General features: G+C 65.5%; 193 protein-coding genes and 1 pseudogene (1 of these 194 cut by a window edge). 98 read left to right on the top strand and 96 right to left on the bottom strand.

Annotated features, from left to right (window positions below):
* Positions 1–225 precede the first annotated feature (225 nt).
* Both DOM33_RS07570 and DOM33_RS07565 read right to left on the bottom strand, forming a co-directional pair.
* On the bottom strand, positions 226–1,044 hold the full coding sequence (locus DOM33_RS07570; RefSeq protein ID WP_110667304.1) for a M90 family metallopeptidase: 819 nt from the start codon (positions 1,042–1,044) through the stop codon (positions 226–228).
* A 3-nt stretch (positions 1,045–1,047) separates the two neighbouring features.
* Positions 1,048–2,610 (bottom strand): bifunctional GNAT family N-acetyltransferase/carbon-nitrogen hydrolase family protein, encoded by a 1,563-nt coding sequence (locus tag DOM33_RS07565; protein WP_110667302.1) that lies wholly within the window; start codon positions 2,608–2,610, stop codon positions 1,048–1,050.
* Positions 2,611–2,928: 318 nt separating this feature from the next.
* Here DOM33_RS07565 and DOM33_RS07560 point away from each other — a divergent pair, with 318 nt between their 5' ends.
* The 3 genes from DOM33_RS07560 to DOM33_RS07550 are packed head-to-tail and all read left to right on the top strand — an operon-like array spanning position 2,929 to position 6,436.
* Positions 2,929–4,200 carry a porin gene (locus DOM33_RS07560; RefSeq protein ID WP_162617925.1) on the top strand — a complete coding sequence of 424 codons (1,272 nt, stop codon included), beginning with the start codon at positions 2,929–2,931 and terminating at the stop codon, positions 4,198–4,200.
* Positions 4,201–4,209: 9 nt separating this feature from the next.
* Positions 4,210–4,626, top strand: a complete 417-nt coding sequence (locus tag DOM33_RS07555; protein ID WP_110667298.1) for a type 2 periplasmic-binding domain-containing protein — start codon at positions 4,210–4,212, stop codon at positions 4,624–4,626.
* Between the two features lie 4 nt (positions 4,627–4,630).
* Complete coding sequence (locus tag DOM33_RS07550; protein ID WP_110667296.1) at positions 4,631–6,436, top strand: sensor domain-containing diguanylate cyclase; 1,806 nt, start codon at positions 4,631–4,633, stop codon at positions 6,434–6,436.
* A gap of 55 nt (positions 6,437–6,491) precedes the next feature.
* Here DOM33_RS07550 and DOM33_RS07545 read toward each other — a convergent pair whose 3' ends face one another.
* The 7 genes from DOM33_RS07545 to DOM33_RS07515 all read right to left on the bottom strand — a co-directional run bounded on the left by DOM33_RS07545 (position 6,492) and on the right by DOM33_RS07515 (position 13,276).
* Positions 6,492–7,106 carry a flavin reductase family protein gene (locus tag DOM33_RS07545; RefSeq protein ID WP_110667294.1) on the bottom strand — a complete coding sequence of 205 codons (615 nt, stop codon included), beginning with the start codon at positions 7,104–7,106 and terminating at the stop codon, positions 6,492–6,494.
* Positions 7,107–7,338: 232 nt separating this feature from the next.
* Positions 7,339–7,587, bottom strand: coding sequence for a GlsB/YeaQ/YmgE family stress response membrane protein (locus DOM33_RS07540; protein ID WP_110667292.1), 249 nt, complete (start codon positions 7,585–7,587; stop codon positions 7,339–7,341).
* Positions 7,588–7,894: 307 nt separating this feature from the next.
* Positions 7,895–8,608, bottom strand: a complete 714-nt coding sequence (locus DOM33_RS07535; RefSeq protein WP_110667289.1) for a dienelactone hydrolase family protein — start codon at positions 8,606–8,608, stop codon at positions 7,895–7,897.
* 138 nt (positions 8,609–8,746) lie between these two features.
* Complete coding sequence (locus DOM33_RS07530; RefSeq protein WP_239495284.1) at positions 8,747–9,901, bottom strand: serine hydrolase; 1,155 nt, start codon at positions 9,899–9,901, stop codon at positions 8,747–8,749.
* Between the two features lie 130 nt (positions 9,902–10,031).
* Entirely contained in the window at positions 10,032–11,132 is a 1,101-nt protein-coding gene (locus DOM33_RS07525) for a serine hydrolase (RefSeq protein ID WP_162617924.1), read from the bottom strand.
* 120 nt (positions 11,133–11,252) lie between these two features.
* Complete coding sequence (locus DOM33_RS07520) at positions 11,253–12,101, bottom strand: citryl-CoA lyase (protein WP_110667285.1); 849 nt, start codon at positions 12,099–12,101, stop codon at positions 11,253–11,255.
* A gap of 14 nt (positions 12,102–12,115) precedes the next feature.
* Positions 12,116–13,276, bottom strand: coding sequence for a CaiB/BaiF CoA transferase family protein (locus DOM33_RS07515; protein ID WP_110667283.1), 1,161 nt, complete (start codon positions 13,274–13,276; stop codon positions 12,116–12,118).
* Positions 13,277–13,407: 131 nt separating this feature from the next.
* Here DOM33_RS07515 and DOM33_RS07510 point away from each other — a divergent pair, with 131 nt between their 5' ends.
* Complete coding sequence (locus tag DOM33_RS07510) at positions 13,408–14,073, top strand: IclR family transcriptional regulator (RefSeq protein WP_110667280.1); 666 nt, start codon at positions 13,408–13,410, stop codon at positions 14,071–14,073.
* 58 nt (positions 14,074–14,131) lie between these two features.
* Here DOM33_RS07510 and DOM33_RS07505 read toward each other — a convergent pair whose 3' ends face one another.
* Positions 14,132–15,124 carry a Bug family tripartite tricarboxylate transporter substrate binding protein gene (locus DOM33_RS07505; protein WP_110667278.1) on the bottom strand — a complete coding sequence of 331 codons (993 nt, stop codon included), beginning with the start codon at positions 15,122–15,124 and terminating at the stop codon, positions 14,132–14,134.
* Between the two features lie 546 nt (positions 15,125–15,670).
* Between DOM33_RS07505 and rluF the strand changes: the two genes are divergently transcribed.
* The gene (gene rluF / locus DOM33_RS07500) at positions 15,671–16,843 is read left to right on the top strand and encodes a 23S rRNA pseudouridine(2604) synthase RluF (protein WP_110667276.1); all 1,173 of its coding nucleotides are present in this window, start codon (positions 15,671–15,673) and stop codon (positions 16,841–16,843) included.
* 34 nt (positions 16,844–16,877) lie between these two features.
* Here the strand turns inward: rluF and DOM33_RS07495 are convergent, their stop codons facing one another.
* The 9 genes from DOM33_RS07495 to DOM33_RS07455 form a co-directional block, all read right to left on the bottom strand.
* Positions 16,878–17,543 carry a GntR family transcriptional regulator gene (locus DOM33_RS07495; RefSeq protein ID WP_110667274.1) on the bottom strand — a complete coding sequence of 222 codons (666 nt, stop codon included), beginning with the start codon at positions 17,541–17,543 and terminating at the stop codon, positions 16,878–16,880.
* Between the two features lie 28 nt (positions 17,544–17,571).
* The gene (locus DOM33_RS07490) at positions 17,572–18,483 is read right to left on the bottom strand and encodes an aminotransferase class IV (RefSeq protein ID WP_110667271.1); all 912 of its coding nucleotides are present in this window, start codon (positions 18,481–18,483) and stop codon (positions 17,572–17,574) included.
* Positions 18,484–18,510: 27 nt separating this feature from the next.
* On the bottom strand, positions 18,511–19,917 hold the full coding sequence (nhaC, locus tag DOM33_RS07485; protein WP_110667269.1) for a Na+/H+ antiporter NhaC: 1,407 nt from the start codon (positions 19,915–19,917) through the stop codon (positions 18,511–18,513).
* 257 nt (positions 19,918–20,174) lie between these two features.
* A complete protein-coding gene (locus tag DOM33_RS07480; RefSeq protein WP_110667266.1) occupies positions 20,175–20,576 on the bottom strand; it encodes a GlcG/HbpS family heme-binding protein in 402 nt (133 codons plus the stop codon).
* Positions 20,577–20,619: 43 nt separating this feature from the next.
* On the bottom strand, positions 20,620–21,951 hold the full coding sequence (gene glcF, locus DOM33_RS07475) for a glycolate oxidase subunit GlcF (protein ID WP_110667264.1): 1,332 nt from the start codon (positions 21,949–21,951) through the stop codon (positions 20,620–20,622).
* A gap of 34 nt (positions 21,952–21,985) precedes the next feature.
* Entirely contained in the window at positions 21,986–23,116 is a 1,131-nt protein-coding gene (gene glcE / locus DOM33_RS07470; RefSeq protein ID WP_110667262.1) for a glycolate oxidase subunit GlcE, read from the bottom strand.
* Positions 23,117–23,202: 86 nt separating this feature from the next.
* Positions 23,203–24,702 carry a glycolate oxidase subunit GlcD gene (glcD, locus tag DOM33_RS07465; protein WP_110667624.1) on the bottom strand — a complete coding sequence of 500 codons (1,500 nt, stop codon included), beginning with the start codon at positions 24,700–24,702 and terminating at the stop codon, positions 23,203–23,205.
* 331 nt (positions 24,703–25,033) lie between these two features.
* Positions 25,034–26,731, bottom strand: coding sequence for an L-lactate permease (locus DOM33_RS07460; RefSeq protein ID WP_110667260.1), 1,698 nt, complete (start codon positions 26,729–26,731; stop codon positions 25,034–25,036).
* Positions 26,732–27,095: 364 nt separating this feature from the next.
* Complete coding sequence (locus DOM33_RS07455) at positions 27,096–29,447, bottom strand: FdhF/YdeP family oxidoreductase (protein ID WP_110667257.1); 2,352 nt, start codon at positions 29,445–29,447, stop codon at positions 27,096–27,098.
* Positions 29,448–29,676: 229 nt separating this feature from the next.
* On the opposite strand from DOM33_RS07455, the gene DOM33_RS07450 reads away from it, so the two are divergent.
* Positions 29,677–30,387, top strand: a complete 711-nt coding sequence (locus DOM33_RS07450) for a glutathione S-transferase N-terminal domain-containing protein (RefSeq protein ID WP_110667255.1) — start codon at positions 29,677–29,679, stop codon at positions 30,385–30,387.
* 122 nt (positions 30,388–30,509) lie between these two features.
* Here the strand turns inward: DOM33_RS07450 and DOM33_RS07445 are convergent, their stop codons facing one another.
* The 8 genes from DOM33_RS07445 to DOM33_RS07410 form a co-directional block, all read right to left on the bottom strand.
* Positions 30,510–31,487: a D-2-hydroxyacid dehydrogenase family protein gene (locus DOM33_RS07445; protein WP_162617923.1), complete on the bottom strand. Its 978-nt coding sequence runs from the start codon at positions 31,485–31,487 to the stop codon at positions 30,510–30,512.
* Between the two features lie 114 nt (positions 31,488–31,601).
* Positions 31,602–32,360: an amino acid ABC transporter ATP-binding protein gene (locus DOM33_RS07440; protein WP_110667250.1), complete on the bottom strand. Its 759-nt coding sequence runs from the start codon at positions 32,358–32,360 to the stop codon at positions 31,602–31,604.
* The gene (locus DOM33_RS07435) at positions 32,353–33,018 is read right to left on the bottom strand and encodes an amino acid ABC transporter permease (protein WP_110667248.1); all 666 of its coding nucleotides are present in this window, start codon (positions 33,016–33,018) and stop codon (positions 32,353–32,355) included. Before DOM33_RS07435 ends, DOM33_RS07440 begins: the two co-directional genes overlap by 8 nt.
* A gap of 11 nt (positions 33,019–33,029) precedes the next feature.
* Positions 33,030–33,671, bottom strand: coding sequence for an amino acid ABC transporter permease (locus DOM33_RS07430; RefSeq protein WP_110667246.1), 642 nt, complete (start codon positions 33,669–33,671; stop codon positions 33,030–33,032).
* Between the two features lie 92 nt (positions 33,672–33,763).
* Positions 33,764–34,654, bottom strand: coding sequence for a transporter substrate-binding domain-containing protein (locus DOM33_RS07425; RefSeq protein ID WP_110667244.1), 891 nt, complete (start codon positions 34,652–34,654; stop codon positions 33,764–33,766).
* Positions 34,655–34,975: 321 nt separating this feature from the next.
* The gene (locus DOM33_RS07420; RefSeq protein WP_110667242.1) at positions 34,976–36,082 is read right to left on the bottom strand and encodes a CobW family GTP-binding protein; all 1,107 of its coding nucleotides are present in this window, start codon (positions 36,080–36,082) and stop codon (positions 34,976–34,978) included.
* 2 nt (positions 36,083–36,084) lie between these two features.
* On the bottom strand, positions 36,085–37,764 hold the full coding sequence (locus DOM33_RS07415; protein WP_110667240.1) for an amidohydrolase: 1,680 nt from the start codon (positions 37,762–37,764) through the stop codon (positions 36,085–36,087).
* Complete coding sequence (locus DOM33_RS07410) at positions 37,761–39,164, bottom strand: sodium/glutamate symporter (RefSeq protein WP_110667237.1); 1,404 nt, start codon at positions 39,162–39,164, stop codon at positions 37,761–37,763. The genes DOM33_RS07415 and DOM33_RS07410 overlap by 4 nt, the downstream gene beginning before the upstream one ends.
* Before the next feature lie 365 nt (positions 39,165–39,529).
* On the opposite strand from DOM33_RS07410, the gene pdxR reads away from it, so the two are divergent.
* On the top strand, positions 39,530–40,987 hold the full coding sequence (gene pdxR / locus DOM33_RS07405) for a MocR-like pyridoxine biosynthesis transcription factor PdxR (protein ID WP_110667235.1): 1,458 nt from the start codon (positions 39,530–39,532) through the stop codon (positions 40,985–40,987).
* A gap of 70 nt (positions 40,988–41,057) precedes the next feature.
* Here pdxR and DOM33_RS07400 read toward each other — a convergent pair whose 3' ends face one another.
* Positions 41,058–42,377, bottom strand: coding sequence for an aspartate aminotransferase family protein (locus DOM33_RS07400; protein WP_110667233.1), 1,320 nt, complete (start codon positions 42,375–42,377; stop codon positions 41,058–41,060).
* Positions 42,378–42,739: 362 nt separating this feature from the next.
* Here DOM33_RS07400 and DOM33_RS07395 point away from each other — a divergent pair, with 362 nt between their 5' ends.
* Both DOM33_RS07395 and DOM33_RS07390 read left to right on the top strand, forming a co-directional pair.
* Positions 42,740–43,492 (top strand): sulfite exporter TauE/SafE family protein, encoded by a 753-nt coding sequence (locus tag DOM33_RS07395; RefSeq protein ID WP_110667231.1) that lies wholly within the window; start codon positions 42,740–42,742, stop codon positions 43,490–43,492.
* Positions 43,493–43,556: 64 nt separating this feature from the next.
* A complete protein-coding gene (locus DOM33_RS07390) occupies positions 43,557–44,318 on the top strand; it encodes an SDR family NAD(P)-dependent oxidoreductase (protein ID WP_110667229.1) in 762 nt (253 codons plus the stop codon).
* Positions 44,319–44,461: 143 nt separating this feature from the next.
* On the opposite strand, the gene DOM33_RS07385 is transcribed toward DOM33_RS07390, so the two are convergent.
* Positions 44,462–47,014, bottom strand: coding sequence for a membrane-bound PQQ-dependent dehydrogenase, glucose/quinate/shikimate family (locus tag DOM33_RS07385; protein ID WP_110667227.1), 2,553 nt, complete (start codon positions 47,012–47,014; stop codon positions 44,462–44,464).
* A gap of 366 nt (positions 47,015–47,380) precedes the next feature.
* Between DOM33_RS07385 and DOM33_RS07380 the strand changes: the two genes are divergently transcribed.
* The gene (locus DOM33_RS07380) at positions 47,381–48,730 is read left to right on the top strand and encodes a hypothetical protein (RefSeq protein WP_110667225.1); all 1,350 of its coding nucleotides are present in this window, start codon (positions 47,381–47,383) and stop codon (positions 48,728–48,730) included.
* Positions 48,731–48,896: 166 nt separating this feature from the next.
* Here the strand turns inward: DOM33_RS07380 and DOM33_RS07375 are convergent, their stop codons facing one another.
* From DOM33_RS07375 to DOM33_RS07360, 4 genes are all read right to left on the bottom strand, one after another.
* Entirely contained in the window at positions 48,897–50,957 is a 2,061-nt protein-coding gene (locus DOM33_RS07375) for an FUSC family protein (protein ID WP_110667222.1), read from the bottom strand.
* 5 nt (positions 50,958–50,962) lie between these two features.
* Positions 50,963–51,985: an efflux RND transporter periplasmic adaptor subunit gene (locus DOM33_RS07370; RefSeq protein WP_110667220.1), complete on the bottom strand. Its 1,023-nt coding sequence runs from the start codon at positions 51,983–51,985 to the stop codon at positions 50,963–50,965.
* On the bottom strand, positions 51,985–52,203 hold the full coding sequence (locus tag DOM33_RS07365; protein WP_110667218.1) for a DUF1656 domain-containing protein: 219 nt from the start codon (positions 52,201–52,203) through the stop codon (positions 51,985–51,987). The genes DOM33_RS07370 and DOM33_RS07365 overlap by 1 nt, the downstream gene beginning before the upstream one ends.
* Before the next feature lie 219 nt (positions 52,204–52,422).
* Positions 52,423–53,367, bottom strand: coding sequence for a LysR family transcriptional regulator (locus DOM33_RS07360; RefSeq protein WP_110667216.1), 945 nt, complete (start codon positions 53,365–53,367; stop codon positions 52,423–52,425).
* Between the two features lie 159 nt (positions 53,368–53,526).
* Here DOM33_RS07360 and DOM33_RS07355 point away from each other — a divergent pair, with 159 nt between their 5' ends.
* From DOM33_RS07355 to DOM33_RS07335, 5 genes are all read left to right on the top strand, one after another.
* Complete coding sequence (locus DOM33_RS07355) at positions 53,527–55,485, top strand: ligand-gated channel protein (protein WP_110667214.1); 1,959 nt, start codon at positions 53,527–53,529, stop codon at positions 55,483–55,485.
* Positions 55,486–55,551: 66 nt separating this feature from the next.
* Positions 55,552–56,565 (top strand): ABC transporter substrate-binding protein, encoded by a 1,014-nt coding sequence (locus DOM33_RS07350; protein WP_110667212.1) that lies wholly within the window; start codon positions 55,552–55,554, stop codon positions 56,563–56,565.
* 59 nt (positions 56,566–56,624) lie between these two features.
* Positions 56,625–57,650, top strand: a complete 1,026-nt coding sequence (locus DOM33_RS07345) for a FecCD family ABC transporter permease (RefSeq protein WP_110667210.1) — start codon at positions 56,625–56,627, stop codon at positions 57,648–57,650.
* Positions 57,651–57,709: 59 nt separating this feature from the next.
* A complete protein-coding gene (locus tag DOM33_RS07340; protein WP_110667622.1) occupies positions 57,710–58,819 on the top strand; it encodes a FecCD family ABC transporter permease in 1,110 nt (369 codons plus the stop codon).
* Positions 58,820–58,862: 43 nt separating this feature from the next.
* On the top strand, positions 58,863–59,738 hold the full coding sequence (locus tag DOM33_RS07335) for an ABC transporter ATP-binding protein (protein WP_110667208.1): 876 nt from the start codon (positions 58,863–58,865) through the stop codon (positions 59,736–59,738).
* 57 nt (positions 59,739–59,795) lie between these two features.
* Here the strand turns inward: DOM33_RS07335 and DOM33_RS07330 are convergent, their stop codons facing one another.
* Both DOM33_RS07330 and DOM33_RS07325 read right to left on the bottom strand, forming a co-directional pair.
* Positions 59,796–60,251, bottom strand: a complete 456-nt coding sequence (locus DOM33_RS07330) for a GNAT family N-acetyltransferase (protein ID WP_239495283.1) — start codon at positions 60,249–60,251, stop codon at positions 59,796–59,798.
* Between the two features lie 122 nt (positions 60,252–60,373).
* Positions 60,374–61,240, bottom strand: a complete 867-nt coding sequence (locus DOM33_RS07325; RefSeq protein WP_110667205.1) for a DMT family transporter — start codon at positions 61,238–61,240, stop codon at positions 60,374–60,376.
* 175 nt (positions 61,241–61,415) lie between these two features.
* Between DOM33_RS07325 and DOM33_RS07320 the strand changes: the two genes are divergently transcribed.
* The 5 genes from DOM33_RS07320 (at position 61,416) to DOM33_RS07300 (ending at position 67,330) form a co-directional block, all read left to right on the top strand.
* The gene (locus tag DOM33_RS07320) at positions 61,416–61,919 is read left to right on the top strand and encodes a DUF192 domain-containing protein (RefSeq protein WP_110667618.1); all 504 of its coding nucleotides are present in this window, start codon (positions 61,416–61,418) and stop codon (positions 61,917–61,919) included.
* Between the two features lie 217 nt (positions 61,920–62,136).
* Positions 62,137–63,111: a TAXI family TRAP transporter solute-binding subunit gene (locus DOM33_RS07315; protein WP_110667203.1), complete on the top strand. Its 975-nt coding sequence runs from the start codon at positions 62,137–62,139 to the stop codon at positions 63,109–63,111.
* A 200-nt stretch (positions 63,112–63,311) separates the two neighbouring features.
* Positions 63,312–65,906, top strand: a complete 2,595-nt coding sequence (locus tag DOM33_RS07310; RefSeq protein ID WP_110667201.1) for a TRAP transporter permease — start codon at positions 63,312–63,314, stop codon at positions 65,904–65,906.
* A gap of 129 nt (positions 65,907–66,035) precedes the next feature.
* Entirely contained in the window at positions 66,036–66,476 is a 441-nt protein-coding gene (locus tag DOM33_RS07305; RefSeq protein WP_110667199.1) for a DUF4385 family protein, read from the top strand.
* Positions 66,477–66,532: 56 nt separating this feature from the next.
* Complete coding sequence (locus DOM33_RS07300; protein WP_110667196.1) at positions 66,533–67,330, top strand: MOSC domain-containing protein; 798 nt, start codon at positions 66,533–66,535, stop codon at positions 67,328–67,330.
* Between the two features lie 38 nt (positions 67,331–67,368).
* On the opposite strand, the gene cra is transcribed toward DOM33_RS07300, so the two are convergent.
* Entirely contained in the window at positions 67,369–68,346 is a 978-nt protein-coding gene (gene cra, locus DOM33_RS07295) for a catabolite repressor/activator (RefSeq protein WP_110667194.1), read from the bottom strand.
* Between the two features lie 278 nt (positions 68,347–68,624).
* Between cra and ptsP the strand changes: the two genes are divergently transcribed.
* The 4 genes from ptsP (at position 68,625) to DOM33_RS07275 (ending at position 75,018) form a co-directional block, all read left to right on the top strand.
* Positions 68,625–71,555, top strand: a complete 2,931-nt coding sequence (gene ptsP / locus DOM33_RS07290) for a phosphoenolpyruvate--protein phosphotransferase (RefSeq protein WP_110667616.1) — start codon at positions 68,625–68,627, stop codon at positions 71,553–71,555.
* Positions 71,555–72,559 (top strand): 1-phosphofructokinase, encoded by a 1,005-nt coding sequence (gene pfkB, locus DOM33_RS07285; RefSeq protein WP_110667193.1) that lies wholly within the window; start codon positions 71,555–71,557, stop codon positions 72,557–72,559. The genes ptsP and pfkB overlap by 1 nt, the downstream gene beginning before the upstream one ends.
* Entirely contained in the window at positions 72,556–74,358 is a 1,803-nt protein-coding gene (locus DOM33_RS07280; protein WP_110667190.1) for a PTS fructose-like transporter subunit IIB, read from the top strand. Before pfkB ends, DOM33_RS07280 begins: the two co-directional genes overlap by 4 nt.
* 123 nt (positions 74,359–74,481) lie before the next feature.
* The gene (locus tag DOM33_RS07275; RefSeq protein WP_110667187.1) at positions 74,482–75,018 is read left to right on the top strand and encodes an O-acetyl-ADP-ribose deacetylase; all 537 of its coding nucleotides are present in this window, start codon (positions 74,482–74,484) and stop codon (positions 75,016–75,018) included.
* A gap of 51 nt (positions 75,019–75,069) precedes the next feature.
* Here the strand turns inward: DOM33_RS07275 and DOM33_RS07270 are convergent, their stop codons facing one another.
* The 4 genes from DOM33_RS07270 to folB form a co-directional block, all read right to left on the bottom strand.
* Positions 75,070–75,762, bottom strand: a complete 693-nt coding sequence (locus tag DOM33_RS07270; protein ID WP_110667185.1) for a response regulator — start codon at positions 75,760–75,762, stop codon at positions 75,070–75,072.
* Complete coding sequence (locus DOM33_RS07265) at positions 75,759–77,234, bottom strand: ATP-binding protein (RefSeq protein ID WP_110667182.1); 1,476 nt, start codon at positions 77,232–77,234, stop codon at positions 75,759–75,761. Before DOM33_RS07265 ends, DOM33_RS07270 begins: the two co-directional genes overlap by 4 nt.
* A gap of 78 nt (positions 77,235–77,312) precedes the next feature.
* Positions 77,313–77,894 carry a 2-amino-4-hydroxy-6-hydroxymethyldihydropteridine diphosphokinase gene (gene folK, locus DOM33_RS07260; RefSeq protein WP_110667180.1) on the bottom strand — a complete coding sequence of 194 codons (582 nt, stop codon included), beginning with the start codon at positions 77,892–77,894 and terminating at the stop codon, positions 77,313–77,315.
* Complete coding sequence (folB, locus tag DOM33_RS07255) at positions 77,894–78,247, bottom strand: dihydroneopterin aldolase (protein WP_110667178.1); 354 nt, start codon at positions 78,245–78,247, stop codon at positions 77,894–77,896. Before folB ends, folK begins: the two co-directional genes overlap by 1 nt.
* 168 nt (positions 78,248–78,415) lie before the next feature.
* Here folB and DOM33_RS07250 point away from each other — a divergent pair.
* A pseudogene (locus DOM33_RS07250) lies at positions 78,416–78,979 on the top strand (glycerol-3-phosphate acyltransferase); the annotation flags it as partial.
* Positions 78,980–79,191: 212 nt separating this feature from the next.
* On the opposite strand, the gene tsaD reads toward DOM33_RS07250, so the two are convergent.
* Positions 79,192–80,220 (bottom strand): tRNA (adenosine(37)-N6)-threonylcarbamoyltransferase complex transferase subunit TsaD, encoded by a 1,029-nt coding sequence (gene tsaD / locus DOM33_RS07245; RefSeq protein ID WP_110667614.1) that lies wholly within the window; start codon positions 80,218–80,220, stop codon positions 79,192–79,194.
* Positions 80,221–80,606: 386 nt separating this feature from the next.
* On the opposite strand from tsaD, the gene rpsU reads away from it, so the two are divergent.
* From rpsU to rpoD, 3 genes are all read left to right on the top strand, one after another.
* On the top strand, positions 80,607–80,822 hold the full coding sequence (gene rpsU, locus DOM33_RS07240) for a 30S ribosomal protein S21 (RefSeq protein WP_110667173.1): 216 nt from the start codon (positions 80,607–80,609) through the stop codon (positions 80,820–80,822).
* Positions 80,823–81,115: 293 nt separating this feature from the next.
* Complete coding sequence (gene dnaG, locus DOM33_RS07235) at positions 81,116–83,038, top strand: DNA primase (protein ID WP_110667171.1); 1,923 nt, start codon at positions 81,116–81,118, stop codon at positions 83,036–83,038.
* Between the two features lie 318 nt (positions 83,039–83,356).
* Complete coding sequence (rpoD, locus tag DOM33_RS07230; protein WP_275425794.1) at positions 83,357–85,237, top strand: RNA polymerase sigma factor RpoD; 1,881 nt, start codon at positions 83,357–83,359, stop codon at positions 85,235–85,237.
* 177 nt (positions 85,238–85,414) lie between these two features.
* Here rpoD and DOM33_RS07225 read toward each other — a convergent pair whose 3' ends face one another.
* The 4 genes from DOM33_RS07225 to DOM33_RS07210 form a co-directional block, all read right to left on the bottom strand.
* Positions 85,415–89,380: a hybrid sensor histidine kinase/response regulator gene (locus DOM33_RS07225; protein ID WP_110667167.1), complete on the bottom strand. Its 3,966-nt coding sequence runs from the start codon at positions 89,378–89,380 to the stop codon at positions 85,415–85,417.
* A gap of 96 nt (positions 89,381–89,476) precedes the next feature.
* Positions 89,477–89,992, bottom strand: coding sequence for a hypothetical protein (locus tag DOM33_RS07220; RefSeq protein WP_110667165.1), 516 nt, complete (start codon positions 89,990–89,992; stop codon positions 89,477–89,479).
* 110 nt (positions 89,993–90,102) lie between these two features.
* A complete protein-coding gene (locus DOM33_RS07215) occupies positions 90,103–91,884 on the bottom strand; it encodes a sodium:solute symporter family protein (protein WP_110667162.1) in 1,782 nt (593 codons plus the stop codon).
* A gap of 6 nt (positions 91,885–91,890) precedes the next feature.
* A complete protein-coding gene (locus DOM33_RS07210; protein WP_110667160.1) occupies positions 91,891–92,151 on the bottom strand; it encodes a DUF4212 domain-containing protein in 261 nt (86 codons plus the stop codon).
* Between the two features lie 820 nt (positions 92,152–92,971).
* Here DOM33_RS07210 and ttcA point away from each other — a divergent pair.
* The gene (gene ttcA / locus DOM33_RS07205; protein ID WP_110667158.1) at positions 92,972–93,826 is read left to right on the top strand and encodes a tRNA 2-thiocytidine(32) synthetase TtcA; all 855 of its coding nucleotides are present in this window, start codon (positions 92,972–92,974) and stop codon (positions 93,824–93,826) included.
* 151 nt (positions 93,827–93,977) lie between these two features.
* Here ttcA and DOM33_RS07200 read toward each other — a convergent pair whose 3' ends face one another.
* Both DOM33_RS07200 and DOM33_RS07195 read right to left on the bottom strand, forming a co-directional pair.
* Positions 93,978–96,875, bottom strand: coding sequence for an insulinase family protein (locus DOM33_RS07200; RefSeq protein WP_110667156.1), 2,898 nt, complete (start codon positions 96,873–96,875; stop codon positions 93,978–93,980).
* Positions 96,876–96,944: 69 nt separating this feature from the next.
* Positions 96,945–97,625: an SOS response-associated peptidase gene (locus DOM33_RS07195; protein ID WP_110667154.1), complete on the bottom strand. Its 681-nt coding sequence runs from the start codon at positions 97,623–97,625 to the stop codon at positions 96,945–96,947.
* A gap of 282 nt (positions 97,626–97,907) precedes the next feature.
* On the opposite strand from DOM33_RS07195, the gene DOM33_RS07190 reads away from it, so the two are divergent.
* Complete coding sequence (locus DOM33_RS07190; RefSeq protein ID WP_110667152.1) at positions 97,908–98,522, top strand: TetR/AcrR family transcriptional regulator; 615 nt, start codon at positions 97,908–97,910, stop codon at positions 98,520–98,522.
* Complete coding sequence (locus tag DOM33_RS07185; protein WP_239495282.1) at positions 98,519–100,420, top strand: MFS transporter; 1,902 nt, start codon at positions 98,519–98,521, stop codon at positions 100,418–100,420. Before DOM33_RS07190 ends, DOM33_RS07185 begins: the two co-directional genes overlap by 4 nt.
* A 298-nt stretch (positions 100,421–100,718) precedes the next feature.
* Here DOM33_RS07185 and DOM33_RS07180 read toward each other — a convergent pair whose 3' ends face one another.
* Positions 100,719–102,002 (bottom strand): HlyC/CorC family transporter, encoded by a 1,284-nt coding sequence (locus DOM33_RS07180; protein ID WP_110667150.1) that lies wholly within the window; start codon positions 102,000–102,002, stop codon positions 100,719–100,721.
* A 78-nt stretch (positions 102,003–102,080) separates the two neighbouring features.
* A complete protein-coding gene (locus tag DOM33_RS07175) occupies positions 102,081–102,884 on the bottom strand; it encodes a cytochrome C assembly family protein (protein ID WP_110667148.1) in 804 nt (267 codons plus the stop codon).
* A 322-nt stretch (positions 102,885–103,206) separates the two neighbouring features.
* Here DOM33_RS07175 and ffh point away from each other — a divergent pair, with 322 nt between their 5' ends.
* The 12 genes from ffh (at position 103,207) to DOM33_RS07115 (ending at position 116,391) form a co-directional block, all read left to right on the top strand.
* Complete coding sequence (ffh, locus tag DOM33_RS07170; RefSeq protein ID WP_110667146.1) at positions 103,207–104,652, top strand: signal recognition particle protein; 1,446 nt, start codon at positions 103,207–103,209, stop codon at positions 104,650–104,652.
* Positions 104,653–104,791: 139 nt separating this feature from the next.
* The gene (rpsP, locus tag DOM33_RS07165; protein ID WP_110667144.1) at positions 104,792–105,043 is read left to right on the top strand and encodes a 30S ribosomal protein S16; all 252 of its coding nucleotides are present in this window, start codon (positions 104,792–104,794) and stop codon (positions 105,041–105,043) included.
* A gap of 12 nt (positions 105,044–105,055) precedes the next feature.
* A complete protein-coding gene (gene rimM, locus DOM33_RS07160) occupies positions 105,056–105,604 on the top strand; it encodes a ribosome maturation factor RimM (protein ID WP_110667142.1) in 549 nt (182 codons plus the stop codon).
* 84 nt (positions 105,605–105,688) lie between these two features.
* On the top strand, positions 105,689–106,453 hold the full coding sequence (gene trmD / locus DOM33_RS07155) for a tRNA (guanosine(37)-N1)-methyltransferase TrmD (RefSeq protein ID WP_110667140.1): 765 nt from the start codon (positions 105,689–105,691) through the stop codon (positions 106,451–106,453).
* Between the two features lie 110 nt (positions 106,454–106,563).
* Positions 106,564–106,920: a 50S ribosomal protein L19 gene (rplS, locus tag DOM33_RS07150; protein ID WP_110667138.1), complete on the top strand. Its 357-nt coding sequence runs from the start codon at positions 106,564–106,566 to the stop codon at positions 106,918–106,920.
* A 283-nt stretch (positions 106,921–107,203) separates the two neighbouring features.
* The gene (locus tag DOM33_RS07145; protein WP_110667136.1) at positions 107,204–108,847 is read left to right on the top strand and encodes a hypothetical protein; all 1,644 of its coding nucleotides are present in this window, start codon (positions 107,204–107,206) and stop codon (positions 108,845–108,847) included.
* A 122-nt stretch (positions 108,848–108,969) separates the two neighbouring features.
* Entirely contained in the window at positions 108,970–109,857 is an 888-nt protein-coding gene (gene xerD, locus DOM33_RS07140; RefSeq protein WP_110667134.1) for a site-specific tyrosine recombinase XerD, read from the top strand.
* A 2-nt stretch (positions 109,858–109,859) separates the two neighbouring features.
* Positions 109,860–110,606 (top strand): DsbC family protein, encoded by a 747-nt coding sequence (locus DOM33_RS07135; protein ID WP_110667131.1) that lies wholly within the window; start codon positions 109,860–109,862, stop codon positions 110,604–110,606.
* 240 nt (positions 110,607–110,846) lie between these two features.
* A complete protein-coding gene (locus DOM33_RS07130) occupies positions 110,847–112,163 on the top strand; it encodes a homoserine dehydrogenase (protein WP_110667129.1) in 1,317 nt (438 codons plus the stop codon).
* Positions 112,164–112,336: 173 nt separating this feature from the next.
* Complete coding sequence (thrC, locus tag DOM33_RS07125; protein ID WP_110667127.1) at positions 112,337–113,725, top strand: threonine synthase; 1,389 nt, start codon at positions 112,337–112,339, stop codon at positions 113,723–113,725.
* 8 nt (positions 113,726–113,733) lie between these two features.
* The gene (locus DOM33_RS07120; protein WP_110667125.1) at positions 113,734–115,551 is read left to right on the top strand and encodes a single-stranded-DNA-specific exonuclease RecJ; all 1,818 of its coding nucleotides are present in this window, start codon (positions 113,734–113,736) and stop codon (positions 115,549–115,551) included.
* 228 nt (positions 115,552–115,779) lie between these two features.
* Positions 115,780–116,391: a YitT family protein gene (locus DOM33_RS07115; RefSeq protein ID WP_110667123.1), complete on the top strand. Its 612-nt coding sequence runs from the start codon at positions 115,780–115,782 to the stop codon at positions 116,389–116,391.
* 208 nt (positions 116,392–116,599) lie between these two features.
* On the opposite strand, the gene DOM33_RS07110 is transcribed toward DOM33_RS07115, so the two are convergent.
* Positions 116,600–119,365 (bottom strand): heavy metal translocating P-type ATPase, encoded by a 2,766-nt coding sequence (locus DOM33_RS07110; RefSeq protein ID WP_338053835.1) that lies wholly within the window; start codon positions 119,363–119,365, stop codon positions 116,600–116,602.
* Complete coding sequence (locus tag DOM33_RS07105; RefSeq protein ID WP_110667121.1) at positions 119,362–119,793, bottom strand: MerR family transcriptional regulator; 432 nt, start codon at positions 119,791–119,793, stop codon at positions 119,362–119,364. Before DOM33_RS07105 ends, DOM33_RS07110 begins: the two co-directional genes overlap by 4 nt.
* Positions 119,794–120,191: 398 nt before the next feature.
* On the opposite strand from DOM33_RS07105, the gene DOM33_RS07100 reads away from it, so the two are divergent.
* Positions 120,192–121,583, top strand: a complete 1,392-nt coding sequence (locus DOM33_RS07100) for an OmpP1/FadL family transporter (RefSeq protein ID WP_110667119.1) — start codon at positions 120,192–120,194, stop codon at positions 121,581–121,583.
* Between the two features lie 202 nt (positions 121,584–121,785).
* Here DOM33_RS07100 and DOM33_RS07095 read toward each other — a convergent pair whose 3' ends face one another.
* From DOM33_RS07095 to DOM33_RS07050, 10 genes are all read right to left on the bottom strand, one after another.
* Positions 121,786–122,904 carry a porin gene (locus DOM33_RS07095; RefSeq protein ID WP_110667117.1) on the bottom strand — a complete coding sequence of 373 codons (1,119 nt, stop codon included), beginning with the start codon at positions 122,902–122,904 and terminating at the stop codon, positions 121,786–121,788.
* Between the two features lie 75 nt (positions 122,905–122,979).
* Positions 122,980–123,279 (bottom strand): EF-hand domain-containing protein, encoded by a 300-nt coding sequence (locus DOM33_RS07090; RefSeq protein WP_162617922.1) that lies wholly within the window; start codon positions 123,277–123,279, stop codon positions 122,980–122,982.
* Between the two features lie 212 nt (positions 123,280–123,491).
* Entirely contained in the window at positions 123,492–125,096 is a 1,605-nt protein-coding gene (locus tag DOM33_RS07085) for an ABC transporter ATP-binding protein (RefSeq protein ID WP_110667113.1), read from the bottom strand.
* 10 nt (positions 125,097–125,106) lie between these two features.
* Entirely contained in the window at positions 125,107–126,075 is a 969-nt protein-coding gene (locus DOM33_RS07080) for an ABC transporter permease subunit (RefSeq protein ID WP_110667111.1), read from the bottom strand.
* 61 nt (positions 126,076–126,136) lie between these two features.
* On the bottom strand, positions 126,137–127,063 hold the full coding sequence (gene oppB / locus DOM33_RS07075) for an oligopeptide ABC transporter permease OppB (protein ID WP_110667109.1): 927 nt from the start codon (positions 127,061–127,063) through the stop codon (positions 126,137–126,139).
* Positions 127,064–127,094: 31 nt separating this feature from the next.
* Entirely contained in the window at positions 127,095–128,675 is a 1,581-nt protein-coding gene (locus DOM33_RS07070; RefSeq protein ID WP_110667107.1) for a peptide ABC transporter substrate-binding protein, read from the bottom strand.
* 47 nt (positions 128,676–128,722) lie between these two features.
* Positions 128,723–130,348, bottom strand: a complete 1,626-nt coding sequence (locus DOM33_RS07065) for a peptide ABC transporter substrate-binding protein (RefSeq protein WP_110667105.1) — start codon at positions 130,346–130,348, stop codon at positions 128,723–128,725.
* Positions 130,349–130,501: 153 nt separating this feature from the next.
* Complete coding sequence (locus DOM33_RS07060; RefSeq protein ID WP_110667102.1) at positions 130,502–131,437, bottom strand: C40 family peptidase; 936 nt, start codon at positions 131,435–131,437, stop codon at positions 130,502–130,504.
* A gap of 29 nt (positions 131,438–131,466) precedes the next feature.
* Positions 131,467–133,062 carry a peptide ABC transporter substrate-binding protein gene (locus DOM33_RS07055; RefSeq protein WP_110667100.1) on the bottom strand — a complete coding sequence of 532 codons (1,596 nt, stop codon included), beginning with the start codon at positions 133,060–133,062 and terminating at the stop codon, positions 131,467–131,469.
* Positions 133,063–133,452: 390 nt separating this feature from the next.
* Positions 133,453–135,030: a peptide ABC transporter substrate-binding protein gene (locus DOM33_RS07050; RefSeq protein ID WP_110667609.1), complete on the bottom strand. Its 1,578-nt coding sequence runs from the start codon at positions 135,028–135,030 to the stop codon at positions 133,453–133,455.
* Between the two features lie 221 nt (positions 135,031–135,251).
* On the opposite strand from DOM33_RS07050, the gene prfB reads away from it, so the two are divergent.
* The 7 genes from prfB (at position 135,252) to DOM33_RS07015 (ending at position 141,877) form a co-directional block, all read left to right on the top strand.
* A protein-coding gene (gene prfB / locus DOM33_RS07045; protein ID WP_110667098.1) for a peptide chain release factor 2 occupies positions 135,252–136,350 on the top strand; the annotation gives its coding sequence in 2 pieces (ribosomal slippage) (positions 135,252–135,326 and positions 135,328–136,350; 1,098 coding nt in all).
* Between the two features lie 122 nt (positions 136,351–136,472).
* Positions 136,473–138,008 (top strand): lysine--tRNA ligase, encoded by a 1,536-nt coding sequence (lysS, locus tag DOM33_RS07040; protein ID WP_110667096.1) that lies wholly within the window; start codon positions 136,473–136,475, stop codon positions 138,006–138,008.
* Between the two features lie 251 nt (positions 138,009–138,259).
* The gene (locus DOM33_RS07035; RefSeq protein WP_110667094.1) at positions 138,260–138,646 is read left to right on the top strand and encodes a hypothetical protein; all 387 of its coding nucleotides are present in this window, start codon (positions 138,260–138,262) and stop codon (positions 138,644–138,646) included.
* A 60-nt stretch (positions 138,647–138,706) separates the two neighbouring features.
* Positions 138,707–140,095, top strand: coding sequence for an MFS transporter (locus tag DOM33_RS07030; protein WP_110667092.1), 1,389 nt, complete (start codon positions 138,707–138,709; stop codon positions 140,093–140,095).
* Between the two features lie 101 nt (positions 140,096–140,196).
* The gene (locus tag DOM33_RS07025; RefSeq protein WP_110667090.1) at positions 140,197–140,511 is read left to right on the top strand and encodes a BolA family protein; all 315 of its coding nucleotides are present in this window, start codon (positions 140,197–140,199) and stop codon (positions 140,509–140,511) included.
* Positions 140,508–141,374, top strand: a complete 867-nt coding sequence (locus DOM33_RS07020) for a hypothetical protein (protein WP_110667088.1) — start codon at positions 140,508–140,510, stop codon at positions 141,372–141,374. The genes DOM33_RS07025 and DOM33_RS07020 overlap by 4 nt, the downstream gene beginning before the upstream one ends.
* Before the next feature lie 14 nt (positions 141,375–141,388).
* The gene (locus DOM33_RS07015) at positions 141,389–141,877 is read left to right on the top strand and encodes a GNAT family N-acetyltransferase (RefSeq protein ID WP_239495281.1); all 489 of its coding nucleotides are present in this window, start codon (positions 141,389–141,391) and stop codon (positions 141,875–141,877) included.
* A 54-nt stretch (positions 141,878–141,931) separates the two neighbouring features.
* Here the strand turns inward: DOM33_RS07015 and DOM33_RS07010 are convergent, their stop codons facing one another.
* Complete coding sequence (locus DOM33_RS07010; protein ID WP_110667083.1) at positions 141,932–142,183, bottom strand: cell division protein ZapB; 252 nt, start codon at positions 142,181–142,183, stop codon at positions 141,932–141,934.
* A gap of 201 nt (positions 142,184–142,384) precedes the next feature.
* The gene (gene rsmD, locus DOM33_RS07005; RefSeq protein WP_110667081.1) at positions 142,385–143,053 is read right to left on the bottom strand and encodes a 16S rRNA (guanine(966)-N(2))-methyltransferase RsmD; all 669 of its coding nucleotides are present in this window, start codon (positions 143,051–143,053) and stop codon (positions 142,385–142,387) included.
* A 127-nt stretch (positions 143,054–143,180) separates the two neighbouring features.
* Between rsmD and ftsY the strand changes: the two genes are divergently transcribed.
* The 4 genes from ftsY to rpoH all read left to right on the top strand — a co-directional run bounded on the left by ftsY (position 143,181) and on the right by rpoH (position 147,618).
* Positions 143,181–144,815 (top strand): signal recognition particle-docking protein FtsY, encoded by a 1,635-nt coding sequence (ftsY, locus tag DOM33_RS07000; RefSeq protein ID WP_110667078.1) that lies wholly within the window; start codon positions 143,181–143,183, stop codon positions 144,813–144,815.
* A complete protein-coding gene (ftsE, locus tag DOM33_RS06995; protein WP_110667076.1) occupies positions 144,812–145,480 on the top strand; it encodes a cell division ATP-binding protein FtsE in 669 nt (222 codons plus the stop codon). The genes ftsY and ftsE overlap by 4 nt, the downstream gene beginning before the upstream one ends.
* Positions 145,477–146,460, top strand: coding sequence for a permease-like cell division protein FtsX (gene ftsX / locus DOM33_RS06990; protein WP_110667074.1), 984 nt, complete (start codon positions 145,477–145,479; stop codon positions 146,458–146,460). The genes ftsE and ftsX overlap by 4 nt, the downstream gene beginning before the upstream one ends.
* 291 nt (positions 146,461–146,751) lie before the next feature.
* The gene (gene rpoH / locus DOM33_RS06985; protein ID WP_110667072.1) at positions 146,752–147,618 is read left to right on the top strand and encodes an RNA polymerase sigma factor RpoH; all 867 of its coding nucleotides are present in this window, start codon (positions 146,752–146,754) and stop codon (positions 147,616–147,618) included.
* Between the two features lie 125 nt (positions 147,619–147,743).
* On the opposite strand, the gene slmA is transcribed toward rpoH, so the two are convergent.
* The 8 genes from slmA to DOM33_RS06945 form a co-directional block, all read right to left on the bottom strand.
* A complete protein-coding gene (gene slmA / locus DOM33_RS06980) occupies positions 147,744–148,352 on the bottom strand; it encodes a nucleoid occlusion factor SlmA (RefSeq protein WP_110667069.1) in 609 nt (202 codons plus the stop codon).
* Positions 148,353–148,405: 53 nt separating this feature from the next.
* On the bottom strand, positions 148,406–149,320 hold the full coding sequence (gene argB / locus DOM33_RS06975) for an acetylglutamate kinase (RefSeq protein WP_110667067.1): 915 nt from the start codon (positions 149,318–149,320) through the stop codon (positions 148,406–148,408).
* 59 nt (positions 149,321–149,379) lie between these two features.
* Positions 149,380–150,801, bottom strand: coding sequence for a phosphomannomutase/phosphoglucomutase (locus DOM33_RS06970; RefSeq protein WP_110667065.1), 1,422 nt, complete (start codon positions 150,799–150,801; stop codon positions 149,380–149,382).
* Between the two features lie 62 nt (positions 150,802–150,863).
* The gene (locus tag DOM33_RS06965; RefSeq protein WP_110667063.1) at positions 150,864–151,400 is read right to left on the bottom strand and encodes a YaeQ family protein; all 537 of its coding nucleotides are present in this window, start codon (positions 151,398–151,400) and stop codon (positions 150,864–150,866) included.
* 76 nt (positions 151,401–151,476) lie between these two features.
* Complete coding sequence (dut, locus tag DOM33_RS06960) at positions 151,477–151,977, bottom strand: dUTP diphosphatase (protein WP_110667061.1); 501 nt, start codon at positions 151,975–151,977, stop codon at positions 151,477–151,479.
* 88 nt (positions 151,978–152,065) lie between these two features.
* Positions 152,066–153,373, bottom strand: a complete 1,308-nt coding sequence (coaBC, locus tag DOM33_RS06955) for a bifunctional phosphopantothenoylcysteine decarboxylase/phosphopantothenate--cysteine ligase CoaBC (protein ID WP_110667059.1) — start codon at positions 153,371–153,373, stop codon at positions 152,066–152,068.
* A 75-nt stretch (positions 153,374–153,448) separates the two neighbouring features.
* On the bottom strand, positions 153,449–154,375 hold the full coding sequence (locus DOM33_RS06950; protein ID WP_110667057.1) for an EthD domain-containing protein: 927 nt from the start codon (positions 154,373–154,375) through the stop codon (positions 153,449–153,451).
* A 97-nt stretch (positions 154,376–154,472) separates the two neighbouring features.
* Complete coding sequence (locus DOM33_RS06945; protein WP_204352619.1) at positions 154,473–155,666, bottom strand: MFS transporter; 1,194 nt, start codon at positions 155,664–155,666, stop codon at positions 154,473–154,475.
* A 124-nt stretch (positions 155,667–155,790) separates the two neighbouring features.
* On the opposite strand from DOM33_RS06945, the gene DOM33_RS06940 reads away from it, so the two are divergent.
* Complete coding sequence (locus tag DOM33_RS06940; RefSeq protein WP_110667055.1) at positions 155,791–156,699, top strand: LysR family transcriptional regulator; 909 nt, start codon at positions 155,791–155,793, stop codon at positions 156,697–156,699.
* 38 nt (positions 156,700–156,737) lie between these two features.
* Here DOM33_RS06940 and DOM33_RS06935 read toward each other — a convergent pair whose 3' ends face one another.
* From DOM33_RS06935 to DOM33_RS06895, 9 genes are all read right to left on the bottom strand, one after another.
* Positions 156,738–157,139 (bottom strand): hypothetical protein, encoded by a 402-nt coding sequence (locus tag DOM33_RS06935; RefSeq protein WP_110667053.1) that lies wholly within the window; start codon positions 157,137–157,139, stop codon positions 156,738–156,740.
* 146 nt (positions 157,140–157,285) lie between these two features.
* Complete coding sequence (gene uxuA / locus DOM33_RS06930) at positions 157,286–158,467, bottom strand: mannonate dehydratase (RefSeq protein ID WP_110667051.1); 1,182 nt, start codon at positions 158,465–158,467, stop codon at positions 157,286–157,288.
* Between the two features lie 2 nt (positions 158,468–158,469).
* Positions 158,470–159,963: a mannitol dehydrogenase family protein gene (locus DOM33_RS06925; RefSeq protein WP_110667049.1), complete on the bottom strand. Its 1,494-nt coding sequence runs from the start codon at positions 159,961–159,963 to the stop codon at positions 158,470–158,472.
* Positions 159,964–159,966: 3 nt separating this feature from the next.
* Positions 159,967–161,247 (bottom strand): TRAP transporter large permease, encoded by a 1,281-nt coding sequence (locus DOM33_RS06920; protein ID WP_110667048.1) that lies wholly within the window; start codon positions 161,245–161,247, stop codon positions 159,967–159,969.
* Positions 161,247–161,882 carry a TRAP transporter small permease gene (locus tag DOM33_RS06915; RefSeq protein WP_110667046.1) on the bottom strand — a complete coding sequence of 212 codons (636 nt, stop codon included), beginning with the start codon at positions 161,880–161,882 and terminating at the stop codon, positions 161,247–161,249. Before DOM33_RS06915 ends, DOM33_RS06920 begins: the two co-directional genes overlap by 1 nt.
* 58 nt (positions 161,883–161,940) lie before the next feature.
* A complete protein-coding gene (locus tag DOM33_RS06910) occupies positions 161,941–162,924 on the bottom strand; it encodes a TRAP transporter substrate-binding protein (protein ID WP_110667044.1) in 984 nt (327 codons plus the stop codon).
* 83 nt (positions 162,925–163,007) lie between these two features.
* Positions 163,008–164,027, bottom strand: a complete 1,020-nt coding sequence (locus DOM33_RS06905) for a Zn-dependent oxidoreductase (RefSeq protein WP_110667042.1) — start codon at positions 164,025–164,027, stop codon at positions 163,008–163,010.
* A 102-nt stretch (positions 164,028–164,129) separates the two neighbouring features.
* Positions 164,130–165,341 carry a D-mannonate dehydratase ManD gene (manD, locus tag DOM33_RS06900; RefSeq protein ID WP_110667040.1) on the bottom strand — a complete coding sequence of 404 codons (1,212 nt, stop codon included), beginning with the start codon at positions 165,339–165,341 and terminating at the stop codon, positions 164,130–164,132.
* A 53-nt stretch (positions 165,342–165,394) separates the two neighbouring features.
* Complete coding sequence (locus DOM33_RS06895) at positions 165,395–166,096, bottom strand: GntR family transcriptional regulator (RefSeq protein ID WP_110667038.1); 702 nt, start codon at positions 166,094–166,096, stop codon at positions 165,395–165,397.
* Positions 166,097–166,283: 187 nt separating this feature from the next.
* Between DOM33_RS06895 and radC the strand changes: the two genes are divergently transcribed.
* The 14 genes from radC (at position 166,284) to DOM33_RS06825 (ending at position 180,366) form a co-directional block, all read left to right on the top strand.
* Positions 166,284–166,958, top strand: a complete 675-nt coding sequence (radC, locus tag DOM33_RS06890) for a RadC family protein (protein WP_110667605.1) — start codon at positions 166,284–166,286, stop codon at positions 166,956–166,958.
* A 233-nt stretch (positions 166,959–167,191) separates the two neighbouring features.
* Positions 167,192–167,425, top strand: coding sequence for a 50S ribosomal protein L28 (gene rpmB, locus DOM33_RS06885; protein ID WP_110667036.1), 234 nt, complete (start codon positions 167,192–167,194; stop codon positions 167,423–167,425).
* 15 nt (positions 167,426–167,440) lie between these two features.
* Positions 167,441–167,596 carry a 50S ribosomal protein L33 gene (gene rpmG, locus DOM33_RS06880; RefSeq protein WP_110667034.1) on the top strand — a complete coding sequence of 52 codons (156 nt, stop codon included), beginning with the start codon at positions 167,441–167,443 and terminating at the stop codon, positions 167,594–167,596.
* Positions 167,597–167,729: 133 nt separating this feature from the next.
* On the top strand, positions 167,730–168,545 hold the full coding sequence (mutM, locus tag DOM33_RS06875; RefSeq protein ID WP_110667032.1) for a bifunctional DNA-formamidopyrimidine glycosylase/DNA-(apurinic or apyrimidinic site) lyase: 816 nt from the start codon (positions 167,730–167,732) through the stop codon (positions 168,543–168,545).
* A 97-nt stretch (positions 168,546–168,642) separates the two neighbouring features.
* Complete coding sequence (locus tag DOM33_RS06870; protein ID WP_110667030.1) at positions 168,643–169,833, top strand: class I SAM-dependent rRNA methyltransferase; 1,191 nt, start codon at positions 168,643–168,645, stop codon at positions 169,831–169,833.
* Positions 169,834–169,837: 4 nt separating this feature from the next.
* A complete protein-coding gene (locus tag DOM33_RS06865) occupies positions 169,838–170,167 on the top strand; it encodes a putative signal transducing protein (RefSeq protein WP_110667028.1) in 330 nt (109 codons plus the stop codon).
* A gap of 54 nt (positions 170,168–170,221) precedes the next feature.
* Positions 170,222–170,662 carry an acyl-CoA thioesterase gene (locus DOM33_RS06860; protein WP_110667026.1) on the top strand — a complete coding sequence of 147 codons (441 nt, stop codon included), beginning with the start codon at positions 170,222–170,224 and terminating at the stop codon, positions 170,660–170,662.
* A gap of 215 nt (positions 170,663–170,877) precedes the next feature.
* Positions 170,878–171,996 carry an alanine dehydrogenase gene (ald, locus tag DOM33_RS06855; protein WP_110667024.1) on the top strand — a complete coding sequence of 373 codons (1,119 nt, stop codon included), beginning with the start codon at positions 170,878–170,880 and terminating at the stop codon, positions 171,994–171,996.
* A gap of 189 nt (positions 171,997–172,185) precedes the next feature.
* Positions 172,186–172,986: an IclR family transcriptional regulator gene (locus DOM33_RS06850; RefSeq protein ID WP_239495280.1), complete on the top strand. Its 801-nt coding sequence runs from the start codon at positions 172,186–172,188 to the stop codon at positions 172,984–172,986.
* Positions 172,983–174,284, top strand: a complete 1,302-nt coding sequence (locus DOM33_RS06845) for an NAD(P)/FAD-dependent oxidoreductase (RefSeq protein WP_110667020.1) — start codon at positions 172,983–172,985, stop codon at positions 174,282–174,284. Before DOM33_RS06850 ends, DOM33_RS06845 begins: the two co-directional genes overlap by 4 nt.
* 113 nt (positions 174,285–174,397) lie before the next feature.
* Positions 174,398–175,804, top strand: coding sequence for a Na+/H+ antiporter NhaC family protein (locus DOM33_RS06840; protein ID WP_110667018.1), 1,407 nt, complete (start codon positions 174,398–174,400; stop codon positions 175,802–175,804).
* A 104-nt stretch (positions 175,805–175,908) separates the two neighbouring features.
* Positions 175,909–176,922, top strand: a complete 1,014-nt coding sequence (locus DOM33_RS06835) for a tryptophan--tRNA ligase (protein WP_110667016.1) — start codon at positions 175,909–175,911, stop codon at positions 176,920–176,922.
* 329 nt (positions 176,923–177,251) lie between these two features.
* On the top strand, positions 177,252–178,385 hold the full coding sequence (locus DOM33_RS06830; protein WP_239495299.1) for a YeeE/YedE family protein: 1,134 nt from the start codon (positions 177,252–177,254) through the stop codon (positions 178,383–178,385).
* Between the two features lie 298 nt (positions 178,386–178,683).
* Positions 178,684–180,366 carry an NAD-dependent malic enzyme gene (locus tag DOM33_RS06825; RefSeq protein ID WP_110667012.1) on the top strand — a complete coding sequence of 561 codons (1,683 nt, stop codon included), beginning with the start codon at positions 178,684–178,686 and terminating at the stop codon, positions 180,364–180,366.
* A 187-nt stretch (positions 180,367–180,553) separates the two neighbouring features.
* On the opposite strand, the gene DOM33_RS06820 is transcribed toward DOM33_RS06825, so the two are convergent.
* Positions 180,554–183,352: an aconitate hydratase gene (locus DOM33_RS06820; protein WP_110667010.1), complete on the bottom strand. Its 2,799-nt coding sequence runs from the start codon at positions 183,350–183,352 to the stop codon at positions 180,554–180,556.
* A 391-nt stretch (positions 183,353–183,743) separates the two neighbouring features.
* On the opposite strand from DOM33_RS06820, the gene DOM33_RS06815 reads away from it, so the two are divergent.
* The 3 genes from DOM33_RS06815 (at position 183,744) to trxB (ending at position 185,832) form a co-directional block, all read left to right on the top strand.
* Entirely contained in the window at positions 183,744–183,950 is a 207-nt protein-coding gene (locus tag DOM33_RS06815) for a zinc ribbon domain-containing protein (RefSeq protein ID WP_110667008.1), read from the top strand.
* A 137-nt stretch (positions 183,951–184,087) separates the two neighbouring features.
* The gene (locus DOM33_RS06810) at positions 184,088–184,690 is read left to right on the top strand and encodes a peroxiredoxin (protein WP_110667006.1); all 603 of its coding nucleotides are present in this window, start codon (positions 184,088–184,090) and stop codon (positions 184,688–184,690) included.
* A gap of 188 nt (positions 184,691–184,878) precedes the next feature.
* Positions 184,879–185,832 (top strand): thioredoxin-disulfide reductase, encoded by a 954-nt coding sequence (trxB, locus tag DOM33_RS06805; protein ID WP_110667004.1) that lies wholly within the window; start codon positions 184,879–184,881, stop codon positions 185,830–185,832.
* A 142-nt stretch (positions 185,833–185,974) separates the two neighbouring features.
* Here the strand turns inward: trxB and DOM33_RS06800 are convergent, their stop codons facing one another.
* Complete coding sequence (locus tag DOM33_RS06800) at positions 185,975–186,250, bottom strand: SlyX family protein (RefSeq protein ID WP_110667003.1); 276 nt, start codon at positions 186,248–186,250, stop codon at positions 185,975–185,977.
* Between the two features lie 207 nt (positions 186,251–186,457).
* Here DOM33_RS06800 and DOM33_RS16415 point away from each other — a divergent pair, with 207 nt between their 5' ends.
* A complete protein-coding gene (locus DOM33_RS16415; RefSeq protein WP_110667001.1) occupies positions 186,458–186,940 on the top strand; it encodes a cold-shock protein in 483 nt (160 codons plus the stop codon).
* Between the two features lie 127 nt (positions 186,941–187,067).
* Here DOM33_RS16415 and DOM33_RS06790 read toward each other — a convergent pair whose 3' ends face one another.
* From DOM33_RS06790 to map, 7 genes are all read right to left on the bottom strand, one after another.
* A complete protein-coding gene (locus DOM33_RS06790) occupies positions 187,068–188,006 on the bottom strand; it encodes a cation diffusion facilitator family transporter (protein ID WP_110666999.1) in 939 nt (312 codons plus the stop codon).
* A gap of 70 nt (positions 188,007–188,076) precedes the next feature.
* On the bottom strand, positions 188,077–188,469 hold the full coding sequence (locus DOM33_RS06785) for a hypothetical protein (protein ID WP_110666997.1): 393 nt from the start codon (positions 188,467–188,469) through the stop codon (positions 188,077–188,079).
* A 7-nt stretch (positions 188,470–188,476) separates the two neighbouring features.
* Positions 188,477–189,649 (bottom strand): succinyl-diaminopimelate desuccinylase, encoded by a 1,173-nt coding sequence (gene dapE / locus DOM33_RS06780; RefSeq protein ID WP_110666995.1) that lies wholly within the window; start codon positions 189,647–189,649, stop codon positions 188,477–188,479.
* 23 nt (positions 189,650–189,672) lie between these two features.
* The gene (dapD, locus tag DOM33_RS06775) at positions 189,673–190,698 is read right to left on the bottom strand and encodes a 2,3,4,5-tetrahydropyridine-2,6-dicarboxylate N-succinyltransferase (RefSeq protein ID WP_110666993.1); all 1,026 of its coding nucleotides are present in this window, start codon (positions 190,696–190,698) and stop codon (positions 189,673–189,675) included.
* 199 nt (positions 190,699–190,897) lie between these two features.
* A complete protein-coding gene (locus DOM33_RS06770; RefSeq protein ID WP_110666991.1) occupies positions 190,898–191,245 on the bottom strand; it encodes an ArsC family reductase in 348 nt (115 codons plus the stop codon).
* 100 nt (positions 191,246–191,345) lie between these two features.
* Positions 191,346–194,018 carry a [protein-PII] uridylyltransferase gene (locus DOM33_RS06765; protein WP_110666989.1) on the bottom strand — a complete coding sequence of 891 codons (2,673 nt, stop codon included), beginning with the start codon at positions 194,016–194,018 and terminating at the stop codon, positions 191,346–191,348.
* A gap of 101 nt (positions 194,019–194,119) precedes the next feature.
* The gene (map, locus tag DOM33_RS06760; protein ID WP_110666988.1) at positions 194,120–194,911 is read right to left on the bottom strand and encodes a type I methionyl aminopeptidase; all 792 of its coding nucleotides are present in this window, start codon (positions 194,909–194,911) and stop codon (positions 194,120–194,122) included.
* A gap of 351 nt (positions 194,912–195,262) precedes the next feature.
* On the opposite strand from map, the gene rpsB reads away from it, so the two are divergent.
* From rpsB to tilS, 18 genes are all read left to right on the top strand, one after another.
* Entirely contained in the window at positions 195,263–195,994 is a 732-nt protein-coding gene (gene rpsB, locus DOM33_RS06755; protein ID WP_110666986.1) for a 30S ribosomal protein S2, read from the top strand.
* A gap of 174 nt (positions 195,995–196,168) precedes the next feature.
* Positions 196,169–197,038, top strand: coding sequence for a translation elongation factor Ts (gene tsf, locus DOM33_RS06750; RefSeq protein WP_110666985.1), 870 nt, complete (start codon positions 196,169–196,171; stop codon positions 197,036–197,038).
* Between the two features lie 161 nt (positions 197,039–197,199).
* The gene (gene pyrH / locus DOM33_RS06745; protein WP_110666983.1) at positions 197,200–197,946 is read left to right on the top strand and encodes a UMP kinase; all 747 of its coding nucleotides are present in this window, start codon (positions 197,200–197,202) and stop codon (positions 197,944–197,946) included.
* Between the two features lie 10 nt (positions 197,947–197,956).
* Positions 197,957–198,514 (top strand): ribosome recycling factor, encoded by a 558-nt coding sequence (gene frr, locus DOM33_RS06740; protein ID WP_110666981.1) that lies wholly within the window; start codon positions 197,957–197,959, stop codon positions 198,512–198,514.
* A gap of 57 nt (positions 198,515–198,571) precedes the next feature.
* The gene (gene uppS / locus DOM33_RS06735) at positions 198,572–199,333 is read left to right on the top strand and encodes a polyprenyl diphosphate synthase (RefSeq protein WP_110666979.1); all 762 of its coding nucleotides are present in this window, start codon (positions 198,572–198,574) and stop codon (positions 199,331–199,333) included.
* Positions 199,326–200,126, top strand: a complete 801-nt coding sequence (locus DOM33_RS06730) for a phosphatidate cytidylyltransferase (protein WP_110666977.1) — start codon at positions 199,326–199,328, stop codon at positions 200,124–200,126. Before uppS ends, DOM33_RS06730 begins: the two co-directional genes overlap by 8 nt.
* 36 nt (positions 200,127–200,162) lie before the next feature.
* Complete coding sequence (gene ispC, locus DOM33_RS06725) at positions 200,163–201,377, top strand: 1-deoxy-D-xylulose-5-phosphate reductoisomerase (RefSeq protein WP_110666975.1); 1,215 nt, start codon at positions 200,163–200,165, stop codon at positions 201,375–201,377.
* A gap of 51 nt (positions 201,378–201,428) precedes the next feature.
* Positions 201,429–202,793, top strand: coding sequence for a sigma E protease regulator RseP (gene rseP / locus DOM33_RS06720; RefSeq protein ID WP_110667603.1), 1,365 nt, complete (start codon positions 201,429–201,431; stop codon positions 202,791–202,793).
* Positions 202,794–202,934: 141 nt separating this feature from the next.
* Entirely contained in the window at positions 202,935–205,274 is a 2,340-nt protein-coding gene (bamA, locus tag DOM33_RS06715; RefSeq protein WP_110666973.1) for an outer membrane protein assembly factor BamA, read from the top strand.
* A gap of 199 nt (positions 205,275–205,473) precedes the next feature.
* On the top strand, positions 205,474–205,977 hold the full coding sequence (locus DOM33_RS06710; protein WP_110666971.1) for an OmpH/Skp family outer membrane protein: 504 nt from the start codon (positions 205,474–205,476) through the stop codon (positions 205,975–205,977).
* Positions 205,978–206,000: 23 nt separating this feature from the next.
* The gene (gene lpxD, locus DOM33_RS06705) at positions 206,001–207,041 is read left to right on the top strand and encodes a UDP-3-O-(3-hydroxymyristoyl)glucosamine N-acyltransferase (protein ID WP_110666969.1); all 1,041 of its coding nucleotides are present in this window, start codon (positions 206,001–206,003) and stop codon (positions 207,039–207,041) included.
* A 147-nt stretch (positions 207,042–207,188) separates the two neighbouring features.
* The gene (fabZ, locus tag DOM33_RS06700; RefSeq protein WP_110666967.1) at positions 207,189–207,632 is read left to right on the top strand and encodes a 3-hydroxyacyl-ACP dehydratase FabZ; all 444 of its coding nucleotides are present in this window, start codon (positions 207,189–207,191) and stop codon (positions 207,630–207,632) included.
* On the top strand, positions 207,629–208,396 hold the full coding sequence (gene lpxA, locus DOM33_RS06695; RefSeq protein ID WP_110666965.1) for an acyl-ACP--UDP-N-acetylglucosamine O-acyltransferase: 768 nt from the start codon (positions 207,629–207,631) through the stop codon (positions 208,394–208,396). The genes fabZ and lpxA overlap by 4 nt, the downstream gene beginning before the upstream one ends.
* Positions 208,397–208,404: 8 nt before the next feature.
* Positions 208,405–209,571: a lipid-A-disaccharide synthase gene (lpxB, locus tag DOM33_RS06690; RefSeq protein WP_110666963.1), complete on the top strand. Its 1,167-nt coding sequence runs from the start codon at positions 208,405–208,407 to the stop codon at positions 209,569–209,571.
* Between the two features lie 32 nt (positions 209,572–209,603).
* The gene (gene rnhB / locus DOM33_RS06685; RefSeq protein ID WP_110666961.1) at positions 209,604–210,230 is read left to right on the top strand and encodes a ribonuclease HII; all 627 of its coding nucleotides are present in this window, start codon (positions 209,604–209,606) and stop codon (positions 210,228–210,230) included.
* 200 nt (positions 210,231–210,430) lie between these two features.
* On the top strand, positions 210,431–213,934 hold the full coding sequence (gene dnaE / locus DOM33_RS06680; RefSeq protein ID WP_110667601.1) for a DNA polymerase III subunit alpha: 3,504 nt from the start codon (positions 210,431–210,433) through the stop codon (positions 213,932–213,934).
* A 91-nt stretch (positions 213,935–214,025) separates the two neighbouring features.
* The gene (locus DOM33_RS06675) at positions 214,026–214,979 is read left to right on the top strand and encodes an acetyl-CoA carboxylase carboxyltransferase subunit alpha (RefSeq protein WP_110666959.1); all 954 of its coding nucleotides are present in this window, start codon (positions 214,026–214,028) and stop codon (positions 214,977–214,979) included.
* Positions 214,980–215,224: 245 nt separating this feature from the next.
* Entirely contained in the window at positions 215,225–216,505 is a 1,281-nt protein-coding gene (gene tilS / locus DOM33_RS06670; RefSeq protein ID WP_110666957.1) for a tRNA lysidine(34) synthetase TilS, read from the top strand.
* Positions 216,506–216,582: 77 nt separating this feature from the next.
* On the opposite strand, the gene ppx is transcribed toward tilS, so the two are convergent.
* A complete protein-coding gene (ppx, locus tag DOM33_RS06665) occupies positions 216,583–218,091 on the bottom strand; it encodes an exopolyphosphatase (RefSeq protein ID WP_110666956.1) in 1,509 nt (502 codons plus the stop codon).
* Between the two features lie 174 nt (positions 218,092–218,265).
* Here ppx and DOM33_RS06660 point away from each other — a divergent pair, with 174 nt between their 5' ends.
* The 5 genes from DOM33_RS06660 to DOM33_RS06640 all read left to right on the top strand — a co-directional run bounded on the left by DOM33_RS06660 (position 218,266) and on the right by DOM33_RS06640 (position 223,614).
* Entirely contained in the window at positions 218,266–218,586 is a 321-nt protein-coding gene (locus DOM33_RS06660; RefSeq protein WP_110666954.1) for a thioredoxin family protein, read from the top strand.
* Between the two features lie 417 nt (positions 218,587–219,003).
* Positions 219,004–220,263 (top strand): transcription termination factor Rho, encoded by a 1,260-nt coding sequence (gene rho, locus DOM33_RS06655; protein ID WP_110666952.1) that lies wholly within the window; start codon positions 219,004–219,006, stop codon positions 220,261–220,263.
* Between the two features lie 230 nt (positions 220,264–220,493).
* Positions 220,494–222,020 (top strand): 4-hydroxy-3-polyprenylbenzoate decarboxylase, encoded by a 1,527-nt coding sequence (gene ubiD, locus DOM33_RS06650; RefSeq protein ID WP_110666950.1) that lies wholly within the window; start codon positions 220,494–220,496, stop codon positions 222,018–222,020.
* A 56-nt stretch (positions 222,021–222,076) separates the two neighbouring features.
* The gene (locus DOM33_RS06645) at positions 222,077–222,919 is read left to right on the top strand and encodes an FAD-binding oxidoreductase (protein ID WP_110666948.1); all 843 of its coding nucleotides are present in this window, start codon (positions 222,077–222,079) and stop codon (positions 222,917–222,919) included.
* Positions 222,916–223,614, top strand: a complete 699-nt coding sequence (locus DOM33_RS06640; protein ID WP_110666946.1) for an SDR family NAD(P)-dependent oxidoreductase — start codon at positions 222,916–222,918, stop codon at positions 223,612–223,614. The genes DOM33_RS06645 and DOM33_RS06640 overlap by 4 nt, the downstream gene beginning before the upstream one ends.
* A gap of 48 nt (positions 223,615–223,662) precedes the next feature.
* Here DOM33_RS06640 and DOM33_RS06635 read toward each other — a convergent pair whose 3' ends face one another.
* Entirely contained in the window at positions 223,663–224,394 is a 732-nt protein-coding gene (locus DOM33_RS06635) for an anti-sigma factor (protein WP_110666944.1), read from the bottom strand.
* Positions 224,373–224,927, bottom strand: a complete 555-nt coding sequence (locus DOM33_RS06630) for a sigma-70 family RNA polymerase sigma factor (protein WP_110666942.1) — start codon at positions 224,925–224,927, stop codon at positions 224,373–224,375. The genes DOM33_RS06635 and DOM33_RS06630 overlap by 22 nt, the downstream gene beginning before the upstream one ends.
* Before the next feature lie 413 nt (positions 224,928–225,340).
* Here DOM33_RS06630 and DOM33_RS06625 point away from each other — a divergent pair, with 413 nt between their 5' ends.
* A complete protein-coding gene (locus tag DOM33_RS06625; protein WP_110666940.1) occupies positions 225,341–226,438 on the top strand; it encodes a 3-deoxy-7-phosphoheptulonate synthase in 1,098 nt (365 codons plus the stop codon).
* A 117-nt stretch (positions 226,439–226,555) separates the two neighbouring features.
* On the opposite strand, the gene DOM33_RS06620 is transcribed toward DOM33_RS06625, so the two are convergent.
* The 4 genes from DOM33_RS06620 to DOM33_RS06605 all read right to left on the bottom strand — a co-directional run.
* Positions 226,556–228,625 carry a phosphatase PAP2 family protein gene (locus DOM33_RS06620; protein WP_162617921.1) on the bottom strand — a complete coding sequence of 690 codons (2,070 nt, stop codon included), beginning with the start codon at positions 228,623–228,625 and terminating at the stop codon, positions 226,556–226,558.
* Positions 228,626–229,023: 398 nt separating this feature from the next.
* Positions 229,024–229,749, bottom strand: coding sequence for a hypothetical protein (locus DOM33_RS06615; protein WP_110666936.1), 726 nt, complete (start codon positions 229,747–229,749; stop codon positions 229,024–229,026).
* Positions 229,746–230,216: a hypothetical protein gene (locus DOM33_RS06610; protein WP_110666934.1), complete on the bottom strand. Its 471-nt coding sequence runs from the start codon at positions 230,214–230,216 to the stop codon at positions 229,746–229,748. The genes DOM33_RS06615 and DOM33_RS06610 overlap by 4 nt, the downstream gene beginning before the upstream one ends.
* On the bottom strand, positions 230,213–230,686 hold the 3' end of the coding sequence (locus DOM33_RS06605; RefSeq protein ID WP_110666932.1) for a hypothetical protein. It continues 840 nt past the right edge of the window; the window shows 474 of its 1,314 coding nt (coding positions 841–1,314); its start codon lies off the right edge, out of view; the stop codon is at positions 230,213–230,215. Before DOM33_RS06605 ends, DOM33_RS06610 begins: the two co-directional genes overlap by 4 nt.

Genomic DNA, 230,686 nt, shown 5'->3' with positions numbered 1-230,686 from the left:
TCACGCTTGCTTTTGTAGGCAAAAGTCAATTTCTACTTTGGGTCGTAAGCGGCCTTAGCCTTCAAATGCCTATCCCCTGCACTAGCACTACCCGACACCACGTCATCCATCTTTGTAATGTAAAGTAATGTCTATTTCAAGTAACGATTTTGATATTAATTCGCTAGTCAGGGTAGCAGGGCGCGCGGTGGTTCCGAGACTGGGCAGGACGAGTATCGTGCGGGATCAACCTTGCGCCTGATCGAATCCAGTTATCTGTTGCCGCTTAACCCTTCCCAACACATCCTGCCCAAAATACCTTCTCAACAGGTCGTAAAGCTCGGGATACACCTCAACCAACCGATCCGGAGCAGTGAAGAACAGCTCGCAGCAGACGGCGAAGCATTCGCCGGAGTGGGTGGCGGCGTAGTCGTCGATGGGGGTGGGTTCGTCGCGTTCGAGGTGCGCCTGCAGGTCGTCCCACACGGCGGTGAAGACGCGGTGCCACGCCTGGGCAGTGACGTCGCTATTGGCGGCAAGTGGGGGAAAGCCGTCGACATCTTGGGAGTTGCCGAGGTCGAGCTGGTGGGCGAACTCGTGGATCACGACGTTGTAGCCGGTGAAGTCGCCGCTCTCTTCGATCTCGGGGATGGCGAGCGCCACCGGGCCGCGCCAGGAGGTCTCGCCGGCGCGCTCGTCGGTGTATTCGTGCATGACGCCGGCCTCGTCCATCTCTTCCACCTGGCGGTGAAAGGCGTCCGGCAGCAGCACGATCTCGTGGACGTTGGCAAAGGCCGCCTCGGCGTCGGCGTCGTTCCAGCCCAGCGTCAGCAGGCACGCCTGGGCGGCGATGGCGAGCTGGGCGGCCAGGTCGAACTCGACCTCGCCCGCGGCGGACCAGCGTAGCCGATGGGTCAGTGCCCAGGCGCGGGAGCCCAGGCGTTCGGCCTCGGCGTCAGTGAGCGCGGCCAGCAGCGGCAGGCTCTGGCGCACGGGGCGCCAGACATCGGGGTCGAAGGCCGGCGCATGGGAACGCCGCCGGCCCAGCCTGCCCCACCAGCCCATGGCTCAGTTCTCTTCCTGACGGCTACCCGACTTCCACGACCAGTCGCGCAGGCGCAGGTCGTAGAGATCCAGCCGGCGGTCGCGCAGGTTGGTGACGGCGCCTTCGGCACGCACCAGCTTGAGCTTGGTCAGGTCGAGGTCGGAGAACATCACCATCTCGGTGTTCGGCGTGGTTTCCGACATCACCGCGTCGTGCGGGAAGGCGAAGTCCGACGGCGAGAAGACGGAGGACTGGGCGTACTGGATGTCCAGGTTCTCGATGGAGGGCACGTTGCCCACGCTGCCGCAGGCGACCACGTAGCACTCGTTCTCGATGGCGCGGGCCTGGGCGCAGTGGCGCACGCGTAGATAGCTGTTCTTGGTGTCGGTCCAGAACGGTACGATCAGCACGTCCATGTCCTGCTCGGCGAGCAGGCGCGGCAGCTCCGGGAACTCGACGTCGTAGCAGATCAGGATGCCCACGCGGCCGGCGTCGGTCTCGAACACCTGCAGCTCGTCGCCGCCCTCGACGATCCAGTCGCGACGCTCCTGCGGGGTGATGTGCAGCTTCGCCTGACGGTCGATGTTGCCGTCGCGGTGGCAGAGGTAGGAGACGTTGTAGAGCTTGCCGTCCTCGCCTTTCTCGACCATCGAGCCGGCAACGATGTTGATGTTGTAGGAGATCGCCATGCGCGAGATCTCGGTCTTGAAGCGCTCGGTGAAGCTCGCCAGGAACTGGATCGCCGCGACCTGATCGGTCTGATCGGTCAGGCCCATCAGCGGGGTGTTAAACAGCTCCGGGAAGACGGCGAAGTCGCTCTGGTAGTCGGAGATGGCGTCGACGTAGAACTCCACCTGCTGGAGCACTTTTTCCACCGAGTCGAATTCGCGCATCTGCCACTGCACCGCGCCCACGCGCACCTGGGTCCGCCGGGTGTCGATCACCAGACTGGCCGGCTCGTAGAGGATGTTGTTCCACTCGAGCAGGGTGGCGTAGCCCATCGATTTCTCGTCTTCGGGCAGGTACTTCTTCAACAGCCGCTTGACCAGAAAGTCGTTGGCGAGCTGGAACGAGAGGATCGGGTCGTAGAACTCCTTGCGCGCGACCCGCTCGATGTACTCGCTCGGCTCCATCTCATTGGCGTGCTGGTGGTAGTTGGGAATCCGCCCGCCGGCGAGAATCGCACGCAGGTTCATCGAGCGGCAGAGATCCTTGCGCGCCTCGTAGAGACGCCGGCCAAGACGGTAGCCGCGGTAGGCCGGGTCGATCAGCACGTCGAGGCCGTAGAGAGCGTCGCCCTCGGCGTTGTTGAGGATGATCTCGCGATGGCCAATCAGCTCGTCGTACTTGTGCGGATTGGAGAAGCGGTCGTAATCCACCTGCACGGTGAGCGCGACGCCGACGATCTTGTCGTCGTCCTCGATCAGGATCTGGCCGTCGGGAAACTCGCCGATCAGCTTGTCGATGGTGAGCTTCGACCAGGCGCCGCCGATGTCGTCGTAGATGGCGTCCATCAGCCGCTTGAGCTGCGGGTAGTCCTCGGAGGCGAGGTTACGCAGATTGAGATGCAGTTCTTCCAGGGACATGCGTGCCTAGCTCCTTGGGTGCGGAGAAACGAATCGTCGAGCGGAACCTCGAGTACGGCGATGACGTACGAACGGTTGCCAAGTCCCGGTCGAAAAACAGGCGCTGAGTCTAGCACGTCGGGCGCGACCGACCGCCGGTGCCCCTGGCTGTCGGAAAGCGTCTCGCCAGCTAAAGCCTGCGTGGATCGACACAGATGGTGACGCTGGCTGGCGAACTCAAGCCGAAGTGCGCTTAAGAATCGAAGAGAGCGGCCGACAATGAACCCAGCTAACCCATTTTTCTTCACGACGCTGGTGGCATCGGCGCCGGAGACACGCATGAGACGACTGTGTATCGCTCGGCCCATTTCGCGATGGGGCCGGGCGCGGGCGGATGATGTTCGCGCCGCGCCCGCTCGACCCTTTGGGGTCGTGTGGGGCGCCCTGCGCCTGACAGGTTCGGGGCTGTTGGCGTGGGCGCTTTTGTCAGCCGCGCTGACGTCGGCCGCGTTCGGCCAGACCCTGGGCGACGAGCGGCTGACCTTCAGCGGCTTCGGCACGCTTGCCGCGGTGCACAGCAATCAGGAGAACACCGACTTCATCCGCGACATCAGTCAGCGCGAGGGCGCAGGCGAGGGCTGGAGCGGCAAGACCGATACGCTGCTCGGCGCGCAGCTCGGCTATCGCTTCACCGATGAACTCGACGTGGTGGTCCAGGGGCTGAGTCGCTATCAGGAGTCCGGGCATTTCGAGCCGGAGCTGAGCTGGGCGTTCGTGCGTTACCGGCCCGACCCCGCCGTGCAGCTTCGCGCGGGGCGGCTGGGCTGGGACGTCTACCAGCTGGCGGATTCGCGCTACGTCGGTTACGCCTACAACTGGGTACGCCCGCCGGTGGATCACTTCGGCACGCTGCAGCTGACGCACATCGACGGCGCGGACGTGACGTTCACGCAGCCGGTGGGCAGCGACTTGGTGCGCTTGAAGCTCTACGCCGGGCGCTCCGACAGCGAGATCTATCTCACCGAGGGGCTGTCCGCCGAATTCGACGTCGATCAGGTCTACGGCGGCAACCTCGACTACGAGACGGGGCCGTGGCGGTTTCGCGTGAGCTACACCCAGGTGCATTCGGACGTCGATTTCCGCGGCCCGGTCGCCGATCAGATCGACAGCATTCCGTTCGCCAATCTCGACGCCAACAACGTGCTGGGGGATGTCTTCGGCTTCGACCGGATCACGCTCTTTTCGCTGGGCGCGCTCTACGACCGGGGGCCGGTGACGGTGCAGGCGATGGTCAATCGCAGCAAGGTGACGCGCCACGACGGGCAGATCGACTCCGGTTTCGTCTCCGTGGGCTATCGCGTCGAGCGGGTGACGCCCTACGTGATGTTCTCCAAGGTCAAGACGACGTCCACCAACCCCGACGGTAGCGACATCGATCAGCAGACCTATTCGGTGGGCGCACGCTACGATATCGCCGCCAATCTGGCGCTGAAGGCGCAGTTCGACCGTATCGATACACAGAGCCCGGGCTTTCTATGGCGCGATACCGACAGTGACTGGAACGGGGGGTGGAGTTCGATCTTCAGCCTCGGTCTGGACTTCATCTTCTAGGAACGCGCCATGAACCGAGTCCGAACGTTTCTACTCGCCTCGACGCTTGCGGTCGCGCTCCCCGTCAGTGCCGACATTGCGGTGGTGGTCAGTCCCGACAGCGGGGTGACGACGCTGACGCGGAGCGAGGCGATCAATATCTTCATGGGGCGCTACCGCAAGTTGCCCAACGGCGATCTGGCCCTGCCGATCGATCAGAGTACGCTCAAGGCACGCTTTTACCGCGCCCTGGTCGACAAGGATCTGGCCGAGATCAACTCCTACTGGGCGCGTCTGGTGTTCTCCGGCGAGGCCTCGCCGCCTCAGCAGAGCGATAGTGCCGCGGACGTGCGTCAGCTGATTACCCATAACGCCAATGCGCTGAGCTACATCGACAGCGCCTCGGCGACCGACGACATGCGTGTCGTGCTCACGCTCGGCGAATAACCCCATGTCTCGCCTGCTGCTGCTGCTGCATACGCGCCTGGCGCTTCGGACCACCGCGATCATCGTGCTGATCGTGGCGCTGCTCGGCGGGCTGTTTCTGGGGGTGGCCGTCCACCTGCGCGCCGCCAACGTGCACAAGACCCAGCAGGTGCGGCTGCAGGAGCTGATCACCACGGTGGAGCGAACCGCGCAGATCGCCTGTTTTCTGGGCGACGAGCGCATGGCCGAAGAGGTGAGCCAAGGGCTTTTGAGCAACAACATCGTCAACGCCGTGACGATTCGCGCAAGCGACGGCAAGGTGCTCGCCACGGGGCGAAGTGGGCCGGAATTCGGCGATACCACGATTCCGCTGGTCGTGCGCGATGTGGCGTCGCCGTTCGAGCCCGACCAGACCGTGTGCCGCATGACCGTCGAGCCGGACCAGGAAGAACTCGACCTGATGGTCGCGCAGGCCTCGACCTTCATCGGGACGGCGCTGCTGCTGCAGCTACTGGGCATCGGCGTTTGCGTCACGGTCGTCGTGGCGCGCTACGTGACCCGCCCTATCGCTGAGCTTTCGCATCGACTGAGCGAGCTGGAAGCGGAAACGGGCCAGAAGCTGCAGGCGCCACCCGGCAACCGTGATGACGAGATCGGTACGCTGGTCGCGAGCGTCAACGTGATGATCGACAACCTCGTCGAGAGTCTCGGTCAGGAGCGGCGTCTACGGCTGGAACGCGAAGTCGAGGAGCGTCGATACCGCGCGATCTTCGATAACGTCGAGGCGGGGCTTTTCGAACTCGACGGCGAGGGGCTGATGCGCTCGGCCAACCCTGCTTTCCGACGGCTGTTTGGCATTGACCCGGATCGCAATCTCGACGCCGAGCCCATCGCCTTCACCACGCTGGCGCCGAGCTATGCCACGCCCGGGCGAATCGTCGATAGCGGACAGCGCCCGCGCGGGCACGGTGAGCGAGACGAGCGCGATGAATCGGAGGAACGCAGCGAGCGGGCAGGGCGCGGCGGGCCGGAAAAATACGCTGAACGAGCGGGTGACGGCGAACGAGCGGGTGATGGCGAACGAGCGGGTGATGGCGAACGAGAGAGTGACGGTGGACGAAAGGGAATCAGTGGACGAGAGGAAAGCGGTGAGCGAGAGGAGCAGCGCGAATACCTCTGCGAGGTGACGCACGATGGCACGCCGCGCTGGATTAGCCTGCTGGTGAGCCCGCTGGAAACCGGGCGGCTACAGGGGGTGGCTCACGATGTCACCGAGCGCAAGCGCGCCGCCGAGACGGCGGCGCAGATGGCGATGACGGACTCGCTCACCGGGCTCGGCAACCGCCGCGGGTTCGAGCATCGGCTGGCGGTGATGACTCGTCATCACCGCCTCTACCCCGACCGGCGCCACGCGCTGTTGATGCTCGACTTCGACCACTTCAAGCAGATCAACGACACCTACGGCCATCAGGCCGGCGACCGCGTGCTGCTGCATGCTGCCGCGACGCTCTCGAGCCTGCTGCGCCAGCGGGACTATATCGCGCGGCTGGGCGGCGACGAATTCGTCGTGCTGCTCGAAGGGTGCGATCGCCGCGACGAGGTGGTCACGCTCATTCAGCGCTTCCTCCACCGTCTGGCGACGCCTCTCGCGTTGAGCGAGGGCGAAGAAGCGCGGGTCCGACTCGGGGTGAGCATCGGCATCTCGACCCTGGGGGTCGATACCGAAGACCCGCAGCAGGCGGTGGAATTCGCGGATCGGGCGATGTATGCCGCCAAGCGCGCCGGGCGCAACACCTGGCGTTTCTACACCCCCGAGTTCGAAACGACCTGATTCAGGACGGCCGGCGCATCTCGAACCGCGCCTCGTCGCTGATCGCGAACCCGATTCAAGACGGCCGACGCATCTCGAATCGCGCCTCGTCGCTGATCTCGAAGTAGTCGCCCGGCCCGCCACCGCGAAGGATCGGCCGCGCGGCCGCGGTCTGATAGACGCCGTCGTCGATCAGGGCGGTGTCGATATGCACGCCGACCACTTCCCCCAATACGAGCCAGTTGTCCATCGCCTCGCCGGCCGCAGAGGTGAGCCGAAGGCACTGGCTCAGGCGGCACTCGAAGACGACCTGGGCTTCCTGAACGTGGGGCACGCCGACCACTTTCGATGCCGCCGGCGTCAGCGAGGCGAGATCGAATTCATCCACACTCGGTTCCACCGTGGCCGCGCTCTGATTCATCGCCTCGCCGAGCGTTCGCGTCGCCAGATGCCAGCAGAATTCACCGGTCTGTTCGATGTTGCGCACGCTGTCCTTATAGCCGGCGCTGGCGAAACCGATGATCGGCGGCGTGTCGGCAAAGGCATTGAAGAAGCTGTAGGGGGCGAGATTGAGCTGCCCCTGGCTATCCCGGGAGGAGATCCAGCCGATCGGGCGGGGGCCGACGATCGCTTTGAACGGGTTGTGAGCCAGGCCGTGGCCGTTGGCGGGTTCATAGAAATGCGAAGTCATGAAAAGCGTTCCGAAGACGTTGAATGGAAAGGAAAGTCGCCATCGAAGAGCGAAAAACGCGATGAGAGCCGCGTCGGCGAGCCAGTCCGCGATCGGGGCCGCGAGGTGACAAAGATGACAGCGTTCACCGTTGAGTTCACGGGTCGGGCCATCCGACTGGCCACCCGAATGATTGCGCCCGACGCGGCGAGAGCCGGGTCGGGCGCAACAACACAGTACCGCCAGTGACGCGTTACTTACGGATGACGCGATAGAGAATCAGCAGGACGATGGCACCGATGACGGCGACGACGAAGCTACCGAAGTTGAAACCGGAGACACTGCCGAAGCCGAGTGCCGTTCCGATCCAGCCACCGACCACGGCACCCAGGATGCCGATGATGATGGTGACGATGAAGCCACCCGGATCCTTGCCCGGCATGATCAGTTTGGCGATGGCGCCAGCGATCAGACCGAAGATGATCCATGCAATGATTCCCATAGTGCCTCTCCTAGCTCATTCGGATGAGCATGCTTTCTCCCTGCATGCCTGACGAAAGCTAGTCGGCGTGGCGGCTATCGACAAGCGCTTATATCGCCGCCCTTGGAGAATATCGCTAACCGTACGACGTCGTCCTTCCTCTCGCGCCGCGCTCCTTACGACGCTTCTCTTGCTGCGGCACTGTTCTTGCGGCGTTACTGCGCTTTCTACGACGCCGATGCCCACCGACGGTGATCGCGCCGAGCGGCTACTCGACCGACACGCACGACGCGACGAGCCGGCGTCGCTTGGCGCATCCCGGGTCCGCTCACTGTGTGCGGCTGGCCAGGAACGTCAGCGTGTGCCCGTGGGCCAGTGCGGAGGCGTGCTGGTTGTAGCTCGCCCGCGCCCAGCAGTTGAAGCCGTGCTCGGCGTTGTCGTAGAGATGGACCTCGACGTCGTCGCGACCGGTGAAGGCCTCGCGGGTCTGCTCGACGTGCTCGAGCGGAATGTGGTCGTCCTCGGCGCCGAAGTGGAACTGCGTCGGCACCTTGAGCTCATCGGCACGGCCGAGATGCTCGGTCACGCCGCCGGCGTAGTAGCAGATCGCGGCATCGACCCCGGCGTCCAGCCCGCAGAGATAGGAGAGCACGCCGCCCAGGCAGTAGCCGACGGAGGCGACGGGGCCGTCGCAGGCCGGGCTTGCCCGCAGCGCCTTGGTCGCGGCGCGCAGGTCGCTCACGGCAGTGGGGAAGTCGAGCGCGTTCTTGTGCGCCACCGCTTCCTTCCAGTCGTCGCCGTCGTAGCCGAGTTCCACGCCCGCTTCTTCACGCCAGAACATGTCCGGGGCGATGACGGTATAGCCGTCCATCGCGTACTGCTCGGCGACGCCGCGAATGTGGGCGTTCACACCGAAGATCTCCTGGATCAGCACGATGCCCGGGCCTTTACCCTTGGGCGGTAGCGCCTGATAAGCCTTGAACGTCTTGCCGTCTTCGGCGGTGACGTCGATCCACTCGGTCTTGATGGTCGTCTGAGACATGCCATTCTCCTTGCAGTGCTGATGCCTGTGGCCGGGATGAAAGCCGGTCGTGAAACCAGCGGTGAAAACCCGCCGCAACAGGACGACGGGCCGTGGTATGGCCGGGGTGAAAGTGTAGCAAGCGAATGAATTTTCGCTCTATGCCGCCTCGTCGCTCTCCAGCATCGTTTCGGCGATCGCCTCGCCCACCCGCTTGAGCAGCGCCTCGGAGGGGGCAGCCTCATCCATCGCCTCGGTGCAGGCGGTAATCACGATCGCCCGATCCGGATCGGTGGGCTCGACCACGCCCATATGGCAAGCGCGGCGGTGCTGAGTTCCGGTTTTCTGAATGAACGCCGCCTCGCGTGGCAGCCCGCCTTCCAGACGATAGGCGTCGTAGGTGTCGAGCTTGAGATTCTCGTACAGCAGCTGGCGATGCGCGTCGTCGAGCAGCTCGCCGCGAACCAACGCCGTGAGCAGCCCCGCGTAGCTCTCCAGCGTGGCGCTGTTGACCTCGCGGTCGTAGTAGCGCGAATACGCCTCGGTCATGTCCTCGGTTTCGAGCGCGTCGGCCTCCACATCCAGCACGCGGCGCAGCGCCTCGACTCGCTCGGGGCCGATGTTGGCAGCGGCGACTTCGATCAGCGTCTCGCGGTCGAGCTCGCGGGCCTTCGGATGGATCTCGCCGTAGACCCCGTAGCGCACCTCGGCGAGGGTGGTGATCGGCTCGAAACCGCCGTCGCGGAAGAAACCGCGGCGAGTCATGTCGGCGATGCGCTCGTTGAGGGTCTCTTCGCCGATCGCCCGGATCAGCATGTCGGTGGCGACGTTGTCGCTGTCGATCAGCATGCGCTCGAGCAGGTTATCGAGCGAATAGCTCGCGCCGGGATCGATCCAGAGCAGTTCGCCGGCGCCGTCGATGCGGTCGGACGCCTCCAGCGTCAGTTCGTCGTCGAGGGAGAGTTCGCCGTTCTCGACCTGCTGCAGCAGCACGATCGCGATCGGCACCTTGACCGCCGAGGAGAGGTACCAGAGCCGGTCGCTCTTGTGGCCGAGGGTGGTGTCGTCCTCGAGGCGATGAATGAAAACGCCGAGCTCGCCGGCGGCCTCCTCGTCGAGCGTCGCGATGCGTTCACCGAGACGCGTCTCCCAAGTGGTCTGCGCGTCGGCGGCGAGTGGAAGCATCAAGAGGGCGCCGAGCATCCAGGTCGAACGATCGAACAGGAAAAGATTGCGCAAGGAACGCCTGGGGAAGGCGGGGTTAGGGGATGCGCGGTTGGAGAAGGAGCGCTTGAACAAGGAGCGATTCGGCATCGTTTTTCTTCTCGTGTGTGAGAGTCCTTCCGTCGCCTTCGGAGGCTCGATGTGTCTTCGGCGGCCTCGTCCGTCCGTCTTCAGGCTTCGTTGTGAAATGTCTCGACCGCGACCGTCCTGGCGCGGCCGCTCAGTTCAGCAGGCCCGTCTCCCAGACCGCCGCGCCGACATCGCGCATCGCGCGCTCCGCCGGGGCCATCGACAGCGTGCCTTTGGCGCAGGTCACCACGACGACGCGCCTGACGCCTTCGGCCGTGTCGCGGCTGGCGATACCGCCGTCGCAGAATCGGCTGCGCTGCGTGCCGGTCTTGTGAGCGAAGTCGACGTCGTCGGGCCAGGACCGGCGCAGGCGATTCGCGCCGGTACGGGTGCGCTCCATCACGGCGAGCAGGGTCTGCGTGCTCGCCGGCGACAGCGTCTCCCCGCGCTCGATCATCGCCAGCAGCCGGCCCACGCTGTCCAGCCGACCGGCGTTGAGCCCGGTCTCGTAGTAGCGGTCGAAGGCCTGGCTGAGATCGCGAGCCTGAAAGTCGCTCACCGGCACGCCGATGAAGCGCGAAATGGCCGCCAGACGCGCGGGTTCACGCGTCGCCTTGCGAATGTCGAGGAACTCGAGCCCGTCGAGGTCGAAGGCGTTGGGATGGAATTCGGCGTAGGCGTGGCGACGCACGTCGGCGAGGGTGGTGATGGTGCCGATCCCCGGGCCGATCAGGCGATCCAGATTGTCGTTCACCGTCTCGACGCCCACGCGGCGGATCAGCATGTCGGTGGCGGTGTTGTCGCTGCGCGTGATCATCTGCTCGAGCAGCCAGCGCAGGCTGAGCGTCTCCCCCACGCCGTGCCAGTTGGTCTCCCCGGCGCCGTCGACGTAGTCGCTCTGCCGTAGCGTCATGGTGTCGTCGAGGGTGAGGTTGCCGGCGTCGACTTCGCGCATCAGCGCAAGCGCTACCGGCACCTTGATCATCGAGGCGAGATACCAGGGCTGATCCGCGCGATAGGCGAAACGGGTGTCGTCGTCGAGATCCTGGACGTAGACGCCGATCTCGCCGGGGTACTCGGCGTCGATTCGTGCGACCTCCGCCGTCAGCCGATCCGGCCAGGTGGGAATCGGCGTCGCGGCGATGTCGTCCTGCAGATCCTGCGCGTGGGCAGAGACAACGAGTGCGCCGGCGAGCAGCGGCGTCAGCGCGGCGCGGCGAAAGCCTGCCGGCAGAAAGCCTGCCGGCAGCAAGCGGGTGACGAAACGCAGGGAAGCGATAGCTGAATCCTTGGCATGGTCGACGAAAGGAACCTGAAGATCAGCGTAGAGGAGTCGATGGCAAATTACCTCGCCCGTTCAGCGGCGGCGACCTCAGGCCCTGTCCGGCACCGGCCGCTGGGCCGGGCCGCCGTAGGGCCACAGCCAGCCCTTGGGCATCGGCCCCTTGTTCCGCCCGCCCTGGCACTGCTGCTCCCAGGCGTGGGCGAGAATGCCCACCGAGCGCGAAAGACAGAAAAGCCCTCGCGCCAGCGGGGCCGGGAACCCCAGTTCGGCGTAGATGACGGCGGTGGCGCCATCGATGTTGAGCGGGATCGGCTTGCCCTTCATGGCGATGAGCTGGCGTTCGACCTCGCGGGCGATGGCGACGAACTGACCGTCCACTTCGCCGCGGCTCGAGGCCTGTTCCACGAGCTGCAAGAGTCTGGGCGCGCGAGGGTCGACGGGGTGGAAACGGTGGCCGAAGCCGGGAACGATCCGGGTTCGATCTCGCTGCCAGTCGGCGATGCCCCGTTCGACCGCCTCCGTCAGAACGCGGCCGCGAATCTGATGCTCGAGTATCGATTGATACAGCTCGATGGCCTGCTCGCCGGCACCGCCGTGAACGTCATCCAGGACGTTGACCGCCGACGCCATGGCGTTGTTGAGGCTGCTGCCGCAGGTCATCGCCATGCGGGCGATGGCGATGCTCGGCGCCTGCGGACCGTGATCGACCGCGCTCATCAGCGCCGCTTCCAGCAGCGCCGACTGCGCCCGCGTGGGCAGCTCGCCACGCGTCATCAGCCACACCATGTCGGCGAAGCCGACGTTGCCGATCAACTCCTCGATGGGATAGCCGCGATAGCGGATCTCGCCGGGGCGCATGTCGATGATGTCGGTCTTCCACCACTGCTGGGCCTGATATTCGGGCGTCTGATGCTGGGGCGCTTGGGCATCGGTCATGAGGGAGCTCCGGTTCATTCGTCGTTGGCCGCGTGGGCGGGGAAGAGCGCGTCGTTGTCCTGGCCCAGGCGTGGGGGCGGTGAGGCGACGCGGGGCGCCTTGCCATCGATGCGATAGCCGCCGCTGACCACCTCCAGCGGCTTGCCGATGGGCGAGGGGTCGAAGCGCTCGATCATGCCGCGATCGCGAACCTGCGGATGCGCCAGTGCCTGGGCGACGCTGTAGACCGGCCCCGCGGGGACGCCGGCCTCGACCAGTCGCGGCCACCAGTATTCGGTGGTGTTGGCGGCGAGGGCCGCTTCGATGAGATCGCTGAGCGTTCGCCGGTGCGTCAGACGCGACTGGCGTTCGGCGAAGCGGGCGTCCGAGAGCCACTCGGGATGCTCGAGGAGATGGCAGATCGCCTCGAACTGCTCCTGCTTGTTGGCGGCGATGTTGAGCAGGCCATCCTGGGTGCGAAAGGTCCCCGATGGGCTGGCGGTGACGTTGTCGTTGCCCAGCGGCGTGGGCGGTTTGCCGGCAATGAGCAGGTTGGAGACCGCCCAGCCCATGGTGGCCAGCACCGACTCCAGCATCGAGATGTCGATGAACCGCGCCGTGCGCGGCGACTCGGCCAGCGCGGCGTTGATCGCCATGGCGGCGGTCAGTCCGCCGACCGTATCCGCCAGTGGGTAGCCGACGCGATAGGGGGCGTTGTCCGGGTCGCCGGTAATACTCATGACGCCCGCCATGCCCTGAATGATCTGATCATAGGCGGGGTAGTGCGCAAGCGGCCCGTCCTGGCCGAAACCGGAAATGGCGCAGTAGATCAGCCGTGGGTTGCGCTGCTTGAGCGTGTCGAATCCCAGTCCCAGTCGCTGCATGACGCCGGGCCGGAAGTTCTCGACCAGCACGTCGGCGCTGGCCACCAGGTCGAGGAAACGCTCCCGGTCCCGGGGGCGCTTGAAGTCGAGCGTCACCGAGCGCTTGCCGGCGTTCTGCGCCAGGAACGATACCCCCATGAGATCGAGATTCAGCGTGGGGTCGGCGCCCAGTTGACGGGCCAGGTCGCCGCCCTGGGGGCGCTCCACCTTGATCACCTCGGCACCGAGATGGGCGAGCTGATGGCAGCAGAAGGGCCCGGCCAGAACGTTGGTGAGATCCAGAACCCGGTAACCCGATAACGGAGACGACATGGTTTCCCCTAGTGAAACTGATTCTTTCAGGAAGAATAGATTGGCCGCCGGCCGGTTGCAATAGTGTTTTGCCTATCGCAACATCCTTCCTTCATTAGACCTCAGATGCCTCAGGCAGAAAGGAGCGCCCCATGGCTCAGCGTCGCGTCGAGGCCGTCGAGCGAGCATTGACCCTACTCGAAGCGTTTTCCTCGGAGCGGCGGGAGTTCTCGCTGACCGAACTGGCCAACGCGACCGGGTTCTACAAGAGCACCATCCTGCGGCTGATGGCTTCCCTCGAGCATTTCGGCTACGTCACTCGCGACGAGCGCGGTATCTATCGCGTTGGGCCGGCCCTGTCGCGTCTGGCCCCGCTGGCGGGAGACGGCCCGCAGCTGGAGAATCTGGTGCGGCCGATCCTCGAATCGCTGCGCGATGCCAGCGAGGAGACGGCGTCTTTCTATGTGCGCGACGGTGACCATCGGGTGTGCCGCCTGCGCGAGAACGGACGGCTCGAGGTGAGGCATCATCTCGAGGAGGGCATCCGGCTGCCATTGGGTCGAGGCGCCGCCGGGCGTGTGCTCAATTACGAAACGCCGCGCGGCCAGGTCGCTGTCTCCAGCGGCGAGCGACAGGCGGGGCTGTCGGCGGCGGCCATCGGTATCTACAATGGCGAGGGCGAGCTCATGGGCGCGCTGGCGCTCTCCGGACCCAGTGACCGGTTCAACGCGACGGCCAAGGATCGCCACGCCCCGCTGCTGGTTCAGTACGCGCCGCGCCTGGAACGACAGTGGCCGCGCGGACTGCGTACGGACTGAGCCCTCGGCGGAACCGATACTGCCCGACGGTGCGATAGCCCCGCCGGGCGAGCCGCACTTACTGGATCAGGCCGACCTCCTGGGAGATCTCTTCGATATCCTGGATCTGCTGGTGGACGTAGTCGTCGAAGGCCTCGCCGCGACGATCGAAAGGAATCAGGCCGTTCTGCGCCATGACTTTCTTCCACTCTTCGCTGTCGTAGAGATCCTGCAGCGCATTTTCCCACCATGCCACGTCCGCTTCGGCAACTTCGGCCGGAATGTAGAAGCCGCGCCAGTTGATCCCTTCGACATCGACACCCTGCTCCTTGGCGGTGGGCACGTCGCTGAGCGCCCCGGGCAGATGCTCGTCCGCCAGTACGGCAAGCACGCGTAGATCACCGGAGGCCACGAAACCGAGCGTCTCGGAAGCATCCCCGGAGAACGCATCGATATGGCCGCCGACGACCTGGGTCATCGCCTCGCCACCGCCATCGAACGGTAGGTATTTCACCTTGTTGAGCGGTTGGATGCCGTCGGCTCGCGCCATCATCAGCACCTTGAGGTGATCCCAGCCGCCGCTGGCGCTACCGCCGGCGAAGCTCACGCTGCCCGGGCGTTCTTCCATCGCATCGAGCAGTTCGTCGAGGCTCTGATAGGGAGAGTCCTTGCGCACCGCGATGACGCCGTAATCCGCACCCACGGTGCCCACCCAGTTGACCATGTCGGCGTTCATGCCGGGGAACTGGCGCTGCGCCAGGCGGGTGGTCGTGGCGGTGGAAGCGGAGACGATGACGTTGTTCTGTCCGGCGCGCTTGGTCACGACGTGCGAATAGGCGACCCCGCCGCTGGCACCGGGCATGTTGGTCGTCTGCACGCTGCCATCGATGATGCCGGTTTCGCTGAGTGCCTGGCCCACGCTACGGCAGGTGAAGTCCCAGCCGCCGCCGGGGTTGGCGGGCGCGATACAGTCGATCTTGCCGCTCGGGCCCGCGGCCATCGCGAAGAGCGGCAGCGACGCCATCGAGAGCGCGAGACACAGCGCGGTAGGCTTCGGGAACAAACGTTTCATGGCGTCTCCGTTATTCTGTTTGGTAGAACGTGTTCCAGCAGTAAAAAACTACGTTCGCCCATCGGAGGGGTCAATCGATTGATCACGGGTTGCGACTAAAGAATGCTCTCAGGCGCCATTCGATTCTTTCAGGTAGAACTTTTCCCGCGGAAAGTCGGTTCGGCGCCCCGACACCGACGTCGTCGTCGGATACGTCATCCGCGAGCCGGTGCCTGTTTCGCGACCGGGGTGTCGTTTCTCGACCGAGGCATGGCTTCGCGACCGGGGTGTCGTTTCTCGGCCTGAGGTCCAACAGTGGCGGGCCGATAGCGCGAGGAAGCGGCCCAACTCGGGGATAAGAGAGGAGGCGCAGGCGTGCAAGCGCTATCGAGCGACGGCCATTCGTCACGCCGTTTTCGCCGGTCGGTTCTGCTTCGGTGGCAAGCCTCGATATACTCGGGCGTCGGAGGCGGGCTTCGTCCCGGTTGGCCTGGCCGGTCTCGGCAGGTCAGAGGTCGGAACCCGTTCCGTTTCACTCAGTCACTTCATCCAGCCGCACGGTGTTTTATGTCGCTACGCACATCCACCCGCATCAACAAGTACATCAGCGAAAGCGGCATGTGCTCCCGGCGCGAGGCGGACCGGTTCGTCGAGCAGGGCAACGTCTGGATCAACGGGCGTCGGGCGACGACCGGCGATCAGGTCGGGCCGGGGGATCGGGTCAGGGTCAACGGCCAGGAGATCGAGCCGACGGCGGAAGACGACTTCGTGCTCATTGCGCTCAACAAGCCGGTGGGCATCGTCAGCACCACGGAGTCGAGCGAAAAGGACAACATCGTCGATTTCGTCGGTCACGGCGCGCGTATCTTTCCCATCGGACGGCTGGACAAGGAGTCCGAGGGGCTGATCTTTCTCACCAGCAACGGCGATCTGGTCAACAAGATCCTGCGCGCCGACAACAACCACGAGAAGGAGTATCGGGTGACGGTGAACAAGCCGATCACCGACGCCTTCATCGAGGGCATGCAGAACGGCGTGCCGATCCTCGGTCAGGTGACCAAGCGCTGCCGGGTGGAGAAAGTGTCGAGCTTCGTCTTCACCATCACGCTGGTGCAGGGGCTCAATCGTCAGATTCGCCGCATGTGCGAGTACTTCGGCTTCGAGGTCACGCAGCTCGTGCGTACCCGCATCATGAACGTCTCGCTCAAGGGACTGGCGCTCGGGGACTGGCGGGACCTCACCGAGAAAGAGATCGACGGCATCCTCGCGCTGACCCGGCAGTCCGAGAAGGTAGCCGACAAGGGGCAGTCGCCCCGCACCCAGTCGGCCTCGAAAGCGGCCGCGAAGCGTGCCGGTCAGGCGTCGGGCAAGAGCGCGGCCGGCGCCAAACCCGCCGGCGGGGCGAAGCACAAACCGCCTCGAGGGGGCGGCAAGGGTGGCCCGGCCGGGCGGCACGCTGCCAAATCGGGGGCGCCGGGGTCGGCCAAATCGGCAACGAAGGACAAGCCTGGCGCCAAGGGCAAGCCGGCGGCGAACGGAAAACCCGGCGGCCAAGGCAATCCGAACGCGACCCAAGGCAAGCCTGGCGCCAAGGGCAAGTCGGCTGGGCGACACGCCGCGAAGTCCGGCAACGGCGGGCCGAGCCAGCCCAAGGCCGCGTCATCGAAATCGGGCAAGCCCGATACCCGCCGAAGCGGCAAGAGTGCCGGCCGTTCACCGCAGGGCCGCAAGAAGCGCTGAGGCGCGGGCCTGCGGTGCCGACCTCTGTGCCGCGTCAGCCGACGTGGGCGATGACCTGATCGAACCCCTGCTTCATGTGCGCTTCGATGAAGTCGAGCGCCGCCGGCAGGGACTCCCCCTTGGCGTGCTCCAGGTAGCGGTCGTGGGACTGGCGTGCCGGGCCGGATCGGTTGTGTGCCCGCTGATGCAGGACGAAATAGCAGCGCAGGTGCGGCTTGACCCGTCCCCAGGCGTCGATCAGCAGGGCGTTGCCGCTGAGTTCGTAGCACCACTGATGCAGCTCCAGCTCACGGTCGATGGCAAGCGCGCTGTCGCCGCTGTCGATGGCCTCGAGCAGCCGGGCGTGGCGGCGGTCGAGATCCGCGAAACTATCGCTGCTGCGTTTGGGCCAGAGGCTTCGGAACGCCATCTGCTCGATCCCGGTGCGGTACTCGTAGAGTTGATGCAGCCCTTCGCGGGTCAGCTCGAGCACCCGCACGCCCTTGTAGGGCTCGCTGATCAGCAGTCCGATATTCATCAGATGCCGAATCGCCTCGCGCAGGGGGGCGCGACTGACCCCGAGCTGCTCGGCGAGCGCGTTCTCGGTCAGTCGTGTCCCCGGCGCGATCGTGCCGTTGGCGATCAGCGTCTGCAGGCGCTGGGCGGTCTGTTCCCAGAGCGTGCGTCGCCCGGGTATCTGCTCGATGTCGGTCGTGAACATTCGGTTCCAGCAGTGGGAATGGAGGTCCTCAGGCGTGCAGGTAGGCGTCGTAGAGCGCCGCCAGACGCGCCGTCAGGCTTTCGCTCTGAGGGTTCACGATAGCATGCCCGTCGATCTGATAGACCGGTGTCAGACCGCCAAGCGTGCCGGTCACGAAAGCCTCATCGGCGGTATAGGTCTCTGCCAGGGTGAAGTCGGTCTCGCGCACGACGATGCCGTTGTCGCGGGCCAGGCGCATGACCGTCTTGTGCGTGATGCCGTTGAAGTTGTAGCGACCGGTGGAGGTCCACAGCTCCCCATCGCGGACGATGAAGAAATTGGTGGAGTTGCAGCTGGCGACGAAGCCGTGGGGGTCGAGCATCAGCGCCTCGTTGGCCCCGGCGTTGATCGCCTGGATCAGGGCCTGAATGAAGTTGAGCCGGCTGTGGGAGTTGAGCCTGAGATCGAACACGTCCGGCGAACTGCAGCGGAAGGTCGAGGTGAACAGCGCAAGGCCTTTCGCCTTGGCCGCCTTGTCGATCACCTTGTGCTCGGCAACGATGACGATGGTCGCCTTGCCGAGCAGGAATCGCGGGTCCTGATTGGGCGTGGTCTTGAGGCCGCGGCTGACCATCAGGCGAATGTGCACGCCGTCGGTCATGTCGTTCTTGGCCAGCGTCTCCTGGATCAGGCCTACCAGCTCGTCGCGGGTGACACCGATATCCAGCGAAATCGAGGCCGCCCCCTGATAGAGGCGCTTCATGTGCTGATCGAGTGCGACCAGCTTGCCGTTCACCAGGCGAATGCCTTCCCACACGCCGTCACCCAGCACGAAACCGCTGTCGAAGATCGACACCGTCGCCTGGCTCTTGGGTTTGAATTCGCCGTCGACGTAGACGATGACGTCTTCGTTGCGCGAGTCGGCGACGTAGGATTGCGAGCTGCCGTTGGTATGGGTCATTCGGGTGTCTCCAGAAAGTCGGGTGAATCAGCGAGCGGGTTCGGCGTCGGTCTGCGGGCGTTGCCACATGGCAAACCCGGTGAAGCCATAGAGCAGCGAGAACGCCATCACCAGCCAGTGGTACCAGAGGAAGGGCAGGTAGTCGGCGGTGGCGACACCGGTGGTGGTCGCCATGAAGACGGCGCCGCTGGTCCAGGGAATCATCGGCGTGGAGAGCGTGCCGCCGGCCTCGACGTTGCGTGACAGCACCGTGCGCTGCAGGCCGAGGCGGTCGTAGATGTTTCGAGTCATCGACGCCGCCGTGAAGATGGCCACGTACGCCGCGCCGCCGAAGATCGTGCCGAAGAAACCGCAGGCCATGGTCGCAAGCGTCAGTCGACCGGTGCTGCGGTGAACCATCTTCGTCAGCGCGTTGGCGATCGTCTCCAGCACGCCCAGGCGTTCCATCAGCCCGCCGAGACCCAGCGCGAAGATGACGATGGCGATCACCGGCAGCATCGACACCATGCCGCCGCGGTTGAGGATGCTGGCGAGGTAGCCGTCGCCGTAGTCGCCCTGATTGCCGGCATAGAGGGCAGTGACGGCCTGCAGCGGCGTACTGTCCTGAACCACCCAGGCGCAGGTGACGCCGAGTACGGCACCGATGGCAATGACCGGCAGCGCCGGCTTGCGCAGGGCCAGCAGCACCAGCGTGGCGAGGATGGGCAGCAGCAGCCAGAGCGAGATCGAGAAGTGTGTGTCGAGCTGGGCCATCACCGCATCGGCCTGCTGCATGTCGTAGTCGGCGCTGGAGAAGTGATTGCCAGCGATGGCGAAACCGATCGTCGCCAGGCTCACACAGGGCACGCCGGTGTAGAGCATGGAGCGCACGTGCTCGATCAGCGGCACTTCGCAGATGGAGGCCGTCAGCACGGTGGTATCGGAAAGCGGCGAGAGCTTGTCGCCTACGTAGGCGCCGGAGATGACCGCGCCGGCCACGACCGGCAGCGGCAGTTCGAAACCGTGGCCGATGCCCATCATGGCGATCCCGATGGTGCCGACCGCGCCGAAGGACGTACCCGTGACCAACCCGGTGAGACCGCAGATCAGAAACGCCGCCGGCAGGAACCAGGCGGGGTCGATCAGCGACACGCCGTAATAGATGACGCTGGGAACGATGCCACCGGCGATCCAGCCCCCGATCAGGGCACCGACGGTCACGATGATCAGAACGCCCTCGAGCCCGCTGCGGATTCCATCGAGCGCACCCTGCTGAAGCGAGTCGTAGGCGTGCCCCAATCCCTTGCCGATCGCGAACATGGCGAACCAGGCGGCAAAGAGCGCCAGCGCCACGGGAATCTTGAGGATCAGCACCGTCGACATGATGGCGGCGAAACTGGCGAGAATCAGACAGAGGGCACCGGGCCCCGGTGGTCGGGCGTTCCGTGAAGTCATTTCACACCTCGAGCGTTCTTGAGCTTGTTATGTCGTCGTGTCGCTCCAAATTGTATACAGCATACAAATAGCCGGGTTCAAGCGGTACTCGATGAGCGCACGCGCGTTTGGGCCGTCGAGATCGGTCAGCGTCGAGACGAAAAAAAGCGGCCGAGAGCGGCCGCTGGAGAGAGAAGCTGGGAGCGTGGGGAGAGCGGTCGTAACCGTCGAAACAGGCGTGACAGCAGGAGGGCCCGCTCCCACTATGGCGAGCGGACCTAGCCGATCGCTTTGACGCCGGCCTTGGCGACCTGCACGTCCTGGTCGGGTTTGACGCCGGAGACGCCAACGCTGGCGATGACCTGGCCGTCGTGAATCACCGGCACGCCGCCGGCGAGCAGGGCCTTCATCGGCGCGGTAACGAAGGCGGTGCGGCCGCTGTTGATCATCTCTTCGAAGACCTGGGTTTCCTTGCGGCCGATGGCGGCGTTGCGCGCTTTCTCGGTAGCGATGCTGGGGCTGTTCGGCGAGGCGCCGTCGAGGCGGCGCAGGGCCAGCAGATGGCCGCCGTCGTCGGCGACGGCGATGGTCACCGCCCAGCCCTGGGCTTGGGCTTCGGCCTGGGCCGCATCGAGAATCGCGTTGACGTCGGTGAGTTCGAGTGTGGCTTTGGTCTGCATGGAAACTCTCTTGGCTGCGTGTGGAGGGATCGGGGTGTCGTGCTCACGCCGAGGCGGCGGCGTTCTTGGTCCCGGTTTGGGGTGTCTGCGAGTGTAGCGGCTCACGGGGTGTCAACGCTTCGTCGACCAGCTCGATCCAGTGGCGAACCGGCGTACGGTGGGCGCCATTCAGATGGGTCTGGCAGCCGATATTGGCGGTGACGATGGTCTCCGGCCCGTGGGCTTCGAGCGCGTCCATCTTGTTATCGCGCAGGCGGTTGGCAAGCGTCGGCTGGGTGACCGAGTAGGTGCCGGCGGAGCCGCAGCAGAGATGGGCGTCCGCCACCGGGGCCAGATCGAACCCCAGCCGCGTGAGCACTTTCTCCACCGCGCCGCCGAGTTTCTGGGCGTGCTGCAGGGTGCAGGGGCAGTGGAACGCCAGCCGCGAGCCGGGCCGGTCCGAGCTGTCGGTCAGCGTCTCGAGATCCTCCTCGCGCAGCACCTCGACCAGATCCTTGGCGAGCGCGCTCACCCGCCTGGCCTTCCTGGCGTACTCGGGGTCGTCGGCGAGCATCTCGCCGTACTCCTTGACGAAAGCGCCGCAGCCGCTGGCGGTCTGGATGATCGCCTCGACTCCATCGCCGGTGGCGCCGGCCTCGCCGTTGCCCTCGATCCACGGCCACCAGGCGTCGATGTTGGCGCGCATCCGCGCCCGGCCGGCTTGCTGGGCGTTGAGGTGGAAATCGAGCGCGCCGCAGCAGCCGGCTTCTTCGACGCCGCGCACGCCGATTCCCAGACGATCGAGGACGCGCGCCGTGGCATCGTTGGTGTTGGGGGCGAGCCCCGGCTGGACGCACCCTTCGAGAATCAGCATCTGGCGCGGATGACGATCCGGCGCGGGGCGGCGATGCGCGTGGCTGCGTCGGGCGGGAATCTTGTCGCGAATGTCCACGGGGGCCAGCGGGCGGAAGGTCTGGCCCAGCGCCAGCAGCGCCTGGAAGCGGCGTGGCTCGGCGAGTGCGGTACGCAGCCCGAAGCGTAGCGCGCGGTCGCGCGGGGCGCGGCCGACGCGGCGCTCCACCTCGGCACGGCCGATGTCGAGCAGCTTGTGGTACTCGACGCCGGAAGGGCAGGTGGTCTCGCAGCTGCGACAGGTCAGGCAGCGGTCGAGATGGAGCTGCGTTTCGCGGGTGATCCGCTCGTCGTCGGGCTCGCTCTCCAGCAGCTCCTTCATCAGATAGATGCGTCCGCGCGGCCCGTCGCGCTCGTCACCGAGCAGCTGGTAGGTCGGGCAGGTGGCGTTGCAGAACCCGCAGTGAACGCAGGTCCGCAGGATGCGGTCCGCCTCGTGGATGTGCGGCTGCTCGCGGGCAGCGTCGGAAAATCGAGTCTGCATGAACCCTCCTGAGACGCGGCTACCGCCGACCGGTTCACCAGTCGGCGTAGAGCCTGCCGGGGTTGAAGATGCCGTCCGGGTCGAGGCGTGCCTTGAGCCGTCGGTGATACTTGTCGAGCACCGCGGGTAGCGGCGGGTGCGGCGAGACGTTGTCGGCCGTCGGCGTGTAGCGGATGGCGTGACCACCGACGGCGGCCGTCACTTCCTGAACGTGCGTGGGGCTCTCGTCGCTGCGAAGCCAGGGCTGGACGCCGCCCCAGTCGACCAGCCAGTCGCCGTCGAGTGCCGGCAGGCGCGCCCGGGCCGGTAGCGATAGCCGCCAGAGCGGGCGCGGGTCGTCGCCGCGAAAGAACGGCAAGCGGTGCTCGCGCAGATCGGCCCAGAAATCCGCCGCCTCCGCCTCGCCGCCGATGTGCCGGCGGGTGGATTCCACCGAGCCCTCGCCCCCTTCCAGGCGCACGTGCAGCGTGCCGGCCTCGAACGCCGCGCCGGTGATCGGCAGCGGCTGGCGGCCCCACTCGACCAGCCGCTGGCAGGCGTCTTCGAACGGGAGCGACAGCCGCAGCCGGGCGGCGGCGACCGGTTGCGGCAGTACCTTGAACGACACCTCGGTGATCACGCCGAGCGTGCCCTGAGCGCCGACCATCAGCCGCGACAGGTCGTAGCCCGCGACGTTCTTCATCACCTCGCCGCCAAAGCGCAGGTGCTTGCCTTCGGCGGTGATGACGCGCACGCCGAGAACGAAGTCGCGCACCGAGCCGGCCCACGGGCGGCGCGGGCCGGAGAGCCCGGCGGCGACCATGCCGCCGACCGTTGCCGCCCCGCCGAAGTGCGGCGGCTCGAAGGCGAGCCGCTGATGGCTCTCGTCGAGCACGCGTTCGAGGGTGGCAAGCGGTGTCCCCGCCCGCGCGGTGACGATCAGTTCGACCGGGTCGTAGTGGACGATGCCGGCGTGGTCTCGCAGCTCCACGGCTTGTGTGGCCTCGACTCGGCGCCCCAGGAATGCCTTGGTCCCACCGCCGACGATGCGCAGCGGCGTTCGCTCGCGCGCGGCGCGTGAGACCGTGTCGATCAGCGCCGCGCTAGCGTCCTGGCCGGTATCCTTCGTCGGCCCGGGTTCTCCCGGCTCGGTGAACGCCGGGCGTCGGTCCTGCAGATGTGCCATGAGTGGCTCCTGTATCCGCCTGGGCGCTATCGCCCGCGGCTCGGCCCAGGGCTGACGATGAAGACGCCGAGCGTCATCGGTTCACGTCAGAACCGCGGCAATTCCGGATGAGAAAGTTGGCCCTGATGAACGTGCATGGCGCCGTGCTCGGCGCAGCGCGCCAGGGTCGGCACGTTCTTGCCGGGGTTGAGCAGCCGGCGCTCGTCGAAGGCGTGCTTGACGCTATGGAAGTGCGTCAGCTCGTCGGGGGCGAACTGCGTGCACATTTGATTGAGCTTCTCGCGGCCGACGCCGTGCTCACCGGTGATGGTGCCGCCGGCTTCGACGCAGAGAGAGAGGATCTCGCCGCCGAGCGCCTCCGCCGTGTCGAGCTCGCCGGGGAGGTTGGCATCGAACAGGATCAGCGGATGCAGGTTGCCGTCGCCGGCGTGGAAGACGTTGGCGACACGCAGCCCGTAGTGCTCGGCGAGGTCATCGATGCCCTTGAGCACCCGCGGCAGCTCGCGCCGAGGAATGGTCCCGTCCATGCAGTAGTAGTCCGGCGACATGCGACCGACGGCAGGAAAGGCCGCCTTGCGTCCGGCCCAGAACAGCGCCCGCTCGGCGTCGTCGCGAGCGAGCTGAATGCCCGTCGCCCCGGCGTTTTCCAGCAGTGCGCGAACTCGCTCGCAGTCGGCGCGGACATCCGCCTCCACGCCGTCCAGCTCGCACAGTAGAATCGCCTGGGCCTCCACCGGGTAGCCGGCGTGGACGAAATCCTCGGCGGCGCGGATCGCCAGGTTGTCCATCATCTCGAGCCCGCCGGGAATGATGCCGGCTGCGATGATGTCGCCTACCGCCCGCCCGGCGCGCTCGACGTCGTCGAACGAGGCCATCAGCACCCGGGCGACCTCCGGCTTCGGCAGCAGCTTGACGGTGACCTCGGTGATCACGCCGAGCATCCCTTCGGAGCCGGTGAACAGCGCCAGCAGATCGAAGCCCGGGGTATCCAGCGTCTCGCCGCCGAGCGTCATCCGCTCGCCCTCGATGGTCACGATCTCCACGCCGATGACGTTGTGTACCGTCAAACCGTACTTGAGACAGTGCACGCCGCCGGCATTCTCGGCGACGTTGCCGCCGATGGAGCAGGCGATCTGCGAGGACGGATCCGGCGCGTAGTAGAGCCCGTGAGGGCCCGCGGCCTCGGAGATGGCAAGGTTGCGCACGCCGGGCTGGACCCGGGCGATGCGCGCATCGGCGTCGAGTTCGAGAATGCGGTTGAAGCGCGACATCACCAGCAGCACGCCCTTCGCAAGCGGCAGCGCCCCGCCGGAGAGGCCGGTGCCGGCGCCGCGGGTCACTACCGGCACGTGATGCTCGAAGCAGACCCGCATCAAGGACTCCACCTCGGCCAGCGTCGCCGGCATGGCGACCAGCATCGGCAGCGTGCGATAGGCCGAGAGACCGTCGCACTCGAAGGGGCGCAGATCCTCCTCCCGGTCGAGCAGCACGAGATCCGGTGCCACGGCGTGGACCGCCGCCATCAGGGCGGCGCGGTCGACGGTCGCGATTTCGCCGTCGATTCGCTCATCGAAGAGCAGCTCCATGATCGTCTCCTCGTCGGCCTCATCGCGGTCGACGCACTTTGTGGAAGCGATTTCCACGGTCGCTTCCATTCTGGGTAAGCGCCGCCGTGGGGACTATTAGCCAATAGGCCAAGAGCCGATCCGCGCGGCCCCAGAAGCCGCGTCGAAAGAGGCGAGCCGTCGAAGGGCCGAAAAAAACGCGCGGGAAGACACGCACCGGAAACGATGGGCCGACAAGTACGCGCCAAGCGCAACGAATGGCGCCCATGAAACGCCATCGGCCCGGCGGGGAGCCGGACCGATGGCGATGCAGCGTGATGGCGATGCAGCGTGATGGCGAGACGGGTACGGCTCAGCCGCCCATCAAGGGATCGGTGAAGCCGAAGACGTAGAACGCCAGCAGCCCGATGATGCCGGCGAACAGGCAGTAGTAGAGCGTCGGCAGAATGGTCTTGCGCAGCGTCGTGCCCTCCCGGCCGAGCAGGCCGACGGTGGCGGAGGCGGCCACCACGTTGTGGATGGCGATCATGTTGCCGGCGGCGGCGCCCACTGCCTGCAGCGCGACCATCATCGCGGTAGAGAAGCCCAGCACCTCGGCGACGTTGAACTGGAACGCGGCGAGCATCAGGTTGGAGACGGTGTTGGAGCCGGCGATGAAGGCGCCGAGCGCACCGACCGCCGGCGCGAAGAGCGGGTAGATTCCGCCCACACCGTCGGCCACGAGCTGGGCCATGGCCACCGGCATCGACACCAGGTCGGATTCGTTGACGCCGGAGTTGATCAGGATGCGCACCATCGGAATGGTGAACAGCAGCACGAAGCCGGCGCCGAAGATGACCTTGGAGGATTCGGCGAACGCCGCCTTGACCTGCGCGGCGCGCATGCGGTGCAGGAAGATGGTCGCGATGACCGCGATCAGGATGATGCCGCCCGGCAGGTAGAGCCACTCGATGCTGCCGGAGATGCCGGCTTCACCCAGAATGTCGCTCCAGCCGGTGCTGATCGAGGAGAGCCCGGCCTTGACCGCCGGCACCGTGCGCGAGATCACCAGCAGCGCGGCGACGATCACGTAGGGCACCCAGCCCATCAGGGTCGACATCGGCGCACGGCCTGCCACGTCTTCCACCTTGATCTCGAGCGTGCCGATCCACTCCTTGGGCCACAGCGAGCGCTCGGGAAAGTCCCAGGTGTCCTTGGGCAGCAGAAAGCCCTTGCGCGCGGCCGGCACGACGATGGCCAGACCGATCAGTCCGCCCAGCAGCGAGGGAAATTCCGGCCCCAGCAGAACCCCGACGAGCATCGAGGGGACCACGAAGCAGGCGCCGACGAACAGGGCGAACGGGGTGATCGAGAGTCCTTCGGTCCAGGAGCGGTTGGCGCCGAAGAAGCGCACCATGACAGTGACCAGAATCAGCGGCATGAACACGCCGATGATGCCGTGGGTGACGACGACCTCGGAGGTGATCAGGCGAAAGTAGGTCTCCCAGCTCGAACCGTCCGCGGCGAGCTGCTCGGCGATTCCCACCTGATTCACGCCGCCGGTGACGCCGACCACGATGGGCGTGCCCACGGCGCCGAAGGAGACCGGCGTCGACTGCAGCATCATGCCGACCACCACCGCCGCCAGCGCGGGGAAGCCCAGCGCCACCATCAGCGGCGCGGCGACCGCGGCGGGGGTACCGAACCCGGAGGCGCCCTCGATGAAGCAGCCGAACAGCCAGGCGACGATCAGCGCCTGGACGCGCCGGTCCGGGCTGATCCCGGAGAAGCCGTTGCGGATCGCCATGATGCCGCCGGAGTACTTGAGCGTATTGAGCAGCAGGATCGCGCCGAAGATGATCCACAGCAGCGCAATCGTCAGGATCAGCCCCTGGAGCGTCGAGGCCAGCACCCGCGTCGCGGTCATGTCCCAGGCCAGCAGCGCCACCAGTACCGCCACCACGAAGACGACCGGCATGGCGATACGTGCCGGCGTTCGAAAGCCGATCAGCAGTACCCCCGCCAGTACCAAGGGGAAAAAGGCCAGCAGTGACAGTAGCGTCGAGTTCATGTCGAAAGCCCTGAGTCGTTGTTGTGAGCACTCGTGCAAGGTGCCGGCACTCGGACGGTGTCGGTCGCGACGGTCGACGACTCGGCGACCGAATGCGACGACGGCCGAGCGAGGCGGCGTCGCTCGGAAGATAACCACAGGGGGCGCGGCTGCCAACGCGGAGACGTAGGGCAAACTTTTGGCTTAGAAGATCAATGGTGCGTCGCTAAGTGATTGTCTTGTCGACGCTTTAGGAGGGGGTCGATGGGGCGGGCGGGGGCTGCAGCGCGCCGTCGCTGCGACCAATGGACGACGCCGCCGAGGCGGGAAACCTCGGCGGCGTCGGGTCGATGAAGCGCAAGCGCGGCGCCGGACCGGTGAGGGGTCAGGCGGAGGCGAGCATGCCGGTGTCCGCCTCGACCTCCTCGGTGGACATCAACTCGAGTCTCACCGGAATCGACTTGCCGGCGATGGTGTTGCTCTGGGCGTCACGGTCATCCACCGAGATCAGATCGTTGACCTCCGGATAGTAGGCACCCAGGCAGTTCTCGGGCAGGTCGTAGGCGATGATCTTGAACCCGGAGACGTGGCGCTCGATGCCGTCGCTGGCCACCGCGCGCAGGGTGACCCGATTGCCGGCCTCGAAGCCGTGCTTCTCGATGTCCCTGGGGTTCATCATCAGCACCATGCGCGTGCCGTAGATGTCGCGGTAGCGATCGTCATAGGAGTACACGGTGGTGTTGAACTGGTCGTGGCCGCGGATCGAGAGCAGCTGAAAGTGGTCATCGCCCGGTTGGGACGCGTCCTCGGCCAGATGTCCCTCGGGAAACAGAAAGTGCGCCTTGCCGGACTCGGTGTTCCAGATGCGATCGCGGGCCGCGATGTCCAGATGAAACACGCCCTCGGCGGCGAGCCGGGCGTTGAAGTCGTAGAAGGTGTCCGGCTGCGTCGCTTCGATCTTGTCGCGAATGCGCGCGTAGTCCTCGGCGAGCCACTCCCAGTCGACCTTGGCGTTGGGGTCGAGCGTCGCCTTGCCGAGACGCGCGACGATGGCGATCTCCGAGAGCAGCTGCGGTGATGCCGGCTCGATCTGGCCCTTGGAGCCCTGCACGTTGCACATGCCGTCTTCGATGGTGATGGTCTGCTCGACGCCCGCCTGCACGTCCTTCTCCGTACGCGCCAGCGCCGGCAGCAGGTAGGCCGATTTGCCGTGAATGAGGTGGCTGCGGTTGAGCTTGGTCGCGATCTGCACCGTCAGCCCGATGTTCTCGACGTGCGGGGCGATGCGCGCCTGGTCGGCGATGGCGCGGAAGAAGTTGCCGCCCATGCCGAGAAAGGCGTCGACCTCGCCGCGCAGGATCGCCTCGCAGCAGAGCGCGACGTCGTGGCCGTGTTCGCGCTCGCATTCGATGCCGAAGACCTCGTCCATCTTCGACAGAAACGCCTCGCCGGACTTGTGGAAGATTCCCACGGTACGGTCGCCCTGCACGTTGGAGTGGCCGCGAACCGGGCAGGCGCCGGCGCCGCGACGGCCGATGTGGCCACCCATCAGCAGCAGGTTGAGAATCTGGTGGACGTTGTCGCCGCCGCGAATGTGCTGGGTGATGCCCATGCCCCAGCAGCAGATCACGCGCTCGGCGCGTATCCACGCCTGTGCCGCTTCCTCGAGCGCCACTCGGGTCAGACCGCTGTAGCTTTCGATGCGCTCCCACGAGAGCGCGCGGCAGTGGTCGGCGAAAGCGTCGAAGCCCTGGGTGTGCATCTGCACGAAGTCGTGATCGATGACCCGCTCGCCACCGTTGTCGCGGGCCTCGTCGTCGACGGCCAGGATGTGCTTGCACATGCCCTGGATCGCGGCGATGTCACCGCCGATGCGCACCTGGTGATACTGCGAGCTGATCGGCACGCCGTGATTGGTCAGCATGTCCTTGGGCGTCTGCGGGTTGGCGAACTTCACCAGCGCCCGTTCGCGCAGCGGGTTGAAGGTGATCACCTCGGCGCCGCGCAGCCGCGCTTCGTGCAGCAGTCCCATCATGCGCGGGCTGTTGGTGCCGGCGTTCTGGCCGAAGATGAAGATGCAGTCGGCGTGCTCGAAATCGTCGAGCGTGGTCGTCGCCTTGCCCACACCGATGCTCTGGGGTAGCGCCACGGTCGTGGTCTCGTGGCACATGTTGGAGCAGTCAGGGAAATTGTGCGTGCCGATCATGCGACCGTAGAGCTGCCACAGAAACGCCGCCTCGTTGGAGGTGCGCCCCGAGGTGTAGAGCTCGACCCGTTTGGGATCGAGGCCGGCCACCTCCTTGCCGATCTCGCGAAAGGCGGTCGCCCAGTCGACGGGGTCGTACTTGTCAGTGGTGGCGTTGTAGCGCATCGGGTGCGTCAGTCGGCCCTGTTTTTCCAGCTCGTGATCCGACCAGGCGAGCAGCTCCGTCAGCGTGTGCTTGGCGAAGAATTCCGGCGTGGTGCGTGCCTTGGTCGTCTCCCAGGCGACGGCCTTGGCGCCGTTTTCGCAGAACTCCGCGGGCCCGGGTTTCTGCGGGTTCGGCCAGGCGCAGCTGGGGCACTCGAAGCCGCCGTTGGGCGTGTTGATCTTCAGCATCAGGCTGTTGCCGACAAACGGCACCTTTTCGCGCAGAAAGTGCTGCTCCGTCGCGCGAACCGACTGCCAGCCGCCGCCGGGGGCGTCGTGCTCGCCCTGTTTGCCGTGCAGTTCGTCGTCCTTCAGTTCATGCGCCATGATCGTCTTCTCCCTGATTCTCTTGGCCGGCAGGCCCCCGGTGCCGGTGAGGTCGCGTAACCACGCAGGGCCCGCGTTCGAGACAAGTATGGCAACGCAATCGCAATCTCGCCGGGAGATCCGAAGTCGAATTCGACGACGAGGGCCGATACGAGAACGCCGCGCGGGTTTGACGTCGGGCGAGAACCTTGCACATGCTGATTCGACTTCAACCAGGGAGAAGCCGGATATGGCGCGCAAGATGTTCGATCTGTGCGGTCGCGACGAGCGGCTGCGTTTTTCGCCCTACTGCTGGCGGGTGAAGTTCGCCCTCGCCCACAAGGGGCTCGACTGCGACTTCCTGCCATGGAAGTTCACCGACAAGGAGGCGATCGCCTTCTCCGGGCAGTCCAAGGTGCCGGTGCTGGTGGACGGCGAGGAGACGGTCACCGACAGCTACGAGATTCTGCGCTATCTCGATCGCGTCTACCCCGAGCGGCCGCTGCTGGGTGACGAGACCGCCGAGGCGCGGGCGCGGTTCTTCAAGCACTACGCCGAGCGCTCGCTGGCGCCGGGTATCGTGCGCACCATCCTGATGGACGTTTTCAACGCGGTGCATCCGGACGATCGAGAGTACTTCCGCACCTCTCGGGAGAAGGCCTTCGGCTGCACGCTCGAAGAGATGCACTCACCCGAGCAGGGGCTTGCGATGCTCGATACGGCGCTCGCGCCGATGCGCGGACGTCTCGAGGAGTCGGCGTTTCTGGACGGCGACGAGGCGGGCGCTGCGGATTACCTGGTGGCCGGCGTGTTCATGTGGGCGCGAATCTGCTCGACCACTGAACTCGTTGCCCATACCGACCCCGTGCATGCGTGGTTCGAGCGCATCCTCGATCTTCACGGCGGGGTCGGTCGCGAGGCTACCCGTGTCGCCGACATCGAGAGCGGGCACGCCGGCTGATCGCCGCGCTTTTTCGGTGATGACGAAACCCCGGTTCGGCCGGGGTTTTTCGTATCCAGGTGTCGAGATGTCGAGCCTGGGAAGAGGGGAGACGAGAGGGCGCAAGCGACGCTTGCGGCGGGTCAGTGGTCCTCTCGCCGTTCGTGCGGGGCGAAGAACTCTCGAACCTGACGAAAGGCGGTGGCGAAGTAGTGCTCGAAGGTGTCGCGTTCGACGAAGCCGATGTGCGGGGTGGCGAGAACCCGCGGGTGGCCCTGGTAGGCTCGTGCGCCGTCGGGTTCGTTCTCGAAGACGTCGAGCGCCGCCGCCCCCGGGCGACCGGCGTCGAGGGCGTCGAGCAGGGCGCCGCTTCGGATCAGTTCGGCGCGGCTGGTGTTGACCAGCAGGGCATCGGCGCGCATCGAGGCGAGCTCCGCCGCACCGATCATGCCGCGGGTCGCGTCGTTGAGCTTGAGGTGCAGGCTGACCGCATCGCAGCGGGCCAGAAAGCGCTGACGGTCCGGCTCGTACTCGAGGCCCAGCTCGAAGGCGCGCCCGGCGCTGGACTCGCGGCCGTGGGCGATTACCTGCATGCCGAAGGCCTGCGCGTAGCCTGCGACCCGGCTGCCGATCCGTCCCAGCCCCCAGATGCCCAGCGTGCGACCGTGGACCACGTGCCCCAGCGATTCGGTCTCGAGCTGCGCGGTGGTGCGCTGCCACTCGCCCCGGCGCTGGCGGTCGAGATAGCCGCCGAGGCGGCGAGAGCCGGCCATGATCAGAAGCCAGGCGAGTTCGGCGGGGGCGACGGGCGAGCCCTCGCCGTCGCGAACGGCGATACCCCGCTCTTCGCACGCCTCGAGATCCACCGCGCCGGCGAGCCGCCCTGTCTGCACGACGAGCTTGAGTCGCGGCAGTTTGCCGATGAGGTCGCGGTCGAGCCGGGTGCGCTCGCGAATCAGGATGATCGCGTCGCTTTCGGCAAGCCTCGCGGCCAGTGCCGAGGCGGGGAGGTGCTCGTGCTCGATGTCGAGCCGGACACCGCTGCCGTCGAGTTCGCAGGCGGCATCCAGAAAGGCGCAGCAGCCCTGGTAGTCATCCAGCACGGTAACCGTTATCGACATGGCGGGCCCCTCGCGTGAATGCACCGGCAAGGCGTCGATGCAGCGCTTCATTGTTGGCACGTTGGCTCACGGCTGTCGAGCGCCCGGTGGCCCGTGGCTATCACACGCAGCGGCTCAACCGTGGCGTTCGAGAAAGCGCTGCACGCGCTCGGTGGCGGGCCGCTCGAAAAAGGTCTCCGGGTCCGCGCGCTCGACGATGATGCCCTTGTCGAGGAACACGACCTGATCGGAAACGGCGCGGGCGAAGCTCATCTCGTGGGTGACGATCACCATGGTGTAGCCCTCCGCGGAGAGATCCTTGATCACCGTCAGCACTTCGCCGACGAGCTCCGGGTCCAGCGCCGAAGTCGGCTCGTCGAACAGCATCACCTCTGGCTGCATGGCGAGCGCCCGAGCGATCGCCACGCGCTGTTTCTGGCCGCCGGAGAGCGTGCCGGGGTAGGCCACGGCCTTGTCCGAGAGCCCCACCTTCTCCAGCAGCTCGCGGGCGTGAGTCTGCGCCTCGCCCTTGGATTTGCCCATCACGTGGATCGGCGCCTCGGTGACGTTGTGCAGCACGTTGAGATGCGGCCAGAGATTGAAGCTCTGGAACACCATGCCGGTTTGCGCTCTCACGCGGGCGAGCGCCTTGGCACCCATGCGCTTGCCGGCGTCGTCGAGGCCGATGCGCTGCCCCGCGATGTGAATGCTGCCGCGATCGGGCTGCTCGAGCCAGTTGATGCAGCGCAAAAGCGTCGACTTGCCCGACCCCGAGGCGCCGAGAATCGTGACCACTTCCCCGGGGGTGACCTCCAGATTGACGTCGCGCAGCACCTCGACGTCGTCGAAGCTCTTGGAGAGCTGGCGGATCGAGACCGCGGTGGCTTCAGGCATGATCGAACCCTCGCTTGGCGCCGAAGCGCCCGCACTGTTTGACGATGATCTCCATTGCGACACTCACCGCCCAGTAGAAACCGATGACCACCAGAAACGCCTCGGTGGGAATGAAATAGGTGCCGGAGAGACTGTTGGCCGCCGCCGTCAGCTCGCGCACCGTGATGATGACCAGAAAGGCCGTGTCCTTGAGGGCGTAGATCAGCTGATTGCCGATCAGCGGCCGGGTCTGCATCACGATCTGCGGCAGAATCAGGCGCACGAACATCTTGCCGCGGGTGAAGCCGTGGGCCTGGGCCGCCTCGACCTGCCCCTGCGGGAAGACCAGCCGGCTGCCGCGAAAGATCTCGGCGAAGTAGCAGCCGTGGTAGACCGCCAGCGCCCCCACGCCCGCCCACCAGGCATCGAGGCGAATGCCGAAGGTCGGCAGGCCGTAATAGAGTAGGTAGGCGAGCATTAGAAACGGCAGCATGCGCATGCCGTCGATGAACACGCGCAGCGTCAGTTTGCTCGTGGAAGGTCGGCCCTCGAGCAGAAAGAGCATGAAACAGCCGATCGCGAAGGCGGCGGTGATCGACAGCCCGAAGATCTGCATCGTGTTCAGAAAGCCCGTCCAGAACTCGTCGCGGGCCTGCCACAGGATGTCCCAGTTGCTCATGCGCCTCTCCTTCAAGTGGCCAGACGGTTGGCGCGGCGCTCGGCGAGGCGCTGCAGCCACACGAGCACGCCGATGATCGCCATGTAGAGTGCACAGGCGACGAGAATCGGCGGCAGCGGCTCGTAGGTCACCGCCGAAATCCGATTGGTCACGCGGGTCAGGTCGACGACGCCGATGACGGCGATGGCGGGGCTGCCCTTGATCAGAAAGGACATCTCGTTGATCAGCCCCGGAAGGCTCGTGATCACCATCTGCGGCAGCATGATCCGCCGGAAGGTGATCCACGGCGTCATGCCGGTGGCCATGGCGGCTTCGCGCTGATCGCGGGAGAAGTTGCGAAAGCCGCTGCGCCAGATCTCGGCGTTGAACGCGGTGGTGTTGATGGTCAGCGCCAGGATGCCGGCGACGCTGCGATCCAGGCCGAAGCCGAGCGTCGGCGCGCTGAGAAAGATGAACAGCGCAAGCGTCACCAGCGGTGTGGCCCGCGCGAGACTGACGTAGAGCACGAGAATCTGATCGACGACGGGAATGCGGGCCAGGCGGATCAGCGCGACGATCAGTCCGGCGGCGACGCCGATGGCGATCGACACCGCGGAGATCCAGAGCGTGGTCCAGGCCCCGTCGAACAGCATCTGCCAGGCGCTGGCATTCATGGGCGACCCCTAGATGACCGGTGAAGAGCAGCGAACGACGAGGCGGGCGCCGGCCGGGCCGACCCCCGCGCATGGCGACGGCGGGGCGTCGCTCAGTCGTCCAGCCCGGCCAGCTCGTGGAACTGCTCGACGCTGGTCAATGGCTCGGTGGGCAGGTCGGGGAAGCTCTCGCCGAACCACTCCTCCTGCAGTTCGGCCAGTCGGCCGCTGTCGCGCAGGTGGGCGAGGAACTCGCTCATGTACTCGAGCAGCTCGGGGCTCGACTTGGGAATGGGCCAGGAGACGTAGCCGGCACCGGAGACCGCGGGCCCCTTGGCGAAGACTTCCGGCCGTGAGGCGACCAGCGTATTCGCCGGTACCGCCGAGTCGATCACGTAGTCGAGACGACCGTTGGCCAGATCGGCAAACGCCTCCGGGTAGGACTCGTACTGCACTACCTCGCCGAGTTCCTCGTCCGCCTCGTCCAGCATCGCCTCGAGCTCGGGCAGCCGCGAGAGCAGTACGCTGCCCGCCTGAACGCCCACGGTAAGCCCGCTGAGATCGTCGACGCTGTCGATATCCGAGTCCGCGCGGGTGATGGCGAAGTGCTGGGCGGAGGCGTAGGGCGGGGTGTAGTCGAACACGCGCAGGCGCTCGTCGGAGACCGAGGCCCCGGTCAGCGCCATGTCGTACTGGCCGGTGGAGACCGCCGCCAGCAGGCCCGTCCAGGGCAGAATCTCCTGCTTGATGTCGAAGTCGGCGTACTCCCGCAGTTCCTCGAGCACGTCGGCGTTGAAGCCCCTGGGATCGCCATCCTCGATGAAGTTGAACGGCGCGTAGTTGTCCTCCGTCGCCACGTTCAGGCTGCCGCGGCTCTCGATCTCCTCCAGGTCGGCGGCGACCGCGGGAAGGGCGATACTCATCAGCGACCCCGCGAGTGCGGCGGCGAACCACCGCTTGGGCGAGACGTTGACGGTCGACGAGTGGGTAGCGGATCGATTCATGAGACACCTCGATATTGTTGTTGGTCGTTGTCGTTGTCGTTGTCGTTGTCGTTGTAGTTGAGCGTTGCCGGTACGTGTTGTCGTTGAATGATGCCGCGGCGCGGTTTCGGGGTGGGGCGCGTCCGGGTACAGAGCGGCGCGCTTCACGCCGTTTCAACGCAGCCGCCCCTGGCATGAAACACCGGTGTGCGGCGCCTCACGGGACTGAATTCACCCTAAAGAAGATCGAGGAGGTCGCTGTAGAGCCAGTTCGGCGGTATCGGCTGGCCAGTTATGCCGTGCGCGCAGCCACGACGCCGCACGCTCAGCCTCCGCGGCGGCTCAGCGGTCTTCGCGGGGGCGTTCGTCCGGGGCGGACGTCGCGAGTTCGGCGAGGGCGTCGAGCAGGCTGTCGAGTTGGGCACCGGCGAAACCGATGCCCACCAGCTGTCCTGCCCCGGGGCGCGGTGCGGTCGGCGTCCAGCTGGCCCGCCCCCCGCTCCAGTGGAAGACGAAGTGGCGGTCGCCGACCTGAAGAAAGCCCTTGGCGCGAGCTACCGCCCCGGCGTGGCGCGCCAGGCAACCCTCCAGCGCGTCTCGCTCGGCCAGCGCGGGGAGCTGGCGGGTGAAGCGCTGCCAGTTCGGAGGGTCGAGCGGGGCCGGCTGGAGACCGTGGAGAGGCGGCGCGCGGGAGTCGACTTTGCCGGCGTCGACAGCCTCGATGTCGGTATCGCCGGGTTCGGCAGTCCGGCTGGCGTTCGCGCGGGGCTCATTCGGCGCTGAAGGCTCATTCGACGCTGAAGGCTCATTCGACGCTGAAGGCTCATTCGACGCTGAAGGCTCATTCGACGCTGAAGGCTCATTCGTCGCATGCGGGTTGATCGATTCAAGCCAGCGGTTTGCCGACGCCAGCTCGTCGGGGCCGAGGCTGTCTTCACGGTTGCACGAGAGGCGGTCCGCCGCGGCGATCTGCGTCTCCACCAAATCGGCGATACGCCCATCCCGACGATGGCGGGCCAGCGCGCCGAGATCGACCAGGGTCACGATCTCGGCCAGGTGAAACTGGCGTGCGACGCGGACCATGTCGGCGATGCGCCCCGGCAGCGCGACGCCGCTGGTCTCGATGATCAGCGCCGTCGGCGGCTCGGGCCAGCGGGCGATCCGCGAGAGCTGGGCACCGAGGGCGTCGCTCAGCGAGCAGCACAGACAGCCGTTGTCGAGCGACAGCAGCCGGTCGCCGCGGTAGTCGATCAGCTCGGCGTCGACGTTGATGGCGCCGAAATCGTTGACCAGCACCAGCGTCCCCGGGGTGACGCCCGCGCGCAGATGCCGGTTGAGCCAGGTCGTCTTGCCGGCCCCCAGATAGCCCGCGACCAGCGTCACGGGAATCGTCGCCGGTGATGACGCCGTCGCGGGTTCAGTCGTCGCGGGTTCAGTCGTCTCGGGCATCGTCAGTCGCGCGCTTTGTCATCGTAAGCTCCGTCGTCGATGTCGTTGGCGAACACCTTGCCGCCGACCATCGTCGCGGCGATGCGAATCCCGGGCAGCCGCTCCAGCGGCACCTCCATGGGGTCCTCGTCGAGCACGGCGATGTCGGCGAACTTGCCGACCTCCAGGCTGCCGATACGGTCGTCGAGCTTGAGGGTGTAGGCGGCATCGAGGGTGATCAGCTTCAGCGCCCGCTCCACCGTCAGCGCCTCGGCGGCACCCAGCACGCGACCGCTGGCGGTCCGGCGGGCGACGCTGCACCAGGCCGTGAACAGCGGTGACAGCGGCGTCACCGGGGCGTCGCAGTGGGCGGCGATGGGAATGCCCAGGCGGTCGGCGCTCGCCAGCGGCTCCAGGCGCTGGCTGCGCTCGAAACCGAGGGTGCGCTCGCGGTGAATGTCGCCCCAGTAGTAAAGGTGGTTGGCGAACATGTTGAGGCAGACGCCGAGCCGCGCGGCGCGCTTCATCTGGGCGTGATCGATGATCTGGCAGTGCTGCAGCGTATGGCGGTGATCGGGTCTCGGCGAGAGCTCGAGTGCTGACTCGATGGCATCGAGCATCAGCGCCACCGCCTCGTCGCCGTTGGTGTGAATGTGCAGCTGCAGCCCGGCCATGTGATAGCGGTGCACCAGCTCGACCAGGCGCTCGGGCTCGGCGTTCCAGAGCCCGTTGGGGGCGCCGTCGTGGTACCCGGGCCACCGCAGGCGAGCGCTGTAGCCCTGGATCGAGCCGTCGGTCATCAGCTTCACCGGGCCGAAGTGCAGCCGGTCCGTGGCTAGCTCACGACACGCCATGAGGCGCTCGATCCCCGCCTCGGCGCTGTAGGTCAGCGCGCTCATCGCCGGCACCAGGCGCATCGGCAATGTATCGTCGCCGAGGCACTCGCGCATGCTGGCCACGCCGGTCTCGCTGAGCGGATTGTAGAGATCGGTGAGCGTGGTGACGCCGTTGCGCTGGGCGATCCTGGCGTAGCGATTCAGCGTCTCCGGCGTGCTGCCGCGGTCGAAGAGATCGAGGGCCAGGGTGTCGAAGACGGCGTGCATGGCCGCCATCTCCCGCAGTTCGCCGTTCAATCTGCCGTCGTTAAAGGTCATGACGCCGTCGATGTCGGCATGTGCCTCGAGCCCCGCGAGTGCCAGCATCGCGGAGTTGACGGTCATCATGTGGAGACTGGCGTGGATCACCACGATCGGGCGACGGTCGTCGACGGCGTCGAGGTCGTCCCGGTCGAGCCGGCGCGTGGGGAAATAGATCGGATCGAACCCCCAGGCGATCAGCGGGGTCTCGGCCTCGAGCGCTGACGCATGGTCACTGAGCCGCGACTGAACCGAGGCGATATCGGTCAGCCCCGCCCAGACCCGGCCCTCCGGGTCGGTACGGGGAAAGAAACCGGCGTAGACGTAGGCCCACATCGCCCCTTCCAGCGCGTGGCTGTGCCCCTCGACGAACCCCGGCATGAGGATCTTGTCGGCGAAGCGTTCGTCGAGCACGTAGTCGCCGAATTCGGTCAGGGTCTCGAGCGGGCCGACGCCCAGAATACGGCCGTCGCGCACCGCGATATGGGTGGGGCGCTCCCCCTCGGCGGTGGGCTGCGAGGGGTTCATGGTGACGATGCGTTTGGCAGCGTAGATGCGACAGCTCATGCGGGACGCTCCGTGGTGTGACTCGCGGCGCCGGCGTCACGCCGACGCTGCCAGCGTAGCAGCAGCGGGATGCAGGCGAGCGTCACGAGGGCGTAGCCGCCGAAGATCAGCAGATAGGTCGCCGGGCTCAGACTCGGCGCGATGGGGGCGAAGAAGAACAGCGTGGGAATATTGACGATGAGGATGGCGATATTGAAAAACGCCAGCTCCTTGGGCACCGAGGTGCTGAAATCCGCATCCAGCATGCGCAGCAGCAACAGCCCCGTGCCAGTGGAACCGCAGCAGCAGCCGAAGGCGGTCACCGCTCGCTCGGCGCCGAGCGGGCCGCTGAGTCGCCCGATGATGAGCGCGCCGATGAAGGTGACCAGCGTGATGCAGGCCGCCACCAGCAGTATCGGCAGCAGCAGCGCGGCGAGCACCGCGATCTGAATGCTCATCAGGGTCGCCACCACCATGAAGTCCACCGAGGCGCTGGTGATGCGCTTGAAGGTGTCGTCGTCGACCCGGTGCGCCCAGCCCAGGCGGTCGATCGCCAGACGCATCAACACGCAGATGGTCAGGCCGTGGGCGAAGAAGAGGTTATAGCTGAAGAACACCGAGAGCAGCTGATTGCCGGCGACCAGCGGCTGCATCAGCGACAGCCACAGATAGGTGAGAACGTAGGCCACGCCCAGAAGCCCCAGGTGCCAGGCGAACGAGTCCACGGTGCCGGCGTGGGAGATCTGCCGGCCCGCACTGGGACGGGTGTCCGGACGGTGAAAGCCGCTGATGAAATCGTCGTCGAGGGTGGAGTGGCGATTGGCGTTGCGCCCGCGCTTGAGGAAGTAGCGCGCCATGGGGACACCGACCAGAAAGGCGGCGATGAAGCCCATCGAGGCGAAGATCACCCCGACCTGGGCGGCGTCGGCGATGCCGTAATCCTCCTGCCAGATCGTGCCGTAGGTGAGCGCCTGCCCCGGCCCCTGGGTGAAGCCGTGGGTGGCGATGGCGCCGAGCAGCGGGTCGAGATCGGCGCCGCTGATCAGATCGAATCCCGACATCACGGCGTAGCCGATCACCGCCTGCACGCCGAGACTCGCCGTCCACATCAGCGTCAGCCAGAGTCCACCACCGATGACGCTTTGACGCTCGCGACCGTCCGCCGCGGGCGGGCTGCCGGTCAGACACAGCGACATGAAACTCAGGGTGAAGAAGTGAAACGCCAGCGCGGTGAAATCCTGCGGCCCGTAGCCGGGAACCCAGCCCAGCGAGAGCGCGGCGAAGCCGAGGGCGCCGGCGACGATACTCCCCGGAATCAGACTCGCGCGCAGCCAGGGTAAACGTGAGCGCAAAAGGCTGCCGATGACCAGAAGGGCGGTCATCAGCGCGAAGGCGATGACGCCGTGAAACGTGCTGCCCATGGGGGAATCCTCGTGGTGGTCGTCGTTGTCGTTATCGTGATCGTTGTCGTGATCGTCGTGCTCTTCATCGCGTCGGTCGAGTCAGCGCGAGGGGGTGGAGACTAGCGCTTCATCGTAAGTAACGCCTTCCCGGGCGGATCGGGCCAGATCGACAGCGCGTCCGGGACAGGCCCGACCTTCGAGTATCGAGCCGACGGGTCGGCGACCCTGCACGTTATCGTCGCTGCGAGGGCGATCGACCTCGGCCGCGGGGCCACTGGCGCGTTAATTGCATCGAACTTGGACGTACCGGCCAGAGCATTCGCCGGATCGGCACTTTCCATCGGCAAGTCGCCATCGGCAAGTCGTCATCCAAGGAGTCATCCATGCTCGATCACTATTTTCATCTCGATTTCGACTGCCAGCGGGGGCTGCAGGAGCAGCTGCGCAAGGCGCTGCTGGACGCCATTCATACCGGCACCATTCCCGCCGAGGAGGCGCTGCCGTCGTGTCGCAAACTGTCGCTGCAGCTGGGAATCTCGCGCAACACCGTGGCACTCGTCTACGAAAAGCTGGTCGAGGACGGCTACCTGGTGAGCCGTCCGCGCAGCGGCTACTACCTCGATGACACCTACCAGCCGGGCGCTGCACCGGAATCGATGGAAGACGAGCGGGACGAGGTCGTCGATGCGCCATCCTGGGGCAGGCGCTTCACCCATCGGCCGAGCCACCTGCAGGGCGTACTGCGACCGAGCAACTGGATGCACTACGAGTTTCCCTTCGTCTACGGCCAGCTCGACGCCGGGCTCTTTCCACTTGAGCAGTGGCGGGAGGCGTCGCGCCGACTGCTGGGCGGCCACCGCGAGCGCCACTGGCTCAACGATCGCTACGATCAGGACGACCCCATGCTGGTCGAGCAGATCCGCACCCGGGTGCTGCCCAAGCGGGGCATCCACGCCCGCAGCGACGAGATCCTGATCACCCTTGGCTCCCAGAACGCGCTCTACCTGATCGCCCAGCTGCTGTTCGATGCGCGCACCCGGGTGGCGGTGGAGAATCCCGGCTACCGGGAGGCGGCCAATGTCTTCCGCCGCCAGGGCGCGACGCTGAGCTACCAGTCCCTCGATAGCGAGGGGATGCAGCTCGACGCCGAGGCCGCACGCTGCGACTACCTCTACGTGACGCCCAGCCATCAGGTGCCGACGGGCGTGACCATGAGCCGGGCGCGGCGCGAGGCGCTGATTGCCCAGATCCTCGAGCGGGATCAGGTGGTGCTGGAGGACGACTACGACGCCGAGGTCAATTTCGACCGCCACGCTCAGCCAGCCCTGAAGGCGAGTCGCGCCGGCGCCCGCGTGATCTACATGAGCTCGCTCTCCAAACCGCTCTCCGCCGGCCTGCGGCTGGGCTATCTGGTCGCGGACGCCGAGCTGATCGATGAGCTGAGAGCGCTGCGACGGCTGATGTACCGCCATCCGCCTTCGGGGCTGCAGCAGCAGCTGGCGGAGTTTCTCGCCCAGGGCCACTACGACCGCTATCTGCGCGTGTTCGCCGAGGAGATGCGACAGCGCTGGGAGACACTGGACGACGCCATCACCCGGGCGCTGCCGTCGTGCCGGCGCATCGGTGACGACCATGCCAGCGTGTTCTGGCTTCAGGCGCCCGCCGGGATCGATACCCAGCGCCTGGCCTGGCGCGCGTCCCAGCAGGGGGTGCTGATCGAGCCGGGGTTCCAGCACTTCTTCGACCGGGCGCCGCCGGGCAACTTCTTCCGGCTCGGTTTCGGCGTCATCGACAACGAGCGCATTCGTCCCGGTATCGAACGTCTGGCCGACGTCTTCTAGCAGAGACGCTGTCCAGCGACTGCACTTCGGGCGGGCGCCTCGCCAGCGCCCGCTCACCTTTCTCTTTATCTCAGCCGAGGCGAGCGCTGGCCTCGCCGAGCACTTTATCCAGCGCGGCGAGTCCTTCCGCTACCTCCGCTTCGCTGACGATGCACGGCGGTACCACGTGGATGCGGTTCTCGACCACGAACGGCAGCACGCCTTGCTCGATCAGCGCGCGTTTGATGGTCGCCATCTCGGCGGCGGGCAGCGGGGCGCGCGTCTCGGGGTCGCTGACGAGCTCGAGGGCGTGAAAGACGCCGAGCCCGCGCGTCTCGCCGACGACGGCGTGTCGTTCCGCCAGCCGCGAAAGCCCGCTCGCCAGCACGCCGTTGCCGATCCGATCGGCATTCTCCACCACGCCCTCTTCCGCCATCGCATCCAGCGTGGCGACGATCGCCGCCATCGCCAGCGGATGGCCCGAGTAGGTGAGGCCGCCGAAGAACATGCGCTCGTCGAAATGTCGGGAAACGGTCTCGGAAATGACGACGCCGCCGGCGGGTACGTAGCCCGAATTGACGCCCTTGGCGAAGACGATCAGATCGGGGCGGGCGGCGAAGTGTTCGAAGGCGAACCAGCGCCCGGTTCGGCCGAAGCCCGCCATCACCTCGTCGAAGATCAGCAGGATGCCGTGCTGATCGGCGAGGCGACGAACCCCCTCGAGATACGCCTTGGGTGGCACCAGCACGCCGGCGGTCCCCGGAATCGACTCCAGCAGGATGGCGGCGATCGACCCGGGCCCCTCGCATTCGATCACGCGCTTCAAGTGGGTAAGGGCGCGTTCGCACTCCTGGGCTTCGTTCTCCGCCCAGAAGTCGCTGCGATAGAGAAACGGATTGAAGAAGTGGGCATGGCCGCGGGCGAATTCGTTGGGTACCCGCCGCGGGTCGCCGGTGGCGGCGATGGCGGCGCCGGTGCTGCCGTGATACGAGCGATAGGCCGAGAGGATCTTGTCGCGCCCGGTGACCGCACGCGCCATGCGCATGGCGTTCTCGTTGGCATCCGCGCCGGCGTTGGTGAAAAAGACCTTCTCGAAGCCTACCGGGGCGTGCGACAACACGCGCTGGGCGGCCTCGCCCCGCGCCAGGTTGGCGTGCGCCGGAGCGACGGTGGCGAGCGTCTCCGCCTGGGCCTGAATGGCGGCGATCACCTTGGGGTGCTGATGGCCGATGTTGGTGTTGACCAGCTGGCTGGAGAAGTCCAGATACTCTTTTCCGGCGTAGTCCCACAGGCGACACCCCTTGCCACCGGCGATCACCAGCGGGTCGAGGCCGCCCTGAACCGACCACGAGTGAAAGACGTGCTGGCGGTCGAGCGCGAGGGTGAGGTCGTTGAGAGCGGCGTCGTTCATGGTCGAGTGTCCCGAGTGGCAAGGCGATTGGGGCCTGATGTATGAGCCGGACCAGGGGCCCGGCGGCGGCCGGACGAGCGACCGGCGAGCGTGACCTCAAGCCTAGGGCGGTCGAGTCACGCTGGCCTAGAGCCAGAATGCCGCCGGCTTCGGGACAGAGAGATGGGCGCTCACCGAGGGGCGAGCGCCGGGTAGCCGTATCGTCTTCGGGATGTCCCGGCGCCGCTCGACAACTGGCCCTACCGGGGATCGACATGGCTCGTTAACTTGCTGCCTCGATCGAGCGCGGGGGATGCCATGGCGATGGGCGGCAAACCGGTGATGGGCGGAAAGCCGAAGAAGGACGCGTCGGTGAGCGTCCGATGAGCGTTACCGGCTGGCTATTCGCGGTGGCGCTGACGCTGCTGGCGGGCACGATTCGCGGCTACTGCGGATTCGGCTTCGCGATGATCGTCGCCCTCGGCCTGGTGGGTTGGCTGTCACCGACCGAGGCGGTGCCGCTGGCGCTGCTGCTCGATCTGCTGGCAAGCGCGGGTCTCTGGCGACGGGCGGCACTTGCGGTGGCGTGGCCGCGGCTGCGTTATCTGCTCGCCGGCATGCTCGTCGCGACGCTGATGGGTGTGGGGCTCGTTTCCTCGCTGCCCACGGCGGCGCTGAGTATCGTCATCGCGCTGCTGTCGCTTGGCGGGGCGGTGGCGATCTTGCTGCGAGACGAGGAGAGGGCGAGCCCGACACCACCTCGCTCGGCCCGGTGGTCGGATACGGCCGCGGGGGCGGGCGCCGGGCTCTGCATGACGCTCGCCTCCGCCGGTGGCCCGCCGCTGATGCTCTATCTGCTGCATCGGCGCCTGGCGCCGGCGACGCTTCGGGCCACCGCCATCCTGTTCTTCGCCGCCAGCAGCGCGGTCTCGTTGATCGGTCTGGCGGGCATCGGTGTCGTCGGCGCTGATACGCTAGGGCGGGCGGCCGCGCTCATCGTACCGGCGCTCGCCGGCAACGCTCTGGGCCAGTGGCTATTCGAGCGATCTCGGCCAAGATCGCTCAAGATCACGGTGGCGCCACTGCTGGTGGCGCTGTCTCTCTGGGTGCTCGTGCGCGAGTGGCTGTCACTGTGAGCCGAGGTCGGCAAGGCGCAGCCACGCCGCGAGGGCCATCGCTAACGCAGTCGAGGAGTCGAGCATGACGAATACCGTTTTCATTACCGGTGCGACCTCAGGATTCGGTCGGGCGGCGGCCCGGCGCTTCGCCGAGGCGGGCTGGTCGCTGGTACTCACGGGGCGTCGCCAGGAGCGGCTCGATGCCATTGCCGAAGAGCTCGGCGAGAAGGCAAGGGTGCATACCATCGCGCTGGACGTGCGCGACGACCAGGCGGTGCAGCAGGCGGTCGAAGCGCTGCCGGCGGATTTTGCCCGCATCCACGCGCTGATCAACAACGCCGGCCTGGCGCTGGCGCCGCAGCCGGCGCAGAAGGTCGAGCTCAAGGATTGGCACACCATGATCGATACCAACGTCACGGGGCTGGTCAACGTGACCCACGCGCTGCTGCCGACGCTGATCGAGACGGGCGCCGGGGCGACGATCGTCAACGTGGGTTCCATTGCCGGCCAGTGGCCCTATCCCGGCAGCCACGTCTACGGCGCCTCGAAGGCCTTCGTCAAACAGTTCAGCTACAACCTGCGCTGCGATCTGCAGGGTACCGGCGTACGCGTGACCGATCTCGCCCCGGGCATCGCCGAAACCGAGTTCACCCTGGTACGCACCGGCGGCGACCAGAGCGCCTCCGACGCCCTCTATCGCGGCACCACCGCGCTCACCGCCGAGGACATCGCCGAGCAGATGTTCTACATCGCCACGCTCCCGGCGCACATCAACTTCAACCGTCTGGAAGTGATGCCGACGCGTCAGGCATGGTCGGCGTTTGCCATCGACCGCGACGACTGACCCCGGACGCTGGCGGCGCTCGCCACTGGGCGATTTTCCACCCTGCGCCGGCCTCCGGCCCCGAGCCGTTTTCGACACCCGCCCAGAAACGACATCGCCCCGGNNCCGGGGCGATGTCGTCTTGCGTTACCCAATGCGGGTGATCAGTCGTCGTCCTGCTCCGGCAGGGCGTAGGCGATCACGTAGTCGCCGGTAGGCGTCTCCATGAAGTGGTGGCCGGTGGCGACGATCACCAGATACTGGCGACCGTTGGCCTCGTACACCATCGGGTTGGCCTGACCGCCGGCCGGCAGCGGTGCCTGCCAGACGGTCTCGCCGCTCTCGATATCGATCGCGCGGATCAGATCGTCGGTCGCCGCAGCGATGAAGATCAGACCGCCCGCGGTGACCACGGAGCCGCCGTTGTTGGGCGTGCCGATATCGATCGGCAGACCCGAACGGATGCCCCACGGACCGTTGGCGCGGGCCGTGCCCAGCGGGCGGTCCCACAGCGTATCGCCGCTGGCGAGTTCGATGGCGCGGATGTGACCGTACGGCGGCTGCTTGCAGAGCATGCCGGTGTAGGGGACGCGCCAGCCGGCGTTGACGTTGATCGCATACGGCGTGTTCGCCTGCGGATCGCCTGCGCCTTCGGCGCCGCCGCTGTCTTCACCGGCTTCCTCACGCGGCACCCAGCCACGTTCGTTGGCGACGTCGCGCGGTACGAACTCGTTGTAGTTGGGCATGTCGTTGTAGTTGGCGATGATGACGCCGCGCTGCGGGTCGATCGCCACGCTGCCCCAGTCGGAGCCGCCGTTGTAGCCGGTGTACTGCACCCAGGGCTGCTCGGCGGTCGGCGGGGTGTACATGCCTTCCCAGCTCGCCTGCCGATACTGGATACGGCAGAAGAGCTGATCGAACGGCGACATGCCCCACATGTCCTTCTCGGTGATGTCCGGCTGGCGAAGCGTGGCGTAGAGCGAGAACGGCTGGGTCTCGCTGCGCTGCTCCGGCTCTGCGCCGCCCTGCGGCACCGGACGCTCTTCGGCACCGCCGCCGAGCAGTTCGCCGGTCTCGCGGTTGAAGACGTAGATCTCACCCTGCTTGGTCGGCATGATCAGCGCCGGCACGTCGCCGTCGCCGGTGGGGAAGTCGATCAGGCTCGGCTGCGAACCCGGGTCGTAGTCCCAGACGTCCTTGTGAGCGGTCTGAAAGTGCCAGACCGGCAGGCCGGTTTCGACGTCGATCGCGACCAGCGAACTCGCCCACTCGTTCTCTTCTTCGGTTCGCGAGCTGCTCCAGTAGTCGGCGGCGCTGTTGGCCATCGGCAGGTAGACCATGCCGAGCTGGCTGTCGCCGACGGCAGTCGTCCACATGTTGGGCGAGCCGCGGACGTAGGTCTCGTCGCCGGAGAGCGGTTCGCTGCGATCCGGACGGGCAGCATCCCACGCCCAGACCTGTTCGCCGGTGACCGCGTCATACGCCTGAATGACACCGGAGGGCGGATAGCGGCGCTGACCGTCGAGCACCTGGTGGCCGGTGACGATGACGTCGTTGACCACGACCGGCGCGGAGTTGATCGAGACGTAGCCTTCCGGCGTCTCACCCATGTTGCGCTTGATGTCGACCTGGCCGTTGTCGCCGAAATCGCGGCAGGGCTCGCCGGTCGCGGCATCGACCTGAATCAGACGGCCGTCGAGGGTGCCGGAGATGATGCGCGTGCGGCACGCCTGGGCGTCGTTGCTGGCGACGGCCGGCGCGGCGGGGGCGTCGTCGTTGGCATCGTTCGCCGCATCGTCCTGATCGTCGCGGGCGAGATCGACGCCTTCGCCGGTGTCCGCGGCCGACTGATCGTTGCCGCCCTCGGCGTCATCCGGCATTTCGTAATAGGTCACGCCACGGCACGCTGCCGTGTAGGGAATGGCGTCTTCGGAGACGACCGGATCGTAGCGCCAGTTCTCTTCGCCGCTGGCGGCATCGAGGGAGATCAGGATGTTGCGCGAGGTGCACAGGAAAACGTCGTCGCCGATCTTCAACGGCGTGGTCTCGGCGCCCCAGCGGTGGTCGAGCAGGTCGCCGGTGCGATACTGCCAGGCCACTTCGAGATCGCCGACGTTGTCGGGGTTGATCTGATCCAGCGGCGAGTAGCGCGTCGCCGCGGAGTCGCGCCCGTAGGCCGCCCAGTCGCCGTCTGCCGGCGTGTCGGCGGGCTGTGCGTCGCCCACGTCGGTCGCAAGGGAGGCGCTCGCCATCTCCGGGACGTCGGCGTTTTGCTGATAGCCGCGGCCGGGCAGGAACGCGAGGGCACCTGCAATCACCAGCCCCAGAAACAGCACGCCGGCGAGCGAAAAGCCGGTCTTGCGGCCGGGGCCGCTCTTGAAGCTGGGCAGGGCTAGCGCGACGAGAATCGCCAGGATCAGGACGACGTCGAGCCGTGGAATCCAGCGCCAGTAGTTGAGCCCCGATTCCCAGGCGGCCCAGAGGAATGTGCCGATGAAGACCAGGGCGTAGAGCCAGGCACCGGCGATGCGACCGCCGACCATGAGAAGGCCGGAAACCAGCATGACGACGCCGGCGATCAAGTAGTACCAGGACCCGCCCAGTGTGGCGAGATAGAGCCCGCCTGCGCCTAACGCGAGGCCGACGAGCGCGACGATGACACCCACGATTCTGGCGAATATGCCGCCAGAACCCCGGGTCGACGTGGATTGATTCACTGTTCTCTCCCTTGCATTCCCTGTGGCTCACTTCTCGCGAGTGATGCGATCCGTGCCGCGTGCGACAAATTGTCATAGTTGCACGATGTCAGGATAGAGCAAACGATCGATGAATTCAGCCCGCGTCATCGCGATGTCGGGCATCCCGTTGGGTCGCTACGATGCCGCCAACCACGCCCCGCGAGGCACACGATGAGGGGGCGGATCGGCGGCTTGGCGAGGCGAGCCCCCGGCACATCGGCGCTGTGGCGTCGGTTTAAGTTGCGTGACCCCTTTGTTACCGTTTCCGGCGCTTCGGAACATCGGGGCGACCGATGGCGGCAACGACCGTCAGTATCGAGAACACAATGACAAGGGAACAGCCACGTGACTTCACGTACCTTCAAGACCCTCGGGCTCTCCGTGGGCATGATGGCGTGCGCATCGCCGGCACTCGCCCAGAGCGATGCGGACGTTCAGCAGCGTCTCGACGCGCTCCAGGCCGAAGTCGAGCGCCTGCAGCAGAGGCTCAACGATCAGGAGTCAGCCCAGCAGACGTCCGCCCAGCAGACGTCCGCCCAGCAGGCATCGACACAGCAGGGAGCGTCGGGACAGCAGGAGGCCAGTCCCAAGACGCGCCAGATGGTCGAAGAGAACCGCTCGATGCTCGACGAGCTCGATGCGCCGCGCTTCACCGGCGCGCTCGAATACGGCTACGTCTTCAACGACTGGAACGAGTCGGACAAGGACAAGGCGGGAGACATCGACTTCGGCAAGTTCATCCTGGGCATGGAGGGCGGAGAAGGCCCGCTGACCTACTCCTTCCAGTATCGCTTCTACGACGGCTACCGCTTCCTGCAGCACGGCTGGGCCGGCTACAGCTTCGGCGACAACGACCAGGTCAAGCTGGGTCTGGTGCAGCTGCCGTTCGGCAACATGGACTATGGCTACCTCGGCTGGTACGGCACGCTCGCCTATCTGGGCGGTTTCAACGACAACCAGAACGTGGGGCTCAAGTGGGACCACAGCCAGGGCGCCTGGGACACCAGCCTTGCGTTCTTCAAGAGCGACCAGCTCGGCGAAGGCAACGAGCACTACGGTGCCAACGCGGTGGGCAATAGCGCCCAGGGCAACTCGGAAGAGAACCAGGTCGCCGGCCGCGTCGCCTATACCTTCAATGCCGGCAGCGACTACACCACCGAGCTCAACGCCTCGGCCAAGGGCGGGCAGCTCTACAATGAAAACACCCACGAAAGCGGCGACAACTGGCAGGTCGCGCTGGGGCTGAACGGCAACTACGGCAACTGGCAGACGCTGCTGCAGGCGACGCACTACGAGTACAACGCCGAGAACCCGAGCGAGGCCACCTCCGGCATCTCCGATGACGTCATCCAGATCGGGGCTTTCGGTTTCAACTACCTCATCCCGGCGGAAGCCGAGGTCTACACCGCGAGCGTCGGTTACAGCATGGACGTGGAGTGGGGCGCGCTGGAGAACCTCTATTTCTTCAACGATTTCAGCTATATCGACCCGCGTGAAGACTACTCGGCGGTCAATGGCGGCTACGGCGACATGGACGACCCCATGCTCAACGACCTGGGCGTGAAAGTGACGGCCGGACGCTACTATGCCTGGTTCGACGTGATCACCAACAAGAACGGTTTGAACTACTTCGGTTCGCCGGTCGACGATGGCTGGCACACCAGCTTTCAGTCCAACTTCGGTCTGACCTTCTAAGGCCGCTCTTCCGAGCCCGGCCTTGCCGAGCTGAAAGCATGCCCCGTCGACTTCGGTCGGCGGGGCATCGTCGTTTCTGGAAGGGCTATCGTCGTTTCTGGAAGGGGAATCGTGGTTTCTGAAAGGAGAGTCGTCGTTTTGAAAGAGGACTCGTCGCGCCGTGGCGTCAGGCCCTCGCCGGATCGCGGGATTCGGACTTGATCGGCGGGCGCTCGGCCATGATGCGAGCGAGCCGTTCGAGGGCGAGTTCGAGGCGCTCGACCAGCCCTTCGAGCAGGACGCGCCGGTCCGCGGGGACGTTGCCGTGTTCGGCGATGGCGGCGTCGAGTCGCTGTCCGGCCTCCTGAATGCCCTGCGGCTGACGGCCGTTGGCACTCGCTTCGAAGCCGTTGGCGAGGGCGCGCAGCAGCTGATGATGCGCGCGACGAATCACCGGATGCGGCGCATCGTCGAGCCGGGTGCGCAGTCGCAGCGTCGCCGCGCCGACGTCCAGCCCCGTCAAACCGAGAATGAAGAGATGGCGTTGATCGTCGGGCAGCATGTCGTCGTGCTGGGCGAGGTGCAGCATGCGATCGGCCATGTGCCCGCTGAAACGGGTCTCGGCGTCGCCGATCGAGCCGCGGCGCAGATGCTGGATGTCGCGGGAGATGGCGTTGATCAGGCGTCGCCGGCGAAGCCTGGCCCCCAAGCCCGGCAGCAGGCGAAAGCCCATCGCCACGCAGCTCAGGCCGATCACGACGGCGACGGCGCGGTTGGCGAAGCTGTCGAGGCCGAAGTCCATGTTGTTGCTCGGCATGGTCAGCAGGATGTTGAAGATCGCGAATCCCAGGCAGTAGCCCATGGTGGCCGGGTTGGTCGCGCCCAGCAGTCCGAGAAAGAGCGGGGTGCCGAAGATCATGGCCAGCATGGGAAAGCCCGTCGCCTGAGAGAGCAGCACGTGACCGAACAGGAAGGCGCTGGGAATCGCCGCGAGCATGCCCTTGTAGAACATCATGGTGATGCCGATCGGATTGTCGCGGCTGGCAAAGAACGCCGAGAAGAGCGTTCCCAGCAGCATGGCGACCATCGCGCTGTTCCAGGCGGTGAGGATCCAGAAGGTCGCGAGCGCCGACAGCACGAGTCCCGCGCGCACCGCATTGATGCCGGCAGCGAGGTGGTCACGATGCCAGGCGAGCGAGCTCGAACGCAGGTTGTGGCTGCTCGGTGAGGCGATCGCTTCGCGCGCATCGAGCATCACCATGGCGTTGCCGATCGTCTCGCGCAGACCGATTCGCACCCGCTGGTCGAGGGGAGCGAGATCCTCTTCCTTGTTCTCCTGGACCAGGCGGCGCAGGTCCTGGAGCTCGCGTCGGGCCTTGGGGACGCCCTCGACGTGCTCTGCTTCGCGAAATCCCTCGGCGACTCGGCGCGAGAGATCCAGGCTGCTCGGGTGAAGACGATCGGCATGATCGTGCATCAGCTGGTGCAATGCCTGCAGATTGGCGAGAAAGCGCAGCGTCCGTCGGGTGAGCACATGCGTGGCACGCACTCGGCCGGGACCTGCCGGGCCTTCGAATCGCGCGGCCTGACTGTCGGTCTCGAGCGTAGTGAGTGGCCCCAGGCTGCCGCGCAGCGCCTGCTGCATGGCCGCGATGTCGTCGCTTGCCTCGAGCCTGAGCGCGGCGTTCTCGAATGCCTGATTGATGACGCTGTCGGCCTGGGTGGAGAGGTGTTGGCCGACTCGGGTGGGCCACAGCAGCGAACTCACCAGCGTCGCGCAGATCGCCCCCAGGCCGAGCTCGGAGAGTCGCGCCACGGCGATATCGAAGATGCCGGCGGGGGAGCTGCCGTTGGAGATCACCACGATCAGCATCGCCGTCACCGCGGCCATGATGCAGCCGTAGGTGTAGTTGTTACGCCAGAGCGAGCCCACGTAGGTGCAGAACATCACCCAGATCACCAGCGTGCTGATGGCGGGAACCCGAGCCTGGGCGAACAACGCCATGATGACGATGCCTGCCAGCGCGCCGATCAGCGTGCCCCCGATCTGGCACACGCCTTTCTCGATCACCATGCCGCTCATCGGGCGTATCTGCAGAAACGCCGCCGAGATCAGCGCCCAGTAGGGTCGGTCGAGGTTGAACCAGAGTGCCAGATAGAGCGCGACCATCATCGCGAGCGTCGTCTTGATCGCGAACTTGACCGCCGTGGCATCGGGCATCAAATAGGTTCGGACGAGCGGTGGCATGTCGCTCAGCTCGAGGGCGCATCGGTGGCGCGTTCCGTGGGTATCGCATCCGGCAGCGGCGTCTGCGTCTGCGACTGCGCCTCGGGTGACGGCCGACGATCCTCTTTAAAGCCCCCGGGCGTGGCCGTATTGGCAGGTACCGCCGGGCGAGTCGTCTCATCGTCGTCGTCGGCATCGGGATGCACCCGGACCGTCGCCGTCATGCCCGCACTCAGCAGAACGTCGTCGGGCCGGTGGTCGAGAGTGATGCGCACCGGAATGCGCTGCGCCAGCCGTACCCAGTTGAACGTCGGCTGCACCTGCGGCAGCAGTCGGTTGTTGAGACTGGTGTTGGTATCGGCGATGCCGCGCCCGATCCCCGCTACGTGGCCGTCGAGGTGCTGGTCGCCGTTCATCAGGATCACCTCGGCCGGGTCGCCCACGTCGATCGAGGCCAGCTTGGTCTCCTCGAAGTAGCCGATCACGTAGTACGAATCCGACTGCACCAGCGCCATGACCGGCGTGCCCCGATTGACGAAGTTGCCCGCCGCCAGCTGTAGATTGAGCACGGAGCCGCTCACCGGCGCGACCACCTGGGTCCGCGAGAGATCGAGCTGGGCGCTCTCGAGGTCGGCCTGGGCCTGCTCGAGATTGGCCTGGGCGATGCGCGTATTGATCTGCGCGATCTGGCGATCCTCGGTGCTGATGGAACGATCGCTCAGGCTATTGCGTCGGCGCTCTTCGGCCCGGCGCAGATCCAGGGTCGCCCGGTTATTGGCGACCGTCGCTTCGGCGCGGTTGAGCGCTGCCTGATAGCGGGCGGGGTCGATCTCGAACAGCGTATCGCCCTTTTCGATGAAGTCGGTGTCGCGGACGTTGACCTCGCGCGCCCAGCCCGAGACGTCGGGCGCGATGGTGACCACCTCGGCATTGACGCGCGCATCGCGGGTCCAGGGCTGATAGAGGTAGTAGTTCCAGAGCCAGAGGCCGGCCAGTACGGCGATCGCCACGACGACCAGCGTCAATAGAATACGAAGCGAATTGCGCATCAGGAGCTCTCTAACAGAACGGTCAACACGAAGGTGATGCCGGCGGTGAAGATGACGAACAGGGAGACATCGACCCAGGCCTCGTACCAGAGCGCCCGCTGACCGGCGAGCCAGTGCAGCAGCGTGCGCGTGACGATCGTCGCCACGAAACCGAATAGCGCATAGAGCAGAAGCGGGCTGATGAAGATGCCGCCAATGGCGATTTCCTGAAGACCCATGGTGTCCCTGAATGATTCGGCCGTCGAAGCGGGCGGCGAATATTAGCACGCTCAGTATTTGCGTGTCAGAAGACGCCCCGTCGGGCTCGGCGTGCCAGCGGGGCGTTCGCTCCGAAGTCTAGTCGCTACCCGTGGCGAAAGGCGATCACCGGGCGAGGTTTTATTAGGCCGTGACGACACGCTTCGAAAGCGTCGGGCCGCGAACCGAGTGGCGCGGGTCTAGTGCGGGGTCTCGGGCGTCGAGGCGTCTTTCACCCGCTGCCAGGCGGCGGGCGTGCCGGCACGCAGCTGCTCGATCATCGCCCGGAGTCTTCCCGGCAGGTGACCATGCGGATAGAGCAGCGTGACCGGTAGCGGGGCGGCGTGCCACGGCTGGAGCACCGGCATCAGCGTACCGGGATGATGTTTCAGGCGCTGCTCCGCCATCCAGTGCGGCATCAGGCCGAGGCCCTGGCCGTTGGCGATGGCATCGGCGTGAATCGTGTGCTGATCGACCCGAAGCCGGGAGCGTCCGAGCGCCGTGTGGTACTCGCCGTGAACCGTATGCAAAAGCGTCACGCCAGCGTCGGTATCGCCGAGCAGATCGACCCAGGTGTGCTCGGCGATCTCGCTGGGGTGGGCCGGCATACCGTAGCGACGCAGGTAGTCCGGGTGGGCATAGACGCCGCGGGCAAGCGCGCCCAGCGACTCCTGACGCAGTCCGCAGGCACTGAGCTCGCCGAGCCAGACGTGCACGGCCTGCGCGTCCGGCCCCGCGGGGGCCGCCTGCAACAGGCGAAGCGAGACGCTCGTCTGCGGATGCTGGTCGAGAAAGGCCCTCGCCTGGGTGGCCATCCAGCCCCGGGAGAGCACGGGATGCACCTTGACCACGACCTCGCCGCTCACCGCCTCGCGCAGGTCGTCGAGCGCCAGACTGCTCTGCTCGGCGAGACGCAGCATGTCGCGAGCGTACTCGACGAACAGAAGGCCCGCCTCGGTGGGGAGCAGGCGATTGCCCTGGCGTCGCAGGACCGGCTGCCCGAGCTGGGTCTCGAGCTGCGACAGCCGCCGGCTCAACGTCGACTTGGTGATGCCCAGCCGCCGTCCACTCAGGGTGAGGCTGCCGGAATTCATCACGTCGACGAAGGCGGCGAGCGTTGCGTGATCGAAGGCAGGGGAGTTCATCGGTCTCTCTACGTCTTACCGTTGCATTTGCTGCAACACACTGTCACGGCACTTTAGCGCAAATCTATGGAAGAATCTAAATGATAAATATTCGTATTATTTTTTCCAAAAAGGGTGCGCGCCAACGTGACGCGCCCGGGCCAGTCAAGGGAACCCCGAATGACCCCGAAAGCCTCTTTTGCCGCTGCAGGCGCCCTGTCGCTCGCTGTCTTTCAACCGGCACTGGCGGAGACGTCGACCACCGCGGAAACGATGGTCGTCACCGCCGCCGGTTACGCCCAGCAGGTGGTCGATGCACCGGCCTCGATCAGCGTTCTCACGCGAGAGGAGCTCGAAGGTCACAAGTATCGCGACGTGACCGATGCGCTGCGCACCGTGCCGGGCGTCATCGTCACCGGCGGCGGGGCGGGTGACAACGGGGCCGATATCAGCATTCGCGGCATGCCCGCGGAGTACACGCTGATTCTCGTCGACGGGCGGCGCCAGTCGACCCGCGAAACGCGGCCCAACGGTAGCGCTGGCTTCGAGCAGGACTGGCTGCCGCCGCTGCAGGCGATCGAGCGCATCGAGGTGATTCGCGGGCCGATGTCGACGCTCTATGGCTCGGATGCCATCGGTGGGGTGATCAACGTCATTACGCGCAAGGTCACCGGCGACTGGCACGGCAACGTTCAGGTCGACGCCACGATTCAGGAAGACAGCGATTCGGGCAACGAGCAGCAGACTCAGTTCTACGTCGCCGGCCCGCTGAAAGAGGATCTCCTCGGCCTGCAGGTGAGCGGACGCTACAGCACGCGCGAAGAGGACGAATTCGCCAACGGTTATGAAGAGCGCGATCTCAAGAACGCCACCGCGCGACTGGCGCTGACGCCGGACGAGAATCACGACTTCACCTTCGAGGCCGGGCGCACCGAACAGAACCGGAGCAGTACGCTGGGCAAATCGGTCTCTCCCACCGGCTGTCGCGGCCCGTGCGACGCCACCGACGACGATTTCACCCGCGAGCACTTCGCGGTGACACACACCGGCCACGGGGACATCGGCACCAGCGACTCCTACGTCCAGCGCGAGAACGCCCGTAACGACTCCCGCGACATGGAGATCAGCAATACCGTGGCGGATACGCGGCTGACGATGCCGTTCGCCTCCAACATCCTGACCGTTGGCGCGACCTACGAGAAGGAAGCGCTGGAGGACAGTACCAGTAACCAGCTGCCGACCAATATTTCGAAGATCGACGCTTACCAGTGGGCGCTGTTCGTGGAGAGCGAGTGGTTCCTGACCACCGATTTCTCGCTGACCGGCGGGCTACGCGTGGATGACAACGAGAACTTCGGCAGCCACGTGAGCCCACGTCTCTACGGCGTGTGGAATCCTGCCTCGCGCTGGACGATAAAGGGTGGCGTCTCTTCCGGCTACCGCTCGCCGAGTCTGCGCGAGATCACGCCGGGCTGGGGGCAGGTGAGCCGCGGTGGCAATATCTACGGCAACCCGGACCTGGAGCCGGAGACCTCGCTCAACCAGGAACTCGGCGTGATCTATACCGCGCCGAGCGGCCTGACGGCGGGGGCGACGATCTTCCACAACGATTTCGACGACAAGATCACCCGCGTCGGCTGCCCCAGCGACGTCTGTACCGACGGCCCCAACCAGTTCGAGGCCGACCCGACCTATCGCATCAACGTCGATGAGGCGGTCACCCAAGGCGTGGAGCTTTCGCTCTCCTCGCCGCTGACCGAGACGCTCTCGCTCTCTTCGAGCTACACCTACACCGACTCCGAACAGAAGTCCGGCGAGTACGAGGGCAAGCCGCTGACCAAGCTGCCCAAGCATCAGGCGAACGCAACGCTCGACTGGGCGCCGGCCGGGCGACTGAGCGCCTGGTCACGCGTTACCTTCCGCGGCGAGGAGAGCCAACCTACCGGCGGGCGTTCGGCGAGTTCGCTGCAGGCGCCGTCGTACACCTTCCTCGACGCCGGCGGTGCCTGGGCGATCGCCTCGCAGGCCGATTTCCTCTTCGGCGTCTACAACCTCTTCGACAAGGACGTTGACTACGACGACTACGGTCTGGTCGAGGACGGGCGTCGTTACTGGGTCGGCGTCAATCTGGAGTTCTGATCGTTGACCGTGAGCAGCGGCGACGCGCCGCTACGAGGCTATTCGCATACACAACATGAGGTACGCATGATCGAGACAATCTTCTCAGGCCGGCGCCTCGCGCTGGCCGCCGCGGTGACCTGCGCACTGGGCACGTCACTTGCGCAGGCGCGCACCCTCGAGACCGCGTTTGGCGACGTCGAGATCGACGGCCAGCCAGAGCGGGTGGTCACGCTCTACGAGGGCGCGCTCGACGCCTCGCTCACCGCTGGCGTGAAACCGCTAGGGGCGGTCGCCACTCGCGGCGGTGACGGCGTTGCCGACTATCTCGGCGATGCCGCCGACGGCATCAGTATCGTCGGCACCGCCCGCGAGACCAACATGGAAGCCGTCGTCGCTCAGCGCCCCGACCTGATCCTCGCCTCGTCGCGACTGCCGCGCGAACAGTACGCGTTGCTGTCCCGCGTCGCGCCCACCATCGTGCCCCCGAGCGAGGGCTTTTCGCCGGAGGCCTGGAAGGAGGAAGCGCGTCTGTTCGGCGATGCGCTGGATCGCCGCGCGGCGATTGACGAAGCGCTGACGGCGATTGAAAATCGTTCTCAATCTCTTGCCGCGCGTCAGCGCGACGGCGACACTGGCGCAGCGACGCCGAGCACCTCGCCATCGAGCGGCACGCGGACGAGCACCACGCGGACGAGCGCTACGCGGACGAGCGCTACGCTGGCCCGCTGGATGCCTCAGGGGCCGCTGGTGATGTCCTCGCGGATCTTCTCCAGCGGGCTGCTCGCCGCCACCGGCTTCGAGGTCGACGACGGCGGCGTGGTCAAGGCCGGCCGACCGCACAGCGACCCGCTCAGCCTGGAGAATCTCTCGCGCATCGACAGTGACTGGCTCTTTCTGGCCACCCTGAATGCCGACGGTCAGGCAGCGCTCGACTCGGCCCGGCAGACGCCGGCCTTCGCGCGCCTGGAGGTGGTACACAACGACCACGTCGTGCCGGTCGACGGCCAGCTCTGGACCAGCGCGTCGGGGCCGATCGCCGCCGAGCGCATTCTCGATGACATCGAGGCCGTCCTGGATCGCGATGCAATGAATCGATAGACGCGTCCTACTCGTCAGGGTGACGAAGACGCGCGTGAACAACGCCACCGACACGACTCATGACGACAAGCGCGATCGAATTACAGCCCAAGGCGAGAGCGCCGCTCGCCACGCTGCTGCTCGCCCTGCTGACCGGCCTTGCGCTGGTCTGCCTGGCGAGCCTGCTGTTGGGGGCCGGCGAGGTCGGCCCCGCCGAGGCGTGGGCGGCGATCCGCGGCGACGGCACGGCGGATGCCCGTTTCGTGGTCGAGTCGCTGCGCCTGCCGCGAACCCTGATCGGGGTGGCGGTGGGGGCGGCGCTGGGCCTCGCCGGGGCCCTGATCCAGGCGGTGGCGCGCAACCCGCTGGCGGAGCCGGGCCTGCTCGGGGTCAGTGCCGGTAGTGCGCTGGCAGTGGCCGTCGCCCTGGTGCTGGGCGCCGATGCGGCGACGCTGCGGGTATCGGTGGCGCAGATCGGCGCGCTCGCCGGGTGTCTCTTCGTGCTCGCGGTGGCGCGAGTCAACGGCGTGGGTAACGATCCGGTGAGGCTGGTGCTCGCGGGGGCGATCCTCTCCGGGCTGCTCGGCGCGCTCACCTCGATGATCCTGCTGATCGACCAGCGCAGTGCCGACGACATTCGCTTCTGGATCGTCGGCAGCCTCGCCGGCCGACGTCTCGACGACCTGGGGGCGATCCTGCCGAGCCTGGTCGTGGCGCTGGCGCTGGTGATCGCCGTCGCCCGCCCGCTGGCCGCGCTGGCGCTGGGCGAGCGGGTCGCGGTGGGGCTCGGTCACCGGCCGCGCTGGACGCGATTGCTGACGGTGGTTGCCGCCGCGCTGCTGGTGGGCGCGGCGACCGCAGTGGCCGGTCCCATCGCCTTCGTCGGCCTGGTAGTGCCCTTTGCTGCCCGGGCGCTGGCAGGTCCGGACGTGCGCCGCACGCTCTGGCTCTCGCTGATACTGGGACCGATTCTCGTACTCGCGGCGGACATCGTCTCGCGGCGGCTGGTCGCCCCCTCGGAGATGCCGCTGGGGGTCGTCACCGCGCTGATCGGCGCACCGGTACTGGTGGCCGTGGTGCGTGCTCACCGGATGCCCGCGCTATGACGTCCCGCTCGCTCTCCTGCGCCAGCGCGCCGCCGCCGTCCGTCGGCGCGGCGACCACGATGACGACTTCGACGGTGTCGATGACGGCATCCCCCTGCGATTCGCCGTCTCCCGCGGCCAGACCGCCGGCCGGCACCTGGCAACTGACATGGCGCGTTCGCGACCGTCGCGGCAGCGTGCTGTTCGACCGGCGCGGAACCGCTGCCAACCTCGGCCTGGTCGTCGCGCTGGCGCTGGCCGCGATCGCGTCGCTCTGCGCCGGCAGCCTACCGCTGTCGCCACTCGCCGCGCTGCAGGGCCTCGCCGGGCTCGGCGACCCGATGAATGTCTTCGTGGTCCGCGAGCTGCGCCTCAGTCGGCTCATCGCGGGTTTGGCGACCGGCGCGGCGTTCGCGCTCGCCGGCTGTCTGATGCAGACGCTGGCGCGCAACCGCCTGGCCACGCCCGGCATCATCGGTATCGACAACGGCGCCACGGCGTTCGCGGTGGCCTCGGTGCTGGGTGTCGGGGTGGGGCTTGCGCCGCCGCCGATGGCGCTGGCGGGGGCAGTGACAGCGACGGTGATCACCTTTGCGCTGGCGAGCGACATCGGTACCCGCGGCTATCGCTTTCTGGTCGCGGGTATCGGGGTGGGAGCGATCTTCGGCGCGCTGACGCAGCTGCTGCTCGCCCGCGTGGCGATCGATGCCGCCAACGCGGCCTACCCGTGGACGGTGGGCAGCCTCAACGCTCGCGATGGCGCCTCCCTCGTCTGGCTCGAGATCGGCCTCGCGCTCGGCCTTGTCGCCGCGCTCTGGCTCAAGCGCGACCTGGCCTGTCTGCGCTTTGCCGATTCGGTCGCGACGGGCCTCGGCGTACGGGTGAAACGCAGCCGCTACGCGGCGCTCGGGGTGTCGATCGCGCTGACGGGGCTGGCCGTCGCTGTCGCCGGCCCGGTCGGCATGGTCGCCTTGATCGGCCCGGAAATCGCGCGCCAGCTCTCGTCGTCACGCGGCGTGCCGCTCGTCGGCGCGGCGCTGGCCGGGGCGCTGGTGATGGTGAGTGCGGATCTGGTGGGGCGGCTGCTGGTCGCGCCGATCGAAGTGCCGGTAGGTATCGTCACCGCCATCGTCGGCGCGCCGTTCTTGCTGTGGATTCTGCTGCGTCCGGCGGCGCGGTTCCGCCACTGACCGGCATCATCACGATGTCGGTTCGCATACAACGAGAGATCCCATGACCCCCGCTTCGAACGCCACCGCTTCCCCCCTCGACGCCGCGGATACCCACGCCGATCACACCGATGGCGCCGGCTCGCCGCTGGCGGCGCAATCGCTCCATGCAAGCTACGGGCGAGGACGCGGTCGGCGTCCGGTGATCGATGACCTGTCGCTGTCGCTGCCGGCGGGCAAGGTGACGGCGATCGTCGGCCCCAACGGCTGCGGCAAGTCGACGCTGCTGGCGAGTCTTTCGCGACTGCATCTGCCGGACGCCGGCGCGGTGCTGCTCGACGGCGACGACATTCAGCGGCTGCCGGCGCGGGAGGTGGCGCGCAAGCTTGCACTGCTGCCCCAGGAGACTCATGCGCCGGAGGGGCTTACCGTCGCCGAGCTGATCCAGTTCGGGCGTCAGCCGCACCAGGGCCTGATGCGTCAGTGGTCGGCCGAGGATCGCCGCATCGTCGACGAGGCGCTCACCGCCGCCAACCTGCATGCGCTCGCCGACCGCCCGCTGGACGCGATGTCCGGCGGCCAGCGTCAGCGCGCCTGGATCGCCATGGCAATCGCCCAGCAGACGCCGCTGCTGCTGCTCGACGAGCCCACCTCGGCGCTGGATCTCGGCCACCAGCTCGAGGTGTTCGAGCTGATCCGCGAGCTGGCCGCGGCGGGCAAGACCCTCGCCATGGTGGTTCACGATCTGGTCAGCGCCTGTCGCTACGCCGACCATCTCGTGGCGATGCTCGACGGCCGGATCATCGCCGCCGGCACGCCGAGCGAGGTGGTCACCCCCGAGCTGGTTCGCCGCCTTTACGGGGTGACCTGCGATCTACTGCTCGACCCGGCGACCAACAGCCCGATTCTCACCAACGTGCGTTCGATCCGCGCCGAATAGCCGGGTCGATCCTGTGACCCGCCTCCAATGCCGCGGCGTTCCAGCGTTCGGAGACGTTCACGCCTCGGGGTCGTCCACCAGCACCCGCGAGAACTTGACGATCTCGGCGTTGCGATTCGCCCAGCCCAGATGCTCCCAGAAGCGGTGGGCGTCCGCGTTCTCTGCCAGCGTATCCAGGTGCACCTTCTCGATGCCCGCGGCGAGCAGGGCGTCGAGGGAGCGCTTGACGAGGTCGCGGGCGATCCCCAAACCGCGAAACGCCGGCTCGACCATCACGTGCTGCAGATAGCCGCGGCGGCCGTCGTGGCCCGCCATGGCGCAGCCGACGATGCCGTCGTGCTCGGCGTGGCGAGCGACGAAGCTCATGCCCGGATTGCGGTCGAGATAGCGCGCGGTGGCGTCGAAGCCGTCGGCGTTACGAATCACCACGCCCGGCGTGCGGCGCATCATCGCCAGGAAGTCGGGGTGGTCGTCGAGGGTCATTTCGGCGATGCGCAGGGTGTCGGGGCTCATGGGCGGTCACTCTTGGTCGACGGAATCTGAAGCGAACGGTTGAAGCGTGGCGTCGCCGCGAGCGGGGGAGGCAGAGCCCTTGGATGACGCCGATGGACTGATCTGAAACCCGCCTTGGCGGCTCAGCGCAGCCGTGGCCGGCGAAGACGACGAAGCGGGATGTTGATCACCGCCAGGCCGACGATCACCGTCAGCCCGCCGAGCACCTTATGAATACCTAGCGAGTCGTCGAGCAGCCAAACCCCGAGGAGTACGGCGAACACCGGCATCAGCAGCGTCAGCGGCACCACTCGGCTCACCGGATGTTTCTGCAGCAGGCGATACCAGAGGCCGTAGGCGGCGATGGAGGACATCACTGCGGTATAGAAGACGGCGCCCCAGCCGGCCCAGCCGGCGTGGCGGATCGCCGCCCACTGGCCGCTTTCGAACAGCGCGCTGCCGAGCCCCACCAGCGGGATGGCGAACAGCGCGATCCAGCCGGTCATGGTCAGCGGCGCAATGGGCGGGGCGAACTTGATCAGCAGTGTGGAGACCGCCCAGAAGAAGGCGCTGGCGAGCAGCAGGGCGGTAGAGGCGGGCGGCGGCAGCGTCGGCCCGCCAGCGAGGATCACCACGCCGCCGAAGGCGAGCGCGAGCCCGGTGATGCGCCGCGGGCTCAGCCGCTCGCCGAGAAACAGCGCCGCCAGTATCGTCGCGAAGGGGGTGCCCATCTGAACCAGCAGCGCGCCGGTACCCGCCTCGGCGTGTGCAAGGCCCAGGAAGAGCAGCGGGAAGTGGAGCCCGCCGAAGGTCACCGCCAGCAGCAGGATCCACGGCAGCTGCACCCGGGTGATACGGGTAAAAGGGACGACCAGCAGCGCGACCAGAGCGAAACGCAAGAGCGTCACCAGCAGCGGCGGCAGATCCGCCACGCCGAGCTTGATGACGATGATGTTGAACGCCCAGATGACGATGATGCCGAGGCCGATCGCGAGATCCTTGGGGGGCACTGACGACACTCCTGGTCGGTGACGGCGCGTCGCGGTGGACGCCAGGCGAAGGGGGCGTCATTGTCTCAGGGTGCGATTCGATCGCAAGAGGATTTTGAACCGCCCGCGCCCGCGTCGTCGCGGTGCGATCCGTGAACCCGCCCCGAAGCGGTTTGATGAAAAGGCCGATTCCCTCATGAGTGTCACGTCACCTCGCCGCACTGCCCTGGCTGCCTTCGTCATCGTCGCGGCTTCTCTCTCCACGGCTGCCGGTGCAGCCCCGGCCGAAGACGGCGCGAGCCATCGTCTGACGTTGGACAACGGCACCCAGGCGTACACGCTCGATGTGGAAGTGGTCGACACGGCCCAGGGCCGCGCCCGCGGATTGATGGAGCGAGACTCCCTGGCCGCGGACGCGGGGATGCTCTTTCTCTACGACCGCGAGCAGGCCGGTGCCAATGCGTTCTGGATGTATCGCACGCGCATCCCGCTGGATATCGCCTTCCTCGGCGGTGACGGCCGAATTCGCGCGCTGAAGACGATGTCGCCGTGTCGGGCACAAAACGCCCAGGCGTGCCCGGTCTATCCCGCCGGCGAGCCGTTTCGCGCCGCGCTCGAGGTCAATGCGGGCTATTTCGAGGCGCACGATCTGGCGGTCGGCGATCGGATCGACCTCTCGGCCTGGCTCGGCGAGCGCTGAGCCAGGCGGCCTCGAAACCGCGCCCAAAGGGGAGTTTTGCCGGACCCGAAGTCGCTATATGATGACGCGGCGTCAGGCTACGCTATCCGATGGGAGCCGTGTTGCGTAAGGTAACCTGCACGGCGCGGCAGTCGCGATCGCGATGGCCTGCCGCCAGCCCGCTTCAACGGGGTCGCTCGGCGGCCGACACAATAAATGGGAATTTCGAGGTAAGCGCATGAAACGCCACGCTTTGACCGCTGCGGTCCTCTCTACCGCCGTCATGGGGGCAGCATCCTTTTCCGCCTCCGCCACGGCGCAGGAAACGCAGTACATCACCATCGGCACCGGCGGCCAGACCGGCGTCTACTACGTCGTCGGCCAGTCCGTCTGCCGCATGGTCAACCGCAGCGCCGAAGAGCTCGGCATTCGCTGCAACGCGCCCTCCACCGGTGGCTCGGTCGCCAACATCAACGGCATCAAGTCCGGCGAGCTGAACATGGGCGTGGCCCAGTCCGACGTTCAGTACAACGCCTACAACGGTGAAGCCCAGTTCGACCAGCCGATGGAGAACCTGCGCTCGGTGTTCGCCGTGCACGGCGAGCCGCTGACGATCCTGGCGCGCAAGGATTCCAACATCGAATCCCTCGAGGATCTGCAGGGCAAGCGCGTCAACATCGGCAACCCGGGCTCCGGCCAGCGCGCCACCATGGAAGTGCTGATGGACGCCGAAGGTTGGGATACCAGCGTCTTCTCGCTGGCCTCCGAGCTGGGTGCGGCGGAAATGGCCTCGGCGCTTGCCGACAACAACATCGACGCCATGGCCTACGTCGTGGGTCACCCCAACGGCGCGATCCAGGAAGCGACCACGACCGTCGATGCCAACCTGGTGCCGCTCAACGACGATGCGGTCAAAGGTCTGGTCGACGAGTATCCGTACTACAGCATGGCCACCATCCCCGGCGGCATGTACGAAGGCAACCCGGACGACGTCGAGACCTTCGGCGTGCGCGCGACCTTCGTGACCTCCGCCGACGTCGATGACGAAGTCGTCTATCAGACGGTCAAGGCCGTGTTCGACAACTTCGATCGCTTCAAGCGCCTGCACCCGGCCTTCGGCAACCTGGAGCCGGAAGACATGATCAGCCAGGGCCTTTCCGCCCCGCTGCATGAAGGCGCCAAGCGCTACTACAAAGAGCAGGGCTGGCTGTAATTCGGCCCGCGCCGGCTGCAAGGTCGGCGCGCCGCTGTCCTGAAGGCGCCTTCCGAGGCGCCGTACCGCGAGCGCGGTGGCTGTGAACCGGCCACCGCGTCTTTGCATCGGCCCGGCGACCCATGGCGCCGGCCGACTCGCAGGAGAGGCGTCGCATTCGATGCGTCTTCATTCCCGGTTTGTCACGTCAGGATCGACACATGACCGACAACACTTCCGGCCCCGATCAGGCCAAGCTCGACGAGCTCGCCGCCACCGATACCGGTGGGCGCAAGCTGACGGGCATTCCGAATCGCCTGTTTCTCGGCGTCGCCGCGCTCTGGTCGCTGTTCCAGCTCTGGATCGCCTCGCCGCTACCGTTCCTTTTCGGCTTCGGGGTGTTCAGCGCCACCGAGGCGCGCTCGATCCATCTTTCGCTGGCCGTGTTCCTGGCTTTCATGGCCTATCCGGCGCTCAAACGCTCGCCGCGTGAGCGCATGCCGAACACCGACTGGGTGATGGCTCTAGTAGGCGCCTTCTGCGCTTCCTATCTCTACTTCTTCTACGATCAGCTGGCGCAGCGGCCCGGTGCGCCGATCCTGCAGGACGTGATCATCGGCGTCATCGGCATCGTCCTGCTGCTCGAGGCGTGCCGGCGCTCGCTCGGCCCGCCGCTGACGATCATCGCGCTGATCTTTCTGATCTATTCGCTGGCCGGGCCCTATATGCCGGGCATTCTCGCCCACCGCGGGGTGAGCTTCTCCGGGCTGGTCAATCATCAGTGGCTCACCACCCAGGGTGTCTTCGGCATCGCGCTGGGGGTCTCGACCAGCTTCGTCTTTCTGTTCGTGCTGTTTGGGGCGCTGCTCGACAAGGCCGGCGCCGGCAACTACTTCATCAAGGTCGCCTTCTCGCTGCTCGGGCACTACCGCGGCGGCCCGGCCAAGGCGGCGGTGGTCGCCTCCGGACTGACGGGTCTGATCTCGGGCTCGTCGATCGCCAACACGGTGACCACCGGGACGTTCACCATCCCGATGATGAAACGCGTCGGCTTCAGCTCGACCAAGGCCGGGGCGATCGAGGTCTCCTCGTCGGTCAACGGCCAGATCATGCCGCCGGTCATGGGCGCGGCGGCCTTCCTGATGGTCGAGTATGTCGGCATTCCGTATATCGACGTCATCAAGCACGCCTTTCTACCGGCGGTGATCTCCTACATCGCGCTTCTCTACATCGTCCATCTGGAAGCGATGAAGGCGGGCATGCAGGGGCTGGAGAGCGGCAATCCGGTGCGCCCGTGGCTTGCCAAGATTCTCGGGTTCCTGACCGGGCTGGTCGGCCTGATGGCGCTCTCGGCGGCGGTCTATTACGGCATCGGCTGGCTGAAGCCGGCGCTCGGTGATGCCGCTTCCTGGGTGATCGCCGTCGGAGTGGCGGCCGTCTATGTCGGGCTATTGAAGCTCGGGTCGAACTATCCCGAGCTCGAGCACGACGATGCCTCGAAGGAGATCACGCAGCTCCCGCGTACCAAGCCCACGGTGATGGTGGGGCTCCACTATCTGCTGCCGGTGGTGGTGCTGGTCTGGTGCCTGATGGTCGAACGGCTCTCCCCGGGGCTCTCCGCCTTCTGGGCCACCGTCTTCATGATCTTCATCATTCTCACCCAGCGTCCGCTGGATGCGCTGTTTCGCGGCAAGAGCGAGCTTGTCGGTGACATCAAGCGCGGCGGCATCGATCTGTGGGAGGGGCTGGTCGACGGCGCCCGCAACATGATCGGCATCGGTATCGCCACGGCGACCGCCGGGATCATCGTGGGTGCGGTGGCGCAGACCGGTGTGGGGCTGGTGCTGGCGGATCTGGTCGAGCTACTGTCGATGGGCAATCTGCTGCTGATGCTGCTGCTCACCGGCGTGCTCAGCCTGATTCTCGGCATGGGGCTGCCGACCACCGCCAACTACATCGTGGTCTCGGCGCTACTGGCGCCGGTCATCGTGCAGCTGGGCGAGCAGCAGGGGCTGATCGTGCCGCTGATCGCGGTGCATCTGTTCGTGTTCTACTTCGGCATCATGGCCGACGTCACACCGCCGGTGGGGCTGGCGTCGTTCGCCGCGGCAGCGATCTCCGGGGCGGACCCGATCCGTACCGGCTTCCAAGCGTTCTACTACAGCCTGCGCACCGCGGCGCTGCCGTTCCTGTTCATCTTCAATACCGATCTGCTGCTGATCAACGTCGATCTCTGGCACGGCATCCTGATCTTCGTGGTGGCGACCTTTGCGATGCTGGTGTTCGCGGCGGCGACGCAGGGCTTCATGCTGGTCAGAAGCCGCTGGTACGAGAGCGTGCTGCTGCTGCTGGTCGCCTTCACCCTGTTCCGTCCCGGCTTCTGGATGGACCGGATCGACTCGCCGTACGAAGAGGTGCCGCCGGCCCAGTTCGAGCAGGCGCTGGGTGAGCTCGAGGGCAACGAGCATCTGCGCGTGCGCATCGACGGGCTGGATGCCTACGGCGCGCCGACGAGCTTCGTCGTTCAAGTGCCGGCGACCGAGGGTGACACCGGCGCCGAGCGTCTCGACAGCCTCGGCCTGCACCTGATGGAAGAGGATGGCAAGACGCTGGTCGACATGACCGACTTCGGCAGCGAAGCCGAAGAACTCGGCTTCGACTTCGACCAGGAGATCGTCGCCGTACAGCTACCGGTGGGCCAGCTACCCAAGGAGCTGATGTGGATTCCGGGGCTGATCCTGTTCGCCCTGATCGTGCTACTGCAGCGTCGGCGCCGCCGGATAGCGCCGAAAGAAGCGACACCCGCCACGGCGTGATCGACGGGCCGGGTTGGCCGGCCCTCGATCAGGCTTCGTGCGCGGATCACGACAGCGGTCGCCCTCGAGGCGGCCGCTTTTTCGTGCTCGGTCGCTTGGCAGGACACTCATACATTGCAGGAGATCGGCATGGCCTTTCCCGACAGCAGTATCGATTACCGCGAGCATCCCGAGGCGTACCGCATCGGCCACGGCGAGCGCGGCGTCTTCCACGTCCACCCCTACAAGGAAGAGCTGCTGCCGCTGTGGGCGATCCGCAACGAGGTGGACGCCACCGAGGCGATCACGGCCATCGAGGCGCGCTTTCGCGACTACCGCGAGCAGGACGACTTCGTCGGCATGGACATGGCGCGCAAGTACCTGCAGATGGGGTACACCCGCTCGCGGCGCTATGCCCGCTACCCCGGCGGGCGCAAGCGTGACAAGCGCGGCGAGGCGATTGAACCGCGCAACGCCGACGCCGAAAAGGCGCGGATCGCCCAGCGCTACCAGAAGGCGCTGGATGCGGTGCGCGACGACAAGACCTACTGTCGGGCGAAGCAAGCGCATCAGCGCAGGACGCGCCGCTGAGCCTGGCCCGCATTTCCGTTTCCGATCTCTCGCTTGTCACGCTGCAGGAGCCGACCGTGCCTACGTTGACCGCCATTCATCGCTACCCCGTCAAATCCACCGCCGGCCACTCGCTGGCACGCGCACGAGTGGAAGAGGAGGGGCTCGTCTTCGATCGACGCTTCATGGTCGTCAAGCCGGACGGCACCTTCCTCACCGCGCGGACCCATCCGCAGCTGCAGCGCATCCGGGCCCAGTTCGACGGCCGACGTCTGACCCTGACCCACGACACTCGGGCGCCGTTCGACGTCTCCTGTGAGGAGTTCGTCGACGAGACGCTCGCCACCCGGGTGTGGGACGACGGCTTTACCGCCCGGGCGACGCATCCGTCGGTGGATATCTGGCTCAGCGAGGCGCTCGACGAGCCGGCGCGGCTGCTGTGGCTGGGCGAGCGTTCGCCGCGCTACCGCGAGGCCCTCGGCGTGCGAGTGAATTTCGCCGACGGCTTTCCGCTACTGCTGATCTCGCAGGAGTCCCTCGACGACCTCAACCGCCGCACCGACGGCAGCCACGTGATGGCGCAGTTCCGGCCCAATCTGGTCGTGGACGGCGTCGACGCCTACGCGGAAGACACCTGGAAGCGCGTGCGGATCGGCGAGGTGACGCTGCGCGTCGATGCGCCGTGTGCGCGCTGCGCGATGGTCACGGTGGACCCGGCTCGCGGCGAGAAGCGCCGTGACAAGGAGCCGCTGAAGACGCTGGCCGGGTATCGTCGAGGGGAGGGCGGCAAGGTCTATTTCGGCCAGAACCTGGTGGCGGAGAACGGCGGCGAGATCGCCGTGGGTGACACCCTGGAGATACTCGACGGTCTCTGAGCCGATGCCACCAACGCCGCTGATGGGCCGCCCGGTGCTCAGCGCCGGCGCTTGAGACGACGCTCGATCACTTCGAGACCCGGGCGGTAGTCGCCGCGAACCGCGGCCAGCGCCAGTGCCAGCGAGCGCTCGGCCACTCGGTCGTGGTCCTGGGGCAGCGAGTTCACCCGGCACGGCAGGAAATCGAGCAGCCGATCGTCGCCGAAGGTGGCGAGCCTGAGCGCCTCGGGCAGCGGGCCGCGCTCGAGCAGCGCATCGAGCAGTCCCTCCATCAGCGTATAGGAGGCGGTGACCACCGCGTTCGGCAGACCCTCTTCGTCGATCAGCGTGCGCATCAGTGCCGCCCCGGCTTCTCGCTCATAGCGCTCGCCGCTCAGGCAGCGATGCCGCGAGCGCTCACCGCAGGCGTCGAGAAAGCCCCGGCGGCGCTCGGCGCTGATCGAAAGCGTCGGCACGGCGTCGAACCACACCAGGCGCTCGTCGGGCGTGCCCATGACCGAGCGGGTCAGCGCCTCGCCGGCGGCGCGGCCGTTGGTCACCACGCTGACGAAGCGTGCCGGGTCGAGCGGGCGGTCGACGGCGATCACCGGCACGCCCTCGCCGAGCAGGTCGGCGTAGAAGGTGTCGTCGGCGGGCAGGCTGCTGGCAACGATCAGCGCATCGCAGCGCTGGGCGCGCAGCGACAGTGCCACTTTGCGCTCGGTGGCGGGGTCGTCATCGGAGCCGGCGATCCAGAGCTGATAGCCCTGGCAGCGGGCGCCGTGCTCGAGCCGCTTGGCCAGCCGCGCGTAGCTGCCGTTCTCGAGATCCGGCACGATCAGCCCCAGCGTGCGGCTCTCGCCGCCGCGCAGTGCCGCCGCCTGAGCGTCGATGCGATAGTCGTGGGCGCGCGCCACCTCCAGCACCCGGGCGACCGTCGCCTCGCTGATTCGCCGCGCCCGCGCCTGGCCGTTGAGCACGTAGCTCGCCGTGGTGCGCGAGACGCCGGCGAGGCGGGCGATGTCGGCTAGTGTCATCCACAATCTCCGGCGCTGAAAACGGCGTGACCATACCCTGTCGCCGCGGGTCGGGACAGCCCAAGCGACAGCGATGCCGTTCCAGACTGGCGCTGCATCGAAGGTCTAGCTTGTCACGGCACCGCGAAACGACGAGCATATCGCGCATTCAGGTGACACGATTCAGCCTACGACGATTGGCCTAGGCTGCGATCATCATCGCGTACCGATTCACCCTTCGCGCCGTCCGCCAACGACGCGAGTGCCCTCGAGGGAAACGATCGATGGGAGAGATCGACATGTCCAACCGCCCGCCCCAGGCCAAGCTCGCCCTCCAGCCGGAGAACGTGACGCTCGACTGTCGCGCCTCGAGCTGGCAGGCGGCGCTCGATCAGGCCGCCGAGGCGCTGACCCGCGCCGAACTCGTCACCGCAAGCTATCGCGATGCGCTGCACGCCCGCGAGGCGCAGGGTTCGACCTACCTCGGCAGCGGCATCGCCATTCCGCACGGCACTCCCGAGAGCCGTGAGTTGATCCATCACACCGGCGTGGTCCTGCTGCAGTTCCCCGAGGGCGTCGAGTGGCACGACGGCAACCGCGTCCATCTGCTGGTGACCATCGCCGCCGCCGGCGACGAACACCTCGACGTGCTGCGCCGCCTGACCCAGGTGCTCGACGACGACGGTCTTGCCGAGCGGCTGCCCCGTGCCGAGAGCGCCGAGGCGATGATCGCACTGCTGAGCAAGACGCCGGTTCGGGCGCGGCTCGATGCCGATACGCTGTGCCTCGGTTTTCCCGCCCGCGACCGCTTCGAGCTGGCGCTTGCCGCGGCGGCGAGACTGCGTCAGGCGGAGTGCGTCGACGTCGACTTTGTGGCCGCCATCAATCAGCAGGAGCCGGTGGCGCTGGGTCAGGGGCTGTGGCTGGTGAGCGCGACCCAGGGCGTCAAGCAGCCGGCGCTGTCGCTGGCGACGCCGGAGCGCGCCTTCAGCGGTCCCAGGGGACCGGTCAACGGGGTCTTCTGTATCGCCGCTCAGGGCGAGGCACATCGCGATCTGCTCGCCCGCGTGGCCGACCTGCTCGACCGCAACGAGGGCACTGCGCTGGTCGACAGCGACCCCGAGGGCGTCCTGGCGCGGCTTTCCGGTGAGTCGAGCACGAGTGCCTCCGCCCGGGTGACGCTACTCAACGCCCACGGCCTGCACGCGCGTCCGGCAAAGGTACTGGTGCAGCGCGCCCGCGAACAGGCGCTGCCCGTGCGGGTGAGGCTACTCGAGGGCGACGCCGAAAGCGTGTCGGCGGCGAGTCTGACCAAGTTGATCGGTCTCGGCGCCCGCCGCGGTCAGACGCTGGTCTTCTCCGCCGATGCGGGTCATGGCGAGGCCGGCCAGCGGGATGCCGAGGCGGCGCTGGCGGCGATGGTCGCCGCCGTCGAGCAGGGCCTCGGCGAGTCCGTGCGGCCGCTGTCGGAGAGCGCGGCCCCCTCGACCCCGACTCGCGCCGTCGACGAGAGCGCCGCCCCCGAGCCGTTCGCCCCGGATAGCGCGCTGCCGGCGACTGCCGCCTCGCCGGGGCTTGCCATCGCCCCGGCCTACGTCATGCGCGCCCCGAGCTTCGACTACCCCGAGCGCGCCCGCGACCTGCCCGCCGACAAGCAGGGCGACGCCGCGCATCAGCGCGAGCGCCTCGACGCGAGCCTGGTCGAGGCGCGGGATCAGCTGAACGCGCTGATCGCCACCGCCAAGGGCGGCGACGTCGCCGAGATTCTCTCCATGCATGCCGAGATGCTCGACGACCCGGAGCTCCACGAAGCGGCGTTCGAGGGCATGCGCGACGGTTTGAGCGCCGAGGCCGCCTGGTGGCAGGCGATCGATACCGCCGCCCGCGCCCAGGAGGTGCTGGCGGATCGGCTGCTGGCCGAGCGCGCCGCCGATCTGCGCGACGTCGGCCGGCGCGTCCTTGGCGTGCTCTGCGGCGTGTCGATGCCGACGCCGCCGGATCGCCCCTACATTCTGGTCACCGACGACATCGGGCCGTCCGATGTGGCGCGGCTCGATACCGCCCAGGTGCGCGGGCTGCTCACCGCCCGCGGCGGGGCGACCTCGCACAGCGCGATCCTCGCCCGGGCGCTGGGCATCCCGGCGGTGGTCGGCGCCGGCGCGCGCATCCTGACCGTCGCCAATGACGAGGAGCTGATCCTCGACGGCGATCTCGGTCGGGTGATCGTCGCCCCGGCCGCCGAGCGCCGCGACCGTGCCGAGCTGCGCTTGAAAGAGCTCGAGCGGCTGCGCCGCGAGGCGTTCGGCTCGCGCTTCGAGCAGGGGCGCACGCTGGACGGCAAGCGCGTCGAGATCGCCGCCAACCTCGGCAACACCGCCCACGCCGAAGAGGCGGTGGAGCACGGCGCGGAGGGCGTGGGGCTGCTGCGCACCGAGTTTCTGTTCATGGCGCACCCCCAGGCCCCCGATCTCGATACCCAGATCGCCGAGTATCGCCGGGCCTTCGATGCGCTCGATGGCCGGCCGCTGGTGGCGCGCACGTTGGACGTCGGCGGCGACAAGCCGCTGCCGTACTGGCCGGTGGCCGCCGAGGACAACCCCTTTCTCGGCCTGCGTGGCATCCGTCTGGCGCTGACCCGGCCGGACATTCTCGAGACCCAGCTGCGGGCGCTGCTCACTGCCGCCGGTGACCGGCCGCTGCGGATCATGTTCCCGATGATCAAGGACGTCGACGAGTACCGCCGGGCGCGAGCGATCGTCGATGCGCTGCAGGCGGAGATCGGCGCGCCGGACGTGCAGGTCGGGGTGATGATCGAGATTCCCTCGGCGGCACTGCTGGCGCCGAGTCTCGCCGCCGAGGTCGACTTCTTCTCCGTGGGCACCAACGACCTCACCCAGTACACGCTGGCGATCGATCGCGGCCACCCGGAACTCTCGTCGCAGGCGGACGGCCTGCATCCGGCGGTGCTGCGACTGATCCAGATGACGGTCGACGCCGCCCATGCCCACGGCAAGTGGGTCGGGGTGTGCGGCGAGCTGGGTTCCGACGCCGCCGCCGTGCCGGTGCTGGTGGGCCTCGGCATCGACGAGCTGTCGGTCTCGGTGCGCCAGGTGCCGATGGTCAAGGCGCGGCTGCGCGGTATCACCCTCGCCAACGCCCGGCTGCACGCGGAGACCGCGCTCTCGCAGGCAACGAGTCAGGCGGTACGCGACGCCCTGGAGGCGCTGTAATGACGGCACGCGATTCGTCGGCAGACGATACGACACGTCCGCCACTGCTGGTGGTCGCGCTGAACCCGGCGCTGGATCTGACCATCGAGCTCGCCCGCCTCGAACCCGGAGCCGTGAACCGGGCCTCATCGACCCAGCTCGCCGCTGCCGGCAAGGGGCTCAACGTCGCCCGCGTGCTGGCTTCTCTCGGTCACCGCGTGGTGCTCTCGGGGTTTCTCGGCGCCGACAACGACTCAGCCTTCGTCGCCGCCTGTCAGGCGCACGACATCGAGGACGCCAGTCTGCGCCTGCCGGGCGAGACGCGGATCAACGCCAAGGTGGCCGAGGCCGACGGCCGGGTCACCGATATCAACGGCCCGGGCGTTGCGGTCTCCGAGGCTGACCTCGAGCGCCTCACCCACGAGCTGCTCTCGCGCTGTGACAGCCAGCGCCCGGGGGCGGTGGTGATCACCGGCAGCCTGCCGCCGGGCGTCACTCCCGAGGCGCTGGCGACGCTGATCGCCACGCTCAAGGCGAGCCACGTGCCGGTCTGGATCGATACCAGCGGGGCGGCGCTCGCCGCGGCGCTGGAGATGGCGCCCACCGCCGCCAAACCCAACGAGCACGAGCTGGCCGAATGGGCCGGCGGGGCGCTCGACGATTTCGCCAGCCAGCATGACGCGGCACGCCGGCTCCACGCCGCCGGGATCGAGGAGGCGCTGGTCTCCCTCGGCGGGGCCGGGGTGCTCTGGGTCAGCCGCCGCGGCGAATGGTTCGCCGCGGCGCCGACGGTCGAGGTGGCGAGCACCGTGGGCGCGGGGGATACCCTGGTCGCGGCGATGCTGCACGGCATCGTCGAGCAGGGTGAGCCGGCGGCGGTGCTCGGCTTCGCCGCGGCGCTGGCGGCGGAGTCGGTGCGCCATGTCGGCGTCGGTGATCCGACAGCCTCGGATCTTTCGCAACTGAATCAACGAACGCGTGTCAGCCGCCTCGATGCAGCGGGCCACGCCGGGGAGAGCGCATGAACGTCATCCTGATCACCGCCTGCCCGAGCGGCATGGCGACCACTTTTCTCGCCGCCCGACGGCTCGAGCAGGCCGCCGGCCATCTCGGCTGGCAGGCCCATACCGAAATGCACGGCGAGCTCTCGCCGGTCGAGCCGCTCAGCGCAGAGACCATCGCGGCGGCCGATCTCGTCGTCGTTGCCGCCGAGCAGGTGCCTTCGCCTGAGCGCTTCGCCGGCAAGGCGCTCTATCGCGCCCCGGTGGCGCAGGCGCTACCCGACCCGCAGGCGTTTCTCGAGCGGGCCCGTCGGGAAGCGGCGAGCTTCGACCCGGCCAGCGAGTCGGCTGGCGAGCCGGGCGCTACCGACCTCGCAGCGATGTCCGCCCAGAGCGGCGGTGCCGGCAAGCGGATCGTCGCGGTCACGGCGTGCCCCACCGGCGTCGCCCACACCTTCATGGCGGCAGAGGCCCTCACCCAGGCCGGCCGCAGCATGGGCCACACCATTCAGGTGGAGACGCAAGGGTCGGTAGGCGCGCAGAACGCCCTCGACGACGAGGCGATCGCCAACGCCGACGTGGTGGTCCTCGCCTGCGATATCGAGGTCGACGATACCCGTTTCGCCGGCAAGCCGATCTATCGCACCGGTACCGGCACCGCGCTCAAGCAGCCCCAACAGACCCTCGAGCGGGCACTGGCCGAGGGCGCGGTGGAGACCGCGGGTAGCGCCACCGCCAAGGGCGGCGGCGAGGCGAAGAGCTTCAAGGAGCGGGGGCTCTACAAGCATCTGCTCACCGGGGTCTCCTTCATGCTGCCGATGGTGGTCGCCGGCGGGCTCTGCATCGCGCTGTCGTTCGTCTTCGGCATCGATGCGTACGAGCAGGAAGGGAGTCTCGCCGCGGCACTGATGCAGATCGGCGGCGGTACCGCCTTCATGCTGATGGTGCCGGTGCTGGCAGGCTATATCGCCTACTCCATCGCCGACCGTCCCGGTATCGCGCCGGGGATGATCGGCGGGCTGCTCGCCTACAATCTGGGCGCGGGGTTCATCGGCGGGATTCTCGCCGGTTTTCTTGCCGGCTACTCGGCGAAGGCGGTGACGCGCTACGTCAAGCTGCCGGCGAGTGTGGAATCGCTCAAGCCGATCCTGATCATTCCGCTGCTGGCGAGCCTCGTTACCGGCCTGGTAATGATCTACGTGGTGGGCACGCCGGTGGCGGCGGTGCTCGAGGCGCTGACGACCTTCCTCAATGACATGGGCTCGACGAACGCCGTGCTGCTGGGGCTTCTGCTCGGAGCAATGATGTGCTTCGACATGGGCGGGCCGGTCAACAAGGCGGCGTACACCTTCGGCGTGGGCCTGCTCTCCACCGAGACCTACCTGCCGATGGCGGCGATCATGGCGGCGGGGATGGTGCCGGCGATCGGCATGGGCATCTCCACCTTCGTGGCGCGGCGCAAGTTCTCCCAGCCGGAGCGCGAGGCGGGCAAGGCGTCGTTCGTGCTGGGGCTCTGTTTCATCAGCGAGGGGGCGATTCCGTTCGCCGCCAAGGACCCGCTGCGGGTGATTCCGATCTCGATGATCGGCGGCGCGATCACCGGTGCGCTGTCGATGTGGTTTGGCGTGAAGCTGATGGCGCCCCACGGCGGGCTCTTCGTGCTGCTGATTCCCAATGCGGTCAACCTGGCGCTGCTCTACCTGCTCGCCATCGCTGTGGGCTCGCTGATCACCGGGCTCGGCTACGCCGCGATCAAGCGCGGGGCGGCCGCACTCGCCACGACCGCCACGAACAGTGACTCGCCGGCGGTATCGAACGCCTGATCTTAGACCGACACGGGGAGTCACCTCGACCCGCCGTCGCGCTTACCGCGGCGGCGGGTTTTTAGTTAGCGCCCGAGGCGATCTAGAGTGAGTGAACATCGACGAGACGAAAGGGGGTGAGCGATGAAGATTCACTGGCAGGGAGAGCGACTCAGCGTCGCCGAGGGCGATATTACCCGCTTCGACGGCGACGCCATCGTCAACGCCGCCAACCAGTCGCTGTTGGGCGGCGGCGGTGTCGACGGTGCCATCCACCGCGCCGCCGGCCCGGCGCTGCTCGAGGCGTGTAAAGAACTTCGCGATAAAGCGTGGCCGGACGGTCTGCCGGTGGGGCAGGTGGCGGTGACGCCGGGCTTTCGCCTGGCGGCGAACCACGTTATCCACACCGTGGGCCCGGTGCACGCCAAGTCGGAGGATCGCTCGCAACAGCTCGCCGACTGCTATCGCCACGCGCTCGACGTCGCCGCCGAGCGGGGTTTCTCCCGGCTGGCGTTCCCGGCGATCTCCACCGGTATCTACGGCTATCCGCCGGCGGCGGCCGCGGCAATCGTGTCCGACGTCATGCGAGAGCGGCTGCCCAACATACCCGGGCTCGAGGTGACGCTGGTGTTCTTCTCCGCCGCCGACGCCGAGACCTTCCTGCGCGCGGCTAACCTCTGAGCGGCAGCTGACGACGGGAGCGCTCGCGGCGGGCAGCGTTCTGCCACGACGTCACTCCTCGGGCTGGTACTTGTAGCCGACGCCGTAGACGGAGCGGATGATGTCGCGCTCCGGCCAGACGTCGGCCACCTTGCGCCGGAGCTTCTTGACGTGGCTGTCGACGGTGCGCTCCGAGACGATGCGATGATCGCGATACATGTGATCCATCAGCTGATCGCGGGAGAAGATCCGCCCCGGGCTCTGCATCATCACCTTGAGCAGCTGGAATTCGACCGCGGTGAGGCCCAGATCGGTGCCGCCGGCAAGCGCGCGCCAGCCGTCCTCGTCCAGGGTGAGGCCTGCCTGTGTCGCCGGCGTCTCACCGAGTACCGCGGCGCCATGGGTGCGTCGCAGCACCGCCTTGACCCGCGCTACTACCTCCCGCGGGCTGAACGGCTTGCAGATGTAGTCATCGGCGCCGAGCTCCAGCCCCAACAGCCGATCCACCTCTTCCACCCGGGCGGTGAGCATGATCACCGGCAGCGCCGGATAGCGCTCGCGAATCTGGCGGCAGAGGGTGAGGCCGTCGGTGCCCGGCAGCATCAGATCGAGCAGCACCAGCATCGGCGCGTGCTCTTCGAGCCACGGCATGACGGCGTCGCCGTGATCGAGATGGTCGGAGGCGTAGCCGCTCTTGGCGAGATAGTCGGCGATCAATCGCGCGATCTTGGGTTCGTCTTCGACGATGAGAAGCGGGTCGGTCATCGATTCGGCTCCTTGGCTCGGGCGTCGCTGGCGGCGGACGCGAGCGGGAAGGTGAGTGTCCAGCGCAGCCCGCCGAGCGGCGAGGCGGAGGGGACGAGGGTGCCGCCCTGAGCGCTGATCAGGGCGCTGGCGATGGAGAGCCCCAGCCCGCTGCCGCCGCTGCGCCGGTTGCGCGAGCCCTCGACGCGATAGAGCCGCTCGGTGAGACGCGGCAGCTCGGCGTCGGGCACGCCCGGCGCGGAGTCTTCCCAGATCACTTCGGCGTGATGTCGCCGGGCGCGCAGCGTTACGCGAAGCTCGCCGGGGCTGTCGGTGTAGGCGATGGTGTTGGAAAGCAGGTTGTTCCAGAGCTGGCGCAGACGCTGACTGTCGGCGCGCACCAGCACGGACTCGGTGTCGAGGACCAGGCGGAATCCCAGGCTCTCGAGCCGGGCGCGGCCATCCTCCAGACGCTGAACGAGGGAGTCCGCCAGATCCACCGGGATCAGGTGCATGTCGAGGGCACCGGCGTCGCTCTGGGCGAGCAGGCGCAGATCCTCGACCAGATGGCCGAGCTGGTCGACCTCCTGCTGTAGCGAACCCAGGCTCTCGACGCTGAGCGGGCGGACGCCGTCCTGCATCGCCTCGATCTCGCCGCGCAGCACTGCCAGGGGCGTACGCAGCTCGTGGGCGATGTCGGCGACCCAGCGCTGTCGCGCCCGGCGGTTGGCGTCCAGCGTCTCTGCGAGCAGGTTGAAGTCATGCGAGAGCCGGGAGAGCTCGTCGCGGCCGCGCTCGGAAAGCCGAACGCTGTAGTCGCCGAGGGTGAGCCGGCGGGTGGCCAGCGTCATCGTTCGCGCCCGACGACCCAGCCACCAGGAGAGGCCGCCGGCGAGCAGCAGCGAGGCGAGAAACAGCGAGCCGATGATGATCGTCAGACTGCGCTGCTGCCGGTCGAGAAAGATGCGGTCCATGCGCGCCATCAGCCGCTCCGGGGGGAGATAGCCGAGCTGCCCCACGGTGATCCCGTCGCTGCGGATCGGTACGAAGTGCGGCTCCGGGGCCGGGGGCAGGGCCGGGTCCTGCGCCGGGGCGTCGAGCAGCGGCTCGCCGATCACCGGGTTGCTCAGTTCATCGAGCAGCACGAAACCGCCGGCGTCGGTGAGTTCGCGGTCGATGCCGCTCGGTGGGCGCCGCTCGCTGGACCAGAGCTGGCTGCGCACCAGACTCTGCCAGGCGCTGGGGTCGTCGCGCAGCCACTGCCAGCTGCCGCGCTCCTGCCACTGCTCGCCGAGCGCACCGGCCAGCGTTTCCGCGCGGGTCGCCTGGCTGCGCTCCAGGTAGCTGATGAATCCCTGATCGAGGCTGCGGGAGACGAACAAGAAGACCAGCCCGCTGATCAGCACGTTGGTGAGCAGGATGACGACGAAGAGCTTGAGGCTCAGGCGAGAGGGCCGGAGGTCGTCCCGCGGGGAGTTGAGCGATGGGAGCATGGACTCGGAGTGCTTCACGGTGACCAGGAGTACGACAGAGTCTGCCAGCGCATCGCGCAGAGAGGCGGTAGCGAATGGTCAAGCATTGTGGAGATCGCCGTGTCGCGTCTCGGTCGGCCCGGTGGCAGGCGTCGTCGGCCAGGCGACCTCCACCGGCCAGTGCGGCTGTGCGCTGGCGTCGAAGCGCGACCAGAGTTCGGCGTAGGTGGTGCCAAGTACGGGGTGACGCTGCTCGGGCAGCAGCTCCGCTAGCGGATGCAGGACGAAGGCGAAACGCTCGATGTCGCACCGCGGCAGGGTGAGGGGCGGTGAGTCGAGGCGGGTATCGCCGAGCAGCAGCAGGTCGATGTCGAGGGTGCGGGCGCTCGGGCCGCGCTTGCCGCCGACCTCGTCTCCGACACCCTTCGCGTCGTCGCGACCGTTGTCGTGCTCGATCGCCTTGCAGTGGCCGTTGAGTTCGACCGCCAGGAGCGATGTCTCGAAGGCAACCACGAGGTTGTAGAAGTGTCGGGGGTCTTCGAAGCCCACCGGCGGGCTTTCGAAGACCCGCGAGCGTAGCAGCGGCTGGGGCGCGGCAAGGGACTCGAGGGCCTCGAGCGCGCGGCCGAGATGACGTTCGCGCGCGATATTGCTGCCGAGCCCCAGGACCGCGAGCGCCATCAGTCCGCCTCGCGCTCGATCCGCACGCCGACGGCGCGGGCGGCGGCGACGGCGCCGGGCTTTCTCACCGTCAGGCGCAGCCGCTTGACGCCGAACTCGGCGATCAGCAGTCGAGCGACGCCCTCGGCAAAGGTCTCGACCAAGGCGTGGGCGTTGTCCTCGGCGTAGCCGGTCAGTCGCTCGCAGATGGCGGCGTAGTCGAGCGTGTGGGAGAGATCGTCGTCCCGCGCGGCGAGGCGAATGTCGGTCGAGAGCTCGAGATCGAGCTCCAGGCGCTGGCGTATTTGGCGCTCCCAGTCGTAGACGCCGATGACGGTGTCGAGCGTCAGTCCCTCGATCAAAACCTGATCCACAACAATGGCCTCTCGCCGATGACTCGAAAACGGTAGCGCGGCGGTGCCGTGACGTTGGCAGCGCCGCCGCAGGATGCGAGTTCGATTGTACGTTAGCACGGTGGCAGAATCAGGGCCGCCGCGGGCGGTTTTGCGCGGGGCGCCAGTCAACGTCGAGAGGAGCCGCGGATGCTGTCACCCACTTTGACGCTCGGCCTGCTGGTCGGCGCGGGCTATCTGAGCGGCTCGTTCCTCGGCGCGATCTGGGTCTGCAGGCTGCTGGGACTCGAGGACCCGCGGCTGGCGGGCTCCGGCAATCCGGGGTTCTCCAACGTGCTGCGCGCCCACGGCTGGCAGCCGGCGGCGTTGACGCTCGCCATCGATGCGGCCAAGAGCGTACCGGTGATGTGGCTCGCCGGTAGCGCGTCGCTGACGATCTGGACCGAGGGGCTGGTGGGCTTGAGCGTGCTGGTGGGGCACAGCCTGCCGGTCTGGCATCGTGGTCGCGGCGGCAAGGCGGTGGCGAGCGCCTTCGGCGTGCTGTTGATGCTCGCCACCCCGGTGGCGCTGATCGCCGCGCTGGTCTGGTTCGCGCTGGCCTGGCGGCTCAGAACCGCGGCACTGGCCTCCCTGGCCGCCGCGCTCACCGCGCCGCTGGCGAGCTACTGGCTCGCCCCGGAGGCGACCGGCGTGATCTGTGTCTTCTCGCTGCTGGTGATGGCCCGCCACGCCTGGGACATTCGGCACTGGCGCGAGCGCGGTGCGCGCACGCTGACACCCGCGCTGGCGGATCCGTTCGACGAGGAAGATGCGCTCACCGATCGCCGCGAGCTGGCGGCCGACGAGCTGGTGGCGAGTGAGCTAGCGACGAGTGAGCTGGCAGCGGGCGATCACGCCGAGGATGCGATCGGCAGCGAGCCGGGAGGCGACGTGCCCTCGGCGCAGGCCCGGGCCGAGCGCCGCGACTAGGCGCCCGGGGCGCAGAGTTCGGCCAGCGGCCAGCGCGGCCGGGGCTGCAGGGTTTCGGTACGCTCACCGGCGAGCAGGCGCTGGGCGCCGGCATAGGCGATCATCGCGCCATTGTCGGTGCAGAAGCGGCCCCGCGGGTAGAAGGCGCGGGCGCCGAGCTTGGTCATCGCCGCGTCGAGCCCCTCGCGTAGCCGCCGGTTCGCGCTGACGCCGCCGGCGACCACCAGACGCTCGCGCCCGCTCGCCTTCAACGCCCGGCGACACTTGATCATCAGCGTATCCACGACGGCATCCTCGAAGGCGCGGGCAACGTCGGCGCGATCCTGCGCCGCCACCTCACCCTCCACCGTCAGCGCGCGCAGCGCGGTGAGCGTGTGGGTCTTGAGCCCCGAGAAGCTGAAGTCGAGACCGGGGCGGTCGGTCATCGGGCGGGGGAAACGAAAGCGTGTGCCGTCGCCGCGCTCTGCCAGCGCCGCTACCTGCGGGCCACCGGGGTAGGGCAGCCCGAGCATCTTGGCGACCTTGTCGAAGGCCTCGCCGGCGGCGTCGTCCACCGATTCGCCGAGCAGGACGTAGTCGCCGAGCCCGCGGACGTCGACCAGCTGAGTGTGCCCGCCAGAGACCAGTAGGGCGACGAACGGGAAGGCCGGGGCGTCCGCCTCGAGCATCGGCGCCAGCAGATGCCCTTCCATGTGATGGACGCCGAGTACCGGCACGTCGAGCGCGCGCGCCATGCCGTGGGCGGTGCAGGCACCCACCATCAGGGCGCCGACGAGTCCCGGGCCTGCGGTATAGGCGATGGCGTCGAGGTCGTGCTTGCCGAGGGCGGCGCTATCGAGCACCTCGTCGATCAGCGGCAGCAGCTTGCGGGTGTGATCGCGGGAGGCGAGCTCCGGCACCACGCCGCCGAATTCGGCATGCAGCGCGATCTGGCTGTAGAGCGTGTCGGCGAGCAGGCCGCGTTCGGTATCAAAGAGCGCGACGCCGGTTTCGTCGCAGGAGGTTTCGATGCCCAGCACGCGCATGATCGAGTCGTCCGTCACTGTTGAAGGGAGGCGGCCGGCGATCGTGGGGAAACGTCGTTCCGGTAGCCTTGAAAAGGGCGCCTAGTCTACCCGCGCACGGCGGTGATCGACACCGTCGCTTGTCCCTTGGCGGTCGCAATGGCCATGGCGCGTTCTCGATATCGGTGACATTGCAATGGCCTCGAGCGACGACTAGAATACGCTGCTCTGCAAGACTGGGTCGTGCGCCCATAACACGTTTTCCGAGTCCCGAAAAGCGCGTCTCGGAAAGATCCGTAGTGGCAGATCGTCGTGAAGCTCGCTTCGCTGCGTTTTGTGATTGTGGATCGTGTCACTCAAGGCGTACGTACAAACCGAACTCGATTCTCAAGGTAGGTGAGTGCTTAATGCCTTCTGTCAAAGTACGTGATAACGAGCCGTTCGACGTCGCGCTACGTCGCTTCAAGCGTTCCTGCGAAAAAGCCGGAGTGCTTTCCGAAGTCCGCCGTCGCGAAACTTACGAAAAGCCCACTTCCGTGCGCAAGCGTAAAGCTGCTGCGGCCGTGAAGCGTCACGCCAAGAAGCTTCAGCGTGAGCGTAAGCGTTTCGAACGCTTGTATTGATCCGTACTGGGGGCAGTTCTTGCCCCAGAGGGATATGCGAACGGCTGCCTTAACCGGCGGCCGTTTGTTTTTGTTCCTGACCGGTTCGCCAACGCGATTCGATAGCGCCCATTCGGTGGTCGACATCGGTGGCCGCGCGTTGCACGCCGATGACCGTGACCGGTGACGAACGTCTCGGACATCGCCCCCTCCCGGTTGGTTGGACGCCGTCTCGGCGCCGCTCGGCGATTCGCGTCGCTGGCGACCTTTCCCATCCGATTCTCGGACTCGTTTCACCAGAGCGTTTCGACGATATGGCCGGACAGATCTCACAGCGCTTCATCGACGATCTCTTGGCGCGCTCCGACATCGTCGATGTCGTCTCCGAGCGGGTGCAGCTGAAGAAGAGCGGGCGTAACCACAGCGGTCTGTGTCCGTTTCATCAAGAGAACTCCCCCTCCTTTACCGTCAGTCACGACAAGCAGTTCTATCACTGCTTCGGCTGCGGCGCCCACGGCAACGCGCTGCGCTTTCTGATGGAGTACGACAACCTGCGCTTTCCCGAGGCGGTGGAGCAGCTCGCTTCGCGCGCGGGGATGCAGGTGGAGCGCGAAGGAGGCGATGACCCGGGGGAGCGTCAGCGACGCCAAAAGCGGGACGAGGGAGTCAATCTGCTCGATCTCGCCTCGCAGTTCTTCCGCGAGCGGCTGGCGCTCGGCAAGGGACGTCAGGCGCGGGAGTATCTCGAGCGGCGCGGGCTGAGCGACGAGATCATCCGCGATTTCGGCGTCGGCTATGCCGAGGACGACTGGGAAGCGCTCAAGCGTCACCTGCTCGACCAGGGCGTCAGCGAAGCGGTGCAGGTCGAGTACGGCCTGCTGGTGCACCGCGAGGAGAGCGGGCGTACCTACGACCGTTTCCGCGACCGGGTGATCTTTCCGATTCGCGACTGGAAGGGGCGAACGATCGCCTTCGGCGGACGCGTGCTGGGCGACGCCAAGCCGAAGTACCTCAATTCGCCGGAAACGCCGGTGTTCCACAAGGGGCGCGAGCTCTATGGGCTCTTCGAGGCGCGCCAGGCCAATCGTCAGCTCTCGCGCGTGCTGGTGGTCGAAGGCTACATGGACGTCGTGGCGCTGGCGCAGTTCGGCATCCGCAACGCCTGTGCCACGCTCGGCACGGCGCTGACCTCGGACCACCTCCAGCGGCTGTTCCGTCTGGTCGATGAAGTGGTGTTCTGCTTCGACGGCGACAACGCCGGGCGTCAGGCGGCCAGACGCTCGTTGGCGACAGCGCTGCCGTCGATGATCGATGGGCGTCAGGTGCGCTTTCTCTTTCTGCCCGAAGGCGAGGATCCCGATACGCTGGTGCGACGCGAGGGGCAGGCCGCGTTCGAGGATCGGGTCACCTGCGCCAGCCCGCTGTCGGAGTTTCTGTTCGAGCAGGCGGCCGACGGGCGCGACCTGAAGCAGGTCGAGGGTCGCGAGCGATTCGTCACGGCGGTGCTCGAGTGGCTCAAGCTTTTGCCGGAAGGCATGCTCAAGCCCTTGATGCTCAAGGAGCTTTCGACGCGCAGCGGGATCGAACAAACGCAGTTCGACGATTGGCTGGCGAAGAAGGCCTCGACATCGCCGCGGCCCGGTTCGGCGCCGACGACGAGCGCCGACGAGAGCTTCGCCTCGTTGATGCCGCCCCCGGAGGCGGATGAGGCCTTCGACGTCGAATCGTCGTCGGGCATGCCGAATCCTGCGAGCGCGAATCAGCGTCAATCGCGCGGTTTCTCTGCGTCGCGGGCCACAACTGCTACGCTATCGTTGAGCCTGCCGGGACGTATCCTGCATCTGCTGCTGCATGAGCCGTCACTGGTCGAGCATTTGCCCAAAACGCCGGAGTGGTGTCCCGAGAGCGTGACGGACGGCCCGCTCTGCCGCGAAGTGGTGGCGCTGCTGCAGGCCGGACGCTACCGCAGTCCGCAGGTCTTGCTGGCGCATTTTCACGGTAGCGTCGAAGGCGAACGCCTCAATGAGCTCGCCAAGCGCGAGCTGGCGATTCCCCGGGAAGTCCGCGCCAGTGAGCTCGAAAGCTGGGTGCGCTATCTCGAACGCGAAAGCGAGCGGCTCACGCCGGCCGAAGAATACCGTCAGCTGCTCGACAAGAGTCGTCAGACCGGCGCATTGAGCAGCGACGAAAAGCAGCGGCTACGCACGCTTTTGACACAGCTCGCCGGCGGCGGTTGATACGTCGAGACAGCCGTCCGACCCGAGGGTCACGGTCCTTGCGATGCCGTATCGAGCACTTCGCATGGCGATGAAGGCAGACGATCGGGCGGAGTGCGGTCAAAGAGAAGAAAGGCGGTACAGGGACGAAAGAAGGGTCTGAAGGGATCTGAAGATCGGGGGGAGAGCGCCGAAACGCTTGAAATGGCGGCGTTCACCACCAAATAAGGTAACCAAACACACTAGCACACCTGGTGGGCCAGGCAAATACGCACTGGCGGCAAAAAGCCCGTACACGCTATACTGTTGGGCTTTCGGGGCATCGCGTTGTCACCCCAGGTGCTTCATTCTTCTTCGTCGAGTAGGGTTTCTATGGCTGGAAATGCACAGCAGTCACGTTTGAAGGAGTTGATCGCCCGCGGCAAAGAGCAGGGCTTCCTGACCTATGCCGAGGTCAACGATCACCTCCCCGAAGATATCGCCGATCCCGATCAGGTGGAAGACATCATCGCCATGATCAACGACATGGGGATCAAGGTCGTCGAGGAAGCACCTGACGAAGACACGCTGATGATGTCCGACAACTCCACCGACGAGTCGGCGGCGGAGGAAGCCGTCGCGGCGCTGGCAGCGGTCGAGAGCGATGTCGGACGGACGACCGACCCGGTGCGCATGTACATGCGCGAGATGGGGACGGTAGAGCTGCTGACGCGTGAAGGCGAGATCGAGATCGCCAAGCGCATCGAGGAGGGCCTGCGCGAAGTCATGTCGTCGCTGGCGTATCTGCCGGGCGCGGTCGACTCCGTGCTTGCCTTCTATGACCAGACTCAGGACGAAGAGGCGCCGGGCCGTCTGTCGGATCTGTTCTCCGGCTTCATCGATCCCGACGAAGGGATCCCCGGGGTCGCTGAGGTCGAGCTGCCCGAAGAGGTCGAGCCCGAGGTCGGCGACAAGGACGAAGACGACGAAGAGGGTGACGAAGAGGAAGACGATAGCTCGAGCGAGGGCGGTCCGGACCCGGAAGAGGCTCGGGTGCGTTTCGAACAGATTCGCGAGCAGAACGAGAGCGCCAAGGCGGCGATCGCCGAGCACGGTTTCGGCAGCAAGGAAGTCGAAGCCGAGCAGGCGCGTCTGGCAGTGCTGTTTTCGCCGATCAAGCTTTCGCCCAAGCATTTCGAGCGTCTGGTCGGTCAGGTGCGCATCAGCGTCGAGCAGGTGCGTGAGCAGGAAAAATCGATCATGCAGGTGTTCGTCAAGCAGGGCAAGGTGCCGCGCAAGACGTTCATCAGCGAGTTCCTGGGTAGCGAGACCACCGAGAGCTGGTTCGACGATTTCGTCGCCAAGCACACGAAGTATGCCGACCGCCTGGCGCCGTTCCGCGGTGACGTCCAGCGCGCTCAGCGTAAGATCGACTTCGAGCAGGAGATGGTTCAGCTCAACGTCGGTCAGCTCAAGGAAGTGAACCGTCGCCTCTCCATTGGCGAAGCGAAAGCGCGCCGGGCCAAGAAAGAGATGGTCGAGGCCAACCTGCGACTGGTCATCTCGATCGCCAAGAAGTACACCAACCGCGGCCTGCAGTTCCTGGATCTGATCCAGGAGGGCAACATCGGCCTGATGAAGGCCGTGGACAAGTTCGAGTATCGCCGCGGCTACAAGTTCTCGACCTACGCCACCTGGTGGATTCGTCAGGCGATTACCCGCTCCATCGCGGATCAGGCGCGCACCATCCGTATTCCGGTGCACATGATCGAGACGATCAACAAGCTCAACCGTGTCTCGCGCCAGATGCTTCAGGAGATGGGCCGCGAGCCGACGCCGGAGGAGCTCGGCGAGCGTCTGGAAATGCCCGAAGACAAGGTCCGCAAGGTACTGAAGATCGCCAAAGAGCCGATCTCGATGGAGACGCCGATCGGCGACGACGAGGATTCGCATCTCGGCGACTTCATCGAAGACAGCACCATGGTGCTGCCAATCGACTCCGCCACCGGCGAAGGCCTGATCGAAGCGACTCGCAACGTTCTCGGCGGCCTGACTGCGCGGGAAGCCAAGGTGCTACGCATGCGCTTCGGTATCGACATGAATACCGACCACACGCTGGAAGAGGTCGGCAAGCAGTTCGACGTCACCCGCGAGCGTATTCGTCAGATCGAAGCCAAGGCGCTGCGCAAGCTGCGCCATCCGTCGCGCTCCGAGCCGCTGCGCTCGTTCCTCGACGAGTAAGCGTACCGCGCCATTTCATCGGGCGCGCGCCATGCGCGGTATGAAAGAGGCCCCGACGATCGCTAGGTCGTCGGGGCCTTTTCGTGTCCGCTGATCGCGTGCGCCGGGGCGGCTGGCTCTCTTTTACGACGGCGAAAGCGCAGCTACGCTCGCGAAAGCACAGCTGCGACGACACTCTCATGCCGTGGGGCCGTCCGCCCCTCTGGCGGCGCGGCTCGCCTGAAGCGTGCGGGTCATCAGGGCGCGCAGGGCGGCGGGGCGCACCGGCTTGAGCAGGAGCTGATAGCCGCCGCGCTTGATCTCTTCGGCGACCTCTTCGGTGCGATCGGCGGTGATCACGATACCGGGCACGACCTGCTCGCAGAGCTCCTCCAACGCCTCCAGCGCCATCATCCCGGTCACCTCGTTGTCGAGGTGGTAGTCGGCGAGAATGGCGTCGGGATCGCCGCCCATGTTGCGAATCGCGGACTTGGCGCCGCCGATGGAGGTGGCGGTGAAGACCTCGCACTCCCACCCCTCGAGCATCGCCTTCATGCCCTCGAGAATCAGCCGCTCGTTGTCGATGCAGAGGATGCGCGTGCCCTTGAGCTTGTTGCCGGCGCGGCGTGGGGCGCTCTCCTCCGGCTTGACCTCGCCGCGACGTGCAGCGACCAGCGGTACCGATACCGAGAAGACCGTACCGGCACCGACCGTCGAACGCACGCGGATGGGATGTTCGAGCACGCGGCTCATGCGCTCGGCAATGGAGAGCCCGAGCCCCAGGCCGCGCTCGCTCTCCTTGTGCCGGGAGGCCTGATCGAGCCGTCGAAACTCCTGGAATATCTCGCTGAGCTTGGATTCGGGGATCCCCGGGCCGGTATCCCACACCTCGATGACCACCCGCTCGCCCTGACGCCGACAGCCGAGCAGCACGCGCCCCTGCTGGGTGTAGCGCAGGGCGTTGGAGAGGAAGTTCTGCACGATACGTCTGAGCATCTGCGGGTCGCTGTCGACCCAGTGACTCGAGGCGACCATGTCCAGATCGAGCCCGCGGTCGTCCGCCATCACCTCGAACTCGGCGCGCAGCGGTCGCAGGATGTCGCCAAGCGGGAACTCGCTGCGACGTGGCGTCAGCGCGCCGGCGTCGAGCTTGGAGATGTCGAGCAGCGTACCCAGCAACTCTTCGGCGGCCTGCAGCGAGTTGTCGATATGCCCGATGGTGCGTCGATGATCGCCGTCGGCCACCTGCTGGCCGAGCGCTGAGGTAAAGAGCCGGGCGGCGTTGAGCGGCTGGAGCAGATCGTGACTGGCGGCGGCGAGGAAGCGCGTCTTGGAGGTGTTGGCCTCCTCGGCGGTCTGCTTGGCCTGCAGCAGCGCCTGCTCCGCCTCGGCGCGCACCCGGTTCTCCTGGCGCAGGGCAGCGTTGGCCTTCGACAGCGCCTGGGTGCGCTCGCGCACGCGCTCCTCGAGATTCTCGTTGGTCTCGCGCAGGGCGATCTCCGCCAGCCGGCGTTCGGTGATGTCCTGGTACAGCGCGAAGAAGCCGAGAATGCGCCCGCCTTCGCCGAAGTGCGGCGTATAGGTCACCAGCATGTAGCGAACGCCGCCGTCGCCGTCGTCCAGCGAGATCTCGAAGTTGACCCGCTCGCCGCCGAGCGCCCGGCGCATCCAGGGTTCGCGCTGGCGCGCCGTGGCGGCGGACATCACGCTCTCGACTCGCTCGCCGATCACGGCGTTGCGATCGACGTTCATCGCCGCTTCGTAGGCGCGGTTGGTGAAGAGATAGCGGCACTCGGTGTCGAAGTAAGCGATCAGCGCCGGCACGTTGTCGGTGTAGATCCGGATGTTGCTCTCCGAGCGGATCAGCGCCTCTTCGGTGCGCTTCTGCTGGGTGATGTCCTGGTAGGTATAGACGAAGCCGCCACCCGGCATCGGGTTGCCGAGCACTTCCAGCACCGTACCGTCGGGCCGGTAGCGCTCGTAGCGATGGGGCTGGCCGCCGCGAATGTTCTCCAGGAGCTGCTCGACGTGCTCCTCCGGGTCGCCGGGGCCGTACTCGCCGTTATGGGCGTTGTAGCGGAACACCTTCTCCATCGGCGTGCCGACGCGGATCAGGTTGTCCGGAAAGCGAAAGATTTCCAGATAGCGCTGGTTCCAGACCACCAGGTTGAGGTTCTGGTCGACCACGCCGATGCCCTGGTTGATGTTTTCGATGGTCGCCTGCAGCAGGGCACGGTTGAACTCCAGCACCTGGGAAGCTTCGTCGACGATGGAGATGACGTCCGAGATACCGATACCGCGCCCCTGCAGCGCCGAGTTGACCACGATGCGCGCCGAGGAGGCGCCAAGCACCGAGGCGAGCAGCCGTTCGGTGAACTGGATCACGTCGATGGAGGCGCGGGCGTTGTTCTCCAGCGGCTTGGCATTGCGCCGGGCGTAGTCGTCGAAGGCGCGCTCGACCTGGGCGTGGCCCAGAAAGCGCTCGCACAGGACCTTGAGATCGTTGATCGTCGTCGCCCCGGTCCAGGGACGATTGACGGTGGTCTGGCGGGTTTCGATGCTGTCGACGAACAGCGATGCCTGAATCCGCTCGACCACGCGCTGGGGCGTGAGCTGAGAGATGAAGATGTAGAAGAAGAGGTTGAACGCCAGCGACAGCATCACGCCGTGGGCGAAACTGTCGGTGACGTTGAGCCCGAACAGCGACAGCGGCGAGAGCCACTCGACGCCGAGCGGCCCCCCGGCCAGCCACGCCGCCGGCAGCAGGCCCGCCCGGATCAGCGCCGGCATCAAGAGGGTATAGGCCCAGATCGCGAAGCCCACGTTGAGACCCGTCACCACGCCCAGGCGGTTACCGCGCTTCCAGTAGAGCCCGCCGAGCAGGGCGGGGGCGAACTGGGCGGCGGCGGAGAGCGAGAGCATGCCGGTCGCCGCCAGCGAGCTGTACTCCGCCACCAGCTGATAGAAGAGATAGGCGAGCACCAGGATCGCGCCGATGGTGATGCGTCGCGCCATCAGCACCACGCGGGCGTAGTCGCGGGACGTCTCCTCGAACCAGCGCAGTCGGAAGAGCGCCGGCATCACGATTTCGTTGGAGATCATGATCGAGTTGGCGACCGCCGCCATGATCACCATGCCGGTGGCCGCCGACAGCCCGCCGACGAAGGTCAACATGGCCAGCCACGGCTGGTCGGCGACGATGGGCAGCGCCAGCACGTAGCTGTCCGGGGAGAGATCGTCGCCGGCGAAGAGCGTCAGACCCGCCCCTGCCAGCGGCAGCACGAAAAAGCCGATCAGCAGTAGGTAGAGCGGAAAGAGCCAGCGCGCGCGCTTGGCGTCGTCGGTGTGGGTGTTCTCGACCACCGTGATGTGGAACTGGCGGGGCAGACAGAACACCGCCAGCATCGCTAGCAATGTCTGCGTCCAGAAGCCGGTGTCGAAGTTCTGCTCGGTGAGCTGCTGCTGAAGCTGCAGATAGGTGTCGGCGCGGGTCAGCAGCGAGCCCAGCCCGTCGAACATGCCCCAGGTGACGTAGGCGCCGAGCGCCAGGAACGCGCCGAGCTTGACCAGCGACTCGAAGGCGATCGCCTGGATCAGCCCCTCGTGGTGCTCGGTGGCGTTGGTGTCGCGGGTGCCGAAGAGGATCGCGAAGACCGCCATGACGATGGCGATATAGAAGGCGGTGTCGTCAACGATGGGAGTCCGGATCGCCTGGCCTTCGCTGGTCATGACCTGAAAGGCGCTGGAGACCGCTTTCAGCTGCAGGGCGATGTAGGGCAGCGTGCCGATCAGGGCGATGAGACTGGCGAACGCCGCCAGCGACTGCGACTTGCCGTAGCGCGAGGCGATGAAGTCGGCGATCGAGGTGACGTTCTGGCGCTTCGCCACCCGAATCATCTTGCCGATCACCGGCCAGAAGAGCAGGAAGGTGAGGATCGGCCCGACGAATATGCTGGCGAACGACCAGCCCGACGTCGCCGCCTGGCCGACGCTGCCGTAGAACGTCCACGAGGTGCAGTAGACCGCCAGCGCCAGGCTGTAGACGATCGGTCGGCGCTTGGCCGGGCCGTGGAGTCGCGCCTGACGATCGCCGCGCCAGGCAATGGCGAATAGCGTGGCCACGTAAATCAGCGCCACGATGATCAACAACCCGCCTTCGAACATGAACTCTCTCCCTTGCACTGCGGGCATTCTAGGCCAGCCCCGGCCCATCGAGCAGCCGCGGCCTCGGATCTCGTGACACGCCGCCGAGGCGGGGTATCAGCCTTCGGTGCACACCGCTTCGACTTGCGGATCGCCGTTTTGGAGGTGTTGCAGCCGGTCGAGTTCGGGCTGGCGCCCATCCTCGGTGAGCGGCACCCGCTCACGACTGCGGCAGTTCATCAGGTACGCCTGATGCGTCAGCACGTCACGATGCTGCCTTTCGAAACGGTAGAGGATGAACTCCACGAGACGCTCGCCGTCGACTTGCGATGTCAGCAGCTTGTCCCGGTCGACCACGCTGAACGCGGTGGTCAGCGGGTAGAGGTAAGTCCACGGGCGCCAGAACATGCGGCTCTTTTCGGTCGCCACCACCTCAGCCGAGGCGGGCAGCTGCTGGCGCTTGTAGGCATACCAGTCGTACTCGTAGTGAATCTGGTAGGCGAGCAGGCCGAGCCCCGCAAAGGCCGGAATGATCCAGCGTGGCAGCCGCTTGCCGCTGAGCGTGCGCAGCAGTAGCGCCAGGCCGGCAGCGCCCAGTCCCGCGGAAATCGCCGCGACCCAATGCCATATCATGGTGAATCCTTACTCAAAGAATCGGGCTTCCCGCTGGGAAGCCCGATTCGATTGACGCCGGTCAGCCTGGCGCTTCAAGAAAGCATGTCGTTTCAAGCCAGCATTGTCGCTTAGTGGTCGATCGCGACACCAGCCCCCTTGGGATAGCGCACGCTCTCCACCAGATCCTGAATGTGCTGCGGCGGCTTCTCGGTAGCGTTGGATACCAGATACGCGACCGCAAAGTTGAGGATGGCCCCCACGGCGCCAATCGAGAGCGGCGAGATGCCCAGCACCCAGTTGGCCTCGACGTCCTCCAGGTTGTTGGTACCGGGAATGAAGAACCACCCCTTGTAGACGAAGATGTACACCAGCGTAAAGATCAGCCCCGAGAGCATGCCGGCGATCGCGCCCTTGTTGTTGATCCGCTTGGAGAAGATTCCCATCATCAGCGCCGGGAACAGCGAGGCGGCGGCGATACCGAAGGCCAGTGCCACGACCTGGGCGGCGAATCCGGGCGGATTGACGCCGAGATAGGTGGCAACGACGATCGCCACCGACATCGAGATGCGCGCGGCGCGCAGCTCGCCCTTCTCGGTGATCCTCGGGTTGATCGCCCCTTTGATCAGGTCGTGACTGATCGCCGAAGAGATCGCCAGCAGCAGGCCCGCCGCGGTGGAGAGCGCGGCCGCCAGGCCGCCCGCGGCGATCAGGCCCACGACCCAGCCGGGCAGATTGGCGATCTCGGGGTTGGCCAGCACCAGAATGTCGTTGCTGACCTCCAGTTCGTTGCCCTGCCAGCCGCGGTCGGCGAAGTCTGCGGCGTCGTTGTAGAGCTGAATGTTGCCGTCGTTGTTCCTGTCGGTGAAGGTAATCAGCCCGGTCTCTTCCCAGGTTCGGATCCACTCGGGACGGTCCGCGTAGGCGATGGGGTTGGCCGTGGCATCTTCGTAGTTTTCCACCTGGGCGGCCATGTCCGGATAGATGGTGGTCACCAGGTTGAGGCGCGCCATCGAAGCCACGGCGGGGGCGGTCAAGTAGAGCAGACCGATGAACACCAGCGCCCAGCCGGCCGACCAGCGCGCGTCGGCGACCTTGGGGACCGTGAAAAAGCGCATGATGACGTGCGGCAGACCCGCGGTACCGATCATCAGCGACAGCGTGAACAGCACCATGTTCAGCTTGTTGTCGACCATTGCCGTGTATTCATTGAAGCCCAGCGCGGCGACCACCTCGTTGAGCTTGGCCAGCAGCGGCTCGCCGGAGGCGCTGTGATCGGAAAACAGGCCGAGCGGGGGAATCGGATTGTCGGTCAGCTCCAGCGAGATGAAGATCGCCGGAATGGTATAGGCGATGATCAGCACGACGTACTGCGCCACCTGGGTGTAGGTGATGCCCTTCATGCCGCCGAGGACCGAATAGAAGAACACCACGATGGCGGCGATGATCAGGCCGGTCGTCGCGTCGACCTCGAGAAAGCGCGAGAAGGCAACGCCGGCACCGGCCATCTGCCCGATGACGTAGGTGAGCGACGCCACGATCAGACAGATCACCGCGACCATGCGCGCCGACCGGCTGTAGAAACGGTCACCGATGAACTCGGGCACCGTGAACTTGCCGAACTTGCGCAAGTACGGCGCCAGCAGCAGCGCCAGCAGCACATAGCCACCGGTCCAGCCCATGAGGAAGGTGGATGCGCCGTAGCCCGCCGAGGCGATGATGCCCGCCATCGAGATGAACGAAGCGGCGGACATCCAGTCGGCGCCGATCGCCATGCCGTTGGTAATGGGATGCACGCCGCCGCCGGCGACGTAGAAGTCCTTGGTCGACCCGGCCTTGGCCCAGATCGCAATGCCGATATAGATGGCGAAGGAGCCGCCGACGAAGAGAACATTGATCGCGAATTGACTCATGCCGGATTACTCCCCGAGACCGAATTGTTTGTCCAGCCGGTTCATTTTCCAGGCATAAAAGAAGATCAATCCGATGAAGACCAGAATGGATCCCTGCTGTGCGAACCAGAAGCCCAGGTCCGTGCCGCCGATGGCGATGCCGGCAAGCAAGGGGCGCAGCAGAATGGCGCAGCCATAGGAGGCCAGCGCCCATACGATCAGACAGCCGGTTATCAGGCGAAGGTTCGCCTTCCAGTAGGCAGCAGCGTTGGATTTGTCATCTGCCATATTCTTGTTCTCCGCATCAGTCGAATGGGAACTGCTTGTTCGGTCGTGTCGAGACCAGACTCGCGATCGACCGGTCATTTCTCGCTTTTTATTGTCGAAAAACGGCTAGAACCGTTTCTCACCTCGTGAACCCATGGGCAGCGCTTGAGATCACGCTTGCCGGTTAAGATTCGGTAGCGACATTGAGAAGCAGAAACAAGAAGTTAAAAATCCTACCTTAGTATCGTGACGCGCATCCTGAATCACTCGGCGGCCTGCGGGGCGCATCGCCCGAGCGTTGATGCGAAAAAACGCCGCGCAGGGTTGGCTGAATCGATTGAGACAAACAAGATCGGGACGAGCATGCGACTGTGTGTCAATCCGCCATGAAAGGCGCTAGTCGGTAGTGTGCTTTTATTGAGTTATCGAATGATTCGATGGGGACAACGTCGCAGTAGCCATCGATCGATAGAGGCCGAATAGTCGGATTTAAGCGCCGACGATGACGTCGTTAATGCTCGTCACCCTTCCGGAGAACAGGTCCCTGGATGGGCATTGTCTTCAGCGAAAGAACGAAGGCGCAAGCCGACGTCGTTAGCGTCTGGTAGCGCGGGTGTGACCCTCGTCGCGCGCCGTCTTGCTGGCGTTTCCTCACGCTTCACGGCAGGGAAAGCGGGGCGCTCCGCCATTCGAAAGCAAGCGCGCCCGGTCAGAGGGACGCAGCGGGATGAGAGAAGCGGCAGTGGCGGGTGGAGCGCCCCTGCGCCGCCGCGGCATCGTAAGCCGTGGGACAGGGTGATAGCATAGGGCCGCCTTCATATCCCCTATGTGTCGTTCGACCATGCAAGCATCTACCGATACCCAGAAACTCGAATTCAACAAGCTGCAGAAGCGCCTGCGGCGCCAGGTCGGCAACGCGATCATCGACTACGGCATGATCCACGAAGGCGACAAAGTGATGGTCTGCCTCTCCGGCGGCAAGGACTCCTACACCATGCTGGAGATCCTGCTGAATCTGCAGCGCAACGCCCCGGTGAACTTCGAGCTCGTCGCCGTCAATCTCGACCAGAAGCAGCCCGGCTTCCCCGAGCACGTGCTACCCGAGTATCTCGACGCCAAGGGCGTGGCTTACCACATCCTCGAGCGCGACACCTACTCGGTGGTAAAAGAGAAGACCCCTGAAGGCAAGACGACCTGCGCGCTCTGCTCGCGGCTGCGACGCGGCTCGCTCTACGGCTATGCCGAGGAGATCGGCGCGACCAAGGTGGCGCTCGGTCACCATCGAGAGGACATTCTCGAGACGCTGTTTCTGAACATGTTCTTCGGGGGCTCGCTGAAGTCGATGCCGCCGAAGCTGCTCTCCGACGACGGCAAGAACATCGTCATCCGCCCGCTCGCCTACTGCCGCGAGGCGGACATCGCCGAGTTCTCTCAGCGCATGGCGTTCCCGATCATCCCCTGCAATCTGTGCGGCTCGCAGCCGAACATGCAGCGTCAGAACGTCAAGGCGATGCTTGCCGAGTGGGAGGCCAAGTTCCCGGGCAGGCTCGAGACGATGTTCAAGGCGGTCACTAACGTGGCCCCGTCGCAGCTCGCCGACCGCGAGCTCTTCGATTTCGAAGGGCTGGAGGCGAAGCAGCGTCAGATGCGTGAGACGCGCATCGATACCCTCGACCTGCTCGCCCGCGAAGCCTGACGCGCCGCCCTGCGCCGACTCGACAACCGCGAGCATGACGATGAACGGCCCCGGCCGGCGAAAGCCGACCGGGGCCGTTGGCATTGCGACTGACCGGGGCCGTTGGCGTTGCGATCGAGCCACCGCTCCCGCGATGGCCCAGCGGGTACGGCTACTCGGCCCCGCTCACGCTATCGGCGTCACGCGGCAGCGGTTCGAAGCCGCTCGTCACGGCGGCCACGTCGCTGACGTCGTCACCGGCATCGAAGCTCACGCTCAGCGGCGGCGACTGGCGAAGCGATTGCCAGGCGGCCTGAACCTCTTCCAGCGTCACCGCATCGACTCGCTCGGCAAGATGCCGACGGCGTTCGAAATCCGCATCGGGATAGGCAAGATTCTGCCACAGCCGCTCGGCGCGCCCCGACAGCGACTGGTCGCGCTGGAGTAGCGCCTGACGTACGGCCTGGCGGTAGGGCGCGAGATCGGCCTCGCTGAGCGAGGCGATGCGGGTGTCGAACTCATCGAGAAACGCATCGATTCGCTCACCGATCGTCCGGCTTGCGGTGTTCGGCGACTGCACCAGCATCATCAGCCCGGGACCGTCGAGCAGCGGCGCATAGCCGGCGCTGACGATGTAGCCGAGCTGCTCGTCGGTGCGCAGCTGCGCGAAGAACGGCGTGCCGATCAACTGACCGATGACGGCGAGCTTGGCCTGGGTGTCGCGACTCCGGTCCGAGCCCTGCAGGTAGCGCAGCAGCGCCGAGTCGCCGCGGGCACTCTCGGGATGCAGACGTGGCGGATTCGCGGGTACGGCCAGCGGCGTCAGTCTGGGGATATCGGCGGCAGTGAGGGTCGGGGCCAGGGCGTTGGCGACCGTCAGGCCCTCGCGCTTGGCAAGCGTGGCGTCGAGATCGCCGACGGCGAGCGCCTGCACGTAGAGCGCACCGAGAAAGGCGTCTCGATAGCGGCGTACGTCCTCGACGCCGAGGTCGTCGATCGCCTGGAGCATCGCTCGCCTGCTCGCCTGCGGGCGAATCAGCGCCTCGCTCAAGGTCTCACGCACTTGGCTGTAGAGGGCATCCTGCGGCGCGTTACGCCAGCTGCGCTCCAGGCCCTGCTTGACGCGTTCGACGCTCGCCTCGCTGATCGGTGCGTTCTTCATCTGGTCGACCACGGTCTCCATCAAACGTGACTGATGATCGCGCCAGCCGGAGAAGGCGAGCGTCATGCCCCGCCCATGGGCATAGGCCGTGAACTCCTGGCCTGCGAGCGTCGCCGGATAGAACCGCTCGTTGAGCCCGTCGTTGAGCCAGCCCGCGAGCAGGCGGGTCAGTGCCGCGTCGCGCGGCGTATCGGCCGCGTGCGGATTCTGCAGGCTGAAGCGCCACTCGACGCGGGGCGAGCCGAATTCGCTGGTGGGCTGATGCCAGATCTCGGTGGTGGGAGAGTCCACCAGCGCCGTGGGTCCGGTCGTCTCGAGCGACTCGAGGCTCAGATCTTCGGCGATGTAGGGATTGGGCTGGGGCAGGCCGAGTCCGTCGAGAGCATTGGCCGCAGGCCAGCCGTCGAGACGCGTCAGCGTGTAGGGCGCGTCGAAGTAGGTCGTCGTCTCGTCACCTTCGACGTCGGGGGCGCTGTAGACCCGCAGCAGATTGTTGGGCGTCAGCCGCGAGAGGATCGCCTCGATGGCATCCGGGTCGAAATCGTCCATGCGGTAGGGGGCGTACTGGACGTCGACGAGCGGGTAGTAGGCCATGTTCATGGCCAGCGCGCTGACGGTCTGCATCGGTTCGCTGCGCTGCTGGAATCGGAAGTTCTGTTCCGCCAACGCGGCCTGCTCGTCGAAACGCCATTTCGCGACGCCGTCGCGACGGATGCGCGCGACCTGATCGAACAGGCTCGCCTGGATCGCATCGAGATGCTGCGTGCCGGCGTCGGTGAGACTGATCGAGACGTCGAACAGCGCACTCTGGCCGTCGGCGCTGCGCGTGCCGGCCGACAGACCGTCCGCCCAGCCGGCTTGACGTAGCCGCGCCAGCAGACTGCCTTCCCCTTCGTGGCCCAGCAGGTTGGCAAGGTAGCTGGCAGGCTTGTCGGCGTAGTCATCGACCGGGTCGTCGATCGGGAACAAAAACTCGAGGGTGTGGCGATTCTCCAGGCTCTGGACGCGCAGCTCGGCCGGAAGGTCATCGTCGCGCGTCAGCGGCACTTCGACCCGCGGGGCCTCGAGATCACGATCCGGCACGGCGTCGAAGCGCTCGCGTACCTGGGCCTCGAGCGTGTCCAGCGGTTCGGGGGCGAGCACGGCCAGGTGCATGACGTTGGCGTCGTAGTGCTTCTGATAGAAGTCGAGCAGGGCCTGACGCAGCGGTCGTCGATCGCCGTTGAGCGTCTCCAGGCTGCCCACGGAGAAGTGATTGACGGGATGCGCGGGGTTGAACGCGCGGCCGAGGGCTTCGTTGATACGTCGGGCATCGTCGTCGCGGCGCGCCTGGTATTCGGAGTTCACCGCATGGCGTTCGCGATCGACGTAGTCGGCGTCGAACTGGGGTGAGACGAAGAACTGGGAGAAACGGTCCAGCGCTTCGGAAAAGGCGTCCGGCTCGACGTCGAAAAAATAGTTGGTGTCCTGGGCGGCAGTGAAGGCGTTGTGCGAGCCACCGTTCTGGCTGATGAAGCGCTGATAGCCATCGGGGTCGGGGTAGCCTTCGGTCCCAAGGAACAGCATGTGTTCGAGGAAGTGGGCGAGTCCCGGCATGTCTTCGGGGTCGTAGTCGCTGCCCACGGAGACGTCCATCGCCGCGGCGGCCTTGTCGGCCGCGGAGTCGCTGATCAGCAGTGCCTCGAGGCCGTTGTCGAGCGTCAGCGCGCGGTAGTCGCGGCTGTCGTTGGGGCTCTGGATCGGCGTTTTGCTCTCGGCGGACGTCGACGTCTCGGTGGCGCTGTCCGCACTCGCGGCAACCTGTGGGGTCTGTGCAAGGGCGCTCTGGTCGGCGGCGATCGCTACCAGCAGACAGGCAGGCGCCAGCCAGCGGCGCGCCCTGCGTGAATCGGTCTTCGGCTTGCCCATGAAAACTCCTGCAAAAAGTCGGATGACAAACGTCGCGATGAAAAGGAAACGATCGAAGTGGGGCTTGGCTCACGCATCCTGCGGGCAGACCTGCATCGCGCCGATCGGGTAGGCGCTCGCCCACGCCTGCTCGGCCGGGTCGTTGATCGCCTTGGAAACCGGAAATGCCCCCAGCAGCGATTCGGGCGCGCTGGCAATCAGCGCTTTCACGTCGGCCAGTGGGGTCGCCGGATCGAGCCAGCGCTTGAGCTGCTCGGGGTCGATCAGCGCCGGAAAGCGCTCGCTCAGCGGCGCGATGAAGGGCGACGCGGCGACCGTGATCAGCGCACAGGAGTCCCGTGAGGGGCCGGCATCGAGGGTATACCGCGTCCACAGTCCCGCCAACAGCATTGGCGCGCGGTCGGTATGGGTAACGAGATAGGGCTGCTTGCCTCGAACGCGCTGCTGCCACACATAGACGCCGGTGACCGGCACGACGCAGCGACGCGTGGCGAGGGCGTCGCGAAACATGCGTCGCTCGTCGAGGGATTCCGCTCGCGCCAGGTGCGGCGCATGATCCAGGACCTTGAGCCAGGAGGGGGTCAGGCCCCAGAAGGCGTCGCGCAACAGCACCCGGCCTGCATCGAAGCGCAGCAGGGTGAGCCAGCTTCTCGGGGCGACGTTGGGGCTGAGCGTCGGCACTTCGTCGCGTTCGATGCGAGGAAGCGCCGAATATCGCGTCCAATCGTCGATATGTAGCCGGCCGGGCATGGGCTCTCCTGGGTTGAGTCGGGTGGGGGCGGTAGCGTCGAGGCCGGACGAGCCAGGCATCGATCTCGTCGGTCATCGCCGATGAGAGCATCCGTCGGTCGACGAGCAACCGTCGTCGGTCTACGACCAAAGAGACGATCGCGCCGCCGAGCGCATGGCGAGGATACTTGCGTTTACACGTCGAGAAGATATGCTGGAAACACTGTTCGATTTTAATTCGATAACAAGATTCCTGCACCCCGGCAATCGGCGGCGCTGACTATTTTTCGAGCGAGGGATTCGATGGCTCGTCCACGACAGCACGCCCCCGAGGCGCTCCATGCTCAGGTCATGGAAGCCTGTGACGTTTGGCTGCGTGAAAACCCCGTACATACCCTGTCGCTGCGCTCTCTGGCGCGCGACGTGGGCTGCGCGCCCAGTACGCTACTCAAGCTCTACGGCAGCTTCAGTAACCTGTTGCAGTACGTCAACGTCGAGACGCTGGATCGCATGGGTGCGGCGGTCGCGGAACTCGAGGGTACCGAGCCCGAGCCTCAGCTCAAGGCCCTGGCGCGAGCGTACTGGCAGTTCGCCCGTCATGAGTCGCACCGCTGGCAGATGCTGTTCGAGTTCCCGCTGGCCGAAGAGGGCGAGCTCGACGCGCGCCAGAGTCATATCATCGAAGCGCTCTTCGTGCGCGTCGAGAGCGCGCTAAAGCGCCATCAGCCGGCGCTCGACGACGCCAGCGCTCGCCGCATGGCCCGTACCCTGTGGGGAAGCGTTCACGGTCTGGTCCAGCTCGGCCTCAACGATCGGCTCGGGTATTGGCAGGGGCAGCCGATGGAGGTCGAAGGGCTGATCGATCAGCTTCTCGGTACCACGCTGAATGGCCTGCGCCATCTGCCGGACGCGCCGTGACGGGCGGGCTGCTCGGCGAGCGCCGTTTCGCACCCTTTTTCTGGACTCAGGCGCTCGGCGCCTTCAACGACAATCTTTTCAAGCAGGTCCTGCTGCTGCTGCTGACGTTCGTCGCCGCCCCCCGTTACGGGTGGGACACGGGGCTGCTCAACAATCTCGCAGCGGGCCTTTTCATCCTGCCGTTCTTTCTCTTCTCTGCCTGGGGCGGGGCGCTTGCCGACCATCTCGACAAGCAGCGCCTGATCCGGCGACTCAAGCTGCTCGAACTCGCCACCATGCTCGCGGCAGCGGCGGCGATATGGTTCGAACTCTTCGGGCTGCTGCTGGCGTTGCTGTTCATGATGGGGACCCAGTCGGCACTGTTCGGCCCGGTAAAGTACGCCATCCTGCCGCAGCATCTGGCCGCGACCGAGCTGGTGCGGGGCAATGCCTGGGTCAATCTGGGCACCTTCGTGTCGATTCTGCTGGGGACGCTATTGGCGGGGGCGCTCACCGTGCTCCCGGGCTCGCTGGGACGAGGGACAGTGGCCCTGGCGCTGGTGGCGATCGCGCTTTTGGGGCTGGCGGCGAGCCTGGCCGTGCCATCGGCGCCGGCGGTCGAGCCGGGACGAGCGGCGTGGCGCCCCTTCTCCGGAACCGTTGGCGTGCTCCGCGACGGTCTGCGCCAGCCTCGACTACGGCTGGCGCTGCTCGGTATCAGTTTCTTCTGGTTCCTGGGGGCCTGCTATCTGACCCAGCTGCCGGCCTGGGTGCGCGACATCGTCAACGGCGACGAGGCCGCGGTCAGCTTCCTGCTCGGGGCTTTCGCCTTCGGTGTCGGCGGCGGTGCACTGCTCTGCGCCCGGCTCTCCGTGGGGCGCCTGGAAATCGGACTGGTGCCGATGGGGGCGCTGATCATCGGTGTATCGGGTATCGAGCTGGCGGCGCAGCCGGCGATACCCGGCGACCCGTTGGCGCTTTCCCAGCTTTTGACGATGACCGAGTTCTGGCAGATGAGTACCCTGCTGGCGCTGATCGGCATGGGCGGCGGGCTCTACAGCGTACCGCTCTATACGCTGATGCAGCTGGCGAGTCCGCCGGCCCGGCGTGCCCGCATGATTGCCGCTAACAACATCCTCAATGCACTGTTCATGATCGGCTCGGCCGTGACCGGCATCGTAGTGCTGAGCGTCTTCGCGCTCTCGCTGAAGGTGCTTTTCTATGGGCTTGGCTGGCTGTCGCTGCTGGTGGGAATCGGCGTGCTGATACGCAACCCGCGACCCGCGCTGCGTCTGGCGATCTTCGCGCTGATCCGCGTGCTCTATCGGCTACGCTTTCGCGGCCGCGAGCACGTGCCCGCTACCGGGGCGGCGCTGGTCGTCTGCAACCATGTCAGCTTCATGGACGCGCTGGTGCTCGGCGGCGGCTGCCCGCGACCGCTTCGCTTCATGATGGATCGGCCGATCTACGAAACGCCGTGGTTGAACTGGTTCTTTCGGATCGCGGGCGCCATTCCGGTGGATTCGGATCGCCGAGATCCGGGGGGCGTGCGCCGGGCGCTGGACGAGGTGAGCCGAGCGCTGCGCAACGGCGAAGTGGTGATGATATTTCCCGAAGGGCGGCTGAGTCCCGATGGTGAAGTTCACGCCTTCCGCCGCGGGCTCGACCTGGTGCTGGCGCGAGACCCGGTAACGGTAGTGCCGGCGTCTCTGTCGGGGCTTTGGGGGTCGTGGACCTCGAACAAGGACGGCAAGGCCCTGACCAAGCGTCCGAATCGTCTTCGGGCGCGGGTCGTGCTCTCCTTCGGCGAGCCGATTCCCCCGGGCGTAGCGAAGCGGGAGATGCTTTTGCAGCGCGTGTGCGAACTCAAGTCCCGCGCCGACGAACGGCTGTCGCAGCGACTGGGCGGGCCGATCTAGCCGCCGAGCCTGGGCGGGCCGATGGGATCGCCGAACCGGGGCGCTCCCATTGCGGACTACCGGTCATCGCATCGAAGCCGGCATCACGTCGCGCGACGAGGCTAGCGCCTCGCTCTCCTGGTTCTTTCTTTCTCCCTCTCGAGCCCTCTGCTCGGCCACTCTGGAGCTTCCGGTTCTCACGCCCGAATAGCCCGCTTCAGTCGCTATCGCGCCGATCACCTCGATCGCTATCGCTCGAATCGCCTGGAGGCGATGCGTCTGTCATGGGGTCGTCGAGCGTCAGGGCTGTGCGTCGACGTCACTCGCTGCTGAGACGACGAACGTTCTGATGCCAGCAGCGCACGGAGGTGATGAGATTGTCGCGCATCTCGAGAATCTCGAGGCGGGTAGCGCCGATCTGCAGACAGGCGGGCGCATCGGGAAAGGATTCGAGATGCTCGAGAATCAGGCCGTTGAGCGTCTTGGGGCCGTCGGTGGGCAGCTGCCAGCCGAGCGCCTTGTTGAGATCCCGAATGTTGGCGGTGCCGTCGATGATGTAGCCGCCATCGGTCTGGGGATGGATGTCGCGATGGGTGTCGGCGACATCGGTGGTGAATTCGCCGACGATCTCTTCGAGGATGTCCTCGAGCGTGGCCAGACCCAGCACGTCGCCGTACTCGTCGACCACGACGCCGATGCGGCGCTTTTGCTGCTGGAAATTCAGTAGCTGGGTGTGCAGTGGCGTCGACTCGGGGATGAAGTAGGGCTCGCGCGCTTCTTGCACGATGGCGGCCTTGTTGAGATCTGGCTTGGTCAGAAAGCGCGACGCATTGCGCAGGTGCAGGATGCCCAGGACGTTGTTGACGTCGCCTTTGTAGATCGGCAGCCGGTTGTGCTGGCTCTGACGAATCTGAGCGAGCAGCGTTTCGAGGTCGTCTTCGAGGTCGAGCCCGACGATCTCGTGGCGCGGCACCATGATGTCGTTCACCGTCACGTTCTCGAGATCGAGGATCGATAGCAGCATCGCCTGGTGACGCGAAGGAATCAGCGATCCCGCCTCGTGGACCACGCTTCGCAGCTCGTCGCGAGTGAGATTGTCCTTGCCCGCGTCGAGCTGCTTGACGCCGAGCGAGCGCAGCAGGGTGTTGGAGATGGCATTGACCAGCCACACCAGCGGATAGAAGACCTTGAGTAGCGGGGCAAGCACCAGCGAGGCCGGCATCGCGATGCGATCCGGTTTGATCGCCGCGTAGGTCTTGGGTGTGACCTCGCCGAAGATCAGCACCACGATGGTCAGCGCGAGCGTGGCGATCGCGGGGCCGGAGACATCGCCGAAGAAATGGATGGCGACGATGGTGGCGATGGAGGCGGCCAGGTTGTTGACCAGGTTGTTGCCGATGAGGATCACCCCGAGCAGGCGATCCGGACGCTTGAGCAGCGCCACCACGCGTCGCGCCGAACGACTGCCGCTGGTGGCCTGATGGTTCAGTCGATAGCGGTTGATCGACATCATGCCGGTTTCGGAACTCGAGAAGAAAGCCGACAGGCAGACCAGAACGAACAGCAGGCCGAGCATCAGGCCGAGTGGGAGATCGTCACTCAAGACGGAGGGTTCCTAATGGGGTGGTCGAATCGTTTTAGGGGGTCGAGGCCGAGCTGTCAACGCCGTCGAACCGGATCGCTAGGCGTTGTAGTGAAAGACGTATTCGAGCACGAATTTGGTACCGAAGAACGCCATGATCAGTACGGCGACGCCGGTCAGCGTCCATCGCACCGCTTTCAGTCCGCGCCAGCCGAGATAGTGGTGCCCGGCCAGCAGGCCGGCGAAGATCAACCAGGCGAGCAGCGATAGCACCGTCTTGTGCGCCAGGTGCTGGGCGAAGAGATTGTCGAGAAAGACGAAACCGCTGAGAATCGCTGCCGTCAGCAGCAGCATCCCGCACCAGATGAGTTCGAAGAGCAGCTGTTCCATGCGCGTCAACGGCGGCAGGACCTGAACGATGCCGCCAGTGTGGCGGCGCTTGAGCGCGTGATGCTGGAACGCCAGCAGCACCGCCTGCACCGAGGCGATGGCGAAGAACGAAAACGCGGCGATCGAGCTGAGGATGTGGAAGTAGAGCCCCGGCGAGACGCCGGATTCGATCATGGTGCTCGGCATGCCGATCGCCCCGACGATGGTCACGGCCGCCAGTGGGAAGACGCAGACGCCGGCGTTGAGCACGGGTTTGAACAGGCTCGCCGCCAGCAGCAGCGCGACGACCAGCCACCCCACAAGCGCCGCGCTCTGGGTTAGGCCCAGGTGTAGCCCCTGGGGGCCGACGACGACGAGCGCCAAAATGACGCCGTGACACGCGAGCGCGGCAAGGCCTGCGCCACGCACCCAGCTTGGCCGTTCGGCGACGCGGCGGGCGAGACTCAGGCTCTGCCAGAGTCCGGCGGCGAGATAGCAGACGATAGCGACAAGGGCGAAGGGGAGCGCCGGCATCGGTGTTGGGACCTCGTGGGCGATCGACCACGGCCGTGACGCAGGCCGTCGTGGCCGTGAAAACAGGTAAAGTGCGGGTTCGAACGCGCAAGCGGGCATGTCCTGTCCGAGGGCCTGCCTCACCGAATGATAAAGACTCGCGTTTCGTCGGCTACTATACCCAATTGCCGGAGCCTCGCCCAACCCCATCGCGAGTGTGCTTCGCCGCTGCATGGAGCCAGGGCGATTGCGCGCGTATAATGGCCGCCCACATTCTTTTCAGCGACGCCGCGCTCGCACCCTCGAACCCAGCGGCGTCCGGCATTGCTGCCCGGAGCGTTCCATGTTCGAAAGTCTCTCCAATCGCCTGTCGCAGACGCTCAAGTCGGTCACGGGCCAGGCGCGTCTGACCGAAGACAACATCAAGGATACTCTGCGCGAGGTTCGGCGAGCGCTGCTCGAGGCCGATGTCGCGCTCCCCGTGGTCAAGGATTTCGTCGACCGAGTCCGCGAGCGGGCCGTCGGGCAGGAAGTCTCCAAGAGCCTTTCGCCGGGTCAACAGTTCGTCAAGATCGTCCAGCAGGAGCTGGAGTCGATCATGGGCGAGGCCAACGAGGCGTTGAGCCTCAAGGGCAAACCGTCGGTGATGTTGATGGCGGGCCTGCAGGGGGCGGGTAAGACGACCTCGGTGGCCAAGCTCGCCAAGTACCTGCGTGAGCGCGAGAAGAAGAAGGTGCTGGTGGTTTCCGCCGACGTCTATCGGCCGGCCGCCATCGACCAGCTCGAGACGCTGGCGAAAGAGGTCTCCGTCGACTTCTTCCCCTCCAACAGCGGCCAGCAGCCGGTGGCAATCGCCGAAGCGGCGATCAAGCACGCCAAGATCCAGTTCCACGACGTGGTGCTGGTGGATACCGCCGGCCGTCTGGCGGTGGACGAGGCGATGATGGAGGAGATTCAGTCCCTGCATCGCGCGATCCAGCCCGAAGAGACGCTGTTCGTCGTCGATGCCATGACGGGGCAGGACGCCGCCAATACGGCGAAGGCCTTCCACGATGCGCTGCCGCTGACCGGCGTGATCCTCACCAAGGCGGACGGCGACGCCCGCGGCGGGGCGGCGCTGTCGGTACGTCACATCACCGGCAAGCCGATCAAGTTCATGGGTATGGGCGAGAAGGTCGATGCGCTCGAGCCGTTTCATCCGGATCGCGTCGCCTCGCGCATCCTCGGCATGGGCGACATGCTTTCGCTGATCGAGGAAGCCGAGCGTAGCGTCGACAAGGGCAAGGCCGAACGTCTCGCCAAGAAGGTCAAGAAGGGTCAGGGCTTCGATCTCGAGGATTTTCGCGATCAGCTCCAGCAGTTGAAGAAGATGGGCGGCATGGGCGGCATGATGTCCAAGATGCCGGGTATGGGTCAGATGGCCGAGATGGCGCAGAGCAAGGGCGCCGAGCAGGAATTCGGCAAGCTCGAAGCGCTGATCAACTCGATGACGCCGAAAGAGCGCCAGAAGCCGGAGATCATCAACGGTTCGCGCAAGCGCCGTATCTCCGCCGGCGCAGGTCTCCAGGTGCCGGACATCAACCGTCTGCTCAAGCAGCACAAGCAGATGCAGAAGATGATGAAGAAGGCCGGACAGAAAGGTGGCATGCAGAAAATGATGCGCGGTATGTCCGGCATGATGGGCGGCGGCTCCGGTGGCCCCGGCGGAATGGGGGGTCCCGGCGGCATGGGCGGCGGCGGTATGGGTGGCCCCGGCGGCATGGGCGGCGGCGGCTTTCCCAGGCGCTGAGCCGAGCGCTCGCCGCGAGTTAAAGGTTCCCTTGACGCGGCCTTTTCCGTAGAATGCTGCGTCTTCGTCTCGGGCGTATGCCCGGCAAGACTCGAATCCGTGGCGTAAAGATCAACTTAACCGAAGGATTATCAACGCAATGGTTACCATTCGTCTGGCACGTGGTGGCGCCAAGAAGCGTCCCTTCTACCACCTGGCGGTAAGCGATTCGCGCGTTTCTCGCGATGGTCGTTTCATCGAACGCGTAGGCTTTTTCAACCCGATCGCTCGCGGTCAGGAAGAGCGCCTTCGCGTCGACCTCGACCGTATCGCTCACTGGCAGTCTCATGGCGCGCAGATGTCCGAGCGCGTTGCTGAGCTGGTCAAGGAAGCACGCAAGGCCCAGGCCTGAAGCGATCCCATCATGACCGAAGCGGCTCAAGACAACGCCAGCGATACGCAGCACGTTCTGCTGGGTCGGTTGACCAGTCCGCACGGCGTGAAAGGTTGGCTGAAGGTCTATTCGTACACCAGCCCCGCCCAGAATCTCTTCGAGTATCCCGCGTGGAATCTCTCGTTGCGCGGGCAGCACGAGACGCGAAAGCTTCTCGATGCACGCGTTCAGGGCAAGGCGCTGGTGGTGCGACTGGAAGGCATCGACACGCGGGAGCTGGCCGAGCAGTGGGCCGGGGCCGACGTGCTGATGGACAAGACGGCGTTACCCGAACTCGACAGTGACGAGTACTACTGGTACCAGCTCGAGGGTCTCGAGGTTCACACCCGGGACGAGCTTCAGCTTGGCCGAATCGATCATCTGTTCGAGACCGGCGCCAATGACGTTCTGGTCGTGAAGCCGGTGACCGGCGGTTACGACGATCGCGAACGGCTGCTGCCGTTTTTGCCCGGCGACGTGATCGTCGCGGTCGATCTCGAATCCGGCGTCATGACGGTCGACTGGGATCCTGAATTCTAAGCGTCGCCTGAATGTTCGGCATCGGTCGAGACGTCGCGGCAACATGGCGTCGTCGTCAGCCCAAGGGTTAGGAGTCGCTTTACCGTGTGGATTGGTGTCGTCTCCCTGTTCCCGGAGATGTTCGAAGCCGTAACGCGACACGGCGTGACGGGACGTGCCGTGGATCGAGGTCTCCTCGACATGGCGTTCTGGAACCCGCGGGACTACGCCACGGACAGACATCGCACGGTGGACGACCGGCCCTATGGCGGTGGCCCCGGCATGCTGATGAAGGTAGACACGCTTCGTGCTGCCATCGCCGATGCCAAAAACGGCGCGCTCGAAGCCGGGCATCGACCCACGGTGATCTACCTGTCGCCGCAGGGTCGCCGGCTCGATCAGGCCGGCGCCCGGGAGCTCGCTTCACGGGATGGCTTGATCGTGGTGGCGGGACGGTACGAAGGCATCGACGAGCGCGTGGTCGAAGCCGACATCGACGAAGAGTGGTCGATCGGTGACTACGTGCTCAGCGGCGGTGAACTCCCTGCGATGGTGATGATCGACGCGCTGTCGCGAGAGGTTCCTGGGGTGCTGGGCCATCAGAATTCGGCGAGTGAAGACTCTTTCGCCGACGGCCTGCTGGATTGCCCGCACTACACGCGGCCCGAAGTGGTCGACGAGCGTCAGGTGCCGGATGTCCTGCTGAGCGGCAATCATGAGATGATTCGCCGCTGGCGCCTGAAACAGTCGCTCGGACGTACCTGGCTCAGACGTCCGGACATGCTTGAGAGCCGAACGCTGGATCGCGAGCAGCAGCGTCTGCTCGACGAATTCATCGATGAACACGTCGCACGCGACGGCGGTGCATGAGGCGAGACGACTCGCCTGCATGCGTCATCCACGAGTCCGATTCCGCGCCGGCCCGCCGAGCGCCGGGATCACGGAGTGCCTCCGGGCCCTCCCCAAACGAGGAGCAAGACATGAGCAGCAAGAACAAGGTGATCCAGGCGCTCGAGAACGAGCAGATGACCCAGGAGATTCCGGCGTTCGCCCCCGGCGACACCGTCATCGTCCAGGTCAAGGTCGTCGAAGGTAGCCGCGAGCGTCTGCAGGCGTTCGAAGGCGTGGTGATCGGCAAGCGTAGCCGTGGCCTCAACTCCGCTTTCACCGTGCGCAAGATCTCTCACGGTGTCGGCGTCGAGCGGACGTTCCAGACCTACAGCCCGATCGTTGCGGGTATCGAAGTCAAGCGTCGCGGTGACGTACGCCAGGCGAAGCTCTACTATCTCCGCGAGCGCAGCGGCAAATCCGCGCGTATCAAGGAAAAGCTGGGCTAAGTCGGCTTCTGCTCGGACGCCACGCCGAGCACTGCCGACAGGCCAGTTTCGAAGACCCCGCGTGCCGAGAGGCTCGCGGGGTCTTTGCGTTTTCGCTTTCGTGCTGCCTATCGTTATCGGCATCATCCACCGAGGGCCTCTATGTCGTGTCGTAATGATTAGACGGCGATACCCGCGGCAGATGTAATCGACGCTCGGCATTGTAAATGAAAGAATCGCTTTCCGTGCAAAGAGTTGCCGGCACATTTGCAGAATCGTCATTCAGTTTGATAAGGAATACTCAATGACCGTGGATGCCATATTTACGCAAACGTCCCGTGATGAAACGCTTCCCGAGAGCCGGATGCTGGGTCTTGCCTATTACGGTGACAACATCATCAGCGGCAGTTGCGGTCTTATCTCCTTTCTCAAAGACAATCCCGAGTTCGATATTGAGCGGTTGAGTGAGGGGCGGTTTCTAGTTGTTGCGAGCACGGCACGCAAGTCGATCATCAAGGTCGACGACCTCGCGCAGAACACTGTTTTCGTCTATCGCTCCAATGGCTACTGGGCCATCTCTAACTCTCTATTGACGCTAGTTTACCGGCTCAAAAAAGATGGTGTCCCCATCAAATTCTACCGGCCGGGCGTACTGTCGTTTTTTGCGGGCAATCAGTCCATGTGGGGTGGTCAACCGCTCTCGCTAAATACGTTGATCGAGGGGGTCTCGATTTTGCCGGCGGGATGCCATCTTGAGATCACTAAAAATCACGCTGGTACTCCCGTTTTAAAGCAGATCGAGCCGGCTCCCAAAGACCTTGACGAAAGTAATTACGCTGAACGGCTGGTGCAATGGGTCAGGCGGGCCCGGATGCGTCTCGAAGCGATGGCGGCTCATGGGGTTGAGTTCAACGTAGGCGTCTCAGGGGGAATGGATAGTCGACTTAACTTAGGGCTAGTCAACGCACTGCGTGATCCCACCCTGCCGGTTCGGTTGCGGTCGGACAAAAGCAAGTCTCAGGATTTACCCATCGCCGAGCAGCTTGCGGCTCATTACGGTCTAAAGCTAAAAGGTTTTCCTGACCGAGGCTGGGGCTCGAGTGATACCGAAGATGCCTATGCTTTATGGCAACGGGCCTATCTTGGCGTTTATTTGCCAGCTCAGACGCCACACGGGCTCTCGCCGGAGCAGTCGCGCTACATACTCCATGGTGGCAATTTTAAGGACCGTTCCTATCGGCGACACGGTGTTGACAAACGAGCACGCATACTCTCTCGCGCCTTCACATCCCAAGACGATGGCAAGCTGGTCGCTGATGAGTTTAAAGAATTTTTCCTCCAGCGCGACATCGATCCTTCCACATCGTTGGCGATGGACCAGCATTACGTTGACACGCGTTCGCGCTTTCACACAGGGGTACACTGGTTTGGCGAATACACTTCGCCGTTGATGACCCCGCATCTATCGAGTGAACTCTTCTCACTCTATCGAGGTCTCAGTAGTGAGGCGCAGAATGCTGAGCAACTTCTCTACGACATGCTCTACATTCTTGATCCCGATCTCACCAATATCCCTTTCGACACTCCTGATAAGTTCTTCAGTCACAGAGTAAGGGCATCCTGCCCGTTTTCCGGTAGAGTCGATTCTGTAGGTGATGTGCCGGAACCCAGGATCTATGGCGCCTTCGAACAGCCGGAAAGCCCCTCCGAACACAAAACGTTGCGCGAGTCAGTCTCGCAACGATTTCGTGATGATGCGCAATACTTTCTCCCCGAGCTCAAGAGGTTTGGTATTGCGAGTGAGCGGATTGGAGAGGTTCGAGCCCATTTGGAAGCGGGGGGACGTGTTCGCCAGATGCCCCTCGCTTCGCTCGCTGTCACTCTCGGCGTATATGCCGAGGCGGCATCTGAATCGTTGCCAGATATCTCGCTTTGCGGGTCGTCATGAGTCTGGCTTTGACGATCGAACGACGCCCGTCGACGTGCATCAAAAGCTAGGCAGCTGCGGCACGCTATCATGAGAAGTTTTAGGATCTCGACTGATTTTTCACGAATAGAGCGAGCCCTCGCATGACGGATGCCGATCGGCGCGATGCCTTTCTCGATGCCCTCTGGCTCGAGCGCGGTGCCAGCGAACACACGCTGAGCGCCTACCGCCACGACCTTTTGACCTGGATGCGCTATCTCGACGCGCGGGGCGAGCGACTGCTCGCGCCGGGAGATCAGACGCTCGTGACCTTCGTCGAAGCGCGTCGGGAGAGCCACCACGCCCGCTCCATCGCCCGTTCGCTCTCCTGTCTGCGTCGATTCTACCGCTGGGCGCTCGGCGAAGGTTTGATCGATTACGATCCGCTCGCCGAGATCGAGCCGCCGCGTGTTCATCCCTCGCTGCCCTCGACCCTCGAAGAGGCCGAGGTGGAGCGACTCTTGAACGCCCCCGACGTCGAGACGCCGCTCGGCCTGCGGGATCGCACCATGCTCGAAGTGCTCTACGCCTGCGGGCTGCGCGTCTCCGAGCTGGTCGGGCTCACGGTGAGCGCGGTCAATCCGCGCCAGGGTGTCGTGCTGATCCGCGGCAAGGGCGACAAGGAGCGGCTGGTGCCCCTCGGTGAGGAGGCGCTGGCGTGGCTCGAGCGCTATCTGCGTCAGGGGCGCAACGAGCTGATGAGCGACATCCGTCGCCCCCCGCTCTTTCCCGGTCGTAACGACGGATTCATGACGCGTCAGACCTTCTGGTATCGTCTCAAGCACTACGCCGAACTCGCCGCCATCGACAAGCCGCTGTCGCCGCATACGCTCAGACATGCTTTCGCCACCCATCTTTTGAATCATGGCGCCAATCTGCGTGTCGTACAGCTACTGCTGGGGCATAGCGATCTGTCGACCACCCAGATCTATACCCACGTGGCCCAGGCCCGGCTCGAAGCGCTGCATGCCCAACATCACCCCAGAGGTTGAAGATGATTCGTCGTTCCTTGTTTTCTGTACTCGCCTTCGCAGGCATGACGCTCTCCACCGGCGCCTTGGCCGAACCCCCGGCGGATCTCGCCGACAAGCTGAATGCGAAAGGCGGACAGCCGCTGCCGATCGAGGCGATCGAGGAGTCGCCAATGCCCGGGCTGTTTGAAGTGCGGTTGAAGGGGGGCAACACGCTCTACTCGGATGCGAACGGGGAGTATCTCGTCGTGGGTGATCTCTATCAGAACGCCGAATCGGGAATGGTCAATCTCACCGAGCAGGCGGCCAATGCGCGGCGCAAGGAGAAGGTAGCGGCGGTTCCCGACGACCAGCGGGTCATCTACAAGCCGGCCGGCGAGATCAAGGCGCGTCTGACCGTCTTCACCGACCCGACCTGTCCCTACTGCCACAAGCTCCACGAGGAGATGGCCGAGCTCAACGAGCGCGGGATCGAGGTCGACTATCTGGCGTTTCCGCGCATGGGGCCGAACTCCGAGATCGCCCGTCAGCTGGCCGGCGTCTGGTGCGCCGACAATCGTTCCGAGGCGATGAGCGCCGCGTTCCGCGGGGAGACGATCGAGGTGCCCGACGACTGCGATGCACCGATTGCCGAGCAGTATGGCCTGGGTGTCGAATCCGGCATTCAGGGCACGCCGGCGATCATCTTTCCCAGTGGCAAGATGGTGCCGGGGTATCTACCCGTCGAACGCCTGGCGGCAATGCTCGAGCTCGACGGTCGCAGCGACTGAAGCCGCCTCTCGACCCGCGCCACGCGGGCGCTTGACAAGCTCCTGGGGGCTTTCTACCGTGACCGACCCCTGAACGCCCGGGCAAGGCTCGGGGCGTTGTGAGAAGGGCGGTTCGGCCCGGTCGACACGGCGTGGTCGACCGGCCTGGAAAATCGATCGTCGACCGTTGCGAACCGGGTCACGACCCGCGTCGGTCTCGACGACGACAGATCAGTTTCAATCAATGCAAGGAGCGTCATCTTGAATCCGGTGAGAGTGGGACTCTGCGGCTTGGGCACCGTCGGCGGCGGCACCTTCAACGTGCTGACGCGTAACGCCGATGAAATTGCGCGTCGGGCCGGCCGCCCCATCGTCATCGAGCAGGTCGGGGCGCGGCGTGACAATCCCGACTGCGATACCGCCGGAATCAAGATCACCAGTGATATTTTCGAGGTCGCGCGCAACCCGAATATCGACGTGCTGGTCGAGCTGATCGGCGGCTACGATGTTGCGCGCGAGCTGGTGATGACCGCGATCGAGAACGGCAAGCACGTCGTCACCGCCAACAAAGCCCTGATCGCCGTCCATGGCAACGAGATCTTCCGCGCCGCCCACGAAAAGGGTGTCATCGTCGCCTTCGAAGCGGCGGTCGCGGGCGGTATCCCGGTGATCAAGTCGCTGCGTGAGGGGCTTGCCGGCAACCGTATCCAGTGGCTCGCGGGTATCATCAACGGCACCGGCAACTACATCCTCACGCACATGCGCGACGAGGGGCGGGCGTTCGAGGACGTGCTCGCCGAAGCGCAGGCGCTGGGCTATGCCGAGGCCGACCCGACCTTCGACGTCGAGGGCATCGACGCCGCGCACAAGCTCACCATTCTCGCTTCCATCGCCTTCGGCGTGCCGCTGCAGTTCGATCACGCCTACACTGAAGGCATCGCTCGCATCACCTTCGACGACGTCGAGCAGGCGGACAATCTTGGCTACACCATCAAGCATCTGGGGATCACCCGCCGCAGCGACAGCGGCGTCGAGCTGCGGGTTCACCCGACGCTGATCCCCAAGGAGCGCCTGCTCGCCAACGTCCACGGCGTGAAGAATGCCATCGCGGTGATGGGCGATGCCGTCGGCCCCACGCTCTACTATGGCGCTGGCGCCGGCGCCGAGCCCACCGCCTCGGCAGTGGTCGCGGATCTGCTCGACGTCGCTCGTAACATCGCCACCGATCACGACTACCGCGTACCCTATCTCGCCTTCAGCGGGATCCACGACGAGGCCAACGCCTTGCCGATCCTGCCGATGGAGGAGATCGTCACCGCCTACTATCTGCGTCTGCTGGCGGTCGACCGCCCCGGGGTGCTGGCGCGCGTGGCGACCATTCTCGCCGAGCAGGGCATCTCGATCGAAGCGATCATCCAGAAAGAGGCCACCGAAGGCGAGCTGGTGCCGATCATCCTGATGACCCACCGCACCCGCGAGAAGCACATGAACGAGGCGATTCGTCAGCTCGAGTCGCTGGCGGATGTCGCCGGCGCGGTGACGCGCATTCGCGTCGAGTCGCTGGACGAGCAGGAATAGGCTTTTAATCACGAGTTACGAGTTACGAGTCACGAGCGACGGACCACGAGTCAGGATGCAGGCCGGTCCGCGCTAGGGACGGGCATCGGCACGATGACACCCGCGAGCAGTGATACCGGCAGGACGGCGACTCGAAGCTCGCGGCTCGAGGTTCGCCACTCACGGAGTGAAACATGCGATACATCAGTACGCGCGGGCAGGCACCGGCGCTGAGCTTCGAGGAAGTCGTCCTCACCGGGATGGCCGTCGATGGCGGCCTCTACGTGCCGGAGACGGTACCTCAGTTCAGCCACGAGGAACTCGCCGAGATGGCGGGGCTGTCGTATGCCGAGATCGCCTTTCGGGTGATGAAGCCCTTCGTCGGCGGGGAAATCGACGACGACACCTTCCGCACGCTGGTGAACGAGGCCTACGCCACCTTCACCCACGATGCCGTGGTGCCGCTCAATCAGCTCGATGCCAACCACTTCCTGCTCGAGCTGTTCCACGGCCCGACGCTGGCGTTCAAGGACGTGGCGCTGCAGCTGCTCGGTCGCATTCTCGATCACTTCCTCGCCAAGCGCGGCGAGCGGGCGGTGATCATGGGCGCGACCTCCGGTGACACCGGCTCCGCGGCCATCGAGGGCTGCCGCCACTGCGACAATCTCGACATCTTCATCCTCCATCCGCACAACCGCGTCTCCGAAGTGCAGCGCCGGCAGATGACCACGGTGCTGGCGGACAACGTCTTCAACGTCGCCATCGAGGGCAATTTCGACGACGCCCAGGCGATGGTGAAGGCGAGCTTCGCCGACCAGGCGTTCTTGAACGGCGCCCGGCTGGTGGCGGTGAACTCGATCAACTGGGCACGCATCATGGCCCAGATCGTCTACTACGTCGCCGCCGGCGTGGCGCTGGGCGCGCCGCACCGCGAGGTGAGTTTCTGCGTACCGTCGGCCAACTTCGGCAATCTCTTCGCCGGCTACATGGCCTCCCGGATGGGCCTGCCGGTGAAGCAGTTCGTCATTGCCACCAACGCCAACGACATTCTCCACCGCACGCTCGCCGACAACGACTTCTCCAAGCGTGAACTGGCTGCGACGCTGGCGCCGTCGATGGACATCGTCGTGTCGTCGAACTTCGAGCGATTGCTGTTCGACGCCTACGGTCGCGACGGTGACTCGGTCCGCGAGCTGCTCGAGCGCTTCCAGCGCGAACCCGCGGTGCTCGCCGAGGCGCCGCTGGCGTCGTTGCGAGAGCGCTTCGCCAGTTTTAGCGTCAACGACGACGCGATTCTCGAGGCGATTCGCGACGCGCATCACCGCACCAAGGAGCTGCTCGATCCGCACACGGCGACCGGCTACCGCGCCGCCGAGCAGGCGCGAGCCGATGCAGTGACGCCGATGATTACCCTGGCAACGGCGCACCCGGCGAAGTTCGCCGAAGCGGTGGTCAAGGCCGGCTTTACCGGCGCGGCGCTGCCGGCGCACATGGCTGACCTGCTCGAGCGCGAGGAGCGCTATAGCGTATTGCCCGCCGAGCTCGGTGCGGTGCAGGCATTCGTCGCCGAGCACCGGCGCTGAGCCGCGGCATGGACGACGGCGGCTTCCCCCAACCGGACACGACGGCGGCGTCCAGCGACCCCGCCCGGCGACGCATCCTGGCCCGCCCGCGGGACGAGGCGCTCTATCGGCGCGGTCTCGACCTCGGACTCTCCGAACTGCAGGCGCGCATCCTCGCCGGGCGCCTGCACGGACACGACGGGCCGCTGGAGGCGCTGACCGCGCCGGCGCTTCGCTACCTCAGCCATCCAGAGAAACTCGCCGACGGCGTGAAAAGCGCCGAGCGCATCGCCCGCGCCGTCAGCGAGGGCGAGCACATCGGCGTGCTCACCGACTACGACGTCGACGGCATCACCTCCCACGTGGTGATGCTACGGGCGCTGACCGAACTTTTCGGCGTCCCGTCGTCGAGGATCCACAGTCTGATCGGTCACCGCATCAACGACGGCTACGGTATCAGCCTGCCGCTGGTCGAGCGCACGCTCGCGCTGTCGCCACGCCCGACCCTGGTGGTCACCGCCGACTGCGGCTCTTCCGACGAGCCACGCATTGCCCGCCTTCGCGAAGCGGGTATCGACGTCGTCGTCACCGATCACCACGCGCTGCCGCTGGAGGGGCCGCCGTCCTCGGCCTACGCCACCGTCAATCCGACGCGAAGCGACTGCCCGTACCCGGACAAGACCATCGCCGGCTGCATGGTCGCATGGCTCGTGATGTCACTGACCCGCTCGGTGCTGATCGAGCAGGGCGTGCTGGCCTCGTCGACGCCCAAGCTCTCGCCCTGGCTCTCCTATGTGGCGCTCGGCACCGTGGCCGACTGCGTTTCGCTGGGGGCGAGTGCCGCCAACCGCGCGGTGGTGGTCTATGGCCTCAAGCTGATCAACCGCATGGAAGCGCCCTGCTGGCGAGTGATGGCGGAGCGCCTCGGTGCCGACAGCACGCCGTTCGACGCCGAGACGCTGGCGTTCCAGATGGGGCCGCGCATCAACGCCCGCTCGCGCCTCGACGACCCTTATGCGGCGCTGCACTTCATGCTCGCCGCCGACGACGGCGTCGCGCGTCGCCAGCTCCAGGTGCTCGATGACGACAACCAGTCGCGCAAGGCGCTCGAGGCAGACATGGTCGAGCAGGCCCGACGTCAGGCCTCGGGCCAGCTGGAAGAGAATCGTTCGGCGCTGGTGATCCATCTGCCCGAAGGGCATCCCGGGGTGCAGGGCATCGTCGCCTCGCGGCTGGTGCAGTCCTTCGGCCGGCCGACGGTGGTGCTGACCCCGGCCACCGCGCCGGAGATGCTCACCGGCTCCGGACGCTCCATCGAGGCGCTGCACCTGCGCGACGCGCTGCAGCGCACCTTCGAGCTGGCCCCCGAGTGCCTGCCGCGCTTTGGCGGTCACCGCGGTGCGGCGGGTGTCGGCGTGCCGCTGATGGAGCTGGAGACGTTCTCCCGCACGTTCCGACAGGCGGTCGACGAGCAGCTCGGCGGGCGCGAGCTCTTCCCGGTGGTGTGGACGGACGGCGAACTCGACGCCGAGCAGCTGAAGCTTGGCACTCTCGACGAGCTCGAGACGCTGGCGCCCTACGGTCGCGAATTCGATGCGCCGCTGTTCGAGGCGACGTTTCTCGTCGAGCAGCTGCGCCCGGTGGGGGCCGAGGGCAACCACCTGATGCTCGAACTCTCCCTCGGCCGAGCGGTCAGTCGGGCGATCTGGTTCCGCGCCCTCAATCCCGGCGAGGCCGCCCCCATCGCGCTTGGCGATCGGGTGCGCTGCGCCTTCAAGCTCTCGCGCAACCGCTGGAAGGGGCGCGAGTCGCTGCAGCTGATGGTCGAGCACGCCGAGCGGCTCTAACCTCCGCCACGCGCCACCGGCACCTTGACCCTCGACAGCCAATCTCGGCTTGACTGTCATCGGGCGCCTGGCGCGCTCGATCATCCCGCCTCGATCGTTTCTCGTCGCGCTCACCGTTTTCGGGTCTCCGCGCGTACCGGCTTGCCGCTATAATCCTGCCCGAGGCGCCACAAGCGCCCACTGCGATAACGACCGCTTATCCAGCGGCACGACAATAAGGGTTGCTCCATGGAAACCACGCAGCGTCACCGCCCCTACGAGGACGGTCTGGCCATCATTCTGGGTTCGTCCTGCGCCGCGCTGGGTCTTGCGCTCTACCATCACGCCGAGATCCTCATCGGCAGTACCGCCGGCATGGCACTTCTGATCACCTATGCCACCGGCGCGAGCTTCGGCCCGGTCTTCTTCGTCATCAATCTGCCGTTCTACTGGCTGGCGTGGCGCCGTATCGGCCATCAGTTCACGTTGAAGACGTTTCTTGCGGTGAGCCTGCTCTCGTGGATCTCCTGGATGCTGCCGACATGGCTGAATATCGGCGAGGTCGAGCCGCTCTTCGCGGCGCTGGTGGGGGGCAGCCTGATCGGGCTGGGGGTGCTGTTTCTCTTTCGCCATCGAGGCAGCCTCGGCGGCTTCAACATTCTCGCCGTCTATCTGCAGGATCGCTACGGCTGGCCGGCAGGGAAGGTGCAGCTCACGTTGGACGGGCTGATCATGCTGGCGGCGTTCGCGGTGTTGCCGGTGGCCAACGTGATCTATTCGATCATCGGTGCCGTGGTGCTGGGGGTGATCCTGACGATCAATCACCGGCCCGGGCTCTATGCCGGTACCAGCCGTAGCTGAAGATGATCGCCGTCTTGCCATAGAGACTTCGAGAAAGCCAAGACGACGTCGAGAGCGTCGTCAAACGCTGACGGGCGAGCCGCACGGCTCGCCCTTCGTCTGCTGGAGATCGTCTTTTGATGCCGGTATCGGGGCGCTCAGCCCTCGAGCCAGAACCACCAGACGATGAACGCGATGACGGCGATTCCCAGGGTATTGAGTAACAGTGTCATGTCACGGCCGCCTTCCGGTCGGGGTTTGCTTGCGAACGAGCGGGGCTGGGCTCGAACCATCGCAGCCGGTTGGCGTTGCTCACCACCGTGACCGACGACAGCGACATCGCCAGCGCCGCGATCATCGGCGAGAGCAGCGCGCCGGTGAACGGGTAGAGCACGCCGGCGGCAACCGGGATGCCGAGCGCGTTGTAGCCGAACGCCCCCCACAGGTTCTGCTTGATGTTGGCAAGCGTCGCCCGGCTGATGGCGATGGCGTCCGCAACACCGTGGAGCGAGTTGCGCATCAGGGTGATGCCAGCGCTCTCGATCGCCACGTCGGTACCGTGTCCGATGGCAAAGCCTACCTCGGCCTGGGCGAGCGCCGGGGCGTCGTTGATACCGTCGCCGACCATGCCGACGCGCTCGCCGCGACGCTGTAGCGTCTCGACGATCCGCTGCTTGTCCGCCGGCAGCAGGCCGGCATGCACCTCGTCGATGCCCGCCTCGGCGGCAATGGCGCGGGCGGCGGCCTCACTGTCGCCGCTGAGCATGACCACCCGTAGCCCCTCGGCCCGGAGACGCGCGATGGCGTCGGTACTGTCGTCACGCAGTGCATCGCGCACCGCGAAGATGGCGGCGAGCGCCTCGCCCACGCCGAGATAGATCACGCTTGCCGCCTGCTGCTGCCACCGCGTCGCTGTCTGCTGAATGCCGGTCAGATCGATGCCCGCCTCGTCCATCAGCGCCTCGTTGCCGAGCCGGAGTGAACGGCCGTCGTCGAGGGTTGCGACGACACCGCGGCCGCTGCGGCTCTCGAAGTCGTGGATCGTCGCCGGTGTCGTCTCGCCGACGGCTTCGAGCAGCGCCGAGGCCAGCGGATGCTCGGAGCCGCGTTCGAGGGCGGCGACGAGGGCGTCGATCTCGGCGCGAGAGAGGACATCGCTCGCGTCGTGGCGCTCGACGACCCGCGGTTTGCCCTCGGTCAGGGTGCCGGTCTTGTCGACTACCAATGTGGTCAGGTGACTGGCCGACTGCAGCGCTTCGCCGTCGCGCACGAGGACGCCGTGCTCGGCGGCCTTGCCGATGCCGATCATGGTGGAGATCGGCGTGGCGAGTCCCAGCGCGCAGGGACAGGCGATGATCAGCACCGTGGTCGCCGCGACCAGCGTATGGACGAGCTGCGGCGCCGGGCCGACGTTGAACCAGGCCAGTGCCGTGAGCACCGCGGCGATCATCACGCTGGGTACGAACACCGCCGAGACCCGATCGGCGAGCGCGCCGATCGGCGGACGCGAGGCCTGGGCGCGGGCGACCTGGTCGACGATGCGCCCGAGCCGTGTGTCATCGCCGACCCGGGTCGCGCGATAGATCAGCGAGCCACGGCCGTTGAGCGTGCCGGCGCTGACGGGTTCGCCGACGCGTTTACGCACGGGCGCCGGTTCGCCGGTGAGCATCGACTCGTCGATGTAGCTCTCGCCGCCTTCGATCTCGCCGTCCACCGGCAGCCGTTCGCCGGGGCGCACGCGAAGGCGATCGCCGGCAACGACTTCGTCGATATCGACCTCGACCTCTTCGCCGTCACGAATGACCCGGGCGGTGTCGCTGCCGAGGTCGAGCAGGCGCGAAAGCGCTTGGCTGGTACGCCCGCGGGCGCGTAGCTCCAGCGCTTGGCCCAGTCCGATCAGCCCCACGATCATCAGCGACGCTTCGAAATAGAGATGGCGTGAGCCCTCGGGAATGGCGCCGGGGAAGAGCACCACCGCCATGGAGTAGAGCCAGGCCGCGGCGCTGCCGAGGGCGATCAGCGTATCCATGTTGGCCTGGTGGTGGCGAAACGCCTTGAAGGCACCGTCGAAGAAGCGCCGCCCGGCCGTCGCCAGCACGCCCAGTGTCGCCAGGCCCAGGGCGAACCAGAGCCAGCGCTCGCCGCCGGTGAGCACGGGGGTGTGAACGAACATCGCCACCATCATCGGTAGGCCGAGGGCGAGACTCACTGCCGATTCCACGGCGTGGCGGCGCATCCGACGTTCGGCGTCCTGCTGGCGGCGTTCGTTGGCCTCGCGCAGATCCTCGATCGGGGCGGCGTCGTAGCCCGCCGAGCGAACGGCGCCGATCAGCGTCTCGTCAGACGCGCTGCCGGTCACCAGTGCCGTCTCGCCGGCGAAATCGACCCGGGCTTGCTGAACGCCGGGCGTTTTGGAGAGCGCCCTCTGCACCGCGTTGACGCAGCCGGCACAGGTCATGCCGCCGATGGTGAAACGTCGCGGCGTACCGTCGGCGTTCTTCTCAACCGGGTCGGTGGGCGAGGCGCCGTTGGAGGACGCCTCGCCCACCGGCGCGTGGGCATTCGCTGCTGCGAGGGCATCGCCGCTCGGCGGATAGCCCGCCTGTCTCAGCAGCGTTTCGACGCGCCCGGCGTCGAGCCGTGTGATGACCTCCAGACGCTTTTCGGTGGGGATGCCGCTGACGTCGGCCTCGGCATCCTCGGTCTGGATCGCCTCGCGAATACGCCTGACGCAGCCCTGACAGTTCATGCCGGGGATCGCTAGAACGTGGTCGGAACGCTGCGACGTGGCGGTCTCTCTCCGGGGCGGGTAACCCGCTTCGGTGAGCAGCGCCTCGATGCGGTCGGCGTCGAGCCGTGTGGTGATCTCGAGACGCTTATCGGCGGGCTCACCGCTGACGTCGGTCTCGTCGTCCTCGGCCTGCACCGCCTCGCGCATACGCTTGACGCAGCCCTGACAGTGCATCGCCTCGATACGGTAGCGGTAGGCGTTCATGCGGGGTCTCCTCGCGCAGTGGCATCGTCTGCGGTGTGCTCGATCAGGCGGCAGATACTGTCGCCGTTCGGCGTGCCGTCCGGGAGCATCGACCACTCGTGGATCGCCTGTTCCATACGCGCCGCGAGCGCCTGCAGCTCCTCGATCTGATTGCGAATGCAGGGCAGGCGCGCTGCCAGCAGATCCCTGACCAGGGGGCAGGGGGAGTCGCCCTGGTCGGCCTGTTCGAGAATCTCGGCGACCTCCTTGAGACTGAAGCCGAGCGTGCGTGCGCGCTGGATGAAACGCAGTCGACTCAGCGCGCGCCGGTCAAAGAGCTGATAGCCATTGTTGGGGTCGCGCGTCGGCACGAGGAGCCCCTGACGCGTGTAGTGGCGTACCGTCTCAGGGGTGACACCGGCAGTGCGAGCGAGTTCTGTGACCTTCATGCGACCTCCTGACCTCGAGCGAATGACGCAAGCCTAAAACCTACGTGTTAGACAATGGTCAACCGTGAACGACGGAACGCGCAACGGCGGTTGGCTCGCGTCACGGATTCGAGCGCGGACGGCGCCGTGCCATCGGCAACCCTCTGGAACCTCCGGGATCAGCGGGTTCGAGTCCTGAAGACCGCCCCGGCTAAGACTAAAGAGAATCCCAAAAGTCGATTGAAACGACCGTTTGCCAATTGACGCTTCCTCACGCTTACGTCAAAACGGAAGACGATAAAACGATACGTCACGCGGCGTTCGAGCGCGTGTCGATCACCGACAACGGCAACAGAAACCCCTCAGCGATGGCGCGAGCGCCTCGCCTCAAAAGGGGTGAAAAGTGCAGGGGATACATCATGGATCAGCGCTATCGTCACCGCTTCGGCCATCGCTTCGGCCATCGCTTCGGGCGTCGCTTCGGACATCGCTACAACCGGCTATCGCTCGCCATCGCGCTGGCGGGGATCGCCGCGTCGGGTCAGGCTCTCGCCGGCGGGTATCAACTCAACGAGCAGAGTGTGAGCGGCCAGGGTTACGGCCATGCCGGCCGCAGTTCCAACGTCAACGATGCTAGCATCGTCTACGGCAATCCGGCGGGCATGTCGTTTCTCGACCGCGCGCAGATCACGGCGGGGGCGACCTATCTCAACGTCCAGAACGATATCGACAATGTCAGCGCGACCCGCAATCTCGACTCCGGTATCGCCACGGGCGGCGCGCCGTCCGGGGTGCAGGTGCCGGTCGGAGCGGTGCCCGGCGGCAATGACGGCGACATGGTCGGCAACAAGGTCATCCCGTTCGGGTTCTACGCCCAGCCGATCGACGACAACTGGTCCTTCGGCCTTGGCGTTTACGCGCCGTTCGGTTCCAAGACCGACTACGAGTCGGATTTTCAGGGGCGCTACTTCGGCGACTACACCGAGGTGGTGGTCGAGACCGTGCAGCCGACGCTGGCGTATCGCTTCAACGACAACCTCTCGGTCGGGGTCGGTGTCACCTATAACCGGATCGACGGCGAGCTGCGCCGGCAGTTGCCGAGCGAGCCCGGGTTCAACTCGGCGGCGGACGTCGACTCCCGGGTCGACGGCGACGACGAGGCGTGGGGTTACAACATTGGCGTGCTTTATCGGCCCTTCGAGGCAACGACGCTGGGGCTGACCTATCGCTCGAAGGTCGATTACACCCTGGATGGCGACTTCGAGGCGAAAGATCCGCTCGGCAACGTGGTGCGTGCGGACGACGCCGAACTCGATCTCACCACGCCGGAGACCATCAACTTCTCGATCACCCAGCAGATGACGCCGGATCTCAAGCTGATGTTCGGCGCCTCCTGGGTGCGCTGGGACCGCTTCGACGAGATTCGAGTCACCGGCACCGGCGGCGGCACCATCACCCAGGAGCAGCAGAGCTACCGCAACGCCTGGGCATTCGGGGTGGGCGGCGAGTACGCGCTCAATCCGCAGTGGGTGCTGCGCGCCGGCGTCACGCTCGACGAGACGCCGACCAACGACACCTACCGCAGCGTGCGCATTCCGTCGGACGACCGGCGCATCTTCTCGCTGGGTGCGGGCTGGACGCCGGTGCCCGATTTCACCATCGACCTTGCCTACTCCTACCTCACCGAGCGGCGCACCGAGATCTCCCAGGAGCGCAGTGACCTGCTCGAGGGAGCCGGCGGCGCCAGCTACGAAGCCGACTACAAGAACGAAGCTCACGGCTTCGGCGCGCAGGCGACGTATCGGTTCTGATCCACACGCACCTGCCTGCTCTCCAACCCCGGCTCGCCGGGGTTTTTGACGTTTGAGTCATGCGCCGGGTGAAACGCAACGAAAAAGCCCCGGCCGCAGGGCCGGGGCAAACACGTCGATGAATCAACTATCGCGAGTGCTCGTCTTGATAGCGCCCGCCTGGCCGAAACGAGGCGGGGCATGAAAGCGAGCGGTGGGCCGATCAGAAGTTGTAGCGCACCAGCAGATCGGTTTCGTCGTGGTAGGCGTCGTCGTTACCCAGGGTGTCGTTGGAGTCGTCGAACTTCTGCTCGAGCGCGAGGATGAGGTTGTCCTCGAACAGCAGCCAGGCGGCACCGGCTACGTAGTAGGCGCTTTCCGCGTCGGAGTCACGATCGCGCAGGCTGTTGTAACCGGTGTAGAGCTGAACGGTCCCCGGCGTCTGATCGACGACGTTGTAGAGCGCGACCGCTTCATAGCCGCGGGCGCGGTCGACGATGCCGTTGGTGTTGGCCCTGTCATCGTCCGCACCGCGGTTGAAGTCGCGGACCAGGTTCTTGTACTCACCGGCGGTGAGCGCGAAGTACCAGTTGCCCGGCGTCCAGCGCGCGGCAACGAGACCGGCGTCGACATCGATCTCGTCGGTATCGCCGTCGCGCTCGCCGTCGATCGAACTGTGGGTATAAGTCAGGCCGAACGCCCATTCGTCGGTCGGCTGGTAGACCGCCGCACCCTGGAAGGTCTTGTCGCGATGCAGGCCGTCGTCGTAGTAGCCGCTCTCGTCCGGGGCGTCTCGCGAGGTCTGATACATCGCGCCGAGCGTCCAGTCACCGACATTGTTCTTGTAGGTGATGGCGTTGTCCGGTCGGCCGTTACCCTCGAAGCCGCCGTCGCTCTGACGGCCGTTGAACGAGCCCTGAGCGCTGGCGCCGTTGTACCACATCCAGTCAGTCCAGTAGGCGACCATGTCGTACCACAGGCTGTACTGCTTGCCGATCAGCACGGTGCCGTATTCATCGTGACTGGCGCCGGCGTAGAGCATGCGCTTGTAGTGTGCGTCGTCGCCATCTTCGAAGAACGGATCGAAGCCCCATTCGGCACGGGCGATGGACGTCCAGCCGCCCTGAAAGTTGTGTTCGTGGATCAGACGTACACGCGAGCCGGCGTTGGTCGGATCGTGGTCGTCGCTGACATCGTCGACGAAGGTGCTGCCGGCGGCGATACGGCCGCTGAAGGTCAGCTTGTCTTCCACGGTTTCGTAGAGTGTGACGGCCGCTGCGGTTTGGCTGGCCAGAAGAGCACCGGTAGCGAGCATTCCCGCTACGAAAGTTTTTTGGGTCATGACTTCACTCTTTGTATCGCTGTTGTTGTAGTGCCAGTCGATAGTGCCAATCGACAGGGCGGATCGACCGCGTGATCAGTCGGCGGAGGACTGGCTGTCGATGAACTCTTCGAGCGAGAGCTGACGATCGCCGTCGAGATCGGCGGTACCGAACGCCCCCATCAGATCGGAGGACGAGCGCGCCTCGCTGACGTCGATGACGCCGTCGTCATTGGCATCGAGCTGGTGAAACCGCTCGACCAGTGCCGGCGGCGCATCCATCTCCATGCGGCCTCGCTCGAAACTGCCGGCACCGTCGCCCGCCGGCGTGTAGCCCTGGCATCCCGCCAATACCACCAGGGCGGTGGCGCCCATGAGTCCTTTTGTTATGGACATTATTTGCTCCCTTGAAGGAGTGAGTTTCGGGGTTTTCCCCATATGACGGCCGCAAGAATCCCAGGCGCGTGCCGGTGACACCCGCGGCCGAATCTTTTAATTCGTGTTATTCAGGGCCTTTTGCGCCCCGGTAGACGACGGTTGTGATTGTCCTGGTGATCGTCGTCGAGCCAGTTCTCGTCCGGCCGGCGCGGGACCGCGCCGGTGGCGAATCAGGCCGCTGCCCCCTCCTCGATGAACGCCGCTTTCAGAAGCGCCTGGGTGTAGGGCTCGCGGGGCTGCGTGAACAGCGCCTCCGACGGCCCCTGCTCGATCACCTGCCCCTCTTTCATCACGAGTACGTGGTCGGAAAGGGCGCGCACGACGGAGAGATCGTGGCTGATGAAGAGGTAGGTCAGGCCGTACTTCTTCTGCAGATCGCGCAGCAGGTCGATGACGCGAACCTGGACCGAGCGATCCAGCGCCGAGGTCGGCTCATCCAGCAGCAGCAGCTCCGGCTTGAGAATCAGCGCGCGGGCGATGGCGATACGCTGGCGCTGGCCACCGGAGAACTCGTGGGGATAGCGGTTGCGCATCGCCGGGTCGAGGGCGACCTCCTCGAGCGCCTTGACCACTTCGGCGTCGCGCTGGCGGCGGGTCATCTCCGGGTGGTGGACCTTGAGCCCTTCGCTGATCACCTCGCCGACCGTCATCCGCGGGGAGAGCGAACCGAACGGATCCTGGAAGACCACCTGAAGCCGCGAGCGCAGCGGGCGCATGCCGGACTTGTCGAGCGCCTGCAGGTCGGTCTGCTCGAAACGGATATCGCCAGTGGACTTGAGCAGGCGCAGCAGGGCGCGTCCCAGCGTGGACTTGCCGGAGCCGGACTCGCCGACGATGCCCAGCGTCTCGCCGCGGCGGATGCTAAGGTCGATGCCGCGCACCGCCTCGAAGTACTCGCTCTTGCCCAGCAGGCGCTTCTTCAGCGCGAAACGCACCTTGACGTCGCGCCCGCTCAGCAGCACCGGTGAATCCGCCGGAGCGGGCTCCTTACGCCCGCGGGGAATGGCGTCGAGCAGCATGCGGGTGTAGTCGTGCTTCGGCGCGTCGAACACCTCGCCGGTACGCCCGGTCTCCACCACTTCGCCGTAGCGCATCACGCAGACGGTATCGGCGAAGTGGCGCACGATGCTGAGATCGTGAGTGATGAACAGGATCGCCATGCCGTATTGCGCCTGCAGCGATTTGAGCAGATCGAGGATCTGCGCCTGCACCGTGACGTCGAGCGCCGTGGTCGGCTCATCGGCGATCAAGAGCTTGGGTTCGCAGGCCAGCGCCATGGCGATCATCACGCGCTGGCGTTGACCGCCGGAGAGCTCGTAGGGATAGCTGTCGATGCGTCGTTCCGGCTCGGGAATGCCGACCTGTTCGAGCAGGGCCAGAACGCGGTCGCGGTTGCGCTGCCCCTTGAGCTGCTTGTGCTTCTCCAGCACCTCGCCGATCTGCCGCCCGATCCGGTGCAGTGGATTGAGTGAGGTCATCGGCTCCTGAAAGATCATCGAGATGTCGTTGCCGCGTACCCGGCGCATGCGCTTGGGCGTCACCTCGAGCAGGTTCTCGCCGTTGAAGCGGATGGCGCCGGCCGTCTCGGCGAGTTCCGGCAGCAGCCGCATGGTAGCGGTGGAGGTCACCGACTTGCCGGAGCCGGACTCGCCGACCAGCGCCAGCGTCTCGCCTTCGGCGATGGAGAAACTCACGTTCTTGACCGCCGCCACCGGTCCGGTGGGCAACTGGAACGTCACGCTGAGCTTGTCGATTTCGAGTAACGATTGAGTCATCGAGGGTTCCTCAGCGGGTCTTGGGGTCGAGGGCGTCACGCAGCCCGTCGCCCAGGAAGTTGAGACAGAAGAGCGTGACGGCGAGAAAGGCCGAGGGCACCAGCAGCATCCAGGGCGAGCCTTCCATCATCGAGACCCCTTCGGAAATCAGCACGCCCCAGCTGGTCAGCGGCTCCTGTACCCCGAGACCGAGGAACGACAGGAAGCTCTCCAGCAGGATCACCTTGGGCACGGTGAGCGTGACGTAGACGATCACCGGGCCGATGGCGTTGGGTATGAGATGGCGGGTGACGATCTTCGAGTCGCGCACGCCGAGGGCGTGGGCGGCCTCGATGTATTCACGACGCTTCAACGCCAGGGTCTGACCGCGCACGATCCGCGCCATGTCGAGCCACTCGACGGCACCGATGGCGGCATAGATCAGAAAGATGTTCCGGCCGAAAACCACCATCAGCAGGATCACCAGGAACATGAACGGCAGCGAGTACATGATGTCGACGAAACGCATCATCAGGTTGTCGACGCGCCCGCCGAGATAGCCCGAGATGGCGCCGTAGAGCACACCGATCACCAGGCTCACGAAGGAGGCGACCAGCGCGACCGACAGCGAGACGCGGCCGCCGTAGAGTACGCGCGTCAACAGATCGCGGCCGTTGGCGTCGGTGCCGAGAAAGTGGGCGTTCTCGAGCGTCGGGCCGGTGCCGAAGGCGTTCCAGTCGACTTCGGCGAGCCCCCAGGGCAGACACGGGCCGACGATGCACATCACGATGATCGCGATCAGAAGCGCAAGGCTCGCCATGGCCGCGCGGTTCTGGGAGAGCCGGCGCCAGGCGTCTCGTGCCAGGCTCTCGCCGGCCGGTGCCGCTTCGGGCAGGGCATCCGGCTCGGGATCGGGCGAGCGCGGGGGATTGGGGCCGCCCGCCGGCAGCGGGGCAGCGTTGGACTGTTCGCCGCTATAGGGCTTGGAATCGGATGTCATTAGCGGCCTCCCCTGGATCGTTGTCTTGCATGGAATGTCGTGAATCGAGCGTTGTCATGGGTCAGTCGTCGTAGCGAATTTGCGGATCGAGCGCCGAATAGAGCAGATCGACGATCAGGTTCATGACGACGATGAGGATGCCGTAGAAGACCACGGTGCCCATCACCAGGGTGTAATCGCGGTTCAGCGCCCCTTGAACGAAGTAGCGGCCGATGCCGGGGATGCCGAAGATCTGCTCGATGACCACGGAGCCGGTGATGATCCCCGCGATGGCCGGGCCCAGGTAGGAGACGACCGGCAGCAAAGCAGGGCGGATGGCGTGACGCCAGATCACTTCGCCCTCGTTGAGCCCCTTGGCGCGGGCCGTGCGGATGAAGTGGCTGCCCAGCACCTCGATCATGCTGGCGCGCATCATGCGGGCGATGTAGGCGATCTGCTGAATGGAGAGCGCGACCACCGGCAGGATCAAGTTGGGCAGGGCGCCGCCGTTCCAGCCTCCCGCCGGCAGCCAGCCCAGCAGCACGCCGAAGACCAGCGCGAAGATCGGCGCGATGACGAAGTTGGGTACGGCGATACCGGTCAGCGCGGTGCCCATCACCAGGTAGTCCACAGTGGAGTTGCGCTTGAGTGCCGCGGCGATACCCAACGGCAGGCCGAGCAGCAGCGCCAGCAGGATTGCCAGTCCGCCGATCTCGAGACTCACCGGGAAGCCCTGGGCGATCAGCTCGGTGACCGAGAAATCCTTGTACTTGAACGACGGCCCGAAATCGCCCTGGATCAGGTTGCCCATGTAGCGCAGGTACTGCATTGGCAGCGGTTCGTCGAGATGATAGGCCGCCATCAGGTTGGCCTCGATCTCCGGCGGCAGCTGGCGCTCGCCGTCGAACGGACCACCCGGCGCCACGCGCATCAGGAAGAACGAGATCGTGATCACGATCAGCAGCGTGGGGATCGCCTGCAGCAGGCGTTTCAGGGTGTAGCTCAGCATGCCGGACCTCGAGGCATCGATAGGCGCAACATCAGTCGGTTTCCTTCAGGTAACGCAGCGGGTGGACGTCCATCGAGTTGCTCTCCCAGCCGGTGAGGTCGGGGGAAACGAGATGGGCGGAGACGTAATCGTAAAGCGGCAGCAGAGCGTAATCGTCGAGCAGACGCTGCTGGGCCTGGGTCATGAGATCGCGGCGTTTGTCGGCGTCGAGCTCGCGGGTGCTCTCGGCAACGAGTTCGTCGTAGGTCTCGTCGCGGTAGCCGCTGGCGCGACTGGCCGAACCGTTGTCGGCGTAGGCGTTGAGGAAGTCGTAGGGGTCGTCGATGGTCGCGACCATGCCGTAGCGGGCGACTTCGAAATTCCCCTCGCGAATGGTCGTGTAGTGCACGGCGGCTTCGGCGTTGACCAGATCGACTTCGACGCCCAGCGGCTTCCACATCGCGGCGACCGCCACGGCGACCTTCTTGTGATCCTCGAGGGTGTTGTAGTTGAGCGTCAGCTGCAGCGGGTTGTCGGGACCGTAGCCCGCCTCTTCCATCAGTGACTTGGCTCGCGCCATGCGCTCGTCCATCGACAGCTCGGCGAAGTCCATCTCGCCTTGCGGGGCATTGGCCGTGCCGCGAGGGACGTACCAGTAGGAGGAGGTCTGGCCCTGGCCCATGATCTGCTGGGTGATCACGTCGCGCCTGACCGCCAGATTGAGCGCCTCGCGGACCCGGGCATCGGCCAGCGGCTGGTCGTCGCGCAGATTGAACATGTAGAAGTACTCGGCGATCAGCGGCCCGACACGTAGCGCGTCGCTCAGATTCTCCTGGACCCAGTCGAAGCGCGAGGCGGGGACGCTATCGTAGGCGATGTCGATCTCGCCGGTACGAAAGCGGTTGAGTGAACTCTGCTTGTCGTCGATGGGATAGAAGACCGCCTCGTCGACGGCGACGTCGTCGGCATCGAAGTAGTGCGCGTTCTTGGTGACCACGATGCGCGACTGCGGCTGCCACTCGCTGAGAGTGAACGCGCCGCTGGAGACGGTACTGCCCGGCTGGACCCAGCCGTCGTCCGAGTCGGCCAGAACGTGCTCGGGTAGCGGCGCGGCTTCGGTCATCGCCAGTGCCTGCAAGAACCAGGCCGTGGGCTGGGTCAGGTGCACCACCAGCGTCCTGGCGTCGCTGGCTTCGACGCCGAGGCTTTCGGGCCCGGCGTCGCCGGTGTTCACCTCGTGCCCGCCCTCGATGGGGTAGTAGAGGTTGGCGTTGTGGTTGGCCGTTTCCGGCGCCAGCACGCGGCGCAGGGCGAAGACGGCGTCGTCGGCGGTGATCGGCTCGCCGTCGGACCACTCGGCATCGCGCAGATGAAAGGTATAGGTCCGGCCGTCGTCGCTGATCTCCCAGCTTTCGGCGAGCCCTGGCACCAGGCTGCCGTCGGCGGCGTAGCTGACCAGGCGTTCGAACAGCGAGCGCGTGATACGCGTCTCCCAGACGCCGCTGGTCTTCTGCGGGTCGAGAGTGCCGGGCTCCGAGCCGTTGGCGATGTTGACCGTGGTGGCCTGTGCCGGCAATGCCAGCGCGGTGAGTGCGAGACCACCGAAGGCGGCGAGCGTGGAGCGTGAGATCATTGTTGTGGGTTCCCCAGGCTTTGAATAGTTGATTGCTGCGTCGCGGATCAGTCGTCGTCGAACGACAGCCAGCGCGACAGGTGCCGATTGAGCGCGTTGTCCTCCCAGCCTTCGAGCGCCGGAGAGACCAGGTTGCGGGAGACGTCGACGTAGACCGGCATGACGGCGTAGTCGCCCAGCGCCTGGCGTTCGGCCCGCTCGAGAAGGTCTTGTCGGGCGTCGGGGTCGGTCTCGCGCGCGGCACGGTCCATCAGTGTGTCGAACTCGTCACTGGCGTAGCCGCCGTAGTTCTTGGGCGAGTCGCTCTGCAGGATGCCGAGGAAGTTGCTGGCGTCGTCGAAGTCGGCGACCCAGCTGCCCCGACCGATGTCGAAGTTGCCGTTGGCGAGCTCGGCGTAGTGCACCGCGCCTTCGGCGTTGACCATCTGCGTCTCGACACCCAGCGGCTGCCACATGGCGGCCAGCGCCACCGCGATACGCTTGTTGGCGTCGGTGGTGGAGTAGCGCAGCGTGAGTTCGAGCGGGTGATCGGGGCCGTAGCCGGCATCCGCCAGCAGCGATCTGGCTTCATCCAGTCGAGCGTCCATGGGCTGGTCGAGCCCCGGCATCGTCTGCGCGGCGTAGTGGCTGACCCCGTCGGGAACGAAGCCGCTGGCCGGGGCGACCACGCCGCCCATGATCTGCTCGGCGATCACCTCGCGGCGTGCGGCCAGATTGAGGGCTTCGCGCACGCGAACGTCGGCCGTGGGGTGGCCGTCGCGCTGGTTGAGCGCGAAGTAGTAGTTGGCCAGCTGCGGCGCGAGGTGGGCGGCGTCGGGCAGGTTCTCCTGTAGCCACTGATAACGATCCGGCGAGAAGTCGCGGACGATGTCCAGCCCGCCGGCGCGAAAGCGCTGCAGACCGCTGCTGCGATCCTCGACCGGGTAATAGTCGACACCGTCGAGTGCGACCTCGTCGGCGGCATGGAATTCGGGGTTCTTCACCGCCGCGATATGGTCATGGGAGACCCAGCTCGTCGGGGTGAAGGCGCCGTTGGTGACGATGTGCGCCATCTGGGTCCAGTCGTCGCCGTACTGATCGATCACATGCGAGGGCACCGGGGAGGCGGCGATGTGGGCGAGTAGCGTCGGGAAGTAGGGCGTCGCCTGATCGAGGGTGATGACGAGCGTCCTGTCGTCGACGGCTTCGAGGCCGAGGGCCGGGGCGTCGTCTTCGCCCCTGGTGTGGGCTTCGGCGCCGCGGATGGCGTAGAAGAGGTTGGCGTAGACGGCGCCGTTGGCCGGATCGAACAGGCGCTGGAACGCGAGCACGAAATCGTCGGCGACCACCGGTTCACCGTCGGACCAGTCGGCATCGTCACGTAAATGAAACGTGTAGCGAGTACCGTCCTCGCTCACCGACCAGTCGCGTGCCGCCCCGGGGACGTACTCGCCGGCCGGGTCGAGGGTGACCAGCCCTTCGAAAAGATCGCCGAGGACGTCGTTCTCCCAGGTCGTACCACCGATGCGGGCGGTGTCGAGCGACGCGGGTTCGCCCTGGGTACCGATACTCAGCGTGGCGGCGAGGCTCGGACCCGCGAGACCGAGCGCGGCGAGCGCGCCGGTGACGACGAGCCCCGGTAGCCGGCGCGACGCCGACGGGCGTCTACGACGAGAAATTCGTGATTCGAGCATGATCGAGTCATCCCTGGAGTTGTTATTGGCAGGGCCGTTGTCGATGGCAGCCCCGTCTCGATCCCATGTTATCCAAACCCGCCCAAACCCGTGTGGCCGGGCGGCTTCGCTTCGTTCCTCGCGTGACGACCGAGGAAGGTGGCGCTCCTGGCGTCAGCCGATATGTCGCCTCACGGCGCAGAGTTCGCGCTGGTAACGGCTGCCGCTGAGTCGGCGACACTCGATCCGCGCATTGTTGGTCGGGGCGTGCAGGATCCGATCGTCCCCCAGATAGAGCGCGACGTGATCGACTCGAACCTGCCCGCTGTCGTCTGGCTTCTCGAAGTAGAGCAGATCGCCGCTTCGGCGCGCCGAGAGATCCACGGCCTCGCCCGTCTCGACCTGATCACTCGCATCCCGCGGTAACGTCACGCCGATCGCGGCGAAGAGGCTGTGGACGAACCCGGAGCAGTCAAAGCCGAAACCGCTGTTGCCTGCCCATAGATAGCGCAGGCCGTCGAAGCGTCTTCCCAGCCTCTCCAGCGTGCTCGCCGCTTCCGCCGGCGTCTCGCCGGGACCGACTGTCCCCGCCAGCCGCACGCTCTCCCGCGGTAGCCAGCCAGGCCCTAACGCCGTGGCGACATCGACGCGGGCATCGCCATCGTTCACGGGACCGGCCAGCGCGAGTCGCGTGGCGAAGCTCAGCTTCACCGGCGTGCCGCTCATCCGCTGAAGCCAGACTGTCGGGTCCGTGACGAAGACGCTCTCGGCGGCCTGCCGTGAACAACCTGGTGCCTCGGCGAGCTGCGCGCTCGGCAGCCAGCCGGGATAGCCGCGCGAATCCAGCGACGAGGATTGGCTTGGCACGATCACACGACGCCAGGGCGTGCCGTTCGCGTCCACGGCGCTCTCGATCACGGTCACCGGCGTGTCCAGCAGCACCTGAGTCGCCAGGCGCTTCTCGCTGCAGAGCGCCAGTCGGGTGGCATCGTCGAGTCCGGCGAGCCAGTGCTCCATCTCGACCGGCGCGGTGAGCGCCGGCGCGTCGACGGCTCGCGGGGTGTCGATGCCGGTCCAGAGACCGGCGACCGCCACGCCGATGCAATTCACAGTGAGCCCCCGCGACGCTCAACCACGCCTCAGTCCTGGAATTCGACCCAGCGCGAGGGGTGATCGTCCTCGACGTTGTCTTCCCAGCCGGTGAGCTCAGGATTCACCAGGTTGCGGGTGACGTAGGTCAGCATCGGGGCGAAGGCGTTGTCGTCGAGAGCGAGGTTCTCGGCCTGCTCGAGCAGCGTCTGGCGCTCGTCGAGGTCCAGCGTCTGGGCGGCCTGATCCATCAGCGCATCGTATTCCTCGTTGGAGTAGGCGCCGTAGTTGTTGCCGACGCCGGTATGCAGCAGCGTCAGGAAGTTCTCGGCATCGTTGTAGTCGGCGATCCAGCCGGCGCGGGCGACGTCGAAGTCACCCTCGGCGATGGTCTGGTAGTGGACGGTGGCTTCCGAATTGATCATCTGCACGTTGACGCCCAGCGGCTTCCACATGGCGGCCACAGCGATGGCGATCTTCTTGTGCTCGTCACTCGTGTTGTAGCGCAGGCGCAGATTCAGCGGGTTGTCGGGGCTGTAGCCGGCTTCCTCGAGTAGCGCCTTGGCTTTCTCCATGCGGGCATCCATGTCGTCGCCGAGATCCATCTGCTGGGCGTCGTAGTGGCTCGTGCCCGGCGGCACCATCCCGGTGGAGGCCTTGAAGCTGCCCGCCATGATCTGCTGGGAGAGCACGTTGCGACGGATGACGAGATTGAGCGCTTCGCGCACGCGGGCGTCGGTGGTCGGATGGCCGTCGCGATGGTTGAAGACGTAGTAGTAGGAACCCAGCATCGGGCTCATGTGCGTGGCGTCGGGCAGGTTCTCGGTCAGCCACTGATAGCGGCTGGAGGGGTAGTCCGTCAGCACGTCGAGCTCACCGGCGCGAAAGCGCGAGATGCCGGCGTTGCGATCCTCGACGGTGTAGTAGTTGACGCCGTCCAGCGAGACGTCGTCGACATCGTAGTAGGTCGAGCTCTTCTCGGCCGAGATGCGCGACTGCGACACCCACTCGACCGGCTTGAAGGCGCCGTTGGTGGCGATGTTGTCGAGCTTGACCCAGTCTCGGCCGTACTCGTCGACCAGATGCTTGGGCACCGGGTAAGCGGTGTAGTGGGTCAGGAGCTGGAGAAAGTAGGGCGTCGGGTGGTCGAGGGTGACCGTGAAGGTCTTGCCGTCGTCGCTGGATGCCACGCCGAGGGCGTCGAGCGGCTTCTCACCGGTATTGACCGCCTCGGCATTCTTCACCGGGTAGAGCATGTAGGCGTACTTCGACGCGTTCTCCGGCTTCAGCAGGTGCTGCCAGCCGAACACGAAATCCTCGGCGGTGACGGGTTCACCATCCGACCACTCGGCGCCCTCGCGCATCTGGAAGGTGTAGGTCGTGCCGTCGTCGGAGATTTCCCAGTCGGTCGCCATCCCGGGCAGCAGTTCGCCGTCGGGGGACTGTTTTACCAGACCTTCATAGACATCCATCAGCACTTGGGATTCCCACACGCCGCCGGAAACCTGAGAGGTATCGAAGGAGGCGAGTTCGCCCTGAACGCCGATGTTGAGGGTTTCGGCGCTGGCCGGTGCACTGGCGGCACCGATGGCGATGGCCAGCGCGCTCAGCGGGAAAAGACGACGGGAGAAGGAAGACGATGACATGGAGGGAACTCCGATTTGTTGTTGTAGCGCTGCTATGTTCGAACGCTTCGGTGTCTCGACGATGCTACGTCGCGACGCTTCGCGATCGCGGCGGGTCCGCCTTTGGCAGCGCGTGATTCGATCGCGGGTATGACGCCGTACCTTCTCGCGAAGGCGTGAAAGCGTCTAATACAAATGCTCGATGAGCCGTTTCATTTTTTGCATGACCCCGGGTTCCGCGCGACTCGTCGACCATTCGGCAAGGCCGGCCGGAACTCCTGGTCACCCGGGAGCGGTGCCGCAGAGAGAAGAGGATGCGGATTGCGCCAAGTCAGTGCCGCGCCGTTCAGGAGCAAACGAACGCGGCGAGTTGCGACTAAAGTCTAATACTATCGAGCGTATTCCATCGGGTCACTCGCCGAGATGCACCCAGCGCGAGGCGTGCATGTCCAGCGCGTTGTCGGCCCAGCCCTCGATGCTTGGGTCGACCAGATTGCGTGAGCTGTAGGTGTAGATCGGCGTCAGCGGGTAGTCCGCGAGCGCCAACGCTTCCGCCTGCTGCATGAGCTCGGCGCGCTGGGCGGCATCCTGCTCGCCGTCGGCGCGTGTCAGCAGATCGTTGTAAGCGTCGTTCTGGTACGCCCCGTAGTTGTTGGTCTCCGCCGAGAGCAGTTGAAGGAAGTTCTGGGCATCGTCGTAGCTCGAGATCCAGGCGGCGCGCGCGACTTCGAAGTCCCCCTCCATCAGATCGGCGTAGTGCACGTTGGCTTCGGTGTTGCGCAGCTCGACGTCCACGCCCAGCGGTTTCCACATCGCCGCGACCGCCACGGCAATCTGGCGATGCTCGTCACCGCTGTTGAACCGTAGCGTCAGTTCGAGCGGCTTGTCGGGGCCGTAGCCGGCCTCTTCCATCAACGATTTGGCTCTGTCGAGTCGGCTGTCGATGTCGTCGTCGAGCCCAGGTTGCGTCTGGGCTTCATAGCCGCTGGTACCCGGCGGGACCAGCGTGGTGGCGGGCTCGACGCCACCCTTGAGCAGCTGCTCGGCGATCACGTCGCGGCGAATCGCCAGGCTCAGGGCTTCGCGGACGCGGGCATCCGCGACGGGAGAGTCGTCTTTCAGATTGAAGACGTAGTAATAGGTACCGAGAGACGAAAAGAGATGGGTCGCCTCGGCCATGTTTTCGGAGAGGCGGGGGTACTGTGCCGCGGGGTAGTCGCGGAGGATGTCCAGTTCGCCGGCGCGAAAACGCTGGATGCCGGCGTTCTTGTCTTCCAGCGGCGTGTAGTCGACGCCCTCCAGCGTCACCGCGTCGGCATCGTGAAAGCGGTCGTTCTTGACCGTGGAGAGCTCGGTATTGGAGACCCACTTCGTCGGCTTGAAGGCACCGTTGACGGCAATGTTGGCGGGATCGCTCCATTGGTCTCCGACCTCCTCGATCACATGCTGGGGGATCGGGTAGGCGAACGGCAGTACCAGCGTCTTGAGGAAGTAGACGGTGGGCTCTTTCAACGTGATACGAAGTGTCTGGCCGTCATCGAGGGATTCCACCCCGAGCGATTCGAGTGGCTCGTCACCGGCGTTGATCGCCTCGGCGTTGACGATCGGATAGAGCCTGTGGGCGTAGTTGGACGCGGTGGCCGGATCGACCTGATGCCGGTAGGCGAAGACGAAATCGTCCGCGGTGAGCGGCTCGCCGTCGGACCATTCGAGCCCGTCGCGCAGATGAAAGGTGTAGGTCTTGCCGTCGTCGGCGATCTCCCAGCTTGCCGCCGCGCCGGGAATGATCCGGCCCTCGGCGTCGATGGCGATCGGCCCTTCGAAGATGTCGCGCAGAACGTCCTCTTCCCAGACGCCGCCGGTGATCTTGGCCGGGCTCAGCGACGCGGGGTCGCCCGAGATGCCCACGTGCAGCGTGGCGGCCATCAGCGGCGAGGCGGCGAGCGAGCCGGCAAGACCAATGGCGACGGCGAGTCGAGTCGGTAGCATGAGCGGGGTCCCCTTGTTGTCAATGTTGTCGACGCCGCGAGGCGACATGAATCCACCTTAGTCCATCTCGATCGGGCACACAGCGTCGCCGGTCGCGGGATGACGCTATGCCGGGGTTTGGCTACAATGAGCGCCCTTTGGCGCGCCCCGACCCACCGAGCCGGTCAGTACGAGCCGAGCCGGTCATCACGGCGCGCCGACACCCTATCGGTAGGAATTCCATGCAAGAGATCAATCCGATCCACAACCTCATCAAGGACCTGTCCGAACGGACAGACGTCCTGAGGGGGTATCTTTGACTATGCCGAAAAGAAAGATCGGCTAGAAGAAGTCACCCGCGAGCTCGAAAATCCCGACGTCTGGAGCGATCCGGCCTATGCCCAGAAGCTCGGCAAGGAGCGGGCGTCGCTGGAAACGGTGGTCGAGACCATCGATACGCTGGATGCAGGTCTCGTCGACAATCGCGAGCTGCTCGAGCTGGCGGTGATGGAAGAGGACGACGCCACCGTCGACGAGGTCAAGCGCGAGCTCGAGAGCCTCCAGGCCCAGCTCGACAAGCTCGAGTTTCGACGGATGTTCTCCGGCGAGATGGACGCCAACAACGCCTATCTGGACATCCAGGCCGGCTCCGGCGGCACCGAGGCCCAGGACTGGGGCAACATGCTGCTGCGCATGTACCTGCGCTGGGCCGAGCATCACGGCTTCAAGGCCGATCTCACCGAGGTGTCGGCGGGTGACGTCGCCGGCATCAAGTCCGCGACCATTCACGTCCAGGGCGATCATGCCTTTGGCTGGCTGCGCACCGAGACCGGCGTTCACCGGCTGGTGCGCAAGAGCCCGTTCGACTCCGGCGGCCGTCGTCACACCTCTTTCGCCTCCGTGTTCCTCTCCCCGGAGGTCGACGACAGCTTCGAGGTCGAGATCAACCCGGCGGATCTGCGCACCGATACCTACCGCTCCTCGGGTGCCGGCGGTCAGCACGTCAACACCACGGACTCGGCGGTGCGTATCACCCACGAGCCGACGGGCATCGTGGTGGCATGTCAGAGCCAGCGTAGCCAGCATGCCAACCGCGACTTCGCCATGAAGCAGCTGAAGGCGAGGCTGTGGGAGCACGAGATGCAAAAGCGCAACGCGGCCAAGCAGGAAGCCGAGGAGAGCAAGGCGGACATCGGCTGGGGCAGTCAGATCCGCTCCTACGTGCTCGATGATCAGCGCATCAAGGATCTGCGTACCGGCGTGCAGTCGAGCAACTGCGAGAAGGTGCTGGACGGCGATCTGGATCAGTTCATCGAGGCGAGCCTGAAACAGGGACTCTGACGCGCGTGTCTGCGCTCGAATCACGCGCAGGTACGTCGCAAAAGGTTCAGCACGGCTCCAGCGACACTAAAAGGCGCGGCATTTTTCTTTCGCGTTAATTCGAATTTTCGACAGGCGACGACATGGCGAACCAGGACAATCCGCAATCTCCCTCGGATGCACCGACCGACGTGCAGGAAGAAAACCGGCTGATCGCGGAGCGTCGGGGTAAGCTCGCCGCGCGTCGCGAGCAGGCGGCCGGTGAAGGCGGCAGTGCCTTCCCCAACGACTTTCGCCGCGACAGCCTGGCCGCCGAGCTGCAGACGGCGCTGGGCGAGCAGGAGAAAGAGGCGCTGGAAACTCTCGACCGCCAGGCGGCGGTCGCCGGGCGCATCATGCGCAAGCGCGGGCCGTTCATCGTCATTCAGGACGTCTCCGGGCAGATCCAGCTCTACGTCGACAAGAAGGGTCTGCCCGCCGAACTGCTCGAGGAGATCCAGAGCTGGGACATCGGCGACATCGTCGGTGCGTGCGGGCCGGTGCACAAATCCGGCAAGGGCGACCTCTACGTGCTGATGCGCGAAGCGACGCTCTTGACCAAGAGCCTGCGCCCGCTTCCGGACAAGTTTCACGGTCTGACCGACCTGGAAGCGCGCTACCGCCAGCGCTACGTCGACCTGATCATGAACCCGCAGTCGCGTCGAGTATTCGAGGTCCGCTCCGGGGTGATTGCCGCGATTCGCGCCTTCATGGTCGAGCGCGGCTTCATGGAGGTCGAGACGCCGATGCTCCAGCCGATCCCCGGCGGGGCGACGGCGCGGCCGTTCACCACCCATCACAATGCGCTGGACATCGACATGTACCTGCGCATCGCGCCTGAGCTCTACCTCAAGCGGCTGGTGGTGGGCGGTTTCGAGCGCGTGTTCGAGATCAACCGCAACTTCCGTAACGAGGGGCTGTCCACGCGGCACAATCCCGAGTTCACCATGCTCGAGTTCTACTGGGCCTATGCCGACTATCGCGATCTGCTCGATCTGACCGAGGCGATGGTTCGTGACGTGGCGACCCGGGTACTGGGCTCGACCACGCTGACCTATCAGGGCACCGAGTACGACCTGGGCGAATCCTTCCGGCGGCTGACTATGCGCCAGTCGATTCTCGAGTACGGCGCCGAGCAAGGCATTGGCGAGACGGAAGTGGACAGCGTCGACGGCGCCAAGGCGGTCTGCGAACGGCTGGGCATCGCGGTCAAGCCGAGTTGGGGGCTGGGCAAGCTTCAGACCGAGATCTTCGAGGCCGTCGCGGAGCCGCACCTCGATCAGCCGACCTTCATCACCGAATATCCGGCAGAAGTCAGTCCGTTGGCGCGGCGCAACGACCTCAATCCGCACGTCACCGACCGTTTCGAGTTCTTCGTCGGCGGACGCGAGCTCGCCAACGGTTTCTCCGAGCTCAACGACGCCGAAGATCAGGCCGAGCGCTTCGCCGCCCAGGCGGCCGAAAAGGACGCTGGGGATCTGGAGGCGATGTATTTTGATGCCGACTACGTGCGCGCGCTGGAGTACGGCATGCCGCCGACGGCGGGCGAGGGGATCGGTATCGACCGCCTGGTGATGCTGCTCACCGATAGCGCCTCCATCAGAGACGTGCTGCTCTTCCCGGCCATGCGCCCTGAGTGATCGAAGGGGCTGCGCGTCGGCAGTGCGTTGTTGCGCGAAGGAACATCTTGCTCATGGACAACCACGTCCACTGCGCCGATGTTCCTTCGCGCGCCTAGCTCTGCGCTAGCTCGCCGCCTTCCTCGACGTTGCAATACGGCAGGCTCGCAGCTCCCAGCTTGAAGATTGGTCAGGGGCGCGGCGAGCGGCCATAATGACCGCGTTTCGAATCCAGCCGACATCAAGCCGGCTCCACGACAGGGGTGACACCGATGAAGCTGCTCAACCGTTCCGCGCTGAGCGTCAAGCCGACCCAGGCGTTCGTCGACTGGGTCAACTCGCTGGAGCCGACCGTCGGCGATGACGATCTCACGCTCGATGACATTGCCGGTGAGACCACGGTCTATCTGATTCCCGAGATGGACACGCCGGAAGCCCTCAGCGCTTACGTCGAGGAGCGCTGCGTCGATCTGCTCAAGAGCGAGCTGCGCGCCTGGGAAGAGGACGAGCGGCAGTGGCCGGAGACCGTCGATGCGGCGCTCTTTCGTGAGTTTCTCTACGTCGAGCACAGCTATCTTGTGGTGGACTTCGACGACGAAGCGGCGCTCGAGACCGCCGAGGTGGATGACGAGCTGCTCATGGAGACCGACGAGGAGTGAGCCGTACGCGGGGCGACAGCGCGAGCATGAAGCGGGCCGTCCCGGGTATGACGTGACCGCATGCTGAAAAGGTTGTTCGAAGAGCGCCCGGGGGACGACGGTCTGCCCGGGCGCGAGCGTAAGCTGGCGATGCTGGCGATGATCACCGGCACCCAGCTGGCAGTGCTTGACAACGGGATCGTCAACATCGCGCTGCCCACTCTCGCCGATGCGCTTGCGATCAGCGGCTCGCAGTCGATCTGGATCGCCAACGTCTATCAGCTGGTCACCGCGGCGCTGCTGCTCACCTTTGCGGCGCTGAGCCGGCGTATCGGTCGTCACCGGCTCTATATCGGCGGGCTTGCGATCTTCACGCTCGCCTCGCTGGGCTGTGCGCTGTCGCGCTCCTTCGAGTGGCTGCTCGCGGCGCGGGCGCTGCAGGCGGTGGGGGCGGCGGCCATGCTGAGTATTGGCCCCTCGCTCTACCGCATCATCTTCCCCAGCCGGCTGCTCGGCTCCGCCATCGGGCTGAGCGCGCTGACCGTCGCCTTCGGCATCGCCGCGGGGCCGTCGCTCGGCGGGCTGATTCTGCACGTGGCGGACTGGCCGTGGCTGTTCGCCATCAATGTACCGATCGGACTGCTGGCGCTAACGCTGGCGACACGTTCGCTGCCCAGAGAGGCGCCGATACGGGGGCGCATCGATCTCATCGGTGCGCTACTCTCGATCGTCATGCTCAGCGGTAGCGTTTTCGCACTGGATCAATTCGGTCACGGCGACGGTGGCGCCCCGGCGATCGCCACGCTCGCCGTCAGTCTGCTGTGTCTGATCGGGTTCGTGTGGCGCCAGCGCCATGTCACGCGTCCGCTGGTACCGCTGGCGCTCTTCGCCGAGCCGCGCTTCTCGTTTGCCGCCACGGTATCGATGTTCGCCTTTCTCGCCCAGGGCATCGCCTTCGTGGGTCTGCCTTTTCTGTATCAGACCACGCTCGGTGTTTCGCCATTGGACTCGGCGCTGCTGTTCACGCCCTGGCCGCTGGCGATCATGCTGATCGGCCCGCTGGCGGGGCGGTTGGCCGACAAGGCCAATCCGGCCGTGATCAGCTCGACCGGACTCGGAATCTTTCTCTGCGGCATGCTGGCGCTGGCCGGTATCGACGCGGAGACCCATGGCCTCGATATCGTCTGGCGCAGCGCGCTCTGCGGGATCGGCTACGGGCTCTTTCAGGCGCCCAACAATCGCGAGATGATCGGCAGTGTCTCGGTTGAGCTGAGCGCCAGTGCCTCCGGCGTGCTCGCCTCGGTGCGCACCTTCGGCCAGTCGCTGGGGACCGCATCGGTCGGCCTGATCCTGGGACTCTCCTTCGGTTCGCTGACGTTGTCGCTGTGGCTCGGCTGCGTTTCGGCGCTGGTCGCGCTGGGCTTGAGCCTCTACCGTGTGCCGCTGGCGAGAAACCCGCACCGTCGCTGACTCATGCGGTTGCGGCATCGAGCGAGCGTGTCGTCGGCGCCTCGCTGTGCGAGGCTCGAGTGCGACGGTACAATGACGCCACTGGCACAGGAGACGCTGACATGAGTGTTCAAGCCCGCATCGAAGAGAAGCTGCTCGCCGCACACGAGCCGCTTCACATGGCGGTAGAAAACGAAAGCCACATGCACAATGTCCCGCCGAATGCCGAGACGCATTTCAAGGTCACGCTGGTGTCGTCACAGTTCGAGGGATTGATGCCGGTCAAGCGCCACCAGCTGCTTTATTCGACGCTGGCCGACGAACTCGCCGGGCCAGTGCACGCACTGGCGCTGCACCTGTACACGCCAAGACAGTGGGACGCGCGCGGTGAGGACCGCCCCGATTCGCCCAGCTGTCGCGGGGGAGGCGGGCGTTGACCGCCGACCCGCAAAGGCTGCAGTACCTGGAAGCGATGGGCGTTCCCGCCTGGGTCTCGCGCTATCGCTTCACCAATGCCAAGGCGACCGAGCAGAGCGAATGGGTCGAACCGGCCAAGCGCGAAAAACCCGCGCCCGGGGAGCGTCTGCATGCGCTGCTCGACCGCACCGAGCCGGTCGAGGAGACCCGCCGTCGATCCGACGCGAGCGACGCGACGTCGACCGATCAAGCGAGCGCTTCTGAATCCACCGGTGCGGCGACAGCGCCGCATGGCGAGCGCACCGGTCGCGCCAGAGCACTGCTGGGTGCCGAGATTGGCCTCGACGAATCCCGCAAGCCGGTCGAGGAGGCTCCCGCAACGCCGGCACCGACCGACGAGCCTGCGACCGACGCGGGCGTCGCCGCCGAACCGCTGCGCTTCTCGCTGCACCTTGCCGTGCTCGACGGGCGCTGGTGGCTACTGCTGCCCGGCGAGCGGGCGCTGTCGAAGGCGGGAGAGGCGCTGCTCCAGCAGATGCTCGCAGCAGCAGGAATGCCGGCGCGCTGGCAGTCGCTCGCGCACCTTCGCTGGCCGCTGATGCCGACCCCCACCACCGACCCCGAAGGGGAAGCCCGGGAGGGCATCGAAGTCTTCTGTGCCGGCCAGGCGCGACGCAACGGTCTGACCATCGATGGCGCCATCGTCGTCGGTGACGAGAGCTGGACGGCCCTGGTTGGCGCGGCGTCGGCCAGTACGACCTTTCATCGCTGGCCTCATCCCGACGACCTTCTCGGCAGCGTTAGCGCCAAGCGCGACAGCTGGGTGCAGCTCGGCGCCGCCGGCAAGCGCTGGCGCACGACGTCCGACGACGCCGAGCGCTGACGACGGCGCCAGTCATGACTCTGCCACCCGAGCTTCCCCCGTTGCCCGCTAACGCCCGCATGCGCCAGTTAGGCGCCACCGATCTGGCCGCGATAACGGCGTTCGAGGCCCGCGCCAACCCCGACGCCTGGTCCTCGGTGCTGCTCGAAACTGCACTCATCGATAGCGATCAGGTGGTCTGGGGGCTCTCTGTCGACGGCGAGTTGGGCGCGGTGGCGATCGTCGCCTGGCTACCCTTCGACGCCGAGCTGCAGTCGATCAGCGTGTCACCGAACTACCGACGACAGGGTTTGGCGGCGGGGGTGCTGGCAGCCTTGAAAGCGCAGGCAGCGGCGCATGGCAGCGAAAGGATGCTGCTGGAAGTGAGGGCGGCCAATCATGCGGCGCAGGCGCTCTACCGGCGCTGCGGTTTCGAGGTCGATGGCCGACGGCGGGGCTATTATCGCCGTGAGGACGGCAGCGGCGAGGACGCCGTGCTGATGTCCTGTGATCTCACGCAATGAACGGCCGGCGGGGAGTGACCCGCCGGCCGTCTTGCCAAAGCGCGTGTCGGAAGCTCAGTAAGCGTTCTCGTGCGGGTTGCCGGTGGGGGCACCCGGGGCTGCCGGCTGGCTTGCGCCGCTGTCCGCCGTGTCCAGCGACTGCAGGGTGTTGAGCAGGCCGCTCAGGCGCTGTTCCCACTCTTCGCGTTCACTGCGAAAGCGGGCGTTCTCCGCTTTCAGCTCCTCGTTTTCCATCTTCAGCATCTCGATGCTATCGACGGCGTTCTGGATTTTCTGCTCTAGCTGGGCGAAGACTTCACCGTTCATGACGGGCTCCTTGATCGGGGATGACACGCCGCCGGCTCGTCCACGTCGACGTACCAGCGGCAGGATGAATGGGTATTGAATCCGACGCACGCTAGGCCGGATGGCGCTCCGCGACGGTTGGCGGCCAGATTACGTGGCGCCGCCCGGACGGACAAGCGTGGCGATGCGCCGTCGTGATCTGGCCGCGGTGCGGCACGGGGCTCATCGCGCCTCGTCGGCGTGCTCCCTGGCGAGTCGGCGAAAGAGCCTGCCGTGGCTGTCGCCGGCTCGCACGTCACGATAGAGCGACCAGTTCGCCGGTGGCGACCACTCAAGCGGCTGCTCGCTCTCGACGTAGATGAATGCCTCGTCGGCGAGCCAGCCATGACGTTCCAACTGCTCGCAGGTGCTCGCCGCGAGCTCCTGACGAAACGGCGGATCGAGAAAGACCAGATCGAAGGGCCGCATGGTCGCCGCGGGGGGCGCCGCCGAGAGATAGTCCGAGACGTCGGCGCGCTCGACGTGCGCTGAGAGGTGCAGCCGCGCCAGATTCTCCTCGATCGCCGCTGCCACCGGCGGCTGCGATTCGACGAAGACGACCTCCGCCACACCGCGGGACAGCGCTTCCAGCCCCAGTGCACCTGTTCCCGCGTAAAGATCCAGCGCGCGGCGACCGACCAGCTCGAAGGCCAGCCAGTTGAACAGCGTTTCCCGCACTCGATCCGGCGTCGGGCGCAGCCCAGGGCTCTGCAGCACCGGCAGCCGCCGGCTGCGGTGTTCCCCGCCGATGATACGAAGTTCGCCGCCACCGCGAGGCGCAGTCGTCTGGCGTGGGCCGGCAGTCGAGGACGGGGGGCGCGGTCTAGCGCGGTTTGAGCGGCGTCGATTCATGGCGCGCGATTGTACCCCCGCTCTCGTGCCGGTGATAGGATGAGCCCTCGATATCGATATTCTCCAAGGCCGCGGCGGCGGGCAGTTTCACTTGCCTGGTCCCGGCCCGCCAGTAGCGAAGTCATTCATGTTCGGACTATTCAAGAGCCGCAAGAAGCAGCAGGAAAAGGAGGAGGCGCGCCGCCGCGAGGAAGCGGAGGCGGCCGAACGCGCGGCGGCATCCGCCGGCGAATCGACGCCTGACGAAGACGCCGCCGACGCGACCGCGCAGCCTGGCGCGAATGAGCAAGCCGCGGTCGAGCATGACGCGAATGAGCGTGATGCCGTCGTGGCCGAAACGGGCGAGCCCGACACCTCGGCGGCGGTCGAGGAGATCGATCCCGCCAAAGCGTCGGTCGACGCCTTCGATCCGGAACGCTCGGCGGCAGTCGACTATACGCCCGAGGCGATCGAGCAGACGGCCGCCGAGCAGGCGCTGAGCGAGCCGCTGCCGCCGGAGTCCGCGGCGTCGGCGGTCGACGAGACGCCAGCGGGGCAGACTCGTGCCAGCGAACTCGCCACCGACGTGACTCCGCCACCCGAAGAGACCGGCGCTGCGGCGCGGGCGCCGGAAGACGCGGCGACTCGAGACGTGCCGCCGGTCCCCGCCGAGCCGGTCGATCGCGGCGAATCCGAGACGCGAATCGAGCCCGGGCCCGAGACCAAGCTCGAGCCAGCGCTAGAGCCAGAGCCTGACGTACGGACTGACGCGCCGGCGCCGGTCGATACCCCGCCGGCGGAGGTCGCGCCTACGCCGCCCGCGACGCAGGAGAAGCCCAAGAAGGGCGGCTGGATGGCACGCGTGAAGGCGGGGCTGGGCCGCACGCGTGCCAACCTCACCGACGGTATCGCCGAACTGCTGCTGGGCAAGAAGCAGATCGACGATGACATGATCGAGGAGCTCGAGACTCAGCTGCTGATGGCCGACGTGGGGATCGAGGCGACCACCGAGATCATCGGTCGTCTGACCGATCGCGTGTCGCGCAAGGAGCTCGCCGATGCCGATGCGCTGTATCGCGCGCTGCAGGAAGAGCTCGCCGCGCTGCTCGAGCCGGTCACCCAGCCGCTGACGCTGCCGCCCAAGGGCGAGGGACCCTTCGTGATCCTGATGGTCGGCGTCAACGGCGTGGGCAAGACCACCACCATCGGCAAGCTGACCCAGCGTTTCCAGAATGAAGGGCGCAGCGTGATGCTTGCCGCTGGCGACACTTTCCGTGCCGCTGCCGTCGAGCAGCTCAAGGTGTGGGGTGAGCGTAACCACGTACCGGTCATCGCCCAGCACACCGGCGCGGACAGCGCTTCGGTCATCTACGACGCCCTGGCCGCGGCGCGAGCTCGCAATGTCGACGTGCTGATCGCCGATACCGCGGGGCGGCTGCACAACAAGAGTCACCTCATGGAGGAGCTCAAGAAAGTGCAGCGCGTGATGGCCAAGCTCGATGCCGCTGCCCCTCACGAAGTGATGCTGGTGCTCGACGCGGGTACCGGTCAGAACGCCATCTCCCAGGCGACGACGTTCGACGAGGCGATCCCGGTCACCGGCATCACGCTGACCAAACTCGACGGTACCGCCAAGGGTGGCATCATCTTCGCGCTGGCGAAGAAGATGAACATTCCGATTCGCTTCATCGGCGTCGGCGAGACGCTCGACGACCTTCGACCGTTCGATTCGGACACCTTCGTTCGAGCGCTGTTCTCGCGGGACGACGACGCCGAGTCATGATCGCCTTCGAGCACGTCGGTAAACGCTACGGCGGGCGCTTCGAGGCGCTCGCCGATATCGATTTTCGTGTCGACCGCGGCGAGATGGTCTTCCTGACGGGGCATTCGGGCGCGGGCAAGAGCTCGCTGCTGCGCCTGATCATGCGCCTGGAAAAGCCATCCCGCGGTCGAGTGCTGGTCGCTGGACACGACCTCGACCGGCTCCACCTGAGTCAGGTGCCGTACTACCGGCGCCAGATCGGTGTGGTGTTCCAGGATCACCAGCTGCTCTTCGATCGCGACATCTTCGCCAACGTGGCACTGCCGCTGACCATCCAGGGCCTCGAGCCGCACGAGGCGGCGCGACGCGTGCGGGCGGCGCTGGACAAGGTGGGTCTGCTGCACCGTGAGCGAGCACTGCCGATCGAACTCTCCACCGGCGAGCAGCAGCGCGTGGGTATCGCCCGCGCGGTGGTCAACAAGCCGGCGCTGCTGCTGGCGGACGAGCCCACCGGTAACCTCGATCCACAGCTTTCTGCAGACATCATGCGCCTGTTCGAGGACTTCAATCGCATCGGCACCACGGTGCTGATCGCAAGCCACGATCTGGCATTGATCGCGCGTCTACGCCACCGCGTCATCAAGCTGAGCGAAGGCCGGCTGGTTAGAGACGGGAGTGCGGCATGAGCCAACGCGACAGCGCCAATCGCCGCGCCCCCAGTGGCGCGCGCAAAGCCCAGCGTAGCGGCAGCCAGAGCGGACGAGCGTGGTTGCGTCATCACCGCGCCATGCTCGGCGACAGCGCACTGCGGCTGGTTCGCCACCCGGTGGCGACCCTGCTGACGCTGCTTGCCATCGCCATCGCGCTGATTCTGCCCGCCGGGCTCTGGATCGCGCTGGACAGCGCGCGTCTGCTCGATGCCGAGCTGGATGAAAGCGCGACGCTCACGGTCTATTTCGCCGATGACGTCGACGAGTCGCGCGCAATGGCGCTCGCCGGCGAAATCGGCAGTACGCAAGGCGTCGGTGGCACGCGGCTGGTGACGGCGGCCGAGGGGCTGGCCGATTTTCAGCAGGCGCTCGGCGTCGACGATGCGCTCACCCAGCTCGATGCCAACCCGCTGCCGGCGAGCGTCGTCGTCACCCCGGTGTCACCGGCGCCAGCGGCAGTCGAGGCGCTGAGCGACCGACTCGAGAACGTGGCCGGCGTCGATGAGGTGAGACTCGATCTGGCCTGGCTCGACCGCCTGCAGCAGCTCGCCGAGGTTGGCAGGCGTGTCGCGATGGCGTTGGCGCTGCTGTTCGGTCTCGGCGTGCTGCTGGTCGTGGGCAATACGGTGAGGTTGGCGGTGGAGAGCCGACGTCAGGAGATCGAGGTGGTTACGCTGATCGGGGCGACGCACGCCTTCGTGCGCCGACCGTTTCTTTACAGCGGGGCCTGGTACGGTCTGGGCGGCGGAGTGCTGGCGCTGGGAATTCTAGCACTTGGCGGTCGCTGGCTCGCCTCGCCTGTGGCGGCCCTTGCCGAGAGCTACGGGGCGCATTTCACGCTACCGTCTCTGGGACTCGGACACTCGGCTTTACTGCTGGTTTTTAGTACAATTCTCGGTTGGTTGGGCGCCTGGCTGGCGGTGGGGCGTCATCTGGCGGACATCAGACCCCGCTAGGGTAGGTGCCGACCCATCGAGATCGGTCGCGCGCGGACTGGCTGCCAATAGCCCCGATCGATGGCAGCCATAGCCCGGTCGAACCAATCACCGGCTGGATAAAGGCTTGAACCTTTGTCTAGACTTAGGGTCCTATAAGGACTTTTCAAGAGTGACTTGCTACGAGAGTCACGGTCATCGACGGCAGTCGTCGTCACTCGAGGCGTGCCAAGCGCACGCCGAAGGTCGCGAAACGGGATGGAAGCTCTGCTCTCTCGAATCGACGGACCGATGTTTACGGAGACATTGCACATGAGCACCAGTCTTCAGGCCTTGGGGAATCTTTCGCCGGGGCACGATCTCAACGGCTATATTCAAGCGGTCAACGGTATCCCCGTATTGACGGCCGACGAAGAGCACGACTTGGGCGTACGGCTGCGCGAAGAGGACGATTTGGAAGCGGCACGCCGTTTGATCATGTCGCATCTGCGCTTCGTCGTTCACATCGCACGCAGCTACTCGGGCTACGGTCTGCCGCAGGCGGACCTGATCCAGGAAGGCAACGTCGGGCTGATGAAAGCGGTCAAGCGCTTCGACCCTTATCAAGGCGTGCGCCTGGTCTCCTTCGCGGTGCACTGGATCAAGGCCGAGATTCACGAGTACGTGCTGCGTAACTGGCGCATCGTGAAGATCGCTACCACCAAGGCGCAGCGTAAGCTCTTCTTCAATCTGCGTAGCGCCAAGAAGCGTCTGGCGTGGCTCAACAACGACGAAGTCGACGCCATCGCCAAGGATCTGGACGTCAAGCCCACCGTGGTTCGCGACATGGAAGGTCGACTTTCGGCCTTCGATGCCGGCTACGACGCCAGCCCCGGCGACGACGACGAGCAGGCCTACCAGGCGCCGGCGCAGTATCTCGAGGATCACAGCTTCGATCCTGCGGCACAGCTCGAAGCCGATGACTGGGAAGCGGACTATACGCGCCGTTTGCGCAACGCGCTCTCCACGCTCGACGAGCGCTCGCAGGATATCCTGCAGCGACGCTGGCTGGCCGAGACCAAGTCGACGCTTCACGAGCTCGCGGATGTCTACGGCGTCTCCGCCGAACGTATTCGCCAGCTCGAGAAGAACGCGATGAACAAGATCAAGCAGCAGCTCGGCGACACGATCGCCGCCTGATCTCGCATCACCTGCAAGAAGGCGGTTCAATCTCCATCGAACCGCCTCTTGCCGCATACAGAAAAGCCCGGCTTCGTGCCGGGCTTTTTTATGGCAGCAGGGTGGCGCCAGTCGTCAACGCGACCTCAACGATTCGCCGGTGCCGTCAGAAGGGCATCCGCGAGCAGCGACCACTGATCTTCCCAGTGTGCCGTGGGGGCATGACGAAAGTCGCTTCGCACGTACTGGCTGATCCGCCCTTCGACGAACGCCGCCAGCAGGTTGGCCGCCGCCGTGGGCGGCGCGCTGGGACGAAGCCCCTCCCGCGGTTCGGCCTCGCGGAGAATCTGCTTGAACTGCGTTTCGAGGCGTTCGAAGAGCTGCGACATGCGCTTTCTCAGGCGCTCGGTTTCACCCGTGAGAACGTCACCGTCCATCAGCCGGCTGAGGCCGGGATTCTTTTCGGCGAAGGTGAGCGTCAGTTGGACGATCGTCTGGCAGCGAGTCGCGGCGTCCGGCGCGTCGTCGAGGATGCGCCTAATGCGTTCGAACAGACTCGTCTCGATGAACTCGATCAGCGCCTCGAACATCCGTGCCTTGCTCGGAAAGTGGCGGTAGAGCGCCGCCTCGCTGACGCCGACCTGACGGGCCAGCGCGGCGGTGGTGATGCGTTTGCCGCTGTCTTCTTCGAGCATCATGGCGAGCGCCTGAAGAATCTGCTCGCGACGAGAGGGTGGGGGCGTTGCCTGCGTCATGGCGTCGTCTTTTTTGTCGGATCGTTTTGTTGTGAAGGGCGCGGGGATTGGCTTCAGGGCGCCTCATGCAAGGGTTGGTCGGTGATCTGGGTGCCGACCCCGGCATCGGTGAATATCTCGAGTAGCGTGGAGTGAACCACGCGGCCATCGACGATGACGGCGCTGCCGACGCCGCCCTTGACCGCTTCCAGTGCGCAGCGAATCTTCGGCAGCATGCCACCGTAGATGGTGCCGTCACTGATCAGCGCATCGACCTGTTCGGTGGTAAGGCCGGTCATCACGTTACCGTCGCCGTCTTGCAGTCCCGCGACATTGGTCAAGAGCATCAGCTTCTCCGCGGAGAGTGCCTCGGCGACCTTGCCGGCGACGAGATCAGCGTTGATGTTGTAGCTGTGGCCCTTGGCATCGACGCCGATCGGTGCGATCACCGGAATGAAGTCGCGCTCGGCGAGCATCTCGATCAGATCGGTGGAGATGTGCTCTACCTCGCCGACGTGGCCGATGTCGATGATCTCGGAGGCGGTCATCTCCGGCGTGCGCTGCTCCACCTTGAGCTGGCGGGCCCGGATCTGGGCGTTGTCCTTGCCGGTGAGGCCGATCGCCTTGCCGCCGCACTGGTTGATCTGGTTGACGATGCTCTTGTTGACCAGTCCGCCGAGCACCATCTCGACCACGTCCATCGTCTCGGCGTCGGTCACTCGCATGCCGTTGACGAAGCGCGACTCGATGTTGAGCCGCTCGAGCAGCTGACCGATCTGCGGTCCGCCGCCGTGGACGACCACCGGATTGATGCCGACCTCCTTCATCAACACCATGTCGCGGGCGAAAGAGTCGATCAGACGGTCCTCGGTCATGGCGTTGCCGCCATACTTGACCACCACCGTCTTGCCCGAATAGCGCTGAATGTAGGGCAGCGCTTCGGAGAGAATTTCCACTACCTGGCGTGGATCGCGGGGGCTTGCGCTCATGTCGTCGCGGCTCCGGTGATTGCGTGGTTGGGTCGGCGTCGCCTCGAGCCGATCGGGATTCAAAAGGGTAGATGGGCGTCCGGCAGCACGCCGAGCAGGGCGGTGCGAAAGCGCTGCTGCACCCGTTCGAGCGACGTGGCGTTCTTGCCCTCGAAGCGCAGTACCAGTGCCGGCGTAGTGTTGGAGGCGCGGCAGAGCCCCCAGCCGTCGGCATAGTCGACGCGGATGCCGTCGAGGGTGGTACGCACGCCCTCGCCGAAATCCCCCGTCTCGGCGAGGCGCTCGACGAGTCCGAACTTGGCGTCGTCGCTGACCTCGACGTTGAGCTCCGGGGTGCCCGGGTCCTGCGGGAAAGCGGCGAAATAGGTATCGGCGTCGTCGGGTTGGCGCGAGAGAATCTCAAGAAGCCGGGCGGCGGCGTAGAGTCCGTCGTCGAAGCCATACCAGCGCTCTTTGATGAAGATGTGGCCGCTCATCTCGCCGCCGAGCTGGGCGCCGGTCTCCTTCATGCGGGCCTTGATCAGCGAGTGCCCGGTACGCCACATCTCCGGCTCGCCGCCGGCGCGTTCGATGATCTGCGCGAGATTGCCGGTGCACTTGATGTCGAAGACCACCCGTGCGCCCGGGTCGCGCTCGAGCAGGTCGGTGGCGAACGCCATCAGCAACCGGTCGGGATAGACGATCTCGCCCGTCGACGTCACCACGCCGACGCGATCGCCGTCGCCGTCGAAAGCCAGGCCGATGTCGGCGCCGGTCGCTTTCACCTCGGCGATCAGGTCGACGAGGTTTTCGGGCTTGCCCGGGTCCGGATGATGGTTGGGGAAGTCGCCGTCGATCTCGGCAAACAGCGGGATCGTCTCCACGCCCAGCGCCTCGATCAGGCGCGGTCCGAGTTCGCCGGCGACACCGTTGCCGCAGTCGACCACCGCCTTGAGCGGGCGCGAGCGGTGGCGCGTGTCGAGAGTGACGTCCCCGAGGATGCGTTCGAGATAGGCTGGGCGAATGTCACGCGGCTCGAGCGTCCCCTCGCCGTGGCTGAAGTCGTCGTGACGGATGCGCTCGTAGAGTGCCGTGATCGCGTCACCCGAGATCGCAGCGCCGCCGAGCACGACCTTCAGGCCGTTGTAGTTCGGCGGATTGTGGCTGCCGGTGACCATGACCCCGCTGGCAGTGTCATCGAGCGTGGCGGTGGCGAAGTAGAGCACCGGCGTCGGTACGCGGCCGATATCGATCACGTCCCGCCCGGCGGCGCGCAGGCCGCGAATGAGTGCCGCGCTCAAGGCCGGTCCGGAGTGGCGGCCGTCCCGGGCCACTACCACGGCACGCTCGCCCCGCTCGGCGGCTTCGCTGCCGATGGCACGGCCGATCGCTTCGACCCCGCTCTCCGTCAGCGTCTCGTCGACGATGCCGCGTATGTCGTAGGCGCGGAAGATCGACGCGGGTGGCACCGAAGCGGGCGGTGTGGCAGACGTATCGGTCATCGATCGCTCCTAATAATCAGGAATCGGAAAGTCTCGTGGACCATGCGACCTTGCGTGGCCCGTCAGGTCCAGCGCTCGGGCGTGAGCGTCACGGATTCGCGGCCGTCGGTGATCAGCCATTCGCCCTCCATCAGCGTCGCGCCGAGACGCATGTGGCGCTCCATCAGGGCGGCAAGCGACTGGAGTGTCGTTTCCGGTAGATACCACACCGTCACCCGAGAGAGAGCGCGGACGTCGTCGCCCAGCTTTTTCCACCACTGCTCGGCACTGCGAGCCGTATAGGCATAGACGATGACGCGATCCGCCCGCGATAGTCCCTGCTTGATGCGCTTGAGCGAGGGTTCGCCGAGCTCGATCCAGCACGCGATATGGCCATCCGGGGCGTGGCGCCAGAGATCCGGCTCGTCGTCGCTGCTGAGTCCGCGCGTCATTGTCAGCGCTTCATCGGCGTTGGCCATGAAGGCCAGCAGCCGCGCGCTCAGGCGTAGATCGGTCTCCGACGGGTGGCAGGCGATGGTCAGCGCGTGCTCGGCATAGTAGTGGCGCTCGAGATCGCTGATGTCGAGCTTTGCCTTGTAGATGGTTGCGCCCAGCGCCACGTGACTCTCCTGAGTTATCGGCGGGCCGGAAGAGGCCCGTCCGCGATGCCGGCGCTCGCGCGTCGGGTCGATTGATTCATTGGCGTCCGGAGTGACCGAAACCGCCGCCCGCACGCGCGCTTTCGTCGAATGACTCGACGATCTCCAGTTCCGCCTGCACCACCGGCACCAGCACGTACTGCGCCAGGCGTTCGCCGGGCTCGAGGGTGAACGCCTCGCGCCCACGGTTCCACACCGAGATCATCAGCTCGCCCTGGTAGTCGGAGTCGATCAGCCCGACCAGATTGCCCAGCACGATGCCGTGCTTGTGCCCGAGCCCCGAGCGCGGCAGCACGACTCCGGCAAGCGTCGGGTCGGCAATGTGGATCGCAAGCCCCGTGCGCACCAGCTCGGTCTCGCCGGGGGCCAGCGTCAACGGCGCATCGAGCAGCGCCCGCAGATCCATGCCCGCACTGCCGTCGGTGGCATAGTGCGGCAGCGGGTAGTCATGAACGCGCTCGTCGAGAATCCTGACCGAGAGGCGACGCGGGACGGAGGACGCGGTGGTGGAAGGGCTGGAGGAAAGAGGCGATGACATGCACGTGATCCTGAAACTTGAGTTCACCGGCAGGAGAGCGCCGGGTCGGGAAGCGCCCTAGCTTATCACTGCTCGCAAGCCGGCGAGCTCAGTCGAGCCGCTCGATGATGCGATCGATGACGAGAGCGGCGAGCTCGGCCTTGCCGCGAAGCGATACCGTCTCGCGGTGGGTCTCCCCCTCGCCGGGCCAGAAGAGCGTGGCGGCATTGTCGTCGCTGCCGAAACCGGCACCGGCGAGAGTGACGTCGTTGGCGACGATCAGGTCGAGACGCTTGCGCGCGAGCTTGTCGGCGGCGTGGGTTTCCAGCGACTGCGTCTCCGCGGCGAAGCCGACGGTAAAGGGGCGCTCGGCGCGGGCGGCGACCGTGGCAACGATGTCCGGGTTGCGCGTCAGCGTGAGCGTCAGGCCCGTATCGCCGTCGCCTTTCTTGAGCTTCTGCGAGCTCACCTCGGCGGCGCGATAGTCCGCCACCGCGGCGCAGCCGATGAAGATGTCACAGGGCAGCGCCGACTCGACGGCCTCGAGCATTTCCACTGCCGAGAGCACATCGACGCGCTCGACGCCGGCGGGGGTGGCGAGCGCGACCGGTCCGCTCACCAGCGTGACCCGGGCGCCCCGAGCGGCGCAGACCGTGGCGAGGGCGTAGCCCATCTTCCCCGAGCTGTGATTGGAGAGATAGCGAACCGGGTCGAGCGCTTCCCGCGTCGGCCCGGCGGTGATCACCACTCGCTTGCCGGCGAGGTCGCGGGGCTCGGTCGCCGGTGTCGGTGAGAGAGGTTCGGTCGCCGGTGTCGTTGGGATAGGTTCGGTGGGGAAAGAGCCGCCATGAAGCGCATCGGGGCCTGATGCCTGGGTCTCTTCGAGCCCTGAGAGAATCGCTTCCGGTTCGAGCATGCGCCCCGGGCCGACGTCGCCGCAGGCCTGGTCGCCGGCGTCCGGGCCCAGCAGCGTCCATCCGAAGGACTCGAGCCTTTCGGCGTTGGCAAGGGTCGCTGGATGGCGCCACATCGCCTGATTCATTGCTGGCGCCATGATGCAGCGCGCCTCGGTGGCGAGGCAGAGCGTGGTGAGCAGGTCGTCGGCGTGACCGTGGGCGAGTCGCGCCATCAGATCGGCGGTGGCCGGGGCGATCAGGATGACATCCGCCCACTTGGCCAGCTCGATGTGACCCATGCCGGCTTCCGCCTCGGTGTCGAGCAGTGAGGTGCGCACCGGCTCGCCGGTCAGCGCCTGCAGGGTCAGCGGCGTAATGAAGGCCTGGGCACCCTCGGTCATGACCACACGCACCTCGCAGCCCGTCTTTTTCAGCAGGCGTGCGAGGTGAGCACTCTTGTAGGCGGCGATGCCCGCGCTGATACCGAGCAGCACGCGCTTTCCGAACAGTGAGGTCGACATGATCGCGGGTCCTGAAAAACGGGCCCCAACCTTATCACCCGCACTGACGGTTGCGTAGCGCGTGCCGGGTCGCGATCAGTCGCTGTCGAGCTTGCCGTGCTTCATCAGCGTCTGGACCTCGGGCATGAGCTGGTTGTTGGCGCCGAGCTTGCCGATCAGCTGTGCCGGGCGGCTGCCGCGAAGGCCGGCCAGCGTCATCTGCCGGTCGCGAACGTAGACGTAAGTGCCGCTGACGGCGAAGGCGGTCGCATGGGCGACGTGCGTCTTCAACCCGTTCTCGAGCCGCTTGAACGCCTCGGACTCGAAGAAGGCGCGACGCTCGAGAGGCGATTCGAATGCCAGCTCCAGCACGGCGACCAGCTTGCGCTCGTCGGGCACCTGGTGATTGACGTCCGGCGCCGGCGGGGCCGGGTTGTCGTTGTCGTAGCGCTCTGGCGTATGCACCCGCACTTTCAGCAGCGCCGACTCCTGCGCCAGCGCCGATCCCAGCTCGTCGCGAATGTAGCTTGCGAAGGTGTCGACGTCGCCATGGGCGGCACCCAGATGCACGTGCATGCGGTCCAGGCCGTCGTCGCCGTTCGGCGTGGCATCGGCGACGCGATCGACCAGCGTGGTCGAACCGTTGGGCAGCGAGTAGGCGATCGTCTCCTCGAACATGTTCTGTTCGTCGGCGAACAGCAGGTGGCAGGCGTCCATGAAGGTCTGCTGGTCCTGCTCGGAGGCGAAGCCGATCTCCACGCCGCCATCCAGCACGTAGTCCGGGAAGGCGGTGATGCCCTCGACGGCGGGCCAGAGGTGGTCGTCCTGCTCTCGGTCGAGGTGCGTCTGGACGTACCAGGCCAACCCCGGCAGGCGAGAGCAGAGCGGGCCGTGAACGTCGCGCCAGTAGGTCGCGAACAGCTCGTGCGGCACCCGCGTGCGTCGCAGCACGGTGGTATAGGTGTTGATGGCGATGTTGGCGTCGCGCTCGGAAAAGTCGCGCTGATCGGATGCTGTCGTCATTCCTTCGACTCCGTCATTCATGAAATAGCGTGCACGCGAACGTGCGATTGAGATCGAGACCGGCAGCGCCGGTCTCGATTTCCCGGCCGTCGCCGGGTCACGCCTGGCGACCCAAGCGGCGGATGAACGGGATGGCCACGGCCGCGAGCAGGGCGATCGCCGCGGCGACCATGCCGAGGCTTACCATGCCGAAACGCTCGATGACCGCCCCACCAATGATAGCCCCCAGGCCGATGCCTGCATTGGCCATGGAGACGTTCAGCGTGCCGGCCAGCGCCTGGGCATGCGTGGCGGCCTGCATGACGCGAACCTGGCAGATGGGATAGAGCGCGGTATTGGCGATGCCCCAGAAGACGATGGCGATGGCCAGCAGCAGCGGGTGGTCGGCCACCGATACGGTCGCCGCGATGGCGATCGCCAGCGCCACCACGCCGATGAAGGTCACCCGCAGGGGCGCGCGCTCGACGAACTGTCCGCCCAGCCAGTTACCGAACAGTCCGGTGACGCCGAAGCCCATCAGCCACCAGCCCACCTGGTCCGACGGAATGCCCGCCAGTCGCTCGAGTAGATCGGCGAGATAGGTGTAGGCGGTGAACATGGCGGTGAAGACGACGACGGAAAGGGCGAGATTGGCGAGAAAGAACGGGCTCTTGAGGATGCTGGCCTGCTCTTTCAGGCGCAGTCGCGAAGGACGCTCCAGCGTCGGCATGACGATCTGCAGCAGGACAGCCATCAGCAAGGAGAGCAAAGCCAGGGCGAAGAAGGTGCCGCGCCAGCCGATGACGCCCGTGGCCAGCGTACCCAGCGGGATTCCCAGCACCATCGCGCCGGCGATACCCAGATAGACATTGGAGACCGCCTTGCCGGCGCGATCGGGGCCGGCGATGCTGGCCGCGGTCTCGCTGGCGGTGCCCCAGAACACGGGTAGCGCCAGAGCAGGGATGATACGCGCGATCGCCAGTACCCACAGGTTGCTGGAGAGCGCCGCCAGGGTGTTGGCCGCGGCGAACAGTACCAGGATGGCCACGAATAGCCGTTTACGATCGAAGTGCGACACCAGGCTCGTGAGTATCGGCCCGAAGAGCATGACCGTGAACGCGAAGAGCGTGACGAGCTGACCCGCCGTCGAGATCGACACGTCGAGGTCGCGAGCCAGTGACGGCAGCAGGCCGACGATGACGAACTCGGTAGTCACGATCACGAACGCCGAGATCGCGAGCAGCAGGATCGACAGTCCGCGGCCGGCGGGGGCGTCCGCCCGGTCGGCGGGAGAAGAAGAGGTCGAGGACACGAGAGACTCCAGCGAATGGCTAGGGGAGATTGGATGGCGCCTAGCCTAACGCTGGAAATAGAATCTGTACTGCGGAGTTTTTTCACAGGATAGTGGAATCTGAGTCCACAATCGGAGGCGTGTCATGGTGTCGTCGGAGCGTTTGAAAGGAATCGAGACGTTCGTTACGGCCGCCGACCTGGGTAGCTTCACGGCGGCGGCGGCGCGTCTGAATCTGACCACCTCGGCGATCAGCAAGAGCGTGGGGCGGCTGGAAGCGCGACTGGAGACGCGTCTGTTCGCGCGTACCACCCGCCGGCTGGTGCTGACCGATGCCGGGGCGGGGTTCTACGCGACCTGCACTCGGGTGCTGGCAGAGCTTGCCGATGCCGAGTCGATCCTCGCCGCGGACGGTTCCGATCCGGTGGGTCGCCTGACGATCAATCTGCCCGCGACGTTCGGCCGGATGCAGGTGATGCCGTCACTGCTGGCATTCTGCGATCACCACCCGGGCATCGAGCCGCAGGTCGTCTTCTCGGACCGCTTCGTCGATCTGGTGGAAGAGGGCGTGGACATCGCCGTGCGCATCGGCACCTTCCGACAGCCGTCGGAGGCGCTGGGGTTTCGTCATCTGGGAACGGAGTCGTTGATACTCTGCGCCGCTCCGAGCTACGTCGAGCGGCATCGGGGCGTCGAAAGCATTGACGATCTGCCGGCTCGAGACGCCATTCTCTACGGCAGGGCGGACGGGGCGACCACGCCGTGGCGGTTGAAAACCGGCGACGGGGGGATCGAACACCGGGTGATGCGAGGACGGATGGTGCTCGGCAGTGCCGAAGCGCAGGTGAGCACGGTCAAGGCGGGATTCGGCGTGGCCCAGCTCGCGACCTGGCTGATCGAGCGCGAGCTGGAAAGCGGTGAGCTGGTCGAGATCCTGCCCGCGTACCGTTCGCCCGGCCTCGACCTGCATCTGCTGTGGCAGCGCGGTCGACAGTTGAACCCCAAGATCAACGCCGGCATTCGCTGGCTGGGCGAACGGCTGCGAATCGACTGAACGAGGTTGGCGGCGGGCGCTGTCCCGGCCTCTCGCCGTCAGTCGGCGTCGCTGAGTTCGCCCTCGCCGACGACCTCGTCACCGTCGAGCCACTCGATGCTCGCCTCGCCGTCCCGGCGCACGCCGTAGCAGGTCGGCTCGCCGTCGCCATAGTCGAAGCACATGCGGTCATCGACGACGGTGGCCTGGCCGGTATAGCCGTCACCCTCGATGGTGCCGTCTTCGCGGTAGACCTCGTCGTAGCGCTGGCCGCTGGCCATCGCCCCTTGAACCCGATTCCCCCACACCTCCTGGCGGATGTCGGCGCCGCTGAGGCGTTCGCCCTCCGCTGCGGCGGCGGTCGTGGCGGTGGCGCCGGTCAGAGCGGCGAGGCTCGCCGCCAGGCAGAAGCCCAGCAGGGCGCGGTTATTGGCGGTTTTCGGTGATGTCGCGGTCGGCATGTGGCGCACTCCCGGAGAGGTTGGCAACAAATCGCGTGACGGCCGTCAAAGACGACCCTCACGGGCAGGGCGAATCCCTTCACTGAGCGTAGACCGCCGACCGCAATTCGGATGCGCGTCGGCGTCACACTTTTCTGGCAGAGCGCTCAGGCCAGCAGACGCGCCACGGCGTGCTCGACCCCGCGCAGCTCTGCCAGCCCCTTGAGTCGGCCAATCAGCGGATAGCCCGGGCGGCTCTCCCGCTTGAGATCGTCGAGCAGGTGATGACCGTGGTCCGGACGCATCGGCAGGCGATGCGCCTCCCGGCCGTCGGCTCGGCGTCGGCGCTCCTCGTGGATCAGCGCGGCGATCACGCCGACCATGTCGACGTCGCCGTCGAGATGCTCGGCCTCGTGGAAACTCATCGGATCGGCCTCGCGCCGCGTCGCCCGCAGGTGGACGAAGTGCACCCGCGAAGCGAAGCGCTCGGCCATTGCCACCAGGTCGTTGTCGGCGCGAACGCCGAAGGAGCCGGTGCAGAAGGTGAGGCCGTTGGCAGGGCTCGGTACGGCGTCGAAGATTCTCTGCACGTCCGCCGCCGTGGAGACGACGCGAGGCAGACCGAGCAGCGCCCGCGGCGGATCGTCGGGGTGGATCGCCAGGCGCACGCCGGCCGCTTCGGCGGCGGGCACCACCGCACGCAGAAAACCCGCCAGGTTGGCGTGTAGCCGCTCGGCGTCGATATCGCGATACGCCGTCAGCGCCTGGCGAAAGTCCGCCAGGGTGTAGTGCTCCTCGGTACCGGGGAGACCGGCGATGAGCGTGTCGATCAGGCGCTGGCGGGCACCGGCATCGAGGGTCTCGAGATAGCGCGCGGCCGCCTCTCGCTCGGCATCGCTGTAGTCGGCCTCGGCGCCGTCGCGTTCGAGCAGATGGAGATCAAAGGCGGCAAGCGCCGTCTGATCGAAGCGCAGCGCCGTGCCGCCGCCGGGAAGCGGCCAGGCCAGATCGGTGCGCGTCCAGTCGAGGATCGGCATGAAGTTGTAGCAGACCACCGTCAGCCCGCAGGCGCCGAGGTTGGCGAGCGTCTGGCGGTAGTTCTCGAGGTGGCGTTCGGCTTCCGGCACTCCCTGTTTGATCGATTCAGCCACCGGCACGCTCTCGACCACCGACCAGCGCAGACCGGCCGCCTCGATCTGGCGTTTACGCTCGAGGATTGCCTCGGTCGGCCAGACCACGCCGTTGGGAATGTCGTGCAGCGCGGTGACGATGCCGGTCGCCCCGGCCTGACGAATCTCGGCGAGGGTGATCGGGTCGGCGGGGCCGAACCAGCGCCAGGTCGCTTCCATACTCAAGACTCCCGCGGGTCGTGGACGATGGCATCGATCGTCGTCGCGACGCCGTGTTGCTCGAGGTGTTCCAGGCAGAATGTGACGCGTTCGCGGAAACGGGCATCGCGCGCCAGCCCCGCGGGAAAGACCTCGTCGAGTGCCAGAAACGCCTGCGTCAGCGCCGCTGGGTCGTCGGTGTGGCGGTTATGCAGCGCGGCGAAAGTCTCGCTCAAGGGATCGCTGATCGTGTGCGGCGTGCCGGCGAGGTTGGTCCCTTGGGTGAAGCGAATCCAGGCGGCGACGCCGAAGGCCGTCAGCGGCGCTTCTTCGCCCGCGGCTAGGCGCGCCTCTGCGCCGGCGAGCCAGCGCTGGGGCAGCTTCTGCGAGCCGTCCATGGCGATCTGGATCAGCCGATGGCGCAGGCTGTCGTTGCGAAAGCGCGCCAGCAGCCGCTGGGTGTAGGCCTCCACGTCGGTGCCCGCGGGCAACTCGAGGGTCGGGGCCGCCTCGCGCTGCCAGTAGCGCTCGAGCAGCGTGCGAAACGCCGGGTGCGCCATCGTCTCGTCGACCGTCTCGAGGCCGGCCAGGGTGCCGACGTAGGCGAGCAGCGAGTGGGCGCCGTTGAGCAGGCGAAGCTTCATCGTCTCGAACGGGGTGACGTCGTCGACTATCTCCACGCCGTCCGCGGCCCAGTCGGGGCGGCCCTGGGGGAAGTTCTCCTCGATCACCCACTGGCGAAACGCTTCGCCCACCACGGCGGCGGGCTCATCGACGCCGATCTGCGCCAGGCGCTCACGGTCGGCATCGGTCATCGCGGGGACGATGCGATCGACCATGCTCGAGGGGAACGCCACCTTGGCTTCGATCCACTCGGCCAGCGCCGGGTCACGGTGGCGTGCCAGCGACACCACGGCGTGGCGCGTGCGCCGACCGTTCTCCGGCATGTTGTCGCAGCAGAGCACGGTGAACGCCGGCGTGCCGGCCTCGCGGCGGCGGGCGAGCGCTTCCACCAGCATGCCCGGCGCGGTATGCGGCGCGTGCGGCGCGGTGATGTCGTGGCGGACCGGTTCGGCGTCGGTCAAAAGCTCGCCGCTGGCCGGGTTGAGGAAGTAGCCCTTCTCGGTGACGGTGAGCGTGACGATGCGCACATTGGCTTCGCTCATGCGGGCAAGCAGCGTCTCGCGGTCGTCGCCGTCCGGACCGGCGTAGAGGGCCTCGCGAATGGCGGTGATCTCTCTGAGCGTGACGTGATCGCTGTCGCGGAACTCGGCCACGCGGTAACGGCAGTCGCTCGCGCGCAGCTGATCGACCAGCGCGCGGTTGGAACGGAGGTTGGCGCTCGAAATCCCCCAGGCGTCGCCGTGCCCGCCGCCCAGGCGGTTGAGGCATGCCTGTAGGTAGACCGCCTGGTGGGCGCGGTGAAAGGCGCCGAGGCCGAGATGCACGATACCGATGCCGGACGGCGTGACGAGCGCGGGTTCGGGTGTGACGTGAGGGGGCCGTTGGGTCGACATGGTTCAGCTTCCCATCAAGAGGTTGGGCAGCCAGAGCGAGAGCGCCGGCACGAAGGCGACCAGCATCAGCACGATCAGGTTGCAGATCAGAAACGGCACGATCGCTTTCGCCACCCGCAGCATGGGCAGCTTGCCGATGCTCGACACGACGAACAGGCAGACGCCGACCGGCGGCGTGGTCAGGCCGATCATCAGGTTGAGCACCGCCATCACGCCGAAATGGATCGGATCCATGCCGATGCCGGTGGCGACACCCAGCAGCGCCGGGAAGAGGATGATCAGCGCGGCGATGGTCTCCATGAACGCCCCGACGCAGAGCAGGATGACGTTGAGAATCAGGATCACCACGATGGGGTTGTCGCTGAAGCCCAGAATGGCGTCGGCGATCAGCTGCGGAATCTGCTGGCTGGTGAGAATCCAGCCGAACAGGTTGGCCAGCCCCACCAGCAGCATCAGCGCCGCCGAGGTGACGACGGTATCGGAGAAGATGCCGCCGAGATTGCGCCAGTTGATCCCCTTGTAGACGAAGGTGCCGACCAGCAGGGCGTAGAGACTGGCGACGATGGAGGCTTCCGTCGGCGTGAAGAGCCCGCCGATGATCCCGTAGAGGATGATGAAGGTCATCATCAGCGCCCAGAACGCGCTGCGGCCTTCGGTGAGCAGTTCCTTGAAGGTGGCCCGCTTCTCCTTGGGATAGCCGCGCTTCACCGCCAGCCAGTAGGCGGTGACCATCATCGCCACGCCCAGGAGCAGCCCCGGCAGGGCGCCGGCGAGGAACATCCGGCCCACCGAGATACCCGACAGCGAGCCGACGATGATCATCGGTACGCTCGGCGGAATGATCGGGCCGATGGTGGAAGAAGCGGCGGTGACGGCGGCGGCGAACGGCTTGTCGTAGCCCGCCTTCGACATGCCCGGGATCATCACCGAGCCGATGCTGGCGGCGTCCGCCACGGCGGTACCGGAAATGCCGCTGAAGATCATCGAGCCGCCGACGTTGGCAAGCCCGAGCCCGCCGCGGATGTGTCCCACCAGGGCGTTGGAGAAGCGCACGATGTGCTGGGTGATGTTGCCCACGTTCATCAGGTTGCCGGCCATCACGAAGCCGGGGATGCAGAGCAGCACGAAGGAGTCGATGCCGGAGAACATGCGCTGGGGCACGATGGTCAGCGAGATGTCGCTGAGCAGCAGATAGGCCACCGACGATACGCCCAGGCAGAAGGCGATCGGCAGTCCGATCAGCAGCAGCACCAGAAAGGTGACGAAGAGAACGGCGATTTCCATTAGCTCTCACTCCGGGCGTGGGGAGCCGGACGAACCAGGGCCAGAACCCCTTCGAGCGTGCAGATCGCGGCGTAGAAGGCCAGCGAGGCGAACAGCAGCACCGAGGAGTAGAAGATGTAGACCATGGGGATGCGCAGCGTCGGCGAGGTCTGGAAAGCGCCGATCTGGGCGAACTGCCAGGCGTTGGGCAGCACCATGAGGACGAAACCGAGGGTGATCAGCGAGATCACGATCAGATAGAGCGCCCGCCCGCGATGCGTGAGGCGCCCATGGAAGAGCTCGACGTTGACGTTGCGATGCCGGTGCAGGACCACGCCGGCGCCCAGCGACACCATGTAGATGAAGCAGTAGCGGGTGAGCTCTTCGGTCCAGGAGATCGTGATGGGCAGGAACAGGCGCGAGGCGACCTGCAGCAGCACCGTCAGCGACAGCGCGATGAGGGCGACGATTCCCAGTACCAGCAGCAGCCGGTCGAGCGCATCGGCGAGCTTGCCGAGCGGCCCGCCGAGCCGCGGTATCCGCGTCAGCACCTCGAGGGACTCTTCGATGTCCGTCGAGACATCGGCAGGCGGCGAGGCAGCGTCGGTCGCCTTGACCGTGCCGCTCGAGGCGACATCCACTTTGGGATTCGACATGGCAAGCTCCGAACGAAAGTGAGGGAGGAGCCGGAGGCGGGTCGCCCCCGGTGCCGGATCAGAGCGCCTTGATACGCTCGTAGAGTGCGCTCTGCTCGTCGTCGAGCGCGTCGAGAACCGCAGGCTCGGCCTTCTCGGCGAAAGCCGCCTGGTCCACTTCGACGAACTCCATGCCCTTGTCCTGCAGCGACTGCTTCAGGCGCTGCTGGTCTTCGGTGAAGAGCTCGGCCTCGTAGGTCTGCATCTCGGCGGCGGCGTCGCGCACCACGCTCTGCAGGTCGTCCGGCATCGACTCGAGCTTCTGTTTGCCGATCACCACGTAGATCCAGCTGCGCACGTGGTCGGTCATGTTCACGTACTGCTGCACTTCGCTGAGGCTGGCGCTCTCGATCAGGCTGAGCGGGTTCTCCTGGGCTTCGATGGTGTTCTGCTGCAGTGAAGTGAACACTTCGCTGAAGGCCATCGGCGTCGGGCGGGCGCCGAGCGCTTCCCAGGTGTCGACGAACAGCGGCACGTTGGGGACACGCAGGCGAATGCCGTCGAGATCCTCCGGCGTCTTGATCGACCGGTTGGAGGTGAGCTCGCGGGGACCACGCTCGAACCAGGTCAGCGGTACCAGCCCGGTGCGCTCGGTGATCTGCTGTTCGATCTCGTCGCCGATATCGCCCTCCACCGCCTGGCGCAGGTGATCCTCGTCGCGGAACAGATAGGGTACGGCCATCATCGCCGCCTTGGGCGCCCAGTTCTGCAGGCTCTCGCCGGTGATCGTCATATCGGCGGTGCCGAGCTGGATACTGTTGATGACGTCCATCTCGTTGCCGAGCTGCTCATTGGGAAAGACCTGGACCTCGATCTGACCGTCGGAGTCGGCCTCGACGAGCTCCTTGAACTTGAGCGCGGCCTTGTTCCAGATGTTCTGCTCGTTGGCCAGGTGGCCGAACTTGAGTGTGTAGTCGGCGGCGAACACGGCCTGGCTGCCGGCGAGGGCGACACCGATGGCAGCGCCCGTCAGTAGCTGCTTGAGAGTCGGGGTGGAGAACATGGCGTAAGACTCCTGTCGTTGAAATAACGCGGCGTTTTACGTCTTGTGCCGCGCGGGTGGCGAGAGATGTCGGGACGTCGGAATCAACCGACCTGCACCAGCACCTTGCGCGCCTTTTCCGGGTGGTTGTCGAGCAGTTCGATCGCGGACGGCATCTCTCCCAGCGCGACGCGATGGCTGATCAGCGCCTTGGGGTCGAGCCGGCCGGCGGCGATGTGCTCGATCACCTCCGGAAATTTGCGGTTATTGAGTCGCGAGCCGATCAGCGTCAGCTCCTTCTTGATCACTTCGAGCTGGATCAGGTCGCTCGGCGTCGGGCTGAAGCCGAGCAGGCCGATGCGCCCGGCGGGGCACGCCATGCGAAGCATCGCGGGCAGCATGGCGGGAATGCAGGCGGCATCGGCGATCAGCGGGATACCCTCGCCAGCGGTCGCTTCCTGCACTGCCGTTTCCAGATCCGTCTCGCGGCCGTTGATGACGTGGCTAGCGCCGAGCTCGCGGGCGGTGGCCAGACGTTCGTCGATGATGTCGGTGACGATGACCTCTTCGATGCCGATGGCGCGAGCCATCTGCAGCACGGTCAACCCGATGACCCCGGCGCCGATCACCAGCAGGCGGTCGCCCGGCTGCGGCTCCATGCGCGAGAGCACGTTGGCGGCGATGGAGTAGGGCTCGACCAGGGCGGCGGCGTCGAGATCCAGCGAATCCGGAATCCGGTGGGCGTTGCCGGCGGGCACGTTGACCTGCTCGGCGAAGCCGCCGCTGCGATGAACGCCGATCACTTGCATCGCGCTGCAGACGTTGGGTCGGCCGATGCGGCAGGGGTAGCACTTGCCGCAGGCGACCACCGGGTCGACGCAGACCCGTTCGCCGATGCGACCGCCATCCACGCCGGCGCCGACCGCGCTGATGACGCCGGCGAACTCGTGACCGGTGATGCGCGGGAACTGCACGAAGGCGTTGTCGCCGTGAATGATGTGCATGTCCGAGCCGCAGATGCCGGCGAAGGCGACGTCGACCACCACTTCGCCTGGAGCGGCGCTCGGCGCGGGCCGATCCTCGACCGCGAAGGCGTGCGGGGCGCTGACTTGAAAGGCTTGCATCGATCTCTCTCCTGAAAGTGTCGCCGTCACCGGCGCTTCGCTTCATCGCGCGCCGGTGGGCGCGTCTCGCGGTCTCTTCGGTTCCACATCACCAGTGCGATATCACCAGTGCCAGAGCGTGCCGTCCTCGAGCCGGTTGACCGGCAGGCTGGCGCGCTTGAACGGGTAGCGAGCGGCGGCTTCCTCGTCGATATCGACGCCGTGCCCGGGGGATTCGCCGACCAGGAAGTGGCCGTCCTCGAAGCGATAGTCGTGGGGGAAGACCGAGTCGGTCAGCGCGTCATGGGGCATGTGCTCCTGAATGCCGAAGTTGGGCACCCAGGTGTCGAAATGGATCGCCGCGCCGAGACATACCGGCGAGAGATCCGTCGGCCCGTGGAAGCCGGTGCGCACGTGGTAGAGCGAGGCGAAATCGGCGATCCGGCGCACGTGGGTGATGCCGCCGCCGTGGGTGAGCGGGGTGCGGATGTAGTCGATCCACTGGTTCTGGATCATCTCGCGGCAGTCGTGGATCGAGTTGAACACCTCGCCGATGGCCAGCGGCGTCGTGGTGTGCTCGCGGATCAGCCGCAGGCTCTCTTGGTTCTCGGCGGGGACGCAGTCCTCCAGCCAGAAGAGGTGATAAGGCTCCACGGCCTTGCCGAGACGTGCCGCCTCGATCGGCGTGAGTCGATGGTGGACGTCATGAAGCAGGTGCAGGTCATGGCCGAAACGCTCACGCACGGCGGCGAAGAGCTTGGGCACGTGGTTGAGATACTTCTCCGTGCTCCAGACGTGTTCGGCGGGCAGCTCGGCATCTGCCGGTTCGTAGCGCTCGCCCTCGCGCTTGGCGACACCGTAGATTGTTTCGATACCCGGTACGCCGGCCTGTACGCGTACCGCCTTGTAGCCCATCTCGACGTGGCGGCCGACCTCTTCCAGGCAGCTCTCGATGTCCTTGCCGGTGCAGTGGGCGTAGGTCATCACGCGCTCCCGGCTCTTGCCGCCTAGCAGCTGATACAGCGGCATGTTGGCGGCCTTGGCCTTGATGTCCCAAAGCGCCATGTCGACCGCGCTGATCGCGCTCATGGTCACCGGGCCGCGGCGCCAGTAGGCCCCGCGGTAGAGGTACTGCCAGGTGTCCTCGATACGGCTGGCGTCACGGCCGATCAGTGCCGGTACGACGTGTTCCTCGAGATAGCTCGAGACGGCCAGTTCGCGCCCATTGAGAGTGGCGTCGCCGATACCGTGAATGCCGGACTCGGTGACGATCTTCAGGGTGACGAAATTGCGCCCCGGGGAGGTGACGATGACGCGGGCATCGGTGATCTTCATGGCAGTTTCCAGCCCTCCAGGCTTGAGTGGTACGTCGATTCGGCCGCCCGGTTTCAGCGGCGATCGAACAGGTCGGGGTGGCGCTCGATCAGGCGCGGTAGCGCGGTGAGTAGTTCGCGCAGATGCGTCTTGACTGCGCGCTCGGCTCGTTCGGGGTCGCGCGCGGCGATCGCCTCGACGATCTCGTGGTGCTGCTCGGTCAGCGTCTGCAGGGGTGTGCCGTCGGGCACGCTGATATAGCGGACGCGGTCGAAGTGCGCCTTGACCTCCTCGGTGAAGCGCCAGGCGGCGTCGTGCCCGGCTTCCCGTGACAGCGTCTGGTGAAACGCCTCGTCGAGCACGTAGAAGCGGTCGTAGTCACCGCTGGCAATGGTGCGTCGCTGGCGCTCGACCAGCTCGGTGAGGGCATCGAGGCCGCGCTCGGAGAGCCCTACCTCGGCGGCCGACTTGGCCACGGCGACTTCGATCGACTCGCGGACGAAGCGCGCGCTGTAGACCGCCTGGGGCGAAATCTTGACCACGAAGGTGCCGCGCTGCGGTCGCACTTCGACCAGCCCCGCTTCCGACAGACGAATGAATGCCTCGCGCACCGGCTGGCGACTGACGTCGAAGGCATCGGCGACCTCCTTCTCCGAGAGCGCCTGACCGGGGGCGAGCATCAGTCGAATGATGGCCTGGCGCAGGGTCACGTAGAGGCGATGGCGCACGGGGCCGTCATCCGCGGCTTGCCAGAGGCTCTGTAGGGTTTCGGTCAACTCGAGCTCCCGCTTCTTGTCTGGCTAGTATGGTAGTGATCTCGGCGAGCTTGGCGATTCGACTTTGGGCCTAGATCGTGTAACAGATCGACAGCCATCCGCCGATGTCTCGGGGAAGGAGTAGTGCGTGCCGTCATGGGGCATGACGGGCGGGCGCGACGAAAGTCCAGCGACGAGGCAGACGATCATGGGAATACGTGACTGGCCGGAGGGGGAGCGGCCACGAGAAAAACTGATGACGCTGGGGTCCTCGGCACTCTCGGACGCCGAGCTGCTGGCGATCTTTCTGCGCGTGGGCGTGAAGGGGCGCTCCGCGGTGGATCTGGCACGCGATCTGCTGACGAGCTTCGGTGGCCTGCGGCCACTGCTCGAGGCCGACCGTCAGCGCTTCTGTGCCGAACACGGCCTGGGCGAGGCGACTTACGTGCAGCTGCAGGCAACGCTGGAACTCTCCCGGCGTCATCTAGGGAGCCTGCTCGAACGCGACGCCCCGATGACCTCACCGGCGCTGGTACGCCAGTTCCTGAGCGCGCAGCTTCGCCATCTACAGCACGAGGTCTTCGCGGTACTCTTCCTCGATAGCCAGCACCGGGTGATTCGCTTCGAGATCCTCTTCGAGGGCACGCTCGACAGCGCGTCGGTCTACCCCCGCGAGGTGGCGAGAAAGGCGCTCGCCCGCAACGCCGGCGCCGTCATCTTCGCGCACAACCACCCTTCGGGGGTGGCCGAGCCGAGCGACGCCGATCGTCGGATCACCGAGCGGCTGCGCGAAGCCCTCGGCCTGTTCGACATTCGGGTGCTGGATCATTTCGTCATCGGTGACGGCGAGGTATCCTCTTTCGCCGAACGCGGCTGGCTTTGAGAAAGGCTGCGTGGCAATCTCGGCGAATTCTGCCGATTTCAGGGCAAAAATCGGGCTGAAACTTGCGGGGGTACGACCCCTCTGGTATAAAGTACGCCCTTTGAATCAGGGCAGAAGGCGGATGCCGGCCCGCGCGACGATCTAGACGCTAGCAACGAGCGGCTACATCAGAGACAAGTCGCCGCGTGGTTTGCCCGATCTGATGCACAACCCGCCAGTGGTCGGAGGCTTCCATGTCCCAAGTTTGTCAGGTTACCGGTAAGCGTCCGGTGACTGGTAATAACGTCTCGCACTCTCAGCGCAAGACGCGTCGTCGTTTCGTTCCCAACCTGCATACGCATCGTTTCTGGGTCGAGTCCGAAAAACGTTTCGTCAAGCTGCGTATCTCCTCCAAGGGCATGCGCATCATCGACAAGAAGGGCATCGAAGCGGTGCTCGGCGACATTCGCAAGCGCGACGCCAAGTAATCAAGGAGTCTAGAGATGCGTGACAAGATCAAGATGGTGTCGAGCGCCGGTACGGGCCACTTCTACACCACGGCAAAGAACAAGCGTAATACCCCGGACAAGCTGGAATTCAAGAAGTACGATCCGGTCGTTCGCAAGCACGTCATGTACAAGGAATCCAAGATCAAGTGATCTGGTGATTGCCTCTAGCGCATGTCGAAAAACCCGGTCCTGGCCGGGTTTTTGCGTTTCTGACCGTTCGAACGTCGAAGGCCGTCATGCCGACGATGCGAAATATCGATAGCCCGCCCGTCGAGAACCAGTGATGCCCGAGCTCCCCGAAGTCGAAACCACTCGCCGCGGCATCGCGCCCCATATCGAGGGCCGCGAGATCGTCGAGGTGATCGTGCGCCAGCGCCGTTTTCGCGTGCCGGTGCCGGCGGACGTAGAGGAGACGCTGGTCGGGGCGCGCTTCGGTGAGCTGAGGCGCCGGGCCAAGTATCTGCTGCTTCCGGTCGGCGAGCGAACGCTGCTCTGGCATCTCGGCATGTCGGGGAGTCTGCGCCTCGCCCGGGTCGGCGATCAGCCGCGCAAGCACGATCATCTCGACGTGGTGTTCGAGGATGGCGCCATTCTGCGCTATCACGATCCGCGGCGTTTCGGTTTCGTCGACTGGCTGGCCGGCAGTTCCGCAACCGATACCCGACTGTCGCGACTCGGCCCCGAGCCGCTGTTACCCGACTTCGATGGCGATCGCCTCTATCAGCTGTCGCGAGGGCGACGGGCGGCGGTCAAGCCGTTCATCATGGACAATGCCATCGTCGTCGGCGTGGGGAACATCTACGCCGCCGAGGCGCTGTTTCTCGCGGGAATCGACCCGCGCCGTGCGGCCGGGCGAATCTCTCGTGAGCGCTACGACCGGCTGGCAGCGGCGATCAAGGAGGTGCTGGCCGCGGCGATCACGCAGGGTGGCACTACGCTTCGCGATTTCGTCAGCGGCACCGGCGAGCCGGGCTATTTCGCCCAGCGCCTCAACGTCTACGGCCGCGCCGGGCAGCCGTGTCGCCGCTGCGGCGTCGAGCTTCGTCAGATGGTGCTCGGCCAGCGCGCCAGCGTCTTTTGCCCGGTCTGCCAGACTTGAGCCACGAGCCACGGTTGGCGTAGGCATTCCGCCGCGCTTTCCTTAAAATGCGCACCGCGCGTCCTCATCTGTCAACGCCTGCCATATGGAGTCCCCCGTGACCCAAGCTTTGCGCCTCAAGAAGAATGCCGATCGCCGCCTCAAGGCGGGGCATCTCTGGCTCTACTCCAACGAGATCGATATCCAGGCGACACCGCTCAAAGGGTTCGAACCCGGCGCCCAGGTCATCATCGAGGCGGCCAACGGCAAGGCGCTGGGCGTGGCCTACGTCAATCCGCACTCGCTGATCTGCGCCCGTGTCGTTTCCCGCGACGCCGAGGTAAGGCTCGATCGCTCGCTGCTGGTCCACCGCTTCAACCAGGCGCTGGCGCTGCGCGAGGCGCTCTACGACAAGCCCTTCTATCGCCTGATCCACGGCGAGGGGGATCTGCTGCCCGGGCTGATCGTCGACCGTTTCGGCGACATCGTCGTCGTGCAGCTCAATACGCTGGGCATGGAAGCGGTTCGCGACGAAGTGATCGCGGCGCTGGACAAGGTGCTCTCGCCGCAGGCGATCGTGTTCAAGAACGACTCCAGCGGGCGCCGTCTGGAGAAGCTCGAGTCCGAAGTCTCGGTCGTCCACGGTGAGCTGCCCGACGAGGTGCTGATCGAGGAGAACGGGGTGCGCTTCGCGGTGCCCGTCATCGACGGCCAGAAGACCGGCTGGTTCTTCGACCACCGCGCCAATCGCGCCTGGCTCAACGGCCTGGTCGCCGGCAAGCGCGTACTCGACCTGTTCAGCTACGTCGGTGGCTGGGGCGTGCAGGCCGCGGCCCATGGCGCCTCTGAGGTGCTCTGTGTCGACTCCTCCCAGGCCGCGCTCGATCGCGTCGCCGAGAATGCCGCGCTCAATGGCCTTCACGAGCAGGTCGCCGTGGGTCATGGCGATGTCTTCGAGGCGCTGACGGCACTGCGAGCCGAGGGGGAGCGCTTCGACGTCGTCGTGCTCGATCCGCCGGCGTTCATCAAGAAACGCAAGGACATCACCAACGGCGAACGCGCCTACGCGCGTCTCAACCGCGAGGCGATGCGCCTGCTCGGCCGCGACGGACTATTGATGACGGCTTCCTGCTCGATGCACCTGGCCGAAGAGCGGCTGGTCGAGAGCGTGCGCGGGGCGGTGCGCCACCAGGATCGCCACGGCCAGATCCTGTATCGCGGCGGACAGTCCGGCGACCACCCCATCCATCCCGCGATCCCCGAAACCGCTTATCTCAAGGCACTCGGTGTTCGGGTCTTCCGTAACTGACGCGATGACGACGTTCGCCGACAAGACCTGTGTCTTTCGTCATCCCAACACGATGCTGGTCAGCCATGTGCGCAACGTGCTCGACAGCGCAGGGATCGAGGCGACGCTTCGCAACATGACCCTGGCCGGCGGGGCCGGGGAGCTGCCGCTCGACCAGTGTGAGGCGGAAGTCTGGGTGGCGAGTACCGCCGCTGCCCGGGCCGAGCCTCTGGTGCGCGAAGCGCTCGACGGCCCCGCGACCCGCACGCCGGGTTGGCGCTGCTTTCACTGCGGTGAGTGGCTCGAGGGCGTCTTCGACACCTGCTGGCAGTGCGGGGCTTCGCGGCCGGCTTGAGCGTTCACTCGGCGGGCGCCATCGCCGCGTCGCCGTCGCGTCTGGGAGCAGCGTATGCAGTGGGATCATCCCGAACCATTCGTCCTCGATCTCTTGGTCGAGGCCTCTGCTATCGACCACTACGGTCACGTCAACAACGCCGAGTATCTGCGCTGGATCGAGCGGGCGAGCTGGGCGCACTCACAGGCCCTCGGCCTGGGCCTCGACGACTATCGCGCGCTCGACCGCGCGATGGTGGTCCACCGCCACGAGCTCGACTATCTCGCGCCGGCGTTCGAGAACGATCGTCTGGCGCTCGCCACCTGGATCGTCGCCTGCGACGGTCGTCTCACCCTCGAGCGCCGCTTTCAGCTTCTCAACGTCGACACCGGACGGACGCTGCTGCGCGCTCAGACCCGTTTCGCCTGCATCGAACTCTCCAGTGGCCGCCCCAAACGAATGCCGGCACGCTTCGTCGAGGCCTACACCGGCGCTCGCATGCCCCTTTCGGAATAAGCTTCCTCTTCCTCTGACGGAGAGAGGGTGTCGCCGTGGAATAGCAAGATCAGCTGCTGATTCGTCGATATCAGGATTTTATTTCGCGGATGGGGTCGGTTTCGCGACGATTTCGTCTTTTGTGTTGACCTGTTCCAGCGGTAGGAATCGGCGTGCTGTAATCCGTCGATGCGCTTTGTCGCGCGTCATTCGCCCGCCATCATCAGGAGTCGATCATGCGTATCGGTGTACCCAAAGAGATCAAGAATCATGAGTACCGTGTCGCGCTGACACCGGGTGGCGTGCGCGAGCTGGTCGGGCGCGGTCATACCGTCACGGTGCAGCAAGACGCCGGTAGCGGCGCCGGCTACGCCGACGAGGCCTACCGCGATGCCGGCGCCGAGATCGCCGATGACGTCGATGCGCTCTGGGCCGGCGCGGAGACGATCCTCAAGGTGAAGGAACCGCAGGCGGAGGAGGTGGCACGGCTGCGCCCCGAGCAGGTGCTCTTCACCTACCTGCACCTTGCCGCCGAAGAGCGTCTGACCCGCGGACTGATCGAGAGCGGGGCGACCTGTATCGCCTACGAAACGATGACCGATGAGCAGGGCGGGCTGCCGCTGCTGGCCCCCATGAGCCGCGTCGCCGGGCGCATGGCGGTGCAGGCCGGCGCGCATAGCCTGGAGAAGGCCCAGGGCGGCGCCGGCATTCTACTGCCGGGCGTGCCGGGTGTCGCCCCGGCGAAGGTCACCGTGATCGGCGGCGGCGTGGTCGGCGAGAACGCCGCACGCATGGCCCTCGGGCTCGGCGCGGAGGTCACGATCCTGGATCGTTCACTGCCGCGCCTCGAGGTGCTCGATCATCGCTACCAGGGCCAGATCCGCACCGTCTACTCTACCGCCGAGACGCTCGACATCGCGGTGCGCGAATCCGACCTGATCATCGGCGCGGTGCTGGTGCCCGGCGCCGCAGCGCCCAAGCTGATCACCCGCGCGATGCTGGCGGACATGAAGCCCGGCAGCGTGCTGGTCGACGTCGCCATCGATCAGGGCGGCTGCTTCGAGACCAGCCGGCCCACGACTCATGCCGACCCGAGTTACATCGTCGACGGCATCGTGCACTACTGCGTAGCCAACATGCCGGGGGCGGTGGCACGCACCTCGACCCAGGCGCTGACCAATGCCACGCTGCCCTTCGTGCTGGCGCTCGCGGACAAGGGCGTCAAGCAGGCTCTCGCCGACGACCCGCACTTTCTCGCCGGGCTCAATGTCCACGCCGGGCGAGTGACCTATGCCGCGGTAGGTGAAGCGTTCGGGCTTGATGTCGTGTCGGCCGAAAGCTGCATCGAGGTCTGACCGCATTCCCCATCCCTGGGCGCGTAGGCACGATCGATAGCGGCGAGAGCCGTGGACCTGGTCGCTCTGCCCCGTTGTGTTCTGAAAACGACGGGGCGTGAAGAAAGCCTCTAAGTCTCGTTATGTGAGACGAACTCGGCAAAACGTCTCGGTATGCTCGGAAACGATCCCCGTTTTCGAGTCGCTATCTTGTCCTCCCACTCTCGCGATCCTTCACAGACGCCCTCCACCCTGCGCCACGTCATGGCGCTGCTACGCGTCACGGCCGCCTGCGGCGCACGCGGCGCTAGCATCGATGACTATCTCGACGCCACCGAGCTCAGTCGGCCGACGATCTATCGGCTGCTCAAGGGGCTGCGTGAAGAGGGTTTTCTGCGACCGTCGCCGGTCCGTCACCGCTATCTCCTCGGTTACGAGCTGCTGGTGCTTGGCGCCGAGGCGGGCAACGGCGCGAGCCTTCGCGATCTGTCCCGACCGCGGCTGCTGAAACTGGCGCAGAGCCTGGGCGACAGCTTCTATCTGTTTGCCCATGACGGACGCCATGCCGTCTGTCTCGAGGTGCAGAACGGCGCCTATCCCGTGGGCAGTTTCGTCGCCTCCATCGGCGGACGGGTGCTGCTGGGGGCCGGGCAAGCATCGATCGCTCTGCTGGCCTCGCTCGAACCCGATGAGCGCGACTGGATTCTCGCTGCCAATCGGGACGAACTCGCCGACCGCTACGACATTGCCATTGACGCCGTCGAAGCGGAAATCGAACGCTGCCGGGAGCACGGGTACGCGCGAGGTGTGGAGGGGTCGAGCCTGCCAGAGTTCACCGGGCTCGCGCTGCCGCTGCTCGATCACAGCAGGCGTTGTCTCGGGGCGATGAGCTGCTCGATGCTCAAGTCGCGCATGACACCCACTCACCGTGAGGCCGTCCTCACTGCGATGAGCGAGCAGATCGACGAGCTGGTGAGTCAGGCCCACGGCCTGCTGAGGACAGAGCCATGAGCGCGAGCGACACCCTCATGCATGCCCCCGCGCACCGTCGTCCCTGTGGCTGGCAAGCGCTGCTACCGCCTCGCGACAGCGCGCCCTCGCTCAAGGGCGATCACGTCGCCGACGTGGTGATCGTGGGGGCCGGTTACACGGGTATCGCGGTCGCACGCACCTATCATGCCCTGGCACCCGAGGCCCGTATCCTCATGCTCGATGCGGAGACGGCGGGAGAGGGCAGCCCCGGACGCAACTCGGGTTTCATGCTCGAGATCGCGCTTGCCGGCGATGCCTCGACTCGCGAGCTCGAGCGGATGTCGGCGCTGAATGCGCTGAGCCGGCGTGCCATGGCGTCGCTGAAGACGCAGGTCGAAACGCAGGGGATCGACTGTCAGCTGCAGCGCACGGGCACCTACCGCGCCGCTCGCGGCAAAGAGGGACGCGCCTCGCTGTCGCGCTATCGTACCTTTCTCGCGGCCGCCGGGCTCGACTTCCAAACCCTGGGGCGTCGCGAGCTGGCAGTGGCCCTCGGTACCGATTACTACGCCGAAGGTCTCTACTCGCCCGACTGCTATCTGGTGCAGCCGGCGGCGCTCATCCGCGGTTTGATTTCGGCGCTGCCACCGGCGGTCACGCTCCACGAGCGCTCGCCGGTGGTCGACCTCGCTCGGGACGGCGACGCCTGGCGCGTCGCGACGGCAGAGGGGACCGTACGCGCCCGCCAAGTGGTGCTGGCCAATAACGCTTTTTCTCGCGTACTGGGGGCGGATCGGTCGCGGCTCACTGCGATCTACACCTACGCCGCACTGACGCCACCGCTGACCCCGAAGATCACCACGGCCGTCGCCGGTTCGCCCTGGGGGCTCCTGCCCACCCATCGGCTGGGGTGCACGCTGCGCACCACGGCGGACTCGCGTCTGATGATCCGGGCGCAATACAGCTACGAACGCGAACGCGACAACGCGGCGGTCGAAGCCGATCTCGCGGCCAGCCTCGCGTTGCGATACCCGACGCTCGAATCGGTCGGTTTCGACAAGGTCTGGGGCGGCACCACGGGCCTTACCTACAACGGCGCGCCGCTTTGGGGGGAAATGGACAAAGGCCTGTTCGTCTCTGCCGGCTGCAACGGTGGCGGCATCGTCAAGGGGACGACGCTCGGCGAGGCGCTCGCCCAGGACATGCTGGGACAGCCGCGCGCCGACATTGCCGCGCTCTTCGGCAAGCCGAGCTGGATGCCGCCGGAGCCGGTTCGCCGTCTGGCGTTCGAGGCGATCCGCCGAGTCGAGCAGCACAAAGGCCGCGACGAAGCCTGACACGCCAAGCGCGAGTGACACCGTTTCGAAACGGTTCGAGTCCATCGCATGGATCGAGGCGCAACGATCGGTCAATCGCATCCCGATATCTACAACGCCAATAAGGAGTCGACATGGATCCCCAGACCCACTTCGGGTTGCTCTCGCTGTTACCCGCAGCGCTCGCCATTGCTCTGGCCTTCGCCACCCGCAACACGATCTTTTCGCTGACCGTCGCCTGTATCGTGGGCGTCTCGATCATGGGGCGGGGCGTTTTCGGATTTCCCGATCTGCTCAAGACGTCGCTGGGTACCACGGACTTCTCCTGGATCCTGCTGCTGGAGCTCTTCATCGGGACCGTGATCGCCTTCTTCCAGCGCACCGGTGCGATTCGCAACTTCACGCTCTGGGTCGAGGCGAGGGCACTCTCCCGTGTCCGGGTTCAGCTGGTCGGCTGGGTAATGGGAATGTTCGTCTTCTTCAGTGACTACTTCAGTCCGCTCTTCGTCGGATCGACCATTCGCGGATTGACCGACCGATACCGCGTCTCCCGCGAGAAGCTCGCCTACATTGCCGACTCCACGTCCGCTCCGGTCAGCGTGCTGGTACCGATTACCGGCTGGGCGGTCTTCATCTCCGGGCTACTCATCGGGATGGGACCAATCGAGACCGCGGGAGATGCGATCCAGGCATTCGTCTACGCCGTGCCGTTCAACCTCTACGCTTGGCTATCGGTGCTGATGGTGGGGCTAGTGATCGTGGGAGTCGTTCCGCTCTTCGGCCCCATGAAACGCGCCGAAGCGCGGGCACAGGAGCAGGGAAAGGTGTTCCGCGACGGTGCCGATCCGCTGCTGGGGGAGGAATTGACCGATCTTCAGCCGTTCGAGGGAATCAAGACGAGTCTCTTTCTGAACTTCGTGCTGCCTGTGCTGGTGGTGATCGGCATCGCGGTGGGGACCTTCGTTTTCGTCGGCTCGGCAAAGACCATGGAGGCGTTTCTGGCAGCGGCGATCGTGCTAGGCGTGATCATGCGACTGCAGGGCATTCCGCTCAACGACATCATGAAGACCGCGACCGCCGGGATGAAAGGTGTCATGCCGGCCATTCTCATCCTTGCGCTCGCCTACTCGCTCAATCAGCTCTCCAAGGAGATGGGTACCGCGGCTTACATCGTCGAGGTCAGCCGGGACTGGCTCTCGCCCATGCTACTGCCGGCCATCACCTTTCTACTGGCGGCGCTAATCGCCTTCGCCACCGGCTCCTCCTGGGGAACGTTCGCGATCATGATGCCGATCTCGGTGCCGGTGGCGTTCGTCTTCACCGGCGATACGCTGACGCCGCTGGTCTACGCGACGATCGCGGCGGTTGCCGGCGGCGGCGTCTTCGGCGATCACTGCTCGCCGCTGTCGGACACGACCGTACTGGCCTCGACCGGCGCGGCCTGCGATCACATGGATCACGTACGAACGCAGATCCCGTTCGCACTGGCTGTTGCGGGCGTATCGCTGTTGGTCTATCTGCTGATCGGCATCACGCTATAGGCGAAAAGCGATACAGGGAGGTGGTTCGCTAAGGAGAAAGTGGCAGGGTAGACTCTCGGTCTGCCGCTTTCCGCGAAATCCTCTCCAACTGATTCGAAGAGTCCATGAGCCAGCGACGCGTTCTTACCGGTATCACCACCACGGGTACGCCCCATCTGGGCAACTACGTCGGCGCGATCAAGCCGGCGATCGCCGAGAGCCAGAATCCCGACGTTCAGTCCTACTACTTCCTCGCCGACCTGCATGCGCTGATCAAGGCGCAGGATCCGCAGCGAGTGCAGCAGTCGCGGCTCGAGATCGCGGCGACCTGGCTGGCGCTGGGGCTCGATACCGATAACGCGATCTTCTACCGCCAGTCGGACATCCACGAGATCCCCGAACTCGCCTGGCTGCTCTCCTGCGTCTGCGCCAAGGGGCTGATGAACCGCTCTCACGCCTACAAGGCAGCCGTGGGTGAGAACGAGGCGGCGGGGCAGAGTGATCCGGATCGCGGCATCAGCATGGGGCTGTTCGGCTATCCGGTGCTGATGGCCGCCGACATCCTGATGTTCAACGCCCACAAGGTGCCGGTGGGGCGCGATCAGATTCAGCACATCGAAATGGCCCGCGACATGGCGGGGCGTTTCAATCACATCTACAAGGGCGACTACTTCACGCTGCCCGAGGCGATCGTCGACGAGCAGTCCGAAGTGCTCAGAGGGCTCGACGGCCGCAAGATGTCCAAGAGCTACGACAACACCATCCCGCTGTTCGTCAGCGAGAAGAAACTCCAGAAGCTGGTGCGCAAGATCAAGACCAACTCGCTGGAACCCGGCGAGCCGAAGGACCCCGACACCTGTACGCTGTTCCAGATCTATGCCGCCTTCGCCACGCCGGATGAGAGCGCCGACATGCGTCGACGCTACGTCGAGGGCATCGGCTGGGGCGACGCCAAGAACGAGGTGTTTGAGTACCTCAACGCCCATCTGCGCGAACCGCGCGCGCGCTACGAAGCGCTGATGAACGATCCGGCGTACATCGAGCAGGTGCTGGTAAAGGGGGCCGAGCGCGCACGCGAAGAGACCCAGGCGCTGATGGATAAGCTCCGGCCCGCCGTCGGCCTAGGTCGCTTTCAGTAACCGCTTGCCGGCCGCGCGCTACATCTACGGCTGAAAGCCGAAAGACGGAATTCGCAGCGCAGTTTTCCAGAGCCGATACGGTTCTTGTTCTCAAGCCGAACACGACCCGGGTCAGCGCTACGGCGCTGGCCCGGGTCGATGCGTTATAACGCCGCTGTCTATCGTCAGATCGGATCGAGTTTTGTAAAACCCGACCAAAAGACTAAAGTATTCGCCATTCGATTTTGGTCTAACGAAGGGGTTTTCTTATGTCGACTCTGACACAACCGTCACCGCCAGGTATCGGCCGCTTCTCGCCCAGGGCGTGGATCGCCGCAATCCTGCTGGTCATGGGCTCGCTCGCCATCGGTACGCTCTTCGAGTCGCGGCAGGGCTGGCTGATGCTGGTCGGCGGCGCGCTGGGTATCGTGCTCTATCACGCCTCCTTCGGCTTCACCTCGGCGTGGCGAGTGTTCATCACCGAACGTCGCGGGCGGGGGCTGCGTGCGCAGATGGTGATGCTAGCGCTGACGGTGGTGCTGTTCTTTCCGGTGCTTGCCTCCGAGACGCTGTTCGGGCATCCGGTGAGAGGCTTCATCTCGCCAATCGGCGTGTCGGTGATCGCCGGCGCCTTTCTCTTCGGCATCGGCATGCAGCTCGGCGGCGGCTGCGCCTCGGGGACGCTATTCACCGTCGGCGGCGGCAACGCCCGCATGCTGATCACGCTGGCGTTCTTCATCGTCGGCTCGGTCATCGGTACGGCGCATTTCGCCTGGTGGCAGAGCCTGCCGGCCTTTCAGCCGACGTCGATGCGAGACCTCTTCGGTACCGGCGGCGGCATTGTCGCGAGTCTCGTGCTGTTCGCGGCGATCGCGGCGTTCACCGTGGTAATGGAGAAGCGCCGTCATGGTCAGCTCGAGGCCGCCCCTGCGGCGACGCCCAGCGGTCGGCGCTGGCTGGTCGGTCCCTGGCCGATTCTCGCCGGTGCCATCGGCCTGGCGCTGCTCAACTTCCTGACGCTGGCGCTGGCCGGGCGTCCCTGGGGAATCACCTCGGCATTTGCGCTGTGGGGCGCCAAGGTTTTTCAGGCCGTGGGTGGCGACGTGACGAGCTGGGGCTACTGGCAGAGCCCGGGTCGGGCCGCCTCCCTGGATGCCAGCATATTCAGTGACGTCACCACGGTGATGAATATCGGCATCATTCTGGGGGCCGGCTTCGCGGCGATGCTCGCGGGTCGCTTCGCACCGAGCTTTCGCATTCCGCTGCGCTCGGTGCTGGCGGCGGTAATCGGCGGGCTCTTTCTTGGCTATGGCGCGCGGCTGGCGTTCGGCTGCAACATCGGCGCCTACTTCAGCGGTATCGCCTCTGGCAGTCTTCACGGCTGGCTATGGCTGGTAGCGGCGTTCGCCGGCAACATGTTCGGTGTCAAGCTGCGGCCGCTGTTCTTCCCTGGGCCGGAAAAACCGGTCGCGGCGAGTTGCTGAAACGCGTGCGAGGGCGTGATTTCCGACGCCCTGCGTGCTTGAAAGCCCCGCCTCGGCGGGGCTTTTTCGTTTCCGCGGGCGCCAGGTTCGTGGGACGACTTGCGTCGCAATGCCATCCTCGATGCGAAATGGCATACTAGCGCCCCTCGACCTTCCGACGAGTCGGTCGATCGCTCCTCTCGGTTCGATTGCGCCGGGCGGGTGCTCACGACAGCGCCACTGCGAGCCGACACCGCCGAGCGATGGTGCCCCGGTTCGGCCGGCGCCATCCATTCGTAGGTTATCGCGAGAGTCGACCATGACAGATCACGCCAAGCGCGCCCTCTACATTCCCTATGCGGGCCCTACGCTGCTGGAGATGCCGCTGCTCAACAAGGGCAGTGCCTTCACCAGCGAAGAACGTATCGAGTTCAACCTGGTGGGTCTGCTGCCGCAGAACGTCGAAAGCATCGAAGAGCAGGTCGAGCGCGCCTATCACCAGTACACGCTGTGTCAGAACAATCTCGACAAGCACATCTATCTGCGCGCCATCCAGGACGACAACGAGACGCTGTTCTTCCGTCTGCTCGAAGAGCACCTCGAAGAGATGCTGCCGATCATCTACACGCCGACGGTCGGCGAGGCGTGCGAAGAGTTCTCCAATATCTACCGCAATCATCGCGGGCTCTTCATCTCCTATCCCGATCGTCACCGCATGGACGACATCCTGCGTAGCGCGACCAAGGACAAGGTGCGGGTGATCGTGGTCACCGACGGTGAGCGCATTCTCGGCCTCGGCGATCAGGGCATTGGCGGCATGGGCATCCCCATCGGCAAGCTCTCGCTGTATACCGCCTGCGGCGGCATCAGCCCGGCCTACACGCTGCCGATCACGCTCGATGTTGGCACCAACAATCAGAAGCTGCTCGACGACCCGATGTACATGGGCTGGCGACACGAGCGCGTCTCGCCGGACGAGTACGCCGAGTTCATCACGCTGTTCATGGAGGCGCTCAAGCGCCGCTGGCCGGATGCCCTGCTGCAGTTCGAGGACTTCGCGCTGACCAACGCCATGCCGCTGCTCGAGCGCTACCGGGACGAGGTCTGCTGCTTCAACGACGACATCCAGGGCACGGCATCGGTCGTGGTGGCGACGCTGCTCGCCTCGTGCAAGGCGAAGAACGCCAGGATCAGCGAGCAGGTCATCACGTTTGCCGGTGCCGGCTCTGCCGGCTGCGGTATCGCCGAGCAGATCGTGATCGCCATGACCCGGGAAGGGCTCTCCGAGACCGAAGCGCGCCGGCGCATCTACATGGTCGACAAGGACGGGCTGCTGACCAGCGATACCCAGAATCTCTACCCGTTCCAGCAGCGTTTGGCGCATCAGGCGGGCGATCTCGGCTTCGACGGCGACGCCAAGGCGCTGATCGACGTGGTTCGCAACGCCAAGCCGACCATCCTGATCGGCGTCTCCGGCCAGCGCGGTCTCTTCACCGAAGAGGTGATCACCACGCTCAACGCCAACTGCGACAATCCGCTGGTGATGCCGCTGTCCAACCCGACCTCCAAGGTCGAAGCGACGCCGGAAGAGGTGCTCGGCTGGACCAACGGCCAGGCGATGGTCGCCACCGGCAGCCCCTTCGCGCCGGTGGAAGTCAACGGTCGCAGCGTGCCGATCGCCCAGTGCAACAACTCCTACATCTTCCCGGGTATCGGCCTTGGCGTTATCGCCGCCAACGCCAATCGGGTCACCGACAACATGCTGATGGCGGCGTCCAACGCGCTCGCCGACAGCGCGCCGATCGTTCAGACCGGTGAGGGCGCGCTGCTGCCGGCGCTCGGCGACATTCGCGAGATCAGCCAGCAGATCGCCTTTGCTGTCGGCAAGCAGGCGCAGGCCGACGGCGTCGCGCTCTCCTCGAGTGACGAGGTGCTGTGGGAGTCGATTCACGGCCACTTCTGGTATCCGCGCTACCGCCAGTACCGTCGCCGTTCGATCTGATCGCGCGAGCTACGATCAGTCCCGTCAGGAGCCCCGCCCAGTGCGGGGCTTTTGCGTTGGCAAAAGAGTGGCTTTTCGATGCGACCGGACGTGGCCGACGTAGCTGGATGGCGCCAACGCAAAAGCCCCACCAATCGGTGGGGCTTCGATGACGCCTGCTGGGGAGCAGACTGAATGCGTCCGGCGCTTACAGCATGCTGCGCAGCACGTAGTGGAGGATGCCGCCGTGGCGGTAGTACTCCAGCTCGTTGGCGGTGTCGATGCGGCAGAGGGCGTCGAGTTTCTTCTCGCCCTTGTCGGAATGGATCGTCACCTTGACCGTGCCACCGGGGGAGAGCGCTTTCAGGCCTTCGACGGAGACGGTCTCGTCGCCGGTCAGCCCCAGCGTTTCGCGGGTCTCGCCTTCCGGGAACTGCAGCGGCAGCACACCCATGCCGATCAGGTTGGAGCGGTGGATGCGCTCGTAGGACTCGGTGATGACGGCGCGCACGCCGAGCAGACGCGTGCCCTTGGCGGCCCAGTCCCGCGAGGAGCCGGTGCCGTACTCCTTGCCGGCGATGACCACCAGCGGGGTGTCCTCTTCGGCGTATTTCATCGCGGCGTCGTAGATCGACATCTGCTCGCCGGTGGGGACGTAGCGCGTGTAGCCGCCCTCGACGTTCTCCAGCATCTCGTTGCGAATGCGCACGTTGGCGAAGGTGCCGCGCATCATGACTTCATGGTTACCCCGGCGCGAGCCGTAGGAGTTGAAGTCCTTCACCGCAACGCCATGCTCCTGCAGGTACTTGCCGGCGGGACTGTCGGGCTTGATCGCACCGGCCGGGGAGATGTGGTCGGTCGTGACCGAGTCGCCGAGCTTCGCGAGTACGCGGGCCTGGTGGATGTCCTCGATCGCTGCCGGCTCTTTCTCCATGCCTTCGAAGAACGGCGGATGCTGGATGTAGGTGGAGTCGTTCGACCAGGCGTAGACCTCGCTCTCGGGGAACTCGATGGACTGCCAGATTTCGTCGCCGTCGAAGACTTCGGCGTACTCCTTGCGGTACATCTCGGTCTTGACCTTCTCGACCGCTTCGGCGATCTCGGCCTGCGAGGGCCAGACGTCCTGCAGGTAGACCGGGTTGCCGTCGCTGTCGTTGCCCAGCGGCTCCTTGGAGAGATCCTTGCGCACGTTGCCGGCTAGCGCATAGGCGACGACCAGGGGCGGCGACGCGAGCCAGTTGGTACGTACCAGCGGATGCACGCGCCCCTCGAAGTTACGGTTGCCCGAGAGCACCGAAGCCACAGTAAGGTCGCCGTCGTTGATGGCCTTCTCGATCGGCTCCGGCAGAGGCCCAGAGTTACCGATGCAGGTGGTGCAGCCGTAGCCGACCAGGTTGAAGCCGAGCGCGTCGAGGTCGTCCTGTACACCGCCGGCCGCGAGGTAGTCCGTCACGACCTTGGAGCCGGGGGCGAGCGACGTCTTGACCCAGGGCTTGGTGGTCAGGCCTTTCTCGTGCGCTTTGCGCGCCAGCAGGCCGGCAGCCATCATCACGCTCGGGTTCGAGGTGTTGGTGCAGGAGGTGATGGCGGCGATGACCACGGCGCCATGATTCAGCGAGAAGGCTTCGTCGTCGTACTCGACCTCCTGGCTGTCATCGGTGCGGTAGTCGCTGCCACTGCGATGACCCTGAGCCGTGCGGGTATCTTCTTCGGCACTGTAGCTTTCGCCGTCGGCCGGCGGCGCACCCACGGCGGTATCGCCACCCTCGGAGAGCCACTTGCCCTGCTCTTCGGCGGGGACGTCGGGCTTGCCGGTGCTCATCAGCGACTCGAAGGTGGACTTGAGATCGCTCAGGGCGACGCGGTCCTGCGGACGCTTGGGACCGGCGAGGCTCGCTTCCACCTCGTTCATGTCGAGATGCAGCGTGTCGGTGAAGGTGGGCTCGGCACCCGCTTCGCGCCACAGACCCTGGGCCTGGGAGTAGGCCTTGACCAGCTCGATCTGCTCTTCATCGCGCCCGGTGAGTCGCAGATAGTTGAGCGTCTCGTCGTCGACCGGGAAGAAGCCGCAGGTCGCGCCGTATTCCGGCGCCATGTTGGCGATGGTGGCGCGGTCGGCCAGCGGCAGATCCTCGAGACCGTCGCCGTAGAATTCGACGAATTTACCCACGACACCTTTCTTGCGCAGCATCTGGGTGACGGTGAGCACCAGATCGGTGGCGGTGATGCCTTCGTTGAGCTTGCCGGTGAGCTTGAAGCCGATGACTTCGGGAATCAGCATCGAGACCGGCTGGCCGAGCATGGCCGCCTCGGCTTCGATGCCGCCCACGCCCCAGCCGAGAACGCCGAGGCCGTTGATCATGGTGGTGTGGGAGTCGGTGCCGACGAGGGTGTCGGGGAAGGCGTAGGTCTTGCCGTCGACTTCCTTGGTCCAGACCGTCTTGCCGAGATACTCGAGGTTGACCTGGTGGCAGATGCCGGTGCCCGGCGGGACGACGCGGAAGTTGTCGAAGGCGTTCTGCCCCCAGCGCAGGAACTCGTAGCGCTCCTGGTTACGCTCCATCTCGATGGCGACGTTGTCCTTGAAGGCGGACTGATCGCCGAAGTGATCGACCATGACCGAGTGATCGATCACCAGGTCCACCGGCGAGAGCGGGTTGATCCGCTCGGCCTTGGCGCCTAGCTTCTTGACCGCATCGCGCATCGCCGCCAGATCCACGACGCCGGGCACACCGGTGAAATCCTGCATCAGCACGCGGGCCGGGCGATAGCCGATCTCGCGAGTGGATTTGCCTTCCTCGAGCCACTGGGCCAGCGCCTGCATGTCCTCGTCGGCGACGGTGGGGTCGTCGGCGTAGCGAAGCTGATTCTCCAGCAGCACCTTGAGCGTCATCGGCAGCTTGTCGATGTTGCCCAGGCTCTCGGCGGCCTTGGGTAAGCTGTAGTAATGGAACGTCTTGCCCGCGACGTCCAGCGACGACAGCGTGTGACTGGGTGATGTAGACATAGAGTCGTCCTCCTCATGATGGCAGCGTCGACCTCGGCTCACGGGCGTCGGCGTACCGGTCCGGTTGTTTAGCGACGCGCGACGACAAGGGCCGTCGGCGTACTGTGGCGATTCTGATGCCGCCACTCGGTTGTTCACGCCGTCATGGTCCCACGGCAGTTGTCGACAATAAAGATGGGCGTGGCGTCAGGTCTTTTCAATCGTTTCTTCGTCGACGATGCGTTCGTCTCAAATCCTTGCCCGTCCGGATCGGCGGTGTCTTTGCGGGCAACGTATCGATATGCCGTGTGTCGGCCGAAAGGTCGACAAGGCTTGAAACGGGGTAGTGCCGACTCCATTTCAGCGTAGTTCACACAGGTGACGGTGCGGGTTCGATCGCAAGGAGACGGCAATGACGGACGAAGGTGTGGTCGAGTGGCCCGTGAACTGCCCCTACTGCGATGCGCCATTCACGGTGATGCTGGATATCAGCGCGGGTAGCTATACCACTTGGGAAGACTGCGCCGTCTGCTGTCAGCCGATCCAGATGGGCGTGACCGTCTCGATTGCCGGCGAGCTGGAAAGCGTCGCGCTCGCCAGCGACGATGAAATTCTTTGAGATGCCGTCAGCGCACTGGCAATAGCAACGTACTATCCCTCCTATTGCCGTAATCCAATGGGACTATCAAACATTCGCCTTTAGTCTAGAGCGCGAATTCATCGCCACTATCTACCTCAACTCTCGAAGGAGAACTCATGAGTGTACTCGTAGGTCGCCAAGCCCCTGATTTCGAAGCTGCAGCCGCGCTGCCCGACGGTTCCATCAAGGACGACTTCCGTCTGTCCGATTCCCACGGCAAGATGCGCGTTCTGTTCTTCTGGCCGCTCGACTTCACCTTCGTCTGCCCCTCCGAGATCATCGCCCACGACAATCGTCTGGCGCAGTTCAAGGAACTCGGCGTCGAAGTGATCGGGGCCTCAATCGACTCTCAGTACACGCACCACGCGTGGCGCAAGACCTCCCCGGATGCCGGCGGCATCGGTGAAGTCGGCTTCCCCATCGTCGCCGACGTCAAGCACGAGATCTGCCAGGCCTACGGTATCGAGCATCCGGAAGCCGGCGTTGCCCTGCGCGCCTCCTTCCTCATCGACGAAGACGGTATCGTCCAGCACCAGACGGTCAACAACCTGCCGCTGGGCCGCAACGTCGACGAGATGCTGCGCATGGTCAAGGCGCTCAAGTATCACCAGACTCACGGTGAAGTCTGCCCGGCAGGCTGGGAAGAGGGCCAGGAAGGTATGAAGGACACCGCCGAAGGCGTGGCCAAGTACCTCGGCACGTACTCGACCAACCTGTAAGCGTCGGGATCGAGAAGGCGGCCTGCGGGCCGCCTTCCGTGTTTCTGGTATCATGCGCGCTTTTCAGCGCTCTGCGGCATGGCTCGAGGCTCGGGCCATGCCGCAGAACGTTACCTGTCTCGCCTCGAGCCGGATCGGCGCGAGACAGCGAAACCGCCATCCGAATCGTTGATTGAATCGAGGTAGCCATGAGCGACGTGCGCCACGAACGTTTGATAATCCTGGGCTCCGGGCCGGCGGGCTATAGTGCGGCGGTCTACGCGGCACGCGCCAACCTCAAGCCGCTGCTGATCACCGGTATGCAGGCCGGCGGCCAGCTGACGACCACCACCGACGTCGATAACTGGCCCGGCGACGACGAAGGCGTTCAGGGGCCGGAGCTCATGGAGCGCATGCGCAAGCATGCCGAGCGGTTCCAGACGGAGGTGCTGTTCGACCACATCAATGAGGTCGAGCTTCGCGAAAAGCCTTTCACGCTCAAGGGCGACAACGGCACCTACACCTGCGATGCGCTGATCGTCTCTACCGGTGCCAGCGCCCGCTATCTCGGCCTGCCGTCGGAGCAGCAGTTCATGGGGCAGGGCGTGTCCGCCTGCGCCACCTGTGACGGTTTCTTCTACCGCAATCAAGAAGTGGTCGTCGTCGGCGGTGGCAATACCGCGATGGAAGAGGCGCTCTATCTCTCCAACATCGCTTCCAAGGTGACGCTGGTGCACCGTCGCGATTCGCTGCGTGGCGAGAAGATCCTGCAGGACCGGCTCATGGAGAAGGTCGAGAACGGCAACATGGCGATCGAGTGGAACCATACCCTCGACGAAGTGCTCGGCGACGGCAGCGGTGTCACCGGTGCCAGGCTGCGTTCCACTCTCACCGGCGAGACGAAGGATCTCGACGTCATGGGCGTATTCATCGCCATCGGTCATACCCCGAACACCGGCATCTTCGAAGGCCAGCTCGAGATGGCGAACGGCTACATTCGCGTCCAGTCCGGCCTCGAAGGTAACGCCACGGCGACCAGCGTGCCCGGCGTTTTCGCCGCCGGCGACGTCATGGATCATGTCTATCGCCAGGCGATTACCTCCGCCGGCAGCGGTTGCATGGCGGCACTGGACGCCGAGCGCTTTCTCGACGGTCTCGAATGAGGCGAAGGCGCCGCAGGTCTCGCGGATCGGTCTGGCGGTAGAAGGCCGACGAAACGCGCGCCTGAGGAATCTCCGAAAAGGCCCGGCAATCGCCGGGCCTTTTTGTATCCAGAGCGAGCCTCTCGGACACTCGATTCGAGGCTCAATAGTGGGGTGGCAGCTCGTCGTGCGTGGCGTGGTCGCCGCCAAGGTCGGCGAGGGTCTGTCCCTGTTCGCGAAGACGCTCACGCATCAGGGACGTCAAACGGGTGAGGCGTTCGATCTCGGCGTCCTGCTCGCGAAGGCGTCGGTCGAGCGTTTCCAGCCAGTCCTCCTGAAAGGCCAGCCGGCTCTCGAGAGACTCGACGCGTCCCTCCAGCGGCGTGCGCTGTGCTTCGATTGCCGTGTTAGACTTTTCTGGCTGCGTGTCATAGGTCATTGACGGCACCTTTATGTACGTAAATCACTGAGCGTACGTAAATTACGGGATGTACGTAAATCACTGGATATAGGCGAATTACTGGATACCAGTAAGCCATTTGGTTTCAACGCAAGCGTTTCGACGTCAGTGCCAACCGCGCATCGAACCGTGATCTCCACGGCGTTGCGCGCTCCATCGATTCGACCTTTAGAGATTTGAGACTCCATGAATAGTAAGACGCTTCTACGCTGTACGCTGATCAGTTTACTGCTGTCGATACCCTCCCCGCTGCTCATCGGGCTGTTGATTACCCTGATCAGCAGCATGCTGGCCCACGATCTCACCTGGTTTCTGGACTTCGAGGGCGTCTCGGCGCTCTACGCGGCGACCGTGCTGGCGGTGTTCATCATTCTGCTGCTCGGTACCCTCGCCGTGACGGCGCTCGCGCCCCAGAGGACCCACGCCGTGACTGCCGCCATGATGGCGGACGTCGAAAACGACGATCGCGAGCTGGGAGAGGTGAAGTGGTTCAACGTCAACAAGGGCTACGGATTCATCACCCGCGCCAGTGGTGAGGACGTGTTCGTGCATTTCCGCGCCATTCGCGGCAAGGGCCACCGCACGCTCGCCGAAGGGCAGAAGGTGCGCTACCACGTGGTGGAGAACGACCGCGGTCTGCAGGCCGACGACGTCACCGTCATTACCTGATCCCGCACATGCGATAGCCGTCGCCCGACGGTGAATGACGAACGCCCCCGCTGCGCGAGCAGCGGGGGCGTTGCGTTGGGGAGCCCGGCATGAGGCTCGGGCCGAATGACGGCGCGGTTCAGCGCTGTCAGTTCGCTGTCACGGTTGAGGGCTCGTCATCGACACCTGCCCGGGCCTCGGCTTCGACGAAGACGCGTTTGACGCTCTCGTGCTCCTGCTTGATGCGCTTGTCGAGCTCGGCGATGGCTCGCTCGATACGCTCGGCGGTCGTCCCACGCTCGAAGCGCACGCTCAGATTGACCAGTACGAACTCCGGGCCCATGTGCATGGTGAGTACCTCGTTGACCGCGACGATGTCATCGGACTCCCGCGCCAGTCGGCGGATGTCCTCCACTACGTGGCGGTTGGCGCTCTCGCCGATCAGTAGTCCCTTGGTCTCGGCGGCCAGCCAGATCGCGGTGCCCCCCAGAATCAGCCCGATGATCACCGAGGCGATGCCGTCGAAGATCGCCAGCCCCGTCCACTGACTCAGCCCCACGCCGGCCATCGCCACGACCAGCCCCAGCAGCGCGGCGGAGTCTTCGAAAACGACCACGAACAGCGACGGGTCCTTGCCGCGGTGAACCGCTTCCAGATAGCTCCACTTGCCCTTGGTCTTGCGAAAAGAGTTGAGCGCGAAGGCCCAGGAGGCGCCTTCGAACAGAATGCCCAGGCCGAGCACGATGTAGTTGATCAGCGGCGACTCGATCGGCTCCGGGTTCATGATGTGGATGACGCCCTCGTAGAGCGAGACCCCGGAGCCGATGGCAAAGATCAACAGCGCGACCACGAAGCTCCAGAAGTAGACCTCCTTGCCGTGGCCGAAAGGGAACGCTGGACTCGCCGGGCGCTGGGCGCGCTTCATCCCCAGCAACAGCAGGATCTGATTACCCGTATCCACGACGGAGTGGATGCCCTCGGAGAGCATCGCCGAACTACCGGTGATCGTGGCGGCGACGAACTTGGTAACGGCGATGGCGAGGTTGCCACCCATTGCCGCATAGATGACCGCTTTGGATTCCGCCATCGTTAGACTCCCTGTCTTGGCCGCGGTGCGCGGCATTGGCGTGATTGACTTCGTCGATGCTGACTCGACGTCAGCGGCCGGAGTCCGGCCAGCTGATGGCGTTCTCCGTCCCGTCCGGCAGCACCTGCCAGAAACGGTCCGGATCGTCGCCAGGCTGCCAGCCACCGAGCGAGCAGCGCGTCTCGCAGCCGAGGCTTCTGGCGGCTTCGCGGGCGCAGTCCGTGTCTCGCGGCCAGGGCGTGGCGTCGCAGTCGAACCACAGGCTCGCGAAGCGATCCGCGGCGCGCTCGACCAGCATGATGCCGATGCTCGCGGCAGTCGTGCTGGCACGGGCGTGCCAGATGCCGCGCTTGCCCCGTGACAGCTCGAGCCCTTCGTCGCCCAGCGTTTCTCTCAGCCAGGCAGTGATGGCGTCGGTGTCGACGTCGGCGAGATAGATTTCGATATCGGGAAAACGCTCCATGACTTCCTCAGGTAAGCAGCCGGACGAGAATCGTTTCGTAGATGCGGCTCAGCGTGTCGAGATCGCTGGCACGGATGCGTTCGTCGATTTGATGAATGGTCGCGTTGACCGGCCCGAGTTCGATCACTTGGGTGCCGAGCGTGGCGATGAAGCGACCGTCGGAGGTGCCGCCGGAGGTCGAGAGCATCGGCTGCTCGTCGACGACCTCGCGGCAGGCGTGTCGGGCGGCGTCCAGCAGCGCGCCGCCCGGAGTCAAGAACGGCTCGCCGTTGAGGGTCCAGTCCAGGCGGTAGTCGAGACCGTGAGCGTCCAGCAGCGCTTCGACGCGCTGCTCCAGCGCCTTGGCGGTGACCTCGGTGGAGTAGCGAAAGTTGAACGTGACCTCGAGCTCGCCCGGCACCACGTTGGTCGCGCCGGTACCGCCGTGGACGTTGGAGATCTGAAAGCTGGTCGCCGGGAAGAAATCGTTGCCCTCGTCCCAGTGCTCATCGATCAGTGCCTGCAGGGCGGCGAGCGCCTGATGGATCGGATTGCGCGCGAGGTGCGGGTAGGCGACGTGTCCCTGGATGCCGCGAACCTTGAGCACGCCGCCGAGCGAGCCGCGCCGACCGTTCTTGATGACGTCTCCCACGTGGCTGGTGGAGGAGGGCTCTCCGACGATGCAGTACTCGAGCGGCTCATGGCGCTCGCGCAGGCGTTCGACCACGGCGCGGGTGCCGTGAATCGCTGGCCCCTCTTCGTCGGCGGTGATCAGAAACGCCAGGCGTCCGTCGTGGTCGGGATGGTCGACGACGAAACGTTCGACCGCGGTCACCATCGCCGCGAGGCTGCCCTTCATGTCGGCCGCACCGCGGCCGCGCAAAAAGCCGCTGTCGTCGATCATCGGCGAGAAGGGCGGCGTGGTCCATTCGCTCTCGGGGCCGCTCGGCACCACGTCGGTATGGCCGGCGAAGGCCAGCGTCGGACCGTGCTGGCCGCGGGTTGCCCAGAAATTGTCGATGCCGCTGATCGTCATTCGCTCGACGCTGAAGCCCAGCCGCTCGAGCCGCTCGATCATGAGGGCCTGGCAGCCGTGGTCGTCAGGGGTCACCGACGGTCGCTCGAGCAGTTCGAGGGCGAGTGCCAGCGTGGCCGAAGGGGTCGTCGGCGACGATGCGGGCGTCGGGGACGCTTGAGTCATGGAGGGCTTCCGTTCGGCGCGGATCAATTGTGGGCGTGGAGCGCTTCGTTCAGGGCGATTGCACTCTTGTTGGTCAGACACTCGATGCGCCCGCTGGTCGAATTGCGACGCAGCAGCAGGTCGCTCTGACCCGCCAGGTCGCGGCCGGCCAGCGTCTCGACAAGCGCCCCGTCGGCATCGAGCACGGCGATCTTGGCGCCAGCGGTGACGTAGAGACCCGCCTCGACGGTGCAGCGATCGCCCAGCGGAATACCGACGCCGGCATTCGCACCGATCAGGCAGTTCTCGCCGAGGCTGATAATGACGTTGTTGCCACCGGAAAGCGTCCCCATCGTGGAGCAACCGCCGCCGAGATCGGATCCCTTACCCACGAACACGCCCGCCGAGATGCGACCCTCGACCATGCCGGGGCCTTCGGTGCCGGCGTTGAAGTTGCAGAAGCCTTCGTGCATGACCGTGGTGCCTTCGCCCAGATAGGCGCCCAGGCGCACGCGTGCGGTGTCGGCGATGCGAATACCCTTGGGAACGACGTAGTCGACCATTTTGGGAAACTTGTCGACGCAGTCGACGGAGAGCGTGCGGCCGGCGAGGCGCGCCTGGAGCTGGCGCCCGGGTAGCTCTTCGACGTCGATGGCGCCTTCGCTGGTCCAGGCGATGTTCTTCAAAAGGCCGAACATGCCGTCGAGCTTGATGCCGTGGGGCTTGACCAGTCGATGCGAGAGCAGCTGCAGCTTGAGGTAGACCTCCGGTACGCTCGCCGGCGCGTGATCCTCGGCCAGAAAGACCGCGACCAGCGGACGGTGGGCATCGGCGAGGCTCTCGGCGAGTTCCGCCTGCTCGGTGAAGCCGCCGTCGCGCAGCGCCTTCGCCAGGCCCGCGCAGTGCTCCGGCAGAAAGCTCACCACCTCCCCGTCGCGGTCTGCTCCGAGCGCCTCGCGGACGGTCTCGGCAAGCGTGGCGTCGGGGCCGTACTGCGGTGCCGGGTAGTAGACCTCGAGCCAGTCGCCCTGGCCGTTCTGGGTGCCGATTCCTAGCGCGAAGCTCAGCATGCCTAACTCCTATTCGTGCTCATTGAAGATGATGCAGTCTGACGTGTTCGTGTCTTACGTATGGGTAGCCGTCGCGTTCGAGCCCGATGGGGAGAGCCCCTGAGACGATTCTTCGTCGACGCGTGTGAGGTTCGTGAGCGTGGAAGTCGAGCCGGGGAGAGCATCGACGCTACGCCCGGCAACGCTTGCCAGCGTGTTATCAGCCGCCAAGACCCTCGTAGGCGCTGCGATTCAGCCCCACCACCAGCGTGTCGCCGCGGACGAGCAGCGGTCGCTTGATCAGCGTGGGGTGGGCGAGCATCAGCTCGCGAGCCCGGTCGCGGTCGAGCGCTTCCTTGTCGGCGGCACCGAGGCCCCGCCAGGTCGTGCTGCGGGTGTTGAGCAGCGTCTGCCAGTCGGTGCGGGCGAGAAAGGCGTCGAGCGTTGCGGCGTCGAGACCGTCGTCACGCAGATCGTGAAAGCGAAAGTCGATACCGCGCTCATCGAGAAGACGGCGCGCCTTGCGACACGTATCGCAGTTTTTGATGCCGTAAAGCGTGGAGGTCATGACAGCCGGCCGTCGCGAGTTTCGAGGGCGACGATTATAGGCGCGCGTCGGCGGGGGCTCAAACCGGCGCCGGGCGCCCACGGCCGACCGTCATGCGGCGTCACACGTCGAGCACCTCGCAGAGACGTTCGCGCAGGCGCGTCTGCGCGGCGAGGTCGGTCAGCGGGCGGCCTCGCTTGTCGGTGATGAAGAAGACGTCCTCTACACGCTCGCCGAGGGTGGCGATCTTGGCGGCGGAGAGCGCGATGTCCTGCTCCATGAAGACGCGGCCGACGCGCGCCAGCAGCCCCGGTCGGTCCGGTGCGACGAGTTCGAGGGCGGTACGCGCGTTGGCCGGGTCCTGCTCGATGGTGACCTCGATCGGCACCTTGAAGTGCTTGAGCTGACGCGGCGTGTGACGCGTGACGATCTGCGGATAGTCGTCCGGATCGTCGAGCTCTTCCACCAGATGGCGACGGATGTCCTCGAGGTTGGCGGGGTCACGAATGGCCTCACCGTGATCGTCGAGCAGGATGAAGGTATTGAGCGTCCAGTCGTCGCTGGAGGTAGCGATCCGCGCGTCGTGGATCGAGAGTCCGAGCTGTTCGATCGCCGCAGCGGTGGCGGCGAACAGGTCGTCCACCGAGCGAGTGTGGATGAAGGTCTTGGTGCCCCCTTCGCTCATGTCCTCGCTGGGCGCGCTGACCAGCACCAGCGGCAGCCCGGTATCGCGATGGTCGAGGATGCCTTGCGTCTGCCAGGCGATCTCGCTCGGCGTGTACTGCAGGAAGTAGTCCTCGCCGAAGGTCTGCCAGAGCGTCTCGATTCGCTCGGCGTCGGCGCCGATCGTTCTGAGCAGGGCCTGTGCCTCCTGTCGCGTCTCCACGGCCCAGCCATGGCGGTCGACGGTATTGTCGAGCCCTCGACGCAGGACGCGGCGCGTTTCGGTATAGAGCTGGCGCATCAGGGAGGCGCGCCAGCCGTTCCACAGCGACGGATTGGTGGCGCTGATGTCGGCGACGGTCAGGGCGTAGAGGTAGTTCAGATGGACTTCGTCGCCCACCGTACGCGCGAAGGCGTGGATGACGTCGGGGTCGGAGATGTCACGTTTCTGGGCGGTCTTCGACATCAGGAGGTGCTGCTCCACCAGCCACGCCACCAGACGGGTATCCCAGGCGGAGAGATCGTGACGACGGCAGAACTCGGCGGCGTCGACGGCGCCGAGCTGCGAGTGGTCACCGCCGCGCCCCTTGCCGATGTCGTGATAGAGCCCGGCGATCCACAGCAGCTCGAGCTTGGGCAGCTTGTGGATCACTTCGCTGGCGACGGCGTACTCGTCGCTGTCACGCTGGGTGCGAAAGCGCTGCAGAAAGCTGAGCAGGCGCAGGGTGTGGGCGTCGACGGTGTAAACGTGGAAGAGGTCGTGCTGCATCAGACCGACCGCCTCGCCGAATTCCGGCAGGTACTTGCCGAGCACGCCGTAGCGGTTCATCCGCGAGAGCTGCATGGGGACGTCGCCGCCGCTGCGCAGCAGCTCCATGAAGAGGCTCTGATGGCGGAGATCGTCGCGGAAGCTGGCATCGATCAGATGGCGGTGATCGCGGATCTGGCGAATGGTGTCGGCACGCACGCCTTCGATCTCCGGATGCTGGGCCATCAGCAGAAAGAGTTCGAGCAGCGCGCCGGGACGGCGCACGAAGACGCTGGCGTGGTGCAGCTGAATGTAGCCGCCCTTGATCTCGAAACGCGGATTGATGGGGTGCACCTGAAGCGCTTCGCCGCCGCGCAGAATCACTTCATCGAAGTGCTGCAGCAGCATGTCATTGAGCCCGGCCAGCGCCGTGACGTGCCGATAATAGGCCTTCATGAACTGCTCGACGGCGAGTCGTCCCTGGATGTCGCGGTAGCCGAAGAGTGTGGCCAGCGCTCGCTGATGATCGAACAGCAGTCGATCCTCGGCGCGGCCGGTCAGCATGTGCAGGGCGTAGCGGATCTGCCACAGGAACGCCTGGCCCTGACTCAGGATGCGCAGCTCGGCGTCGTTCATGAAGCCCTGGGCGACCACGTCCTCGTAGCGCAGCGGACCGAAGTGGCGCTTGGCGACCCAGCCGATCATCTGGATGTCGCGAAGCCCGCCCGGTGCGCTCTTGATGTTGGGTTCGAGGTGATACTCGGAGTTGTCGTGCTTGTGGTGACGGGTTATCTGCTCTTGCCACTTGGCCTCGAAGAAGGCGGCGGACGACCACATCCGATCGCTGGCCAGCCGCTTTCGCATTGCGTCACGAAGGCGTTCGGGGCCGGCAAGGGTGCGCGTCTCCAGCAGATTGGTGATCACCGTGATGTCGTTGTTCGCTTCGCGCTCGCAGTCGTCGAGCGAGCGCACGCTCTGGCCGATCTCGAGACCGATGTCCCACAGAAAGGTGATGAACCCCGTGAGCGACTCGCGAAACGGCGTGTCATCGTCGGCCTCGAGTAGCAGCAGCAGATCGATGTCGGAGCGGGGGTGAAGTTCCCCCCGGCCGTAGCCGCCCACCGCGAGCAGGGCGATCCCCTCGGCCCAGTCGAAGCGCTCCCAGGCGACCTGCAGCAGCCCGTCCAGGCACCACGCCCGGCCGTAGACGAGATCGCGAATGTCGGCACCGTCGTGAAAGCGGGTGTCGAGGCGCTGGCGAATGGTGTCGAGGGCCTGCTTGAACAGCGCGATGGGCTCGCGGCTGTGTACCGATGCGTCTCGAAACGCCGCGACGTCGAACAGCGAGTCGTCGGGCTGGAATCGGTAGTGGTGCAGCAGCATGGAGACGAGCGCTCCCGATGGCGAGGCGTTGGACAGTGGCCGACGGTCGTGTCGGCCGGGACGTGACGGCGCTCACCGTGCCGACGGCGAGCGCCGACGAATCAACTGGCGAGGAAGGAGAGATCCTCGTCGCTACGTGCCGTCAGGACTTCGACGCCGCTGTCGGTCACCAGCAGCGTGTGCTCCCACTGGGCGGAGAGGCTCTTGTCCTTGGTCACGGCGGTCCAGCCGTCCTTGAGCACCTTGGTGCGGTAACCGCCAGCGTTGACCATCGGCTCGATGGTCAGGCACATGCCCGCGGCGAGCTCGGCATCGGCCTCCGCGGCGTAGCCGTCGTAGTGCAGTACCTGGGGCTCCTCGTGGAAACCGGCGCCGATACCGTGACCGCAGAAGTCGCGGACCACGGAGTAGCCAAAGCCTTCCGCGTGAGCCTGGATGGCACGCGCGATGGTCGAGAGCTTCACCCCGGGGCGAACTTCGGCGATACCTTTATACAGGCACGTCTGGGTGATTCGGCAGAGGCGGTCGCCCTGAATGCTGTCACCGACGACGAACATCATGCTGCTGTCACCGTGGTAGCCGTCCGGCGTCTTCACGGTAATGTCGATGTTCATGATGTCGCCATTCTTGAGCTTCTTGTCGAAGTCTGGAATGCCGTGGCAGACGACGTGGTTGATGGACGTGCAGATCGACTTGGGAAAGCCGTGATAGTCCAGGCACGCCGAGACGGAACCGAGTTCGTTGACGATGAAGTCGTCACACAGCTTGTCGAGCTCGCCGGTCGTGACGCCAGCGCGAACGTGAGGGGTGATCATCTCCAGAACGGCTGCGGCCTGACGGCCGGCTTCGCGCATCTTCTCGATTTCGTCGGGGGTCTTGCGGGGAATGTTCATGCGTTCTCGCAGCGGGGTTCGGAGGGTGTCGCGCGGTGTCTCGAGTGCCGACACGACGAGCCATCCGAGTCTAGGCTCGGACGGCCGGCGACTTCATCTTGCATGAGTTGTATGGTATAAAGCCGCGCGCTCGACTGCAATTCCCGTCCCAAAACGTGTACCGCCCGCTCGAAATGGCGTGGTCAGACACGACGGGGCGATCGAGCCGACAGCGGCGACCATCGCTCAGGCGGTAGACGTCATCAAAAACACACACGCACCGACACATGGTCCCGGGTGCCGTAGCGGTTTGGCCGCGCGGTCGGATCCATGGGGTGTGTGGAGGCCTAACCCGATTCTCCAGGAGTCATCATGGCACAGGTAAACATGCGCGATCTGCTCAAGGCAGGCGCACACTTCGGTCACCAGACCCGTTACTGGAACCCGAAGATGGGTCAGTACATCTTCGGCTCGCGTAACAAGATTCACATCATCAACCTCGAACATACGCTGCCGGCACTGCTCGAAGCCACCGGCGTCGTCGAGCGTATGGCCTCTTCCAACAACAAGATCCTGTTCGTCGGCACCAAGCGCAGCGCGAGCAAGATCATCAAGGAAGAAGCGAACCGTGTGGGTCAGCCGTTCGTCAATCATCGCTGGCTGGGCGGCATGCTCACCAACTTCAAGACGATTCGTCAGTCGATCAAGCGTCTGCGCGAGCTCGAGACGATGCGCGAAGACGGCACGTTCGAGAAGCTGACCAAGAAAGAAGTCCTGATGGCGACTCGCGAGCAAGACAAGCTCGAGCGCTCCATCGGCGGTATCAAGGAGATGGGCGGCCTGCCGGACGCGCTGTTCGTGATCGACGTCGACCACGAGCGCATTGCCATCAACGAAGCCAACAAGCTGGGCATCCCGGTCATCGGTGTCGTCGATACCAACTCCAACCCCGATGGCGTCGACTACGTCATTCCGGGTAACGACGACTCCATCCGCGCCATCCAGATCTACGTGCAGGCGATCGCCAATGCCTGCGGCAAGGCGAAGGAAGGCCGGCCCGACGAGTTCGTCGAAGTCGACGAGCCGAGCGAAGTCGCCGAGTAAGCCGGACGGCAATTCGAGCGAGTCTGCACCGATCGCGCGCCTGGCGGGCGACCTGCGCCGCCGGGACTACCAGCATCGGTGCAGACGAAGGGGGCTCAAGAGCCCCTTTTTGCTACCTGGGGCGACGCTTCGGCGTCGCCGCGAGACGAAACAGCGATCCTCAGAGGGACAAACATGGCAGCTATCAGCGCTTCTCAAGTCAAAGAACTGCGCGAGCGTACCGGTCTCGGCATGATGGAGTGCAAGAAGGCACTCACCGAAGCCGACGGCGATATCGAGCGTGCGATCGAAGACCTGCGCAAGAACTCCGGTCTGAAGGCGGCCAAGAAGGCCGGCCGTACCGCCGCAGAGGGTGCGATCCTGACCCGCGTCGCCGATGACGGCAGCTACGGCGCGATGCTCGAAGTCAATTCCGAGACCGACTTCGTCGCCCGTGACGAGAATTTCACCCGCTTCGCCAAGACGGTGCTGGACAAGGTCTTCGAGACGAAGTCCGAAGACATGACCGAGATCATGGATGCCGAGCTCGAAGACGCTCGCAACCAGCTGGTCCAAAAGATCGGCGAGAACATCTCCGTGCGTCGTGCGGTCGTGGTCGATGCCCCGGAAGGCGGCGTCGTCGGCGCCTACGTCCATGGTGATCGCATCGGTGTGTTGACGCGTCTGACCGCCGGCAGTGCCGATGTCGCCAAGGACATCGCCATGCACGTGGCCGCGATCAACCCGGTCGTTGCGCGTCCGGAAGAGATGCCGCAAGAGCAGCTCGACCAGGAAAAAGCCGTCATCCTGGCGCAGCCGGACATGGCCGGCAAGCCGGAGCAGATCGCCGAGAAGATGGTCCAGGGCCGCCTCAAGAAGTATCTCGCCGAGAACAGCCTGACCGAGCAGCCCTTCGTCAAGGATCCGAACCAGACCGTCGCCGAATACGCCAAGTCGGCCGGTGGCGAAGTGCTCGGATTTACCCGCTTCGAAGTGGGTGAGGGCATCGAGAAGGAAGAAGTCGACTTCGCCAAGGAAGTCATGGAACAGGCCCGCCGCAGCTAAGCAGTGCCAGTTCCTTCTAGTGCCGGGGCGGTGGCCGATGTCGTCGGCCACCCCAACCGCCAATGGCGTGCGCGAAAGCGCACGCCATTGCGTATCCGGCGGATGAGAAGCGTCTTCGCCCGTTCCCACCGACACGATCCGTCAAATCAGGAGAAATCGTCATGTCCGACGTCATCGACCGTCCGAACAAGCCTGCCGAAAAGTCGAAGTTCAAGCGCGTGCTGCTCAAGCTCTCGGGCGAAGCGCTGACCGGCGAGCAGGAGTTCGGTATCGATCCCAAAGTGCTGGATCGCATGGCACTCGAGATCGGGCAACTGGTGGGGATCGGCGTCCAGGTCGGTATCGTGATCGGCGGTGGTAACCTGTTTCGCGGGGCCGCACTGCACGCCGCGGGCATGGAGCGTGTCACCGGCGATCACATGGGCATGTTGGCAACGGTAATGAATGCGCTGGCGATGCGCGATGCGCTCGAGCGCTCCAATATACGCTCGCGCGTGATGTCGGCCATTCCGATGAGCGGGGTGGTCGAGCACTACGATCGCCGCACCGCCATTCGCTATCTCACCTCCGGCGACGTGGTGATCTTCTCCGCGGGCACCGGCAACCCCTTCTTTACCACCGACTCCGCGGCCTGTCTGCGAGGGATCGAGATCGACGCCGACGTCGTGGTCAAGGCCACCAAGGTCGACGGCGTCTACGACAAAGACCCGGTCACCCACGCCGATGCCACCAAGTACGAGCGCCTGAGCTACGACGACGTGCTGGATCAGAAGCTCGGTGTCATGGATTTGACCGCTATCTGTCTGGTGCGTGACCATGACATGCCGGTGCGCGTATTCGACATGACCAAGCCCGGGGCGCTGTTGAATCTGGTGGTCGGTGGGCGAGAAGGCACGCTGATTGATTGAGGTTTAGGACATGATCGACGACATCAAGAAAGACGCCGAAGGGCGTATGAAAAAGACCCTGGAAACGCTTCAGGCGAACTTTCACAAGATTCGTACCGGCAGGGCGCATCCCAGCATTCTGGATGCGGTTACCGTCGAGTATTACGGCAGCGAAATGCCGCTCAACCAGGTCGCCAACGTCAACGTTGAAGACGCGCGTACCCTGAGCATCATGCCGTGGGAGCAGTCCATGGTCGGCAAGATCGAGAAAGCGATCATGACGTCCGATCTGGGTCTCAACCCGGCCACCAACGGCAACGTCATTCGTGTTCCCATGCCGCCGCTGACCGAAGAGACGCGCCGCAATTACATCAAGCAGGCTCGCGCCGAGGCGGAAAACGCCCGCGTCGCCGTGCGTAACGTGCGTCGTGATGCCAACGGTGATCTCAAGTCGCTGCTCAAGGACAAGGACATCACCGAGGACGATCAGCGTCGCGGTGAGGAGATGATCCAGAAGCTGACCGACAAGCATGTCGCCGAAGTCGACAAGCTGCTGGAATCCAAGGAACACGACCTGATGCAGGTGTAACCCGGACGCGTTCCGGATCGGCGTAAGCGCCGTCTCACACCTGGCTTGCGAGATACCATGACAGACATGCAGTCGCGCGGTGCGCAAGCGATGCCGTCGATGCCGCGACACGTGGCGATCATCATGGACGGTAACAATCGCTGGGCACGCGCTCGGGGCCTCTCCAGCGCGCAGGGGCATCGCGCGGGGGTCGAGTCGTTGCGCGCCGTCATCAGGCGAGCCGCGCAGCGGCGCATAGAGGCCCTGACCCTTTTCGCTTTCTCCAGCGAGAACTGGCGCCGGCCGAGTGCCGAAGTCAGCGCGCTGATGGAGCTTTTCATGCTCGTGCTCAAGCGCGAAGTGAAAAAGCTCCATGACAACGACATCCGCTTGAGTATCATCGGTGATCGTCAGCGGTTCTCGCTATCGCTGCAGCGCCAGATGGCGCGGGCGGAAGATCTGACGCAACACAACGCGGGACTCCATCTCATCGTGGCCGCCAACTACGGCGGCCGGTGGGACATCGCCGGTGCGGCGCGGCGATTGGCGCAGCGCGTCGCCGACGGCGAGCTCGCCCCGGCGGCGATCGACGAAGCCGCACTGAACGACGAAATCTGTCTCCACGACGAGCCTCCCGTCGATCTTTGCATTCGCACCAGCGGTGAACAGCGCATTTCGAACTTCCTGCTGTGGCAGCTCGCCTATGCCGAGTTCGTGTTCGCGCCGGAGCTCTGGCCCGACTTCGATGCCGCGGCCTTCGATGCCGCCATGGATGCCTTCCACCGACGTCAGCGCCGCTTCGGCATGACGCAACAACAGATCGAGGTGAGCGGTGCTTAGACAGCGTGTCCTGACGGCGCTGGTATTGGCGCCGCTGGTGTTGTTGGGGCTTTTCGGCCTGACGGGAGCGAGCTTTGCGCTGTTCACTGCCGTCGTGCTGCTGCTCGGTGCCTGGGAGTGGGCTCGCCTGGCGGGCTTCGATGCGGCGCTACCGCGCCTGGTCTATGCGACGGGTATGGCGGCGCTGCTGCTCGCTGCCTGGTTTGCCGGCTGGGTGGACGATCAGTGGCCGCTCTGGCTCGGCGCGGCGGGCTGGCTCGTCAACGCTTGGTGGGTCTCTCGCTATCCCGCGGCGACGACGCAGTGGCAGCAACCCGCGATAAGACTGGCGATGGGCGGATGGGTGCTCTTCCCGTGCTGGGTCGGCTTCTCTCAACTTCGTCAAGACGGCAGCGAATGGCTGCTGTTCGTGCTGCTGCTGGTCTGGGTCGCCGATATCGGTGCCTATTTCGCCGGTCGGCGGTTCGGGCGACGCAAGCTCGCACCTCGGGTGAGTCCGGGCAAATCCTGGGAGGGTGTCTACGGTGGCTGGGTCGCCGTGGCGCTACTCGTGCTCGCCTACGCCATCTGGTTGGATCTGAGCACGTCGCGAACGCTGGGCCTGCTGGTCGTCGCAGTATTCGTCGCCTATGTGTCGGTCGTCGGCGATCTGCTCGAGAGCATGCTCAAGCGTTTTCGCGGAATCAAGGACTCCAGCCACCTGCTACCCGGCCATGGCGGGATTCTCGACCGCGTCGACAGCCTCACCGCCGCCATCCCCATTTTCGCCCTGATCCGCCCCTGGCTCGGCTGATTTCCCGCGCGCCGTCGTGCTGACAACAAGGCTTCTATGACCTCCACCGCTGTTCACAACGTCGCCATTCTCGGTGCGACCGGCTCGATCGGTCGCAGCACCCTCGACGTCATCGCGCGACACCCCGAGCGCTATCGCTTGCAGGCGGTGACGGCCTGGCGCTCCAAAGAGGCGCTGTTCGACGTCTGTCGGCGCTTCTCGCCGGCCGTTGCCGTCCTCGAGACCGAAGCCGACGCTGCCTGGTTGCGGGCGGCACTGCGTGACGTGTCGCTTTCGCACATCGAGGTGCGCGCCGGCGAGTCGGCGCTGTGCGAAATGGCCGCGGCCAACGAGGTCGATGTCGTGATGTCGGCGATCATCGGCGCGGCGGCGCTGTTGCCGACCCTGGCGGCGGTCAAAGCGGGTAAACGGGTGTTGCTGGCGAACAAGGAAGCGCTGGTGATGTCCGGGGCACTCTTCATGGATGCGGTGGCACAGCACGACGCCTGTCTGCTGCCGATCGATTCGGAGCACAACGCCATCTACCAGTGTCTGCCGCCGGCGCGCCACGGCGGTTTGGCCTCGCTCGGGGTCTCGAGGCTGTTGCTGACCGCCTCCGGCGGACCGTTCAGGGAGCGGCCGATCGGCGACATGCGCCACGTGACACCGAGCGAGGCCTGTGCCCACCCGAACTGGTCGATGGGGCGCAAGATCTCGGTCGACAGCGCCTCGATGATGAACAAGGGCCTCGAACTCATCGAGGCATGCTGGCTCTTCGATGCGCGTCCCGAGCAGGTCGAGGTAGTGATTCACCCGCAGAGTATCGTGCACTCGATGGTCGGCTACACCGATGGGTCGGTCATCGCGCAGATGGGCAATACCGACATGCGCACGGCCATCGCCTATGGACTCTCTTGGCCTGCGCGCATCGACGCCGGTGTCGAGCCACTGGATCTCTTCGCGATAGGGCGACTCGACTTTCAGGCGCCGGACGAGACGCGGTTTCCTTGTCTGCGTCTGGCGCGGGAAGCGATGCAGGCAGGCGGTACGGCGCCCGCCTGCCTCAATGCCGCCAACGAGATAGCCGTGGCCGCCTTTCTCGATGAGCGGCTGGGGTTTTTGGACATCGCCGGGCTGGTGGCCGAGACGCTCGAGCGTGTCGAGTCGCACGCGGCGGACTCGCTCGATGCGATACTGCACGACGATGCCCGCGCACGCCGAGTCGCCGAAGGCATTCTCGCTGAGCGCTACGCCGGCGGAGCTCGCGCCTGATTCGAGCGCGGCGGTCGGGATCAATCATACGGTGAGAGGAGGTCGCGCATGATGGATGCACTTCAGAACGTGCTGGCGGTCATCGTCGTGCTCGGCCTGCTGATCACGTTTCATGAGTTCGGGCATTTCTGGGTCGCCCGCCGCTGCGGGGTCAAGGTACTGCGGTTCTCGGTCGGCTTCGGCAAGCCGCTGTGGTCGCGCTTCGACCGCCACGGCACCGAGTTTGCCATTGCGGCCATCCCGCTCGGTGGCTACGTCAAGATGCTCGACGAGCGCGAGGGGCCGGTCGACCCGGCCGAGCAGCACCGCGCATTCAATCGCAAGAACGTATGGGCACGTATCGCCATCGTTGCCGCCGGGCCGATCGCCAACTTTCTCCTGGCGCTGTTGGCCTACTGGGCACTGTTCGTCTATGGCACGACGACGGTGGCGCCGGTCATCGGTGATGTGGCGCCGAATTCGCCGGCGGCACAGGCCGGCCTGGAAAGTGGCATGGAGATCGTCAGTGTCCAGGGCGAGCGCACGCCCTCGTGGAACGACGTCAACCTGCAACTGATCGGTGCCATCGGTGCAAACGGTGAGTTGAGCGTGGCCACGCAGGAGACGTCCACCTCCGGCGCCAGCGGGAGCGAACAGCTCCACGCGGTGCCGGTCGAGCGCTGGCTGGTACGCCAAGACCCCCCGCAGCCGATGCCGTCGCTCGGCATCACGCCCTGGCGACCGGACGTACCGGCGGTGCTCGACCGGGTACTGCCGGAGAGTCCGGCAGCACGGGCGGGGCTGCAAGCGGGCGACCGCATCCTCAGCGTCGATGGCGCCTCAGTCGCGGACTGGGCGGCTTTCGTCGCCGTGGTGCGCGAGCATCCCGAACGAACGCTCGACCTCGTGGTCGAACGCGGCGGTGAACGTCGTGAACTGTCTCTCACACCGGCGCTGCGCGGGAGCGGCGAATCGCCGATCGGCTACGTCGGGGCGGCCTCACAGGCGCCGACGTGGCCAGCGCAATTCCAGCGCGAGATTCGCTACGGGCCGATCGCGGCGATCGGCGAGGCGGTAGCCAAGACCGGCGAGATGACCTGGCTGACGGCGGACTCGATTCGCAAGATGATCGTGGGCTGGATCTCGCCGTCGAATCTCTCGGGGCCGATCACGATCGCGAGGATCGCTGGCGATTCGGCTCGTAGCGGCGTGGAGACTTTCATCGGTTTCCTCGCCTACCTCTCGATCAGCCTCGGCGTGCTCAACCTGCTGCCGATTCCCGTGCTCGACGGGGGGCATCTGGTCTATTACGTCATCGAACTGCTGCGGGGGCGCCCCGTTTCCGAAACGGCGCAGGCGATGGGACTGCGCGTCGGCGTGGCACTCGTGGCCACGCTGATGATCGCGGCACTCTACTTCGATTTGATGCGACTTTAGGCCTGACCTAGGCGGCGCGGCGTCGCTGCCGACGACCATTCAGTACCCGGGGCCGACGAGGGAACCTTGTCAGTCACTAGGGGAAATGTATAAGGTGCCTGTTCCATACGCGGGCGGGCCCCCAGAGAAGCGATTGATTGCATGAAACTCAAGACCATCGGATTGGCAGGACTGCTGCTGACCAGCTCCCCCTTGGCGTTGGCGGCACCTTTCGAGATTTCGGACATTCGCGTGGAGGGACTGCAGCGCGTCTCGGCAGCCTCCGTGTTCAACGCTTTTCCCGTCAGCGCAGACGAGACGGTCAACGATCAGGAGCTGGGCGACGCGGCTCGGACGCTGTTCGACACGGGGCTCTTCGACGACATTCGCCTTTCTCGCGATGGCGATGTACTAATCGTCAACGTGGTCGAGCGTCCGTCGATTGCGGAGATCAACATCGAGGGCAACTCGCAGATCTCCGAGGACGATCTTCGGGACGGCCTGCGGGACGCCGGTCTTGCCGAGGGGCAGGTGCTGCAGCGCTCCACCCTCGAGGAGATGCAGCGCGAACTCGAGCGTCTCTATCAGTCCCAGGGCCGCTACAGTTCGAGTATCGACTCCTCTGTCGAACAGCTCGAGCGCAACCGCGTTCGCGTCAACATCGACATCAACGAGGGCGCCGTCGCCAAGATTCGACAGATCAACGTCGTCGGTAACGACGCTTTCGACGACGACACGCTGCGCGATCTGTTTCAGCTCGAGGACAAGCCCAGCTGGTTCTTCGGCTGGTTCTCCGACGACGAATACTCGCGTGAGGCGCTCTCCGGAGACCTGGAGACATTGCGCTCCTGGTATCTCGATCGCGGCTACGCCAACTTCTCCATCTCGTCGACTCAGGTCTCGATCAGCCCCGACAAGTCGCGCATCTTCGTCACGATCAACGTCGACGAAGGCAAGCGCTACAAGTTCGACCAGATCGACTTCGACGGCGATCTGAAGATGGACGACGCCAGAGCACGCGAGCTGGTCACTGCCGAGCCCGGCGACTACTTCTCTCAGAGTGCGCTCACCGCGTCGTCGGAGGCGCTGCGCCAGAAGCTTGGCGCGGACGGGTTTGCCTTCGCCGACATCAACGCGGTGCCCACGCTCAACGACGCCGACAATACGGCGAACATCACCTTCCGCGTCGATCCCGGCCGACGCGCCTATGTGCGGCGAATCAATTTCGAAGGCAATACCACGACCCAGGACGAAGTGCTGCGTCGTGAAATGATCCAGATGGAGGGCGCACCCGCCTCGACCGATCAGATCAGCCAGTCGCGCCAGCGTCTGGAGCGGCTGGGCTTCTTCCGGCAGGTCGACGTCGACACGCGTCCGGTCGCCGGCGAGCCGGATCAGCTCGACGTCACATACAGCGTGCAGGAGCAGCCTTCCGGGTCGATCTCGGCAAGCGTCGGTTTCTCCCAGTCGGCAGGCGTCATCTACGGGGCGGCGCTTTCGCAGAACAACTTCCTGGGTACGGGCAACCGGGTGAACATCGGGGCTCAGCGCAGCGATACGTTCACCAACATCAATTTCGGTTTCACCGACCCTTACTGGACGCTCGACGGTATCTCGCGGGGCTACAACCTGTTCTACCGCGAGACCGACTACGAAGATTCGGACATCTCGACCTACTCGACCGATTCCTACGGCGGTAACATCAATTTCGGTTACCCGATCAACGATCTGTCGCGACTGAACTTCGGCGTCGGTCTGGAACAGCTGTCGATCGACACCTATGACGACACCCCCTCCGAGATCGTCAAGTACACCGAGGATGAGGGCGAGGATTTCCTCAACTACAAGTTGACCGCGAGCTGGACACGCAACAATCTCAACCGCGGCATCATGCCCACCGCCGGCAGCTACCAGCGTGTGTCGCTCGAGACGGCGGCACCCGGATCGGATGCCGAGTACTACAAGATGCGCTATCGCGGCCAGCGGCTGTTCGAACTCAATCCCGACTGGTCGGTCAAGTTCAGCAGCAATCTGGGCTACGCCGATACGCTGGGTTCCGGTGATCCCTACCCGTTCTACGAGAACTTCTATTCCGGCGGTCTGGGTTCGGTGCGCGGCTATACCAGCAACACGCTGGGTCCGCGTACCACCGAACGCGGCGACGGCGACGACGACACCCTTGGCGGCAACGTGCTGGTGGAAGGCTCTGCAGAGCTCATCTATCCCTTCCCGTGGGTCGAGGATCGCCGCTCGCTGCAGACCAGTATCTTTCTGGATGCCGGTAATACCTATTTGACCGACTGCTACGATGTCGTCGACGGTGACGGCCCGTCGAGTTGTGAAAGCGGCGTCAATCTCGACGATCTGCGCTACAGCTTGGGCCTCGGGCTCTCCTGGTTGACGCCGGTCGGCCCGCTCACGTTCAGCGTGGCCAAGCCGCTCAACGAGAAGGACGGTGACGATCCGCAGGTGTTCCAGTTCTCGCTTGGCCAGACGTTCTGATCGCAACGAACGTCGGTAATACGAAGAACATCGATAAAAGAGTCACAGCACCCCGTGGCAGCTTGTTGCCGCGGGGTGATCGGCTCCACGGTCGTGGCGCGGGGACGTCGGTTTCGACGCGTTCGCTACGATTCATCCCGCTCTCTTAGTCGTCGTCGAGATCGACGGCCTTCGAGAGCCGCTATCAAGGAGGCGTTGCATGCGCAAAGTAGTAGGAGCCCTCGGGCTTGGACTGTTGTCGGTCGTATCGCTGCCCGCCATGGCGACCGAAGTCGGCGTGCTGGACTGGCGTGAAGCGTTGATGTCGTCCGATTCGGCGCAGGCATCGATGAATCAGCTCAAGAACCGAATCAGTGCGCAGCAGCAGCAGGCGCAGTCACTGAGCCAGGAGTTGCAGCAGCTTCAGCAGCGTCTGCAGCAGGACGGCGACGTGATGTCGGAATCCGAGCGTAATTCGGTGACCCAGCAGCTGCGCCAGAAGGGCGGCCAGTTCCAGCAGCTTCGCGGCCAGATCTCGCAGGCGCAGCAGCAGGCCGAACAGCAGTATCTGCAGAGCGCCAAGCCCAAGCTCGACCAGGCGATTCAGCGTGTGGTCGATCAGCACGATCTGGACATGGTCGTCGACCGTGACGCGGTGGTGTACTCCGGCGATAGCCTGGACGTGACCAACGAAGTGACCCAGATATTCAACTCGCTCAACTGATGCTCTGAGACCGGCGCCCATTCATGAAGAGTGCTGCTAACGCCTCCTATACGCTCGGTGAACTCGCCGAACGTATCGATGCCCGTCTGATCGGCGATCCCGAGATTCGTATCGAGGGTCTGTCGACGCTGACCGACGCCGGCCCCAGTGAACTGGCCTTTCTGGCCAACCGGGCCTACTTGAAATACCTGGACGAGACCCGCGCCGGCGCGGTGCTGGTGCACCCGGCTCATGGCGAAGGGTGTCCCGGGGCGCGGCTCGAACTGGACAACCCGTATCTCGGCTATGCCCGCCTGTCGCGGCTCTTCGATCCGCTCTACCAGCGCAGTCATCAGGGGATCCACCCCACGGCCGTGGTCTCCTCCGAGGCTCGCGTCGGCACCAATGTGGAGATCGGTGCCAACAGCGTCATCGAGGCCGGCGTCGAGATCGCCGACGATTGTGCCATTGGCGCAGGCTGCAGTATCGGCGCGGACTGTATCATCGGGGCAGGGTCTCGGCTGCACGCCAACGTCACGCTCTACCATGGCGTCATCGTCGGCGCACGGGCGATTCTGCACGCCGGCTGCGTCATCGGTGGCGACGGTTTCGGCTTCGCTCACGATGGCAAGCAGTGGGAGAAGATAGCGCAGCTCGGTGGCGTCACCCTGGGTGACGATGTCGAAGTGGGGAGCTGCTCGAGTATCGACCGCGGTGCCCTCGGCGACACGCTGATCGGCCACGGCGTCAAGATCGACTCCCAGGTCCAGATCGCTCACAACGTGCAGATCGGCGACCACAGTGCGCTGGCCGGGTGTGTGGGGATCGCCGGCTCGACCAAGGTGGGGCGGCACTGCCTGCTCGGCGGTGGGGTAGGACTCTCGGGCCACCTCACCCTTGCCGACGGCGTGCAGGTCACGGGGATGAGCCTGGTCACCAACTCGATCCATGAAGCCGGCGTCTACTCATCGGGGACCGGGTCGATGTCGAACAGCCAATGGCGCAAGAACGCGGTTCGCTTCAAGCAGTTGGATGACATCGCCAAGCGCCTCACCCGGCTCGAACGTCATGCGCGTGATGGCTGAGAAGTCATCTGTGACGGATCGGTACAGGGGAAGACTGGCGGCCGATGACCTCGCCTGTATAATGCCGGCCCACACGGGTGAACGCCGCTTTGCCGCCCTGTGCCCGCCCCTAGCGGCGGGCATTTCGTTATATTCGAGGTCGTATTGATGATAATGGACATCAACCAGATTCGTGAGTATCTACCGCATCGTTACCCGTTTTTACTGGTGGATCGCGTGACCGAGATCACGCTCGGCGAATCGATCGTGGCGTACAAGAACGTCAGCATCAACGAACCCTTTTTCAACGGCCACTTTCCGCATCATCCCATCATGCCGGGGGTTCTGATCATCGAAGCGATGGCCCAGGCCTGCGGCATTCTGGGATTCAAGACCGTCAACAAGCTGCCCGCTGACGGCTATGTCTACTACCTCGTCGGCAGTGACAACGTTCGCTTCAAGCGCCCCGTCATGCCGGGTGATCAGCTGCGCCTCGAAGCCGTGGTCATCAAAGGCAAGCGCGGTATCTGGAAATTCAACTGTCGGGCCACCGTCGGCGACGAGCTCGCCTGTGAAGCCGAAGTCATCTGTGCCGAGAGGAAAATCGCTTGATTCATCCCACCGCCATCGTCGATCCCGCCGCGACCCTGGCCGACGATGTCGAAGTCGGCCCGTTCAGCGTCATCGGTCCCGATGTCGAGATCGATGCGGGCTGCGTGATCGGGCCGCACGTGGTGATCAAGGGTCCGACCTCGCTTGGCAAGCGCAACCGCATCTTTCAGTTCGCCTCCGTCGGCGAGGACTGCCAGGACAAGAAGTACGCCGGTGAACCCACGCGCCTCGACGTGGGCGACGACAACGTCGTACGCGAGAGCGTGACGCTGCATCGGGGAACCGCGCAGGATCGTGGCGCGACCACCATCGGTAGTCGCAACCTGTTCATGGCCTATTCCCACGTGGGGCACGACTGTGTCATCGGCGACGATTGCATCCTCGCCAACCAGGCGACACTGGCCGGCCACGTCCGACTCGGCGATTTCGCCATTCTCGGCGGTCTCTCGGCGATTCATCAGTTCTGCCACATGGGCGAGCACGCCATGGTCGGCGGCTGCTCGGCGATCACCAAGGACGTTCCCGCTTTCGTGATGGCCAGCGGTAACCCTGCTGCGCCGCACGGCCTGAATTCGATCGGTCTCAAGCGTCGTGGCTTCTCCAGCGAGAGCGTGCGCGCGCTGAATGAGGCCTATCGACTGGTCTACCGTAAAGGACTCACTCTCGAGCAGGCGGTCAGCGAGATCGAAAGCCGCTTCTCGTTCGACGAGACGCGGCGCTTCGTCGACTCGCTCAAGAGTTCCCAGCGCGGCATTCTCCGCTAGGCGAGGCCATGCGCGTCTACCTGGTCGCGGGCGAGCTCTCCGGGGATATTCTCGGCGCGGGTCTCATGCGTGCGCTCAAGCGTCGCCATCCCGACATCGTGTTTCGGGGTATCGGCGGGCCACGCATGCAGGCCGAGGGGCTCGACTCTCTCTACCCGCTGGAAACGCTCTCCGTGATGGGGCTGGTGGAGGTGCTCAAGCATCTGCCGGGCCTGGTCAAGGTACGTCGTCATCTCAAGCGAGACGCGCTTGCCTGGCAGCCGGACGTGATGATCGGCATCGATGCGCCGGACTTCAACATCGGGCTCGAGCGAGCGCTGCGCGAGCGCGGTATCCGTACCGCCCATTACGTCAGTCCCTCGGTCTGGGCCTGGCGACAGGGGCGTGTGAAGACGATCGCCCGTGCCGTCGATGCCATGCTGACCTTTCTGCCGTTCGAGGCGGACTTCTATGCCGAGCATCGCGTGCCGGTGGCCTACGTCGGTCACCCGCTGGCGGACGAGCTGCCACTGGTCAACGACCGCCGTGCCGCGCGAGCGGCGTTGGGTCTCGATGCCGAGCGGCCGACGCTCACGCTGCTGCCCGGCTCGCGCAGCAGCGAAATCCAGTTCCAGGGTGAAATATTCCTGCGCGCTGCGGTCAGGCTCCGGGAGCGTCTCGGGGCGCTGCAGGTCATCGTGCCGGCGGCTTCCCCCGAGCGACGTCGCGAGCTCGATGCGCTCATGGCTCGTGCCCCCGAGCTTGCCGAGGACGTCACGCTGATCGAAGCGCAGTCGCGGGAGGCGATGGTCGCCGCGGATGCGGTGCTGCTGACATCGGGGACAGCGGCACTGGAAACCCTGCTTTGTCACCGAGCGATGGTCGTCGCCTATCGTATGGCGCCGGTGACCTACTGGCTCGCGAAGCGGCTGGTCAAGACGCGCTGGATTTCGCTGCCTAACCTCATTGCCCAGGAGACCGTGGTGCCGGAGCTGATCCAGGACGCGGTCAGTGCCGACTCGCTGGTCGACACGCTGCTGCCGTGGTTCGAGAACGAGGCGCAGCGTCATGCGCTCGAGACACGCTTTGCCGAGATGCACGCCGCCTTGCAGCGAGGCGCCAGCGAGCGTGCCGCGGACGCGATCGACTCTCTCGTCCAGCGCGGTTGTCTCGACGACGTCGACACCTCCGCCTGAGCGACACCCCACCGTCTAACACGAGGACGACGATGCCGAGCCGAGCGCGAAGCGACGACTGGCCCCCGCTGATCATCGATTATGCCGGCGATCGGCTGGCCGGCGTCGACGAAGTCGGGCGGGGGCCGCTCGCCGGTGCCGTGGTCGCCGCGGCGGTGATTCTCGATCCTGATCGACCGATCGCCGGGCTGACCGACTCCAAATGCCTGAGTGCGCCACGCCGGGAAGCTTTCGATCGGCAGATTCGTGAAGAGGCGCTGGCGTTCGCCGTCGCGGAGGCGACGCCGGCGGAGATCGATACGCTCAACATCTATCACGCCACCCATCTGGCGATGCGGCGAGCGATCGACGCCTTGCCAGTGGCGGCAGAATATCTACTGGTCGACGGCAACCGACTGCCGGGACATGCGTGTCCCGGGCAGGCGGTGGTCAAGGGGGATCTGCGCCACGCCGCCATCAGCGCGGCGTCGATCCTCGCCAAGGTGGCGCGAGACGCGCAGATGGTAGCGCTGGACGCGTGTCACCCGGAGTACGGTTTCGCCCAGCACAAGGGCTATCCCACCGGGGCGCATCTCGAGGCGCTGCGCCGACTGGGACCGCTCGAGGCGCATCGCCGCTCTTTCGCTCCGGTGCGAAAGCAGCTCGAAACGTTCACCTGAGCGGTTCGCGATTTCGGCACCGAATCGCGTGCGCCGACGGCTGGCGCGCCGGCGAATCACCACCGACCGAACCGAGCCCGGCCCGCGCGGGCCAGCTCACTGAACCATTGTGACCCCCTCCGGCTTTGGGCATGCTGAGATGGCGCTATCTCGCCCGCGCCGCCGCCGGAATCCATTCGTCGTTTCGAACCGAGCTCGCCATGACAACTCCCTTCGTTCATCTTCGTGTCCACAGCGAATACTCACTCGTCGACGGCCTGGTCCGCCTCAAGCCGCTGATCAAGGCCACCGCCGAAGCGGGCATGCCCGCGGTCGCGGTGACCGACGACACCAATCTCTTCGGCCTGGTCAAGGTCTACAAGGCGGCGCAGGGCGGGGGACTCAAACCCGTCATCGGCGCCGACTTCTGGCTGCACAATCCCTTCGACGAGAGTCATCCGTACCGGATCACGCTGCTGGCGATGAACGATACCGGCTATCGCAACCTCACCGAGCTGATCTCGCGGGCCTGGACCGACGGTCAGCGTCAGAATCTGGCGATCCTCGACCGCGAATGGGTGTTTGCCCAGAACGAGGGACTGATCTGCCTCTCCGGCGCCCGTGAAGGGGAGATCGGTCGGTTCTTGATCGCCGAGCACGTCGATACCGCACGCACGCTGCTGGCGGAGTGGAATCAGCATTTTCCCGGCCGCTTCTACCTCGAGCTGCAGCGCACCGGTCGCCAGTACGACGAGGAGTGTGTCCACGCCAGCGTACACTTGGCTTCCGAGACCGGTACGCCAGTGGTGGCGACCAACGATGTGCGCTTTCTGCAGCGCGAGGACTACTGGGCGCACGAGACGCGGGTATCGATCGGCGAGGGGAAGGCGCTGGAGGATCCGCGGCGCGAGAAAAAATACAGCGAAGAGCAGTATCTGAAATCGCCCGAGGAGATGGCCGAGCTCTTCGCCGACATTCCCGAAGCGCTGGAGAACAGCGTGATGATCGCGGCCCGCTGCAACGCCAGCGTGCGCCTCGGCGAGATCTTCCTGCCGGAATATCCGATCCCCGAGGGCATGACCCAGGACGAGTTCTTTCGCAAGATCTCCCACGATGGCCTGACCGCGCGTCTCGAGCAGCTCTTCGGGGGCGACACGCCGATCTATCCCGGGCGCGATCTGGCCGAGCACGAGCCGGCCTACCGCGAGCGACTCGACTTCGAGCTGAATATCGTCCTCGAGATGGGGTTCCCCGGCTACTTCCTCATCGTCATGGACTTCATCCAGTGGGCCAAGGACAACGACATTCCGGTGGGGCCGGGCCGCGGCTCCGGTGCCGGCTCGCTGGTCGCCTACGCGCTCAAGATCACCGATCTCGATCCGCTGGAGTACGACCTGCTGTTCGAGCGTTTCCTCAACCCGGAACGTGTCTCCATGCCCGACTTCGACGTCGACTTCTGCATGGAGAAGCGCGACCGGGTAATCGACTATGTCGCCGACCGCTACGGGCGTAACGCGGTCTCGCAGATCGTCACCTTCGGCACCATGGCCGCGAAGGCGGTCGTGCGCGACGTCGCCCGCGCCCAGGGCAAGCCCTACTCGATGGGCGACAAGCTCTCCAAGCTGATCCCGTTCGAGGTCGGCATGACGCTGGGCAAGGCGATCGAGCAGGAGCCGCAGCTCAAGGAGTATCTCGAGTACGACGAAGAGGCCGCCGAGATCTGGGAGATGGCGCTCAAGCTCGAGGGCATCACCCGCGGTACCGGCAAGCACGCCGGTGGCGTGGTGATTGCTCCCACCAAGCTGACCGACTTCTCGCCGCTGCTCTGCGAACCGGACGGTTCCGGACTGGTGGTGCAATACGACAAGAACGACGTCGAAGAGGCGGGGCTGGTGAAGTTCGACTTTCTCGGCCTGCGCACGCTCACCATCATCGACTGGGCGCTGGAGATGGTCGACACGGTGCGCGCCCGCGATGGGGCAGGGCCGCTGGACATCAGCACCATCCCGCTCGACGACAAGCCGACCTTCGACATGCTCAAGAAGGCCGACACCACCGCGGTCTTCCAGCTCGAATCCCGCGGCATGAAAGAGCTGATCAAGCGGCTGCAGCCAGACTCTCTCGAGGACATGATCGCCCTGGTCGCCCTGTTCCGCCCGGGGCCGCTGCAGTCGGGCATGGTGGATGACTTCATCAACCGTAAGCATGGTCGTGCGGCGATCGCCTACCCCAGTGCGGACTACCAGCACGAAGCGCTCAAACCGGTGCTCGGACCGACCTACGGCATCATCCTCTACCAGGAGCAGGTGATGCAGATCGCCCAGGTCCTGGCGGGCTACACCCTGGGGCAGGCGGACATGCTGCGCCGCGCCATGGGTAAGAAGAAGCCCGAGGAGATGGCCAAGCAGCGCGCCGGCTTCATGGAAGGCTGTGCCAATAACGGTATCGACAAGGATCTGGCGGGCAACCTCTTCGACCTGGTGGAAAAATTTGCCGGCTACGGCTTCAACAAGTCTCACTCGGCGGCCTATGGACTGGTCTCCTATCAGACCGCATGGCTCAAGGCGCACTACCCCGGGCCATTCATGGCGGCGGTGCTCTCCACCGAGATGGACAACCTCGACAAGGTGGTACCGCTGATCGAGGAGTGCCGCCATCTGGGGCTGACGGTGACACCGCCGGACGTCAACATCGGCGCCTACAAGTTCACCGTTGACGAGAGCGGACAGGTGGTCTACGGTCTCGGCGCGATTCGCGGCGTCGGGGAAGGCCCGATCGGGGCGATCGTCGAAGCGCGTCAGGCGGGCGGCGCGTTCAGCGATCTGTTCGATTTCTGCCGCCGCATCGACTCCAAGCGGATGAACAAGCGCACCATCGAGGCGCTGATTCGCTCCGGGGCGCTGGACCATCTGGGGCCATCGCGGGCGGTGCTCGCCGCGTCGCTGGAGTCCGCGCTCAAGGCCGCCTCGCAGAATCAGGCCAACCAGAACATCGGCATGATGGACATGTTCGGCGAGGCATTCGTCGAGCCCGAGGCCGACGTGTTCGCCGACTTTCGTCACGTGCGAAACTGGAGCGACAAGGAGCGCCTGGCCGGCGAGAAGGACACCCTCGGGCTCTATCTCACCGGCCACCCGATCGACGAGTACGAGCACGAGCTCAAGCGCTTCGTCGCCACCCGCATCGTCGATCTCAAACCGTCCCGCGAGCCGCAGCGGGTGGCGGGGTTGGTCATCGCCATGCGCACCATGAAGTCCAAGCGGGGCGACACCATGGCGTTCGTCACGCTCGACGACCGCACCGGACGCATCGAGGCGTCCTTGTTCGGTGAGCTCTTCGATCAGGTGCGCGGTCAGCTCGCCGCCGATCAGGTGCTGATCATCGAAGGCGAGGTTTCCAGCGATGACTACTCCGGCGGCCTGCGCCTGCGCAGCAAGGAGGTCACGATGATGGCAGACGCCCGCGCCCGCTTCGGGGAGGCGGTGGAACTCTCGGTGGATGGCGCGCGACTCAACGGGCGTTTTTCGCGCTCGCTGCACGACAGCCTCACGCCCTGGGTCAACGCGGAAGGGCTTCCGGTGCGGGTACGCTATCGCAACGACAGCGCCAGCGGCTGCTTCGAGCTCGGCGATACCTGGCGGGTCTCTCCGAGCGACGAGCTGCTGACGGCGCTGCGCGACGTCGAGGGGCACGAATCGGTAGCACTTCGCTACCGTGGCGGCTGAGCGGTTGCCAAGACTCGTGAGGGTGCGATAATGGCGCATTTCGCCGCAAGCCAGACGCCACCGGTTGCCAGGATCACACAGTAGAAGCTCTATGAATCCCAATTATCTGGACTTTGAACAGCCGATCGCCGAACTCCAGGCCAAGATCGAAGAGTTGCGCCTGGTCGGTAACGACAGTCGCATCAGCTTGAGCGACGAGATCGGTAAGCTCGAGGAGAAGAGCCGTAAACTCACCGAGCAGATCTTTCGCGACCTGAGCGCCTGGCAGGTGACCCAGCTCTCGCGTCACCCGCAGCGCCCTTACACGCTGGACTACCTCGATCGCATCTTTACCGAGTTCGAGGAGTTTCATGGCGACCGCCACTTCGCCGACGATGCCGCGCTCGTCGGCGGCGTCGCCCGCCTCGACGATCGTCCGGTCATGGTCATCGGTCATCAGAAGGGGCGCACGGTCAAAGACAAGGTGCGTCGCAACTTCGGCATGCCGCGCCCCGAGGGATATCGCAAGGCGTGCCGCCTGATGGAGATGGCCGAGCGCTTCAAGATGCCGGTGCTCACCTTCATCGACACCCCGGGCGCCTATCCCGGCATCGACGCCGAAGAGCGAGGCCAAAGCGAGGCGATCGCCTACAACCTCGCAGTGATGTCGCGCCTGAAGACGCCGATCGTCGCCACCGTGGTCGGCGAGGGCGGCTCCGGCGGGGCGCTGGCCATCGGCGTCTGTGACGAGCTGCAGATGCTGCAGTATTCCACCTACTCGGTGATCTCGCCGGAAGGCTGCGCCTCGATTCTCTGGAAGAGCGCCGAGAAGGCCTCCGAAGCCGCCCAGGCGATGGGTATCACCGCTGGTCGCCTCAAGGAGCTCGGCTTCGTCGATACGCTGATCGACGAGCCGCTCGGCGGCGCCCACCGCCAGCCTCAGAGAGCCGCGGATCGCGTGCGCGACTCGCTGCTCGGGAGTCTCGATCGCCTGCAGTCGATGGATACCGACACGCTGCTCGAGAAGCGGTATGCGCGGCTGATGTCCTACGGCGCGCCTCAGTAGACGAGGACCGGCTGCGCTCACCCACACGGCGTTGAGCGCTCGCTCGGGCTGCTCGTGTCGCGCGCCACACTGCGCGCCCTCGCTCGCGTTCGGCTTGTCTGAGCGCCGCTCGCGCGGTCAGCCGAGATGAGACGAAAGCGATCGTCGCTCGAGGCGTCTCCTCCAGGCGCCTGAGCGATCCGCCCTCGCGCCCGGGGTCACGCTAAGCAAGTAGTGAAGTATCGCAGGCTCAGGAGGTCGATTCGTTGTCGGACGCTCTCTTACGCTCTCTGCTCGACGACGCCCTGGCGCAGACCGCGCCGGGGCGTTGTGTTTGGGTGGGGCTCTCCGGTGGCGTCGACTCCACGCTGATGCTGCATCTCGCCGCACCGCTCGCCGCGGCGCGGGGTGTCACTCTGCGGGCGGTCCACGTCAATCACGGTCTGCAAACGGCCGCCGCCACCTTCGAAGCGCACTGTCGTCGCTGCTGCGAGGCGCTAGACGTTTCGCTCACCGTGGTGCCGATGACGGTCGTGCCGAACGGCCACGGCATCGAGGCGGCGGCGCGGGACGCGCGCTATCGGGCCTTCACCGACACGCTCGGGCAGAACGATCGCCTCTGGCTCGCCCAGCATGCCGACGATCAGGCGGAGACGTTTCTGCTGGCGGCCCTTCGCGGCAGCGGCGTGCGCGGTCTCGGCGGCATGCCGATGAAGCGCCAAGCGGGAGGCGTCGTCATCGAGCGGCCCTGGCTCGCCGTGCGACGCGAGACACTGCTCGCCGAGGCCGAGCGGCGCGGTGTCACTTGGTGTGACGACCCCAGCAACGACGATCTCGATTTCGATCGCAACTACCTGCGGGCACGGGTCACGCCGGCGCTGCGCGATCGCTGGCCGGGAGCCGTAGAGGCGCTCTCTCGCGCGACCAAACAGGCGCAGGAGGCGGACGCGCTGCTCGAGGAGCTGGCGGCGATCGACCTGGCGGCGGCGGGTGGCGACCCGGCCCGGCTGCCGCTCGAGGTCCTGCGCCGACTGAGCGAGGCGCGCCGACGCCTGCTGATTCGCCATGCGGCGAGACGGCTGGCGCTGGCGACGCCGCCGGCGGCGAGACTCGACGAACTGATCCGCCAGTGCGTCGATGCCGAAGTCGATCGCGCCCCCCGTATCGTCTGGCCGGGTGCCGAAGCGAGGCGCTGGCGGGAAGTGCTCTATCTGATGCGGTCCGTCGAATCGCCGCCGGCGGGGTGGTCGATGGTGTGGGACGGCACCTCGCCGCTGGTCACGCCCTGGCGCTGCTACCCTTGGCGGCTCGAGCCGATCTCCGGTTGCGCCTCGCCGCCGCTGACGGTGACGCTGCGCCAAGGGGGCGAAGTGCTGGTGCAGGCCGGTCGGGGGCGTCGCGATGTCAAACGGCTGCTGCAGGAGGCGGACGTTCCCCCCTGGGAGCGACGGAAGACGCCGCTGGTCTGGCATGGTGAATCGCTAGTGGCGGTGATGGGCGTGGCGGCAGCGATCGATTGGCGATTCCAGCCAGCCGATGATCCGTGACGTCGAGCCGCCGATGATCCGTGACGTCGAGCCGCCGATGATCTCCGAGTTCGAGGTGCCGCTTCGAAAAGCGCCAATCAGACGTCGAAGGTCAGCTTGAGTCCCACGGCTCGCTGATACGCCGCTTCCTGTTCGAGGTCGTTGAACAGCAGTGGATGGCGTCTGGCGGCGGGGATTTCGACGTGGAGTGCGTCGCCGTCGGCGTGGAACACGGCGTCGTCGAGCGCTCGCTCCGAGCGTGAATGGTGCAGGCAGACAGCGACACGCAGCAGGCGGATCAGCCGCCAGTCTTCGCAGTGCTTGGAATTAGCGGGCGTTTCGCTCTCTTTCTGCGGGAACTTGCGCCGGTGAGCGCGCACCAGGAAGGCGAGCGACTGCTGCTCGGGTCGCGAGAAACCGGTGAGATCCGAGTGCTCGATCAGATAGGCGCCGTGGCGATGGAACTGGCTGTGGGAGATCGCCAGGCCGATCTCGTGAAGCTGCGCGGCCCAGTAGAGGAAGAGTCGCTGTTCATCGCTCATCTGCCAGGCCGTCTGCAGCTGGTCGAATGCCGCCAACGCGCATCGGGCGACGTTGTCGGCGTGTCCGACATCGACGCTGTAGCGATGCATCATCGACTCGACGCTGTGCCGACGGGAGTCCTCCGGCGTATCGCGACCGACCAGATCGAACAGCACTCCCTCGCGCAGCGCACCGTCGGAGTAGCGCATTCGCTCCAGATCGAAGGCCTCGAAAACAGCGCACAGAATCGCCACGCCTGCCGGAAAGACGCGGGCGCGATCCTCCTTGAGTCCCTCCATCGCGACTTTGTCGAGCTGGCCGAACCCGATCAGTCGCTTGCGCAGCTTGAGCAGGGCGTTCCGCTCGATCACCGAAGCGTCGCCGTCACCGCTAGCGGCGATGACGGCAGCGGCGGCCTTGATCGTGCCGCTGGAGCCGATGGGGTCCTGCCAGCCGAGACGACGATACTGGCGCTGGATGTTGGCGATCTCCGACAGCGCCGCCATCTCGGCACGGCGAAACCGCTTCTCGGTGATGTTGCTATCGGCGAAGAACGTGCCGGTATAGGCCACGCAGCCCATGTGCAGGCTCTCCAGCGCCTGGGGCTCGAAATCCTCGCCGATGATCAGTTCGGTCGAGCCGCCCCCGATATCGACGATCAGCCGACGCCCGTGCACCTCGGCGAGCGCGTGGGCCGTGCCCAAGTAGATCAGTCGTGCCTCCTCGCGGCCGCCGATGATTTCGATGGCGTGACCGATCGACGCCTGTGCGCGACGGATCAGTTCGTCGGCATTGCGGGCGGCACGGAGTGCATTGGTGCCGACGATTCGCATGTCGTCGGCGTCCACGTCTTCGAGAAAAGGGGCGAAACGCTCGAGACAGGCGAGCGCTCGCGCCATGGCGTCGGGCGTGAAGTTCTCATCGGCATCGAGGCCCGCGGCGAGCTGGACCTTCTCGCCCATCTTGGCGACGACCTGAAGCCGTCCATCCTGGTAGTTGGCGACGAGCAGATGGAAGCTATTGGAGCCGAGATCGATGGCAGCCAGGCGGCGGGTCGCCTCCTTGGCGGTCGACTTCCCGTGCATGGCGTGACGTCCTCGAAAGCGTGTCTTGATACACAGTGAAGGGGGTTGCGTGTCGGCGCCGGTGGGCGTCGCCAATCGCGCATTCGCGCAAGGTTGCTGTGCCCCCGGTGGCTTGTCAATTGCGTAGCGTCTGGGCACTCTGCGGCCATTGAGTCATTACGGGATTATCGAGACATGGCAAAACGTGTCGTACTCGACGGTGACGCCTTCGAACGTCGTCGCCGCGAGAATCCGACGCCCTGGGTCGGCGTTTTCGTTGCCCCCTGGTGTCAGCCCTGCGAGCGGCTGCTCGCACGGCTTTCCAGTACCGTGAGTGGCGATGTCGATATCGCCGTGGTCGACGTCGACCGCGAACCGCAGCTTGCCGAGCGCTACGGCGTGCGCGGTATGCCGACACTTTGTCTGTTCGTCGACGGCGAGATGAAAGCGATGCGTGTCGGCATGCTTTCCGAGCCTCAGCTGGCGGCGTTTTATGCCGAGATGGAGAAGAGTTGACCCCCGCCGATGGCGTCGGGTTTATTGCTTGCGTTCGCCCGACGGCTTGTCTACCATCGGGTCGTTCGCCTGTTTCGAATAGCTTCCTGACCGCCTCGCGGTCCCCCAAGTCGTCAGTCTGCCCTAGTTTTATTTTGATCATCAGATCTTGCGCTGTTGCATGAATCGCTTCATGGACCGTTTCATGAACAGCCGTTTCACGAACGTCTCAGTCGTGAAATAACAGGCGAATCGAACCGCTCTCCCACTATCCAGGCCTTTCGGCGCGCAACAGTGCGTATTCCGAATGCTTCAAGGAAAGCCAAGTTTCTGGGAAGACTGAACGCACCGCGCGGCGTTTGAATCTATCGCCTCTTGTCCTTCTTTCTCCTCGGCAATCTCCATTGCCTGCGACACGAGCCATTTCTGATCGAACTCATGAATCTAACCGAACTCAAGCAAAAATCCGTCCCTGAGCTGCTCGAAACCGCCCGGGAAATGGGCATCGACAATCTGGCCCGCTCTCGCAAGCAGGACATCATCTTCGCCATCCTCAAAAAGCACGCCAAGAGCGGCGAGGATATCTATGGCGACGGGGTGCTGGAAATTCTGCAGGACGGTTTCGGGTTTCTCCGCAGCGCTGACTCTTCTTATCTGGCCGGACCGGACGACATTTACGTCTCGCCGTCGCAGATTCGTCGTTTCAATCTGCGCAAGGGCGACTCCATCTCCGGCAAGATTCGTCCGCCGAAAGAGGGCGAACGTTATTTCGCGCTGCTCAAAGTCAATGAAATCAACTTCGACAAGCCCGAGAACGCCAAGCACAAGATCCTGTTCGAGAACCTGACGCCGCTGTTCCCCCAGGAGCGGTTGCACATGGAGATCGGCAACGGCTCGACCGAGGACATCACCGCTCGCGTGATCGACCTCACCGCGCCGATCGGCAAGGGCCAGCGTGGTCTGGTCGTGTCACCGCCCAAGGCGGGCAAGACGCTGATGTTGCAGAACATCGCGACGTCGATCACGCGCAACAATCCCGAATGCCACATGATCGTGCTGCTGATCGACGAGCGTCCGGAAGAGGTCACCGAGATGTCGCGCACGGTGCGCGGTGAAGTGGTGGCCTCGACCTTCGACGAGCCGCCGGCACGTCACGTTCAGGTCGCCGAGATGGTCATCGAAAAGGCCAAGCGTCTGGTCGAGCACAAAAAGGACGTCGTCATCCTGCTCGACTCGATCACGCGCCTGGCCCGAGCCTACAACACCGTGGTGCCGTCCTCCGGCAAGGTACTCACCGGCGGTGTCGATGCCCACGCACTCGAAAAGCCCAAGCGCTTCTTCGGGGCGGCACGTAACATCGAAGAGGGCGGCAGCCTTACGATCATCGCTACCGCACTGGTCGATACCGGCTCCAAGATGGACGAGGTGATCTTCGAGGAGTTCAAGGGTACCGGCAACATGGAAGCCCACCTCGATCGCAAGCTCGCCGAGCGCCGCGTCTATCCGGCATTCAACATCCGCCGTTCCGGCACCCGTCGCGAAGATCTCATCGCCTCCGAGGACGAAATGCAGCGCATGTGGATCCTGCGCAAGCTGCTCAATCCGATGGACGACGTGGCGGCGACCGAGTTCCTCATCGACCGGCTCAAGGATACCAAGACCAACTTGGAATTCTTCGAAGCCATGAAGCGTAGATAACATCGGCCTGCGCTCGGCAGTACCGCGTCGAACGCCGGATCGCCATGCTCATGTACTACCGTACACTCTGCTGGCTCACCGGCGTTCGCCTCGTGCTGCCATCCCTCGCCTCGATGTTCTGCATGAGTGAGCTTGGCATGTCATCGCAGCGGTGGCGCAAGCCAACAGTGAAAGGGCGGCATGCTATGCTGCCCTTTTTGCGTTCTTGAATACCCGGTGCGGGAAACGGTATGAAATATCACGACTTGCGGGATTTCATCACAGCGCTCGAGCAGCGTGGCGAGCTAAAGCGCGTCACCGCCGAGGTGGATCCCTATCTCGAGATCACCGAGATCTGCGACCGCACCCTGCGCGCCGGCGGGCCGGCCCTGCTGTTCGAGAACGTCAAGGGCAGCGATATGCCGGTGCTCGGCAATCTCTTCGGCACGCCTGAGCGTGTGGCGTTCGGCATGGGCCAGGAGAACACCGCCGCGCTGCGTGAAGTGGGCAAGCTGCTCGCCTTTCTCAAGGAGCCGGATCCGCCCAAGGGGCTCCGCGATGCCTGGGAGAAGCTGCCGATCTTCAAGCAGGTCATGAGCATGGGGCCGAAGACCTTGCGCCGCGCCCCTTGCCAAGAGGTCGTATGGAAGGGAGACGAGGTCGACCTCGATCGCCTGCCGATCCAGCACTGCTGGCCGGGCGATGCCGCGCCGCTAGTGACCTGGTCGCTGGTCGTGACCAAGGGGCCGCACAAGTCGCGCCAGAATCTGGGGATCTATCGCCAGCAGAAGCTCGGCAAGAACCGGTTGATCATGCGCTGGCTCTCGCACCGTGGAGGGGCGCTGGATTTCCGTGAATGGCAGCAGGAACATCCCGGCGAGCCGTTTCCCGTGGCCGTCGCGCTGGGGGCAGACCCGGCGACCATTCTGGGCGCCGTCACGCCGGTGCCGGACACGCTTTCCGAGTATGCCTTCGCCGGGCTGCTGCGCGGCTCGCGCACCGAACTGGTCAAGTGCGGTCATGCCGATCTGGAAGTGCCGGCTTCCAGCGAGATCGTGCTGGAGGGTTACATCTACCCCGACGACATGGCACCGGAAGGGCCTTTCGGCGATCACACCGGTTACTACAACGAAGTGGAGACGTTTCCCGTCTTCACCGTCGAGCGGCTGACGCATCGCCGTGACCCGATCTATCACTCGACCTATACCGGCCGTCCGCCGGACGAGCCGGCGGTGTTGGGGCTCGCGCTCAACGAAGTGTTCGTGCCGATCCTGCGCAAGCAGTTTCCCGAGATCGTCGACTTCTATCTGCCGCCGGAAGGGTGCTCCTACCGTATGGCGGTGGTGACCATGAAAAAGCAGTACCCCGGCCACGCCAAGCGCGTGATGATGGGGGTCTGGAGTTTCCTACGCCAGTTCATGTACACCAAGTTCGTGATCGTGCTCGACGACGACGTCGACGCGCGCAACTGGGAGGATGTGATCTGGGCGATCACGACGCGTATGGACCCGGCTCGCGACACGGTGATCGTGGAAAATACGCCTATCGACTATCTCGACTTCGCCTCGCCGACGGCCGGGCTCGGGTCCAAGATGGGGCTCGATGCCACCAACAAGTGGCCCGGCGAGACCAGCCGCGAATGGGGCGAGCCGATCGCCATGGATCCGACGATCAAGCGTCGCGTCGACGAGCGCTGGGCCGAATACGGTATCGATATCGCGCCGCCCGCACCGCGTACCGGCACGCCGCTCGCCGACGACGAATCGGGCCTGACGTGACGGCTGTCACCGTCTCGACGCCAGAGAAGGCGGGTATTCAAAGCAAAGAGGTGAACATGACGGTCAGAACGTTGACCTGCCAGGTGGAATCGGTCGAGGACCTGACGCCGGACGTCTTTCGAGTGATGCTCGAGGGTCGCGCCCAAGCGATTGCCCATGCCCCGGGCCAGTATCTCGAACTGGGAATCGACGACGAGACCTGGGTGCCGTTCTCGATCGCCTGCGCCGATGGTGGCGACGGTCGGCTGGAACTGCACATTCAGCACTGGCCGGAGCGCACGCACTCGGCGCGTCTGCGTGAGATGCTCACCCATCCCGCCAGGTTGTCGGTGCGTCTACCGAACGGCAACTGCTACTTGCCGCCGGGGGGGAGCGCGCCGCTGATGCTGATCGGCGCGGGAACGGGATTCGCCCAGATGAAAGCGATCGTCGAGGCCGCACTCGCGGAGAATCCGAAGCGCGATATCGCCATCTGGTGGGCAGTCAAGGAACGCCGGGATCTCTACGCCGAGGATCTCGCTCGCGGCTGGGCGTTGGATCACGCAGGCGTCGTCTTTCATGCCATCGTCGAGTCCCCCGACGCCGAGCTCGAACCCCGCGACGGTATTCATTGGCACCGAGGGCGGATCGACGCCGTACTCGCCGATGAGGTCGAATCGCTCGACGAGCGGGAAATCTATTTCGCCGGCTCTCCGGGCATGGTCTACGCCTGTGTCGATACCCTGGCCCCCAAGGGGCTGGTCGAGGCGCGGTCGCATTCGGATGTCTTCGACTATGCACCGCGAGTGCCGTTCCTCCCCCTGCCCGATGCAGAGCCCGCAAGAGAAGCGCTCTCGCCCGGGGAGGCGCTGGAACTGGACAGCAACGACACGCAAGCGAGTGTCCGAGACGACTCATGAGCCAGTCGCCGATTCTCATCACGGGTGGCGCCCGACGTCTCGGGCTTCACTGCGCCCAACGCCTGCTCGATGACGGCCACCCGGTAATCGTCACCTACCGCACCGAACGCGACGATCTCGTCGCGCTACGCCAGCGTGGAGCCACCACACTTGCCGCCGATTTCTCGTCGCCGGCCGGTATCGAGGATTTCATCCATCGGCTCAAGCAGACCACGCAGAGTCTGCGAGCGATCGTGCACAACGCCAGCGAATTCCATGCCGACCCGGAGCCGAGTGCCGCCAGCGATACGCTGGAGCGCCTCTTTCGGGTGCACATGCAGGCCCCTTACACGATCAATCTTCACGCGCGAGCGCTGCTGGAAGCGTGCCCGGAGCCGCAGCGGGACATCGTGCATATCACCGATAGCCTGGTGCCCCGTGGGGCAGCAGGGCAGGCGGCTTATCTCGCTACCAAGGCGGGGTTGGAGAGTCTGACGCGCTCGTTGGCCATGAGCTTGGGGCCGACCATTCAGGTCAATGCGATCGCGCCGGGTACCCTCATGCAGCAGGACGACGGCGCGCCGGGGCGGCGAGTGCCGGGCCCCGGGGTTCTGTATCAGACGCTTCGCTACCTGCTCGACAATGACTACGTCACCGGTGCCGTAATGACGCTCGACCGAGACGCATCGGCCAATGACGACGCCACGGGTCGCTGAGCCTTCGAGAGTTCATCGACCGCTTTGACCGCCGCGCGTCATCGGTCATCAGAGCAGTACCGTCTTGCCCTGCTTCGGTGTGAGCTTGCCTCGATCCATGACCGCGCCGGTCGGCTTGCCGTCCGGTGAGCCGGCGCTCGGTTCCATGGTGATCATCAAGTCCGCGCCATCGATCTTGGCCATCAGCCGCTCGGGAAGCTGCATCACGACTTCCCCTTTCAGCGGCAGCATGCCCAACGACACCGGTTCGCCGTCATCCATCATCCACAGTTCGCACCCCTTGCCATCCGGCATACCGCCGGGGGCGAGAGCGAGCATCTCCACGCGGCCGTCGCTCGAGGCATTGACGACCCAGCCCATCTGCTGATTTGGCGACGTGGCGGCGAAGACATAGTTACCGACGGTGGAGGGGGCATCGTCCGGCGAGAAAACGAGCACGGCGAGCGCCAGTGCCGCGGCGCTGGCAAGTGCCGTCGCGCTGCGCCATACCCCCGCGCGCTGCCACCAGTAGGAGCGACGTACGGAAAGATTCTGCGACGGTGACGCCAGTCGCGCGCGTACTCGTGTCCAGACGTGGTCAGGCGGGGTAACGGGCTCCAGCTCATCGTTGAATAGCTGGAGTCGCTCGCGCCAGGCATCGACCTGGAATTGAAGCTCGGGACTCACCGCCAGTACCGCTTCGAACGCGGCACGATCGGCAGTGGAAAGGGTGCCAAGAACGTACTCGCCGGCGGCCAGATCGCGCGCTTCGGGGTCGCTCAAGCCAGACGTGTCATGCATGCTTTCAATCTCTCCAGGCCGCGTCTCACCCAGCTCTTGACGGTACCTAGTGGTGTCACTAGACGGGCTGCTAAATCGTGGTGGGTCAGGCCTTCGAAGAAAGCCAGCTCGAGCGTTTGTCGCTGCTGAGGTGTCAGCTCGCTCAGACACTGCTGAAGCACCTCGGCCTGCTGACCGACATGGCTTTCGTGTTCGATGTCGCCCTCGCCGGGCAGCGCTTCGATGATCGATTCGCTGTCCGCCTCTTGCGGACGTTGCCGGCGAATCCAGTCGATCGCCATGTTGCGCGTCATGGTGGAAAGCCAGGTCATCGGTCGCGCGCGTGCGACATCGTATTGACCGGCGGCCTGCCAGACACGTAGATAGACCTGCTGCAGGCAGTCCTGCGCGGCCGCTTCCTGGCGAACGATACGTAGAAGCTGGGCATAGAGATGCGGGCTCGTTGCACGATAGAGCGACTCGAAGGCGTGTTCATCGCCGCGAGCGATCGCCTCGAGCTGCTCGACCAGTGCCTCGGATGGCGGATAGGCCATGAATGTCCTTGGTTTTTCTAGTGTCCCGGGTTCCTCTAGGGTGTAACACAACTGCGGCCCCTTGTCTTTGTTCACACCTGGCTGGCGCGGGCCAGAGGGCGTCCGCTCGCCAGCGATGCAAGGCTTGCGAAACCCCGCCAACCCGTTAGGATGGAGTCATTACGACGCGAGTACGCCCCATGACCCGACGCCACCCGACACGTTCACCGATCACTGCCGCCATGCTGGACGGCGGTGATGTCGTGACGTTCGGCTATGGCTATTGGTTTAGGTCTGGCGTGCCCGCTGGCCGGTCGACATGACCTGAACCGCGAGGCACGCCCCCAAGGGCTGCCACCGCGTCGAGAGGACCCCCGGATGGCAGCCCACCGGGGGTCCTCGCGTTTCGGGCCCAACCTGAAACGAGACGAGCAATGAACGCGCCGACTATCGCTGCAAGATCCCCCTCCGACGCCCCTACGCTGTCATCCGCCGGAGATCGCGCTGCGCCTAGCCGTACGACGCGAACCCGCCCGCTACCGACCGCCAATACGCTCAAGACGCAGCTGCCCGTCAGCGATGCGCTCGCCGAGCGAATCGCCCAGCATCGCGGCGCCATCCAGAACGTGCTCGACGGCCACGACGATCGCATGCTGGTGGTGATCGGACCGTGCTCGATTCACGATCCCGAGGCGGCACTGGAGTACGCCCGGCGCCTCGCCGCGCTCGCCGAGCGGGTGAGCGATCGGCTACTGCTGGTGATGCGGGTCTACGTCGAGAAACCGCGAACCACGGTGGGCTGGAAGGGGCTCGCCTACGACCCGGGGTTGGACGGCAGCGACGACATCGCCGCCGGGCTCGAGACCGCTCGACGGCTGATGCGTGACATCGCCGAGCTGGGCCTGCCCGTCGCGACCGAACTGCTGCAGCCGATGGCGGCGGCCTACTTCGAGGGCCTGCTGAGTTGGGTGGCGATCGGTGCGCGCACCACCGAATCCCAGATCCATCGCGAGATGGCCAGCGGCCTTGAGGCCAGCGTCGGCTTCAAGAACGGCACCCAGGGTAATGTCGACGTGGCGATCGCGGCGATGCAGTCCGCGGCACACCCGCACCGCTTCGTCGGTGTGGACGAGGCGGGCGGCCCGGCAGTCATCGAGACTGCCGGCAACGCCTCGACCCACCTCGTGCTGCGGGGCGGCGTCGACGGGCCCAATCACGACGCGTCGAGCGTCGCCACCGCCCGGCGCGCGCTGCAGTCCGCGGGCTTGCCTTCGCGCATGATGGTGGACTGTAGCCATGCCAACTCGCAGAAAGATCATCGCCGCCAGACCCAGGTGCTCCATGACGTGGTGGACCAGCGTCTGGCGGAAGGCTCGGGTCTGATCGGCGTGATGCTCGAAAGCCATCTGTTCGAGGGCAAGCAGCCGCTGAATCCCGCCGCGCTTCGCTACGGTGTCTCGGTGACCGATGCGTGTCTCGGCTGGGAGACCACCGAGCAGCAGCTACTGCTGGCAGCCGCAAAGCTGCGCTGAGCTAATCGATCGAGCCCTTGCCTTGCGCGCGTGACGGCGGGTATCGACGAAAACGCCCACGACGGCGAACCGTCGTGGGCGCTGTTGGCTCAGGCGAGCCTGGGATGCGTCACGGTATCACTGCACGATGGCGGTGACGCTGCCGTTGTCGTATCGCAGTTCGACCGCCACGCCCTCGGCATCGACCTCGGCGAACTCGCCGTGCAGCGAGCCCGCCTTGATCACTGCGACCTCCGTGCCGGTTTCGGGCTTTTCGCCGTCGAACTCGAGCTGCAGTTTCCCACCCGACAGATAGACCAAGCCGTCGACGACGATCTGGTTGCCATCGGCAACGGCCAGTGTGCCGTCGTCCATCGTGAAGTCGCCGGCGATCTGCAGCGCATCGGCGTCGGCCGTATCCACGCGAAGCGTGCCGTTCTCGACGTAAAGGTCGCCGCTACCGAATGCTGACGTCGACGTCGCCTCGAGCGTTCCTTCCTGCAGCAGCGTGCCGCCGCCGTAGCGGTTGTCGCCGGTGAGTACCAGATGCCCCGAGCCCGACTTGGTCAGCATCCCGTCGCCGGTGATGTCATTACGCCACCAGTCCTTGGCGTTGAAGCCATCCTCGCTCGCGTCCATCGTCACGCTGACGTCGCCGTCGAACGCGCCGTAGCCGTCGGCTGCCGTCACGAGGTCGAGCCGTCCCCAACCGTTGGTATCGTCCAGAATCGGGTAGCCGGAGTCGATCGCGGTGGTGTAGAGCACCGCGCGGCGCTGGTCGTCGCTGAGGTAAGGCTGGCGGGATTTCAGCAGGGCTTGGGCACCGGCGGGTACGACCGGGTCTTGACCCGCCTGGCTCGCATCCTGACTCAGCCCGTAGGTCAGGCGTTCGCGGTAGATTCGCTTGTTGGCGTCATGATCGTCGTAGTCGTCGTTGTCGTAGACCTCGACATTGACCTTGTCCCCGTCGATCAGGCCGGCTTCGTTCTCGACGTCCCGGTGGGCGAAGTCGTAGAGGCTCATGTCCTCGGCTTCGGCCATGTCGCCGAAATACTGCTGGGCGCGGTCGTAGGCCGCTTGCGCTTCGCTGGCGATGTCCGGCTGGTTGAGGGCATAGCTTGCGACGTTGAGCGCGTGGACACGACCGCCGATCACGTCGACCGGGGAGTGCATGCCCGCGACGATGCGATCGTCGCCCAGCAGCGAGCCGCGGGTCAGCATTTCCGAATAGCGCTGCGGCAGGGCGTAGGCCATTGCCATGGAGGCGAGATAGCCGGCGTTGGTGTGGCCGCTCGGGTAACCGCCATCCTTGCGCCGGTTTTCGGTGTCGTTCGAGTAGAGCCCGGCGGCCTCTTTGTCCGGGTTATGCGCGCGACGCGAGCACATCAGACCCGGCACCACCGATACGCTGCTTTCATAGACGTCGTAGGTCGTGGAAGCGTCGACGCCGTCTTGCTGGATACACTCGTAGTCCTTCTCGGTGCCCTGGAAGGCGACTTCGCCTTCATCGTTCATGCGCCACGGGCGCGGCGTCGAGAAGATGTATTTCGAGGCGCTGGTCGAGGCGGGCGCTCGCTGTCGAAACGCATCGACCAGCGTCACCACTTCGCCCAGCTCGGAAGTCATGTCGCCGGCGAAGGAGATGTTGTCGTTGTGCACGCTCTGGTAGTGCGGATCGTTCAGTACCTGATCGACGGTAGGCACAGGGATGGTGACATTGGCACCCGAGCCTTCGACGTACGCTTCGGTCAGCGGCCCGTAGCCATCGATGATGCTGTAGTTCTTGCTGCGCTGATCGTCGAGAAAGGCCAGGATCGCCTGCTCGTCGGAGCGGTTCTGCGTCACGTCGATCACGTACTGGATGTTCTCTTTCCAGATTTTGGCATCGACGATCGGGTCGGTCAGGTAACGGTCAGGGCCGTCACCGTTGGCGCCGCTCTGCCAGAGATCCGAAGTCCCCTTCCAGATATCGTTGATCCCGCGCAGGACGTAGGCGATGGCGTTCTGGTTGAGATCGTAGCGCAGGTCGCCATCGGCGTTGTTGGCGGCATAGTCCAGTGTCGGAAGCGGAAAGGCGACCGCGGGCTCTGCGACGTCCAACGACGATCCCACGCCGGTGGGCTTGGCGGGTTTGCTGACGCTGACCGAGTCGCCGTCGTCATCGTCGTCGCTCGAGCTGTCACTGCAGCCAGCGATTGCCAGCGCCATGGCCGTGGCGATGGCAAGGAAAAGTGGGCGTTTCTTGAATGATGTCGTATCGCACATATTGTCACTATGAGTCGAGAGAGTCGGCGTCGGTTCGGTATGAATTCATGCCAAGGACCAACGAAAGGGGCAAGCACCGGCACCATAAAGGGACAATGTGTTGTCTTGATGACAGTTCGACGTCGAAAGGATTTTGAGCAATGGCGGGGAACGTTTCATTGCATTTCAGTGGGGTAGGGTGATGCTGGGCACGAGGAGAGCCAAATTATTCGCTGAAATGACATTCGGGCGATGTGATGACGATAGCGATATACCGACAGGAATATCGCCAACTAAATGAATGATATCGTCCGATTTTCGAATTTTAATGAAGTTGGGTTTGATGGGACATTTCCCGGCGTCTACCGATCGAATGATCGGTGGATATCGGGAAATTCTGCCTGGCGATCGACTAGTCGCCACCAGTCGGCGAGCGGGTGATTCGCATCGAGATGACCGCGCAGCTCTCCTCGAACGTCGCTCGGCCTCAATTCGAGCGTGGCTGTCATGTCCAGCTTCGGTTTGTCCTCGATCTTGAGATCGAGCCGGGGCGCTGCGCCCCCATCGCAGCCGAAGTTCAAGCGTCCTCGCCCGAGCGCCACCGGGGCAGGGGTAACCAGCCGGATGTCCCTGGAGACGAGGGAGCCCTGCGCCGCTTTGCAGCTCATCCCCTCGAAATCGGCCACTAACTCACCCTGCCACGTCCCCGCCAGCGAGGCGGGCCACTGCCGGAGCGCGAAGGCGTCGAGACTGCCGCCGGTCAAACGCCAGTGACTGTCGATACCTCGCCACTTCCCGGTCAGCTGCCATGACTGCCGGTCGCCGAGCGTCATCCGTATCGATGCCGGCCACGTCCACGCCCAGTGCAACGGACCGAGCCCGATGGGCCAGCCCTGAGATGGGACGGTACGAAGCTCGGTGATACTGCCCGAGAGCAGCGTGCCGTGGGCGGGCGCGATCGATACCTCCGAAGGGAGACGATTCGATAACGCGGCCAATAGGGTGCCGACGGGCCAATTCAGCAGCAGCGTCACCAGAAAGAGGGTGGCGACGACAACGATACTCAGCGCTCGGCGAACCCGGGTCACGGCGTCACCTCCCCGTCGCCTTCGAGCGTTGCGCTGAAACGTGTCTCGAACACGACGCTGTCATCGGTCTCTCGGGCCAATCGCCATTCGGTTGCCCACCAGCCGCGCTCGGCGGCCCAGGTCGTCAGCGCACGCCAGTCGTCGCGGGTGGCGACCTGGCCCTGCAGTCGCCAGCCTTGCCCGCTCCGGCGGATCTCGTCCAGCGCGATGCCGCTCGCGTCGCCCGCCTGTTGCCAGCGCGCCTCGCTCATGGGTGCGATGGCGGGTAGCTGCGATACCAGGCGCGCGGTTGCCGGTGGCGTCTCGCCAGGCGGGGAGACGGTCGATCGATCGTGATCGTCGGCGAAGGACTGGATGAACCAGTAGGCCAGGAGCATCACGACGATCGGCAGCAGAACGGCGAGTCGACGACGCTCGGCGGCCGAGCGGTCGTTCCATGCGCTTCTCAGAGCGTCCAGTGCCGTCATGACGTCTCCTCGGCGTTTGCACGCTCGGCGGCCGCGGTTGCGGCTTCCGCCTCGAGCGGGAGATGAACGATGAGTCGCTTCGACGTCGACCAATCGAATCGTGCCTGCGGGATCGACGGCGGGGAGATCGGCTCACGACCGAGTCGCTCCCACTCGCTGGTCAGCTCGCCGTCTTCGACGGAAAGTGCGATGAGCCGCCAGTCGTCCGGCCCGAAGCGCTCGGCAAGCTCGGTCTGCCAGGTGTCGAGACGCTGATTGCGCGCTCTCAGACGGTCGAGGGCTTCACGACGCTGGAGGAGACGTGCGCCGGCGTCGCGGGGGATCGCGCCGTCGACAAAGCGGGATGCGAGGCGAGCCCTCGCCTCCTCGATGTGAGCTCGCCGGTCGAGCTGCCACTGAGTCAGCGTGATCCCGCCCAGGATCAGGCCCAGCAGGACGGCGGCAATGCCCAGCCGCCGTGTCGAGCGGCC

The sequence above is a fragment of the Salinicola halophilus genome, from assembly GCF_003206155.1.
GTDB lineage: Bacteria > Pseudomonadota > Gammaproteobacteria > Pseudomonadales > Halomonadaceae > Salinicola > Salinicola halophilus.
This window is presented reverse-complemented; position numbering and strand designations above follow the sequence as displayed.

Coding starts and splice junctions, on each gene's coding strand:
- DOM33_RS07570 (WP_110667304.1), bottom strand. CDS start 1,044: ATGGGCTGGTGGGGCAGGCTGGGCCGGCGGCGTTCCCATGCGCCGGCC.
- DOM33_RS07565 (WP_110667302.1), bottom strand. CDS start 2,610: ATGTCCCTGGAAGAACTGCATCTCAATCTGCGTAACCTCGCCTCCGAG.
- DOM33_RS07560 (WP_162617925.1), top strand. CDS start 2,929: ATGAGACGACTGTGTATCGCTCGGCCCATTTCGCGATGGGGCCGGGCG.
- DOM33_RS07555 (WP_110667298.1), top strand. CDS start 4,210: ATGAACCGAGTCCGAACGTTTCTACTCGCCTCGACGCTTGCGGTCGCG.
- DOM33_RS07550 (WP_110667296.1), top strand. CDS start 4,631: ATGTCTCGCCTGCTGCTGCTGCTGCATACGCGCCTGGCGCTTCGGACC.
- DOM33_RS07545 (WP_110667294.1), bottom strand. CDS start 7,106: ATGACTTCGCATTTCTATGAACCCGCCAACGGCCACGGCCTGGCTCAC.
- DOM33_RS07540 (WP_110667292.1), bottom strand. CDS start 7,587: ATGGGAATCATTGCATGGATCATCTTCGGTCTGATCGCTGGCGCCATC.
- DOM33_RS07535 (WP_110667289.1), bottom strand. CDS start 8,608: ATGTCTCAGACGACCATCAAGACCGAGTGGATCGACGTCACCGCCGAA.
- DOM33_RS07530 (WP_239495284.1), bottom strand. CDS start 9,901: ATGCCGAATCGCTCCTTGTTCAAGCGCTCCTTCTCCAACCGCGCATCC.
- DOM33_RS07520 (WP_110667285.1), bottom strand. CDS start 12,101: ATGACCGATGCCCAAGCGCCCCAGCATCAGACGCCCGAATATCAGGCC.
- DOM33_RS07515 (WP_110667283.1), bottom strand. CDS start 13,276: ATGTCGTCTCCGTTATCGGGTTACCGGGTTCTGGATCTCACCAACGTT.
- DOM33_RS07510 (WP_110667280.1), top strand. CDS start 13,408: ATGGCTCAGCGTCGCGTCGAGGCCGTCGAGCGAGCATTGACCCTACTC.
- DOM33_RS07505 (WP_110667278.1), bottom strand. CDS start 15,124: ATGAAACGTTTGTTCCCGAAGCCTACCGCGCTGTGTCTCGCGCTCTCG.
- rluF (WP_110667276.1), top strand. CDS start 15,671: ATGTCGCTACGCACATCCACCCGCATCAACAAGTACATCAGCGAAAGC.
- DOM33_RS07495 (WP_110667274.1), bottom strand. CDS start 17,543: ATGTTCACGACCGACATCGAGCAGATACCCGGGCGACGCACGCTCTGG.
- DOM33_RS07490 (WP_110667271.1), bottom strand. CDS start 18,483: ATGACCCATACCAACGGCAGCTCGCAATCCTACGTCGCCGACTCGCGC.
- nhaC (WP_110667269.1), bottom strand. CDS start 19,917: ATGACTTCACGGAACGCCCGACCACCGGGGCCCGGTGCCCTCTGTCTG.
- DOM33_RS07480 (WP_110667266.1), bottom strand. CDS start 20,576: ATGCAGACCAAAGCCACACTCGAACTCACCGACGTCAACGCGATTCTC.
- glcF (WP_110667264.1), bottom strand. CDS start 21,951: ATGCAGACTCGATTTTCCGACGCTGCCCGCGAGCAGCCGCACATCCAC.
- glcE (WP_110667262.1), bottom strand. CDS start 23,116: ATGGCACATCTGCAGGACCGACGCCCGGCGTTCACCGAGCCGGGAGAA.
- glcD (WP_110667624.1), bottom strand. CDS start 24,702: ATGGAGCTGCTCTTCGATGAGCGAATCGACGGCGAAATCGCGACCGTC.
- DOM33_RS07460 (WP_110667260.1), bottom strand. CDS start 26,731: ATGAACTCGACGCTACTGTCACTGCTGGCCTTTTTCCCCTTGGTACTG.
- DOM33_RS07455 (WP_110667257.1), bottom strand. CDS start 29,447: ATGGCGCATGAACTGAAGGACGACGAACTGCACGGCAAACAGGGCGAG.
- DOM33_RS07450 (WP_110667255.1), top strand. CDS start 29,677: ATGGCGCGCAAGATGTTCGATCTGTGCGGTCGCGACGAGCGGCTGCGT.
- DOM33_RS07445 (WP_162617923.1), bottom strand. CDS start 31,487: ATGTCGATAACGGTTACCGTGCTGGATGACTACCAGGGCTGCTGCGCC.
- DOM33_RS07440 (WP_110667250.1), bottom strand. CDS start 32,360: ATGCCTGAAGCCACCGCGGTCTCGATCCGCCAGCTCTCCAAGAGCTTC.
- DOM33_RS07435 (WP_110667248.1), bottom strand. CDS start 33,018: ATGAGCAACTGGGACATCCTGTGGCAGGCCCGCGACGAGTTCTGGACG.
- DOM33_RS07430 (WP_110667246.1), bottom strand. CDS start 33,671: ATGAATGCCAGCGCCTGGCAGATGCTGTTCGACGGGGCCTGGACCACG.
- DOM33_RS07425 (WP_110667244.1), bottom strand. CDS start 34,654: ATGAATCGATCCGCTACCCACTCGTCGACCGTCAACGTCTCGCCCAAG.
- DOM33_RS07420 (WP_110667242.1), bottom strand. CDS start 36,082: ATGCCCGAGACGACTGAACCCGCGACGACTGAACCCGCGACGGCGTCA.
- DOM33_RS07415 (WP_110667240.1), bottom strand. CDS start 37,764: ATGAGCTGTCGCATCTACGCTGCCAAACGCATCGTCACCATGAACCCC.
- DOM33_RS07410 (WP_110667237.1), bottom strand. CDS start 39,164: ATGGGCAGCACGTTTCACGGCGTCATCGCCTTCGCGCTGATGACCGCC.
- pdxR (WP_110667235.1), top strand. CDS start 39,530: ATGCTCGATCACTATTTTCATCTCGATTTCGACTGCCAGCGGGGGCTG.
- DOM33_RS07400 (WP_110667233.1), bottom strand. CDS start 42,377: ATGAACGACGCCGCTCTCAACGACCTCACCCTCGCGCTCGACCGCCAG.
- DOM33_RS07395 (WP_110667231.1), top strand. CDS start 42,740: ATGAGCGTTACCGGCTGGCTATTCGCGGTGGCGCTGACGCTGCTGGCG.
- DOM33_RS07390 (WP_110667229.1), top strand. CDS start 43,557: ATGACGAATACCGTTTTCATTACCGGTGCGACCTCAGGATTCGGTCGG.
- DOM33_RS07375 (WP_110667222.1), bottom strand. CDS start 50,957: ATGCCACCGCTCGTCCGAACCTATTTGATGCCCGATGCCACGGCGGTC.
- DOM33_RS07370 (WP_110667220.1), bottom strand. CDS start 51,985: ATGCGCAATTCGCTTCGTATTCTATTGACGCTGGTCGTCGTGGCGATC.
- DOM33_RS07365 (WP_110667218.1), bottom strand. CDS start 52,203: ATGGGTCTTCAGGAAATCGCCATTGGCGGCATCTTCATCAGCCCGCTT.
- DOM33_RS07360 (WP_110667216.1), bottom strand. CDS start 53,367: ATGAACTCCCCTGCCTTCGATCACGCAACGCTCGCCGCCTTCGTCGAC.
- DOM33_RS07355 (WP_110667214.1), top strand. CDS start 53,527: ATGACCCCGAAAGCCTCTTTTGCCGCTGCAGGCGCCCTGTCGCTCGCT.
- DOM33_RS07350 (WP_110667212.1), top strand. CDS start 55,552: ATGATCGAGACAATCTTCTCAGGCCGGCGCCTCGCGCTGGCCGCCGCG.
- DOM33_RS07345 (WP_110667210.1), top strand. CDS start 56,625: ATGACGACAAGCGCGATCGAATTACAGCCCAAGGCGAGAGCGCCGCTC.
- DOM33_RS07340 (WP_110667622.1), top strand. CDS start 57,710: ATGACGACTTCGACGGTGTCGATGACGGCATCCCCCTGCGATTCGCCG.
- DOM33_RS07335 (WP_110667208.1), top strand. CDS start 58,863: ATGACCCCCGCTTCGAACGCCACCGCTTCCCCCCTCGACGCCGCGGAT.
- DOM33_RS07330 (WP_239495283.1), bottom strand. CDS start 60,251: ATGAGCCCCGACACCCTGCGCATCGCCGAAATGACCCTCGACGACCAC.
- DOM33_RS07320 (WP_110667618.1), top strand. CDS start 61,416: ATGAGTGTCACGTCACCTCGCCGCACTGCCCTGGCTGCCTTCGTCATC.
- DOM33_RS07315 (WP_110667203.1), top strand. CDS start 62,137: ATGAAACGCCACGCTTTGACCGCTGCGGTCCTCTCTACCGCCGTCATG.
- DOM33_RS07310 (WP_110667201.1), top strand. CDS start 63,312: ATGACCGACAACACTTCCGGCCCCGATCAGGCCAAGCTCGACGAGCTC.
- DOM33_RS07305 (WP_110667199.1), top strand. CDS start 66,036: ATGGCCTTTCCCGACAGCAGTATCGATTACCGCGAGCATCCCGAGGCG.
- cra (WP_110667194.1), bottom strand. CDS start 68,346: ATGACACTAGCCGACATCGCCCGCCTCGCCGGCGTCTCGCGCACCACG.
- ptsP (WP_110667616.1), top strand. CDS start 68,625: ATGTCCAACCGCCCGCCCCAGGCCAAGCTCGCCCTCCAGCCGGAGAAC.
- pfkB (WP_110667193.1), top strand. CDS start 71,555: ATGACGGCACGCGATTCGTCGGCAGACGATACGACACGTCCGCCACTG.
- DOM33_RS07280 (WP_110667190.1), top strand. CDS start 72,556: ATGAACGTCATCCTGATCACCGCCTGCCCGAGCGGCATGGCGACCACT.
- DOM33_RS07275 (WP_110667187.1), top strand. CDS start 74,482: ATGAAGATTCACTGGCAGGGAGAGCGACTCAGCGTCGCCGAGGGCGAT.
- DOM33_RS07270 (WP_110667185.1), bottom strand. CDS start 75,762: ATGACCGACCCGCTTCTCATCGTCGAAGACGAACCCAAGATCGCGCGA.
- DOM33_RS07265 (WP_110667182.1), bottom strand. CDS start 77,234: ATGCTCCCATCGCTCAACTCCCCGCGGGACGACCTCCGGCCCTCTCGC.
- folK (WP_110667180.1), bottom strand. CDS start 77,894: ATGGCGCTCGCGGTCCTGGGGCTCGGCAGCAATATCGCGCGCGAACGT.
- tsaD (WP_110667614.1), bottom strand. CDS start 80,220: ATGCGCGTGCTGGGCATCGAAACCTCCTGCGACGAAACCGGCGTCGCG.
- rpsU (WP_110667173.1), top strand. CDS start 80,607: ATGCCTTCTGTCAAAGTACGTGATAACGAGCCGTTCGACGTCGCGCTA.
- dnaG (WP_110667171.1), top strand. CDS start 81,116: ATGGCCGGACAGATCTCACAGCGCTTCATCGACGATCTCTTGGCGCGC.
- DOM33_RS07225 (WP_110667167.1), bottom strand. CDS start 89,380: ATGTTCGAAGGCGGGTTGTTGATCATCGTGGCGCTGATTTACGTGGCC.
- DOM33_RS07220 (WP_110667165.1), bottom strand. CDS start 89,992: ATGATATGGCATTGGGTCGCGGCGATTTCCGCGGGACTGGGCGCTGCC.
- DOM33_RS07215 (WP_110667162.1), bottom strand. CDS start 91,884: ATGAGTCAATTCGCGATCAATGTTCTCTTCGTCGGCGGCTCCTTCGCC.
- DOM33_RS07210 (WP_110667160.1), bottom strand. CDS start 92,151: ATGGCAGATGACAAATCCAACGCTGCTGCCTACTGGAAGGCGAACCTT.
- ttcA (WP_110667158.1), top strand. CDS start 92,972: ATGCAAGCATCTACCGATACCCAGAAACTCGAATTCAACAAGCTGCAG.
- DOM33_RS07200 (WP_110667156.1), bottom strand. CDS start 96,875: ATGGGCAAGCCGAAGACCGATTCACGCAGGGCGCGCCGCTGGCTGGCG.
- DOM33_RS07195 (WP_110667154.1), bottom strand. CDS start 97,625: ATGCCCGGCCGGCTACATATCGACGATTGGACGCGATATTCGGCGCTT.
- DOM33_RS07190 (WP_110667152.1), top strand. CDS start 97,908: ATGGCTCGTCCACGACAGCACGCCCCCGAGGCGCTCCATGCTCAGGTC.
- DOM33_RS07175 (WP_110667148.1), bottom strand. CDS start 102,884: ATGCCGGCGCTCCCCTTCGCCCTTGTCGCTATCGTCTGCTATCTCGCC.
- ffh (WP_110667146.1), top strand. CDS start 103,207: ATGTTCGAAAGTCTCTCCAATCGCCTGTCGCAGACGCTCAAGTCGGTC.
- rpsP (WP_110667144.1), top strand. CDS start 104,792: ATGGTTACCATTCGTCTGGCACGTGGTGGCGCCAAGAAGCGTCCCTTC.
- rimM (WP_110667142.1), top strand. CDS start 105,056: ATGACCGAAGCGGCTCAAGACAACGCCAGCGATACGCAGCACGTTCTG.
- rplS (WP_110667138.1), top strand. CDS start 106,564: ATGAGCAGCAAGAACAAGGTGATCCAGGCGCTCGAGAACGAGCAGATG.
- DOM33_RS07145 (WP_110667136.1), top strand. CDS start 107,204: ATGACCGTGGATGCCATATTTACGCAAACGTCCCGTGATGAAACGCTT.
- xerD (WP_110667134.1), top strand. CDS start 108,970: ATGACGGATGCCGATCGGCGCGATGCCTTTCTCGATGCCCTCTGGCTC.
- DOM33_RS07135 (WP_110667131.1), top strand. CDS start 109,860: ATGATTCGTCGTTCCTTGTTTTCTGTACTCGCCTTCGCAGGCATGACG.
- thrC (WP_110667127.1), top strand. CDS start 112,337: ATGCGATACATCAGTACGCGCGGGCAGGCACCGGCGCTGAGCTTCGAG.
- DOM33_RS07120 (WP_110667125.1), top strand. CDS start 113,734: ATGGACGACGGCGGCTTCCCCCAACCGGACACGACGGCGGCGTCCAGC.
- DOM33_RS07115 (WP_110667123.1), top strand. CDS start 115,780: ATGGAAACCACGCAGCGTCACCGCCCCTACGAGGACGGTCTGGCCATC.
- DOM33_RS07110 (WP_338053835.1), bottom strand. CDS start 119,365: ATGAACGCCTACCGCTACCGTATCGAGGCGATGCACTGTCAGGGCTGC.
- DOM33_RS07105 (WP_110667121.1), bottom strand. CDS start 119,793: ATGAAGGTCACAGAACTCGCTCGCACTGCCGGTGTCACCCCTGAGACG.
- DOM33_RS07100 (WP_110667119.1), top strand. CDS start 120,192: ATGGATCAGCGCTATCGTCACCGCTTCGGCCATCGCTTCGGCCATCGC.
- DOM33_RS07095 (WP_110667117.1), bottom strand. CDS start 122,904: ATGACCCAAAAAACTTTCGTAGCGGGAATGCTCGCTACCGGTGCTCTT.
- DOM33_RS07090 (WP_162617922.1), bottom strand. CDS start 123,279: ATGTCCATAACAAAAGGACTCATGGGCGCCACCGCCCTGGTGGTATTG.
- DOM33_RS07085 (WP_110667113.1), bottom strand. CDS start 125,096: ATGACTCAATCGTTACTCGAAATCGACAAGCTCAGCGTGACGTTCCAG.
- DOM33_RS07080 (WP_110667111.1), bottom strand. CDS start 126,075: ATGACATCCGATTCCAAGCCCTATAGCGGCGAACAGTCCAACGCTGCC.
- oppB (WP_110667109.1), bottom strand. CDS start 127,063: ATGCTGAGCTACACCCTGAAACGCCTGCTGCAGGCGATCCCCACGCTG.
- DOM33_RS07070 (WP_110667107.1), bottom strand. CDS start 128,675: ATGATCTCACGCTCCACGCTCGCCGCCTTCGGTGGTCTCGCACTCACC.
- DOM33_RS07065 (WP_110667105.1), bottom strand. CDS start 130,348: ATGCTCGAATCACGAATTTCTCGTCGTAGACGCCCGTCGGCGTCGCGC.
- DOM33_RS07055 (WP_110667100.1), bottom strand. CDS start 133,062: ATGTCATCGTCTTCCTTCTCCCGTCGTCTTTTCCCGCTGAGCGCGCTG.
- DOM33_RS07050 (WP_110667609.1), bottom strand. CDS start 135,030: ATGCTACCGACTCGACTCGCCGTCGCCATTGGTCTTGCCGGCTCGCTC.
- lysS (WP_110667096.1), top strand. CDS start 136,473: ATGGCGAACCAGGACAATCCGCAATCTCCCTCGGATGCACCGACCGAC.
- DOM33_RS07035 (WP_110667094.1), top strand. CDS start 138,260: ATGAAGCTGCTCAACCGTTCCGCGCTGAGCGTCAAGCCGACCCAGGCG.
- DOM33_RS07030 (WP_110667092.1), top strand. CDS start 138,707: ATGCTGAAAAGGTTGTTCGAAGAGCGCCCGGGGGACGACGGTCTGCCC.
- DOM33_RS07025 (WP_110667090.1), top strand. CDS start 140,197: ATGAGTGTTCAAGCCCGCATCGAAGAGAAGCTGCTCGCCGCACACGAG.
- DOM33_RS07015 (WP_239495281.1), top strand. CDS start 141,389: ATGACTCTGCCACCCGAGCTTCCCCCGTTGCCCGCTAACGCCCGCATG.
- DOM33_RS07010 (WP_110667083.1), bottom strand. CDS start 142,183: ATGAACGGTGAAGTCTTCGCCCAGCTAGAGCAGAAAATCCAGAACGCC.
- rsmD (WP_110667081.1), bottom strand. CDS start 143,053: ATGAATCGACGCCGCTCAAACCGCGCTAGACCGCGCCCCCCGTCCTCG.
- ftsY (WP_110667078.1), top strand. CDS start 143,181: ATGTTCGGACTATTCAAGAGCCGCAAGAAGCAGCAGGAAAAGGAGGAG.
- ftsE (WP_110667076.1), top strand. CDS start 144,812: ATGATCGCCTTCGAGCACGTCGGTAAACGCTACGGCGGGCGCTTCGAG.
- ftsX (WP_110667074.1), top strand. CDS start 145,477: ATGAGCCAACGCGACAGCGCCAATCGCCGCGCCCCCAGTGGCGCGCGC.
- rpoH (WP_110667072.1), top strand. CDS start 146,752: ATGAGCACCAGTCTTCAGGCCTTGGGGAATCTTTCGCCGGGGCACGAT.
- slmA (WP_110667069.1), bottom strand. CDS start 148,352: ATGACGCAGGCAACGCCCCCACCCTCTCGTCGCGAGCAGATTCTTCAG.
- argB (WP_110667067.1), bottom strand. CDS start 149,320: ATGAGCGCAAGCCCCCGCGATCCACGCCAGGTAGTGGAAATTCTCTCC.
- DOM33_RS06970 (WP_110667065.1), bottom strand. CDS start 150,801: ATGACCGATACGTCTGCCACACCGCCCGCTTCGGTGCCACCCGCGTCG.
- dut (WP_110667061.1), bottom strand. CDS start 151,977: ATGTCATCGCCTCTTTCCTCCAGCCCTTCCACCACCGCGTCCTCCGTC.
- coaBC (WP_110667059.1), bottom strand. CDS start 153,373: ATGTCGACCTCACTGTTCGGAAAGCGCGTGCTGCTCGGTATCAGCGCG.
- DOM33_RS06950 (WP_110667057.1), bottom strand. CDS start 154,375: ATGACGACAGCATCCGATCAGCGCGACTTTTCCGAGCGCGACGCCAAC.
- DOM33_RS06940 (WP_110667055.1), top strand. CDS start 155,791: ATGGTGTCGTCGGAGCGTTTGAAAGGAATCGAGACGTTCGTTACGGCC.
- DOM33_RS06935 (WP_110667053.1), bottom strand. CDS start 157,139: ATGCCGACCGCGACATCACCGAAAACCGCCAATAACCGCGCCCTGCTG.
- uxuA (WP_110667051.1), bottom strand. CDS start 158,467: ATGGAAGCGACCTGGCGCTGGTTCGGCCCCGCCGACCCGATCACCCTC.
- DOM33_RS06925 (WP_110667049.1), bottom strand. CDS start 159,963: ATGTCGACCCAACGGCCCCCTCACGTCACACCCGAACCCGCGCTCGTC.
- DOM33_RS06920 (WP_110667048.1), bottom strand. CDS start 161,247: ATGGAAATCGCCGTTCTCTTCGTCACCTTTCTGGTGCTGCTGCTGATC.
- DOM33_RS06915 (WP_110667046.1), bottom strand. CDS start 161,882: ATGTCGAATCCCAAAGTGGATGTCGCCTCGAGCGGCACGGTCAAGGCG.
- DOM33_RS06910 (WP_110667044.1), bottom strand. CDS start 162,924: ATGTTCTCCACCCCGACTCTCAAGCAGCTACTGACGGGCGCTGCCATC.
- DOM33_RS06905 (WP_110667042.1), bottom strand. CDS start 164,027: ATGCAAGCCTTTCAAGTCAGCGCCCCGCACGCCTTCGCGGTCGAGGAT.
- manD (WP_110667040.1), bottom strand. CDS start 165,341: ATGAAGATCACCGATGCCCGCGTCATCGTCACCTCCCCGGGGCGCAAT.
- radC (WP_110667605.1), top strand. CDS start 166,284: ATGGGAATACGTGACTGGCCGGAGGGGGAGCGGCCACGAGAAAAACTG.
- rpmB (WP_110667036.1), top strand. CDS start 167,192: ATGTCCCAAGTTTGTCAGGTTACCGGTAAGCGTCCGGTGACTGGTAAT.
- rpmG (WP_110667034.1), top strand. CDS start 167,441: ATGCGTGACAAGATCAAGATGGTGTCGAGCGCCGGTACGGGCCACTTC.
- mutM (WP_110667032.1), top strand. CDS start 167,730: ATGCCCGAGCTCCCCGAAGTCGAAACCACTCGCCGCGGCATCGCGCCC.
- DOM33_RS06865 (WP_110667028.1), top strand. CDS start 169,838: ATGACGACGTTCGCCGACAAGACCTGTGTCTTTCGTCATCCCAACACG.
- DOM33_RS06860 (WP_110667026.1), top strand. CDS start 170,222: ATGCAGTGGGATCATCCCGAACCATTCGTCCTCGATCTCTTGGTCGAG.
- ald (WP_110667024.1), top strand. CDS start 170,878: ATGCGTATCGGTGTACCCAAAGAGATCAAGAATCATGAGTACCGTGTC.
- DOM33_RS06845 (WP_110667020.1), top strand. CDS start 172,983: ATGAGCGCGAGCGACACCCTCATGCATGCCCCCGCGCACCGTCGTCCC.
- DOM33_RS06840 (WP_110667018.1), top strand. CDS start 174,398: ATGGATCCCCAGACCCACTTCGGGTTGCTCTCGCTGTTACCCGCAGCG.
- DOM33_RS06835 (WP_110667016.1), top strand. CDS start 175,909: ATGAGCCAGCGACGCGTTCTTACCGGTATCACCACCACGGGTACGCCC.
- DOM33_RS06830 (WP_239495299.1), top strand. CDS start 177,252: ATGGGCTCGCTCGCCATCGGTACGCTCTTCGAGTCGCGGCAGGGCTGG.
- DOM33_RS06825 (WP_110667012.1), top strand. CDS start 178,684: ATGACAGATCACGCCAAGCGCGCCCTCTACATTCCCTATGCGGGCCCT.
- DOM33_RS06820 (WP_110667010.1), bottom strand. CDS start 183,352: ATGTCTACATCACCCAGTCACACGCTGTCGTCGCTGGACGTCGCGGGC.
- DOM33_RS06815 (WP_110667008.1), top strand. CDS start 183,744: ATGACGGACGAAGGTGTGGTCGAGTGGCCCGTGAACTGCCCCTACTGC.
- DOM33_RS06810 (WP_110667006.1), top strand. CDS start 184,088: ATGAGTGTACTCGTAGGTCGCCAAGCCCCTGATTTCGAAGCTGCAGCC.
- trxB (WP_110667004.1), top strand. CDS start 184,879: ATGAGCGACGTGCGCCACGAACGTTTGATAATCCTGGGCTCCGGGCCG.
- DOM33_RS06800 (WP_110667003.1), bottom strand. CDS start 186,250: ATGACCTATGACACGCAGCCAGAAAAGTCTAACACGGCAATCGAAGCA.
- DOM33_RS16415 (WP_110667001.1), top strand. CDS start 186,458: ATGAATAGTAAGACGCTTCTACGCTGTACGCTGATCAGTTTACTGCTG.
- DOM33_RS06790 (WP_110666999.1), bottom strand. CDS start 188,006: ATGGCGGAATCCAAAGCGGTCATCTATGCGGCAATGGGTGGCAACCTC.
- DOM33_RS06785 (WP_110666997.1), bottom strand. CDS start 188,469: ATGGAGCGTTTTCCCGATATCGAAATCTATCTCGCCGACGTCGACACC.
- dapE (WP_110666995.1), bottom strand. CDS start 189,649: ATGACTCAAGCGTCCCCGACGCCCGCATCGTCGCCGACGACCCCTTCG.
- dapD (WP_110666993.1), bottom strand. CDS start 190,698: ATGCTGAGCTTCGCGCTAGGAATCGGCACCCAGAACGGCCAGGGCGAC.
- DOM33_RS06770 (WP_110666991.1), bottom strand. CDS start 191,245: ATGACCTCCACGCTTTACGGCATCAAAAACTGCGATACGTGTCGCAAG.
- DOM33_RS06765 (WP_110666989.1), bottom strand. CDS start 194,018: ATGCTGCTGCACCACTACCGATTCCAGCCCGACGACTCGCTGTTCGAC.
- map (WP_110666988.1), bottom strand. CDS start 194,911: ATGAACATTCCCCGCAAGACCCCCGACGAAATCGAGAAGATGCGCGAA.
- rpsB (WP_110666986.1), top strand. CDS start 195,263: ATGGCACAGGTAAACATGCGCGATCTGCTCAAGGCAGGCGCACACTTC.
- tsf (WP_110666985.1), top strand. CDS start 196,169: ATGGCAGCTATCAGCGCTTCTCAAGTCAAAGAACTGCGCGAGCGTACC.
- pyrH (WP_110666983.1), top strand. CDS start 197,200: ATGTCCGACGTCATCGACCGTCCGAACAAGCCTGCCGAAAAGTCGAAG.
- frr (WP_110666981.1), top strand. CDS start 197,957: ATGATCGACGACATCAAGAAAGACGCCGAAGGGCGTATGAAAAAGACC.
- uppS (WP_110666979.1), top strand. CDS start 198,572: ATGACAGACATGCAGTCGCGCGGTGCGCAAGCGATGCCGTCGATGCCG.
- ispC (WP_110666975.1), top strand. CDS start 200,163: ATGACCTCCACCGCTGTTCACAACGTCGCCATTCTCGGTGCGACCGGC.
- rseP (WP_110667603.1), top strand. CDS start 201,429: ATGGATGCACTTCAGAACGTGCTGGCGGTCATCGTCGTGCTCGGCCTG.
- bamA (WP_110666973.1), top strand. CDS start 202,935: ATGAAACTCAAGACCATCGGATTGGCAGGACTGCTGCTGACCAGCTCC.
- DOM33_RS06710 (WP_110666971.1), top strand. CDS start 205,474: ATGCGCAAAGTAGTAGGAGCCCTCGGGCTTGGACTGTTGTCGGTCGTA.
- lpxD (WP_110666969.1), top strand. CDS start 206,001: ATGAAGAGTGCTGCTAACGCCTCCTATACGCTCGGTGAACTCGCCGAA.
- fabZ (WP_110666967.1), top strand. CDS start 207,189: ATGATAATGGACATCAACCAGATTCGTGAGTATCTACCGCATCGTTAC.
- lpxB (WP_110666963.1), top strand. CDS start 208,405: ATGCGCGTCTACCTGGTCGCGGGCGAGCTCTCCGGGGATATTCTCGGC.
- rnhB (WP_110666961.1), top strand. CDS start 209,604: ATGCCGAGCCGAGCGCGAAGCGACGACTGGCCCCCGCTGATCATCGAT.
- dnaE (WP_110667601.1), top strand. CDS start 210,431: ATGACAACTCCCTTCGTTCATCTTCGTGTCCACAGCGAATACTCACTC.
- DOM33_RS06675 (WP_110666959.1), top strand. CDS start 214,026: ATGAATCCCAATTATCTGGACTTTGAACAGCCGATCGCCGAACTCCAG.
- ppx (WP_110666956.1), bottom strand. CDS start 218,091: ATGCACGGGAAGTCGACCGCCAAGGAGGCGACCCGCCGCCTGGCTGCC.
- DOM33_RS06660 (WP_110666954.1), top strand. CDS start 218,266: ATGGCAAAACGTGTCGTACTCGACGGTGACGCCTTCGAACGTCGTCGC.
- rho (WP_110666952.1), top strand. CDS start 219,004: ATGAATCTAACCGAACTCAAGCAAAAATCCGTCCCTGAGCTGCTCGAA.
- ubiD (WP_110666950.1), top strand. CDS start 220,494: ATGAAATATCACGACTTGCGGGATTTCATCACAGCGCTCGAGCAGCGT.
- DOM33_RS06645 (WP_110666948.1), top strand. CDS start 222,077: ATGACGGTCAGAACGTTGACCTGCCAGGTGGAATCGGTCGAGGACCTG.
- DOM33_RS06640 (WP_110666946.1), top strand. CDS start 222,916: ATGAGCCAGTCGCCGATTCTCATCACGGGTGGCGCCCGACGTCTCGGG.
- DOM33_RS06635 (WP_110666944.1), bottom strand. CDS start 224,394: ATGCATGACACGTCTGGCTTGAGCGACCCCGAAGCGCGCGATCTGGCC.
- DOM33_RS06630 (WP_110666942.1), bottom strand. CDS start 224,927: ATGGCCTATCCGCCATCCGAGGCACTGGTCGAGCAGCTCGAGGCGATC.
- DOM33_RS06625 (WP_110666940.1), top strand. CDS start 225,341: ATGAACGCGCCGACTATCGCTGCAAGATCCCCCTCCGACGCCCCTACG.
- DOM33_RS06620 (WP_162617921.1), bottom strand. CDS start 228,625: ATGGCGCTGGCAATCGCTGGCTGCAGTGACAGCTCGAGCGACGACGAT.
- DOM33_RS06610 (WP_110666934.1), bottom strand. CDS start 230,216: ATGACGGCACTGGACGCTCTGAGAAGCGCATGGAACGACCGCTCGGCC.